Annotated in this window: 156 protein-coding genes, 1 tRNA gene and 1 riboswitch; of the genes, 92 read left to right on the top strand and 65 right to left on the bottom strand. The window is 44.3% G+C overall.

Annotated elements, in window-relative coordinates:
• The 19 genes from plsX to B3S93_RS07000 form a co-directional block, all read left to right on the top strand.
• Positions 1–983: phosphate acyltransferase PlsX (gene plsX, locus B3S93_RS07090; protein WP_292748596.1), on the top strand; the 983-nt coding region annotated here is incomplete at its 5' end.
• Complete coding sequence (locus tag B3S93_RS07085) at positions 980–1,939, top strand: beta-ketoacyl-ACP synthase III (protein WP_292357186.1); 960 nt, start codon at positions 980–982, stop codon at positions 1,937–1,939. The genes plsX and B3S93_RS07085, both read left to right, overlap by 4 nt.
• 18 nt (positions 1,940–1,957) lie before the next feature.
• Positions 1,958–2,899 carry an ACP S-malonyltransferase gene (fabD, locus tag B3S93_RS07080; RefSeq protein ID WP_292748594.1) on the top strand — a complete coding sequence of 314 codons (942 nt, stop codon included), beginning with the start codon at positions 1,958–1,960 and terminating at the stop codon, positions 2,897–2,899.
• A complete protein-coding gene (fabG, locus tag B3S93_RS07075) occupies positions 2,896–3,639 on the top strand; it encodes a 3-oxoacyl-ACP reductase FabG (protein WP_292357183.1) in 744 nt (247 codons plus the stop codon). Before fabD ends, fabG begins: the two co-directional genes overlap by 4 nt.
• A 138-nt stretch (positions 3,640–3,777) precedes the next feature.
• Complete coding sequence (gene acpP, locus B3S93_RS07070) at positions 3,778–4,014, top strand: acyl carrier protein (RefSeq protein ID WP_014707198.1); 237 nt, start codon at positions 3,778–3,780, stop codon at positions 4,012–4,014.
• A 94-nt stretch (positions 4,015–4,108) separates the two neighbouring features.
• Positions 4,109–5,350 (top strand): beta-ketoacyl-ACP synthase II, encoded by a 1,242-nt coding sequence (gene fabF, locus B3S93_RS07065; RefSeq protein ID WP_292357180.1) that lies wholly within the window; start codon positions 4,109–4,111, stop codon positions 5,348–5,350.
• A gap of 10 nt (positions 5,351–5,360) precedes the next feature.
• On the top strand, positions 5,361–6,191 hold the full coding sequence (gene pabC / locus B3S93_RS07060; RefSeq protein ID WP_292748592.1) for an aminodeoxychorismate lyase: 831 nt from the start codon (positions 5,361–5,363) through the stop codon (positions 6,189–6,191).
• Positions 6,188–7,213 carry an endolytic transglycosylase MltG gene (mltG, locus tag B3S93_RS07055; RefSeq protein ID WP_292357177.1) on the top strand — a complete coding sequence of 342 codons (1,026 nt, stop codon included), beginning with the start codon at positions 6,188–6,190 and terminating at the stop codon, positions 7,211–7,213. Before pabC ends, mltG begins: the two co-directional genes overlap by 4 nt.
• Entirely contained in the window at positions 7,210–7,842 is a 633-nt protein-coding gene (gene tmk, locus B3S93_RS07050; protein WP_292748590.1) for a dTMP kinase, read from the top strand. Before mltG ends, tmk begins: the two co-directional genes overlap by 4 nt.
• Positions 7,842–8,804, top strand: a complete 963-nt coding sequence (gene holB / locus B3S93_RS07045) for a DNA polymerase III subunit delta' (RefSeq protein WP_292748588.1) — start codon at positions 7,842–7,844, stop codon at positions 8,802–8,804. The genes tmk and holB overlap by 1 nt, the downstream gene beginning before the upstream one ends.
• Before the next feature lie 34 nt (positions 8,805–8,838).
• Positions 8,839–9,192, top strand: coding sequence for a PilZ domain-containing protein (locus tag B3S93_RS07040; protein WP_292357171.1), 354 nt, complete (start codon positions 8,839–8,841; stop codon positions 9,190–9,192).
• Positions 9,193–9,233: 41 nt separating this feature from the next.
• Complete coding sequence (locus B3S93_RS07035) at positions 9,234–10,013, top strand: TatD family hydrolase (protein ID WP_292748657.1); 780 nt, start codon at positions 9,234–9,236, stop codon at positions 10,011–10,013.
• Positions 10,013–10,648, top strand: coding sequence for an arylesterase (locus B3S93_RS07030; RefSeq protein WP_292748586.1), 636 nt, complete (start codon positions 10,013–10,015; stop codon positions 10,646–10,648). The genes B3S93_RS07035 and B3S93_RS07030 overlap by 1 nt, the downstream gene beginning before the upstream one ends.
• Before the next feature lie 160 nt (positions 10,649–10,808).
• A complete protein-coding gene (locus B3S93_RS07025; protein WP_292398987.1) occupies positions 10,809–11,942 on the top strand; it encodes a HAMP domain-containing protein in 1,134 nt (377 codons plus the stop codon).
• Positions 11,943–11,969: 27 nt separating this feature from the next.
• A complete protein-coding gene (locus B3S93_RS07020) occupies positions 11,970–12,683 on the top strand; it encodes a methyl-accepting chemotaxis protein (protein WP_292748584.1) in 714 nt (237 codons plus the stop codon).
• Positions 12,684–12,763: 80 nt separating this feature from the next.
• Positions 12,764–16,660: a PAS domain-containing protein gene (locus B3S93_RS07015; protein ID WP_292748581.1), complete on the top strand. Its 3,897-nt coding sequence runs from the start codon at positions 12,764–12,766 to the stop codon at positions 16,658–16,660.
• A gap of 57 nt (positions 16,661–16,717) precedes the next feature.
• The gene (locus B3S93_RS07010; RefSeq protein WP_292357163.1) at positions 16,718–18,853 is read left to right on the top strand and encodes an EAL domain-containing protein; all 2,136 of its coding nucleotides are present in this window, start codon (positions 16,718–16,720) and stop codon (positions 18,851–18,853) included.
• A 283-nt stretch (positions 18,854–19,136) separates the two neighbouring features.
• Positions 19,137–20,936: an assimilatory sulfite reductase (NADPH) flavoprotein subunit gene (locus B3S93_RS07005; RefSeq protein WP_292748579.1), complete on the top strand. Its 1,800-nt coding sequence runs from the start codon at positions 19,137–19,139 to the stop codon at positions 20,934–20,936.
• Positions 20,936–22,636: an NADPH-dependent assimilatory sulfite reductase hemoprotein subunit gene (locus tag B3S93_RS07000; protein ID WP_292398973.1), complete on the top strand. Its 1,701-nt coding sequence runs from the start codon at positions 20,936–20,938 to the stop codon at positions 22,634–22,636. The genes B3S93_RS07005 and B3S93_RS07000 overlap by 1 nt, the downstream gene beginning before the upstream one ends.
• 181 nt (positions 22,637–22,817) lie before the next feature.
• Here B3S93_RS07000 and ettA read toward each other — a convergent pair whose 3' ends face one another.
• The 4 genes from ettA to B3S93_RS06980 form a co-directional block, all read right to left on the bottom strand.
• Positions 22,818–24,476 (bottom strand): energy-dependent translational throttle protein EttA, encoded by a 1,659-nt coding sequence (gene ettA / locus B3S93_RS06995; RefSeq protein ID WP_292357158.1) that lies wholly within the window; start codon positions 24,474–24,476, stop codon positions 22,818–22,820.
• A gap of 98 nt (positions 24,477–24,574) precedes the next feature.
• Positions 24,575–24,874 carry a DUF2149 domain-containing protein gene (locus B3S93_RS06990; RefSeq protein WP_292357156.1) on the bottom strand — a complete coding sequence of 100 codons (300 nt, stop codon included), beginning with the start codon at positions 24,872–24,874 and terminating at the stop codon, positions 24,575–24,577.
• Complete coding sequence (locus B3S93_RS06985; protein ID WP_292398971.1) at positions 24,867–25,313, bottom strand: MotA/TolQ/ExbB proton channel family protein; 447 nt, start codon at positions 25,311–25,313, stop codon at positions 24,867–24,869. The genes B3S93_RS06990 and B3S93_RS06985 overlap by 8 nt, the downstream gene beginning before the upstream one ends.
• Complete coding sequence (locus B3S93_RS06980) at positions 25,313–29,713, bottom strand: cobaltochelatase subunit CobN (RefSeq protein ID WP_292398968.1); 4,401 nt, start codon at positions 29,711–29,713, stop codon at positions 25,313–25,315. Before B3S93_RS06980 ends, B3S93_RS06985 begins: the two co-directional genes overlap by 1 nt.
• A 99-nt stretch (positions 29,714–29,812) precedes the next feature.
• A riboswitch (cobalamin riboswitch) is annotated at positions 29,813–30,120 on the bottom strand.
• 193 nt (positions 30,121–30,313) lie between these two features.
• Between B3S93_RS06980 and B3S93_RS06975 the strand changes: the two genes are divergently transcribed.
• Positions 30,314–30,892: a LemA family protein gene (locus B3S93_RS06975; protein ID WP_292357151.1), complete on the top strand. Its 579-nt coding sequence runs from the start codon at positions 30,314–30,316 to the stop codon at positions 30,890–30,892.
• A gap of 2 nt (positions 30,893–30,894) precedes the next feature.
• A complete protein-coding gene (locus B3S93_RS06970) occupies positions 30,895–31,917 on the top strand; it encodes a M48 family metalloprotease (protein WP_292398965.1) in 1,023 nt (340 codons plus the stop codon).
• 57 nt (positions 31,918–31,974) lie between these two features.
• Here the strand turns inward: B3S93_RS06970 and B3S93_RS06965 are convergent, their stop codons facing one another.
• The 3 genes from B3S93_RS06965 to B3S93_RS06955 form a co-directional block, all read right to left on the bottom strand.
• Positions 31,975–33,030: a calcium/sodium antiporter gene (locus tag B3S93_RS06965; protein ID WP_292357147.1), complete on the bottom strand. Its 1,056-nt coding sequence runs from the start codon at positions 33,028–33,030 to the stop codon at positions 31,975–31,977.
• Positions 33,031–33,126: 96 nt separating this feature from the next.
• Entirely contained in the window at positions 33,127–35,646 is a 2,520-nt protein-coding gene (gene secD, locus B3S93_RS06960; RefSeq protein ID WP_292398962.1) for a protein translocase subunit SecD, read from the bottom strand.
• Positions 35,647–35,695: 49 nt separating this feature from the next.
• Positions 35,696–36,091 carry a hypothetical protein gene (locus B3S93_RS06955; protein WP_292357143.1) on the bottom strand — a complete coding sequence of 132 codons (396 nt, stop codon included), beginning with the start codon at positions 36,089–36,091 and terminating at the stop codon, positions 35,696–35,698.
• A 99-nt stretch (positions 36,092–36,190) separates the two neighbouring features.
• On the opposite strand from B3S93_RS06955, the gene B3S93_RS06950 reads away from it, so the two are divergent.
• From B3S93_RS06950 to B3S93_RS06890, 13 genes are all read left to right on the top strand, one after another.
• Positions 36,191–37,162: a glutathione S-transferase family protein gene (locus tag B3S93_RS06950; RefSeq protein WP_292357142.1), complete on the top strand. Its 972-nt coding sequence runs from the start codon at positions 36,191–36,193 to the stop codon at positions 37,160–37,162.
• 250 nt (positions 37,163–37,412) lie between these two features.
• Complete coding sequence (locus tag B3S93_RS06945) at positions 37,413–37,784, top strand: diacylglycerol kinase (RefSeq protein WP_292357141.1); 372 nt, start codon at positions 37,413–37,415, stop codon at positions 37,782–37,784.
• Positions 37,784–39,748 carry an LTA synthase family protein gene (locus tag B3S93_RS06940; RefSeq protein ID WP_292398959.1) on the top strand — a complete coding sequence of 655 codons (1,965 nt, stop codon included), beginning with the start codon at positions 37,784–37,786 and terminating at the stop codon, positions 39,746–39,748. The genes B3S93_RS06945 and B3S93_RS06940 overlap by 1 nt, the downstream gene beginning before the upstream one ends.
• Positions 39,749–39,896: 148 nt before the next feature.
• A complete protein-coding gene (locus B3S93_RS06935; RefSeq protein ID WP_292357138.1) occupies positions 39,897–40,592 on the top strand; it encodes a thermostable hemolysin in 696 nt (231 codons plus the stop codon).
• Positions 40,589–42,067 carry an AMP-binding protein gene (locus B3S93_RS06930; RefSeq protein ID WP_292398956.1) on the top strand — a complete coding sequence of 493 codons (1,479 nt, stop codon included), beginning with the start codon at positions 40,589–40,591 and terminating at the stop codon, positions 42,065–42,067. The genes B3S93_RS06935 and B3S93_RS06930 overlap by 4 nt, the downstream gene beginning before the upstream one ends.
• Positions 42,054–42,701, top strand: coding sequence for a TenA family transcriptional regulator (locus B3S93_RS06925; protein ID WP_292398954.1), 648 nt, complete (start codon positions 42,054–42,056; stop codon positions 42,699–42,701). Before B3S93_RS06930 ends, B3S93_RS06925 begins: the two co-directional genes overlap by 14 nt.
• Complete coding sequence (locus B3S93_RS06920; protein WP_292357133.1) at positions 42,698–43,510, top strand: SDR family oxidoreductase; 813 nt, start codon at positions 42,698–42,700, stop codon at positions 43,508–43,510. Before B3S93_RS06925 ends, B3S93_RS06920 begins: the two co-directional genes overlap by 4 nt.
• Positions 43,507–44,175: a tetratricopeptide repeat protein gene (locus B3S93_RS06915; RefSeq protein WP_292357131.1), complete on the top strand. Its 669-nt coding sequence runs from the start codon at positions 43,507–43,509 to the stop codon at positions 44,173–44,175. Before B3S93_RS06920 ends, B3S93_RS06915 begins: the two co-directional genes overlap by 4 nt.
• Positions 44,156–44,815 (top strand): response regulator, encoded by a 660-nt coding sequence (locus B3S93_RS06910; protein WP_292398952.1) that lies wholly within the window; start codon positions 44,156–44,158, stop codon positions 44,813–44,815. Before B3S93_RS06915 ends, B3S93_RS06910 begins: the two co-directional genes overlap by 20 nt.
• A complete protein-coding gene (locus B3S93_RS06905; RefSeq protein WP_292398949.1) occupies positions 44,812–46,137 on the top strand; it encodes an ATP-binding protein in 1,326 nt (441 codons plus the stop codon). The genes B3S93_RS06910 and B3S93_RS06905 overlap by 4 nt, the downstream gene beginning before the upstream one ends.
• Positions 46,134–46,472: a cupredoxin domain-containing protein gene (locus B3S93_RS06900; RefSeq protein ID WP_292357127.1), complete on the top strand. Its 339-nt coding sequence runs from the start codon at positions 46,134–46,136 to the stop codon at positions 46,470–46,472. The genes B3S93_RS06905 and B3S93_RS06900 overlap by 4 nt, the downstream gene beginning before the upstream one ends.
• Before the next feature lie 2 nt (positions 46,473–46,474).
• Positions 46,475–47,254 carry an FTR1 family protein gene (locus B3S93_RS06895; RefSeq protein ID WP_292357125.1) on the top strand — a complete coding sequence of 260 codons (780 nt, stop codon included), beginning with the start codon at positions 46,475–46,477 and terminating at the stop codon, positions 47,252–47,254.
• Positions 47,247–47,939, top strand: coding sequence for a hypothetical protein (locus B3S93_RS06890; protein WP_292398946.1), 693 nt, complete (start codon positions 47,247–47,249; stop codon positions 47,937–47,939). The genes B3S93_RS06895 and B3S93_RS06890 overlap by 8 nt, the downstream gene beginning before the upstream one ends.
• Here B3S93_RS06890 and B3S93_RS06885 read toward each other — a convergent pair.
• Positions 47,936–48,244: a hypothetical protein gene (locus B3S93_RS06885; RefSeq protein WP_292398943.1), complete on the bottom strand. Its 309-nt coding sequence runs from the start codon at positions 48,242–48,244 to the stop codon at positions 47,936–47,938. The two genes, B3S93_RS06890 and B3S93_RS06885, sit on opposite strands and share 4 nt — an antisense overlap.
• Before the next feature lie 164 nt (positions 48,245–48,408).
• Here B3S93_RS06885 and B3S93_RS06880 point away from each other — a divergent pair, with 164 nt between their 5' ends.
• The gene (locus tag B3S93_RS06880; protein ID WP_292357119.1) at positions 48,409–48,795 is read left to right on the top strand and encodes a diacylglycerol kinase; all 387 of its coding nucleotides are present in this window, start codon (positions 48,409–48,411) and stop codon (positions 48,793–48,795) included.
• 50 nt (positions 48,796–48,845) lie between these two features.
• Here B3S93_RS06880 and hmpA read toward each other — a convergent pair whose 3' ends face one another.
• A complete protein-coding gene (gene hmpA, locus B3S93_RS06875) occupies positions 48,846–50,063 on the bottom strand; it encodes an NO-inducible flavohemoprotein (protein WP_292398940.1) in 1,218 nt (405 codons plus the stop codon).
• Between the two features lie 166 nt (positions 50,064–50,229).
• On the opposite strand from hmpA, the gene norR reads away from it, so the two are divergent.
• Positions 50,230–51,807 carry a nitric oxide reductase transcriptional regulator NorR gene (gene norR / locus B3S93_RS06870; protein WP_292398936.1) on the top strand — a complete coding sequence of 526 codons (1,578 nt, stop codon included), beginning with the start codon at positions 50,230–50,232 and terminating at the stop codon, positions 51,805–51,807.
• A gap of 5 nt (positions 51,808–51,812) precedes the next feature.
• Here norR and B3S93_RS06865 read toward each other — a convergent pair whose 3' ends face one another.
• Positions 51,813–52,859, bottom strand: a complete 1,047-nt coding sequence (locus B3S93_RS06865) for an NAD(P)-dependent alcohol dehydrogenase (RefSeq protein ID WP_292398933.1) — start codon at positions 52,857–52,859, stop codon at positions 51,813–51,815.
• 335 nt (positions 52,860–53,194) lie between these two features.
• Between B3S93_RS06865 and B3S93_RS06860 the strand changes: the two genes are divergently transcribed.
• Positions 53,195–55,246: a TonB-dependent receptor family protein gene (locus tag B3S93_RS06860; protein WP_292398930.1), complete on the top strand. Its 2,052-nt coding sequence runs from the start codon at positions 53,195–53,197 to the stop codon at positions 55,244–55,246.
• 154 nt (positions 55,247–55,400) lie between these two features.
• Here B3S93_RS06860 and B3S93_RS06855 read toward each other — a convergent pair whose 3' ends face one another.
• Both B3S93_RS06855 and B3S93_RS06850 read right to left on the bottom strand, forming a co-directional pair.
• On the bottom strand, positions 55,401–55,751 hold the full coding sequence (locus tag B3S93_RS06855) for a DUF3147 family protein (RefSeq protein ID WP_292398927.1): 351 nt from the start codon (positions 55,749–55,751) through the stop codon (positions 55,401–55,403).
• 81 nt (positions 55,752–55,832) lie between these two features.
• A complete protein-coding gene (locus tag B3S93_RS06850) occupies positions 55,833–56,675 on the bottom strand; it encodes a LysR family transcriptional regulator (RefSeq protein ID WP_292356757.1) in 843 nt (280 codons plus the stop codon).
• Between the two features lie 102 nt (positions 56,676–56,777).
• Here B3S93_RS06850 and ccoN point away from each other — a divergent pair, with 102 nt between their 5' ends.
• The 6 genes from ccoN (at position 56,778) to B3S93_RS06820 (ending at position 61,955) form a co-directional block, all read left to right on the top strand.
• Positions 56,778–58,205 carry a cytochrome-c oxidase, cbb3-type subunit I gene (gene ccoN / locus B3S93_RS06845; protein ID WP_292398924.1) on the top strand — a complete coding sequence of 476 codons (1,428 nt, stop codon included), beginning with the start codon at positions 56,778–56,780 and terminating at the stop codon, positions 58,203–58,205.
• Positions 58,206–58,209: 4 nt separating this feature from the next.
• Positions 58,210–58,446, top strand: a complete 237-nt coding sequence (locus B3S93_RS06840; RefSeq protein ID WP_292398921.1) for a cbb3-type cytochrome oxidase subunit 3 — start codon at positions 58,210–58,212, stop codon at positions 58,444–58,446.
• Positions 58,447–58,546: 100 nt separating this feature from the next.
• Positions 58,547–59,857 (top strand): copper-containing nitrite reductase, encoded by a 1,311-nt coding sequence (gene nirK / locus B3S93_RS06835; protein WP_292398918.1) that lies wholly within the window; start codon positions 58,547–58,549, stop codon positions 59,855–59,857.
• 69 nt (positions 59,858–59,926) lie between these two features.
• Positions 59,927–60,154, top strand: coding sequence for a DUF2945 domain-containing protein (locus B3S93_RS06830; protein ID WP_292398917.1), 228 nt, complete (start codon positions 59,927–59,929; stop codon positions 60,152–60,154).
• Positions 60,154–60,711: a DUF488 family protein gene (locus tag B3S93_RS06825; RefSeq protein WP_292398915.1), complete on the top strand. Its 558-nt coding sequence runs from the start codon at positions 60,154–60,156 to the stop codon at positions 60,709–60,711. Before B3S93_RS06830 ends, B3S93_RS06825 begins: the two co-directional genes overlap by 1 nt.
• A gap of 35 nt (positions 60,712–60,746) precedes the next feature.
• The gene (locus B3S93_RS06820) at positions 60,747–61,955 is read left to right on the top strand and encodes an NnrS family protein (protein WP_292356767.1); all 1,209 of its coding nucleotides are present in this window, start codon (positions 60,747–60,749) and stop codon (positions 61,953–61,955) included.
• 36 nt (positions 61,956–61,991) lie between these two features.
• Here B3S93_RS06820 and B3S93_RS06815 read toward each other — a convergent pair whose 3' ends face one another.
• Positions 61,992–62,300: a hexameric tyrosine-coordinated heme protein gene (locus B3S93_RS06815; RefSeq protein ID WP_292356768.1), complete on the bottom strand. Its 309-nt coding sequence runs from the start codon at positions 62,298–62,300 to the stop codon at positions 61,992–61,994.
• 97 nt (positions 62,301–62,397) lie between these two features.
• Here B3S93_RS06815 and B3S93_RS06810 point away from each other — a divergent pair, with 97 nt between their 5' ends.
• From B3S93_RS06810 to B3S93_RS06750, 13 genes are all read left to right on the top strand, one after another.
• Positions 62,398–62,814: a MarR family winged helix-turn-helix transcriptional regulator gene (locus B3S93_RS06810; RefSeq protein WP_292356769.1), complete on the top strand. Its 417-nt coding sequence runs from the start codon at positions 62,398–62,400 to the stop codon at positions 62,812–62,814.
• A 209-nt stretch (positions 62,815–63,023) separates the two neighbouring features.
• The gene (locus B3S93_RS06805; RefSeq protein WP_292356770.1) at positions 63,024–63,614 is read left to right on the top strand and encodes a TetR/AcrR family transcriptional regulator; all 591 of its coding nucleotides are present in this window, start codon (positions 63,024–63,026) and stop codon (positions 63,612–63,614) included.
• Between the two features lie 73 nt (positions 63,615–63,687).
• Positions 63,688–63,954: a DUF4242 domain-containing protein gene (locus B3S93_RS06800; RefSeq protein ID WP_292356771.1), complete on the top strand. Its 267-nt coding sequence runs from the start codon at positions 63,688–63,690 to the stop codon at positions 63,952–63,954.
• A gap of 34 nt (positions 63,955–63,988) precedes the next feature.
• Positions 63,989–64,942 carry a quinoprotein relay system zinc metallohydrolase 2 gene (locus B3S93_RS06795; protein WP_292356773.1) on the top strand — a complete coding sequence of 318 codons (954 nt, stop codon included), beginning with the start codon at positions 63,989–63,991 and terminating at the stop codon, positions 64,940–64,942.
• An 11-nt stretch (positions 64,943–64,953) separates the two neighbouring features.
• Entirely contained in the window at positions 64,954–65,754 is an 801-nt protein-coding gene (locus tag B3S93_RS06790; RefSeq protein WP_292356775.1) for a quinoprotein dehydrogenase-associated SoxYZ-like carrier, read from the top strand.
• 207 nt (positions 65,755–65,961) lie between these two features.
• Entirely contained in the window at positions 65,962–67,116 is a 1,155-nt protein-coding gene (locus B3S93_RS06785) for a cysteine desulfurase family protein (RefSeq protein ID WP_292356777.1), read from the top strand.
• A gap of 201 nt (positions 67,117–67,317) precedes the next feature.
• Complete coding sequence (locus B3S93_RS06780) at positions 67,318–68,496, top strand: zinc-dependent alcohol dehydrogenase (RefSeq protein ID WP_292398912.1); 1,179 nt, start codon at positions 67,318–67,320, stop codon at positions 68,494–68,496.
• A gap of 261 nt (positions 68,497–68,757) precedes the next feature.
• On the top strand, positions 68,758–69,816 hold the full coding sequence (locus tag B3S93_RS06775) for an SDR family oxidoreductase (protein ID WP_292398909.1): 1,059 nt from the start codon (positions 68,758–68,760) through the stop codon (positions 69,814–69,816).
• A gap of 485 nt (positions 69,817–70,301) precedes the next feature.
• The gene (locus B3S93_RS06770; protein WP_292356783.1) at positions 70,302–70,784 is read left to right on the top strand and encodes a hypothetical protein; all 483 of its coding nucleotides are present in this window, start codon (positions 70,302–70,304) and stop codon (positions 70,782–70,784) included.
• Positions 70,785–71,497: 713 nt separating this feature from the next.
• Positions 71,498–71,749: a hypothetical protein gene (locus B3S93_RS06765; RefSeq protein WP_292356785.1), complete on the top strand. Its 252-nt coding sequence runs from the start codon at positions 71,498–71,500 to the stop codon at positions 71,747–71,749.
• A 62-nt stretch (positions 71,750–71,811) separates the two neighbouring features.
• Positions 71,812–74,256, top strand: coding sequence for a cation-translocating P-type ATPase (locus B3S93_RS06760; protein WP_292398906.1), 2,445 nt, complete (start codon positions 71,812–71,814; stop codon positions 74,254–74,256).
• 566 nt (positions 74,257–74,822) lie between these two features.
• Complete coding sequence (locus B3S93_RS06755; RefSeq protein ID WP_292356789.1) at positions 74,823–75,209, top strand: 4a-hydroxytetrahydrobiopterin dehydratase; 387 nt, start codon at positions 74,823–74,825, stop codon at positions 75,207–75,209.
• A gap of 14 nt (positions 75,210–75,223) precedes the next feature.
• Positions 75,224–75,595, top strand: coding sequence for a DUF2237 family protein (locus tag B3S93_RS06750; RefSeq protein WP_292357105.1), 372 nt, complete (start codon positions 75,224–75,226; stop codon positions 75,593–75,595).
• A 32-nt stretch (positions 75,596–75,627) separates the two neighbouring features.
• Here the strand turns inward: B3S93_RS06750 and B3S93_RS06745 are convergent, their stop codons facing one another.
• The 3 genes from B3S93_RS06745 to fae form a co-directional block, all read right to left on the bottom strand.
• Positions 75,628–77,550: an ATP-dependent DNA helicase gene (locus B3S93_RS06745; protein WP_292398903.1), complete on the bottom strand. Its 1,923-nt coding sequence runs from the start codon at positions 77,548–77,550 to the stop codon at positions 75,628–75,630.
• A 39-nt stretch (positions 77,551–77,589) separates the two neighbouring features.
• A complete protein-coding gene (locus B3S93_RS06740; RefSeq protein WP_292398900.1) occupies positions 77,590–78,090 on the bottom strand; it encodes a hypothetical protein in 501 nt (166 codons plus the stop codon).
• 147 nt (positions 78,091–78,237) lie between these two features.
• Positions 78,238–78,789, bottom strand: a complete 552-nt coding sequence (gene fae / locus B3S93_RS06735; protein WP_226074375.1) for a formaldehyde-activating enzyme — start codon at positions 78,787–78,789, stop codon at positions 78,238–78,240.
• Between the two features lie 140 nt (positions 78,790–78,929).
• Here fae and B3S93_RS06730 point away from each other — a divergent pair, with 140 nt between their 5' ends.
• Together B3S93_RS06730 and B3S93_RS06725 are read left to right on the top strand one after the other, a co-directional pair.
• A complete protein-coding gene (locus B3S93_RS06730; protein WP_292398898.1) occupies positions 78,930–79,325 on the top strand; it encodes a group II truncated hemoglobin in 396 nt (131 codons plus the stop codon).
• A 2-nt stretch (positions 79,326–79,327) separates the two neighbouring features.
• Positions 79,328–80,074, top strand: a complete 747-nt coding sequence (locus tag B3S93_RS06725; RefSeq protein ID WP_292398895.1) for a competence/damage-inducible protein A — start codon at positions 79,328–79,330, stop codon at positions 80,072–80,074.
• Here the strand turns inward: B3S93_RS06725 and B3S93_RS06720 are convergent.
• Positions 80,059–80,973, bottom strand: a complete 915-nt coding sequence (locus tag B3S93_RS06720) for an AEC family transporter (RefSeq protein WP_292356798.1) — start codon at positions 80,971–80,973, stop codon at positions 80,059–80,061. The genes B3S93_RS06725 and B3S93_RS06720 overlap by 16 nt on opposite strands.
• A gap of 215 nt (positions 80,974–81,188) precedes the next feature.
• On the opposite strand from B3S93_RS06720, the gene B3S93_RS06715 reads away from it, so the two are divergent.
• Both B3S93_RS06715 and B3S93_RS06710 read left to right on the top strand, forming a co-directional pair.
• Entirely contained in the window at positions 81,189–83,090 is a 1,902-nt protein-coding gene (locus tag B3S93_RS06715) for a bifunctional diguanylate cyclase/phosphodiesterase (protein WP_292398892.1), read from the top strand.
• Positions 83,091–83,093: 3 nt separating this feature from the next.
• Entirely contained in the window at positions 83,094–83,762 is a 669-nt protein-coding gene (locus B3S93_RS06710; RefSeq protein WP_292356802.1) for a transglutaminase-like cysteine peptidase, read from the top strand.
• A gap of 15 nt (positions 83,763–83,777) precedes the next feature.
• Here B3S93_RS06710 and B3S93_RS06705 read toward each other — a convergent pair whose 3' ends face one another.
• The 4 genes from B3S93_RS06705 to rapA are packed head-to-tail and all read right to left on the bottom strand — an operon-like array spanning position 83,778 to position 92,270.
• Positions 83,778–84,998: a TolC family protein gene (locus tag B3S93_RS06705; protein WP_292398890.1), complete on the bottom strand. Its 1,221-nt coding sequence runs from the start codon at positions 84,996–84,998 to the stop codon at positions 83,778–83,780.
• A gap of 10 nt (positions 84,999–85,008) precedes the next feature.
• A complete protein-coding gene (locus B3S93_RS06700) occupies positions 85,009–88,146 on the bottom strand; it encodes an efflux RND transporter permease subunit (RefSeq protein WP_292398887.1) in 3,138 nt (1,045 codons plus the stop codon).
• Positions 88,139–89,371, bottom strand: a complete 1,233-nt coding sequence (locus B3S93_RS06695) for an efflux RND transporter periplasmic adaptor subunit (RefSeq protein WP_292398884.1) — start codon at positions 89,369–89,371, stop codon at positions 88,139–88,141. The genes B3S93_RS06700 and B3S93_RS06695 overlap by 8 nt, the downstream gene beginning before the upstream one ends.
• Before the next feature lie 40 nt (positions 89,372–89,411).
• Positions 89,412–92,270 (bottom strand): RNA polymerase-associated protein RapA, encoded by a 2,859-nt coding sequence (gene rapA / locus B3S93_RS06690; RefSeq protein WP_292398881.1) that lies wholly within the window; start codon positions 92,268–92,270, stop codon positions 89,412–89,414.
• 111 nt (positions 92,271–92,381) lie between these two features.
• Between rapA and B3S93_RS06685 the strand changes: the two genes are divergently transcribed.
• Positions 92,382–92,960: a YigZ family protein gene (locus tag B3S93_RS06685; RefSeq protein ID WP_292398878.1), complete on the top strand. Its 579-nt coding sequence runs from the start codon at positions 92,382–92,384 to the stop codon at positions 92,958–92,960.
• On the opposite strand, the gene B3S93_RS06680 is transcribed toward B3S93_RS06685, so the two are convergent.
• The 7 genes from B3S93_RS06680 to B3S93_RS06650 all read right to left on the bottom strand — a co-directional run bounded on the left by B3S93_RS06680 (position 92,950) and on the right by B3S93_RS06650 (position 97,389).
• Positions 92,950–93,594, bottom strand: coding sequence for a class I SAM-dependent methyltransferase (locus B3S93_RS06680; protein WP_292398875.1), 645 nt, complete (start codon positions 93,592–93,594; stop codon positions 92,950–92,952). The genes B3S93_RS06685 and B3S93_RS06680 overlap by 11 nt on opposite strands.
• Entirely contained in the window at positions 93,591–94,313 is a 723-nt protein-coding gene (locus tag B3S93_RS06675; RefSeq protein WP_014707112.1) for a hypothetical protein, read from the bottom strand. The genes B3S93_RS06680 and B3S93_RS06675 overlap by 4 nt, the downstream gene beginning before the upstream one ends.
• Before the next feature lie 16 nt (positions 94,314–94,329).
• On the bottom strand, positions 94,330–94,614 hold the full coding sequence (locus B3S93_RS06670; RefSeq protein WP_014707111.1) for a hypothetical protein: 285 nt from the start codon (positions 94,612–94,614) through the stop codon (positions 94,330–94,332).
• Positions 94,615–94,634: 20 nt separating this feature from the next.
• Positions 94,635–95,918 carry a M18 family aminopeptidase gene (locus B3S93_RS06665; RefSeq protein WP_422655733.1) on the bottom strand — a complete coding sequence of 428 codons (1,284 nt, stop codon included), beginning with the start codon at positions 95,916–95,918 and terminating at the stop codon, positions 94,635–94,637.
• Between the two features lie 86 nt (positions 95,919–96,004).
• Positions 96,005–96,493 carry a hypothetical protein gene (locus B3S93_RS06660; protein WP_292398869.1) on the bottom strand — a complete coding sequence of 163 codons (489 nt, stop codon included), beginning with the start codon at positions 96,491–96,493 and terminating at the stop codon, positions 96,005–96,007.
• A gap of 7 nt (positions 96,494–96,500) precedes the next feature.
• Positions 96,501–96,926 carry a hypothetical protein gene (locus B3S93_RS06655; RefSeq protein WP_292356824.1) on the bottom strand — a complete coding sequence of 142 codons (426 nt, stop codon included), beginning with the start codon at positions 96,924–96,926 and terminating at the stop codon, positions 96,501–96,503.
• Positions 96,916–97,389: a YcgN family cysteine cluster protein gene (locus tag B3S93_RS06650; RefSeq protein WP_292398865.1), complete on the bottom strand. Its 474-nt coding sequence runs from the start codon at positions 97,387–97,389 to the stop codon at positions 96,916–96,918. Before B3S93_RS06650 ends, B3S93_RS06655 begins: the two co-directional genes overlap by 11 nt.
• On the opposite strand from B3S93_RS06650, the gene B3S93_RS06645 reads away from it, so the two are divergent.
• From B3S93_RS06645 to B3S93_RS06635, 3 genes are all read left to right on the top strand, one after another.
• Positions 97,388–97,867, top strand: a complete 480-nt coding sequence (locus B3S93_RS06645) for a DUF6231 family protein (protein WP_292398863.1) — start codon at positions 97,388–97,390, stop codon at positions 97,865–97,867. The genes B3S93_RS06650 and B3S93_RS06645 overlap by 2 nt on opposite strands.
• A 115-nt stretch (positions 97,868–97,982) precedes the next feature.
• A complete protein-coding gene (gene ppk1, locus B3S93_RS06640) occupies positions 97,983–100,064 on the top strand; it encodes a polyphosphate kinase 1 (RefSeq protein ID WP_292398860.1) in 2,082 nt (693 codons plus the stop codon).
• Positions 100,065–100,066: 2 nt separating this feature from the next.
• The gene (locus B3S93_RS06635; protein WP_292398857.1) at positions 100,067–100,819 is read left to right on the top strand and encodes a ParA family protein; all 753 of its coding nucleotides are present in this window, start codon (positions 100,067–100,069) and stop codon (positions 100,817–100,819) included.
• Here B3S93_RS06635 and rlmKL read toward each other — a convergent pair.
• Positions 100,811–103,045, bottom strand: a complete 2,235-nt coding sequence (gene rlmKL, locus B3S93_RS06630; RefSeq protein WP_292398854.1) for a bifunctional 23S rRNA (guanine(2069)-N(7))-methyltransferase RlmK/23S rRNA (guanine(2445)-N(2))-methyltransferase RlmL — start codon at positions 103,043–103,045, stop codon at positions 100,811–100,813. The genes B3S93_RS06635 and rlmKL overlap by 9 nt on opposite strands.
• Before the next feature lie 49 nt (positions 103,046–103,094).
• On the opposite strand from rlmKL, the gene yhbY reads away from it, so the two are divergent.
• From yhbY to B3S93_RS06585, 9 genes are all read left to right on the top strand, one after another.
• Positions 103,095–103,388 (top strand): ribosome assembly RNA-binding protein YhbY, encoded by a 294-nt coding sequence (gene yhbY, locus B3S93_RS06625; protein ID WP_292398851.1) that lies wholly within the window; start codon positions 103,095–103,097, stop codon positions 103,386–103,388.
• Positions 103,389–103,406: 18 nt separating this feature from the next.
• A complete protein-coding gene (locus tag B3S93_RS06620) occupies positions 103,407–104,000 on the top strand; it encodes a nitroreductase family protein (RefSeq protein WP_292398849.1) in 594 nt (197 codons plus the stop codon).
• A gap of 31 nt (positions 104,001–104,031) precedes the next feature.
• The gene (locus B3S93_RS06615; RefSeq protein WP_292398846.1) at positions 104,032–104,496 is read left to right on the top strand and encodes a pentapeptide repeat-containing protein; all 465 of its coding nucleotides are present in this window, start codon (positions 104,032–104,034) and stop codon (positions 104,494–104,496) included.
• A 205-nt stretch (positions 104,497–104,701) separates the two neighbouring features.
• Positions 104,702–105,661: a DUF481 domain-containing protein gene (locus B3S93_RS06610; RefSeq protein ID WP_292356840.1), complete on the top strand. Its 960-nt coding sequence runs from the start codon at positions 104,702–104,704 to the stop codon at positions 105,659–105,661.
• Between the two features lie 145 nt (positions 105,662–105,806).
• Positions 105,807–109,694, top strand: coding sequence for an ATP-dependent RNA helicase HrpA (hrpA, locus tag B3S93_RS06605; RefSeq protein ID WP_292398843.1), 3,888 nt, complete (start codon positions 105,807–105,809; stop codon positions 109,692–109,694).
• Between the two features lie 264 nt (positions 109,695–109,958).
• Positions 109,959–110,354: a c-type cytochrome gene (locus B3S93_RS06600; protein WP_292356844.1), complete on the top strand. Its 396-nt coding sequence runs from the start codon at positions 109,959–109,961 to the stop codon at positions 110,352–110,354.
• Between the two features lie 70 nt (positions 110,355–110,424).
• Positions 110,425–110,715 carry a PepSY domain-containing protein gene (locus B3S93_RS06595; RefSeq protein WP_292356846.1) on the top strand — a complete coding sequence of 97 codons (291 nt, stop codon included), beginning with the start codon at positions 110,425–110,427 and terminating at the stop codon, positions 110,713–110,715.
• A 2-nt stretch (positions 110,716–110,717) separates the two neighbouring features.
• On the top strand, positions 110,718–111,395 hold the full coding sequence (locus tag B3S93_RS06590) for a response regulator transcription factor (RefSeq protein WP_292398840.1): 678 nt from the start codon (positions 110,718–110,720) through the stop codon (positions 111,393–111,395).
• Positions 111,388–112,740: an ATP-binding protein gene (locus B3S93_RS06585; protein ID WP_292356850.1), complete on the top strand. Its 1,353-nt coding sequence runs from the start codon at positions 111,388–111,390 to the stop codon at positions 112,738–112,740. Before B3S93_RS06590 ends, B3S93_RS06585 begins: the two co-directional genes overlap by 8 nt.
• Here the strand turns inward: B3S93_RS06585 and yjgA are convergent.
• Genes yjgA through B3S93_RS06560 form a run of 5 tightly spaced genes read right to left on the bottom strand, consistent with a single transcriptional unit; the run spans position 112,734 to position 117,476 of the window.
• Positions 112,734–113,264, bottom strand: a complete 531-nt coding sequence (gene yjgA, locus B3S93_RS06580; RefSeq protein WP_292398837.1) for a ribosome biogenesis factor YjgA — start codon at positions 113,262–113,264, stop codon at positions 112,734–112,736. The genes B3S93_RS06585 and yjgA overlap by 7 nt on opposite strands.
• A gap of 3 nt (positions 113,265–113,267) precedes the next feature.
• Positions 113,268–113,684, bottom strand: a complete 417-nt coding sequence (locus B3S93_RS06575) for a secondary thiamine-phosphate synthase enzyme YjbQ (protein WP_292356854.1) — start codon at positions 113,682–113,684, stop codon at positions 113,268–113,270.
• Positions 113,681–114,727 (bottom strand): anthranilate phosphoribosyltransferase, encoded by a 1,047-nt coding sequence (locus B3S93_RS06570; RefSeq protein WP_292398834.1) that lies wholly within the window; start codon positions 114,725–114,727, stop codon positions 113,681–113,683. Before B3S93_RS06570 ends, B3S93_RS06575 begins: the two co-directional genes overlap by 4 nt.
• Positions 114,728–116,740 (bottom strand): NAD-dependent DNA ligase LigA, encoded by a 2,013-nt coding sequence (ligA, locus tag B3S93_RS06565; RefSeq protein WP_292398831.1) that lies wholly within the window; start codon positions 116,738–116,740, stop codon positions 114,728–114,730.
• Entirely contained in the window at positions 116,724–117,476 is a 753-nt protein-coding gene (locus B3S93_RS06560) for a cell division protein ZipA C-terminal FtsZ-binding domain-containing protein (protein ID WP_292398828.1), read from the bottom strand. The genes ligA and B3S93_RS06560 overlap by 17 nt, the downstream gene beginning before the upstream one ends.
• 59 nt (positions 117,477–117,535) lie before the next feature.
• On the opposite strand from B3S93_RS06560, the gene queF reads away from it, so the two are divergent.
• From queF to cysZ, 3 genes are read left to right on the top strand one after another with little or no spacing between them, the layout of a single operon-like run.
• A complete protein-coding gene (queF, locus tag B3S93_RS06555; RefSeq protein ID WP_292356861.1) occupies positions 117,536–117,925 on the top strand; it encodes a preQ(1) synthase in 390 nt (129 codons plus the stop codon).
• A 2-nt stretch (positions 117,926–117,927) separates the two neighbouring features.
• Positions 117,928–119,205 carry an FGGY-family carbohydrate kinase gene (locus B3S93_RS06550; RefSeq protein ID WP_292398825.1) on the top strand — a complete coding sequence of 426 codons (1,278 nt, stop codon included), beginning with the start codon at positions 117,928–117,930 and terminating at the stop codon, positions 119,203–119,205.
• A gap of 12 nt (positions 119,206–119,217) precedes the next feature.
• Positions 119,218–119,988, top strand: a complete 771-nt coding sequence (cysZ, locus tag B3S93_RS06545) for a sulfate transporter CysZ (protein ID WP_292398822.1) — start codon at positions 119,218–119,220, stop codon at positions 119,986–119,988.
• A gap of 89 nt (positions 119,989–120,077) precedes the next feature.
• On the opposite strand, the gene B3S93_RS06540 is transcribed toward cysZ, so the two are convergent.
• Together B3S93_RS06540 and B3S93_RS06535 are read right to left on the bottom strand one after the other, a co-directional pair.
• Positions 120,078–122,252 carry a TonB-dependent receptor family protein gene (locus tag B3S93_RS06540; RefSeq protein WP_292398819.1) on the bottom strand — a complete coding sequence of 725 codons (2,175 nt, stop codon included), beginning with the start codon at positions 122,250–122,252 and terminating at the stop codon, positions 120,078–120,080.
• Between the two features lie 187 nt (positions 122,253–122,439).
• Positions 122,440–122,643, bottom strand: coding sequence for a (2Fe-2S)-binding protein (locus B3S93_RS06535; RefSeq protein WP_292398816.1), 204 nt, complete (start codon positions 122,641–122,643; stop codon positions 122,440–122,442).
• 197 nt (positions 122,644–122,840) lie between these two features.
• On the opposite strand from B3S93_RS06535, the gene B3S93_RS06530 reads away from it, so the two are divergent.
• From B3S93_RS06530 to B3S93_RS06520, 3 genes are all read left to right on the top strand, one after another.
• The gene (locus tag B3S93_RS06530) at positions 122,841–124,424 is read left to right on the top strand and encodes a glucan biosynthesis protein G (RefSeq protein WP_292356869.1); all 1,584 of its coding nucleotides are present in this window, start codon (positions 122,841–122,843) and stop codon (positions 124,422–124,424) included.
• On the top strand, positions 124,421–126,577 hold the full coding sequence (mdoH, locus tag B3S93_RS06525) for a glucans biosynthesis glucosyltransferase MdoH (RefSeq protein WP_292398813.1): 2,157 nt from the start codon (positions 124,421–124,423) through the stop codon (positions 126,575–126,577). Before B3S93_RS06530 ends, mdoH begins: the two co-directional genes overlap by 4 nt.
• Positions 126,578–126,762: 185 nt before the next feature.
• Positions 126,763–127,188, top strand: coding sequence for a CBS domain-containing protein (locus B3S93_RS06520; protein WP_292398810.1), 426 nt, complete (start codon positions 126,763–126,765; stop codon positions 127,186–127,188).
• A 208-nt stretch (positions 127,189–127,396) separates the two neighbouring features.
• On the opposite strand, the gene B3S93_RS06515 is transcribed toward B3S93_RS06520, so the two are convergent.
• Both B3S93_RS06515 and B3S93_RS06510 read right to left on the bottom strand, forming a co-directional pair.
• A complete protein-coding gene (locus B3S93_RS06515; RefSeq protein WP_292398807.1) occupies positions 127,397–128,584 on the bottom strand; it encodes a pyridoxal phosphate-dependent aminotransferase in 1,188 nt (395 codons plus the stop codon).
• Complete coding sequence (locus B3S93_RS06510; RefSeq protein WP_292356877.1) at positions 128,568–129,335, bottom strand: HAD family hydrolase; 768 nt, start codon at positions 129,333–129,335, stop codon at positions 128,568–128,570. Before B3S93_RS06510 ends, B3S93_RS06515 begins: the two co-directional genes overlap by 17 nt.
• 111 nt (positions 129,336–129,446) lie before the next feature.
• On the opposite strand from B3S93_RS06510, the gene dksA reads away from it, so the two are divergent.
• The gene (gene dksA, locus B3S93_RS06505) at positions 129,447–129,869 is read left to right on the top strand and encodes an RNA polymerase-binding protein DksA (RefSeq protein ID WP_292356879.1); all 423 of its coding nucleotides are present in this window, start codon (positions 129,447–129,449) and stop codon (positions 129,867–129,869) included.
• An 81-nt stretch (positions 129,870–129,950) separates the two neighbouring features.
• Here the strand turns inward: dksA and B3S93_RS06500 are convergent, their stop codons facing one another.
• From B3S93_RS06500 to B3S93_RS06490, 3 genes are all read right to left on the bottom strand, one after another.
• A complete protein-coding gene (locus B3S93_RS06500) occupies positions 129,951–134,006 on the bottom strand; it encodes a translocation/assembly module TamB domain-containing protein (RefSeq protein WP_292398804.1) in 4,056 nt (1,351 codons plus the stop codon).
• Entirely contained in the window at positions 134,003–135,694 is a 1,692-nt protein-coding gene (locus B3S93_RS06495; protein WP_292748563.1) for an autotransporter assembly complex protein TamA, read from the bottom strand. The genes B3S93_RS06500 and B3S93_RS06495 overlap by 4 nt, the downstream gene beginning before the upstream one ends.
• A gap of 325 nt (positions 135,695–136,019) precedes the next feature.
• A complete protein-coding gene (locus B3S93_RS06490; protein WP_292356886.1) occupies positions 136,020–136,946 on the bottom strand; it encodes an AraC family transcriptional regulator in 927 nt (308 codons plus the stop codon).
• A 267-nt stretch (positions 136,947–137,213) separates the two neighbouring features.
• Here B3S93_RS06490 and B3S93_RS06485 point away from each other — a divergent pair, with 267 nt between their 5' ends.
• The 4 genes from B3S93_RS06485 to B3S93_RS06470 all read left to right on the top strand — a co-directional run bounded on the left by B3S93_RS06485 (position 137,214) and on the right by B3S93_RS06470 (position 141,646).
• The gene (locus B3S93_RS06485) at positions 137,214–138,734 is read left to right on the top strand and encodes an aldehyde dehydrogenase family protein (RefSeq protein ID WP_292356888.1); all 1,521 of its coding nucleotides are present in this window, start codon (positions 137,214–137,216) and stop codon (positions 138,732–138,734) included.
• A gap of 130 nt (positions 138,735–138,864) precedes the next feature.
• A complete protein-coding gene (gene acs, locus B3S93_RS06480; protein ID WP_292398797.1) occupies positions 138,865–140,826 on the top strand; it encodes an acetate--CoA ligase in 1,962 nt (653 codons plus the stop codon).
• Positions 140,826–141,230, top strand: a complete 405-nt coding sequence (locus B3S93_RS06475; RefSeq protein WP_292398794.1) for an RNA-binding S4 domain-containing protein — start codon at positions 140,826–140,828, stop codon at positions 141,228–141,230. The genes acs and B3S93_RS06475 overlap by 1 nt, the downstream gene beginning before the upstream one ends.
• Complete coding sequence (locus B3S93_RS06470) at positions 141,230–141,646, top strand: MazG nucleotide pyrophosphohydrolase domain-containing protein (protein WP_292398791.1); 417 nt, start codon at positions 141,230–141,232, stop codon at positions 141,644–141,646. The genes B3S93_RS06475 and B3S93_RS06470 overlap by 1 nt, the downstream gene beginning before the upstream one ends.
• Positions 141,647–141,663: 17 nt before the next feature.
• Here the strand turns inward: B3S93_RS06470 and B3S93_RS06465 are convergent, their stop codons facing one another.
• From B3S93_RS06465 to B3S93_RS06445, 5 genes are all read right to left on the bottom strand, one after another.
• The gene (locus B3S93_RS06465; RefSeq protein ID WP_292398787.1) at positions 141,664–142,113 is read right to left on the bottom strand and encodes a GNAT family N-acetyltransferase; all 450 of its coding nucleotides are present in this window, start codon (positions 142,111–142,113) and stop codon (positions 141,664–141,666) included.
• A gap of 1 nt (position 142,114) precedes the next feature.
• A complete protein-coding gene (locus B3S93_RS06460; RefSeq protein WP_292398783.1) occupies positions 142,115–142,945 on the bottom strand; it encodes a formate dehydrogenase accessory sulfurtransferase FdhD in 831 nt (276 codons plus the stop codon).
• Positions 142,938–143,945 (bottom strand): GTP 3',8-cyclase MoaA, encoded by a 1,008-nt coding sequence (gene moaA / locus B3S93_RS06455; protein WP_292356900.1) that lies wholly within the window; start codon positions 143,943–143,945, stop codon positions 142,938–142,940. The genes B3S93_RS06460 and moaA overlap by 8 nt, the downstream gene beginning before the upstream one ends.
• A gap of 15 nt (positions 143,946–143,960) precedes the next feature.
• The gene (locus B3S93_RS06450; protein WP_292398779.1) at positions 143,961–144,173 is read right to left on the bottom strand and encodes a YgaP family membrane protein; all 213 of its coding nucleotides are present in this window, start codon (positions 144,171–144,173) and stop codon (positions 143,961–143,963) included.
• A gap of 69 nt (positions 144,174–144,242) precedes the next feature.
• Complete coding sequence (locus tag B3S93_RS06445) at positions 144,243–144,914, bottom strand: Bax inhibitor-1/YccA family protein (protein ID WP_292356904.1); 672 nt, start codon at positions 144,912–144,914, stop codon at positions 144,243–144,245.
• 154 nt (positions 144,915–145,068) lie between these two features.
• On the opposite strand from B3S93_RS06445, the gene B3S93_RS06440 reads away from it, so the two are divergent.
• Positions 145,069–145,159, top strand: a tRNA-Ser gene (locus B3S93_RS06440).
• 1,584 nt (positions 145,160–146,743) lie between these two features.
• On the opposite strand, the gene B3S93_RS06435 is transcribed toward B3S93_RS06440, so the two are convergent.
• A complete protein-coding gene (locus tag B3S93_RS06435; protein WP_292398776.1) occupies positions 146,744–148,483 on the bottom strand; it encodes a protein adenylyltransferase SelO in 1,740 nt (579 codons plus the stop codon).
• Positions 148,484–148,966: 483 nt separating this feature from the next.
• Here B3S93_RS06435 and B3S93_RS06430 point away from each other — a divergent pair, with 483 nt between their 5' ends.
• Positions 148,967–149,947, top strand: a complete 981-nt coding sequence (locus tag B3S93_RS06430) for an LLM class flavin-dependent oxidoreductase (RefSeq protein WP_292398773.1) — start codon at positions 148,967–148,969, stop codon at positions 149,945–149,947.
• A gap of 386 nt (positions 149,948–150,333) precedes the next feature.
• Here the strand turns inward: B3S93_RS06430 and B3S93_RS06425 are convergent, their stop codons facing one another.
• Together B3S93_RS06425 and B3S93_RS06420 are read right to left on the bottom strand one after the other, a co-directional pair.
• Positions 150,334–151,281: a homocysteine S-methyltransferase family protein gene (locus B3S93_RS06425; RefSeq protein WP_292398770.1), complete on the bottom strand. Its 948-nt coding sequence runs from the start codon at positions 151,279–151,281 to the stop codon at positions 150,334–150,336.
• Entirely contained in the window at positions 151,281–151,799 is a 519-nt protein-coding gene (locus B3S93_RS06420; protein WP_292398767.1) for a sterol desaturase family protein, read from the bottom strand. The genes B3S93_RS06425 and B3S93_RS06420 overlap by 1 nt, the downstream gene beginning before the upstream one ends.
• A 258-nt stretch (positions 151,800–152,057) precedes the next feature.
• On the opposite strand from B3S93_RS06420, the gene B3S93_RS06415 reads away from it, so the two are divergent.
• On the top strand, positions 152,058–152,672 hold the full coding sequence (locus tag B3S93_RS06415) for a TetR/AcrR family transcriptional regulator (RefSeq protein ID WP_292398763.1): 615 nt from the start codon (positions 152,058–152,060) through the stop codon (positions 152,670–152,672).
• Between the two features lie 271 nt (positions 152,673–152,943).
• Here B3S93_RS06415 and B3S93_RS06410 read toward each other — a convergent pair whose 3' ends face one another.
• The 11 genes from B3S93_RS06410 to B3S93_RS06360 form a co-directional block, all read right to left on the bottom strand.
• Complete coding sequence (locus tag B3S93_RS06410) at positions 152,944–153,552, bottom strand: class I SAM-dependent methyltransferase (RefSeq protein ID WP_292398761.1); 609 nt, start codon at positions 153,550–153,552, stop codon at positions 152,944–152,946.
• A gap of 38 nt (positions 153,553–153,590) precedes the next feature.
• On the bottom strand, positions 153,591–153,692 hold the full coding sequence (locus B3S93_RS06405; protein WP_292398758.1) for an AbrB/MazE/SpoVT family DNA-binding domain-containing protein: 102 nt from the start codon (positions 153,690–153,692) through the stop codon (positions 153,591–153,593).
• A 153-nt stretch (positions 153,693–153,845) separates the two neighbouring features.
• Positions 153,846–154,301, bottom strand: coding sequence for a DUF6998 domain-containing protein (locus B3S93_RS06400; protein ID WP_292398756.1), 456 nt, complete (start codon positions 154,299–154,301; stop codon positions 153,846–153,848).
• A 99-nt stretch (positions 154,302–154,400) separates the two neighbouring features.
• A complete protein-coding gene (locus tag B3S93_RS06395) occupies positions 154,401–154,847 on the bottom strand; it encodes a DUF2846 domain-containing protein (protein ID WP_292398753.1) in 447 nt (148 codons plus the stop codon).
• A 60-nt stretch (positions 154,848–154,907) separates the two neighbouring features.
• Complete coding sequence (locus B3S93_RS06390) at positions 154,908–155,864, bottom strand: hypothetical protein (protein ID WP_292398750.1); 957 nt, start codon at positions 155,862–155,864, stop codon at positions 154,908–154,910.
• Positions 155,865–155,880: 16 nt separating this feature from the next.
• A complete protein-coding gene (locus B3S93_RS06385; RefSeq protein WP_292398748.1) occupies positions 155,881–156,642 on the bottom strand; it encodes a hypothetical protein in 762 nt (253 codons plus the stop codon).
• Positions 156,643–156,906: 264 nt separating this feature from the next.
• Entirely contained in the window at positions 156,907–157,449 is a 543-nt protein-coding gene (locus B3S93_RS06380) for a hypothetical protein (RefSeq protein ID WP_292398746.1), read from the bottom strand.
• Between the two features lie 486 nt (positions 157,450–157,935).
• Positions 157,936–159,633, bottom strand: coding sequence for an amino acid ABC transporter ATP-binding/permease protein (locus B3S93_RS06375; protein WP_292398743.1), 1,698 nt, complete (start codon positions 159,631–159,633; stop codon positions 157,936–157,938).
• Between the two features lie 2 nt (positions 159,634–159,635).
• Entirely contained in the window at positions 159,636–161,315 is a 1,680-nt protein-coding gene (cydD, locus tag B3S93_RS06370; protein ID WP_292398740.1) for a thiol reductant ABC exporter subunit CydD, read from the bottom strand.
• Between the two features lie 200 nt (positions 161,316–161,515).
• Complete coding sequence (gene cydB, locus B3S93_RS06365; protein WP_292356929.1) at positions 161,516–162,514, bottom strand: cytochrome d ubiquinol oxidase subunit II; 999 nt, start codon at positions 162,512–162,514, stop codon at positions 161,516–161,518.
• A complete protein-coding gene (locus B3S93_RS06360; protein WP_292398737.1) occupies positions 162,514–163,911 on the bottom strand; it encodes a cytochrome ubiquinol oxidase subunit I in 1,398 nt (465 codons plus the stop codon). The genes cydB and B3S93_RS06360 overlap by 1 nt, the downstream gene beginning before the upstream one ends.
• 320 nt (positions 163,912–164,231) lie before the next feature.
• On the opposite strand from B3S93_RS06360, the gene B3S93_RS06355 reads away from it, so the two are divergent.
• From B3S93_RS06355 to B3S93_RS06335, 5 genes are all read left to right on the top strand, one after another.
• Positions 164,232–164,756 carry a hypothetical protein gene (locus B3S93_RS06355; RefSeq protein ID WP_292356933.1) on the top strand — a complete coding sequence of 175 codons (525 nt, stop codon included), beginning with the start codon at positions 164,232–164,234 and terminating at the stop codon, positions 164,754–164,756.
• Positions 164,757–165,083: 327 nt separating this feature from the next.
• Positions 165,084–167,951, top strand: coding sequence for a ribonucleoside-diphosphate reductase subunit alpha (locus B3S93_RS06350; protein WP_292748555.1), 2,868 nt, complete (start codon positions 165,084–165,086; stop codon positions 167,949–167,951).
• A complete protein-coding gene (locus B3S93_RS06345; protein ID WP_292398733.1) occupies positions 167,951–169,102 on the top strand; it encodes a ribonucleotide-diphosphate reductase subunit beta in 1,152 nt (383 codons plus the stop codon). The genes B3S93_RS06350 and B3S93_RS06345 overlap by 1 nt, the downstream gene beginning before the upstream one ends.
• Positions 169,103–169,415: 313 nt before the next feature.
• Entirely contained in the window at positions 169,416–169,850 is a 435-nt protein-coding gene (gmtX, locus tag B3S93_RS06340; protein WP_292398729.1) for a gamma-mobile-trio protein GmtX, read from the top strand.
• A gap of 238 nt (positions 169,851–170,088) precedes the next feature.
• Entirely contained in the window at positions 170,089–175,701 is a 5,613-nt protein-coding gene (locus B3S93_RS06335; protein WP_292398727.1) for an AAA family ATPase, read from the top strand.
• Between the two features lie 452 nt (positions 175,702–176,153).
• On the opposite strand, the gene B3S93_RS06330 is transcribed toward B3S93_RS06335, so the two are convergent.
• The 5 genes from B3S93_RS06330 to B3S93_RS06310 all read right to left on the bottom strand — a co-directional run bounded on the left by B3S93_RS06330 (position 176,154) and on the right by B3S93_RS06310 (position 179,646).
• Positions 176,154–176,549: a hypothetical protein gene (locus B3S93_RS06330; protein WP_292398725.1), complete on the bottom strand. Its 396-nt coding sequence runs from the start codon at positions 176,547–176,549 to the stop codon at positions 176,154–176,156.
• A gap of 1 nt (position 176,550) precedes the next feature.
• Positions 176,551–177,309, bottom strand: coding sequence for a metallophosphoesterase (locus B3S93_RS06325; protein WP_292398722.1), 759 nt, complete (start codon positions 177,307–177,309; stop codon positions 176,551–176,553).
• 904 nt (positions 177,310–178,213) lie between these two features.
• On the bottom strand, positions 178,214–178,789 hold the full coding sequence (locus B3S93_RS06320) for a 3'-5' exonuclease (RefSeq protein WP_292398719.1): 576 nt from the start codon (positions 178,787–178,789) through the stop codon (positions 178,214–178,216).
• Positions 178,790–178,891: 102 nt separating this feature from the next.
• Complete coding sequence (locus B3S93_RS06315) at positions 178,892–179,317, bottom strand: GNAT family N-acetyltransferase (protein ID WP_292398716.1); 426 nt, start codon at positions 179,315–179,317, stop codon at positions 178,892–178,894.
• Complete coding sequence (locus B3S93_RS06310; protein ID WP_292398714.1) at positions 179,314–179,646, bottom strand: hypothetical protein; 333 nt, start codon at positions 179,644–179,646, stop codon at positions 179,314–179,316. The genes B3S93_RS06315 and B3S93_RS06310 overlap by 4 nt, the downstream gene beginning before the upstream one ends.
• Between the last annotated feature and the right edge of the window lie 599 nt (positions 179,647–180,245).

Below are 180,245 nucleotides of genomic sequence, written 5' to 3'. Positions count from 1 at the left end.
ATCACGGACCTCAAGTCGTGATCCCCGCTGCTATATCAACACTGCAAAGGCATTCTGATGTAGAGCTGATTTTAGTTGGCGATGAAGCCATTATTTCAGCAGAAATAGCTAAACATCAGTTCAGTGATAAACACCGGATGAAAATTCAGCATGCCTCCCAAACAGTTGGTATGGATGAACCTCCTTCTTCGGCTCTTCGCGGCAAAAAAGATTCTTCCATGCGGGTAGCTATTAACCTGGTGAAAGAGGGGCAAGCGGCTGCTTGTGTCAGTGCCGGTAATACCGGTGCCTTGATGGCCACTGCGCGGTTTGTGCTGAAGACGCTGCCGGGAATTGAGCGTCCTGCAATCATTACTGCCTTACCCACTATGCGTGGTCATACTTATGTTCTCGATCTGGGGGCTAACGTAGACTCAACTGCAGAACATCTGGTGCAGTTCGCATTAATGGGGTCTGTGTTAGCCGAGTTGATTGATGGTAAGCCTAATCCCACTGTTGGCCTGCTAAATGTTGGTGCAGAGGAAATCAAAGGTAATGAGAGGGTTAAAGAAGCTGCTCGTTTATTAGCCAAGACTGATCTCAACTACTACGGCTATGTCGAGGGCGATGGTCTTTATCATGGCGAGGTCGACGTATTGGTCTGTGATGGCTTTGTGGGGAATGTTGCGCTGAAAGCCAGTGAAGGTGTGGCGCATATGATCCGACATTATTTGCGTCAGGCGTTTCATCGTAACTGGTTAACTAAAATTGCCGGATTAATCGCTTCTCCTGTGTTGAAAAGCTTTAGCAAAGAGCTTGATCCTCGTGCATTTAATGGCGCAAACCTGATTGGTTTACAAGGTATTGTGATTAAAAGTCATGGTGGCGCAGATACATTTGCTTTCAGCAATGCAATTAATATCGCCATTCTTGAAGCCCGAAAAGACGTTCCAAAGAATATTACTAAACATCTTGAAACTCTTTTAGAGGAACAGATGTTGTGATTTATTCCAGAATTGCCGGAACGGGCAGCTATTTGCCGGAAAAATTTCTGACCAATATTGAACTCGAGTCAATGGTTGAAACCAGTGATGAATGGATTACCGATCGTACTGGAATTAAAAAACGACATATTGCCGGTGATGACGAAACGACAACAGATTTAGCTTATTTTGCCGCCAAAAATGCTATTTCTGCAGCGGGTATAAAGCCGCGTGATATAGACATGATAATTGTTGCCACAACGACGCCAACTCGGATTTTTCCAAGTACAGCCGCACTGGTCCAGCAAAAACTGGGAATTCATGGTTGCCCAGCATTTGATATTCAGGCGGTTTGTACTGGTTTTGTCTACGCACTGACCGTTGCGGATAAATTTATTAAGTCTGGCAGTGCAAAAAATGTTCTGGTCATTGGTGCGGAAACCTTATCTCGGATTGTTGACTGGACTGACCGCAATACCTGTGTTTTATTCGGTGATGGCGCCGGGGCAGTCGTGTTACAGGCATCTGCCGAACCCGGTATCATGTCGACTCATATTCATTGCGACGGTAGTTTCAATGAACTGTTACATGTCCCAACAGGACCTGGAAGTACTATTACCGAAGATCCTGCCTATATTGAAATGCAGGGTAATGACGTTTTCAAAATTGCTGTAAAAACCCTGAGTAAAATTGTTGACGAAACACTGGCGGCTAACCAGCTAAAGAAACATGATATTGACTGGCTCATCCCACATCAGGCGAATATTCGTATTATCGCTGCGACAGCCAAAAAGTTGAGCATGTCGATGGAAAGTGTTGTTGTCACGGTTCAGGACCATGGTAATACCTCTGCGGCATCTATTCCACTGGCACTGGATGTTGCCGTGCGTGATGGTCGTATCAAGCGTGGAGAAACATTATTGTTTGAAGCGTTTGGTGGTGGTTTTACCTGGGGCTCAGCGCTCATCAAATTCTAATCTGAGGTATTTTTACCAATGCATTCAGCTTTTGTCTTTCCCGGCCAGGGTTCACAATCTGTTTCCATGTTAGCCGAGTTATCTGAATCCTTTCCGCAAGTGCAGCAGACATTTGCAGAAGCCAGTGACGCCCTTGGCTATGATTTATGGGCACTTGTGCAAAATGGACCTGAAGCCGAACTCAATCAGACCGATAAAACTCAACCTGCCATGCTGGCAGCAGGCATTGCTGTCTGGCGTTGCTGGGAATCAGTAAGTGACGATAAACCAGCGTATCTGGCCGGCCATAGCCTGGGCGAATATACTGCATTGGTTGCCGCTGGCGCTTTGGATTTTAAAACAGCCATCAAACTGGTGGAAAAACGTGGCCAGTTCATGCAACAGGCCGTTCCTGCGGGTGAAGGGGCTATGGCCGCCATCCTTGGTCTTGATGATGACACTGTAAAAGCTGTCTGTGAGCAGGCGAGTGATGCCGGAATCGTTGAAGCAGTGAATTTTAATTCACCTGGTCAAGTAGTTATTGCCGGCAGTAAATCAGCAGTTGATAAAGCCGTAATGATGGCTTCGGAAAAAGGCGCCAAACGCGCCTTGTTATTGCCGGTGAGCGTTCCTTCGCATTGTGCGTTGATGCGACCAGCCGCTGAGAAATTATCAGCTGAGCTTGAGTCTGTCTCTATTCAAACGCCGAACATCCCAGTGATTCATAATACCAGTGTCACCTCTACATCTGATCCAGACCAGATTCGCCAATTACTGGCACAACAGTTATACAATCCTGTGCGTTGGGTAGAAACTGTTGAGTGGTTTGCTGCCCAGGGCGTTGAGATTCTGGTTGAATGTGGACCGGGTAAAGTTCTGGCTGGTTTAACCAAACGTATTGATAAAACCTTACATGCCTTACCGGTATTTGATTCGGCTACATTGCAAAAAACTCAAGAAGTATTAGGAGAACCATCATGAGCCTACAAGGTAAAGTTGCTTTGGTAACTGGTGCAACTCGCGGTATCGGCCGTGCTATTGCATTAAGTCTCGGTGAACAGGGTGCCACCGTGATTGGTACTGCCACCTCAGAAAAGGGGGCTGCTACCATCAGTGAATACCTGCAGGCAGCCGGTATTAAGGGAAAAGGTCTGGTGTTGAACGTGACGCAGGAAAATGCCATTGATGAGACTGTTACGGCGATTGAAGCCGAATTCGCCGCGCCGGATATTCTGGTCAACAATGCTGGTATCACCCGTGACAATTTACTGATGCGGATGAAGGATGAAGAATGGGACGATATTATCAACACTAATCTCACACCAATCTTCAAATTAAGCAAACGTTGCATACGTGCTATGACCAAAGCCCGTTGGGGTCGCATTATCAATATCACATCAGTTGTTGGTGTAATGGGTAATGCCGGTCAGACCAACTATGCTGCTGCTAAAGCCGGTGTAATTGGTTTCAGCAAGTCATTAGCCCGTGAAGTCGGTGCTCGTGGGATTACGGTAAACAGTGTTGCTCCCGGTTTTATAGACACTGATATGACCAGTGGGCTGCCTGAAGCACATAAAACCGCATTACTGGAACAAGTTCCGGTTAAACGCCTCGGAGAAGCAGAAGAAATTGCCGCTGCTGTCAGCTTTTTGGCCAGTCCTTTAGCAGGATATATTACTGGCGAAACGCTGCACGTAAATGGCGGCATGTATATGAATTAAGGGCCTGAATCTATTTAGACTCAGGTTTTTTATTGTGGAGATATTTTTAGGACAAGGCTTCCAGCTTGTCTCCGCAGTGCTCGCACTATAAAATGCGAGCACGTTGTTTGTACTTAACCACCAAAGGAAACAGATGTTATGAGTGATATTGAAGCTCGTGTTAAAGAAATTGTTGTTGAACAATTAGGTGTAAATGCCGATGAAGTAACTGCAGATGCTTCATTTATTGATGATCTGGGTGCTGACTCGCTGGACACTGTAGAGCTGGTTATGGCACTGGAAGAAGCATTTGAATGTGAAATTCCTGACGAAGAAGCTGAAAAGATCACCACTGTTAAAGAAGCTGTCGCTTATATTAATTCTGTTCAGTCTTAATATTACAGATTGCTTCAGATGTAGCCGTCTAGCGTGCAGGTCATGCTAGACGGCTATGTCGTATCTATAGAGAAGATTTGCATGAGGAAAACTGATGTCTAAAAGACGCGTTGTGGTTACCGGGCTGGGCGCGGTAACACCGGTCGGTTTATCGGTAGCAGAAAGCTGGGAGAATATCCTGGCTGGCAAAAGTGGTGTGGCTCCGATTACATCATTTGATGTAACTGATTTCCCAGTTCGTTTTGGTGCTAGCGTCAAAGACTTTGATGTTGAGACAGTTATTTCTCGTAAAGACGCTAAAAAAATGGATACTTTTATCCATTACGGAATTGCGGCAGCGGTTGAAGCTATTAAAGATGCCGGATTGGAAGTGACCGATGCCAATGCTGAACGTATTGGTGTGGCTATTGGCTCCGGAATTGGTGGCTTACCAGGTATTGAAGCTGGCTATGACAGCTTTTTAAATGGCGGGCCACGTAAAATTTCACCATTTTTTGTGCCCAGTAACATCATTAATATGATATCCGGTAATTTATCGATTATGTATGGTATGAAAGGGCCAAATACTGCCATTGTCACGGCATGTTCTACCGGAACACACTGTATTTCGGCTGCCGGTCGCATGATTCAATATGGCGATGCCGATGTGATGATCGCCGGCGGTGCTGAGATGGCGACATCCAAAACTGGTTTAGGTGGTTTTGCTGCGGCACGTGCTCTGTCGACACGTAATGATGATCCACTTGCTGCAAGCCGTCCGTGGGATAAAGATCGTGATGGCTTTGTATTGGGAGATGGTGCTGGTGTCATTGTCCTGGAAGAATATGAACACGCCAAAAAACGTGGCGCTACCATTTATGCCGAATTAATTGGCTCTGGAATGAGTAGTGATGCTTATCATATGACCATGCCATCACAAGGTGGCGAGGGTGCAGCCCGTTGTATGGTCAATGCAATGAATGATGCTGGCATTAATCCAGAAGATATTCATTATATTAATGCTCACGGTACTTCTACCCCTGCAGGTGACGTTGCAGAAACGCAGGCGATTAAAACCGCTCTTGGCAATGCCTCAGAGCAGGTCGCAGTCAGTTCAACCAAATCAATGATTGGTCACTTGTTAGGTGCTGCAGGTGGTGTTGAAGCGGTATTCAGTATTCTAGCCATTCGTGATCAGGTTGCACCACCCACCATCAATCTGGATAACCCGGATGAAGCATGTGATCTTGATTATGTTCCACATACTGCTCGACAAATGCCTATCGATATTTCCATGTCGAATTCATTTGGCTTTGGTGGCACCAACGGTACTGTTATTTTCAAAAAACTCGATTAGTCGGTGACGGATGATTCTGATTAACGGCCAACCCGAAAACAGAATCGAAGTTACAGATCGAGGTTTGCAATATGGCGATGGTTTGTTTGAAACCATCGCCTATCGTAATGGGCAACTCGAATATTTCGCCCAGCATCTCTCCAGATTGCTTGAAGGCTGTCATCGGCTGAAAATTGCCTTTCCTGTTGAACAACAGCAATCTCTCGCGGGAGAAGTCCGTACTGTTTGTCGTCAATTGAATAATGATGCAGTTATTAAAATCATGGTTACTCGTGGTTCCGGTGGACGAGGGTATCGTTATCAAACTGATATGCAAACCAGCCGAATTATCAGCACGCATGCTATGCCAAAATATCCCGAATCCCACCAGTCCGGCATTACTGTGCGCCTCTGTCAACAGCGTTTGGCGATCAACCCCGCATTGGCTGGAATCAAACATCTTAATCGTCTGGAACAGGTGCTTGCACGAAATGAATGGCAGGACGACAGTATCGTAGAGGGTTTAATGCTTGATTATCAGAATCAATTGATAGAGGGAACAATGTCGAATGTGTTTCTGGTACATAACAACCAATTATCGACGGCCGAGCTTTCAGACTCAGGAATCGCTGGTATTATGCGTCAACAGCTGATTAAAATTGCTGACAGACTGTCGATACCCCTGCATATCACATCGCTGACCATTGATGATCTCAAGTCAGCGGACGAAGTGTTTGTGTGCAACAGTTTGATTGGCATATGGCCAGTGACTCGTATTACTGATCTTGATATGCATTACAGTCATGGTCCAATTACTCAAACGTTGCAGCACACTTTAAATTCACTGAACAGAAACGAATGAAAATACCTTTATATATTAAACTGCTTTTTTTAGTCGTAGTAGCTGCGATTATCGCGTTAGTTGCCTGGAGCGAATATCAGCGATTCCTGCATCAGCCGGTTAATTTAATAGAAGATGAAACGATTTTTACTATTTATCCAGGTGATAACATCAGTAAAGTCAGCCAGCGTCTATACGATAGTGGTTTGAGCCCGGTCCCCAGTGTTTATCTGGATATTTATGCTCGAATGCAAGGCAATGCGCAGCAGATAAAGGCCGGTGAATATCGGGTTGAATCTGACGCCACTTTACCGGATTTATTAAATCTCTTTATCAGTGGCAAAGTTGTCCAATACTCCATAACCATCGTGGAAGGCATGACAGCCAAGCAGCTATTTGAAAAAGTGCTGGGGCACCCAAAAATTAAAAAGACATTGCCCGAATTGAACAATGAAACAGTTCGTGAAGCGTTATCTATAGAAAATGAACGGGTTGAAGGTTTATTTTTACCTGAGACATACCATTTTCCTGCCAATACAACTGATGTCCAGTTTTTAAGGCGTGCCTACCAGAATATGCAGGTTCAGCTGGAGAATGCCTGGCAGCTGATGACAGAAGAGCTACCTTATGACTCTGCATATGAAGTACTGATCATGGCGTCCATTATCGAAAAAGAGAGTGCCGTACCCGAAGAGCGCCCTGAAATTGCCGGTGTCTTCGTTCGCCGTCTGGATAAAGGCATGCGTTTGCAGACTGATCCGACTGTTATTTATGGCATGGGTGACAGTTACGATGGCAATATCCGTAAAAAAGATCTGCAAACGGATACGCCTTACAATACCTATACCCGATTTGGTTTGCCTCCAACACCAATCTGTTTGCCCAGTAAAGAATCCATTGAGGCTGCAATAAATCCAGCTGAAGGCAGCAGCCTGTATTTTGTTGCCGGTGCGGAAAACGGTGGTCATGTTTTCTCGGACAATCTGGAGGACCATAATCGAGCTGTTAGAAAATATTGGAAAAACAAGCAGATAACACAATGAATGGAAAATTTATCAGTATCGAAGGCATTGAAGGTGCCGGTAAATCGACCCAACTGCAGTTTATTGCTGATTATATTCGCTCACACGGTAAACAGGTTGTAGTGACCCGCGAGCCAGGTGGCACCCCTTTGGGCGAAGAAATCCGTGAGGTGTTACTCAAGCCAACTGATCAGGCGATGGCTGAAGATACTGAGTTGTTGTTGATGTTTGCTGCTCGTGCTGAGCATATCCAACAGGTTATTTTGCCAGCATTAAAACGTGGTGATTGGGTTGTTTCTGATCGTTTTGTTGATGCTACTTTTGCCTATCAAGGTGGCGGGCGAGGAATTAATGAACAACGCATAAAACAGCTCGCTGAATGGACCTTGCAAGGCTGTAATACGGATGTCACATTTTTATTTGATTTGCCCGTGGCTTTAGGTCAAACCCGGGTAGAACAACGACAACAGCAAAAAGATCGGTTTGAGCAGGAAAAACAGGAGTTTTTTGAACGCGTCAGGAATTGTTATCTTGCCCGTGCTGAGGCAGAACCGAAGCGGATCAAGCGAATTGATGCCAGCCAGAACATTGAAGCGATTCAGCAACAACTCAAACATCAGCTGTTACCACTACTGGAATCAACACGTTGATGACAGCGCTTTTCCCATGGCAACAGACGGTCTGGCAACATGTTGTTGACAGAGTAGAGCAACAGCGTATGCCGCATGCTGTCTTGTTGACAGGTGTCTCCGGACTGGGGAAAAAGCAGTTAGCCAGCAAAATGGCTGAGAGTTTATTGTGTCTTGCAGCTGACAAACAGTTTAACGCCTGTGGTGTGTGTCACAGCTGTCAGATAATGCAGGCAGGGAATCATCCGGATCATCTGACTATTCGTTCGGAGGAGGCCGGTAAATCGATCAAAATCGACCAGATTCGTGCACTAAAAGAAAAACAATCACTTACCCCAAGCGTTGCCAATTGGAAAACAGTGGTAATTGAGTCAGCAGATTTAATGACCAACAGTGCTGCAAACAGTTTATTGAAACTGCTTGAAGAACCACAGAACAATACTATTTTAATCTTAACCACCAATGCAGTACATCGACTGCCAGTGACTATTCGCAGTCGTTGCCAGCAGATGCATCTGTCAACTCCCGATTATTCGATGACATTAAAATGGCTGGATTCTCAGGGCGTTGCTACTGATGCTGATCAGTTACGAAAAATTTCCTCATTAACGCTGGATGCGCCTTTTGCTATCGTCAATGCGCTCGAGACCAATGAGTGGCAGTCATATCAACAGATTCAGCAGGATTTTGATCAATTGATACAACAGCAGGCAAATCCCGTGCAACTTGCCAGCCAATGGCAACAACTGGATCTGGTTAAAGTGATGCATCAATTGTTATCGACTGTTAAAGCCCGACTTCAGCAGCAGTATTTGGAGTATGCTGATGCCAGTCTAACGCAGCATTACTGGCATATCGCTGATTGCATAGTGAGTACAATAAAGCTAATATCATCTTCAAATAACTACAACAAGACGTTGTTAATTGAAGACTTTATGGTTTCAGTGATGCGTATTACCCAAACCAAAGCAACAAATCATTAATCTCGTTACCGGCAAATAATTAAAGAGTTTTTATATGAGCATGAATCCACGTAAAGGCATCCTCTCACTGAAAATAAGTGATCAGAACATGCTGTATCACTCTTTCATGCCTTTTTTGAAGAATGGTGGCTTATTTATCCCCACCAATAAACCCTATCAAATGGGCGAAGAAGTCTTTATTTTGCTGACCTTACTGGATGAGCCGGAAAAAATACCGGTTGCCGGCACTATTGCCTGGATTACCCCTAGAGGCGCGCAGGGCAATCAGGCTGCGGGCATAGGCGTGCACTTTAGTGAAGGTGACGGCGGTGCCAATGTGGTCCGCGGCAAAATCGAAAACCATCTGGTCGATAAATTGAAATCAGATAAAGCCACCTATACGATGTAAGAAAAATGGCGGTGCTCATGCCGTCAGCAACCGGGTTATTTATGTATATTGATTCACACTGCCATCTGAATTTACTGGCTGATCAACCTGGCGGTATTGCCGCAATGGTTGCCGAGGCCAGGGAAAACCAAATTGAACATATCCTTTGTATTGCCATTGATAACGACAGTATTGCTGAAGTTCGTCAACTTGCTGAGCAGTATCCACAGCTCACAGCCAGTGTAGGAATTCACCCCAATGTGGATCAAGCTGGCACACTCAGCACGGAACAATTGATTGAACTGGCTAACCATCCAAAAGTAATAGCTATTGGCGAAACTGGTTTGGATTATTTTCGTAGCGAAGGTGATTTGGGCTGGCAACGGGATCGTTTCAGTTACCATATTGAAGCCGCCCGACAGACTAAAAAACCATTGATCATTCATACCCGTGAAGCACGTGAAGATACCATGACAATGCTGGAAAATGAGAATGCCAAAGATGCAGGCGGCATTATTCATTGTTTTACTGAAAACTGGGAAACGGCAAAACGTGCTTTGGATATTGGTTTTTATATCTCGTTATCGGGTATCGTGACATTTAAAAGTGCCCGTGAGTTACAGGAGGTTGCCCAAAAACTGCCTTTGGATCGTATTCTGATTGAAACCGATGCTCCTTATCTGGCACCGGTTCCTCATCGTGGTAAAACCAATCAGCCAGCATATGTTAAACATGTCGCCGCTTTCCTGGCTGAATTAAGGGGTGAGTCACTAGAAGAGATTGCTGCAGTGACCACCGAAAATTTTTACCGTTTGTTTCCCTCTGCCAGACTGGCTGCTTGATGAATAGAAATTTCGTCGCTGCGTTTAAATATTTTTTAATTGTTTGTATTGGAATTTCTACACTTTCAGGTTGTGATCAGCCTTCTGCCAAACTAAAACCGCTTAGCCAGGATGCCGTGATCCTGGCTTTTGGTGACAGTCTGACCTTTGGAACCGGTGCTGCGCCAGAACAGAGTTATCCCGCCTTGCTTGCTGAAATGACTAACCGCAAAGTGATCAATGCAGGTGTACCCGGTGAAGTCAGCAGTGATGGTAAAAAGCGTTTAGCAAAACTTCTTGAAGAAACCAAACCTGATCTGGTTGTGTTGTGCCATGGTGGTAATGATCTATTGCGTAAGCAGAGTCGAACGCAACTACAAGCAAACCTTCAAACGATGGTGGATGAGATAATCGCTTCAGGTTCGCAGGTAATATTAATTGCCGTACCCGCGTTGGGTCTCAATTTAGCACCATTACCACTTTATCTTGATATTGCTGAATCAAAAGGTATACCCGTCGAGCCGACTATTCTCAGTGAGGTGTTAATTGATTCATCATTAAAGGCTGATCATGTGCACCCGAATGCGCTTGGCTATCAACAATTCGCGCAATCAATACATCGTTTACTCATTGATTCTGGTGCAATTAGTCGCTAGGGTCTGTTGATCTTTCAAAGCCACAACAGAGGCGGCTATGAATGTTCAACAGACACTGGTTCAATTTGCTGCTTTTTTTAATGTGATTTTTTAAAGTTTTACCACGGGAAGACGATACAGGAATTATTAGGAAATAATCCCGTCAGCCCCTGGAGCCAGCATGTTGAAGTCATTATCCGTCAAAGCAAAAATGTTGCTTTTAAGTAGCCTTATGGTTGTCGGGATTATCATCCTGGCAGTAATACTTAGCCTTGGCATGCATTCACTTGTACAAATTGGACAGTTAGCCGCATTGAGTCTTCAGGCTGAAACCGCAATGCGAAACTTACGAATAAATGAAAAAGACTTCCTGGAACGACGGGATCTGAAATATCAAACTGTTTTTAATGACAATATCAGCTTATTAACACAGCAACTCTCTCAGTTGAATGCTGAACTGCAATCTGAAAATATTCAGATTAAACAGATTCCACAACTGCTTACCTTAATCGAACAATATCATACGGCATTTAACGAGATAGTCGCTTTACGGCAGACTATCGGACTCAGTCATAAAGATGGACTTTACGGCAATCTCCGTAGCTCAGTTCAGGAAGCTGAAAAGATGCTTGGCAATTTTCAAAATGATGCTTTATTGAAAGATATGCTGATGTTACGCCGTAATGAAAAAGATTTTATGTTGCGTAGAGATGTGAGCTACTTCGAAACCTTTAATAATAACCTCAGCGTTTTTTATCAAAATTTGCAGCAAAGCTATTTAAGTGACTTTGAGCAACGGCAGATATCAGATTTGATGATGAAGTACAGCGATGACTTTACTCAGCTGGTCAATGCTGAACAACAATTTGGTTTTAACGAAGATTTAGGTCGGATGGGTGAAATGCGATCGATTGTCTATCAAATACAGGACTTACTTCATACCACATCGGAACAAATAACTGATGAAGTTCTGGCACACGAAAGATCCATTTTTATTACGGCTATTATTTCAATTGTGTTGATTTTAGCCATCTTGGTTCTATTATCCAGATTCATCAGTCGTAGTGTAGTGAATCCCATCAATTTGCTGGCTGAAGTGATGAAACGGGCACAACAAAATAAAGATCTCACAGAGCGCGCAGATATAGAGGGTAAAGATGAAATAGTGCAGATGGCACATGTTTTTAATCAGATGATGGGCGTTTTCAGTAACCTGATTCAAGAAGTCTTTGATTCGTCCAGACAGCTCAACGTGGCTGCTGAAGAGTTAACCGTCATTACTGGGCAAACAAGTCGTGGTGTAATGAGCCAGTAAAGCGATAGTGAACAGGTTGCCACCGCAATGAATGAAATGGCGGCCACAGTTCAGGAAGTAGCACGTTATGCTTCGCAGGCTGCTGATGCTTCGCGTACAGCAGATAACGAAACCAAAGCCGGAAAACAAGTGGTGATGGATGCAATTGACGGAATCAAGCAACTGGCGAAACAGGTGGAAATGGGGGCAGTATCGATCAAGGATTTACAAAAAGAAAGCGAAAATATTGGTAGCGTACTTACTGTCATTCAAGGGATTGCCGAACAAACCAATTTATTGGCTTTAAATGCCGCGATTGAAGCCGCCAGAGCGGGTGAGTCAGGTAGAGGTTTTGCTGTGGTGGCCGATGAAGTCAGAACACTCGCTAAACGTAGCCACGACTCAACAGAAGAAATTAAAAAAATAATCGAACGACTGCAAAAAGAAGCCGAAAAATCGGTTCAGGTAATGGATGAAGAGCTTGAGCAGGCTAACCGTAGTGTTGAAAAAGCAGAGAAAGCGGGCCAATCTTTGGATGTTATAGCCGAATCAGTGGCCTCGATTCGTGATATGAATACCCATATTGCCAGTGCGGCAGAGGAACAGTCAGCCGTTGCTGAAGAGATAAACCGAAATATTGTCAGTATCGCTCAAGTGGCTGAGGAAAATGCTGAAAGTACCAATCAAACCACGTTAACCAGTCAGGAATTGGCCAGACTGGCGAATGGACTGGAAACACAAATCAGTCAGTTCAAAATTTAATATTTCACTAGCCGGTCAGGCCAACTCTGGTATATCTTGGTAAACAGAGTTGGCCTTAACTATTAGAAGTGGGTGAAAAATTGAGTAATAACTCTGGGGCTCATGATTATCTGTTAACCGTGCTAATGAACCAGCACAACCAAGCTGTCTTTATTTTTCGCGAGAACTTACTGTTAACCGCAAACTCAGAGGCTTTGCGGTTAATCGAAGCTTCTGATGAAAACGATATTATTGGCTTGCCATTTGAAGCATTTTTTGCTGAAGAACTAGATAGAAATACATTCAATCCACGATCTCCATTTCATTCCCCATTAACCCTTATTGGTAGAAGCGAGGCTCAGCGCTACCCAGCAACATTAGTTTTGGATGATGATGACAACAAATTGCTGGTTATCTTATCCAGCGAAATTCTTCCAGGTCCGGTACAACAATGGATGGCTACAGACCTCGGTGCTTCTCCAACGCTTATAGGTCACTGGGTCTATACCCCTGAAACATCAAATTTGTGGTGGGGGGAACAGACATTTGAAATATTTGCAAAATCATTAGAAGAGTTTTCTCCCACACTGGGAGGTCACTTACAGCAGGTACATCCGGATGATAAAGCTGACGTTACACGGGCTTTCAATCGTGCGATTGAACAGCAGGACAGTCTTGATGTGTGTCACCGGATATTAACGGCTGATAATGAATTAAGGTTTATCCGACAACGTGCCACCTGGCAGCCTGATAAAAATGAATTATTTGGCACAGTGCTGGATTTGACAGATATTCGTCAACATATGGGTCATATAGATCATATGTTACGTTTGATGGATGAAAGTCAACGTATAGGTCATATGGGAAGTTGGGAAATCAACTTGCTCAATGACAAAGTAACCTGGTCTGAACAGACGGCTGAACTCTTTGGCATAACGCTTGAAGAATTTGATGGAACAATAGAGAGTTTTCAGCAATTTATTCTGCCAGAAGATATAAAAACTCTGGAATCAGCACGGGCAAAACCCAATAACAGCGGTATAGTAGAGGCTGAATATCGAATTACCCGTAAAGACGACGCAAGCATTCGCTGGTTATTTGAATGTGGCAAATCAGTATTTAATGCCAGTGGTCAGGAAGTTCGTCGTTTAGGCATGATTATCGATATCACTGAACGTAAACGCCTGGAGATGATACAAAAACTGGAATCCAGCATGGTTGAAGCCGTGGCTTCCTCTCTGGATTTACAACAGATTATGGAGCAAATTGTACTGGGGATCGAAGAAATTCTGCCCAATACCATCGCTTCCATTTTACTGATTGATGAAGAGGGTAAACGCCTGCTGCATGGTTCTGCACCCAATTTACCGGTCAGTTATAACGATGCCATTCATGGCGAGCCTATAGGCCCGCTTGCGGGCTCATGTGGAACAGCAGCATTTCTTAAAAGGCCAGTCATTGTATGTGATATTGAAAATGATCCTCTGTGGGAAAATTATCGCAACTTTGCATTGGCTTATGATTTAAGGGCTTGCTGGTCTCATCCTATATTTGATGAAAAACTTAACGTTATCGCGACTTTTGCCATTTATCACAACACGGTAAAAACCCCGGAACCCGAGCAGCTTGATACTATCGAGCGTATATCAAAAATTATTTCTATTGCCATTGCCAAGCACCGCAATGAAGAACGAATTCGTCGTAGCGAAAGCCGGTTTCGTCAAGCATTTCAGGATGCGGCTACCGGTGTGGCCATTGCCTCAACAGACGGCCGTTTTCTGGAATGCAATCAAGCTTATTGTGAAATGCTGGGGTATTCAGCTGAAGAACTGACGCAACTGGATTTTCATCAGCTTACCCATCCTGATGATAAAGAACAGAACCAGCAGGAAATCAGCGATATTCTGCTTGGTATCCTTGATAGCCGTATTCTGGAAAAACGCTACATCCATAAAACCGGCGAAACGGTCTGGGCAAGATTAAGTATCACCTTGCAACGTGATGACAGTGGCAATCCGTTGCATCTTATTGCCATCACCGAAAATATTACCAATACCAAGCTTGCCGAGGCTCAGCGTTCTGAGGCCGAACGATCATTAATGCAGTTACTGCGTAATCTGCCGGGAGTTGCTTATCGTAGTCTATCTGATGAGCAATGGACTATGCTCTATGTAAGCGAAGCATTCGAACGTTTAACCGGCTATAACGCTGAAGATGTTATCGGCAACCAGAGGATTGAATTTGCCAGCCTTATCCATCCAGATGATCGCGAGAAGATGTATGTTGAAACAATAAAAGCAATTGAGCAAAACCAGCCGTTTCAGGTCGAGTATCGAATAATTCATAAAGATAGTGGTATCCGCTGGTTTTGGGAGCAAGGTAGCGGTGTAAGAGATAAAGATGGCAACATAGTAGCGATTGAAGGCTACATGACCGATATTACGCTGCAAAAAGAAGCAGACGCCAATATTAGGGAGAGTGAGCAACGCTTTCAATTATTATCCAAAGCAACCAACGATGCGATCTGGGACTGGGATCTCCTGACAAACGAACTTTGGTGGAGCGATAGTTTTGCAACCTTGTTTGGCATTGATACCCAATCAAAAAAACCTTCTATTAAAGGCTGGGAAAAACGCATTCATCCTGATGAGCGTAATCGAGTCCTAAACAACCTTAAGCGAGCAATTGAAACCCAACAGCAGAGCTGGTCAGAGAACTATAAGTTTCAACGTCAGGATGGGGACTATGCAGATGTTATTGACCGGGGTTATGTTATTTACAATAGCGCTAACGAAGCAATCCGAATGGTTGGCGGTATTACGGATATAACCGATCGTCTTGAAATAGAAGAAAAATTACGGCAATCCCAACGATTGGAAGCCGTTGGCCAGTTAACCGGTGGCGTCGCTCATGACTTTAATAATTTGTTGACAGTCATTGTCGGCAATGCCGAAATTATTACTGAGTCACTTGCCAGCGATTCCAAACTACGTGGCCTGTCTGAAATGATCCAGGAGGCAGCAGACCGCGGAGCAGAATTAATTCGCAGTTTGCTGGCCTTTTCCAGAAAGCAGGCACTGGATCCAAAACATATTGATGCCAATCAATTATTAAATAATTTTCAGGGGTTACTAAGCCGATCAATTGGCGAGGCGATTCAGCTTGAGCTGGCGTTGGAACCAGATCTCTGGTTGGCGCAGGTAGATCCGGGACAATTGGAAAATGCGCTGTTGAATCTGGCCATCAATGCGCGTGATGCGATGCCATCAGGTGGCAGGTTATTAATTGAAACCCTCAATGTTTCACTCTCCGAAGACTATGGTTCACAACACGATGTTACCCCGGGTGATTATGTCATCATTGGGGTGTCAGATACCGGGGTAGGTATTGCTCCAGAGAATCTGGATAAAGTGTTTGAACCGTTCTACACCACAAAAAGCAAAGATAAGGGTACTGGTCTTGGTTTGGCGATGGTCTATGGATTTGCCCGACAGAGTTATGGTCACATAAACGTTTATTCGGAAGTCGGTCAGGGAACGACCATCAGACTTTATTTACCCCGCTCACCTGAGGAGGTTGCGACGGCAGAAAACGCTTCTGTACTGCATAATCAACCGCAAATCGGCAATGAAAGCATACTTGTTGTTGAAGATGATGAATTGGTTCGCAATTATGTTATTTCGCAATTAGAGTTTATGGGATATAAGGTAATAAGTGCATCAAATGGAAGCGAAGCAATGGAAATCATTCAAAGTGATGCAGATTTTGACTTATTATTCACCGATGTGGTGATGCCAGGTGGTATGAGTGGAAGAGAGCTGTCTGATAAGGCGCAGCGAATCCGACCACAATTAAAAGTTTTGTTCACTTCAGGATATACCGAAAACTCTATCGTCCATCATGGTCGGTTGGACCCTGGAGTCATGTTACTGAGTAAACCATATAGTCGAGATGAACTCACCACGAAAATCCGAAAGTCTTTGCAGAACGAGTCATAAATGTCAAAGTGTCTACAGAGTTTATTTTTATTGGATAACCAAGAGTAATCTGGGGCGATGACCGAATTAAAAGTACTCATTCTGGATGACAACAATCTCACTGCAAGAGCAATTGCTAATGTCGCTGAATTTATCGGTCTGTCAGCCAAAATAACCTCTGACTTTCAAAGTTTTCTGGAGATCATCAATGACTGGAGCCCACAATATCTGATTATTGATTTGATTATGCCGGATATGGATGGGGTGGAAGTACTTGGCGAATTGGGCCGTATGCAAATCGATGCCCAGTTAATCATCACAAGTGGCGCCGGGCAGCAACTATTACATGCTGCAGCACGTTCGGCCGGTGCGCATGGTCTTAATGTTCTGGGGATTCTTCCCAAGCCCTTTAATCCCAAAGCTTTCCGGGATTTGATTAACGCTGAATCCATCAACACAGCTGACAACACCTTTGGTCAGCAACTCCGCGCTGAAAACCAGACCAATACCCTTACCGTCAATGAGCTGGAACAAGCGATTAACGCGCATGACATTTATCTGGTATATCAACCAAAAGTATCCTGTGTCAGTGGCACGCTAACTGGCCTTGAAGCGCTTGCACGCTGGCAGCACGCAGAAAAGGGCTTCATTTCACCGGAAAAATTTATTCCCTTAGCCGAACAGAATGATCTTATCGACAAATTAACCTTACAGGTATTTGAACAGGCATTACCTTTTCTAAATCAGCTTCAGGAAGCCGATCCGTCGCTAAAAGTCCAGAACAGGGGCTTATTGCTTTCGGTCAATATTTCTGCGGCATCACTCAGTAACCTCGAGCTATTCAAACAAATTGAAATGCTTTGTGAAGCCCATAATATCAAACCGGATCAACTGATCCTGGAGTTGACGGAAACAGCCGCAATGGATGACCCTGTGATATCTCTGGATATTCTGACCAGACTGCGACTGCGAGGATTTCGTTTATCCATAGATGATTTTGGGACCGGTTTTTCGTCGATGTTGGCCTTGGTTCGTATGCCGTTTTCAGAAGTCAAAGTGGATAAAACCTTTGTCATGACTTCTGCGGATTCACGCGAATCAAGACTGGTTATTAAGGCGATTATTGAACTTGCCCACAGTCTGAACATGCAGGTGGCTGCAGAAGGAATTGAAGATAATGCTGCACTGGAGCTGCTACGTAAAATGGGCTGTGATCAGGCTCAAGGATATTTTATTGGTCGTCCCATGTTACCTGAGGCTTTTATTGACTGGTCGAAAAACACGTCAGAACATATTGATTTACAAAGGCTAAAACGCCTACATGGTCTGGGACTTCTGGATAGTGAACCGGAACATCGCTATGACCGGTTAACCAAACTTTGTACACGTTTATTTGATGTGGAGATTAGCCTGATTTCGCTGATAGACGAAGATCGACAATGGATAAAATCGTCACAGGGATTCAGTCAACGGCAAACCGAACGTTCAGTGGCATTTTGTAATCAGACGATTGCTCAGGAAGATATTTTTGTTATTTCCGATACGCTGAATGATAAACACTATGCAGAAAACATCATGGTTACGTCAGCACCCCACATAAGGTTTTATGCTGGTTGTCCAATTCGGGCAAGATCGGGGGAGAAGTTGGGGGCTTTATGTTTAAAACACTCTATTCCCAGAACTTTTACAGATAAAGATAAACAATTATTAAAACAACTGACCGAAATGGTCGAAGAAGAAATCGACTATAACCCACTGTTAGATGAAGATAAGTTGACCGGCTTACTGAATCGTGAGGCTTTCGAACGCAGAGCACAAAAATTACTGAATATTTTTGTACCGTACCAAGCCAGTATTACCATGTATTACTTTGATGTGAATAATTACAAGCGCATCTCCCATGCTCACGGGATTTCTGCAGGTGATGAAGCCCTTATTCATTTTTCCCGAATATTGACAGAAATCTTTACCGATACAGAGTTAATATCTCGACTGGTCGATGACGAGTTTGTCGTTTTGAGTGTATGTGAGCAATCAGAAAACAAACTGGAACAACTGGCTGACGCAGTAAAAAACTATAATGCTAATGTCAGCCCACATCTAAATGTAGAATATACTGTTGGTACGGCTTCCAGTCGCTCGATGGACAACATCGATTTGCAATCTCTATATATGTACGCAGATACCGATCTATACGAGCATAAAAGTCACTAGGGCTTGTTGATCTTTCATAGCCGTCTCTGAAAGTTCAACACAGCTTAAAGCGGTTGAAATATAAAGCGATGGACCAATATTAAAGGTAGTTCATTAATTTTTACTGCTTCACACCAAAACATTCACAATATTTTGCATTAATTCTTCTAACATAATGATTGTTAGAATCGAAGTATATTTATTTTAATTATATGGAAATCCAAACATATAGTTTCTATTTATATATAGTTTTTGTTATTTTGTGCAGACTCAAAGCTCAACTTTTAAGAGATAAGCCAACAACATGAATATCAGGTTGCCCAACGCTCCATTAACCGATGAACAATTGCAACAGCTTAATAATTTACTGCAAGGCCTGGAAGGCTGGCAGGTAGATTGGCTGTCAGGCTATTTGTCAGGTTATCGTGCGGCTCAGGGTGGAACAGCTGCTACGGAAGCTGCACCTTCTCTGCCGGACCAAACGATCAAACTGACCGTGCTTTATGGTTCACAAACCGGTAATACCGAAACGGTTGCCGGCCAACTAGCTGAGAAAGCAAAATCCAGTGGTATTGAAGTCAAATTATGGGATATGGCGGAATACAAACCACGAGAACTGAAGAACGAGCAATATCTGGCAGTCTTAACTTCGACACATGGTGAGGGTGAGCCGCCTGATAACGCAATGGATTTATATGAGTTTCTGGGAAGCCGTAAAGCACCTGGTTTAAAGGGTTTGAAATACAGTGTGCTGTCACTGGGTGATTCCAGCTATGAATATTTCTGCCAGACCGGCAAAGACTTTGATGAACGTCTGCAAAAACTTGGTGCAACCACAGTAATTCCTCGAGTTGATTGTGATGTGGATTATGATGATTTGGCGGAAAAATGGATCGCTGAATTTGTTGAGTCACTGACCAGCTCCATGCAGGCCAGTGCCGCACCACCGTCAGCCTCTGCTGCAATGAGTCAGCTTGAAACCTCCGTTCAATATGATCGCAAACATCCATTTTCTGCACCTTTGCTGGAAAACCAGATCCTCAGTGGTCGCGGTTCCAGCAAGGAAGTGCGGCATATTGAAATTTCACTTGAAGGTTCGGGATTGCACTACCAGCCGGGTGATGCATTAGGTGTATATCCACAGAATGATCCCGTTTTGGTCTCCATGCTGATTGATGCGCTGGGATTCGATGCTGATACTCCAGTAGAGCTTGAAGAACAAACCGAAACTTTAACCAATGCATTGATGCATCATCGTGAAATTACCGTGCTGACCCGCCCATTGGTCGAAAAATGGGCTGAATTGGCGCAATCCGATGAACTGAATAAGCTGATGGAAAGCAAAGCTGCTGTCACTGAATGGATCCGAGGCCGTGATGTTCTGGATTTAGTTCAAAGCTATCCATTAGCCGATATAGATGCCAACGGTTTTATCAAGTTGCTGCGTAAATTGCCGCCACGATTGTATTCGATTGCATCCAGTCAGGCCGCAGTTGATGAAGAAGTACATATCACCGTGGCAACGGTTCGGTATAACGCCCATAACCGTGAACGGGGCGGTGTAGCCTCAACCTGGTTAGCCGATCGCTTGGCCGAAGATGCCACTATTCCGGTGTACATCGATCCCAATAAAAACTTCAAATTGCCTGCCGATGACGATGCGCCAATTATTATGATTGGTCCTGGCACCGGCGTGGCCCCATTCAGAAGCTTTATGCAGGAGCGTGAAGAGCGAGGAGCTCGGGGACGTAACTGGCTGTTCTTTGGTGATCAGCATTTCCTGACTGATTTTCTCTATCAGACCGAGTGGCTGGCCTGGCGTAAATCTGGATTATTAACCCATCTGGATGTGGCATTTTCTCGTGATCAGACCGAGAAAATCTACGTACAGCACCGTATTCGTGAAAAATCCATTGAAATATGGAACTGGTTGCAGGAAGGAGCCTATCTATATGTATGTGGTGATGCGGACAATATGGCACCGGATGTTAATGAAGCCCTGATTGATATTATCAGTCAGCAAGGCAATAAAAGCCGCGAAGATGCCACTGAATATCTGCGTCAGCTGACGCGTGATAAACGCTACCAACGTGATGTGTACTAATGAATACAAAATTACCTGAAGCCGAACAACTCAAACTCGACAGTCGTTACCTGCGTGGCACCATTGCCGAAGGGCTTGAAGATGCCGTTACCGGTGCGATCTCGGAAGATGACAACAAACTGACCAAATTCCATGGCAGCTATATGCAGGATCATCGCGATCTGCGTGATGAACGCCGTCGTCAAAAGCTGGAACCGTTATATTCATTTATGGTTCGACTGCGTATTGCCGGTGGAGTGGTGACTCCACAGCAATGGCTCGGACTCGATGCGATAGCTGATGATTGCGCCAATGGCACGTTACGTATTACTACCCGGCAGACGTTTCAATATCACGAGGTTTTGAAAAAAGATCTGCGTTCATTAATGCAGCAAGTCAATGCATTAGGGTTGGATACAAAAGGCGCATGCGGTGATGTGAATCGAAATGTGGTGACAAATGTCAATCCGCATCAGTCTTCGGTGCATGCCGAAGTTCATCAGATTTCACAAGCTATAAGTGATCATTTGTGCTGGCAGTCGGGTGCCTATGCCGAGATCTGGCTGGGCGAAAAATGTGTCTATCAACCGGGTAAATCTGAAGAACCGTTTTATGGGGATCGCTATTTACCACGTAAATTTAAAATCGGTATCGCCATTCCACCTGAAAACGACAGTGATGTACTGGCCAATGATATTGCGCTAATTGCCATTATTGAAAACAACGAATTAGTTGGATTCAATGTTGCCGTCGGCGGCGGTATGGGTATGACCTATGGTGAGACCGCAACTTTTCCGCGGTTAGCCACCATGGCCGGTTTTGTGCCAAAAGACCAGATTGTCAAAGCCTGCGAAACCATTGCTGCCATTCAACGTGACTTTGGTGATCGCAGTGTCCGGGCGCATGCTCGTTTTAAATACACCATTGATGATCATGGTATTGACTGGTTTAACGAAAAATTTACCGAATACCATGGTGAGGCGATGACGGCTGCCAGAACCTTTGAGTTATTACGCAATGGTGATCGATTTGGCTGGATCCAGGGTGAAGATGGTCAATGGCATCTGACCTTATATATTTACAGTGGGCGGGTTAAAGATACTGAAACGCTTCAATTGCGCACAGCATTGCGTGAAATCGCCAAAATCCATACCGGCGAATTTCGCATGACCTGTAATCAGAACCTGATTATTGCCAATATCAGCCCTGAACAAAAACCGGTTATTGAAGCATTGGTTGAGCAGTACCAACTGGATATCGGTGAACGCCGTCCGGCCTTGCGTTTAAATGCGATGGCCTGTGTAGCATTGCCTACTTGTGCTTTGGCGATGGCTGAATCAGAACGATATTTACCCACGTTTCTCAGTAAGCTGGAACAAATAATGAGTGATGTGGGCCTGCCGGAAGAGCTGATTAATATCCGCATCACCGGCTGTCCGAATGGCTGTGCCAGACCTTATCTGGGTGAAATTGCGTTAACCGGTAAAGCGATCGGACGCTATAACCTGAATCTGGGGGCTGATTTCAGTGGTCAGCGACTAAATCGTCTGTATCTTGAAAATGTGGACGAAGCCACCATCCTGAATACGCTAAAACCAATGATTGAACAGTTTGCTGCTGAACGTGAGAAAGACGAGCATTTTGGCGACTTTCTAATCCGTGTCGGTATCCTCGGCGCCGAACGCACACCGGAAATGATGCATAAGCCTTTGAAAGATTGACATAAAACACAGAGACACAGAGGTTTAAAAGAAATCTATCCGCAGATTTCGCTGATTGACGCAGATTTTTGTTAAACGAAATATTTAATTTGTCTCGGGTTACGCTACGCTAACCCGACCTACAAATTTCATTTTTTTATTAATCTGCGAAAATCTGCGTAATCTGCGGATATTTCAAAACCTAATTCATTCGGCGGTATTTGATACGTTCCGGCTGATGATCTTTGCCATAACGCTTGAGGTAATCTTCGGCATATTCACTATAGTTACCTTCAAAAAACACCACGCTGGAATCGCCTTCATAGGCAATCATATGGGTACAGACACGATCCAGGAACCAGCGATCATGCGAAATGACTACTGCTGAACCCGGGAAGGCCAATATGGCTTCTTCCAATGCACGTAATGTTTCCACGTCCAGGTCGTTGGTCGGTTCGTCGAGTAATAAAACGTTGCCACCTTCTTTAAGCAGTTTGGCCATATGCAGGCGGTTACGCTCACCACCGGAGAGATCCTTCACATATTTCTGCTGATCTGAGCCCTTAAAATTAAACCGTCCACAATAGGCACGAGAAGGGGTCTGATAATTTCCGACAGTAATCATATCGGCACCATCAGCTATTTCTTCAAATACCGTTTTCTTGCCATCCAGTTCACGTGCCTGGTTTACATAAGCCAGCTGCACGGTACTGCCGATTTCGATTTCACCGGAATCGGGTTTTTCTTCACCGGTAATCATGCGGAACAAGGTAGATTTACCGGCACCGTTAGGGCCGATGATGCCGACAATTGCACCGGGGGGAATCGTCAGACTGAGATCTTCGAATAACAGTTTGTCGCCGTAGGATTTAGTGACGTTATGCAGTTCAATCACTTTGTCACCTAAACGCGGGCCAGGTGGAATATAGATTTCCTGGGTTTCATTACGTTTTTGAAATTCTTTTGAATTCATTTCTTCAAACTGTTTCAAGCGCGCTTTTGATTTTGCCTGACGACCTTTGGCTCCCTGGCGTACCCACTCAAGCTCAGCTTGAATGGCTTTATTGTGTGAGGCTTCCTGTTTCGATTCCTGTGCCAGACGTTGATCTTTCTGTTCCAGCCATGAAGAGTAATTGCCTTCATAAGGAATACCACGACCACGATCAAGCTCAAGTATCCAGCCCGCGGCATTATCCAGGAAATAGCGATCATGGGTAATGGCAACTACGGTACCGGGGTATTCCTGCAGGAAGCGTTCAATCCAGGCAATCGATTCAGCATCAAGATGGTTAGTCGGCTCATCAAGCAATAACATGTCCGGGTGATCGAGTAATAACCGGCATAATGCAACACGACGACGCTCGCCACCGGATAACACCGCTACTTTGGCATCCCAGGGCGGCAGGCGTAACGCATCTGCTGCACGTTCCAGAGCATTGTCCAGATTATGACCATCTTTGGCGGTGATCAGATTTTCCAGTTCACCCTGTTTTTTAGCGAGTGCATCAAAGTCGGCATCCGGTTCGGCATAAGCTGCATAAATCGCATCCAGTTCATCCAAAGCGGCTTTGACATCTGAGACTGATTCTTCAACGATTTCCCGAACGGTTTTGCTGTCATCCAGCTCAGGCTCCTGAGGCAGATACCCGACCTTCATATTCGGCATCGGTCTGGCTTCGCCAATATAATCTTTATCCTCACCGGCCATGATGCGGAGCAGGGTAGACTTACCAGAGCCATTTAAACCTAATACACCGATTTTGGCACCAGGGAAAAATGACAGGGAAATATCTTTTAAAATTTCGCGTTTTGGCGGCACGATTTTGCCAACGCGGTTCATGCTATATACGTATTGAGCCATTTTAAAATCCAATAAAACAGGAGTTCAGTAGAAGCGGTGATTCTACCTGAAATTACTTTTGGATTCGCGGGCTGAGCGAAAATCTTTTAATGAAAAAATTAGTCATCAATTAAAATCAGCTTACCGGTTTGTGGATCTCGATATACCTGACCAACAGCTTCGTAACCACTACCATCCTGCACCTGCTGCTGCATAGTATCTGGCATTGTTGGCAGTTCCTTACCGAGAGTGATTTCCTGCGGCTGTACTTCAAAATGATCCTGTAAGTCCGAACTGAACGCGACCAGTGCAGCGATTAACCCACAGGCAAATACCAGCACAATATCAATCAAATTGGCCAATGGACCTAACGGATCTTCATCGGTATCGAGAAATGAACTGCGACGCCATTTATCCATTTTGCTGTTCCAATTCAGTTAAAGCAGCGTCATACCAACGCCGACGCATCCGACCAATGACAAAGCCGATCATGCCAGCCAATAAGCCAATAACCGTGGTATCAAACGCCACTGTCATCGCCGTAGTCAGAATTTTTAGTTGTCCTTCGCCTAATGCGGCGAGGCCTGGGCCCAAGGGAATCAAGGTGCCCATCAACCCGAGCATGGGTGCCAGTCTGGTAATAAAATCGGCCCGTTCAATTCGGCGTTTGCCCAGAGCAATCAATGCTTGGCTATCAGAATGCTGTGATAAACGGGCGATTCCCCAGAAGCGCTCGCCAATGGCAATACCGGTTTCATATACGGCCAAACCGACAAAAAACAATAACGCCCAGACGACCGGGGTTAATAACAGTCCGGTCAGCTGGTGCATTAATTCCAGTGAAAAATGTGGATACATTACATAGCTCCTTTACGACCGCGCCATAATCCTGCGGCAACGATTACTGATAATGCCAGCAACGTCCACAGCCAAAGCATTTTGCTATCGGTGGAGCTGGTTTCTGTAGTGTCCTCAGCAGCTTGATTGCTATTCTCGATTTGCTGGCTATCCTGCTGATTCAATTGTAATTCCTGTATATGAGTTGGAGGGGAGGCTGTTTCTGAAGTCTGTATTCGGCTTCGTGCCAATACGGCTTCCAAAGCTTTAGCCTGATCCGCATCGAGATGTGATTTCACAAAATCATACATTGGATGATTCGCATGGGTATGACCACTTCCGGGAATGCCTTTTTCAATAATATTGGCAGCAAACTGCTCGGCCAATTGTTTTTGAGTATTCAAATCAGCATCCCAGAATTCTTTATCTATGGCGACCAGCATCACTGCCAGGATATTGGTTTGCACATGTTGTTGATGACTATCACTTAAAAACTCATCCAATCCTAATTGCAGGCTGTCATCAACATAAACGGCTTTTACCTCTTCCCACACATGGTCAGTAATGATTTCCGGACTGGTCACCTGCCACCCCCAAAGATATTCGATAAATTCACTGCCCATGGTGCGCGCACCGGCATAACCTTCATTCATTAACGGCTTAATCCATTGTGGATTCAGATAACGGGCACGCAGCTCTCCCAGCAGGACTTGTGGCAAGTCATCGATTCGCAGATTATCGTTGTTACTGTGATTAATCACCGCGCTGCCTGGTTGCTGACCACTAACTGTTTCCACCGCCAGATTAAAACCACCCAGATAATCAAATGCATCATTGTTATCCATCAGGCCATACAGATTACTGGCACGACCCAAAAAGGTTTGTGACACTCCGGCAAGTTGCTGTTTGAACAAGTCCGGTTGCGATTCACCCTGCAAACCACTGCCATAAGCATGTGCCATACGTTTGATAAATACGTCAGCCAGTTCACTGCGATCTTCCCAGGCAGCTGAACGTTCAACCAGACGATTAATGCCAGCACCATAAGCCCCCGGGGCAATACCAAATACACGAAGGCTTGTTTCACGACCTAATTGTGCCGGATCGATATCCGGTTGTTGGGCCAGCCGTTGTATGGCCTCATTTACCCAATTGGCGGCCACCAAGTTTTTATCCAACGCTTCATCGCCGCCTTGTTGCCATTCACCTAAAGCTTCCAAAGCAGCGTTAAGGGCGACAGCCAAAGCAGGATAATCACGGATAATCAGATCCCGACTGGCATCCAAGGCCAATAAGCTGGCTTTATCCAGCAATACCAGATGTTCGCCATATAAATCCCGGAATAAACCTGAAGTGGTAAACAACACATCCAGCCGCTGTGGTTGTTCCTCATTTAATGGCAGACGTTCGAGACCTTTGATAATGCCACGGCTATTCCATATCGGGCGGACACCCAGCAGCTTCATACCAAACGCAATCATGGCACCTTCATCCCGCACTGAATCAGAGGCCCATAAAATCACCCCTTGTTTATTGCGATCGCCTACTTCATGACCTTCAATATTGCCCTTTTCGCCGGCCAAGACCGGTGCGGCCAGTTGTTGACCGATATCAAAACCCACACGGGTTGGCAGCAGGCTGCCATCCAACGCATAAAAATTACGGCCAGTGGGCAGAGCATCCGGCGTGCGAATGGGATCATTGCCTTTCCCCGGAGAGATAAAACGACCATTCAAACCATTCAAAAGCGCTTCAATCTCAGCCGCTGGAGACATTTGCAATTTTTGATAGATAGCTTGACGTTGAGCCTCGCTGGAATCGGTGTTGTCCAGAATTGAGTTCATCATGGTATCGAGTCCATCCGCGGACCAATCCCGGCCAAATACATGCAGACCCAGTGGCATAAAGGTCTCTTGAAAATTTGTCAGATAATGACCGACTTCATGCAGTAGAAAATCATCATCAATTTCATCGAAACCGGCACCACGCACTTGCAGCTCTTCATCCATGCTGGCGATCAATTCATTACGCAGACCCATAGTTTCGATTTGTTCACGCAGGCTGCGAATAGCCCGATCCCGTGTGGCTTTATCTGAAGCAGCTTCGGCGCTTTCAATCAACTGACGTAGTTGTAGCAGATCGTCATAAAGTTCAGTGACGGCGAGCGGGGGAGTCAAATGATCGATGATAACTGCCTGTCCACGGCGTTTGGCCTGTATGCCTTCACCGACGCCATCGACTATATATGGATAAAGACCCGGAACCTCACCGGCAATAATAGCGGGGTAATCATCTTCACCCAGACCTACACTGCGTTTGGGTAAAAACTCATAGGTTGAATGTCGACCAACATGCACCATAGCATCAGCGTTAAATTGCGACTGAATATAGTGATAAAACGCCAGATATTGATGTGGCGGAGGGAAAGACATATTGGCATGCAACAGTTCTTCGTGAATCTCCCAACCACGCGGTGGTTGCGGGCCGATAAACACATTGCCAAATTGCACGCCGGGAATCAGTAATCGATTATCCCAGACCATCACTTTGCCGGGTACTTCACCCCAACCGCGAATACCTTCAATCTGCATTTCCAATAATGCATCATGTAAGGATTCGCTATGCTGCCAGTCGGGCTGATGGCCTTGAGCAGCTGCATCGATGATCTGCTGATAATCCTGTTCCAGCTGATTTAATAAATCCAATGCTCGACTGCGGCCGGGATGACGTAAACCATCCAGTGCATGATGCAGATCCGTGGATGTTTGCTGCATAAATGCCGTTAGCAAATTGAGTTGAGATTGGCGAGTTGTCACACTGTCCAATGCCAGTGCCTGCTCAATAGCATCACGCATCCGCTGCTGTAATGCTGCCAAAGGACCATCAATCATTTCAGCCTGAACAGTTGCCGGTAACTGTTTGAACCAGCGTTGATATTCATCCGCTGTCATGGTGTTGGCGACCTTGGACATCGCTGATAATGCTTGTGCGTCTTCAGGTAAATTCACCCCTTTAAGTTGCAGCATATCCAGCAAAGATTCCGCATCTTTTGGCAGCTCACCAGTCTGATAACCTGCATTTTTCAGGCTATTCAATATTTCCAGCAGACTTTCAGGCACATTCAGATTATCAGCACCGATATTATGTCTACCGGGGGGATGGTTGTAATACACAATGGCGACACGCTTATCGGCATTGTCTTTTTGTTGTAGAGCCAGCCAGCCTTGCATGCGCAGTGCCTGACGGTTTATATGTTCTTTAATTGGTAGACTTTGCGTCAGCTGGGCCCCGGTTTGTGGGTCCATCTTTGCAGGCTCGGTCAATGCCAGAATCTGTGGCTGACTGACACCTTGCAACTCCGGCATGGCAATCCGATAATGAATCGAATCGCGAGGAATACCCTGTGAAGATAAGGCATAATCCGCCTCACTTAATTTATTAAGACGAATACCTTTTAAAACCGGAACATTAAGCTCAGTAAATAATTGTTCAACCTGCTCACGACCATCACCACCACCAATCACAAAGTCCTGAAAAGAAACGATTCCCCATGGTGTGTTTGGCAAAGATTTGTTCATCACCTTTTTGATCGTCTCAATAGCCTCAACACTGGGTTCGCCCCAGGCGGCCAATACGGAAACACATTGACTGTTCAGCGCCTGACAATACTGCTGATGCAGTTTCCATTCACCTGTTAAATCGCCGGTATCATGATCGACCAACCAGACAACAGGATTTGTTGTATCAAGTTGTTTGGCTAGTTCAGTTGGGCTTAACCATTGAGTTTTATCGTCTTTATGCAAAGCAAAGCGTAAAGCCCCAACAGGTTGTAATTCGGCTTTTTTACTGCCTTCTGTGAGCAACATGTCCAGCAGACTGCGTGAATTCTCTGTCGAACGGTTAACCCAGTAAGCACGAGCCTGTAACCAGTTAGCATACTCGGGATATTGAACCTGTTTGGCCTCTAACAGAGTTGTTGTGCTTAATGAGGCTTTATCACTCAAGATATGATTAGGAATAGATTGTGTAACCGGATCGCTATTTAATTCGATAAGCCGCTGGTCACTATGTAAAACATAGCGTTTTTGATCATTGTTATATTGCCGAACGAGTAATCGTTCCACAGGATCGCCAAATACACCAACCACTAATATGCTTGCACTGTTATCAATTAATTGCTGTAAGTCAGCATCAGTCAAAGCATTAAGCTGACTGACCGTGCGGATTTGAATGTCTGCATCAGGCTGTTGTTGTAATAATTGATGTGCTCCAGAGACCAAAGTCGGGGCAGAGCGATCTGACACAATAACCATTACATGATGCTCACTGGCATACGCACTTGAAGTTATCAGAGAAAACAACAGGGCAAATAGAAAAATGGGTCGGTGAAAACACAAGCGATATTTAACAATATAAGACATCAGACATCCTGCCGTAGCAAAAGCAGCTACCAGTTAGGTAAATAGCGGGCAGGGGACAGTATGGGTGTAATCTCGGAACGTTCAGGCACCCCGCCACGACTCCTTAGTTAGCTTCGGGCCGGTCTCCGGACTTACAGCTTAGCCATATTGGGGGCTGATTTTCTTTACTGGCCATTACGAATGTTGGCGATGAAAGATAAAAACAGACCCTCGGCATCATGTCTCGTCTTCCCATACTGTTAAGTACAGTGACTGTCGATCTATCAGGCAGATAGCGACCAGAGCAATGAAATAACTGTTTACCGTTGCGGGGGCAGTACAGGAATAACCAAATAAGAGGCGCACCTGTTTCCCGTTTAACCTTAATCACATGTAGCAATAAAGGCACCTGAAACTGCCTGCGATAATACAGACAAATGGTAATCAGTCAAACTATGCGATATTGGCAGTAATACGTTAATAAGACTGATCGTGATTTTGAGATAGTATTTGGCTGAACGTTAATAGCCCTTAGCTTTCATAGTCAGTAAGCTGTTTAATACTATGGGTAACTAATCCATAATCAATCACGACATTAAATTCAATAGAAGGAGAGTAAATATGGAATGGATATTACTAGGGATTGTCGGCCTGCTGATTTTATATGTGATTATTGAATACAATAAATTGGTTCGGCATCGCAATATCTTCCAGAATGCATTCAAACAGATAGACGTTACACTTAAGCAACGTCACGACATGATTCCGCAGCTGGTCAGCACCGTTAAAGGCTATGCCAAGCATGAACAGGAAACGCTTAATGGGGTAATTGAAGCCCGCAATCAAGCAGAAAAAATGCGTGATCAAACCGACTCGGGCGATGCAAAGTCAATGCTGGCGCTTGGACAGGCTGAAGGTGTGTTAGGTAAAGCAATGGGCGGCATCTTCGCTTTATCAGAAGCTTATCCGGATCTGAAAGCGGATGGTGCTTTCCGTGATCTGATGGAACAGCTGACCAGCATTGAAAACAAAGTGGCAGCCTCGCGCCGCGGCTACAACAATACGGTGCTTGAATATAACAATGTTCTGGAAACTTTTCCGACCAATATCCTAGCCAATATGTTCAGCTTTACTCGCGCCTCAGAGCTGGAGTTTGATGACCGTGAAGCGATTCAAGACGCGCCCAAGGTTGAGTTTTAAAAATGGCTGCAATGAGCAGCTATCAACTGGGTGCAAATGCCCGAAAACAAAGTCGATTGATGATGACTTTGTTTATTTTTTCTGTGGCGTTGATTGCAGCCGTGATTGCCTCGCTGGCTTCTGTCAGGATGAGCGGCGACAGTATTAATCAGACTGAACAATTAATGGTTAACTGGCAACTATTTGGGTTGGTTGCTGCCGGCGTTGCTATGGTGATTGTTCTGACCTCTGTTTGGAAAATAGTCACCATGGGCGGTGACGGTGCAAAGGTTGCTCAGGCTTTGGGAGCGACTGATATTAACGAGATAACCGGTGATCCCTTGGTTACACGTTATCAAAACATCGTTGAGGAAGTGGCGCTGGGAGCCAGCATTCAGACACCGCAGGTTTTTATCATTGAAAACGAACCCGGAATTAATGCTTTCGCTGCGGGTAGCTCTCCCGATAATGCGGCTATTGCCGTGACTCGTGGCGCATTAACGTTATTGAATCGTGATGAGCTGACAGCAGTAGTCGCCCATGAATTTGCTCATATTCGTAACCTCGATATGCGGCTCAACCTTCGTGTAATCGGTTTGATTCACGGCTTGATGGCACTTTATGTTGTCGGACGGATTCTGATGCATTCAGGTGGGCGCGGCAGAAAAGGTGGTGCTCAAATACTGTTAATCGGAATTGCTCTGATTCTACTGGGATTACTAGGGGCTTTTATGGGAAAAATCATGCAGGCAGCGATATCTCGTCAACGTGAATATCTTGCTGATGCGGATGCCACACGTTATACCGGTGATCCTATTGCGTTAGCGGGCGCGTTAAAAAAAATAGGGGCCCTCAGTCAACAAGGTGCCAATAAAGTCAGACATGATGAACTGGAAGAGGCTAGGCACATGTTGTTTGCCGAGCTTTCAAATAAAATGTCTGGAATGCTGTCTACACATCCACCTTTGGTAAAACGAATACAGGCGCTGGAACCCGGGTTTGACCCGGAGATTAACGGCTGGCCTGAGATAGAAAATGCTCCATAAAATAATTATCCCTCACCCCAAATAATACCTATTTGAAGTGAGAGATAATGGTTAACACTAATTATAGCGTCTGCGTAATAAATCGTTTACCAGGCAAAGTAACACGTAAAAGCCAACCAGTGGAGCCAATCCATAGACTAGTCCGGCTTGCAGTTGTGGGAGGTACGGTAAAGACAAGGCCATTGCAATGGTAAACCAGACATAGGCGACATATAACACCAGGAATAAGAAGCCTTCAAATCGATTTAACGTGCTTCCCAAAAAGAATAAGGGTAAACATAAAATCGCCACAGCCAACATAACAGGTACATCAATCTGCATCAGCTGTTCGCTTGCCAGTAATGGAGTAGGGGAAAACAAACCCGACAAACCCAATACCGCCAGAATATTAAAGATATTGCTTCCTACCACATTACCAATAGCAATATCCCGTTCACCTTTGATGGTCGCAACAACAGAGGTCATGACTTCTGGAAGTGACGTGCCAGCGGCGATAATGGTTAAGCCAATAACGGCTTCACTGACACCAAACGATGAGGCAATCGTCACCGCACTTTGAACCAACCAGCGCGCACCCAAAACCAGCAAGGCTAATCCGACGATAATTAGTAATATATTTAGCCAGGTCGGTGCCGGTTTCTCATCAACCTCTACTGTTGCATCAATGCCCGTTTTTTTGCCCTGATAAAACAGAAACACCGTGTATAAAATAACACCAGCTAACAAAATGGCTGCTTCAAGTTTGCCAATGGTGCCATCCTGAATCATCCACAACGCGACAAAACTGATGCCAATCATTATCGGTACGTCTTGACGGATCAATTGTTGTGAAACCATCAACGGCATGATTAAAGCCGCGAGACCGAGAATAAACAGAATATTGAAAATATTACTGCCCACCACATTGGCGATGGCCAGTTCAGCCTGACCGGAAAAAGCCGCTTTGACACTGACAGCCATTTCAGGAGCACTGGTGCCAAATGCCACCACCGTTAAACCAACCACTAAAGCGGGAATTCCGAAACTGGTTGCTAAACGCGAGGCGCCTTTCACCAGTAATTCAGCTCCTATAATCAGTAGAATTAATCCTGCAACCAACATCAACCACGTCATCTTTTTATCCTTGATAAATGCTTTACAGTGAGATCTTGTTCACCATAAAGCATTAATTATTAATTACTTAGCGTTTAAATTTAAATCTGAATTTATCTACATAATGGCGTCCAGTTTCTTTTGCATTTCTTCAGCAGAAAGTCGTAATTGTGGCAGACCTTTGCGTAAGCGTTGCTGGCCCATCCAAAACACAATCGGTGCAGCGATAAACACCGATGAACTTGTACCAATCACGATACCGAATAACATCGGTAGAGCAAAACTAGCTACTGCGCTGCCACCGGCAACTGCCATCGGTATTAATGCCAGAAATGTGGTGACTGACGTAAAGACCGTTCTAGTCAGCGTTGAAGTGATACTTTCATTAAGTAATTCCAGCATCGGTTTGTCAGGCGTTAAGCGTAGATTTTCCCTAACCCTGTCAAACACTACCACTTTGTCATTCACCGAATAACCAATCAATGCCAATAACGCAGCAACCGCCGTAAGATTGAACTCTACCCCGGCCAGTACAAAAAAACCGATGGTTTTGGTTAAATCTAACGCAATGGTTAATGTAGCGGCTAAAGCAAAGTGGTACTCAAAACGGATCCACAGATACGCCAGCATGCCGAATCCGGCAAATACAATGGCCAGAATAGTGGCATCGCGGAAATCACCACTGACTTTTGGTCCAACCATTTCAACACGCGGAAAACTGGCATCAGCCGATATTTCCGTTACCGTGGTTTTGATGGTTTCAACCACCTTACCACTCGCTACTTGTTCGGCTCCTTCCATAGGTAACCGTACAAGATAATAGTCATTATCTCCAAACTCCTGGATTGCTGCCTGGGTAAAACCTTTATCCTGCAGGGCTTTACGCAGTTGTTCAACATTGGTATCTGGCGCCTGCACTTCCATCACCGTGCCGCCGCTAAAATCGATGCCATATTTCAAACCGGGTTGAAAGAATAAACCAATTGCTGCCAGTGACAGGATGGCAGAAACGGTAATACCTACAAACCGTCCCCGCATAAAATCAATCTTGCTATTGCTGAGACGATCCAGCGACTTTATACCCGAAATACTTAGTAATGCCTGTTTTGGCATCCGCTTTACCCGCCATTCCATCAATAACCGGGTAAAAGAAATCGAAGTAAACATTGACGTAATCAGACCAATCGCCATTGCCACTGCAAAACCTCGCACTGGACCACTGCCAAACATAAACAGCAGACTGATCGCGATCAATGAGGTGATATTGGAATCCAGGATCGTACTATAAGCGCGTCTGAAACCGGCATCCAAAGCAATTAGTGCACGTTTGCCACGACGGGTTTCTTCGCGGATCCGTTCATTTATCAGGATATTGGCATCAACTGCCATACCAATGCTCAGAATAATTCCGGCAATTCCAGGCAGTGTCAGTGTCGCACCTAATACACTCAACACACCAAAAATCAGACCTATATTGAGCGTCAGACTCAAACTGGCAATAAAACCCCAGCTGCCGTAAATAGCCAGCATAAAGACCAATACCAATATGGCACCAATCACCCCTGTAGTAATACCCATCGAAATGGAATCACTGCCTAAATCCGGTCCCACCGTACGTTCTTCTATAACGTTTAGTGGTGCGGGTAATGCACCGGCACGTAACAGCAAAGCTAGTTCATTGGCTTCTGCCACCGTAAAGGAACCGCTGATTTCTCCACGACCACCAGCAATGACACTGCGGATAACCGGAGCGGTAATAACTTTATCGTCCAATACAATCGCCAAAGAGCGGCCAATATTGTTCTTGGTCATTTCACCAAACAACCGGGCACCTTCTTTATCCAGCTCAAAACTGACCACTGGCTGGCCATTTTCCTGACTGAATACCAGATTGGCGTCCTTAATATGCTGACCTTCAAGCGCCACCCGCTCTTCCAGAGTATAGACTTCACCTTCAGTCATACCCTGAGCTTTGATTACACCCGATGTTTCTGCATTAGCCGCCCAGTGAAAGGTCATTTTGGCGGTGGTTCCAAGCAGGGTGCGGATATAACCTGGATCATCCACCCCAGGTAATTGCACCAGAATGCCATCACTACCTTGTTTAGTAATAGTCGGGTCAACCAGACCGCTTTCGTTCAGACGCTGCCGAACAACTTTCAAGCTATGTTCAACGGCATCTTTCGTAAGATTTTCGCTATGCGCTTTAGTGGGGGTAATGGTTAAGCGATTATGGTCATCCTCTATTGAAAACAAGGCCAAACCACCTTTTGGATCTTTTATATAGGAACGAGCGATTTGCTTGATTTCAGTCAGGCGGTTGGAATCTTTTGGGATGATAATCAGCTGGTTTTTATTGACTGAAACTGGCTGAATAAAGATTCTTGCCTCACGTAAAGCATCTGTGATCTGTTCAGCTAATTGCTGATGATCATTTAGTCGTAAATCATCGATATCCACCTGCATCAGCAAATGGGAACCACCACTAAGATCCAATCCTAATTTAAAGGTATTGTCGGTAAACCAGGAAGGTAAATGTTGTGTCGTAGACTGCGGCAACACATTAGGCAATGCACTAAGCAAGCCCACAATAATAATCAGACTGAATAAAACAGCCCGTGAATAGAATGAACGCATACATAATCCTCGAAGAAAGCTTCGTTAAACAAAAAAGTTTTTAAAAGGATTATTGGAGTGGAGGTGCGCGATTTAACGGTAAATGATATTTGCCGTCACTGATAATCAGTAACGTCAAATAATACAGATCCTCAGCAAGCAATAGTGCCGCAGCAGGAAGTATCAGAACAGATGAATAAACCAGCCAGTGTTGTTCGTTATCACCATCATCTACACTTGGTGTAGCCAGATTTTCAATATCTAACAGGGACCGGAAATGATCACGTTGATTAGCTAAGGTAAGCTGATCGAACTCGGCGACAAAACCGGAGTGGGCTGAAACCGTTACCTGACGGAAATCTACCCAGCCAGCAAAGGCCAGGCTATTAAGCAAAAATAGCAATACAAACAGTTGCCAGAAATTGGCAGGGTGCTGGTCAAGCTGCTGTGTGTGGAGATGTTTCATGAACTTATTCGCTATCAAGTGCACAAATTGTGAGCTTCGCCAATAAAACAGTCAATGAAAATTACAGCAAACATCTAACTATTTTAAGGAAGGTATTTTATGGGTTTATTAATGGAAGGCCAGTGGGTCGATCGCTGGTATGACACAGATTCCAATCAGGGAAAATTTATTCGCAGCAAATCACAGTTCCGCAATTGGGTGACTGCTGATGGAAGTGCCGGTCCAAGTGGAGAGGGTGGTTTTAAAGCTGAAGCGGGTCGTTATCATTTATATGTTTCTTTAGCCTGTCCATGGGCACATAGAACGCTTATCTTTCGCAAACTTAAAAATCTGCAAGATATGATTTCCCTTTCGGTAGTCAATCCATTGATGCTGGAACATGGCTGGACCTTTGATTACGCGGAAGGGGTGATTGAAGATCCGCTGCATCAGGCGAAATTTCTGCATCAGATTTATACCACTGCCGATCCAGATTACAGTGGACGGGTAACGGTACCGGTGTTGTGGGACAAAAAGCAGAACACGATGGTCAGCAATGAATCTGCTGAAATTATCCGTATGTTCAACAGTGCATTTGATTCAATCGGTGCCAAGGCCGGTGACTATTATCCCCAGGCGTTAAGACAAGAAATTGATGCCATTAATGATGATGTCTACGACAACATTAATAATGGTGTGTATAAAGCGGGTTTTGCCACCACACAACAGGCTTATGAAGAGGCTGTTTTTCCATTATTTAATGCATTGGATGAGGTTGAAGAGCGTCTGAGCAAAAATCGCTATTTAGTCGGTAATGATATTACCGAAGCAGACTGGCGATTGTTTACCACATTGATTCGTTTTGATGCCGTGTATCACGGCCATTTCAAATGCAACCTGAAATGCATTGAAGATTATCCGAATATTTCTGAATACGTTCGTGAGTTATATCAATGGCCCGGCGTGGCTGAAACCGTCAACATGCAACACATCAAAAATCATTATTATCGTAGTCATAAAACGATTAATCCAACGGGTGTGGTTCCTGCCGGGCCAATCTTAAATCTGGATCGTCCACATACCCGACGCTGATATCAATGCATGGTGGCAAGATAAAACATCACCGCAGCATCAATAAAACCAAAGGCAATAATCCCCATAACAAGATAGTGCCAGAAAGTTAGTTTGGATCTCATAAAGTCTCCCGTTAATTGATGCTATTAACTTCTAGACAAGATTTAAAACAAAAAGACTGACTAATCAAACAAAATTCAATTCCGTAAGGTTTAGTTAAGTATTGGTGTCGTAGCATTAGCCTCATTTTGAGTAATGGGGCAATTTTGTGGAAAAACATACTGGATGCAAACGGCTGCTTTATGCTTTTGGTTATTCCATACAGGGGCTTTTCGCTGCACTGCGTTATGAAACCGCTTTTCGACAAGCCTTTCTGCTGTTATTAATTGCAGGCATTGGCAGTTTCTTTCTCGAGGTATCATCCGTTGAACGACTAGCCATGATCACGGTTTTATTGCTTGTGGTAATGGTTGAAGCACTGAACTCAGCATTTGAATGCGTTGTTGATCGTATTAGCACCGAACCTCATCTGCTATCGGGACGAGCCAAAGACTATGGTTCTCTGGCGGTGCTTATTGCCCTCATTATCGCTCTGGCTACCTGGCTGACCATCTTGTGGCCATTAATAGTGCGAGGCTGATGATGACTAAATTACAGTCTTTTTTTGGCCCTTATCTGATATTGATAAAGCTGCTTCTCACCGGCTTGGTTATTCTGAGTTTATCGCGTATAGGCTTAGTCGTGTGGCAGTGGGATAGGGTGGTTGCTGCGACATCACTGCCCACTATTTTCTGGCAAGGAATTCGTGCAGATTTGATTATGATGGGTATGCTGCTTGTGCCATTGGCGCTGGGCTTGCCATTACTGGCAAATCAATTAGGATGGAAGATTTGGCAAAAACTGGTGCTGATTTGGGGCGTGCTGGTTATTGTCCTTATCAGTTTTATGGAAGCTTCTACCCCCGCGTTTATCAGTCAGTATGATCTGCGTCCTAACCGCTTATTTGTGGAATATCTACGTTATCCAAAAGAAGTCTTTGCCACACTTTGGCAGGGTTTTCGTTGGCCGTTATTGATTGGAGTGACCCTCACCATTATTTCCGGCAGCGTGGCAGTAAAACTATTGCAGTGCTGGTTGAACAATAATCAGAAACCCTGGCCAGTATGGAAGATTTGGCTTGCCTGGCCACTGTTGCTGCTGATACTTGCTTTAATGATTCGATCGTCTATTGGTCATCGACCTGCCAATCCGTCCAGCTTTGCTCTGACACCGGATGCCATGGTCAATAGTCTTATGCTGAACTCAGCCTGGTCAGTATATTTTGCGATTTACAATATGCAGCACGAATCCAATGCTGCTGAAGTGTATGGCACGATGACTGATGAAGCGATCCTGTCGGAACTACATAAAAATTATCCATGGATTGATGAAGATACTCAGCGTAAATTTCCCACCTTGAATACCCGTCAGGCCTCTGTACAGCGAGATAAGCCACTCAATCTGGTGATTATTCTGCAAGAAAGTATGGGAGCTACGTTTGTGGAATCGCTTGGCGGCGAATATTCTGTCACTCCTGAACTTGAACGCCTAAAGAAAAAAGGCTGGTGGTTTGAACAGCTTTATGCCACCGGCACCCGATCAGTGAGAGGTATCGAGGCGGTAATCAGTGGCTATTTGCCGACGCCTGCACGAAGTGTGGTGAAGTTATCGCTCTCTCAACAAAACTTTTTCACCATTGCCGACCTATTAAAGCAACAAGGTTATTTCACTGAGTTTATCTATGGTGGAGAGTCACACTTTGACAATATGGCGAGCTTTTTTATTGGCAATGGCTTCGAGTCGGTGATTGATCAGCATGATTATGACAATCCGGTCTTTACCGGAAGTTGGGGTGTATCCGATGAAGATTTATTGAATAAAGCGCACCAGCAACTGCAACAAAAACATGCTGAAGGACAACCCTATTTCAGCTTGGTATTCACTTCCAGTAATCATTCACCTTATGAATTTCCCGATGGCCGCATTGAATTAGACAATCCTGTTAAACACAGTAATACCAATACAGTGAAATATGCTGATTATGCGTTGGGCCAGTTTTTTGATAAGGCTATGCAAAGCGATTACTGGAAAGATACCCTATTTCTGGTGATTGCCGATCATGACTTGAATGTGTTTGGTGATGCTTTAGTGCCGATAGAGCGCTTTCAGATCCCAGGGCTAATTTTAGGCGCGGATATCCAGCCACGGAGCATACCCACAGTTGCCAGTCAGATTGATATGCCGCCTACCTTGTTATCCTTAATGGGAATAAGTGCGGAAACCCCGATGATTGGCCGTGATTTAAGTCTGGAAAGAGAGCAGCAGTCGAGCGGCCGGGCTTTGATGCAATTTGCCGACTATTACGCCTTGATGCAGGGTGAGAAAGTCACTGTTCTCAGGCCGCAAAATACGGCGCTTGAAGGATATTATTCACCGAGTACCCGGCAATTGAAAATCATCGGGCCTGCCGCTGCAGAAGATGAACGAAAAGCGTTGGCACATGTGCTATTACCCTCATGGCTGTATCGGGAACAACGTTACGATATGCCCAATTTAATACAGTAAAAACAGTCTGGAAATAAATAACCGACCTGAAATTATCTGTCAGATAGTTTCAGGCTTTTTTTTATCACTGTTAGATTTAAAAGCAGCTTAAGCTTTTCTTAAGTATCCGGCTTTATGCTAGGCAACCATAAACATCTGGAGATGATTTATGGAAGCAACCATATTAAATAATACGACACTGAAGACTGCAAAGCATTGGCAACAACGTTTGTTGTTTCCACATAAATCACTTTCGTTCATAGATAATCAATCAATTGATAAACCGGCTGTTCAGTCATTTATCAGTGAGCGGTTTAATGATGCTTTCGGAGCGGAAATCTGCCATTTTTTGCCGTACTTTCTCGCCAGTCATATGGAGGGTGAGATTGACTCTGCCATTGGTTTTCAACCGGTTCAGCAGCACCCATTATTTCTGGAACAATATCTTTCGCAGCCAGTTGAACACACCCTGAAGTTGTATGGTGTCCACACCCAACGGTCGGACATGGTCGAAATAGGTAATTTGGCAGCCAGTTTTAATAGTGGTAGTCCATTATTATTTATTTTACTGGCCGCCGTATTGGATAAGGCTAACTATCAGTGGGTGGTATTCACTGCAACCCGCCAGGTCAGGCATCTGATTTCTCGACTCCAGCTCTCAACCATCATGTTAGGTGAAGCTGATCCCCAGCGTTTGATTGATAAAACTCAACAGTGGGGCAGTTATTACCAACATCAACCGATGGTATTGGCTGGTCATCTTGCGACAGCTATTGCACACCTGCGCCAACATCAGGTGATTCAATCGTTACTGGAAACCCATCAGGATTTTGTGGAAAGCACGGCGAGGATAATTCGTCAATGAACAGCAAAATTTTACAATCCTTTGAAAAACTAGCCATTGAACAGCCAGACAACATTTGTGTGCTAGATGACGTTCAGCAACGAACACGTCAACAGGTGATGCAGCAGGTTGAAGCGGTCGCAACCGAATTAATGGAATATCAACATCAGGTTATTGGTTTACTGGCTGATAACAGCGTGCAATGGTTGATTATGGATCTGGCAGCACAGCGCGCCGGAATCATTTTATTGCCATTGCCATTATTTTTTACCCCAGATCAACTGCAACATGCACTACAGAGTGCGGGGGCTATTGGGCTGATTCATGATCGTCCATTAATGATTGATGATGAGTTTCTGGGTGAAAGTCACTTTGTAAAAAGTTTGATGTTGACCTTTACAGCCTGCCGAAATATCTCAGTCATCGCATTGCCTCCTGGCACGGCAAAAATTACATTTACTTCAGGATCAACAGCCGACCCAAAAGGGGTGTGCCTGAGTAACGACAATCAATACCAAGTCAGTCAGAGTTTATTAAGCGTGCTGAAAATGGAAAATGTTCGGCATCTGGCCTTACTTCCATTAAGCACATTACTGGAAAATATTGCTGGGCTTTACACACCTTTATTAAGTGGTGGAGAGATTATATTACTTGGCATGGAGAAAACCGGTTTTTCCGGCAGTCTGTCAGGCAACATTTTTCAGTTATTAACCACCATTTCGCATTATCAACCAGAAAGTCTGATTCTGGTTCCAGAATTATTGTCGGCTTTACTAATCGCCGCTGAACAGGGATGGCAGCCACCTGAATCCTTGCAATTTATTGCGGTAGGGGGAAGTCGCGTCGCCAGCGAAATGATTGAACGTGCTCGTCAGATTGGTCTCCCAGTATATGAAGGATATGGCTTGTCTGAATGTAGTTCAGTGGTCAGTCTCAATACGCCAGTACAAGACAATCCTGGAACAGCCGGAAAGGTATTACCCCATGTAGATATCCAAATTGAAAAGGGTGAAATCATGGTGTCGGGTAATACTTTTCTGGGCTATATCGGCACGGACCTATCACATCAAAATACTGTTTCCACCGGCGATATGGGCTATCTGGATCAGGATGGATTCTTAGTCATCCAGGGACGTGAAAAACAGCTGCTCATTTCGAGTTACGGTAGAAATATAAATCCCGAATGGGTAGAAAGCGAAGTACTTGCTCATCCTGGGATTTTGCAATGTATTTTGTTTGGTGATGCTAAACCGTATTGCACCGCATTAATTTATACCCATTTAAACGATGCCGCATTGGAAAACTGGCTATCACACGTTAATAAAAAGCTTCCAGTCTACGCACAAATTACCAAATGGCAGCGTCTTGAACAGCCGTTAACAGCAAAAGCTGGACTACTCACAGCCAATGGTCGACCAAAACGCGATCGAATTTTTACTTTTTTTCAGCATGATTTGGAAGCTATCTATCAGGAGTCACAGTATGGGATTTTTTGACACACTCTGCCAGCAGACAGACGTTGAGCGACAACACTTATTTTCTGCCCCAATTATTAATCAGGCGATGCGGGGTGAAGTGACGCTGGATCTTTATATAGCTTTTCTAACGCAGGCTTATCATCACGTTAAACATACCGTTCCATTGCTGATGGCCGTTGGCTCACAATTGCCAGAACAGTATGAGTGGTTACGGGAAGCTGTTGCGGAATATATCGAAGAAGAGCTGGGGCATCAAGAGTGGATTCTGAATGATATCGCTGCATGCGGTCATGATAAAGAATTGGTGCGAAACAGTCGTCCAAATTCTGCCACCGAGCTGATGGTGGCCTATGCCTACGATACGGTTTTCCGCATCAATCCACTGGGTTTTTTTGGCATGGTTCATGTACTTGAGGGCACCAGTATTGCCACTGCAGATAATGCCGCGACAGCGATTCAAAATGCGTTGTTTTTGCCTGATAAAGCCTTTAGTTATCTACGTTCACATGGCGCTTTGGATCAGGATCATGTGAAATTTTTTGAAGCTTTGATGAACCGGATTGACGATCCAGAGGCACAACAACTGATCATTCACAGTAGCAAAATGTTCTATCGTTTGTATGGCGATATTTTTCGGAGCCTTACAGTATGAATACGCCCCTGAATTCATCGTCCAACACTATCGTTTTAACCGGTGCCACCGGTGGACTGGGATCTGCACTGGCTAAAGTCTTGTCTGCTCAAGGTTTTTTATTGGTGTTGTGTGGTCGGAATCATGTTCAACTGGAACAGCTTAATCGTACATTAGGTGGTCAACATCACTGCATTGCCAGTGATTTAACGACAAGTGAAGGCCGTCAGGCAGTGCTTTCGTATTGCCAACAGTTTCCCAGAGGTATTAATGCATTAATTAATAATGCGGCCAGCAATCATTTCGGTCCACTCAAAGAGATGAATGAAAGCAGCATTCAGAAGATGCTCATCACCAACTTAATGGTACCTATCGAATTAACACGCTTACTACTCCCATTACTGGGAAAAGCAGATAAAGCCCAGATCATCAATATCGGTTCGGCATTCAGCCGACTCGGGTTTCCGGGATTCAGTGTTTATAGTGCCTGCAAATTTGGTCTGCGAGGCTTTACGGAAGCAATGCGTCGAGAGTTAGCCGATACGCCTATCACTGTACGTTTATTTGCGCCCCGCACCATTACTACAGCAATGAACGATGACAACGTGACTGCAATGAATAAAGCACTTGGAAATCATAGTGATAGTGTTGAAAACGTGGCAAGTCAGTTCGTCGATTTTTATCAGAAAACACAACGTAGTGAACAGTTCTTAGGCTGGCCCGAACGTTTATTCGGTTGGTTGAATTCAATCAATAGTCGCTGGGTGGATCAAGGCCTAGCCAAAAAACTTCCGCTGATTCAGCGTTATTGGACAGGAGCAGCAAAATGAAAAAAGTATTTGTTTTATTCTATAGTCTGGGATTATTTGTTTTCAGTCTATCGGCTCAGGCAATATCGCCTGAAGCATTGCAATTGCAATCCGCCTGGGAACATGCCAATTATGAGTTAACTGACAAACAACAGATAGAGGCGTTTGAATCATTAACTGCAAAGGCGGATGAGATAAAAAAACTCTCACCTGATCAACCGGATGTATTAATCTGGCGGGGAATTATTTATGCCAGTTATGCCGGTATTAAAGGCGGCCTTGGTGCATTATCCATGGCAAAAACAGCCAAAGCGGATCTGGAAAAAGCCATTGAAATTGATGATCAGGCATTGAATGGTTCAGCCTATACTACATTAGGGACACTGTATTATAAGGTCCCAGGTTGGCCATTGGGGTTCGGTGATAAGGCTACCGCAGAAAAGCTATTAAAAAATGCATTGAGATTAAATCCACAAGGCATTGATAGTAATTATTTTTATGCTTTGTTTTTAGTAGATAAAAAACAATATAAAAAAGCGGAGTCTTATCTGTTATTCGCGAAAAAGGCGGCACCCAGAGCAGATAGACCACTGGCTGATAAAGGCCGTTTAATGGAAATTGATAAGGCATTGGCAGAAGTCAACAAACATATGAATAACCAAACGCATGCAAATACTGTTAATTGAAGATGATCTGTCATTGGCGCAAGGTCTTATGCGGTCGCTGCGGCATGACCGGTTTACGGTAAATCATTTAAGTCTTGGTCGTCAGGCGATTAACAGCATCAAAACTACACCGCCTGATATGGTAATTCTGGATCTGGGACTGCCCGATATGGATGGCACCGACGTGCTGGCAGAGATCCGAAAGCACAATGCTACAGTACCTATATTAGTATTAACGGCTCGTGGCAGTATTAATGATCGCGTCATCGGACTGGATGCCGGTGCCGACGATTATCTGGCTAAACCGTTTGATATTGATGAACTGCTGGCCAGATTAAGAGTGTTCGAACGCCGATTGAGCAGTCAGCAACACGCTGCATTACAAATCGGTTCCGTCAGTCTGGACAGCAAAGCCATGCAGTTAAAAGTGGATGATGTGTTGGTGGAATTACCACGACGTGAATTTATGTTGCTGAAAATCTTAATGGAGAATGTTGGTCGTGTGCAGACCCGGGATAGTCTGGAATCAAAGCTGTACAGCTGGGGTGAAGAGGTCGCCAGTAATGCCATCGAAGTACATGTTCATCATTTACGTAAAAAACTTCCAGAAGGCTTTATTAAAACCATCCGCGGCGTAGGGTATCAAATCAGTAATCCATGAAATCAATCCGACTGTATCTCCTACTGATATTAGTAGCTACTCTGGTACTGGTGATGTTTGTGTCGTTACTGAAAGGGTATCAGTCCAGTATTGAAACGGCACAACAATTGTTTGATGAACGTTTAATCAACACCGCTGAACTGATTGCCTCCGCTCACATTGGTCAAAATACAGTCGATTCGACGCAAAGTCCCACCAGTGATTATCTGTTTTTTCAAATCTGGGATGCCAACGGCCAATTATTAACTCGCTCTAAAACTGCTCCCCATATTGCGCTAAGTCAATTTGAACAAGGATTTTATGACGTTAATTTCAAAGGCTTTCGCTGGCATAACTATGTACATCCTGATCCGCAATTTGAACGATGGATTATCGTCGGAGAACGCAGTGATGTTCGCAGTTCTATGGCGGAAGATATTGTTTTGGCCACCATATTACCGGCGTTTTTCGGCATCGTAGTGGCCGCCATAGTAATCTGGTGGTTAATTGGTACCGGGTTAAAGCCCTTGAAAACGCTTTCTGCGCAACTTTCCAGCAAACAGGCTGATGATTTAAGACCGATTGAATTGGCCCCATTGCCCATTGAAATGAGTCAGTTGGTGAAAATTATTAACCAACTATTCTGGCGTCTTGACCAAAGTTTTCAACGTGAACAGCGTTTTGCGGCTGATGCGGCACATGAATTACGTACCCCTATCAGTGCCTTGCAGATACATTTACATAATCTTCGACAAACCTACGGAGATAACACAGAAGATTGGCAACTCATGCAGGCTGCTGTTGACCGGATGGGCCATCTGGTCAACCAGATCCTGATGCTGTATCGGACAGCGCCTGAGCAAATTGCAGCGAAAGCCGAAGCCATTGATCTGTACAAATTGGCCAGCGAGGTTATTGCACGAGATTATCAACAGTTTGAGAAGCGTCAGCAATATATTGAATTGATTGGTGAATCCGCCCAGGTGTATGGTCATTTATTTGCCCTGGAAACACTGTTACAGAACCTGCTAAACAATGCCAACAAATATGCACCGTCAAAGGGGCATATTGTCATTCATGTTCATCCCACTGAGAAAGGTGTGCGATTAACCGTTGAGGATGATGGTCCCGGTATTCCGCCAGACCAGTATGAGCGTATTTTTGACCGGTTTTATCGATACCAGAACGAAAACAGTGATCTCCAATTACCGGGATGTGGTCTAGGTCTCGCTATCGTTCAACATATTATTGAAATGCATCATGCTGAGATCAAACTGACCAAATCAGCATTTGAAACGGGCCTTAAGGTCATTATAGATTTTCCTGCAGTGATGAATAAATGATGAAGTATTTTTTTATATGCATGGCTATCCTATTGATTCCAATAAAGAGTTACGCTGCGCCACCCGTATTTGAAATCCTCATCAAAGATCATCTATTTTATCCGGATGAACTAGTGATTCCCGCTGATACCAAGGTGAAATTACTGGTCAAAAATCAAGATGCTACTCCTGAAGAATTTGAAAGTTATGAGCTTAACCGTGAAAAAGTCATCCCCGGCAATACTCAGGCGATCATTTTTGTCGGCCCATTAAAGCCAGGGACGTATCCATTTTTTGGTGAGTTTTTTCCTAAAACGGCCCAAGGCAGAATAATTGTCAAAGAGAGCGGTAAATAATCATGTTGCTGAATAGCGTTATTCTGGTGTTACGTGAAGTACTGGAAGCCGCCATGGTCGTAAGCCTGTTCATGGCATTTACCACTGTGAGTCAGCAAGCACGTAGCTTTCTGCTCAAGGCAATTCTGCTGGGATTGATTGCCGGTGGCGCTTATGCGTATTTTTTACCCGAGATATCAAACTGGCTGGAGGGCGTTGGTCAGGAAATAACCAATACCATTATTCATATAGGTATTTATGTATTTCTGATGGGGTTTTTATGGCTTATTTCCAGAGATATTGTCCTCCCCAATCGGCTGGTAAAAGGCATGATGATGGCAGCCATTATCCTGGCAATTAGTCGGGAAAGTGCCGAAATCATGTTATATATTTCCGGCTTTCGCAGTGATCATTTTTTGCTGCAATCCGTCGTGTCAGGCAGTTTAATTGGCTTAAGCATCGGGGTTAGCTGCGGTATTTTTTTATATCACCTGATGATTGCTTTAAAACCTGCAGCCGCAGCCAAATTCATCTGTGTGCTGGTTGTGATTGTAGGGAGCAGCATGATGTCCCAGGCCACTCAGTTTCTTATTCAAGCAGATTGGTTAGCCTCAACAGAACCCGTATGGGACAGCTCTCATATTATCAGTGAACATTCGTTACCCGGTCAGTTACTTTATGCATTGATGGCGTATGAAGCGACGCCTACCTGGAGTCAGATAATAATTTATCTGACAAGCTTGTTACTGATGTTGATCGTGATTCTTTCGGGACGATTTTCAAGGGCTATTTCACATGTTTAATTTTCAACGCCTCAGTTTTTTATTTTTTATTGTTACGCTCCCGGCGCTCAGTCATGCCGATGGTAATCCGGTCGATAAAGTCTATGCGCCTTATGTACAGCCATTGGAGCGTGAAATTGAATGGAGAATGACCGATTCAGATGGGCAGCAGGTTCAACGATTAGGGGTGGGCAAAAGTCTTACCGACCGGCTGTTTATTGAAGGCTATTTGATTGGTGAAGATAATCAAAATAATGATTTTCGCTTACAGGCATATGAAATCGAAGCGCTTTGGCAACTGACCGAGCAAGGTGAATACGGTATTGACTGGGGGCTTATAACCGAACTTGAACGACAACGTGATGATAATAACTGGGAAGCAGCTGCAGGATTAATCGCTTTGAAAGAGTGGGGGAGATGGGTTGCAACCAGTAATTTCTGGCTTAAATATGAATGGGGCGAATCGCAGGAAAGTGAATTTGAAACCGCTTTATCGTTACAAACCCGTTATCGACTTTCTCGCTATTTTGAGCCGGCGGTTGAATTTTATGCTGGCGAAGATACTCGTGCATTAGGTCCAGTGTTTTTGGGCGATATCAGTCTTTCTCCCGGTAAAAAACTGCATTGGGAAATTGGCGTTCTGACCGGCTTATCTGCCAAAACCGCCGATACCAACTGGCGTGCATTATTGGAATATGAGTTTTAACGCTGTTGCATTTGTGAAATGCATTCCTCAAGCGTTTTGTTTTTAAAATCATCAATAGCTTGCTGCTTACCTTCATTGGTTTCAGCAACCGGTTGTTGATAGGCACTCAGAAGCAAGCCCCGCGTAACATTACCCATGGCGTTTTCCATTGCCTCGTGAATCGGTGTATTCATTTGTCGAAACAGCATATATGAGCCGGCTTTGCTGGCCCATTCCTCACAAACTTGTGCCTGCTCAGCCTGAACGGAAATGGCATTTGTCAGCAAAAAGCCACCAAAGAAGAAACTCAACACGATTTGTTTCATTTATAAAATCCTAAATTTTTATACGATAACTTTACTGATAGCGAGATGAAGATTTTGTCAAAGGATTGAGCGAACAACTTTTTTGATGATTTAGGTTATTGTGAATTGGCTTAGAGTCACGCCATGATGCTCTGTAGAATTCATAAGACAATAAAGTGATCGCGATGAAAAATAAATTTCTGGAAAGTGGCGAAGCAGGCTATCACCCACTGAAAAAATTTCGCACCATTATTAAAGGACTGCGTTATGCAGTATTAAGTGACTTCAGTGTACTTTACAAAGTAGTTGTCTCAGTCATCGTTGTACTGGTTTCGTTGTGGTTTCACAAATGGGTGGATGCCGCATTAATCATTATGGCAACTGGCTTTGCCCTGAGTGCAGAATTGTTTAATACTGCCATTGAAGCCATGTGTGATTTCGTGGAAGAACGTCATAACCATAAAATCGGCATCATTAAAGATATCGCTGCTGCAGCTGCCGGTGTGGCGATATTTGTTTGGGCTGTAGTGATTCTATCCAGCTTTCTGGGCGTTTGGCAACGCTTGGTTTGAGTAAGTCAATTCAAAAAGTGGAGAGCAATGATTCGCTCTCCATGCATTTGTCAGATATCGCTATGAGGACCAAAAACTTCGTAATGAATTCGATCTGCAGCCACGTTTAAATCCAACAATTGTTGTTTGATGAAGCGCATAAATCCAACGGGCCCACAAATATAAAAGTGACCATCTGTCAGGGGCAGCTCAAATTGCAGGCGGTCTAATTGCATCAGACCAGTTAGCGCCTGATTATCATCAGCATCATCCTGCTTATACCAATAGTAATAATGCAGCTTATCCAGCTGATTTGCCACGTTTTTAAGCTGATCGGCATAAGTGTGCTGATTCTTATTTTCACAGGCATGCAAAAACCAGGTTGGTTGCTCGGTTTGGTTCTCCAACAGGGTTCCAAGCATCGCCATCATCGGTGTGATACCGACACCGGCAGATATCAGCACCGTCGGTTTGTCTAAATGTGCCAAATAGAAATCCCCAGTGGGTGGCATTAACTCAACATGATCACCAACCTGCACTGTGTCGTGCAAATGATTGGAAACCAAACCTGCTCTTGGCTGGGTTTCACGTTTGACACTAATCCGGTAACTTTCGCCATTGAATTTATCAGAAATAGAATACTGACGGATTTCAATATTTTCTGCCTGCTCAGGTTTTACTTTAACGGCCAGATATTGACCGGGTTGGTAATTGGCAATTTCAGCACCATCAACCGGAACAAAGGTAAAGCTGGTAACCAGTTCTGATTCCGGTTTTTTATCTTTCACTTTAAATAAACGTGAACCGGTCCAGCCGCCGCTTTTGTTTTGGTATTCGCTATAGATATCCTGTTCTCGGCCAATTAACACTTTGGCTAATAGCCCATAAGCCTGCACCCAGGCGTCGGCTACTTCATCGGTAAATTCTTCTGGTGCCATTTCTCTCAACGTTTCAATCAAATGATGACCGACAATCTGATATTGATCAGGCTGAATATCAAAACTGACATGTTTATGGGCCACTCTTTCGACCAGTTCACCTAAAGCGCCCAGATCATCAATATGCTTGGCGTACATTGCTACGGCGCTGAACAAGGCAAACTGCTGTCTTCCGGTTGCCTGATTAGCAAGGTTAAAAATATCTTTTAATTCAGGATTGTGACTGAACATGCGTTTGTAAAAATGGTCTGTGACCTCAACCCCGGCATTTTCCAGCAATGGCAGGGTACTTTTTACGATTTCAATGGTTCTGTTATCTAACATAAATAACCTCTTAACTAATTCAAACAACGGATTCTTTTTAGAGGTTGCAGAGGTTGTGCCATTTATAAAAAAGCATATAAATCAATTAAATACATAAATACGCATCAGTAGATGTGTCATATTGACATGGAAAAAACGTGTCTTTTTGACTTTTTAGTGATAGATTGACCTTAATTGAATAATTGAGTTGGCTATGCAAGATTTTGATTCAACATTATTACTTGAAGTCGCGCTGGATCTGGCGAACAGTATTAATAACGATGATCGTTTTGATCGCCTGTTGGCATCCATTCGCAAAGCCATTAAATGCGATGCCGTTGCATTATTGGGCTTGCATGAAAACCTGCTAACGCCTTTGGCCATTCAAGGCTTGTCCTCCGAAGTATTGGGTCGACGTTTTTATCTAACTGAGCACCCGAGACTTGAGCAGCTATGCAATGCCACTAAACCACTTATTTTCCCCGATAACTGTGATTTACCCGATCCCTATGATGGTTTGCTATTAGCCAGAACCGGCGATCTTCCGGTGCATTCTTGTATGGGGTTGCCATTGTATTCTGACCAAAAAGTCATTGGTCTGGTCACCATCGATAGTCTGCAGTCTGGGAGTTTTAATGCAATCAGTCCCAAAACGCTGGAACTGATAGCCGCATTGTCTGCAGCCACATTGAAAACAGCCCTCGAGTTTAAAAAGCTCGAAATTAGCGCCCAGCATGCGCAGCAACTGGTGCAGGAACTGACTCAGGAAGCCTTGTTAAAAGATGGGGGAGAACTGATTGGGCAAAGTACTGCCATGCAGACGCTGAAAAACGAAATCCAGCTGGTCGCCGGTTCGGATTATACCGTGCTGATAACCGGTGAAACCGGCGTGGGAAAAGAGCTGGTTGCACGCACTGTGCATCAATTGTCATTGCGAAAATATAAACCCTTAGTTCATATCAACTGTGCGTCTTTGCCGGAAACATTGGCTGAGGCCGAATTATTTGGTCATACCAAAGGTGCATTTACCGGAGCCGATCGTGAAAGAGCCGGTAAATTTCAATTAGCCCATGGTGGCACTCTGTTTCTTGATGAAATCGGAGAGTTGCCGTTAGCTGTACAAAGTAAGCTTTTACGGGTATTACAAAGTGGTGAAATACAACCGGTGGGTAAAGATAATGTCGAACAGGTTAATGTTCGTGTTATTGCTGCCACCAACCGGAATCTTGAAGAAGAGGTTAGCGAGGGACGTTTCAGAGCCGATCTCTATCACCGTTTGTCGGTCTATCCAATCAAGGTTCCACCATTAAAAGATAGAGATCAGGATGTTTTATTACTGGCAGGTTACTTTCTGGAAAAAACCAGTCGTAAATTAGGTATCAGGCAATTACGTCTCGCTCAGGATGCTGAACTGGCATTAAGAAGCTATCACTGGCCGGGCAATGTTCGTGAACTGGAACATGTGATCAGCCGTGCTTCGTTAAAAGCCAAGGCAAAACCGACAACGACCGGTATTATTTCATTAAATAGAGCGTTTCTTGAGTTGCCAGCAACAACTATTGCTGAGAATTCAGTTGCAAAAACGGCTGAAATTAAACCCATGCTATCGCTCGACATGGATCTCAAAACCGCTACCAATGAATTTCAAAAACATTGCATTTTAACGGCCGTTACACAAGCTGATGGAAACTGGAGTGAAGCGGCCCGATCACTGAAAATCGATCGGGCCAATTTGGTCAGAATGGCAAAACGCCTAGGCATTTCGATTAAAAAATCTGTTGTAAATCATTAATTAAGTTATGCGCTTAATGAAGCCATATCAATCACAAAACGATAACGGACATCGGATTTTTCCATACGATCAAATGCCTCATTAATCTCATCCATTTTGATCATTTCGCATTCCGGCAAGATGTTCATACGTCCACAAAAATCCAGCATTTCCTGCGTTTCAGCAATCCCGCCAATTAACGAGCCTGCAATCCGACGTCGTCCGAAAATCATAGGTGCCGTATTTGGCCCTTCAACCGGGCCGATCTGCCCAACCAATACCAGTGTGGCATCATTATCCAGCAATGGAATGTAGGGATTCAGATCATGATTGACTGGAACGGTATCGATAATTAAATCAAAGCTCGAACCTGCGCCTTCCATCGCTGCCTCGTCTTTAGAGACCAGGAAAGCATGGGCACCAAGATCCATGGCATCTTGTTCTTTTTTCGGTGATGTACTGATAACTGTTACGTGAGCACCTAAACCCACCGCCAGTTTAATTGCCATATGACCCAAACCGCCCATACCGACAACACCTACGCGGCTACCTGGACCGACGTTCCATTCTCTGAGTGGGGAATACGTGGTGATACCGGCACAAAGGAGTGGGGCGGCAAGTGCCAAATCCAGATTTTCCGGGATACGTAATACAAACTCTTCACGCACTACCAGATGTTTGGAATAACCACCATGAGTTATATCACCGGTGATTCTATCGGGAGAGCCATAGGTCAAGGTAAATCCATTTCGGCAGTATTGCTCATGGTCATTATGGCATTCATCACAATCCTGACAGCTATCCACCATACAACCCACCGCAACGTTTTCACCTGGTTTGAATTTGGTCACCGCAGATCCCACTTCGATTACTCGGCCAACGATTTCATGGCCAGGAACCACAGGATAGGTCGAGCTCCCCCAATCATTTCGCGCCACATGCAAATCAGAATGACAGACACCGCAATACAAAATTTCCAAGGCAATATCATTGGCACGTAATGCACGTCTTTCAAAAGATAACGGTGCTAGGGGAGAATCAGAAGATTGAGCTGCATAACCGATAGTTTTCATGAGAACTCCTAATTGAATTAAAGGTGAAATAGCGGCGGACGCCATATGCTGACACTAATAATGAGTTTAACAATAGACTAATATCATTAACGCTTTATTAATTTTGAAGATTAACCTTATTCATCATACCTTCATAAAAGGTATTGCACCGTTTCAATACACCTCGGTTTTAAGATGATTACAACCATGGTTCAGTTGTTTTGATAATTTGTAGTTTGTAAACCGTCTTTATATTAGTACGCACACTCTTTTTTGTTAATCACTGATTGGCCGGCATTAACACTCATGTGATAATATTAATGATATTTATTCGTATTTATTAATTGGGGTCGTGAATGTCATTAATTTCAAAAAGAAAAAAACTCTGTGCTCTAATATCAATGTATTTAGTCACAGGATATGCATCTGCCGATGGCGCTTCAAAATTGGACGCCATGATTGTCAACTCGGACTGGTTAGGTGAAACCTCTGAAGAGAGAGTTAAAACTTATGCAGGGTCAAGGGAAGTACTCACAAATCAAGAACTGCATGAAAGAGGAGCATTAAACCTTGAAGATGCTTTGCGTGGTGTAAACGGCATTCAAGTACTTGATGAGACTGGCACAGGTATTTTGCCCAATATTGGTATTCGCGGTTTGAATCCGTTACGCAGTGAAAGATTACAAATACTAGTGGATGGTTACCCCATAGCTATAGGCCCTTATACAAATGTTGGTGTGTCTTTGTTCCCTGTCACATTACCGAGTATTGAAGCAGTAGATATTGTCCGGGGTGGCGCGGCTGTGCATTATGGACCCAATAATGTCGGCGGGGTGCTGAACTTGGTAACCAAACCGATTTCGCGAGAGTTTAAACAATCCATCCGTGAGCGAATTACCATTGCAGAAGATACGGGAAATGCTTATTACGATACCTATTATCGGGTTGCGGGTTTTGTGGGTAACGACCTCGGTGTGCAGCTTCAGGTAAATCTTCAAAATGGGGAAGGTTTCCGGGATCATTCAGAGACCGATGTACAAAATATCATTCTGGATGCCCAATACTTTCTTGATGATAAAAATGAGCTAGATATGCAATTACAATATTACAATGTCAATGCAGAGTTACCAGGCTCGCTTTCCCCTTCAGCTTACCGTGCAGATAGAACAGATTCACAACGTCCACATGATGCATATGATGCTGACATGTTGAGAGGAAATCTGACATGGACCTATAACCCAAACAGTAATGTAGAATTTCAATGGCGAAACTTTGCTCATAAGGCAGATCGAACCTTTGATTTCGGGCAAGGTGCAGCATTTTCTTTTGATCCGTCACTTGAAGCCGAATACGTTGCTGACTCACCTAGAATTTTTCATGTTTATGGTACTGAGCCCCGGATTACATTCAATCACGGCAATCATACTTTTATGGCAGGCGCACGCTTTGTTAAAGAGCAAGTTAGTTTTGATGTTAATCGTCTAACTCTTACTACTAATGAATACAGCCAAGTACGTAACTGGAATTTTGATACAGAAGCGGTTGCATTATATTTTAGTGACACTATTGCTCTGTTTGAGGATAAATTGAGCATTACTCCAGGTATACGTTACGAAGACGTCAGTACGGATTTTGAAGATAGAATTAACGGTACGACTAATAAAAACGAAACGGATAAATTTCTGCCTGGATTAACTGTTGGTTTTCAGGCCACCGATTCACTCTTTTTATTCACTAATGCACAACGCTCTTTGGTACCTGTTCAAACGGCTCAGGTAACTCGTGAAGGGGCTGTAGCTAATGAACTTGCTTGGAATTATGAAATAGGAGCCCGATCACAGCTATCCGAAAATGTAAGTGTCAGTGGTACTTTGTTTAGGATAGATTACGATGATCAAATTCAGTTTAATCGTACTGACAGCATATTTGAAAACCTCGGTGAAACACGCCATGAAGGTGTAGAACTTACCGCAGATTGGCAGGCAACAACCCGATTGGCGCTTGGCATCGGTTATACCTATCTGGACACAGAACAACTTAATGGTGCAAACAAAGGCAACGAATTGCCAAATGCTCCCGAGCATCATTTCAGTGCCCATGTTAATTATCGTGTGGGGCCATGGAAAACCACTCTAACGGGCCTGCATGTTAGCGAAAGTTATAGTGATGCGAATAGTACAGATGAAGAAACGGTTAATGGTAGCGCCGGAAAACTCCCAGCATATACTTTAGTTAATTCGCGATTGAGCCGAGAATTTGTTGTCGGTGGAAATAATATTGAAATAGCCGTGGCTGTTAATAATTTGCTCGATGAAGAATATTATTTTAGGGGAGTAGATGTCAGTCCTGTTGGCAGACTTCCTGCGCCCGGACGCTCTTTAATTCTTGAAGGCAGTTTAGATTTTTAACATACACTTCGAACATTAACCCGGTTACGCTTATTGATAACCGGGTTATTTTTTTTGGCTTATCTCCAGACTTTCATGAAAATATAAAATAACTTTGGGCAAATCATTGAATGTAATGAATGGCTTAGTTTTGAGGAAGAAAGGGGATTGAGATTTAAAGCTCAATGCCAAATGACCTCAATACAACCAACATAGCGTAGTAACAAATAACTGTGGCACCGATGGCAATCAAAAGGCTCCAGTAAAAATTTACGCCCATGTTCAGCAAAATAGGCAAGGTGATAAACAAAGCCAAAGAGGGAAGAACCAACCAGAAAATATTGGATGCCAAGATACTGATTTTTGTTACATCACCCGTTTCTTGATACAACCAAATGATGGCAATAACTGAAATCAAAGGTACTGAGGCCATAATGGCACCAAAGACGGAACTTCGTTTAGCTAGTTCAGAAATTACGACAATAACAACAGCGCTAACGACAACTTTAGTTATGTAGTACCACATAGGTCACCTGCATTAGTTGATAAAAATTTCGCTAGCCCCCTATAAGACTTTTTATTCTTAAATTATCGTTATTCAACAATATCACAACCATGGTTCAGATATTTTCCCCGCCTTAAATAATGCATTAAGCACTTTTTGAAAGAGCGCATTTTTGGTCTGCTTTTTATGCATCATATACACAGGAAAAGTAAATTCAGGGTAATTATCAACCTTGATCAAATCTCCTGAATGTAAATATTTTTGGACAACGCGCGTTCGAAAATAACCGCTGCCACCATTTTCCAGGATGTGCTGGAGCGCGAGCTGGCCAAGATTGATAGTCAGCTTGGGTCTTGCCAGATGTGGCAGAGCGATATCATGTTGTTTACGGAAATATTCTCCCCAATCTACATAGATATAAGGTTGTGCTTGGTTTTTAGCGGAGACATAGATCAGTTTTTCTTCCAGAACTTGTTCAACCTGAATTCCGGGACCGTATTCAGGTTGATGCACGACAATGACATCGAGTAAACCTTGCTGAAGTTTTTGATGCAACGAGGTTCGTTCACCAATTTCTGCATTAATCGCCGTTTCGGAAATATCCTGACTCAGATTGTTTAACCATTGGAGCATTAACGGACTCCAAAGACTGATTTCGCCAGCAATATTGAAAATGGTTTCGGTACCTGTCGGTAACGGTAAATTTCGCTTGGCACCTTCCCATGCCTGCACCATCGCTACCGCATGTTCAATAAACTTTTCCCCATCAAGCGTCGCGGTAGCACCGGAGCGATTCCTGATAAATAACCTGCAACCAAGCTGATTTTCGAGATTATGTACACGAGCAGTAACGGTCGTTTGAGTGACATTTAGTGCTTCTGCCGCAGCCCCGAAACTACCCAAGCGAATGATTTCCAGAAAAGTACGTGCCTGATTAATATCCATCAATAATTTTGATAATAAATAAAGATATTATTCATTATACATATCTATGATGAGCGTCCAAACTATTCACAACAAAGGTAATAGAAGAGTTTGGATATTCGTATGAATGCAAAAGAACATCAACATTACAATTATGATGTGGTGAAGTATTTCAGTGTCAGTGCGTGTATTTATTTAGTACTTGGCACGGCAGTCGGCGTATGGATTGCCTCGGAGCTCGCCTGGCCATTTCTTAACTTTGATATCCCCTATATTACCTTTGGTCGCTTACGTCCTGTCCACACCAATATCGTTGTATATGGCTTTGGTGGATCGGTATTGATGGCGACAGCCTATTATGTGATTCAGCGAACTTGTGGCGTGCGACTCTGGAGTGATCCCATGGCTTGGTTCACTTTCTGGGGATGGAATTTATATGTCATTGGCGCCATGATCACTTTGCCATTAGGCATTACCCAAGGTAAGGAATATGCAGAACTGGAATGGCCGCTGGATATTCTGCTCGCCGTGGTTTGGATTGCATACACTATTAATTTCATCATGACGCTGAGTCATCGTAAAAGCAGTCACATCTACGTTGCCAACTGGTTTTTCCTGGCCATGATGATCATGTTTACTTATCTGCATGTGATTAACAGTCTGTCGATACCCGTGAGTATGTGGAAGTCCTATTCTATCTTTGCCGGCGTTCAGGATGCGATGGTTCAATGGTGGTGGGGTCACAATGCCATTGGGTTTTATCTGACGGCTGGCTTTTTGGGGATCATGTACTACTTTGTGCCCAAACAAGCTGAGCGGCCAATCTATTCGTATCGATTATCGGTCATTCACTTTTGGGCATTGATTTTTGGCTATGTCTGGCTCGGTGCTCATCATCTCCAATACACCGCGTTACCTGACTGGACAGGCTCTCTGGGTGCAGCCATTTCATTGGCCATGATCATTCCATCATGGGGCGGGGCGTTAAATGGGATGTTTACACTCAGTGGGGCGTGGGACAAACTTCGAACAGACTATATTCTACGTTTTTTAATTGTGTCTCTCGCCTTCTACGCCATGTCCACTTTTGAAGGGCCGGTGATGGCATCCAAAACGGTCAATGCGTTATCGCATTACACAGACTGGACAATTGGGCATGTGCACTCTGGCGCTTTAGGGTGGGTCGCCATGGTTTCAATTGGCGCGCTTTATCATATGGTTGAACGGATGTGGAATACCACTATGTTTTCCGTCAGTTTAGTCAATGTGCATTTTTGGTTGGCCACCATAGGCACAGCAATTTATATCACCTCAATGTGGGTTGCTGGAATCATGCAAGGTTTAATGTGGCGTGCCTATGACGAGTATGGGAATTTGTCTTATACCTTTGTAGAGTCCGTGGCACAGATGCATCCTTATTACATTATGCGAGCCATGGGAGGATTTATATTCTTTTGCGGCGCCGTAGTGATGTTAATTAATGTACTCACAACGATTTATCTTGCTAATAAAAAAGCGTCAGAAGCAAAAGTGTCATTACAGCCAGGTTAATATGATGGATATTTTGTGGTTGTTTGCAAATATTATCGTCGCATTTTTAATGTCACATTGGCTGGTTGTTGTGACGTCTTTTATTGGTCTGTGTTGCATGCGGGTAATAGCGCTATGGGTATTTCACCCGGATAACAAAAAGCTATATGACTCACATGCCCATATTCCCTTAGAGGATTTGCTGGAAGGTGAAAAACATCAACCTTTAAAATCCAAATCATACGTTTCTATATTTTTATAAATGCGTATTACCGGGCTTATATTATTGTTTTTTGTTATATTCCTGATAAGTAATCTTTGGCTTTAATCGCGAAAGTCTACGTTTTCATCTAGGAACGATAATGAATCTTTACCGGCTTTCAAATATATTGGCCATTACGGTCGCTGCAGCATTATTACTGAGTTTAATGGTGATATTGGCCCTTGGTGGTTTTTCGCTTTTGGCTTATCTCAAAACCAGTTTGATCCAGATGTTTGGTTTTGTCATTGCCGCAACGGCTTCGCTATTTTTCTTTCTGCGACTGATTCATCAAATGCACTCCCGTGCTTATGTCATTTCCATGCTGGTTTTTATAATAGGTATCGCCGCGTTTCTGTCCGTTTCAATTGGCAAAATGTATATGTTTCAGTATCCAGTGTATGTTGAATCATATGGCCCGGGCAAAGGCCCTGGGCTTCCTCTTAACAATGTGCTGACATTCTTTCGGCATATCGGACAATTTGAGTGGATTTATGATATTGCCCATGATCCTAATAATGTGCCTGATCAGGTTTCTTCCCATAATAGCGGTTCAGAAAATGTCACCAAAATCACCTTGGAAACCAAGGAGGTTCTTGCAGAACTGGCTCCGGGTATCACCTTTAATTACTGGACTTTTAACGGCACCGTTCCCGGACCGATGATTCGGGTGAAACAGGGTGATACCGTTGAACTAACACTACACAACCACGCGACCAGTTTGCATCAGCACAATATTGATCTGCATGCCGTTACCGGTCCAGGTGGTGGGGGCGAAGCCACTGTAGTTGAGCCAGGCGAAAGTAAAACCATACGTTTCAAAACACTTAATCCAGGTCTGTTTGTTTACCACTGCGCCGTACCAAATATGGCAGTACATATGACGCATGGTATGTATGGCCTCATTCTGGTTGAACCTGAAGCAGGTTTGCCTGAGGTAGATAAAGAGTTTTATCTGATGCAAGGTGAGCTTTACACCACAGGTGCGGTTGGTCGAAAAGGCTTGCAAGTTTTTGATGCAAAAAAAATGCTCGATTCTGAACCAGAATATGTGGTGTTTAACGGTCGAACCGGCGCTGTTGTCGACAATATGCAGGTGAATGTCGGTGATACCGTCAGACTGTATATCGGTAATGGCGGAGTGGCGATGAACTCTTCATTTCATCTGGTCGGCGAGATCTTTGACACCGTGTATCCAGAAGCCTCGATGAATGGTGCGCAATTCAAGAATGTACAAACCACAAATATCCCGGCCGGTGGCGCCACTATTGTGGAATTTAATGTGGATTATCCTGGGCATTATGTGCTGGTTGATCATGCCTTGATGAGAACAGATAAAGGTGCCTGGGGCGTCATTGAGGCTATCGGAGAAAAAGATCCGAACATTTTTAAGAAATTAGAAACCAATCCTTAACAAAATTTTCAAGCTGAACCAGCATTGATCTGGTTTTCAGTTATCTAAAATTGATTTGGAGGAAGCTTTATGTCTCACAAGTTCAAGGTCGGGGACCATGTCACCTGGAATTCCGAAGCGGGTAAAGTTGGAGGCACGATCAGCAAAGTTCACACACAGGATTTTGATTACAAAGGTCACACACATCGCGCATCCAAAGATGACCCTCAATACGAAATCAAAAGCGATAAAACCGATCATATCGCCGCGCACAAAGAGTCAGCACTAACAAAAACATCGAGCAAACAGAAGTCATAATGCTGCCGTTTTATACCGTCGGCCACTCGACTCGTACGGTGAATGAGTTTATCCAATTGTTAAGTCCAGCAGATATAACGCTTGTGGTAGATATTCGTTCATTTCCGCGTTCACGAACAAATCCTCAATATAACGAGGATGTTTTGCCACTCACTTTGGCCAAGCACCATATTAATTACCTCCATCTGACTGAACTTGGTGGACGTCGCAGCAAGATAAAAGCGATTTCAAATGAGGCGAATGGCTTTTGGAAAAATCGTAGTTTCCAAAATTATGCCGACTACGCGATGACGCCTGATTTTCAAGACGGTTTAGAAAAACTCATAAATTTAGGACGAAAAGAATGCTGCGCATTAATGTGCTCTGAGGCTGTATGGTGGCGATGTCATCGCAGAATAGTGGCTGATCATCTTATTGCACGCGGGGAGAGGGTATTTCATTTAATAAACACCGACAAAATCGAACCAGCAAGGTTGACTAAAGGTGCGATTGTGCAAGACGACAACTTAGTCACCTACCCCTATGAAGAGGTAAAAATCACTAAGAGTACGACGTGATTTTCGCACTCACTGTAACTCCAGGAAACTAAATTATGACGAAAGAAAGTCAATTATCTGACCAGGAAAAAGCCATCATTCCCTTATTTCGTCAGGCATTCAGACCGTTATTTTTGTTTGGCGCAAGCTTCAGTGTGATTGCCATGTTGTTGTGGGGCTTGGTTATTTCCGGGCAACTTAACATCGAGTTTGTTGGCAACCAGTTGTTCTGGCATAGCCATGAAATGATCTTCGGCTTTGTTGCTGCAATTGTCATTGGATTTTTGTTAACCGCAGTTCAGAGTTGGACAGGGCAGCGAGCACCGCACGGCAACACGTTAATAATTATCGTACTGTTATGGCTGGCCGGAAGACTGGCATTATTATTTGGTGCAGGTTTGCCACTATGGTTAGTAATAGCGATTGATCTCAGTTTTTTACCGGTAAGCGCCTGGTTATTGGCGAAACCTATTTTACGAGCCAAACAAAACAAAAACCTGTTTTTCATTCCGGTGCTGTTATTACTGACTATCTGCAATACGTTTATGTACGCAGGCCTTGTGATGGAGCGCCCGGATATTCAGCAGGCAGGCAGTCTCAATGCCGTTTTACTTATCACACTATTAATGACGGTGATTGGTGGTCGTGTAATTCCCATGTTTACCGCCAACGGTACTCAAACGGCCAAAGTGAACAATATTGCCTGGCTGGATAAAACGGCACTAATGAGTATTTGGCTGCTGTTTGCCTTACATTTTTTAATGCTGACGAAATTCATTCCATCCATTGTATTAAGCGTGTTGTTTGCTATTGCAGCAGTGCTGGTATTTATTCGTGGGTTTCGTTGGAAGATCTGGATTACGTTTCACATCCCATTGCTCTGGTCGTTACATATCGGTTACTGGTTCATATCGTTGGGGCTGTTAATGTTTTCAGCCTATTATGCCGGTCTCGCCATACCGTATAGTGTGGCTTTACATGCTTTGACTGCTGGTGCCATGGGGACAATGATTCTTAGTATGATGTCTCGGGTCTCATTGGGACATAGTGGAAGATCCTTAACACCAAAACGATTGATGTCACTGGCCTTTATGTTGATTATTTCTGTCGGCTTGACTCGAACACTGTTGATTTGGTTATTCCCAGCACAAATATCTTTTTGGTTATGGTTTAGCGTCCTTGCCTGGGCAACGGCTTACACTCTTTATGTCATTATTTATTTACCAATATTAACGACACCCAGACCTGATGGAAAGCCGGGTTAGCCCGATAACCATTTCACAAGTTAACAAAGCAGTTTTTTATTCACGCCAATAATCGTTGGCAATAGCTATTGTTTTGAATTCAATTGCCACTAGCTCAGCGGCATCCATTAATAGGGCAGGATCTTCAGCATATTTTGCTCTTACACGATGTTTGGCAGCAGCGTCAGTCTGAATGGTTCCAATGGTTTTTCGTACGATTTTAATGGCCAGCTGCCTGCCTTCATAAGGCGTTTCGGTAATTAATGTTGGTACATAATTATCTTCTGCTGCCATCTCGTTGGCAGAGAGGTTAATTGGGAGTAACAACGGCAAAGTCATTAACAATATTGAATAGTACTGTTTCATTTGAGTTATCCTATGTTTGTTGGCGAAATGTTCGTACACAAACAATATAACCCGAAAACAAGTAAGTCAAGTACCTATTTAAAATTACAGGATATCCATGGGACCGTTACTACAAGATCAAGTGTGTTTTGCGTTGTACTCAACAAGTGGGGAGGTCACCAAGGCATATGGAAAGCTGTTAAAACAACATGGGCTCACCTATCCGCAGTTTGTTGTCATGATGGCGTTATGGCAAAACGATGGTGCATCACCCACGCAGCTTGCAAAAGCAGTTGGCTTGAGCAAAGCGACCTTGTCACCCATTTTAAGAAAGCTGGAATCTAACGGATATCTTGTTAGAGAAAGTGTGCCAGATAACGATAAAACTAAATCCATGGTCTTGACTGCAAAGGGCTGTGAGTTTGCTGATGAGGGTGAAAATATTGCCAAATTGGCATTGTGTGCAACGGGTTTGAATGAGACTGAGGTTAATCAGTTAATAGCAATGTGCAATAAAATCAAAAACAATCTATAAATAAACCAGTCACAGTGTGTACCAGGTCTGTTCTTCTTTCTTCGTCAAGATAATGAGATTGAAAATGCACTAATCAAGACTCGATGAGATTTCACATTGCTTAGTTGATCACTTTTTTTAATATGTCGTTCATTACCTAAGGGTGTTTATCCGATAATTTTTCACTCAGTCACTTGACTTTAAAGACGACTGGTCGTATTTTTTATGCTATGGCAAATCTAAAAGAATTTAAAAGAGAACAAATCCTCAATCAGGGTATTCAACTGATGATGATGCACGGTTATCATGGCACCGGGGTCAAGCTGCTGCTGGATACTGTGAATGTGCCCAAAGGTTCTTTTTATAGTTATTTTGAGAGTAAAGAGAATTTTACGGCAGAAGCGATCACGCATTATATTGAGCCGTTTATAACTCGGTTACAGTCTTACCTGAACAATTCTGAGCTTGATGGCTTAGCCGCGATCAAAACTTATTTTGAGTCTTTGACCCAAGAGCTGGAAAACTCCGATTTCAAAGGTGGTTGTTTACTGGGTGATTTGATGGGGGAGATCGGTGGTGTCAGTGATGTTTGTCGTCAGGCCTTAAAAACAGCGATTAACCAATATTGCACATTATTGGAACAAGGGCTGTTATCAGCACAGCAACAAGGAATTGTGCGTACCGATATTTCGCCTGCAACGATGGCAAGGTTACTTTTCGATGCCTGGCAGGGCGCATTACTGCATATGAAAATTGAACAATCCATTATCCCTTTGCAACGCTTTACTGCAGAACTTCTGGATAACTACATCACTAATTAATCACGCAAAGCCAAAAGGCTTTTTTTTAGGCTCGAATAAAAGACGACCGGTCGCTTTTAAAAGGAGATTAACAATGAAAAAGTTTGTAATAGAAAGAGAGATTGCGGGTGCAGGTAACTTGACACAAGCAGAGTTTGACCAGATTACCGAGACATCCTGCTGTGTATTAAAAGATATGGGCCCACGAATCGAGTGGGTTGAGAGCTATGTAACCGACGATAAAATTTACTGTATTTATCGTGCACCCGATGCCGATACGATTAGAGAACATGCCGAAAAGGGTGGTTTTCCCACTAATAGTATCTCTGAGGTCAAACAAATGCTGAAGCCAACACTTTAAGTGTTTTAACGCCTGATAACGAAGGAGGGTGACGATGCCTTACCTAACTAAAAATTCTGTCAAATTTTTAATGAAATGCTGCTTATTGATGGCGAGTGTGACGGCTCAAATATCACATGCTGATAATGGTTATGTGGTGAATGAGGTGTCAGAAGGCATTTTTTTCCATGAAGGCGTACATGAAGATGCCAATGAGGAAAATCAAGGCAAAATTGCCAATGTCGGTTTTATTATAGGTAATGATTGCATTGCAGTAATCGACACCGGTGGCAGTTATCTCGAAGGAAAATCATTACTTGCATCCATCAGAAAACAAAGTGATTTACCGATTTGCTATGTCATCAACACGCATGTCCATCCTGATCATATTCTGGGCAATGCGGCATTTAAAGAACCCCAAACCACTTTTGTCGGCAGTGCCAAATTACCCGCCGCAATGGCCGCAAGGAGTAGCTTCTATGAAACCAGGTTCAAGGAAATTCTGGGTGATGCATACGGCAATGCTGAATTTATTGCACCTACCCGCTTAGTCAGTATAGGCGAGCCACAAAATATCGATTTAGGCGACCGAAAATTGACACTTATGGCTTTCCCCACAGCCCATACCGATAACGATTTGGTGGTGCTCGACAACAATACCAAAACTATGTGGACTGGAGATTTGCTTTTTGTTGAGCGTATTCCCGCACTGGATGGAAGTATTAATGGCTGGCTGGATGCAATAGAGCAATTAAAGGATATGGATATTGCCACTGTAATCCCTGGACACGGCCCGGTCCTCCATCAAGACTGGAAAGCAGCGCTTGAAAAGGAAAAGAATTACTTCATTCTGATTCGGCAACAAGTTCGGGAGATTATCAATGATATGGGCACCATCAATCAGGCAACTGAAAATGTTGGCGTGAGTGAAGAAAATAAGTGGCTGTTGTTTGAGGAATATCACAAACGTAATGTCACATCTGCATTTACCGAGTTGGAATGGGAGTAAGGGGAATTAACATGTTTAACAATATCTTACGTCACACACTTTGGGCAGTATCTATTAGTTTTATGCTATTAAACACCGCGTACGCTAAAACAGAAAAAGAACCGATGTGGCCTGTTCTAAAAGAGATATATTTTGATAATAAAACAATTTTAACCGATGCCGATGACTGGCTGGTTTTAGAAGCTCCATCACGTGCTGAAGATGCTGCCATCGTGCCGCTGACGCTTAAATCACTCAAACCTCAGACAGCGGAAAGTTATATTAAAAATATCCACATCATAATTGATGACAATCCAGATCCTTATTCCGCCAATTTTCATCTAACTCCAGCTATGGAACAGGTGGATTTGACGTTTCGCATGCGCTTTCAGCAATATTCGAATGTCCGGGCTATTGTTGAAATGAATGACGGTACGTTACATATGGTATCGCGTTTTGTGAAAGCGTCAGGTGGCTGTAGTGCACCGGTGCAGAAAGATCCAGAGGCTGTAAAATCACGTCTGGGTAAAATGCTGATCAGGATGCGTAAGCCCGAATTAGGTAATGATGTTACGGCCCAGGTAATGATAAGTCATCCAAACTATAATGGCTTGCAGTTCGACCAGGAAACCAGACGTTATATTCCTGCTCATTATGTAAAAACAATGTCGGTAAATTATGCTGATCAGCCTTTATTCAATGTTGATATGGGCATTTCTTTCAGTGAAGATCCCAGTGTGCATTTCACCTTCAAACCAACTAAATCAGGCGTTTTGAAAGCGACCGTTATTGACAGTAAAGAGACGACTTACACTGCTGACAAAACTATCTGAATCAAAGCCCGATACGGGTAGGGTCCAATATCCATTTTAATTATTAAAAGATTCAGCGATCTACTCCAGGATATCGGGAGTAGGTCGTTTTGTTTTAATGGTTGCAGCTGATAGGGTGGCTTATTTGAATAACGTACAGTCATAGGTTTAAATGGCAGGCAAAATAAACAATTCGCTATAAAATTATTTTAATTACAGGAAATTATCGTGCTGATTGGCAACTCCATCTATTTAGATTATCAAGCTACAACGCCTTTGGAACCTGAAGTTCGTGAAGCGATGGCGATTTATAGTGATGATCTGTTTGCCAATCCACATTCAGCACATTTTCTTGGGCGCCAGTCTGCTGAGGCTGCCGAAATGGCCAGATCCACAGTTGAGTCGTGTATAAATGCATCCGCAGAAGAGATTATTTTCACTTCGGGGGCTACCGAATCAAATAATCAGGTGATTGCAAGCGTCCTGTTTGCCAATACTACAAAGCGTAACAAGATACTAATCAGTTCAATTGAACATAAATGTATTAAAAATGCGGCGTATTTTTTTGCCCATAAACTTGGCTATCAGGTAAGCGAAATTCCGGTTGATTCAAGCGGGTTAGTGGATATTGATGTATATCAATCCATGCTCAATGATCAGGTCTTGTTTGTTTCAATGATGGCGGTCAATAATGAAATTGGTGTGATTCAGCCCATCCAGAAACTTGCTGAATTAGCCCATAACGTTGGTGCAATTTTTCACTGTGATGCGGCACAAGCGCCTGAAGCCATTGATATTGATGTCAAACAATGGAATGTCGACATGCTGAGTTTATCGGCACACAAAGTATACGGCCCGAAAGGTATTGGGGCGCTTTATATCAAAAATTCGCTGCAAGCATCACTGCCACCGTTTATACATGGTGGCGGTCAGCAGTTCGGTCAACGTTCAGGTACGCTGCCTACCGGCTTATCAGTGGGGTTTGCCAAAGCGATGGAATTAAGCAGGGAAGGGGCAGAGCACAACAGAACCTGGCTGTCTTCCATGAAACAACGGTTTCTGGCTGGTCTCAGAAACAATGATATTGATTTCACTATTAATGGCACAACGGATAACACCCACCCAGGTTGCCTGAATATCAGGTTTGCAAATGTTGATGCCACAAATTTATTGGCAGGGATGCAACCCGAAATCTGTGCTTCCACGGGTTCAGCCTGTAATAGCGAATATCCCCAAGCATCGCATGTTTTGTCTGCCATAGGTCTTACAGAAGCAGAAGCTACCTCATCACTCAGATTCAGTTTCGGCCGTTACAACGATGCAGCACAAATTGATCGCGCTATAGAAATTATTCACCAGCAACTTACACAAGCGTATTCATAGGCTTTGATTAGTCATTCAGAAAACTACATAAAACATCTGAGAAAATCTGAATTTAGTGTTTAACGGCTTAAGTGATAATTCAGAATTGAAAATCTTAAATTGTATCGCTAAGGCTTAATAATATGTAATGTTGGATTGCGAACAGAGTGAATAGATTCCCAAGAATAAAATCTTATTAACATTCTCTTAGGAATTTACGATATGAAAGCACTCTGCTGGCACGGCAAGGAGGACGTCCGGGTTGATACCGTTGACGATCCCGTTTTGCAGGATCCCCATGACGCGATTATCAGGGTTACGGCTACCGCGATCTGTGGGTCCGACCTTCATCTGTATGGCGCGCTCGTGCCAACGCTCGAAAAAGGCGACATCCTCGGCCATGAGTTTATGGGCGAAGTCGTTGAAATCGGTTCGGCGGTGACAAGATTGAAAGTCGGAGACCGGGTAGTGGTTCCTTTCACAATAGCATGTGGGGAATGCTTTTTCTGCAAAAAACAGATGTACTCTCTCTGCGATAACTCCAATCCCAAGTCGCATTTGGCTGAAGCGCAGATGGGACATGCAACCTGCGGAATGTTCGGCTACAGCCACATGACCGGCGGGTTTTCTGGAGGCCAGGCAGAACTGGTGCGAGTGCCTCACGCGGATGTCGGTCCAATCAAAGTGCCGGACGGTCTACCGGATGAAAAAGTATTGTTCTTGTCCGACATATTTCCGACCGGTTACATGGCCGCTGAGAATGCGAATATTGTAAAAGGAGATACCGTCGCAATCTGGGGCTGCGGTCCAGTCGGCCAGTTTGCGATCCGCAGTGCTTGGATGCTTGGTGCTGCAAGAGTTATCGCCATCGATCACATTCCCGAACGCCTCGCGATGGCGAAGTCGTTTGGCGGCGCAGAAATCATCGACAGCTTCGATCCAGATGAAGTGTACGAACGATTGATGGAAATGACCGGTGGTCGTGGCCCGGACGGCTGCATTGATGCGGTTGGAGCGGAAGCACATGGACATGGTGCTGTAAATTCGATAATGGACACGGCGAAGGACCTGGCCCACGTCAAAGGGGTTCCAAATCCATATGTGCTGCAACAAATCGCCAAGTGCTGTAGGAAGGGCGGTTCGCTATCGATACCGGGGGTGTATGTCGGATTCGTGAATATGTTTCCGATGGGCGCAGTGATGAACAAAGGGCTCACTATCAAGACTGGGCAGACCCACATGCAACGTTACCTAGAGCCATTATTAAAGCATGTAGAAGAGGGTGGGAGCGATCTTTCACAGATTATTACCCACCGTTTAGCACTTGCCGATGCGCCTCGCGGCTATGAATTATTTCAGAAACATGAGGAAGGCTGTATCAAGGTCGTTCTGACCCCTTGACTGCCAAGCTATCTGCTAAATTGTTACTAAAATAGGTGCTTCATTTTCATAAGCAGTTTCTGCCGATTTAAATTGCTGTATCGTATTGAATGAAGTAGCTCTCAAGCCATTTAATTAGGGAAAATATGTCACGTTTTTCTCTATTCAAATCAAAATTTCGAATAATAAAGTCCCTTTAGGGACTTTATCCTATAAATGGCTGGAATGAGTCCTGTAAGCGACTTATCTGGGCTGACCCCATTCCCGAAAGGAGACATACTCATGCGGAAAGGTACTGCACTAGTCGTTGGCGCCACCGGGATAACCGGCGGTAATCTGGCTTCATATTTGGTTGCCAGCGGATGGACGGTATTTGGTCTTTCACGGCACGCGACTGAACAGAGCGGCGTGATTCCGGTAACTGTAGATCTGCTGGATGATTCGGCTACCCGAGAGGCATTAGCCGGTCTGCCGATCACTCATGTTTTCTACTGCACATGGATACGTCGCGATAATGAGAAGGCTAACATTGAGGCCAACAGTGGCATGATGCGTAATCTTTTCTCAGCGCTTGAAGATGCCGACCTACAACACGCATCACTAGTAACCGGGACCAAACAATATCTCGGTTCATTCGAAGCATATGGTAGCGGTCGCACTGAGACACCGTTTCGCGAATCCGAACCACGAGTCCCCGGCGACAACTTTTACTATGCGCTTGAAGATGTGTTGTTCGAAACCGCCCGGCGTCAAGGCTTTTCCTGGAATGTGCATCGTCCACACACAGTGATCGGCTACGCCCGAGGTAACGCTATGAACATGGGGACAACGCTTGCAGTCTATGCCACGATCTGCAGGGCAAAAGACAAACCATTCGTATTTCCAGGTTCGCAAATTCAGTGGAATGCGCTAACCGATATGACCGATGCATTAGTTCTGGCACGCCAGATGGAGTGGACCGCAACAACTCCAGGCGCAGCAAATCAGGCTTTTAATACGGTTAACGGCGATGTTTTTCGCTGGAGACGCATGTGGCGTGAAATCGGCGAGTATTTTGGTCTTGAAGTCGCGGATTGCCCTGAAACACCACAGCCACTAGAAACTCAGATGAATGGGGCCGATACAACCTGGCGCGAAATTGCTAAAAAGCATGATTTGGTTGAGTCGGACATTAGCAAACTGGCTTCCTGGTGGCATACCGATGCAGACCTGGGGCGGGATCAAGAGTGCGTCAACGATACGACTAAGACACGCGATTTCGGTTTCGATCATTTCCGCGAAACAAAAGCTGCTTTTTTTGACCTGTTTGATCGTTTACGTGCTGAAAAGATTATTCCATGATTTCAATGGTAGGTAGCAATATATATTTTGTAATGTGAAAAAAGATTCCATTTAGACAATCTGAATATCTGGAGTCAATGAATTACAAGCCGTGCAGAATTTAAAATCTTGTGGGGTTTGTTGTCATTCTCAGTAAAAGCATGTCCACTTGCACCGACTTAATCTATTGATTTAATTAAATACATATTTTTTATGGTAGTAAATATCAGTCTGATTATTGGCTGTGAATGTCGAGCTTATGCCGAGATTTGTATTAAAAGTATGTCTTATGCTGCAACAATACAAAGGTGGTTTTTAAAAGTCATCTTTAAATTGATGTGTGATCTACTAGAGATGTGCTCATATGAATCTCTAAAAATACGGATACAACTTCCTGTCTAGGTGAAGTTTTGTAAAGTATTTCATCTTAAAATGTAAATTTAATAAGCCACTAAGGCTGATACGCCTATGCTACGGTAAATCGTAAAGTTGAATAGGAGTTTCATATGAGCAATGTTATTAATATAGAAAAAGCAGCTGAAAATTTAAAACGGCTAAGAGAAAGGCATAAGGAATTCATGCTAGAACTCAGGAAGCACCATGGACAAGAGGAAAATCCAGTTGGCTCTTTGAGATTTGATGATGATCAGCTATCCATAATAGTGTTGGGAGTTTCTCTTGATATTAAACATCGTCCCGTAGTCGTGGAAACCATGATGCCCGAGCTTATTGAATATGTAGTATTTACCGAGCATGAAAGCGAGCATGTCGTTGTTTTTAAATTCTACCTTCATCTGAATTCCTGTCTGAGCAGAAATCCGGACTCAGAGTCGAAGCTTTGTGATTATGACAACCATAAAATAGAAAAGATCTTGGTTTATGAGGTTTCGGAACAACTTCTTAAATCTCCTATTTTTAGGATTGAAAACAAATCAAAGTCTGACCCATTATCTGAAAAGAAGGATAGTGCTCAAAGTGAAATGCAATGACCCAAGCAAATTCTCTATTCTCGGCCCGTCATCGTGGCTCGCATTTGCAAAAAGTTAGAAATAGTTATTGAGTTGCGACTACAAGCTTTAATGTTGTTTTGGCATGGGAAATATATTCCTTCTAAAGGACTATATTGCCTGCATTGTTAAAAAAGACTTATTTCGAGGCTCGGTATCGCTGAGCTGATTCGTCGTTTTGGTTATTCACCAATTTTATTCCCTAAAGATAGTAAATCATTACCTTATAAAATAATCGAACCAGAATTGACATCACATAATGTTGATGTCTTTGCTTTTAATGGATCAATGCGACCCGTGCATGAGATAAAGAGGGGCGCAATCAAGATCGCCTCATCTATTGGTTTTTGTTTACTTCCCATATCGATTGCCAGTAGGCCACATCACACATATTGTCAATGTTGGGAAATAATTGAAATTACAAGCATTTTATCCAAAGTGCTAATGGTTATCGGTGAGGAAATAGTTATCACTAGTAATCTGCAACATAGAGATATTTTCCTGAGGTAGGATTATGTTGCCCATTCAATAGTGTTGATCGACAGGAACAGATAGAAAACGTACTGCAATCATATTGTTGATTACGAAAATCTATGAGAGTAATTATGGGGTATAACTATTATTAGTGGGCATATTTGTATTTTTTTAAAAATGACCATCAGCAATTGGATTAATGGTGGATGGAGGAACCCACTATGAAATTACATAACTATAAATTCATACTGGCTGCGGCTCTGACAATCCTCATAATTGGTGGCGTTGTTACGCTTCTTGTACTAATGTCGCCAGAGCTTCTCAAGATAGCTTCTGGGGGCTTACCAGCAATGAATGACGGAAATAGATCATGGTCTTTGAGTTTGATGGGGTATTTTAAAGGGCTCTGTTTCTGGTCAATATTTATAGGTTTGGCTGTTTGGCTATTCAACCAAATTTATTATCATCTTTGATGGCCTTCTAAGAAACCATTCTCACTGAATCAAGGGAATAAATCATGCATCGGTACGTACCCATGGATCGTTTGCAGGGCATATTAAGTAACAATCAAGGTTTATCAAAGGCAGAGGCGGCGCTTCGGTTCAAGAAATACGGGCCTAATGACATAATCGACACATCGGCTTCGCCATTACTGATAGCACTGCAAGACACACTACGTGATCCGATGCTTTGGTTTCTGGTAGCAACTTCAATTCTATTCTTGTCATTGGGCGAATTTGTCGAATCTTTCGTACTCTTTGCAGCAATAATCCCCTTGATTGGAATGGATTTTTACTTACATCGACGAACACAAACCTCCTCTCAAGGCCTCAAAAATCGACTAGCTGCAACTGCACATGTGATACGTGATGGCTCCAGTATGCAGATAACAACGGCTGAGATCGTACCCGGCGATCTCGTTTTGTTAACAGCTGGAGACTATATTCCTGCGGATGGGGTTCTACTAAGCGCTGAAGTTTCACAATTTGATGAATCAGTAATTACCGGCGAATCGTTTCCTTTACGCAAGCAGCCCATACCAAGATTAGATCCAGAAACGACGCAAAATTCGGTAGATTCAGTTCATTGGGTCTATGCTGGAACCAGGCTACTGACAGGAAGCGCCAAAGTACGTGTTATTTTTACTGGCTGCGAAACACTTTATGGCGAAATTGTCAGGTCGGTTGTACAAAGCCGTAATGAAAGGACCCAGCTACAGAAAGCCATAGCCCATCTTGTAGGCATATTGATTATTGCCGCGACACTTCTTTGCCTTCTTCTTGCTTTGGTAAGACTATATCAAGGCTTTGGTTACCTGGATGCGCTTATGAGTGCACTGGTTTTAGCAGTGGCAGCACTCCCTGAGGAGTTCCCCGTTGTTTTTACTTTTTTTCTTGGAGTGGGTATTTATCGCTTGGCTCAACGTGGCGCGCTAGTACGGCGTGCTGTAGCGGTGGAGAATATTGGACGCATCACCTATATTTGCTCAGACAAGACCGGTACGCTAACAGAAGGCAAGCTCAAACTTGTTCACTGTTTCCCGGCTAAAGAGGCCAGTGAAACAGACCTGCTCAAAACTGCTGCAGGTGCGTCACGAAGTGAAACCCATGACCCACTGGATTTTGAGATATTACAGCGCAGTCCGTCCGAGCAAGATTTTGGCTCCGCTATGGCTACCTTTCCCTTCACGGAGGATCGCAAACGAGAAACCGCCATCTACAAATGGGATAGCGAAACTCTAAAAGTATGCGTAAAAGGTGCCCCTGAGACGATTCTCAAGATGTGTACTCTCAGCGAACAGGAGCTTGCAGATTGGAATAATCAGGTTAGTGAACTTGCCATGACTGGACATAAGGTCATTGGTTGTGCAAGCCTGATTATGAGTTTGTCATCCTGGCACGATGCTGAGCCTGAAATAAATTATGAATTTGCCGGCTTGTTGGCTTTTGAAGACCCAGTTCGCAAAGGCGTTTCTGATGCCATCCAAGAATGCTTACACAGTCATATTCATGTATTGATGATTACAGGAGATCACCAACTAACAGCCAGAGCCGTTGCCAACGAAATTGGCTTAGGGGGAGGGAAGACACTTACTATTATCAATGCTGATGAACTGAAAAGTATTTTGAAATCTCATCCTGAGCAGCTCAAAGACATTGACGTTGTTGCTCGCGCAGTACCATCGGAGAAGCTTGAGATCGTGACAATGCTCAAGTCGATGGGAGAGACAGTGGCTGTCACCGGTGATGGGGTTAATGATGTTCCTGCACTTCAAGCTGCAGACATTGGCATCGCCATGGGAGAGCGAGGAACTCGAAGTGCTCGTGAGTCGGCGTCAGTAGTTCTGCTGGATGACAATTTTCGAACTATCACCCATGCAATTCTCGCTGGTCGTCAACTGTTCAAAAATCTTCAGCTCAGTTTTGCTTACCTCCTAATCATTCATATCCCATTGGTTATAACAGCAGCAATCATTCCGCTTTTCGGTTTCCCTCTTCTCTATTTACCTTTACACATAGTCTGGTTAGAGCTGATTATTCATCCAACTGCCTTGTTGGTATTTCAGGAAATGCCCCTTGGGAAAAAACTGTCCGAGACTCATCGTGTTGAAAATGAAACATTCTTTGCTAAAAGGCACTGGGTCACTATTTTCAGTGCTGGTCTAGTTACGACATTGATGCTATTTGTTGCCTATTTATTCAGCCTTGGGAGTAATAATGACGTCAACCATGCGAGAGCAATGGCAATGGTCATGCTCATAGCTACTAGCGTTGCAGTAACAATCACTTTGAGTGAATTGTCCAGCATGGCTTCAAAAATTATTGTTGCAACAACAATATTCGTCAGCATAGTGATAGTACAAATACCATCAGTCTCAGCGGTATTTCACATGTCACCTCTGCATATAACTGATTTGTTGATTTGTATTTCTGCAGCTGCATTTATATCGCTGATAGTGTGGCGAGGAAAGTTCAATTGAGGATAGTTGTTGAGCAAGTGATAATCATTTCAATTATCTATATTTTTCGGCCATGAAGGACACACTTAAAACGAGAAAAGCTGTATGACGATATTAAGAATCTGAGAACATCTAAATTTCTTGACTAACCAAATTACCAACCATGCAGAATTTAAAATCTTGTGGGGTTTGTATCGTGAAAACGCTCAGATTTTAAATTTTGAACGATCTTAGAAAACCAATCTTTAGTCATAACACATATTATCTGAAGTTAACTGGAAACTGTTTTTTGAGCATGGCTTATCTCGAATTCTTGTCATTTCATAAGTTCGTATAATGTATATTATGTTAAATTGCATATCGATTAACAAGTTCAATAACGAATGTGAGTACTTAGCAACTTAATTTCGGTAACCCTATCCGATTTGGCTTACCTCGTACATTTTCAGACCAAAAAGCGATGTTTCTATGTTGGTCCTAACCTAGATTAAGCACCATCCAAACAATTCTGTAGTGAGTGTGAAACTTAATATTGCTTTACACTGACTCTCTTATTAGTTGGTTTATAAAATAATGAGGAAATTAATATGAGCTGGAGAGAAACTGAAAACGAGAAAACCTATTCCGATGCTGAAGTCGAACAACGGCTCAAGGCTGAGTTACCTAACTGGTATCTCGAGAATGGCTGGATCCGCCGTAAATATAAAACCAGCGGTTGGAAATCCACTTTAATGGTCGTTAATACAGTCGGACACTTGGCAGAAGCCGCCTTCCACCACCCTGACCTCACTGTTTCCTATGCTTTCGTTATCGTTAAGCTCACCAATCATGCTGCCAAAGGCATTACTGATAAAGATTTTGAGCTAGCGAGAAAAATCGAAGAAGTCGTTATGTGGCAGCCAGGCCTGATTGAAGGTGGTGCTCTTGTTGGTACGCCCGATGATGCCCGTTTTAAATATATTAAATACGATTAATTATGGAACTGGAAATCAACCCTGCATTAAATGTTCTTGGTGAACCGTTACAAAGTTGCAGTCATGATCCGCTCACTGGCTTTTTCCGCGATGGATGTTGTAATACCAATGATCAGGATTTTGGCTCACATACGGTTTGTGTTGAAGTAACTCAGGCGTTTCTTGAGTTTTCAAGGTTTCGTGGCAATGATTTAAGCACCCCTGTTTCGGATTTTGATTTTCCCGGGTTAAAGCCAGGTAATCGGTGGTGTCTGTGTGCTCAGCGCTGGCTGGAGGCAGAACAACATGATGTAGCGCCCAAAGTCGTGCTTGCCAGTACTCATCAGCGGGCAACAGAGATTGTTCCATTAGCCTTATTAAAGAAATATGCGTTAGATTTGATGTGAGATTTACACTTTTAGTGATTGATTTAAAATGACTAAATGGCAGCTTTAACTTGTCGTTGTACAAAGAAATCTTCGACCTGATTGATATCCTGTGTGATCGGCATGGCGGGCAAACTCCGCATAAACACTTTGCCGTATGGTTTATTTAACAGCCGTGGATCACACAGGATCAACACCCCATGATCCTGTTCATCACGAATTAATCGACCTATTCCCTGCTTTAACTGAATGACTGCAGAAGGGATCTGAATACTTCGAAACGGATTACCGCCCCGCTCCCGCAGGTTATTGATGCGTGCTTCCAATACCGGATCGCCAGGTGAGGCAAATGGAATTTTATCGATTAATACACAAGATAAAGCTTCACCGCGAACATCTACACCTTCCCAGAAACTGTTGGTGCCGAGTAATACGGCATTACCATGCTGTCGAAACTCCTCCAATAAAGTGGCTTTCGCTCCACTCCCCTGCACCATCAATGGATAATCCAGATCGGCCAGTAATTCTGCTACTTCATGCATTGCCCTATAACTGGTAAACAATAAGAAGATGCGACCCTGACTGTGCAAAATAACTTCTTTAGCAATATCAGCAACATATTGATTGTATTGCCGATTTGATGGTTCAACTGGAATATTGGGTAAATACAAAAGACTTTGTTTTGCGTAGTCAAACGGGCTTTCCCAACTGGCATATTCAGCGTTTTCTATGCCCAGATGCTGACAGAAGTGATTAAACTTGCCGGCAACGGTTAAGGTTGCTGAGGTGAAAACCCATGCTGCCGGTTTTTCTTCCAGCCATTGTTGAAAATGCTGACTAATTTCAAACGGGGTAGCATGTAAAACAAATCCGGTTGGTCGATTATCTAGCCACAGCACCAGGTTATCGTCATTTTGCTCAGAAAATAACTGAATAATATTGACTAACTCTTTAGCTCGAACATGGCATTGCGATAGCCCTGGACTTTGTACTGCCAGGGGTTCCAGCTCTGATTCAAACACTTCAAGATAATCAACTAACTCATTGAAATTATTTTTAATTTCGTCATTAAATAACTGGGTTAACCAGGGTGTGCGTTGTTCGACATTACCAATATGCAAACGTAACGATTGTAATTTTGCCTGGAGTTTTTCTGCGTGCAATCCCAGGGTTTTACTGTCGGCTGCGTGTTCTTGAACCTCCTGCACGGTATCACGACATAATTCAACGATTTGATTACTGCTGATTCGATTACCGAGAAACTGGCCTGCAATCGCTGGGAGCTGATGTGCTTCATCGATTATAAATGCATCCGCTGTTGGTAATACTTCACCCTGCCCTGCAGATTTCAAAGCAAAATCCGACATAAGCAAGTGATGATTAATCACCACAATATCAGCTTCCTGTGCCCGTCGACGGGCTTCCACAATAAAACACTGCTGATATTCAGGACATTGCTGTCCCAGACAGTTATCTACAGTTGAGGTTACTCTGGGCCATAGGTGTGATTGGTTTTCCAGCAAATCTGATTCACTTAAATCGCCATTTTTGGAGCTTTGTGACCAATCACGTAATGACCTTAATGTGTCACTTTGTGAAAGCAATAACGGATCCTGCTCGGCAAGAGTCAGTCGATGATGACATAGATAATTACCACGGCCTTTGAGGATAGCCGCCTGAAACGGTACGGCCAACGCTTTACGCAATGTGGGTAAGTCACTTCTGAATAATTGATCCTGAAGATTTTTGGTGCCGGTGGAAATAAAGACTTTTTGACCCGATAAAATGGCCGGTGCCAGATAAGCGAAGGTTTTACCGGTTCCAGTTCCGGCTTCAGCGACTAAAACTGTAGCAGAGGCCAGAGTATCGGCAATACGCTGAGCCATTTCCTGTTGTGCCTGACGCGGATGATATCCCTTGATTTGCCTGGCCAGAATGCCGCCATCAGCAAAAATCTGTTGTAAATCATCCTGCATAACAACGTCCGTACGACTCCATTAACCAGCCTGGGTAAATCACGTAGCCTGATTATCCCAAATTTCAGGTTCTGCACCATTTTCAGCCGTCCAGATCCGTTCACCGATAATTTTGAATTGGGCGATAGACATGGCGCCGCGTTTTTTACGATTACTCTCACGATCATTCAGTGCTTCCTTAATAACCTGCTTGGAAGCATAAAATATTTCTACCGGCTGATATTCATCATCAAACAATACCAGTAACACCCCATCCCATTCCTGGGCGGGGTTCAATTGACCAATTCGTGGGGTGGATTTACTGGTATCAAAAATGGCGCGACCTTTAATCACCAATTTTTGATCGGCTAATGCGCCACTTTTACCTACGGCGTCATAACTGGAATTTAAATTATCCAGTAACTGCAGATCCAAAGATTTTGCGGCATCAAAACGGGCAATTTCCCCAGTAACTGGCAAAGTGCTGCCAGTTGCCTGACGATAACGTGCGGCCAGTTGTCGCGTTTCATGCATTAATGTATCGATGGAATATAAATCCATTTGTCTCTCTGACCGCCTTTATTCACATTCAAGCATTATACATGGCAAAAAAAAACGGTCTGCCTGCTTTCGCAGACAAACCGTAAATTTTGTCGAGGCTGTGAATAACCTACATACCTACGACCGTCATTTTTGCAAAAAATTCAATTAAGATTTTTTCGCATCCAGTTCTTTCTGATAATACTTATGAACCAGCTTATCCTGATTTTCCAACAGGTAATCGATGCTTGGTTCATGATTCATCGCTTTCTCGATAGCACGCGTTGTAGCACGACGATGTACATCAAATAACGCTTCATGATCCAGGTTTTCAACCGTGGTGATGCCAGGGTTTAACCAGACAGAAACGATGATGCCTAAATCATTGGCTTTTTCTTTAGGGATAGTACCGTTACGAACAGCATCCAAAACACCATTGGCAATTGCACCTTGAACCGTACCCATCAGAATATTGGTGTAGGCGGTATTTTTAACAGTCACTTTACTGACCATAATTGTCGCAGGACGAACCTGAACATCGGTATTCATCAGCGCTAATACGCGCGAGTGACCTTTAACCTGATCACCCATTAAATTGGCAAATGCGGTTCCTACTGGTCCATCCAGTTCGCCGATAACGACTTCTGGTTCCGCGGCAGTTAATGGTGGACCATCAGCGATCAGTGCTTCACCTGTTCGCATCACAATTCTTTCACTCATAAGCTATAGCTCCTTTAATTAGTGAGAGGGTTAGATAGAACAGTTCATTATCCGTGTCTGAACCTGATGTCGCAACCTTATAACCCTTTATGAGTACATAGATGCAGAGTAAACTGCACTGATTTGAGCATGGATTCAGCATGGCCGATATTGCAACACCTTATGAACGCATTGGCGGTGAACCTGCCGTTCGCAAACTTTGTCACACCTTCTACAATATTATGTGTGAGACGCCGCAAACCGAAGTAATCCGTGGCTTACATCCGCAAAACATTCAAATCAGTGAAGATAAACTCTTTATGTTTTTGAGCGGATGGCTCGGCGGCCCCTCACTCTACATAGAAAAATATGGACACCCACGATTAAGAGCCAGACATCTTCCCTTTTCAATCGGTATTGAAGAGCGCGATCAATGGTTGTATTGCATGGCTCAAGCCCTGAAAACCATGGATCTGGATCCATTATTTGCTGAACAGTTAATGAGTTCTTTTGCCCAGACCGCAGATTTTATGCGTAATCGACAGGAAACGGAGTAAACATGCATATTGGCGCGGTCATAATTGGCGATGAAATTCTCAGCGGTAAACGTCAGGACAAGCATTTCAATCAATTGCAAATCATGCTGGCCAAACGCGGTCTTGAACTAAGCTGGACCTTGATTGTTGGGGATGATCCACAACAACTTGAACGAGCTTTGCGTTACAGCATGAGCAGTAACGATCTGGTGTTCAGTTTCGGTGGCATCGGCGCAACACCCGATGACAGAACGCGCCAGACTGTTGCCAAAATTGCCGATGTGCCATTAATCCCTCACCCCGAAGCAACTGCTGAAATCGAAGCGCGGTTTGGCGAGGATGCTTACCCCAATCGTATATTGATGGGCTACCTTCCAGAAGGCTCGAGAATAATCCCCAATACAATCAATCGTATACCAGGTTTTTCTTATGCAAACCATCACTTCACTCCGGGCTTTCCAGAGATGGCCTGGCCGATGGTCGAATGGGTTCTGGATAACCTGTATGCGCATTTAAAAAACCAGCGCCCAGCAACAGAGCAGACTATTTTTGTCCAACGTGGACGTGAGTCGGATTTGTTACCGGTAATGAATCAGATTGTTAACGATTATCCACTTCTGAAATTATCCAGTCTGCCTCATTTGGGTGATCCTCCCCATATCGAATTCAGTCTGCGTGGCGATTTGGATCAGGTTGAACAAGCCATGCAATTGATTAAACAGGCGGTGGATCAAGCGGGTTTTGTCTGGTCCGATCAATTAATCCAGTAAAACCACAGCGGTAAACTCGCCATGCAGAGCACAGTCGTTAATGTTACCGCTGCCGCGTAAAGCGATGTATCCAAACCGTATCGTTCACAAATCACAATACCAAATACCATCGTCGGCATAGCAGCCGATAAAATCACCGTGGTCATAATATCGGTCGGCAAATTCAGAACCTGAGTCACCAGCCAAACACCCGCTGGCGCCATAAATAAGGTAATTGCTGCAACCGGTAATAATAGTGGTAACAGGTTCAATCGCAGGCTCTGCCAGCGAATACTCATGCCCAGTGCTATCAGCATTAATGGCACCACGCCACCAGATAGCGTTTGCAAGGCAGAATGAATAAAATCAGGGCGTTCCACATTGAGCAGATTTAATAGCACTGCAATGGTCACTGCCCATAATGGTGGTATTTTTATCAGGCTTTTTAATGGATGTGAGGACTGATCGTGGCTGCCATAATATCCCGCCATTAACATGCCCACCGTCATCAGTATGGGGGTACAAGCAAATAAATCGTATTGCAAAATAATGGCATTTGACCAGCTGCCAAGCACTTGATCCAATACTGGCAAGCCAAGATAGGTGACGTTGGGAAAAGTTGCCGCCAGGATCAACGCACCTTTTTGAGCATTGGTGACCGGTATCACTTTTAATACCAGCCATATAGACAAGGCTGCTGTCGCCAGACCACTCATTGCCAACAACGATATCTTCATTGAAGTGATATCAAGCGGCGCTTGCCAGATCACATCAATCACCATGGCTGGCAACAGAATATAAAAAACCAGATCGGTCAGAGCCCGGCGATGTGCCAGCGCCGGAATATGCCTGGGAGCCAAGGCCTGCCAAAGCGCACCACAGGCAATTAACACGGCCATTTGCGCCAAAACCATAAACATCGGAAGACTACCTTGAATAGAGGACGGTTGATCGTATCAACCGGTCACTGAAAACAAAAGCCAAAAGTGTATTGTTTTGCCCAATAACACTGGATTTAGCTTGCCTGACGGCAGTTGCACAGGTAATGTTAGCCCGATTACTGGATGATGTTGTAAAACAGCTGTCTCATGCTGACTCCAGCCTGATGATACCTTTAATAATGAGGTTGTTTCTTATGTCTTTATCAAAACAATTACTTATCTTGCTAACACTGATTTTTCTGATTGTGTTCTCAGTAAATTTTGTCATGAGCATGGACAATATCCGTAGTTATCTGCAGGGCGAATCGGAAGTGCATGTACAGGACACGGCAACCTCACTCGGTTTATCACTCAGTCCCCATATGGCTGATGAAACTGATCCGATTTTGCGAACCATGATGAACGCCATTTTTGATACCGGTTATTACAAGGAAATGCGTTTATTGGATGTGGATGGCAATGAATTAATTCGGCTGACAAATCCCGATGAAGTTCGTGGTGTCCCCAGCTGGCTTCCCCGGTTTTTTCCCATCGAAACTGCCACCGCTGTCAGTGAAATAAGTACCGGCTGGAATATTGCTGGCACCCTGCAAGTCACCAGTAATCCCGGTTATGGTTACCTCAAGCTATACGAACAATTTAAATCCACGCTCAAATTTTCATTGTTCATTCTGCTAGGTGCGATTTTGCTGTTGTTGGTGGTGCTGAGAATGACCTTACGTCCGTTAAAAGCCATAACCGAACAGGCAAACGATATTTCTGCTGGGAAATTTACCGTTATTGAAAATTTACCCTGGACCAGAGAAGTACGGTCAGTCGCCAAATCCATGAACAGTATGTCAACCAAAATTGGCAAAACCATTCATCACCTGAATTTGCGACTTGATAAGCTCAATGACAATTTGAATCGTGATCCACTTACAAATTTATTAAATCAGCAAACGTTCAATGTCGATATAAAACAGGCACTCTCCATTGGCGAATTCGGCCATGTTATCTACATCAAATTCGATGACTTGAGTGCAGTGGTGAAAAATCAGGGTAAAAATGCAGTAGATGCACTACTGAAGGATTTTGCCAGCCAGTTGCAACAACTACCCTTTGCCAATCTGCGCAGTTATCGCTGGTACGGATCAGAATTTGCTGTTTTGACAACCGATAGCAATATGCAAGACATAACCCGGATTGCCGAAGAGATTCAGGCTCTGGCCAACGAACTGGGGCAACAATATGAGCATAGCGACTTACTGCATATGGGGATTGTTTCTTATGAACGTAGCAGTGAAGTTGAGCGACTCATGCCAGCATTGATTGAGGCCTATGAGCAAGCACGTTTGATTGAAGCCAATGCCTTTTACATCAAGGAAAACACCTTAAGTTCAATGTCTGAAATGAGCTGGAAAGCTACTATTGAACAGGTAATTAATACAGATTCGGCAATGATTACCTTTACCAACCAGGCTTACAATTACAGTGACACCGCAAAACCCCATCTGGTGATGCGTGAAGCCTTTACCGAAGTTCGTGATGCAAATGGTGATTTACTGCCTATTGGTACCTTCTTTTCAATGGCTGAAGCTTTTGATCTGGTTGAAACACTGGATAAACACATTGTGCAAAAGGTGTTGGACTTGATGGGCGAAGAATCCAATCCGGCTCCTGTGACAATCAACCTGTCTCTGGCATCAATTGCTTCAGCAGACTTCCGCCAATGGCTTGGCAAAGCAGTCATTCAATCAGGCTTATCCCCTGCCCTGTTAGCGTTTAGTGTGACCGCTTATGCTGCGGCCAAAGATCTGGATACATTCACCAATTTCAGCATCTTTGTCAGACAGTTAGGAGCTCACAGTCTATTAAAACGTTATAGCAGCGATGTGATTCCGGTGAATCTGCTGAAAGATCTGCATATTGATTACATTCGACTGGCACGCGATCTGACCACAGATATCCGTAGTAATACCAATAAACCGGACTTGCTCGATATCATTCAGGAAATTGCCCGCTTACTGGAAGTAAGAGTATTGGCAGAAAGTGCAAAAGACGAACAAGACTTTCTCTGGTTACAACAGGCTGGCTTGTTCGGGATCAGTCGTTAATCAATGTTGCTTCGGCTAAAACCTATTGTATTGACCTTACTGCTGGTTTGGTGGCTGCCGTTTTCTGTTCCATTGCTGGCAGAATTACTGATTTCAGAAGCGTTATTGCAACGCATTGAAAATGAATACGATAGTGAGGCCAGACAACGCGTTGAAGCCTGGCAAATATTGATGCAGGAAAATCAGGATTTATCAGAGCGGGAAAAACTCGCGGTAGTAAACGATTTTTTTAACAGTAATGTCCTGTTTGTCGATGATATTTTTTTATGGAATAAAGAAGATTACTGGGCTACGCCGATTGAAATGCTGTCACTGGGAGCTGGCGATTGCGAGGACTACTCCATTGCTAAATATTTCACCCTGAAACAGCTTGGCGTTGATGAAGATAAACTGCGTATCACTTATGTTAAAGCCATTGATCTGAATCAGGCACATATGGTTTTAACTTATTTTGAAAATAAACGCGCCATTCCCCTGGTGCTGGATAACCTGATTAATGAGATACAACCGGCCAGTCGTCGTCAGGATCTGACACCTGTTTACAGTTTTAATGGCACGGGGTTATGGCTGGCCAAATCCCGTGGCGAAGGACAACGGGTGGGTGATGCCTCGCGCTTATCATTGTGGGAAGATTTAGCTGCCAGAATGCGAGCCGAAACAGTTGCGGATTGAAAACAACGTTTGTCGCTACAGCGTCCGGCCAGCAATCTGATTAATCTGTGCAATCTGTTGTTGAATTTCGATTTCCAGTTGCAAAAGTTGGTGGCGATGTTTGTCGGCTATTTCCTGACTACGTAAAAAGCTTGTTAAATCCACCCCACCCATATCAAAACTACGTTGTTGCATATCAACATATTGCTGACTGACCGCATATTGTTCTTTCAATAGCGTTTGTCTCTGTTGCAACGTTTTAAGCGTATCCATCGCGGCAAGCAAGTCAGCTTCAAGCTGACGTTTCTGTTGCTGCTGGGCAATCTGTAAATCGGCTAACTGCCGGCTGGCCTGTGCAATAGCCGGTTGCTGATATTGTTCATCGTTCAGGGCAAAGCTGATGCCCACACCTACGCTGTTGTTATAGGGATCGGCGTGTTCATCCCGTTCACGTTTAACGCCTACAGACAGACTGGGATGTTGAACATTGTCATAACGGGCGTTGGCGATTTCACTGCGTTGTCGGGCAATTTGTTGCTCCAGCTCAGCTAATAATGGATGGGCTTTATCTATTTCAGTCGACAACGGTAAATTTTCTTCAATCACATCCGGTAAGACCTGCTGCCCGGTCAGGTATTGGTATTGATTTAAGCTTTGTTGCAAATCCATCTTTGCCGAAGCCAATTGGGACTGCATTTCCAGATGATGACTTTTTGCCAGCAAAGCTTCTGAACTGGCTAAATCCCCCCCCTCTACCCGATTTTCAACATTGTTAAGCAAGTTCCGGGCATTGTCCCGTAATGTTTCGGCATGGCGAACTTTGGCTGCAGAAAGCATCACTAGCCAAACATGACGTCTTACCTGTGCCGAGGCATCAAGGCGAATTCGTTGTTGATAGTAAGGCAGCTCTGCGGCCAAATGACGTGACAGATTCTGCTGATGACGTTTTTCACCGGGTAGCCAAATCGGCATTTCTACTGAAGATTCCCATTCCTGCAGACCCTCACCACTACCGATTACATCATTGAAATGATTCACCGATAAACTTAAAGGCTCAGCAAATAACTTTCCAGCAAGATCTGAACGGCTTTTTGCCAGCGCATCCATGCTGGATTCAGCTTGTCTGGCAGGGTGCTGGCTGTAAACGTAATCCGTCAGTGTTTTCAGCGTGATAGGATCCGTTTCTTCAGCATTAACGGAGTAACTGACTAAAATTGAGCTTAGTCCGAATAATAAACACAGCATACGCAGTTTCATCTTCTACCCCTTATTCGGTGGTTTGTGTCTTGGCATTACGAAGTTTGGCAAAATTTTCGGAAATGCTTTCGTGGAACGACAATAATGCCGGAATGACAAGTAACACTAAAATCGTGGCAAACATCAAACCAAACGAAATCGATACAGCCATTGGAATCAAAAACTGCGCCTGAGGCGATGTTTCAAATAGTAATGGTGTGAGCCCGCCGATAGTAGTTAATGAGGTTAATAATACTGCCCTTAACCGTAAAACCGAGGCTTCAATAATGGCATTTTGGGTCTCCAGGCCTTTTTCACGTAAGTTCTTGAAAAAGGTCACCAGAATAATCGCATTATTGACCACGATGCCCGACAGCCCAAAGATGCCGAATAACGACAGAATTGTCAGGTCGATATTAAGTAACCAATGGCCGACCAGCGCCCCAATCAAGCCAAATGGAATGGCTGTCATAACCACTAGCGGCCAGCCATATGATGCGAATACCCAGGCCAGAATAATATAGATTAACGCAAAGGCCAGCAGTGTGCCCTGCTTCATATCCCCAATAGTATCGGCCTGTTCTTCTGCCCTGCCCTCAAAAACCACCTGAATACCATAACGCGCCATCAAATCAGGAAGAAATTCTTGCTGTAAATCCGCCAGAATAGTGTTGTTATTGGTCACCTGGCTGTCTACAGTCGCAGTGACATGTACCGCCAGCCGGGTATCGGTATGGCGCAATACATCAAACCCTCGGCGTGCATCAAAGTGCACCACTGAATCCAGCGGCACACTACCGCCATCTGGCAGGCGAATCATAAAATCGTCCAGTGAGGCCTGAGTATTTCGCTGGCTATCTGGAAACATTACCCGAACTTCAACCTCGTCATCACCATCCTGAAAAATCTGTACCAGACGTCCGTCATAAGCCGAGCGTAGTTGTCTGCCAACGTTCTCAACCGTTAACCCCAACACCTCGCCCTGCTCCTTTAGGCGATAAATCAACTGCGACTGACCATAGGGTAAATCATCCTCAATTGCACTCACACCGGGATAACGTTGTAATGCTTCAATAACTTCCCTGGCAGCCGCCTTGAGGTTATCGGTGGTGCCGCCGGTGAGCCGAATATCAATATCACTGCCAGGGGGGCCTCCTCGACGTTCCGATATGGTGAAGGTTTCAATACCTGCAGGCATAACGATTTTCTCGCGCCAGGCATTAATAAATGTCTGATTACGCACATCGCGTTGGTCCGGCGAGGTCAATTCAACCTGCATTGAGGCAAAACGGTCATCCACCTGAGCATCAGACATGCCTCCGGCAGTACCCGCCGCGCCCAACTTACTGGTGGCGACATCAACCAATGGCTGATCCCATTGCTGATCAGTTTGCTGCAATGTCGCCGTGAGATGTTGCAGAAATTTATCAGCCTCGCTGCGCGGTGTTCCGGCAACAAAGCGTGCATTGGCTAATACCGTGGTGCCTTCAGGTGATGGGAAAAAGTTAAAACTGATGCGACCACCTGCCAGTAAACCAAAACTGATGATCAATAACGCCATGGCAATGCTCACCGTTAAGCCACGATTTTTTACTGCATTAGTGACCAATGGACGGAAAAGATCATCACGCAGATAATTGAAAGCATTATCCAGACGCGCACGTATTGCCGAAGGCTTAGCATGATGAATATTTTGAAAGCTATGGCGCAGATGGCCCGGCAGAATCAGAAAACACTCAATTAACGAGGCGATAATCACGCAAATCACCACAAAAGGAATATCGAACAGAATATTGCCAATCACACCACTGATAAGCATTAATGGAATAAACGACGAAATGGTGGTCAGCGAAGAAGATAAAATCGGTGCCAGCATACGTCTTGCACCACCTTCTGATGCTGTCAGTGATGGTTCACCACTCTGATAATGGGCAAATGCATCTTCTCCCACGACGATGGCATCATCAACAATAATCCCCAGCGACATGATCAGACCAAACAGGCTGATCATATTAATACTGCCACCCAGTGCATATAACACGGCCAAAGCTGCCATAAACGATACCGGAATACCTACCGCTACCCAGAAAGCAACGCGCCCATGCAGGAACAGAAACAAAATGCCCAATACCAGTAATAATCCACCCAGGCCGTTTTTTAACAGCAGATTGATCCGTTCTTTAATCAGTTGCCAGCTGGCGTCATAGACTTTGAGCTCAACGCCCTCAGGCAGTGTTGAGGATTTTTCATCCAGCCACTGTTCAAGCACCCGCGCACTTTCCAATGAATCGGCGTTTTCCGTACGTTGTAATTCCAGTTCGATGGCTGGTTGCCCCTGATAAAACAGATTCATCTGTTTACGTAAGGGTCGCCTTTCAATAGTAGCCACATCTTCAAGTTTCACTAATCCATTGGCAAAATCGGACTGCAAAGCAAATTCAGCAAATGCTTGCACATCACGACCTTGATCCAGACTGCGGATCTGCCTTGTGCTTTCATCGTTGCCAATTTCACCAGCGGGTAAATCCTGACTCAGCTGGGCAATACGATCAGCAACCTCATCCAGATCCAGTCCCAATGCTTCCAATTTGGTTTTATCCAGCTGAATGGCTATTTCTTCAAGCGGTAATCCACTGATATTGATCCGCGAGATACCGCGATCCAGCAGCTCATGCTCAATATCATGTGCAAGATAACGTAGGGACGCCAGGTCGCCGGTTTCACTGGTGATCAGAATGCGCGCCACACTTTCATAATTGGTGACCAGAGTAACTTCAGGTTCTTCACTATCCGTGGGTAAATTGCGGATCTGAGCAATTCGATCCTTGACCTGATCCAGTGCCTGCCCCATATCGCTTTTTTCAATAAACTCAAGGGTGACCCGTGACATACCGTAAGATGAGGTTGAGGTCATCTTTTTCACATAATCCACACTGCGAAGTTCCTGCTCTACCTGGCGGGTAATCGACTCGGCGACGTCCTCGGCACTGGCACCACGCCATTCAATGCTTACCGTAATAATATCCAGAGCAAAGGTCGGGAAAAACTGAGTATTAATACGATTTAACGACAGAACCCCGGCGAGGATCATCACCATCATCAACAGATTGGCAGCAACCCGATGTTGGGCAAAGAGACCAATAAAGTCGCGTTTCACCGTGCTATTCATCTTTAATACTTACGGATAACCCATTGATGGCATTTGGTAATTGAGTAGTAATAATCTGATCACCCTGTTGCAAAGCTTCGCTTTGAATCAGCAAGCGGCTTTTGCCATCCTGATTGGAGTAATCACCGATTTTGCTGACTTGCACCGCTTCAAGCTGATTATTACGAACCCGATAAACCCGATCCAAACCATATAAAGCACTGTAAGGAATGGCTACAGTATCCTGCCGAACGGGCAAATCAAGTTGAGCGCTGACAAACTGTCCTGCGGCCAAAGGTCCCGGATCACCTTGTAGGCGGAACAGGCCATCCCGTCCTGCGACATTGGCATTCACCTCACCGCTGAGGCGTTGTAATTCAAATTCATATTGCCGACCGGAAACTTCGGCAGTGGCGGTCAATTGCTGTGTTTCAAGCACTGAATAAATATCCGTCAGATAACGCTGCGGAATGGATGCACGCAATTCCAATTGCTGCATATCATAAAGCGTCATTAAGGCATCACCCACCTGCACCCGGTCACCCTTGGCAATTTGCCGATCCGTGATTCGACCTGAAAATGGAGCTTCGATAATGGTACGACTCAAATCCAGTTCTGCGCGATCCAGTTGTGCCTGAGCCTGTTGACGGTTTGCCTGAAGTTGGGCAATTCGAATGGGATGATCCTGAATATCAAACTGCCGCTGTTTAAGCTCCAGGCTTTGTTGCGCCTGTAAAGAGATGGATTCATCCAATAAAGCCTGGGATGACAACTGGCTCTGTTGCAACTTTTCAGCACGATTCACCGCCGCTTTAGCCAAATCGACTAATTGCTGTTGCGTACCTAACAGGGCTTGATTGCGTTTAAGTTGCGACTTTTCTGCCTCGATCTGTGCATCAATCAGCGCCAGTTCGGCAGCAGCCTGTTCTACCGCCAATTGTGCTTCTCGAGGATCCAGCTCAATCAGCACATCTCCCTGTTCAACATATTCGCCATCAAACACATAAACCTCAGCGACATCTGCGGTAACAGCAGCTCGCAAATTAGCCATTTGCGGGGCTTCAAGACGACCATACAACGTTAATGTTGGTGATAATGCGGCAAAATCAATCGTCTGAGTCTCAACCAAAACACCCTTTACCGGACGATCCTGAACCGGAGCCTGAGGACGGGTACTGATCAACGTACCGAATATTACGATGGCCAATGCCACGACCAGCAAAGGGGGTAACAAACGTTTAATCAAAACCCTACTCCATTAAATTTTCATGGGTGACTTTGGCAGATCACTCCGCTTCTGTCACGATGATTAAGCGTAACGCATCCAATTTGAGTTCAGCCTGGTGCAAATACTGCTGCAACTGTTGTTGTTCCAACTGCAGTGCTTCAATTTCTGCTGGCTTAATATGGGTGTTTTGTTCTGCAAGATGCTGCAGACGGTTCAATTCATGGTCCGTCAGCTCGGTCATTTTACTGATAGCTTGTTCAATTAACTGTTTTTGATGTTTGTCTGCCATTTTTTTACTAGCGTCAATTAAATTATCGATTCGGGATCTGGCGACCTGCACCATCTGCTGAGCAGTATGTTTGGGAATGCGGCCAGCTTGCTGATTCATTTCCTGCTCGGGCAACTGTTCTTCAAAACAACGGCCATTCTCGTCGATAACAATTCGCAGGTAAGATTCAGGAATATACCGCGTAATATTAAACTGCTTCGGTGCAGGACAATGCATTACAAAGGCGACTTCCAGTAACAAACTTCCGGCGGGCACCAGATTACTTTTTAACTGACAGAATGCGGTATTACCCAGATCAGAACTGATCACCGCATCCATTGCCGATAACACCAATGGATGTTCCCAACTCAAAAACGCCATATCCTCGCGGGATAAAGCCCTGGCCCGCTGATAAGTGGCCGTTAAACCGTCTTCTGGCAGGTCAATTTCATCACTTCGTAACTCATCACCACGCTGCAATATAATACTGTCAGCACTGTGTGCCTGTTGCTCCACACCGTAAGCATCAAAGAAATCATCCATAAAAGCAGCCAGTTCCAATGGGCTGCTGGCATCGTCTACCTGCATCAGGATTTCTTTTGCAGCGGCTTCATCATAGGAATTCAATGTGAGCAGTCGGTCCCGTCCCTGACTGAGACTTTCGCGTAATTGCTGCTCTGCCTTTTGGGTTTCTTTAAGCAATTTGGCAAAAGCTTTTTTGTCTTCGGGATGTCTTAGACATTGTTCCAGCTGATCAGCAAATTGTTCACGTAATGCGGCACCGGTTTTACAAACAGATTCAAACGCATTTAAACCCTGCTGATACCAGTCCAGCAACAATTGCTGAGCAGTATCCTGATAAAACGGCAGCACGATGTTGACGGTATTACGCTGGCCGATACGATCCAGTCGACCAATGCGTTGTTCCAGCAAATCGGGATTGAGCGGTAAATCAAATAACACCAGATATGAACAGAACTGGAAGTTACGGCCTTCACTGCCAATTTCCGAGCAGATCAGAATTTGTGCGCCCTCTTCATCATCAGCAAAAAAAGCCGCAGCACGATCGCGGGTAATTAATGTCATCTGTTCATGAAATACGGCGCTACGCACACCATGTTGTAGACGCAGATGTAATTCCAGCTCTTTTGCCGTTTCAGCATTGGCGGTAATTAATAAGGTTTTTTCTCCACGGTGCTGTTTCAGCCAGCTCACCAACCATTCAACCCGCGGATCCAGCTCCAGCCAGTCTTCACCTAAAAGTGTTTCTGGTTGTACCAATTGAGTAAGTTCGCTGTTGGTTTCGGGCAAAAACTGCTCTGGAAAATCCAGCGGATAAGTTGTCAACTGCCGCTCAGGAAACCCTTTAACGGTATCGCGGGTATTACGGAATAAAATCCGCCCGGTGCCGAATTGGTCTAGAAACTGCTGTTTAGCCTGTTCACGTGCTGCTTCAAATTCATCACTGTCAGCCAACGCAGATAACAACTCATCATCCAGATAAGGTTTTAATTGCGCTTTTAAACGCTTGTTTTTATCGAAATCACTGGCTGATTCAACCGCCATCAATTGCTCGAGTAACAGACTGATTTGTTGATAGTGCTGTTGTTCTTCACGAAATTGCGCTAAGTCATAATAGCGATCGGGATCCAGTAACTTCAAACGGGCAAAGTGACTGTCCATACCCAGCTGTTCAGGTGTAGCAGTTAACAATAAGACTGAAGCAATCTGCTCTGCCAGTTTTTCAACCAGTTGATAACCTTCACTGCTCTGATCTTCATGCCACTGTAGATGATGCGCCTCGTCCACTACCAACATATCCCAGCTTGCCTGCAATACATCTGTTTGCATTTCAGGATGATTTTCCAGCGTCTGTAAATCAGTTAATACTAATTGAGCGCTATCAAAGGCATTGCCCTCGTCTAATTCAACCAACGCTTCATAGCGTTCGGCATCAATCACCGTAAAAGCCAGATTAAAACGTCTTAGCATTTCAACTAACCACTGATGCACCAATGCTGAAGGTACAATCACCAGTACACTACTGGCCCGACCCTGCATGATTTGCTGATGCATAATCAAGCCAGCTTCAATGGTTTTCCCCAAGCCGACTTCATCGGCCAGTAAAACTCTGGCAGAAATACGGTTGGCCATTTGTGAGGCAATATAAAACTGATGCGGCAGACATTGGACCCGAGCGCCCAATAGTCCAAATACCGGTGACTGATGTAAACGATGAAAATATTGATGGGTTCGGAGTCGTAATTGGAACTGGCGGTTTTTATCTATCTGACCAGCAAATAAACGGTCTGAGGCCTGACTAAACTGTACAAAGCTATCCAGATCCATCTCATGAATACTGACAGCTTCACCCTCAGCGGTTTCCCCCTGATAAATCACACAGCCATTTAATGGATGTTTTTCACTGATGGTAAAAATCTGTCCCTTACGGGTTTTTACCTTTTCACCCAGCGGATAATCCACCCGGCTCAATGGTGCATTATTAGCGGCGTAACTGCGCTGCTCTTCGGCAGCCGGAAAGGAAATTTCAATTCGTCTTCCAGTGACTTCAATGATGATACCCAGACCTAACTCGGCCTCGCTGTTACTGACCCAACGTTGGCCAACTGCAAAACTTAATTCTGACAAACTGTGCTACCTGATTAATTGCGATGAATTTAGACATTGCCCTACCTGACAGGCGAGCAAAATATGCTGATATGGTAAATTGTCAGGCTGTATTTTCCTATAGTAAATAAGATGTCCAGCCAGTTTTTTATACTTCGCACTCCTTCAATCAGCGAATCGGAAATCAAAAAATCGCGGTTTATTGGCGTAGCTATGCACTGTGACAGTGAACAATCTGCTTTAAAACAGCTTCGACAATTGGCTGCACAGCATGCCTCTGCCAATCATCTGGCCTTTGCCTGGCGGATCCGCGCCGCGGAAGGGTTTATCACCGAACGTTTTTTTGATGCCGGCGAACCATCCGGCACTGCAGGTCGGCCCATTCTGTCACCGTTACAGGGTGAAGATCTGATTAATACGGTGGTAGCGGTCATTCGTTATTTTGGCGGGGTTAAATTAGGCACTGGAGGTCTGACCCGAGCTTATGGAAATGCCGCTAAACAAGCCATCGATGCGGCCGGCAAGCTTCCCTGGGTAGAAATGGCACAACTCAGCTTAAAGATTGATTATAGCCAGTTACAAATGCTGGAATATCAGCTTAAACAGATCAAAGGACGAATTATCGATCAGCAATTTACCGATATGGTCAGCGTGGTAATCGAATTACCCGCTGAGCATCTTATCGCAATTCGCGAACAATTCAGTTCGTAAACGTTATCAAACGCTGGTTGATTTCAACTGTACTGAAAGAAAATTGTTGCTGAATGAACTTCAGGCTATCGCGATGATAGAAAAACACATGAGTAATATCGTTTTTGTAGTGCCACTTGGCAAAATCAATACCCTCATCAAACAGCTGGGTCATACAAAACAGTTTCCCATCCGCCTTAAGCAATGATTTGAGGCGGGCAAATTCAATTGCTGGCTGATGAAAATGTTCAATAACTTCGCAACAGATAATAAAATCATATTGCTGTATTAACACGCTGTTATCCGGATAAAAAACCGGATCATACAACTTTGTCTGATAGCCTTTTTCAGTAATGATTTTACTGATAACAGGTCCAGGCCCCGCCCCAAAATCCAGACCGATTTTGTCAGAGGTAATCTGGCTTAGAATAGCCTCGGTAATTGGTGAGACAAACTGCTGATATCGTGGATCATCAACATCATTTTCATGGGTCAGATATAACGCTGTTTCGCTTTCCCGATCTGGCAGATGCTGTTTGCCCATCTGCAACGCATGACATTCATCACACTGCCAGTAATCGCGACCACGCCAATGATGATAAAAGGCTACGGGCGCGGCGCATAAGCGACAACTATTCTCGATCCACGGGTTCACAACGGTAAAAAGCTGGTCAGCAGTCCTATCAAGCCACCAAATACCCCGCCCCAGACGACCAGCCAGCCCAAATGCTGACGAATCAGGTCCTGAATCATCTGCTTGACCATTAATGGTGTCAGTTCTTCCAGTCGACTGTGAACGATAGCGTAAATCTGCCGATATAAATCATCGCTGACCGGCCCACTGCTAAGCTTTTCCCGCAGGTGCTGCTGAAAGTGTTCGCTATGGGCAATGTCATTCAACGAATGCTGCATTTTACGAACAAAAGGTTCTTTCAATGGATTAAGCGCCTTGGCTCCGCCGACCATTGATAACATGCTGCCAAATGATGACTCCATAATGGTTGCCACCAGATTATCAAACACCGGATTCAGGTCAGTTTGATCGATGATTTCGGAAAAATCGAGTTGATGATCGCGCTTATCATCGAGCATCTCGCTGACAAAGCGATCCAGACTTTGCTGATTAAAAAACTGTTCCATTACCAGTTTTTCAATCGCTGTGCGAAACTCACTGAAGCGTGCTGTAATGACACCGGATCCATACAATCCAGGTACTTTCTCAAACAGCATATGAATGGCCAGCCAGTTCGTTATCCCTCCGGCCAAGGCAAACATTCCCATTGATAAAACCGGTTCACGCCAGGGAGTGTCCAACAATAAACCTACGCCAATCACTGCGGCCGCGCAGAGATTGGTTAATAAACTCTTATTCATCGTCAGTTAATTCTATTCAGTCTTTAGTCCAGCGGGTTAATGCTTCAATGATCTGTTGCGCCTGATCGCGGCTGGAGATATTGAATTTTGAACGTTGGCCATACTCACCATTACGTTTTTGATAGCGACGGATCGTATATTTATCAGGACCAAACTCGCCGGTTTTGCGATCCAGATCCTGATAACGGAACATCACTGTTGCCCAGGCACCTTTGGTAAGAACAACCTTATCGAGTTCCTTGACGGTGGTCACATCGCCTTCCTGATAGGTCACCGTTAACTCATCAACTGTTTCTGACATAGTGTTTATATTCCTTTGATTTAATTAAAAAACTGTTTAAGCGCAGTGTATAAATGCGAAGTGTCCTGGCTGCCGGCAAGCTCTCGAATCGAATGCATGGCAAAAGTTGGTACACCGATATCCAATGTGTGAACGCCAAGGTTACTGGCAGTTAACGGCCCGATTGTACTGCCACAGCCCATATCCGTTCGCACCACAAAATCCTGCACCGGCACATCAGCCAGTTCACAAAGCTGCCGGAAACGTGCACTGCTTTGACTGTTAGTAGCATAACGTTGATTGGCATTACTTTTAATCACCGGTCCTTTATTCAGGATGGGGCCATGTTGTTCATCATGCCGATCAGCATAGTTGGGGTGAATGCCATGCGCATTATCAGCAGAAATTAATAAGGAGTGCTGGATAATTCGTTGATAGCTTTCATTATCCTGGGCCAGACGCTGCAGAACGGCGGGCAAAAAGGTTCCTTGTGCGCCACTGGTCGACACACTGCCGACCTCTTCATGATCTGTGCATACCAGTAAATTGGCCTTATTTTTCGATCCAGCCAATAACGCCTGCAGACCAATATAACAGCTCAGCAGATTGTCCAGTCGCGCCGCACTGATAAAGTCTTCATTGATACCAACCAGTGCCGATGGTTGCGTATCGTAAAAACAGATTTCGTAATCCAGCACTTTACCCACATTCAGTTCACCCTGCTCGGATCTGAGCTGTTGCTCGAGTAAGGCACGGAAATCCGGTTTATCGCCCTCTTCGGTCTGCAGCACTATCGGTGGCAGATGCAGCTGCGGATTAATACTGCGATTCTGATTGACGTCCCTATCCAGGTGGATGGCCAGACTGGGAATAGTTGCCACAGGCTTTTTGAAATTAACCAACGCATGGCTTAATTGACCATCGGCATCAACAAAGCTTACGCGTCCGGCCATCGATAAATCCCGATCAAACCAGGGGTTTAACAGGGCTCCACCATATACTTCAACACCCAGCTGCCAGAATGAATTTTTTACCGTGCCCGGTTGTGGTTTGACTTTTAAACAGGGACTATCGGTATGCGCTCCCACCATTTGAAAACCGGCTTCTGCCAGATTGATATCGGGCAGGTTAAACGCAATTATGGAGGAGTCATTGCGGGTTACATAATATCCACCGGTCGATAATGTTCCCCAACTTTCTTTTTCATTGAGCTGTTTGTATCCAGCAGCCTCCAAAGCCGCTTTCATATTGGCTACCGCATGAAACGGTGTGGGTGAGGCATCAATAAAATCAAGTAAACCACGATTGAGGTTTTGGGGAGACATGCTGCTCATGATGAATTCCGGAGTATGAAACTGGACGATATGTTAACGATTTTGTCGCATCAATGTGACAAATTCAGCCGATTGTTTCAATCTTCTATGATTTGGCCACGATAAATCCGTTTACTTTTAGGCTTTGCAGAAGGTTGTTTGTCAACCGGTTGGGAGGGACTCTTAACCCTATCTGATGTTGAGTCTGTCTGCCCTTTTTCAACAACCAGATGACCACGATACATACGTGGAGTTTTAGAGTGACTGGAAGAGTCAACATTTTCAGATCTCGCCTGGCGTCGTAATCCCAGCGCGGCGAAAATATCTGCTTGATCTTCAATGCTGGCACGTCCACTTAATGGCATTTTCAGCGTACTGTTAAAACTGGTTCGTTCAATGAGTAGTCTTGGCAGTAATCTGGCAACCTCAATACCTTTTACTGAACCAAATGCCATCGCTTCAATTTGACCCTGTTCGAAAATAATATGGCAGGCTTTGTTATCGGCAGTCGTTAAAAATAACGTGCCGCTTTTTTGCTCGTTACATAACGTCAGAAGCAGCTTCAGAATTTCCGTTGTCTCAAGCATAAATCCCTCATTCTGTATCGTCCTGTTTTTTAGCTCGGATAATGCGCCGGGCATTACCGCCATGTAAACGACAACGATCAGCTAAAGCGCCCAGCGACCATGCTTCAGGCTGACGGATCGCCACTGATCGTTTGCACTTCTTACCGCCTGGTAATCGTGCACCACATGGTGGACGATAACGTTTGATCTTTTCCCATCCTTCCAGGGTTTGGGTGGCTTTACGAATGACTTTTACTTCCCGGGGTGACAGGCTGTTTTGGTCGACTGGACGTGTTTTTTCATCAGTGTGTCGCCACCAGTAACGCACCACTGGCAATGGCAGTCCAAAACGACGAGCCAAATCATCTGGTTTTCGGTAAATTTCCATCTCAAGCAGCGTCAATGCAGCTTGTTCCAGACGGGCAGTAAATTCGCGACTTTCTTCAGGTGTCATGCGGGTAAACAGGTGGCTGCAACGCAATAACCTCTTCGGTTAGATCTATATCTTCTGATTCGCTAATAGCCACATTGCGAACAGAAACTCCTGCATCAATCACACTTTGCGGATCACCGGTAATCAATGGATGCCATTCTGGTAACGTTTCGCCTTCAGCAAGTAAACGGTAGGCGCAGGTATCGGGCAACCAGTCAAAAAAGTGTGCCTGCTCGACGCTAAGTTGAATACAATCTGGCACAGTCTTTTGCCGATTAGCATAATCCTTACAGCGACACGTTGAAATATCCAGTAATTCACACGCCACACGTGTGTAATACATCCGGTCATCGGCATCATCTTCAAGCTTATGCAGACAGCAGCGCCCACAGCCATCGCAAAGGCTTTCCCATTCGGTATGTGTCATCTGTCCAAGACGTTTGTGTTTCCAGAACTCGGTAGATGTTTTATGCTGGTCAGTCATGAATCAATCAGTCTTATTGTCTTCGCTGCTCAGTACGCTGATACAGCAATTTGATCCGCAATCTGTATTGGTTGCGGGAGAGTCGGCCAAGCTATGCCTGAACGACTGTCAAGATACCAGATCAGAGACGCTGGCGACACCATTTGAACAAGCACAACTGAAGCAAATTCACAGTGTCGATCTGGCGGTCATCAGCGACTTGACGGAAACTTTACCGTTACAGGCCGGGCAACAATGGCTGGGCTATTTACGCAATTTACATGCACCGCATATTATTCTGATTACCAATCCTGCGCTGGCGCAAAAACAGGGATGGCAATTTCGCGATTATCTGGCCATGGGCCTGCATCATATTGCCGGAACCAGTGATGGATTACAGGTGTTCAGTTATGCTATTGAAAATTACCAGCCCAAACGTGACTGGCTGAACAGTCGTTTCTGGGCAAATCCGGAAAACTATGACAAATATCGTTGGTAGGCTGTCATCAGATTGTCATCAAATCCCTCTAGTTTGCTTGGGGGTGTCGGGTTACAGAAACACTAAACAAGCTTATCGTTAATTAACCTTCAAACAAGCCATCAAAATGGAAAACATGGAAACACAAATTGATCTGAACAGCTCCGACCTTTACCTGAATCGTGAGTTGAGTCTGCTGGAGTTCAATTGGCGCGTATTACAACAGGCCCTTGACCCCACTGTGCCATTGCTGGAAAGACTAAATTATCTGTGTATTTCCAGTACCAATCTGGATGAATTTTTTGAAGTACGCGTTGCCGGTCTGATCCAACAAATCGAAATTGGGGATCCCTACCTGGAAGCTGATCAAATCAGCGCTCAGGAAGCATTAAGGTTGATCAGCATACGTGCCCATGAATTGGTTGACGAGCAATATTCGGTACTTAATGATGAGTTATTACCATTATTGGAGCAGGAAGGCATTAAGGTCTTGCCAAGACCAATGTGGACAAGTGAACACAGTGCCTGGCTGGAACAGTATTTTCGCGATGAAATTCAGCCTATCCTTAGTCCTATTGGGCTCGACTCCTCCCATCCATTTCCCCGATTACTCAATAAAAGTTTAAATTTTATTGTATCGATGGATGGCAAAGATGCTTTTGGTCGCAATATTGGTTTTGCCATTTTACAGGCCCCCAGAGCGCTACCACGGGTGATTCAGCTACCTCCGGAATTATGTGAACCTGGGCAATATCACTTTGTATTTTTATCATCGATTATTCATGCGTTTGCCGATGATCTGTTTTTTGGGATGAAGATCAAGGGCTGTTATCAATTTCGTGTTACCCGAAACAGTGATTTGGCCATTGATACTGAAGAAACCAGTGATTTGCTGGCAACCATAGCGGATGAATTGACACATCGTAATTACGGTGACGAAGTTCGACTTGAGATTGCCCATAACTGCCCTGAAGAAATGGTTAATTTCCTGCGTGATCAGTGTGCGATGCACCAGGATAACGTTTATCTGGTCAATGGCCCGGTCAATTTAAGCCGTTTACAGGCTTTGCATTCCATGGTTGAGCGTTCGGATTTAAAATTCAAACCCTTTACTCAGGGAAGACCCAATGGTCTGACATCAGAGGTGGAAATTTTTGGGCTGTTAAAACAGAAGGATGTGCTTTTACATCATCCCTATCAATCGTTTACCCCCGTTATTGATTTGATAAAACAGGCTGCTTCCGATTCCAGCGTGCTGGCTATCAAACAAACCTTATATCGTACAGGTGCTGTTTCACCGATTGTGGATGCGTTGGTCGCCGCTGCACATGGCGGCAAAGAAGTCACCGTGGTGATTGAGCTGCGGGCGCGTTTTGATGAAGAGGCTAACGTTGCGTTGGCATCCAAGTTACAGCAGGCGGGTGCCCATGTCGTCTATGGTATTGTTGGTTATAAAACTCATGCCAAAATGTTACTCATCCTGCGTCGTGAAAATAATAAATTGCGTCGTTATGTGCATCTGGGCACCGGAAACTACCATCGTAGTACTTCTCGTATCTATACCGATTATGGGTTATTGACCTCAGACAAGCAGATTGGTGAAGACGTTAATAACCTGTTTATTCAGCTGACCAGTCTTGGCAAAATTCCCAAAATGCATAAATTGATGCATGCGCCTTTCAATCTGCATCAAGGTTTACTGGATAAAATTGATCGCGAAATTGCGCATGCCGAAGCAGGCAAAAATGCTCGCATTATCGTCAAGGTCAATGCGTTGGTCGAGCCGGAAATGATTAATGCCTTCTATCGTGCTTCTATTGCCGGCGTTAAAGTTGATTTGATTGTTCGCGGCATTTGTACCTTAAAACCCGGGGTTCCAGGCGTCTCGGACAATATCCAGGTGCGTGGCATCATTGGACGGTTTCTCGAGCATACCCGGGTATTTTATTTCGAAAACGATGGACAGGTTGAAATCTGGGCTGGTAGTGCCGATTTGATGAAACGTAACCTGTTGCGTCGAGTGGAAACTTGTTTCCCGATTGAATCCAAACGGCTGCAAAAACGCATAATTGCCGATTTGAATTTGTATCTTGCTGATAATACACAGGCATGGATCCTATCCGCTGATGGTCGTTACCAACGTGCAGCCCGTAACGAAGGAGATGAAATGATCAGTGCGCAGAACACCCTTTTGGAAGAATTAGCGAAAGTCAATTAATCATGCAAATCATCGCATTCTTTAATCTGAAAGGCGGCGTCGGTAAAACCACGTCTGCCGTTAATATCGCCTGGCAGGCTGCTAATGAGGGTATTCCTACTCTGTTGTGGGATTTGGATCCTCAGGGTGCTGCCAGCTGGTTGTTACAACGCAAAAGCAAGTCCAAAGCGGAAGCCAAAAAACTGTTATCTGGCAAAACACCCATCGGTGAATTAGTCAAAAGTACCGATTTTCCATCGCTGGATATTATTCCTGCAGATTTTTCATTCCGGCAAATGGATTTGGATCTGGCTAAAGCCGGAGATAAAAAAAATCAACTCGCCAAACTGTTAGCCCCGTTTGGCGAAAGCTACTCGCTAATCGTGCTGGATTGTCCGCCGAGTTTTTCCGAACTGACTGAGCAGATGTTCGCTGCGGCTGATGTGATCTATGTACCGATTATTCCCAGTCATTTGTCGATGCGAACATTTGAACAGACACGTGACTTTTTTAAAGAAAATAATCTTAAGCCCAAACGTCTGCATCCTTTTTTCACCATGGCAGATCGCCGTCGCAGTCTGCATCGCGTCATGCTGGCACATCCACCCAAGATGCTGAAACATGGTTTGCAAACAGCCATTCCCTACGCCGCCGTAGTCGAAAAAATGGGAGATGTCAGAGCACCTTTAGCTGCTTTTGCTGCCAATTCGACTGTGAATAAAGCCTACGAAGCACTATGGCAGGAAATTAAAGCCACCCTCGACAGTTCAAGCTGATTTTTGTATGCGCCAGCAATAATGGATTTTTGAATTTCTTTCAAAATCAGCTGGTAAGGTTGCCTTGCTAATGTCTTTTATCTCCAATCCTTTCAACGCTGAGGTATCCAGTTTGAAATCACGCCGGTTGGTGGAGAAGAAAATTTCGCCCCCCGGATTTAATAAGCCAGCAACTTTGTGCAGCATATCGCTATAGTCACGCTGAATATCAAATACCCCTTCCATTTTGTTGGAGTTGGAAAAGGTAGGAGGATCAACAAAAATCAAATCAAAGCGTAGATCCTGTGTTGCGGGTTCATTTAACCAGGCCAATACATCAGCACGAATAAATTGATGCTGCTCACCAACAAAGTTATTCAATTGCATATTATCCCTGGCCCAGCCAAGGTAAGTATTTGACATATCTACGGTGGTAGTGGATTTAGCTCCACCTGCAGCAGCATAAACCGTCGCACTGCCGGTATAGGCAAACAGATTCAGAAATGCTTTGCCTCTGCTGTTTTCAGCCAGCATTTGTCGGGTGATTCGGTGATCCAGAAATAATCCGGTATCCAGATAATCCGTCAGATTAATCCAGAATCGCAAATCATTTTCCCGTACTTCAAAACGCTGGCGTAAAGCCGCCTGCGACTCATACTGGTTTGACCCACGTTGTTTCTGGCGTAACTTCAGCGCAACTTTATCGTCCTTTACACCCAACACAGCCGGAATGATTTGCATGACTTCATCGAGACGTTCACTGGCTTTTAACGGATCGATATCCGCTGGCGGTGCATATTCCTGCACATGTACGTAGTCTCCATAGACATCAATAGCCACAGCATAATCTGGTAAATCAGCATCATAAACCCGGTAACAATCCAGCTGGTTTTTGCGTGCCCATTTGGCTAAATGCCGAACATTCTTTTTCAATCGATTAGCGAACATCTCCGCTTGTGGAGAAACATTTTCCACCACCGATGAATTAACAGCAGGCTTTGCTTGGGTTTTCGGCGTTTTATCCCACGGTGAGGGTGATGCCGCCATTTCCTGCTGCACCGGTTTGGCATCGCGGCGTAATGGTTTGGGAGCACGATATGACAAGCCTTCACAGGCAATCGGGCCATTGTCAAAAGGCTTACTGTCAAATAGAGTGAGACCGGTCAATTTACCCAGCTGGGCGTTGTCAGTAATAATAGTAGTTCGCCATGCCGGTAGATAGTGATTTACTAAATCACCAAGCTCTTCGTAAACATTATGTAACGAAGTAGCATCCCCAATACGTTGCCCGTATGGTGGGTTTGAAACCACTAGCCCAACATCAGGTAAGGTTTGAGCTACCGTTGCCCAGTTCTGCAGATCACGATGGATAACCTGAATACGATCACTCAGTCCGGCGGCTTCTATATTGGCCTGGGCTGCAGCAACGGCAGATTTATCCTGATCGCCGCCCATTATCATTGGCAAACGCGCCAGTCCACTGAGGCGTCTTCTTTCAGCATCCGCCTTTAATTGCTGCCAGGCAGCTTTATCATGCTGCTTCCAGTAGAGAAAACCAAAATAATCTCGCTGTAAACCCGGCGCAATATCGGCCGCCATCAATGCTGCTTCTATCAAAAAGGTACCACTACCACACATCGGATCCAGCAATGCCCAACCTTCACGGGCAAGCTTTGGCCACTCAGCAGAAAGTAATATGGCTGCCGCCAGATGTTCTTTTATTGGAGCATTCGTCTGACTGACGCGGTAGCCGCGTTTATGTAAACTTTCGCCGGATAAATCAATACTGACAATCGCCTGGTTATGTTTAAGGTAGACATTCACCCGCAGATCCGGTTGATGCAAATCAACGGAAGGTCTTTTACCCGATAATTCGCGCAGTCGATCTACGATGGCATCTTTCACTTTCTGCGCACCAAATTGGGTATGATGAATTTTCGAACGAAAACTATTGAAATCAATTGCCAGAGTGGTGTCTTCAGCATCGATATGCTCTTCCCAGGCGAATTCTTTAATCCCGTTATAAAGCTGATCAGTCGTTTCGGCGGTAAAGTGTGCGATTGGCATTAGCACTCTGACCGCGACGCGTGACCATAAACAGACCTGATAGGCTTCCTTTAGACTTCCGGTGAAACGAATGCTACCTGCCTCTGTTTTGTACTGTTTGATACCGATTTGTTTGAGTTCGGTTTCCAGCAACGGCAACATGCCCCGTGCTGCGGTGACGGTGAACTTGTGTTTAGTCATGAAACTATCCTGATATAATCACAGCATTTTAATACAGGTAGCTCTCCACATGGCAGTCAATGATAAACAACGCCGATATCTGAAAGGATTGGCTCACCCGCTAAAGCCAGTCGTAATGATTGGTAACGCGGGTCTTACTGAAAACGTACTGGCTGAAATTGAAAATGCTTTGGCCTATCACGAGCTGATTAAAGTCCGAGTCAGCGGCCAGGAAAAAGCTGATCGTAAGCAAATGCTCGATGAGATTGCGGAAAAAACCGGTGCAGATTTAGTCATGGTAATCGGTCATATTGGTGGTTTATATCGCCCGGCTGATAAACCTGTCATCCAGTTGCCGGGTTAATTACAAGGACAATTCATCTTGATACAAAAACCCGCTGAAACTGAACAGAAACTTGCCTCCATTATTGCCGAGCGATGGAGTGGCAAGGCTTATGATGCAACACAGGCCGTCAGTGATGACGTCATCATGGCTCTTTGTGAAGCAGCTTTATGGGCGCCCTCCTGCTATGGCGAAGCACCATGGCGTTACGTTATCTGTAATAAATTCAAAGACGAAATAAGCTGGCAAAAAACCTTGGATTGTCTTGCTCCGGGCAATCAGGAATGGGCGGTAAATGCACCGTTATTAATCGTGACGGCATCCCTGCCCCATTTCACTCACAACGGCAGCGAAAACCGTTGGAATGGATATGATACTGGCGCCGCCAGTCTTAATTTATGTTTACAATCAACCGCATTCGGTCTGATGTCTCATCAGATGGGTGGATTTGATGCTGATAAATTACGAGAGGCTTTAGCCATACCAACCACGGTAAACCTTTGGTCGGTAATTGCTATTGGTTATCCTGCTGCGCTGGATACGTTGAGTGCTGAAGTGTTAGAACGGGAACTAAAAGCCAGACAGCGACGTCCTTTAAACGAACATTTTTTTGAAAATCGTTGGACCGATTAAAACTTATAACAATGAAATTGAGGTAAGTAAAATGAAATCAATGGTGATTATCACAGTCCTGAGTTTATTCAGTAGCGCCGCTTATGCATACGATAAAATTTATTTGAAAAGACTGCTGGAACAAAACCAATGTCACCATTGCAATTTAAGTGAAGCACCACTTGCAGATCATGATCTGGAAGGTGCTGATATGAGTGAAGCCAATCTTAAGGGAATTATTCTTACCAATGCCAATGTAAAAGGGGCATGGTTTACTCATTCACGTATGCAGGGGGCACAGCTTGAAGGGGCAGATCTGCGTAATTCCCTAATGGATTACGCCCAGTTGATGGATGCCAATCTGAAAAACGCCAAACTTGATGGTGCGCATTTGATTTTTTCAGACATGAGTGGCGCAGACCTAACCGGAGCATCAATGAAAGGCGTTCATGATCGAGGGATTAAATTCTGCAACACCACGATGCCTGATGGTAGCGTAAATAATGATGGTTGTTAGGTTAGAAAGAAAAGCATAGTTACTGCATTATCTCTTTCAGGATGTCGTAATAAGCCTCAATTAATGTTGCTGATAAAAGATAAATCGAGCCCAGGTTAATAGTCCCGATATTTAGAGAAAAATTCCCGGTAAATTACTCCTGACATTCGTCGCAGTAATCGCTAGTATATGGCGGACAATTCAGCCATAGGAACCTATTTTGTTTTTGAAAAAAATCGTCTTCGTTTGTTTGTTGGTACCTGTTTTATCTCACGCTGCGCCCGTTACGTTGATTCTGACCAACGGTGATCGTTTGCAAGGTGATTTATTAGAACGTAATCAGGAATCCCTTACTATTAAACATCAGCTGCTTGGTGAAATGATCATTAACACCAATACAGTTTCCGAAATCAAAACAGATTATGAAGCTCTGGCTCAGCAGACCCCAACGGATGACACCCCCATTATTGAACCGGCTGACCTTGCTGAGGCTGAACCAGAAGATAATGGCCTGCTGGGGACCGGCTGGTTAACAAACTGGGAAAGACGTTTTGATTTGGGGCTGGCGGGCAGCCGTGGAAAATCTGATAACAGTCAGGTTAATGTTGCATTTAATGCTGACCTGGCAACCGAAAAAACCCGGATTAACAGCCGAACGGCATATTATTATGCTAAGTCTGAAGAGGAAACTTCCGACAACAGCTTTTTTACCTCAATTAACCGCGACTGGTTGAAACCTGAGACACCATGGTTCATGTTTGCTGGTGGGCGATTGGATGTCGATAAATTCAAGGATTATGATTATCGGCTCAATGCCAACGCCGGTTATGGTTATGAATTTGCCAATACTGATGATTGGTTATTCGTTGGACGTTCCGGTGCGGGTTTTAACAGAACGTTTGGTGGTGAACGTGAAGAATTTACCCCTGAAGGCTTGTTAGGTCTCGAAACACGCTGGCGCATTAATACTGCGCAACGTTTAGCTTTAGCCAATACGTTTTATCCTAGTTTCGATTCTTTCGATGCCTACCGGAATGTCACCACATTTGATTGGATTCTTGACTTGGATGAACGTGCTGGCGTAGCGTTAAAAGTCGGCATGACCAATGAGTATGACTCTGAAACCGAAGATGAAATTAGTAAAAACGATTTCAAATATACTTTGTCGCTGTCATGGAGTCTCTAAGGCTACGTTGTTTAGCCTAATACGTCTCCAGTAATGGAAGCAATGAACACAGTTCAACCGTTCTGATTACGCGTTTTCAGATGCTACTCTGTATACTGACGCTGAAAATTATTAAGCTCGAAGCTTCCAAGTAAATTGAAAATTAGTGAACAATCAACAGCAACAACTTAAAACTCAAATAAAAAATACCATGCTCGCCGACCAGCACAAACTGCGTCGGCGATTAGTGCAGTTACAGAATAAATCCGCCAATGAGAGCGAATGGCTGAATCTGCAGCAACAGATTGAACGTTCAAATGAGCGCTTTCAGTTTCGTTTGAACAACCTTCCAAAGCCCTCCCTTAATGCTGATCTTCCCGTTATTGAAAGAAAGGAAGATATCGCAAAAGCCATTCAGCAGCATCAGGTCATTATTCTTTGTGGTGAAACCGGTTCCGGTAAAACCACGCAGTTACCTCAAATATGTCTTGAGCTGGGTCGCGGTGTTGGTGGTCTGATTGGTCATACTCAGCCGCGACGTATTGCCGCCCGGACTGTTGCAACACGTATTGCTGAAGAACTAAAGTCTCAAATCGGTGAAGCGGTTGGTTATAAAGTCCGGTTTCATGATCAGGTAAAAGCCGATAAAAGCTATATCAAACTGATGACAGACGGTATTTTGCTGGCTGAAACGCAAAACGACCCCTACCTGAATCAATATGACACGCTGATTATTGATGAAGCGCATGAACGCAGTCTGAATATTGATTTTCTATTGGGTTATCTCAAACAACTGCTGCCGAAACGCCCGGATCTGAAACTGATCATCACCTCGGCAACTATTGATACTCAACGATTCTCTGAGCATTTTGACAATGCACCGGTGATCGAAGTCAGTGGCCGCACTTATCCTGTTGAAATCCGCTATCGTCCATTATTAAGTCGTGATGATGACAGTGAAGATCTGGATTTTGTTGACGGTATCGTTCAGGCAGTAGATGAATTATGTCGAGTCGGGCCAGGTGATGTACTGATATTCCTCTCGGGTGAACGCGATATCCGTGATGTCTCTGAAGCACTTCGCAAACATCATCCGCCCAATACCGAAATTCTGCCATTATTTGCCCGACAATCAGCCAGCGAGCAGAACCGTGTGTTTAAAACCGGTGGCCCGCGACGTATTATTCTGGCGACCAATGTAGCGGAAACGTCGTTGACCGTACCGGGTATTCGTTATGTCGTTGATCCCGGTCTGGCGCGTATCAGCCGCTACAGTGTACGAAATAAAGTGCAACGTTTACCGATTGAGAAAATATCGCAATCGAGTGCGAATCAGCGTTCCGGTCGTTGTGGTCGTGTTGCCGCCGGGGTTTGTATTCGTTTATACGATGAAGAAGATTTTGCTGCCAGACCGGCATTTACCGATCCGGAAATTCTGCGTACCAATCTGGCCTCAGTTATTTTGCAGATGACCGCATTAAAACTGGGCGACCCGGCTAAATTTCCATTTATCAATCCCCCACCACCGAAGATGATCAACGATGGTTATCGGTTGTTGGAAGAACTCAATGCTGTAAATGGCAAACGCCAAATAACCGAAACAGGTCGTCAGCTTGCCAAATTACCAATTGATCCGCGTATTGCCAGAATGATTCTGGCGGCAAATGATCAAAACAGTCTGAATGAAGTGCTGGTGATAGCCAGTGCCCTGAGTATTCAGGATCCACGAGAACGTCCGATGGATAAACAACAGGCTGCAGATGAAGCACATAGCAAATACAAAGACGACCGATCAGATTTTTTAGCGTTTCTTAAGCTATGGGATTTGTATCATGACCGTCAGAAACACTTAAGTCAGAACAAATTTCGCAAATACTGCAAAGAAAACTTTCTGTCTTTTCTGCGTCTGCGTGAATGGCATGATATTTATCAGCAACTGCATGTGCAAACCACACAGATGGGCTTCAAACCTAATCAGCAACCCGCTGAGTATCAATCCATTCATCAAGCCTTGCTCAGCGGTCTGTTAAGCAATGTGGCCATAAAAGCTGACCAGCATAGTTATGCCGGCACACGTAATCTGAAACTGAAAATTTTTCCTGGCTCAGCATTACATAAAAAAGGTCCTAAATGGATCATGGCGGCCGAGCTGGTGGAAACTGGACAACTCTATGCCCGGATTGTCGCCAAAATTGAACCCGAATGGATTGAACCCATTGCAGGAGATCTGGTTAAACGCCAATACAGCGATCCGCACTGGGAGAAAAAACCGGCTCAAGTAGTCGCTTTTGAAAGTGTCAGTCTCTATGGATTACCCATAGTCAACCGTCGAAAAATTCACTATGGACCATTGGATCGCCCTACTTCCAACGAGATATTTATCCGTGAAGCTCTGGTCAATGGTGATTTCAACTGTCAGGCCAAATTTTTCCAACATAATCGCCAGCTGATTGATGAAATTGAACTGTTGGAGCAAAAATCACGGCGACGTGATGTGCTGGCAGATGAAGACACTCTGTTTGCTTTTTATCATGAACGTATTCCTGACGATATTATCAATGGCCACGGCTTTGAAAAATGGCGTAAACAGGCAGAAAAGAAAGACCCTCAGTGTTTGTTTATGAGCCGTGAAATTCTGATGCAGCACAATGCTGATCAGGTTACGGTCGATAGTTATCCGGATCAGTTGCTGGTGAATCGTGTTCCGTTGCCACTTGAATATCATTTTGAGCCAGGCAAGCAACATGATGGTATTACCCAGACGATTCCGCTGTCACTGCTCAATCAAAGTGATCCGGAACGTTATGAGTGGTTAGTGCCAGGCTTATTACGTGACAAGGTGATTTTTCTGCTAAAAAGCCTGCCTAAATCCTTGCGCCGTCATTTTATTCCTGTGCCGGATTATGCCGATCGGTGCCTGAAAGCATTAACGCCTTATGAAGGAGCATTGTTACCTGCTTTAACTGAGCAATTACGTAAAATGACAGGAGTTGAAATCAAAGCAGATGATTGGCGGCAGGAAGACCTGCCACTGTATCTGAAAATGAATTTTAAGCTGGTTGATGAACAAGGCGAACTGCTGGCAGAAAATCGTGATTTAAATCAGTTAAAGCAGGACTGGTCAAAAGAGGCTGCTGCCAGTTTCCGTCAGTTACCCGATTCTGAATATGAAAAATCCGGGATGACCGGCTGGGACTTTGATGCTTTTCCGGAGCATATTGTGATGCAGCAAAATGGCCTGGAAATGACGGCCTATCCTGCCCTGGTAGATCGTGGTGATCATGTGGATCTGACCCTGATGGATACCTTGCAGCAAGCTAAATCATTCTCAGCTATAGGATTGAGAAGACTATTTATGCTGGCTGAAAAAGATAACGTTAAATATCTGCAAAAAAACCTGCCGGATATACAGAAGATGTGCCTGCATTATGCCAATGTACCAGCTGCGCCATTTGAAGAGAACAAAACCCAGCAGATTTCACCATGCGAGCAGCTGAAACAGGATTTGATAGCCGTTGCCTTTGATCGGTGCTTTCTGAAAGATCAGGACTGGCCACGAGACAAACAACAGTTTGAACAACGCTTACAACAACGTAGAAGTGAACTCATTAATATTGCTAATCAGCTTGCCAGACTGATTGCCGAACCATTAAGTGAATATCATGCGATTGCCAAACGGTTGTCTGGAAATATTCCTCTGGCTGCAATGCATGCGGTTAAAGACATCCGTGAACAATTAAACTATCTGCTGTATCAGGGATTTGTGCATCACACGCCGGATGAGGCTTTACAACGGTTACCCGCCTATTTTCGGGCCATCGGTGCGCGTCTGGATAAACTGAAAACCGATCCAGCCAAAGATCGTCAACGGCAAATGGAAGTCCAGCCCTACTGGCAACGTTATCTGACCAATATCAAACGTGCTGATAATGAAGCAATGCAACAATATCGCTGGATGATTGAAGAATTTCGTATCTCGGTATTTGCCCAGGAAATTGGCACTGCCTATGCCATATCAGCCAAACGTCTCGATAAGCAATGGGCAGAATGTTAAATCTTTAACCTTTCATCACCCATTCAGTCGCAGTTCAGTTAAGTATTGTTACTCTGACTTAAACTTCAGTATGTGGAGTAAGTCATGCACAAATATATTGTTCATCTCGTTGGTATCAACGATACCTATTCTTCTGACATATCTTCACACACTCTACACGGGCAACAGTTCAGATGGATAATGCTTTCTGGAACTCAGCTGATGAAAACCGATGACATGTTAAGCTCAAAAAATCGTGTCCTTTCGATCGGTCGATAATCAGCTATGAATTTACGTTTGGCAGGATTTATCTTTCTTTGCAGTAACAATTTCTGGTTGGGGGGCGTTCAGGCTCAGGTTCCCTACACCGTTACTGAAGGCAATAAACTGGATTCACAAACCTATCAAGGCTATTTGCTTTATCGAAACTGGTGTGCCCGTTGTCATGGCACTTTCGCACAGGGACTGGCTGGCCCCAATTTAGCGAAAAGTCTTAAACAGACCTCAAAAGACGAATTCATGCAGGTATTGGTCAAAGGTAAAAATGGTCGTATCGGCATCATGCCTGGATTTAATGATAATCCCCAGGTCATCAATGGCAGAGAGCAACTTTATAATTATTTACGCGCCCGGGCAGACAATGCTATTGGCCCGGTGCAACCTGAGCAGGGATCAAAATGATACATTCACCCCAAACCTGCAGTTTGCTATTATCCACTTATAACAAGCACACTAAAATTAAGGTTATTACATGAAATTTTCCTGGTATCTGTTACTTCTGATGCTAACGTTACCTTTATCTGGTTACACCGACCATTTGCCGCCTGAAGCAGAGGCGGGAACCAGTATTAACGATATCGCCCTACCGCTGACCAAAAAAACTGCCGCAGAATTAGCTCAGGTTGAAACCGGTGGACGGGTTTTATCGGTAGATCAGGAACAATATCAAAACCATACAATTTTCCGCGTCAAAGTCCTGCATGTTGATGGTAAGGTGAAAACCTACCGCCTGGATCGGCAAACCGGATATCAAATGCAATAGCTATGCGTGTTTTATTAATTGAAGATGAACCTCACCTGCGCGAACAGATCGGTCAGCATTTACGTCAACATCAACTTACTGTAGATATGAGTGCAGACGGTGAAGAAGGCTTATTCCTCGGCTCTGAATATCCGTATGACGTTGCTGTTATTGATTTGGGGCTACCTAAACTTTCCGGAATCGAGGTCATCAAACAGCTTCGCGAACAAAACATCACTTTTCCCATTTTGATCCTGACTGCTCGCGGTCGCTGGCAAGATAAAGTCGAAGGGCTTGAAGCCGGTGCCGATGATTATCTGGTCAAACCCTTTCATTTTGAAGAATTACTGGCGCGTTTAAATGCGCTGGCGCGTCGTGCTGCAGGCTGGTCAAATTCCACTATGTGTTGTGGACCGGTGGAACTCAATCCATCTTCTCAGCAAGTAACGGTCAATCAGTCGGCAATTGAATTAACTGCATTTGAATACCGTCTATTACATTATCTGATGCTGCACGCTGGAGAAGTTATTTCCAAAACTGCACTAACGGATCACATATATGAACAGGATCAGGATCGCGACAGCAATGTCATAGAAGTATTTGTCAAAAGGCTGAGAAATAAACTGGATCCGGATAAATCAATAAATCCGATAGAAACATTACGAGGCCGGGGTTATCGGCTGACGCTGCCTCGTGAATAAACTCAACTTATCACTGACCAATCGACAGCTGATTGCCGTTACGCTGGTATTAAGTGCGTTTCTGGGTATCTCGGCTTTCAGTTTATTTAATGCCTTTGCTGGAAGCGCCGAAACAGCCCAGAAACAACGTTTATTAAATTATGTTTATACCCTGCTGACTGCTGCTGAAATCAGCCATGACGGTAAATTACATATGCAGGAAAGTCTGGCTGAACCAAAATTTTCTATTCCCAATTCAGGTCTTTACGCACAAATTACCAGTGGTAATAAAATTGTCTGGCAATCCCCTTCGGCTATTGGTTTATTTTTGGCTCTTCCCTATCATCCTGGCCCTTCAGAACAGTTATATAGTCAGATTAATCTTGATAATGGCATGAAGTTACAGAATCTCGCATTTGGGATTGTTTGGGAAAATGACGATGGTGAGCATTTTGATTACACCATTAATGTTTCTGAAGATCAGCATATGCTGGAAGCACAGATAGATGAGTTTCAGTTAAACCTCTGGTACTGGCTCGGTGGAACCGGATTGATGTTGTTAATTGCCCAATGGTTAATCTTGCGTTGGAGTTTACAACCGTTACATAAAGCAGCAGCTGATTTACACGCTATTGAAGCGGGAAAACAACAACGTCTGGGTGATGACTATCCCAGCGAGTTACAACAGCTCACCCGAAATATTAATAACCTGTTGGATCACGAACAATCTCGTCGACAACGCTATAAAAATTCACTCGCGGATCTGGCGCATAGCCTGAAAACCCCCTTGGCTTTATTACGTTCTGAACTGGAAAGCTGTGATGATGTAACCGCCTGTAAATTGACTGGTGAGGAACAGTTGGATCGCATTAATGCTCTCGTCGATTATCAATTGCAACGTGCTGCCACTGAAGGCAAAAGTAACTTACTGGCGCCGGTTTCGATTGGAGAAATCATCACTAAATTGATGAATTCACTAAAAAAAGTCTACCAAAGTAAAAATATCCATACGCAATGCGAAATTGAACGAGATGCCATGCTGCATGCTGACGAAGGCGATATGTACGAGTTACTCGGCAATCTATTGGAAAACGCATTCAAATACTGCGACCAACAGGTCAATATCGTTTTACGCCAGCAAAATCGCAGAATTGTCGTGCGTATTGAAGATGATGGTCCTGGCGTTCCAGCACATGCCAGTGCAGATATCATCAAACGTGGCAGACGTATGGATACCCAGATTGAAGGTCAGGGACTGGGCTTGGCAATTGCCAGCGATATCGTCGAAGCTTATCAGGGCAAAATCAGTGTGCAGCAAAGCTATCTGGGTGGTGCATGCTTTTTAATCGAACTTATCGATCACTGATTTTGCTGTAATTGCTGCAGATATTTAAACAATAGTCGGGCAGATTTTGGCGGCTGTTGTTTGGCGGCTTCCTGCTTGGCATTCCGGACCAACTGTCTTACGTGTTGATTATCAAAATCTTCAAAATAACCGCGTAGTTCTGTCACAACAGTATCGTCTTCTGCTAATAAGCGATCCCGCCAGTTTTCCAGTTGATGAAACTGGTCAGTTTGAGCCTGTTTAGGCTGCTTCAGCTGTTCCAGTTTCTGCTGTATTTCTTCATGATCCAGTCGGGCAATAATGCCACCGATATAACCGGTCTGCCGTTTTAAGGCCCCTTTACTCATGGTTTGGGCTTTAAGAACCGCTTCAGTTAAATCTTCGTCCAGCTCCAGTTTTAATAAGTCTTTTTTTGGCAGCTCTATTAAATCCTGACCTAACTTTCTTAACGCATCGAGTTCTCGTTTAATACGCGATTTACTCTTGGGAATCGAAGACCAATCAAATTCTTCATCAAGGTGATCCTGTTCAAATTCTTCATTCATTTTTTATTCACCTTGTACTGTAACGATCACACGACGCTGCTGCCGATGCGTTCTGTGTTCCCATAAATAGATTCCCTGCCAGATCCCCAAAGCACATTTTCCATTACTGACCGGTACCACCAGATCGGGATTAGTCAACACGGTACGGATATGCGCGCTCATATCATCCGGACCTTCATCCTGATGTAAAAACATGGGATCTCCATCGGGGACGATATGTTGCATGTAGGTTTCCAGATCACGTCTGACATCAGGGTCAGCATTTTCACAAATCATCAAAGAAGCACTGGTGTGTTGGACAAACACATGACAGGTTCCGGTAGTGATTCCCGAAGCAGATACAATTTTAGCCACATCATCAGTGATATTGATGGTGCTGCGGCCTTTCAATTCAAATTGTAATTGTTGTTGCAAAATCATTTTGTTCTACCTTTTTCAAAAGCAGCAAAGGCATTACCCGAATCGAGGCTCTTCCTTACTAAATCCCCTGCTCTATTCTGATCTGAAACCAATCCACAGTGCCATAAAGCCATTGCTGCTCCATAAACCAGCAAATCATAAGCCACCCCTTTTTCACCCTGCAATGCCGCAATTCCACGTTGGGCTGACTCTGCTGCTGTCAGTTGATCCAAATCAGGCATAACGCCTCGAGTCTGCTGATCAACACCAAATGCCTGAGGATCCAATGAACAGGGTTTTAATGCACCATCGATCAATAAAAAGTTATCCGAGGTTTCACGTAAGGTTGGCACAATCCCGCCTTCCAGACCACGTACGATCAATGCGCTGTCAAAGCCGCTCTGTTTGGCAAGATAAGCCAACACTGGCGGATAGGCTTTATGTACAAAGCCTATTTGTAGATGCGTTTTCTTAGCCTTAACCGGCATCACCAGCTTTTCCAATGTCGCCAGACTAGGGCGTTTAATCATCAAACGGCGTAAATCCTGTAACGCAAACAAACTGGGTGTGGTAATTGCCTGATCAAGATAGGCCCAGCCGGTATCAGCATGGTTTAGTTGTTCGGCCGCTTCAGCGACCGTCAACTGAATATTCACACCCGCTGCTTCTAACACCTGTGCATGGGTGACACCAAATTTCGGTGCCATTTGGTAAACACCTTGCGATAACGCTGGCAAACCACAAGCTGCCATTACGGCAGGTAAAAATGCCGCTATTGGACAATGGCGGCTAAAGCCATTAAACGGATCGGAAAGTAGCATCACATTATCCACATCAAGTGGATGTTGTCCGGTCTTTTCCTGGATAGCTAACAACAGCCCCAGATTTTCTTCATCGGTTTCCCGTTTCATTCGCAATGCAATCAGCATTACCGCCATTCGCACCGGATCCACTTCACCTGAGAGGATTTCCAGCATCGCTTCACGGCTTTCCTCAAGACTGAGATCTTTACTCAGATGGGGGCCGGTGGCGACTTTTTTGATGGCATCAGCAACTGCACTCATTTAATTAATCCACTGTATTAGGGTCGCTTCATCGACCACGTCAATCCCGAGAGATTGGGCTTTATTCAATTTGGAACCGGCATCTCTGCCCGCCACCACATAATCGGTTTTGGCAGAAACGCTGCCTGCTACTTTGGCACCTAACGCCAATAATTTTTCTTTGGCTTCACTACGAGACAAATTTTCTAAAGTGCCCGTCAGTACAATAGTTTTACCGGCCAACTCTGAATTGGCATACACCGGTTTTTCTTCCGGCCAATTGACCCCGGCTTCTAAAAGCCGCTGAATCACATCCAGATTGTGGGTTTGTCGGAAGAAAGTATAAATATGATGCGCAACTACTGGACCCACATCTTCAATTTCAATTAGCTCGTCTTCTTTAGCTGCCGTTAGTTTATCCAGATCAACAAAGTGTAAAGCGAGTGACCGGGCGGTTGCTTCACCGACTTCTCGAATACCTAATGCATATAAAAATCGTGCAAAACGGGTATTTTTAGCCTGTTCCAATGCATTCACCAGATTTTCGGCAGATTTTTCTCCCATACGTTCCAACGCTGAAAACTGTTCTTTGTTCAGATAAAACAAATCCGCTGGATCTTTAATCAGCTCAGCATCAACCAGTTGCTCAACCAGCTTATCGCCCAGCCCATCAATGTCCAATGCTTTGCGAGAAGCAAAATGTTTTATAGCTTCTTTGCGTTGTGCAGCACAGAATAGACCACCACTGCAACGCGCTACGGCTTCACCTTCTACCCGTTCAACCTCTGCCCCGCAAACTGGACAATGCGTTGGCATTACAAACTCGATTGCATTGGCAGGACGCTTGTCTTTAACAACCTGAACGATTTCCGGAATCACGTCCCCTGCCCGGCGAATAATCACCGTATCGCCAATTCGTACATCCTTACGTCGGACTTCATCCTCATTATGCAGCGTGGCATTACTTACGGTAACACCACCGACAAAAACCGGTTGCAAACGCGCTACCGGGGTTAATGCACCGGTGCGGCCAACCTGAACTTCAATATCGACAACCTGAGTGCTTTCTTCCTGTGCCGGAAATTTATAGGCAATTGCCCATCGCGGTGCTCGTGAGACAAACCCCAAACGTTCCTGCAAACGGCTGTCATCGACTTTGAACACTACGCCATCAATTTCATAGGACAAACTGGCCCGACGCTCCCCAAGCCGATGCAGATACTCAAGGCATTCATCAACACCTTTCAATTGCTGGGTATCAGGAGAAACGGCTCCTCCCCATTCGCTGATGATCTGCATGGCTTCTGTATGGCTGGATGGACGTTCCATGCCTTGAAGTTCTCCAAGACCATAACAGAACAATGCTAGCGGTCGACTCGCCGTTACTGAGGAATCGAGTTGTCTTAATGATCCTGCAGCAGCATTACGTGGGTTTACGAACAGTTTTTCATTGTTGGCCAGGCGCTGTTGATTAAGCTTTTCAAAACCCGCTTTTGGCATATAGATTTCACCACGGATTTCAACTACTTGTGGAATATTCTTACCGTGAAGTTTCAATGGAACATTGCGGATGGTCCGAACATTTTCGGTGACATCTTCACCCACCGCACCATCTCCACGAGTGGCAGCCTGCACCAGTAAACCATTTTCATATCGAATACTGATAGCGAGACCATCCAGCTTGGGTTCAGCAGCATAAGTAATCACATCATCAGTATTAAGACGATCCAGAACACGCTGATTAAACGCTGTTAACTCGGCTTCATCAAACACGTTATCCAACGACAACATGGGCATCGCATGAGTCACTTGGGTAAATTTATCCAACGGAGCCGATCCCACCCGTTGTGTCGGTGAATCCGCAGTGATCAGTTCAGGATAATCGGCTTCGAGTTTTTTTAATTCAGCAAATAACCGATCATATTCGGCATCCGTTACCTCCGGATCATCCGCGCTGTAATACAGGAAGTTATAACGATTAATTAAGTCTCGAAGCTGTGCGGCTCGCTCGCTGATTTCAGGTGAAATCGTCATCAGATTTATTGCCTGCCTGCAAAGATAAATTTAATTCAAAGATTCGGTTACGCGTGGCTTCCAAATGTTTATCGGTAATCGGTTCACGTTTTTCGTCACAAAGGATGCCACCGAGATAGGCGGTCAGTTGCTGCGCGGTATCCAGCATTGAATCAAATACTGTCAGACCATTTACCGGGCCAGGAAGTCTGGCAAACATTAATAAGCCAGGAGTCTTCATTGAAATCAATTGATCAGGAAGCAAAGTACCGGGATCCAGAATATTCGCCACACTGAACAATGTCTGTCGGCGATTATTAACGGTATAACGATGATATATCTGCATATCACCGAAATGCATTTCCTGCTGTTCAAGTGCAGATTTGATTGCCCGTCCGGTAAACATTTGTGATTCGGGGGCCATAATGGTCAATGCCACCACCATTTCCCAATCGGGCGTATCGTCCTCTTCGTCAACATCGGCAAATTCGTCATCCATTTCCGAATCGTCGAATTCGTCGTTAACATCAGCCACATCTGAATCCATACGAACTTTGGGTCCGTCGGATAAATCCACAGTATCTTGCGCAAAAACTGAGTCAAATCGCGCGTGAAAATCACTATTCTCGTCGTTATCAAAACGATCCAGTTCACGCTCGAATTCCTGGGCACGCTGTTGCTGCCGGGAATGGCTATACCAGCCGCCAATAATCAGCGCCACTAAAACAACTACAGACAGGAGAATGATTTCTAACACTTAATTAAATCTGCCAACTCAGGGATAATAACGGTTTTGTTCACACTTAGAGATTACCTATGTCTACGCTACCAAGCAAACAACTGGAAACCTTCGATAACGCAGTACCGGAGCGGGATTATACCATCCACATCGAAACACCTGAATTTACTTGTCTGTGTCCGAAAACTGGTCAGCCGGATTTTGCCACGATTAAGATCGATTATGTACCGGATTTAAAATGCGTTGAACTGAAATCTCTGAAGCTTTACTTCTGGTCTTACCGTGAAGAAGGTGGTTTTCATGAAAAACTGACCAATCAGATTCTGACTGATTTAGTGGCTGCAACTGAACCCCGTTTTATGCGTGTTACCGGCATTTTCAATGTCCGTGGTGGCGTTTATACCAATGTTGTTGCCGAATATCGCAAAGAAGGTTGGGTCGCACCAACGCCTGTCCAGCTTCCATAAATATGCGCGAGAGCGCATGGATAGGCATTGATTTCGGCACCTCCGGGTGCCGGGTCTGCGCCGTAGACCAAAACGGCAATATTATTGCCCAGATTGAACAAAACCTTCCCGCAGCTCCACACCCTTACCCCTCACCCAAACAGCAGTCTCTTTATCTTTTTGAGGCGCTAAAAAGGCTGGTAAAGCAACTTCCCGCAGTTGTCATTGAATCCATTAGCATTGATGCGACTTCCGGCTCGGTAATGTTATCTGACCACCAAGGAAATCCTCTGACCGAGATGTTGATGTATAACGATCAACGTGCTTACATGGCGAGTGAAAAAATAGCGGAAAAAGCACCTATCAATTCAGCAGCAAGTGGTCCCAGCAGCGGTTTGGCAAAATTGCTGTATTTTCAATTAACCCTGGCGTTACCTGAAAAATATTATCTGTTGCACCAGGCCGATTGGCTGGCTATTCAGCTCGGCGCGACACCCGGTATAACGGATTACAATAATGCCTTGAAGTCTGGTTTTGATGTAGTGGCAAATCACTGGCCCAGCTGGCTGGAATTAATAACGCCAATGAGCGTTTTACCAAACGTTGTTGCACCAGGTACGGTGATTGGCAAACTCTCAGAAGCCGTTATGCTAAAACTTGGGATAAACCAGTCAGCACCGCCCCTGATTAAAGCCGGAACCACTGATAGCCTGGCTGCATTTATCGCTACTGGGGCTCGCCGGGTTGGAGAAGGCGTAACATCACTGGGTTCAACGCTGGTCTTGAAACTTATCTGTAAAAATCCGGTATTTGATGCTGAAACAGGTATTTACAGCCACAAATTAGGAAATCGCTGGTTATGTGGTGGCGCGTCTAACAGCGGTGGAGCAGTATTGAGACATTTCTTTACTGACGAGCAATTAATCACGTTAAGCCAGAAAATTGATTTAAACCAGTCTGCACCGGACTATTATCCATTGCTAACGCCGGGAGAGCGTTTTCCAGTTGCTGATCCAAACTATCCAGCAAAATTGTTACCCCGACCAGCGGAAGATCATCTATTTCTGCATGGGTTGCTGGCTGGCATTGCCAGTATAGAAAAAACAGGTTACCAATATCTGCAACAATTAAGTGCTACACCGTTAACGTCGATTCGAAGTGTTGGCGGTGGCGCTAAAAATCCTGTCTGGACAAAGCTGCGTGAGTCTTTATTGCAGGTTCCATTTGAAACAGTGGAACATACTGAAGCAGCATATGGCAGTGCATTACTTGCAAGAGATGGTCTTACATTATTCCAATAAGGTATTGAAAAAATGGGTGATTTTATCCAAGGTTCGCGCTATTTATTAAGCGGTTTCAAACTTATCAATCAACCCGGCGTACGTCGCTTTGCCTATATTCCAATTTTGATAAATACCTTGTTGTTTGCTGGAGCGATCTGGCTAGGTATTAACCAGTTTGATTATTGGATGACACAATTGACACCAACCTGGTTACCGGAATGGTTATCCAATGCATTGATGTGGATTCTTTGGCCGTTGTTTGCGGTACTGATTGTATTAATTGTGTTTTTCACTTTTTCCATTCTCGCCAATATCGTTGCTGCACCATTTAATGGACTGTTGGCAGAAGCTGTAGAAAAACGTTTATCCAATCAGGCTCCACCTGAACAAACTGTCTGGCAATTAATTGCTGACACACCAAGAATGATTTTTAATGAATTACGCAAATTAGGCTATTTGCTGAAATGGATGATTCCACTGTTTATCCTGTCGTGGATACCCGGACTGAATCTCATTGCACCCTTGTTATGGTTATTTTTTTCCAGTTGGACTCTGGCACTTGATTATCATGACTATCCAATGGGAAATCATTTAATGGGATTTAAGCAGCAACGAGAACTGCTCAGAACCAAGCGATCATTGGCGTTAGGCTTTGGCATGACAACTTTGGGTGCAACAATGATTCCGGTAATAAATTTTCTGATTATTCCAGTTGCTGTGGCTGGTGCAACGGCCTTATATGTTGGGAAATTACAAAAGAACAATAAAATTGATCTTAACAATAGCTTTCCAACTAAATAAGCTTAAAAAAAAAACGCCTGAAGTCATTCTTCAGGCGTTTTTTTTCAACAATTATTCAGTCTTAAATCAGACTTACTTTTTTCGCTTGTTTAAAAGTCGATAATTACACCAGCATAAACCGTACGATCAATATTCGGGCGTGCACCAAAAGGTTGGCGAGCCACAATTTCTTGACGGTCAAAGACATTTTCAACTTTCAAAAATACTTCTGGCCCATCCACGAATTGATAACGACTGATCAAATCCATCGTGAATAAACCGTCTGTGCGATCAAAACGACTGTCTGATTTATTACAGCCGACATCCACACAAGTTTCATCTATGTATTTAGCCACTGCGTAATTATTCCAGCCACTGCTATGCTCTAAACCAACTCTCGCACTGAACATATTTTCAGGAATATTTTGCAGTTCTAAACCACTATCAAGTTGATCACCAGATGTGGTTTCGCCGTCAGTATAGGTGTAGGTAATATCCACGGGGATCATAAAGTTACCAGCCGCAAATAATTTACCTGCTTGAAACTCAAGACCTTTAACCTCTGCTCCACCCAGACTAAATGAACCAGAATCAGCACCATTACTGCATTTGGAAGCGATCGAACATTGCTCGACAAAGTTACTAAAGTCAGAGTAGAAAGCGATTGCCTCACTGTAGAATGTGCCTTGATTAAAACGCACACCGAATTCATAGTTATCGCTCAAACCCGGATCAGTACCATCTTCAGCTCCGGCACTAATCGGAACCATACCTTCATGGTAACCCGCTAATACTTGCCAGTTTTCCGTCAAATCATATGTTGCTGAAATACCTGGTAAAAATTCCTGATAATCATTTTCAACTTTGCTGTTAGTCATTACGGTTGATCGGCTTGGGTCTGTATATCGCCGAGCTTTGCTTTCAACATCTTCCATACGCAGAGACAAGTTCACTAATAACTTGTCAGTAACCTGGAAATTATCGGTGATCCACATGCTTAGTGCTTGCGCTTCCTCTAAACGATTATCGCCGCCACTCACAGTATCTGCATCGCTACTTTGAAAAACCAGTTGTCCATTAATCTGATCATAGGTATCGACTGGTTGGAAACGATCCGTTTCATCGAAGTGCTGACGAACACCAAAATTCAGATCGTGTGCACCAACCAGCCAGTTGAAATTCAGCTGTGCGCCATAAGAATCATACTCACGATTATTATTCTTGTACTGAAGACCAGTAACATCTTGTGAACCATCAAGTATTGCCTGGGCGTTAGCGTCTCCAGCATTAGCTTGATCAATTAATTTGATGTTGTTGTTATATTTAAACCAGTTACGCTTGAATTCATTATGGTACAGGGTCACTGTTGAATTAAACGTGTCGCTCCATTTGAAATTATGGGTAAGGTTCAGGCCAGTATGGTCGTTATCCATATTGTCTATTTCTGTCAGTCCGTAACGACGGTTTTCATCATTTCGGAAATCAGCATCAGTTAAACCTGCATAGGTTTCATTAGAATCTTCGAAGGAACGTTGGAATTTAAATAAAACTTTATTGCGTTCATCTTCCCATGACAATTTGCCGACATAATCCTGAATTTCAAACCCACTGTCCTGTCCACTACGGTCAATATCTTTGAAACCTTCATTATTACGTTGAACAGTCTCCAATAAATAACCAAAGCCACCTTCTTTACCACCGTAATAGGCATGGGTATCAAACGAACCTTCATCACTAAGCATAAACATGGCACGGCCACGATTACTCTCCGGGATCGGCGTAGAAACCAGGTTAACGACACCACCAATAGTTTGAGGTCCATAACGTAATAATGGTGCGCCTTTTAACACTTCAATCGAATGCAAACGCATGGCTGTTGGAAAATAGTAGGCTGCTGGATTGGAATAAGGTGCCGGTGCGATCAACACACCATCTTCCATCAGCGTGATATTTTGGCTGCGTTCTGGTGCTGCAGCACGAATACCAATATTGGGACGCAAACCTAAACCATCTTCTTCCAATATATAAATACCAGGAACAGTTTTCAGAACCTGATGAATATCTGTGGTGGCCTCAGTTGTAAGCTGATCATTATCAATATAATAAGCCGATCCTGGTAACTCACGAGCAGCTTGTTCACTACCAATAACAGTTACGGAATCTAAGGATTTGACATCTTCCTCTGCTGCTACCTGTGAACCATATAGTGTTCCAAGTGCCAATGTCACCACTGAAACGATAGGTTTGAACTTGAAATTTCGCGGCTTGCGAATACCATTTGCCATATTATGTACCTTCAAAATTGCCATACGTAAAGAAATGTAAAGGCGAATGGTAATGGTTCTTATTAACCAGTCAAGAATTTTTCACATCTAAACCAGGAATTTTCGGAACAATCAGTGAGAAGATGTAATAACAAATATTACAAAGCTATGAAAAATAGGTATTTAACAACAATTATGAATATTGTTGCTATTTAACAACAAGCTCATCAAGCAGGTTCTCAATATCATAATCACAGGAACCACATCCTGAAATTGCGCCAGTTTTTCGTGAGATAGTATCGGTATCGACGATACCCTGCTCGAACAGACTGATGATCTTCCCACGAGTGGTTCCACTGCAATCACAGATCACTTCATCAGCTCTATCTGGGCCGTTATTGTTGTTACTCATGCAAGTTAGCTACCTGACAATAATAATTTTCAGAACAATTTTTCAGTTTGGTTTAGCATATTAGATAGGCTTAACTCAAGTTATGGTGCCAGTTTACTAGATCTGAAATATTGAATTAACCAGATCTAAACCATATACGACCGAGCCTTCCCGAATTCTATCCCGTTTCATTTATCCCGCAATAAGGATTTAGCCCAATGTTGAGTTATTTATCTCTTCATCAAAAAACTGACTCTTCACTCTACACAAAGACCCTTTCCGGGCTTATTACGGCTTTTTTTCTCATTCTGTTTATCCAAACAGCGCAGGCAGAAACATCTGTTGAAAATGGCGATGCAGGAACAGAATTTTCACGTAACACAGTGGTTGAGATAGCCCGCCAACTTGCCGAAAAGCCTTTTAAAGCTCCGCCAAACGCGCCCGACGAATTAGCAAAACTTGATTATTCAACTTATCGACAAATAAATTTTCAGGAAAATGCAGCGATCTGGGGCAAGACCCCAACCAAGTTTTCGGTTCAATTATTCGCACCTGGCTTTTTGTATAAAGATTTGATTGATATTGATGTAGTCGAAAGTGGCAAGGCTTTTCCACTCGAATTATCTGAAACATCCTTCAAGGTTCCGAATGAGGCAATTGGTAAAAAACTTGTAGAAGTTGGTAAATATGCAGGTTTACGGCTTCACTATCCAATAAACAATGACGACTATCAGGATGAGTTTATTGTATTTCAGGGAGCCAGTTATTTTCGGGTAGTTTCCAAAGGTCAGCTCTATGGTATTTCTGCTCGCGGTCTGGCCATTGACGTCGCACAACCCAAAGGTGAAGAGTTTCCTCTTTTCAAACGTTTCTGGATTGAAAGGCCCTCTTCAAGTCAGAATGCCATTGTGGTGCATGCCTTACTCGATAGTAAAAGTGTTACCGGTGCCTATCGTTTCGGGATTCATCCAGGATCGCCCAGTAAAATTGATGTCGATGCCATCCTCTTCCCACGTGTTGATATTAAGCATGTCGGGCTTGCACCACTAACTTCCATGTTTATGCATGGCGGAATGGATCGCGCTGATCAATTAGATTTTCGACCTGCTGTACATGACTCTGAAGGTTTGCAAATGCGTAATGGCAAGGGTGAGCGTTTATGGCGTCCATTGAACAACCCGCAAACACTCCAAATCAGTGCATTTATAGATGAGAACCCCAAAGGATTTGGTTTGATTCAACGCCACCGTGAGTTTGATTATTATCAGGATCTGGAAGCTAATTACCACAGACGTCCTTCTGCTTGGGTCAAACCTATAGGTGACTGGGGAAAAGGTCAGGTAGAACTTGTTGAAATTCCGTCAGCTTCTGAGGAAAACGATAACGTTGTGGCTTATTGGAGACCAGCCGATGGCTTGAAAAAAGGTGAAGCGTTTGAATATGCCTATACCTTAACCTCGCCTGATGATGTTCCAGAAGACACTAATAAACCGCGCATTGTGAACAGTAGCAGTGGTCTCAAGCTCTTTGATGATAGTAAAGAAATTGTGATTGATTACAGCAATATCGATAGTCAGGATATTGAACAGATTGATGTTGTTGCCAGTATTAGCAATGGCAAAATTCTTGAAAGCCGGATTCAGGAAAACCCGCATATAAAGGGTGCAAGGGTATTTATTACTTTCGATCCTGAAGATGCCGATGTAGCGGAATTTCGGGTACAGTTAAATAAAGATGATAAATATGCTGCACCAACATGGCTTTACAGATGGTTGAGCAGGGATTGGAATAATTCTTTATGAGTGTTGATTTACGGATCGATAATACCGAAAAAGGCATGCAATATGAACGTGCCCTGCCTGCTGAATCGCCCCTGGAAATGCCCCGACATGGAGTCTACGAACAAGGACTTTCCATGCGTCATAGCCAGCGCACCTTCTTCTATATTTTGCGAACGCTTATATCGCGGTTATTCGTACTCGGTGTAATGCTTGGATTGTCCTATTACGGTATTACGGAGATTTACGGGGTATTAAGCACTACTAACGTTGTCACCAACCTGCAGTGGTTATTTTTAATTCTTTTCAGTATCAACTTTCTCTGGGTTTCGTTTGCATTTGCTCAGGCACTGCTGGGCTTTTTATTGCATCTAAAGCCTCGACTTATTAAACAGTCCGAGCAAGAACCTGACTTTACAACGGCCATTCTGCTGCCCATATACAACGAAGACCCCATCCGTATCAAGGCGGCGCTCAAAGTAATGCGTGAGGATTTATTAGTCAAGGCGCCAGGAAAATATGTGTTTTTTATTCTCAGTGATACCAATAAGGCAGATGCATGGATTGCAGAAGAACAGGCTTTTTTGGATTTGATTAACAAAGACGAATCAGGCTGTCCGGTTTACTACCGTCGCCGTCAACAGAATACTGAACGTAAAGCTGGCAATATAGGTGATTGGGTACAACGCTGGGGCGGTGCCTATGAAGCCATGATCGTACTGGATGCTGATAGTGTGATGAGTGCCGAGTGCATGCTCACCCTATCCCGTCGAATGGCTGCCTCGCCTGGGGTCGGGTTAATCCAGACCTTACCAACCATAGTCCGGGCCAATACGCTTTATGGACGCTTACAACAATTTGCCAACCATTGTTTCGGCCCTATTTATGCCGAAGGTTTATCTGCCTGGCATGGCCTGTCATCCAACTTTTGGGGCCACAATGCGATTATCCGAACCCGTGCGTTTGCCGAATCATCGCATCTGCCAATTTTGCCCGGTAAACCTCCGTTTGGTGGCCATGTATTAAGTCATGATTTTATTGAAGCAGCGCTGCTGCGTCGTGCAGGCTGGGGGGTCCGTTTTGATACCGATATTCAATCGACCTATGAAGAGTCTCCTCCTTCGCTGATTGACGTAATGATCCGGGATCGTCGCTGGTGTCAGGGTAACCTGCAACATACCCCTTTTATGTTTGCCCAGGGTTTTGTGTTACCCACTCGTTTACATATATTTTCCGGATTGATGTCATATCTTAGTGCTGTTTTCTGGCTCTCTTTAATTGTGGTCGGTTTGGCCATTGCCGTACAGGCAAGATATGTGCGTCCGGAATATTTCGCCAATCCTTCACTGTTCCCTACCTGGCCAGTATTTGATTCTGAGCGAGCCTTAACGCTTTTTATCGTATCCATGGCCATTGTTATTGCACCTAAGGTGTTTGGCTGGTTTGCGGCGCTGATAAATATTCCACGTTGCATGAAATTCGGCGGCCCTATTCTGCTAACAGTAAGTGTCGTTGTGGAAATGCTTATGTCGGCGCTGTATGCACCGATATTAATGGTGCATCAGTTTGGTGTGGTGGTGGGAATTTTCCGTGGCAAGGACAGTGGCTGGATGCCTCAGTCACGTGATGATGGCGCGTTAAGTTGGGCTGCTGTAGCACGAGCGCATGCTGGACATACATTATTCGGCATCATTCTCGCCATTATTGCTTTGTTACTTAGTATAGAACTGTTTTACTGGCTACTGCCGATCACCGGTGGATTGATGTTGTCGATCCCCTTATCATGGCTGAGCGGTGGATCGCGACGCAGCAAACTGCTTAAATGGCTTGGCATACTGCGGGCTCCAGAAGAAAAAAGTCCCGCTCCCATTCTGGTGGATTTGGAGCATCAGCTTTCAGCCCTTTCTCCACAGCCCAAACAGCATGCCTTTATTCGGTTGCTAAATAATCCACAACTTTGCAACTGGCATATCGCTCAATTGCCTGACAATGCAAATCAAAAACCTGTATTTCATCCACCCAGAATATTAGCGGAATGGAAAGTACGACATGCCGACAATATGCAACAACTTGAGTCATGGCTTGAACCGCAGGAAGAGCTGGCATTTTTGAGTCAAAGAGATTGTCTGCAACAATTAAAAAGTCTGGAAAACAACTTAACCAAACAAGCGGTATAAATTTAAGAAAAACTTGCTCAGCCAGCTAATTTTGCTGGCTGGAAAAGCACAGCTATAGATTGCTAAACTTCAATCTTAGCCAGGGTTGAACAAACTTTTATTACCTCCATATGATTTTACAGACAGCAAAAATACTGGCTGTCATTCCCACTCTTCTGAAACGAGAAAATCAAAGGAGAAATTCGATGATGCGCGTGAAAGATGTGATGACAAAACAACCTTTTTACCTTGATGCAGATGTCAGCATTCAGGAAGTTTCCCAAACTATGCGAGATAAGAATCTAGGGTTCGTTCCGCTCAGTAAAGACAACCGAGTGATTGGCGTGATCACTGACCGGGATATTGCACTCAGAGTAGTTGCAGATTCGAAAGACCCGCATCAGAAAGCACGAAACATTGCGACCGAACGGGTTTTATATACTTATGAAGACAAACCTATTGATGAAGTTGTAAACAATATGGCTGATCAACAGGTGCAACGCCTGTTAGTGCTTAACAACCCGAACAACGAAGAGTTGGTGGGTGTTATCACGCTGGGTGACATTGCCGATAAATGCAATGACGAAGCGATGGCAAAAAAAGTGATTAATGCGGCACGGCATTATCACTAACTTTCACCGCAGCTGATAAACCAGGTTCGACTCAGATTTAACTGGGTCGAACCTTTTTCTGCACTATCAGATAAAGATGTAATTCAGGATATTGATCGTTTTCCAGATGCCGGCAGTTTTATCAATTAATTTGAGTGTCATTCCAGACGTCAGCTATCTGATCATAACTTTCAGCAACTTGTAGTGGTTTCATCAGGGTTACATCGCTCTATAATTTAGTCAAAGCGGCATGAATCCGTTCAACAGCCTGCATTAAACGCGTTTCATTGGTGGTATAAGCAAATCGCACATGCTGATCGGCCAGATGCTGCCCAAAATCATTTCCCGGGGTAATAGCAACTCCGGCTTCCTGTAAAAGATAACGGGATAAATCCATACTGTTGTTAATGGTGTCGGTTAGGAATTTGCTGCAGTCAGCATATAAATAAAACGCACCCTGAGGTTTCACCGGAATGGAAAATCCAATTTCCTGCAGCGCGGGTAACAGAACATCCCGACGTTTCTCAAACACCTCTCTGCGTTGTTCAAGTATATCCAGACTTTCTCGATCAAATGCCACCAGAGCAGCATGCTGAGCATTGGTCGGCGCAGCTAAAAACAGATTCTGAGCCAGACGATCCATCACGGGTTCAAGACTTTCAGGTACAACTACCCAGCCTAATCGCCAACCGGTCATACCAAAGAATTTGGAAAAGCTGTTAATCACTATCGCTTCGTCGTCTACTTCCAGAATGGAGGGTAAATGAACACCATCGTAATTTAACCCATGGTAAATCTCATCGACAACTAACAGACCTTGTTTAGCCTTAACAGCCTCTGAGAGGGCTTTTAAGCCGTCTTTATCAATAATGGTTCCGGTAGGGTTAGAAGGAGTGGCAACCAGGGCCATTTGGGTATCCTGATTCCAGTATTTTTCGATATGTTGTGGAGATAATTGGTAGGCCGTATCGGCACCCACTGGAACGGAAACTGCTGAGGCTTCCACGAAACGGGCAAAATGACGATTACAGGGATATCCCGGATCGGTCATCAATAAATGCTTGCCAGCCTCTAACAATGCCCCCATCACTAAAAGCAATGCCCCTGAGGCGCCAGGTGTAACCACAATCCGCCGGGGTGAGATATCCAGCCCGTATTGCTGCTGATACCATCCGGCAATTTTCTCCCGTAACGCCATTAACCCCAATGAGGGGGTATAAAAGGTATCGCCTTTATTTAATGAAGCAATTGCAGCATTAATAATCGGTTGAGGTGTCAGAAAATCCGGCTCACCAATTTCCAGATGGATAATATCCCTGCCCTGCGCCTGCAATATCTTCCCTTGCGATAATATATCCATCACGTGAAACGGTTTAATTTCCTGAGCGCGCTGTGTAACGTTAATTGGCTTGGGCATGTAAATCCTGAAGAGATTGAGCTGTTATATAGCTTGTATTAATCGGCGAACCATCGATGACTTGGCATGGGGCATCCGGTTCGCCCAGTTGGTCTACAACACAAATTGCCTGCGTGAAGTCATCATCAACAGTATAGGCATTCAGGGTTACCAATGTAGTTATTCCTGCACCAGTTGATGCCAGCAAGCCATTCGCGGAATCCTCAATGGCAAGACAGTCTCCTGCATCCAGTTGCAATTGTTGTAAGCAGTAGTGATAAATATCCGGAGCAGGTTTTTTGGCAGGCACGACATCACCCGCTGCAATACAATCAAACCAACTGAGGGCAGCCTCGCCCAACGTGGCGTTGATTAATGCTGTGACATTTTCTGCAGTAGTGGTTGTGGCGATCGCCAGGCGAATTTCTTGCTCCCTTAATTCGCCAATTAATCTTTTGATACCAGGGCGTAACTCGATCGTCTTTGCTTCCATTATCTGAGCATAATGTCGTGTTTTATCAGCATGCAGGCTGGCAATTATTTCACTATGATCACCAGCAAAACCACATTGTAAATGGAAGTTTTCCAGGTAATATTGAATACGCTCTTTGCCACCGGTTACAGCTAATAATTGTCCGTAAAGCTGTTCATCCCAATGCCAGTCCAGGCCCGCTTCGGCAAATGCGCGATTGAACGCCTGACGGTGCCCATCCCGCTCGGTTTCAGCGAGGGTTCCATCCACGTCGAATATAACGGCTTTTAAATGATTCATTAGTCTCTTTAGTCTTGAAAATGGGGTAAAATAATCTAATTATTTTGCACATGCCGGAAGCATCTGGTATAGATGCGCCCTTGATTTTTAGAAAGTATGAGGTTTGCCAACATGGACCCGACACAAAATGATGTCAAATTCACTCCGTATCAACCGGGTGATGATGAAGAATATATGAGCAAGGATATGGTAAAACATTTTCGGGGTATTCTCGAAAAATGGCGCTCACAACTGATGGAAGAAGTTGATCGTACTGTTCACCATATGCAGGATGAAGCAGCAAACTTCCCTGACCCTAATGATCGTGCCACTCAGGAAGAAGAATTCACACTTGAACTGCGTACCAGAGATCGTGAACGTAAACTGATCAAAAAGATTGAAGAATCATTGATCGACCTTGAGAAAGGTGATTACGGCTTCTGTGAATCATGTGGCGTAGATATCGGCATTCGTCGTTTGGAAGCTCGTCCAACAGCGACACTTTGTATTGATTGCAAAACACTGGATGAAATCCGCGAAAAGAACCGTGCCTGATTTTATCTGAAGACTCACCTCATACGTGACGAAAAGGTAGGTCCTGAAAGCCCTGTGATGGTCATCATCACAGGGCTTTTTTTAGCGTTCGTAGATATACAGTAGATCCACGCCACTCTGTGTGCCGGACTCGGCTTGCAAGGTCCAGATTTTACTTAATGTATAACGTAATTGAACGGTGCTAACCGGCTCAAAAATACCAATGCCATAGCCTAAATAAAGTTTAGGCGACAGATATTTGCCGATTTGCACGGCGGCGTTATCCGGACTTTCTCCAGTGAACTCAACAGTATCCAGCCCAAATGTGCTGGCAATTTTTTCACTGACCGCATTGCCATTGGCAATCCCCAGATTAGTGGCCGCTGAGGCCAGCATCGCTGCATCAGCAGCACTAGCCTGCCCTAATGGTCGTCCCAGCACAATATACGACAGTACATCTTCCTGGCTCATAGTTGGGTTTGAAAATAATGTGGCTTGTGGATTATTCGCTGGCCCGGTGATATGAATCCCAGCTTCATAATCTGTGCCTGTGCGAACGGCTTTAATATCCAGATCAGGATTATCAATGGCCGTTCCAGCAAACCGTACCTTGCCGTTATTGATTTTTAATTCGCGACCATAGGCAGCATAAGTACCATCATGGACAGTAATTTCGCCATCGCCTAATAACAGCTCTCCGGCTTCGCCATAAATGCGTAAATCACCTGCGAGACGACCATTAAAACCCAGGGCACGAATCAAGACGTTTTCACCCAGTTCAACCGTTACATCAACATCAGTTGCTAAACGCATTTTCTCGTCTGTCGTATCCTGCCCAACCACGACAACATCCGGGCTGGCTGAAACAGTGGTATTAAAATCCATGGGTGCAAGATCAGCAGTAGGTATTGTTACTTTACCGCCGATTTTGGCTGTTTCAGGAGTAATTCTCAGCGTTAAATCCGGGGAGGCAATCACATAGGCCTCAGGCAAGTTCATTAATTCTAACTTGTCCCCCTTAATCGTCGCATCCAGCAACCAATCAGAATCGGTCATTGTGAAGTCACCGGCCACTTCCAACTGACCTTCTGCTGACTGAGCCTGTAATAATATTTTCAAGCCGGATAAGGGATCACCATTGATGTCGGCATTAATTTCGGTCAGGGTAATCCCCATATCGACCAGAAATATCTGGCCATCACGCAAACTGATAGCAGTCGTTAATTCAGGCTGATTGAAAGTGCCCTCCATATCAACATTAAGTTCCAGTTTGCCTGCAAGTTCATCAAAGGCCAGCGTTTCCAGATTTAATGAGGCAAGGTCTTCGATAGAGTTCTGCAATTGCAAAGTGACTGGCGTATCCATGGGTGCCGCCATTACCGTTTTGATTGGTGCGGTTTGCAATCTGGCTTCAATAGGCTCTACCCCAGCAATGTCCGGCTCAATAGTGATGGCAACCATACTTTCTTCTGCTGTCAGCTGATAGCGAAGATCAACCGCATTAAATGCAATCGGTTGCTGCTGGCTTATCCCTTCAGACTGCAGTTTTAAGATGCCATCATGCAGCGATAAATTACCCGTCCCGGTAATATCTCCCTCGGTTTGCATTGCTAATTGGACTTTACCGGAAATTTCACCCGATAATGTAGCGTAGTCCTCTATCAAAGGCTTGAAAGTCGCCACCGACAATTGATTTATTTCAATTAATGTTTGTGCACCTTCTGCGGTATTTTCACCCTGTAAACAAAGCTGTGCCTGCTCAGAAGATTGCCAGCAGTGTTGGGAAATAATCTGTTTATCGGCTGATAATTGAATCGCACCCGGCTCACGTAACTGCCAGTTGCCAGCTATATCATTGGTAACGGTCATTGACTGTAACTGTCCAGACCATTGGTCATCTTCATCCAGGCTGCCTTGCAACAGACTGGATAACGTCCCGATTTCAGATTGTATCTCCAGCGCCAATTGATGCTGGTCACGCTTGCCATTCAGGCTCAAATCAATGGAGTCGATATTCTGCTGTGCAATCGTAATTGAGGTGGATTGAATGTTCAGTTTACTTTGCTGATTATCCGTCAGATCCACTTGGGCATCTGCTGAAATCGACCCTACAGTCAGCTCATCTGCCCAACGGATAGCTGAACCTTCCAGATTGGCATTTAATTTTAATTTGGCCAGCTCACCGTAAAGTTGCCCTTCTCCACTCAGAGTGCCAAATAATTCGGGATGAAAATCCTGCAGATTCGGGGATGACAAACTCCAACTCAGGTCCAGTTGTTTTTCTACTTTGCCGTTTAATGACAATTGCGAATCCCCGAGATTTAACTGCAGATTTTCGATATCAATATCGGTATTTACCGCTTGCAGGTTACTGTCCAGTGAGAAATTACGATCACGTAACACACCATTTAAATGTAATTCCTGCACACTGGCATGAAACTCGTTTTCACCTTTATCCTGAAACGTTACCTGCGCCTGACCACTAATCAGCCCGGGCCATTCTGCAACTAAGGCAGCAGGATCGATCTGTCTCAATGTCAGTTTGCCATCAACTGCAAGCTTTTCTTTCCAATTAATGCGACCACTGAATCCTGCCCCGCCATCAGCTATTTTGGTATCGGCCCGTACATCGGTTATGCCTGCTTCCGGACTATTCGCCACCAAATTAAGAATGAGGGGAATCTCATTCACAATGAAATCTGAATCGACTGTTAAATTGAAAAGCTGTTTCTCTCCATCCAGCTTAAATTGCCCGGTATAACTTTCTACCGGCACGCCGGTTAAACTGGCAGGAAGCTGCAGATTTTTCCATTCGCCATCCAGTTGATAGGTTAACTTCGGCTGCCAGCTCACATCGCCACTGACGTCTAGTTGACCTAACGCTGACTTGATTTCAAGAGAATTAATCGAGGCCTTTTGCATATCCCCACGCAGGTAAGAAGTTATATTCCATTCCTGCTCAATGGCCTGCAAAGAACTGCTGAGAATCAAACGATAGTCCTGCAAAGTGCCATCAACGGAAAATTCACCTGAAGCCTGACCAACCAGCAGTTCAGCATCTGTCTGCCAGGGCCATTGTAATTCTGACCAGCTACCATCAATGGAAAAAACACTTTCCGTGGGATCTTCTGTAATGAAGATGTTTCCATGCAATTCGGCAAAACTGTTCTGACTGATGGCGCTCATTAAATCCACTCGCCAACTTTGTAAATCATTGGAATTGACACTTAAACTGGCTGCAACCGGTGGATTTAATGTCTCAGATTCCTGCAACTGAAAGTCGAGTTCTGCCTTGGCACTATCTAATGTACCTTGGGCATTCAGATTTAATGCTGTCAGATCACCAATTTCATTCTTCAGGATCCGTGATAATGGCAGCGTTCCACTCTCAGCCGTAAATCGCCAATCCAAATCATCAAGAATATTACGCACCATCAAGGTTTGCTCGGAAGCGAAAGGTTCGCCTAGCTGCTGACGTAATGTCATTTGCTGCAAATCACCGGTAATCGTCCCGGTAGCAGAAATAAGCCCCAATTCTGGATCATTAAGACGGGCGCCATAGTTCAAATTGGTAGCATGTGGCGAGCTCAGGTTGACGTCGCCAAGCAGTGTAAAAGCCAGAACATCCCGATTCAGTCGCAATGAAGAAATGATTAGCCGATCGTAGTTCACCCGTAATGACGTATCAAAACGATCGAACAATGGTGTTATATCACCTTGAGGACTCACCATTTCTGCATGCGTTATTCGCAAAGAACGCAAATGAATTGCCAATGGAAGACTGATATCCGGCACCGTAAAGTCTTCATCCACGGTAAGGTCTTTATCCAGCCCATCTTTCTGCTTAATTTGCAGCTGGTCGATATGCAACTGATTAATAATCAAACGGGTGGAAAGTAGCGACCATAACTGCCAGCGTGCATCAATACTTTTTATATAAAATGCATCGCCCTCTTCAGGTTCATACGAAACACCTTGCAGATAAATGCCGTCATAAAGTCGGCCACTTGCTTCATCAATTGACAGTGCTGGAAGAGATTGCTGAGTAAAATTGAGTGCGGTGTTAAAACCTGACTTTGTCATCAATAACCAATACATTGCTGCTGGAACAACCAGTAACAATACAATTGCGATTATCCATAATGCGCGTTTTATCACAAATCAGGCCCTATCACGATATGCAAACCGAAAGGCTTGTCTTCATCTGAAATTCCATTGGCTATATCAACCCGAATCAAGCCAACCGGTGAACGCCAGCGAATGCCCACCCCCACACTATACTCTATTGGGTCAGACCAACTATTGAATGCGTTACCAAAATCAGTAAATATTGCCGCACCCCAGTTTTTAACAAACATATGTTCATATTCGACACTCCCTACCGCCAGATAACGGCCCCCAATGACTTCCTCCAGATCATTCTCCGGTCCCAATGATTCATAATCAAAACCACGAATACTGTTATCACCACCGGCAAAGAAACGCAGAGAGCTGGGTAATTTTGAAAAGTCACTGACTTCTGTTGCACCAACTGTCGCGCGAGTGATAATTCGGTTTGACTCACCAAAACCCTGGATATATTTACCACGGATGACTATCTGACTAAAACTGATGTCAGATAAAATACCTTCAGCCGCACCACTTAGTTCCAAACTGACCCGTCCACCCTGTCGGGTATAAAGTGTGTTATCTGCCCAGGTTCTTGCATACGCAATACCGGGAATCAGTAATGATGTGGAAGCAGATTCGTCAGACACATCAAAACTTTCATTTAAAAACTTGATGCTACCTGTTTCTTCCCAGCCCCAACGCATTCGGTTGTAATAACTCCCAACAGCAACTGAGCGACTTTCACTGGTATCGGTATCTTCTTGTTTATATGCCGTATTAAAACCTACCGTATCAATATTTTCACTCCAGAATGGCATCTTGTAATCCGCACCGACCTGAGTGGCAATCTGCGATAGACGACTTTCAACCGAGAGTCTGTGTCCACGATCATTCACGTACCGGTTCTGCCAGCCCAGACTCATTCTGGCGCCTGTATCTGTACCATATCCGATACCTGCACTATAGCGATGCTTGAGATTTTCATTCAGCGAAACGTCTATCGGCACTTCTGCATTTTCCCGAGCTGATGTCATCGCCTGAGCTGAGACAGTGGCGAAGTAACCGCTGTTTTGTAAATTATTTCGAAGTGTGAGTAATTTATTGGCATCGAAAGGTTCACCGGGGTCAATGGGTGACATAGCCTCAAGTAGATCTGCATTGACAACGGTATCGGGAAATTCAATGTCACCGAATCGATAGCGTTGCTTTGAGTCATATTTCAGACAAATATCGGCGGATTCGGCTTCTATATCGACACGGACTTCGCTACAGGTAAACGCACCGTCAAAGTAACCATGCTCAGCTGCAAGTCTCAAAAAAGCTTTTTTGGTATTTTCATAACTTTGATGATCAAAATGGTCCCCAACCTTCAGCGGCAGTTTGTTGAGCATTTTGGTAAATGCTGGATCATTCTTGGCATCTCCCTCCACAGCGGCATCAATTTGGCGAATGATAATTGGCTGACCCAGGTCAATTTTATATTTGGCTAACCAATTATTTTCATCAGTTTCAGTTAACTCGGCTGTAATTTCGGGTGAATAATAACCATAAACGGTAAGCATGTGCTTCAATTCATCAACAGCCTGTTCATGTAAGCGTTGAACACTGCGGGAATCCAATCTTGGGCTGTTTTTTTGCCGATAAATACTTAAACCATTTATCAAGGTTTCACTCCAGTCCTTTTCTATACCCTCAAGCTCGATCTCGATATTTTTTTCGGTGTCAGCCCAAACCATAAAGGATTGAAATAAACACACAAAAAACACAAGGATGATTCTGCTATAGAAAAGTTTCGGGCATAACGGCATAGAGTCTCTGTCATGATTTACGAAGAGTGTAGAAATGAATGCATCTAATTACTGACATTTATTATGACACTTTCAACGCGACAGCGTTCTTAACTCAGGTTATTAGGACTTGCTGATCTTTTATCTCTGCCTCAGTTGTGAGCTGAATAAGCGTCAATCAAGGCACGAGGAGCGCCTTTTGTGAAATACATCCATGTAAGGGGCTGGGATTATTTTTGCCCCCGCAGCGGTGGATATGAAAGATCAACAATCCCTAATCAGTTGGGTCTGGCAGATTTTCTTTTCGAAAAGCACTCGGCGAACAACCAAAAAAATGACTGAAGCGTCGACTGAAGTGACTCAGATCATTAAAACCGTAGTTATAACAAGCCTCAGTGATACTTTGACCACCTCGTATCGCATCAGCGGCTGATTTCAATCGTACCTGCTGATGAAACTCACCTGGCGTACATCCCAGTTGTTTCTTGAACTCTACATACAAACGACTTCGACTCATGCAGGCCTGACGGCAGAGTTGATCAATATCAAGTGGCTGAGTGAGGTTTTGTTCAAGGGTATGCAGTACAGCCGTGATCCCGCTGGTATCGGGAGCTTGTTTACAATAACTCAGTAATACTTCACGTCCCTGCTCGCGAAGCAATCTGATCACCAGCTCTGAAACACCAAGATCAACCATCATTTCTTTATCCGGATCATTTCGGATATAAAAAGACACCATTTTTTCCAGTAAATGCTGCGTATCCTGGGTGTGATGTTTATGAATGATACGTGGTTGATATTCCCAGTTATATTCCGGCACATCCGTTTTGACTAAATCACGCATTCGGCTGGAAATCGCTTCAATGCGTTCACGGGAAATCTCGATAGTCAGACAAGTGGTCGGTTGCTGCTCATTGGCATCAGGAAAATCAATCTCAACATGCTCACCAGGCGGCATAACGTAAGATTCGTGGGGAACAAACAATTCACCTGAAGCATTGTAGTGATCATGCATGACTTTACGACCACTCACCATCCCGCAATACAATAAGTGATCAGCATTAAGCGCTACGCCCGTTGAGCTCCGATAAGTATCGTAAATGCTCAGCTCGGTCTCCGGTCCGTTAAACGTTACTTTATTTTCTATAAGCAACTGACGATTTTCGTGCCGACCACTTGTTGGGAATGTATTCAGGCTCATAGTTTGACCTTCATGAATAATGTTGGATTGTGTGTCTGATGTTTAGGATTAGTCAAGTGATTGGAAAGTATAGCGATGAAATTGATGCCGAACTCTTTTGGGAATTTTTCATAAATAAAAATAGCAAGCTTATTGAACATTGTGGTAATTTTTTTGTCACTTGTGGACTGACAGTCAAGTAATTGGGAATATGAGTCAAGTAGTTTATCCACTACAGGTCTTATGCTGAACATTTGCAAATATCAAAACAACAAGAGAGAGAGAATTATGATTTACGCAAAACCAGGTACACCAGAGTCGGTGATTTCATTTAAATCACGCTATGAAAATTTTATCGGCGGCGAATGGGTAGCCCCTGTTAAAGGCGAATACTTTAATAATATTACTCCCGTCACCGGCGAAGTTATTTGTGAAATACCTCGCTCGGGTGAAGCAGACATTGAATTAGCGCTAGATGCGGCCCATAAAGCACGCGAAGCGTGGGGTAAAACCTCAGTTCAAGATCGCAGCAATATCCTGTTGAAAATTGCTGATCGTATTGAAGCAAACCTTGAAAAACTGGCTGTGGCCGAAACCTGGGATAACGGTAAAGCGGTTCGTGAAACCCTGAATGCCGATATTCCTTTAGCGGCTGACCACTTCCGCTATTTTGCTGGTTGTCTGCGTGCTCAGGAAGGCACCATGGGTGAGATTGATGAAAACACAGTGGCCTATCATTTCCATGAACCTCTCGGTGTTGTCGGTCAAATTATTCCGTGGAACTTCCCACTGTTAATGGCAGCTTGGAAACTGGCTCCAGCACTGGCAGCCGGTAACTGCGTAGTCATGAAACCCGCGGAACAAACACCTGTCTCTATTTTGATTCTTGCAGAATTAATCGCCGATTTACTGCCAGCCGGAACGTTAAATATCGTCAATGGGTTTGGTCGTGAAGCAGGTCAGGCACTCGGTACCAGCAAACGTATCGCCAAAATCGCATTCACAGGTTCAACGCCAGTTGGCTCATTGATCATGAAATACGCTGCTGAAAACATTATTCCTTCAACAGTTGAACTGGGTGGTAAATCACCAAACGTTTTCTTTGAAGACATCATGCAGCAAGAGCAGGATTACATTAATAAATGCGCTGAAGGTCTGGTGCTGGCGTTCTTCAACCAGGGTGAAGTCTGTACCTGCCCTTCCCGTGCGGTTATTCAGGAAAGCATCTACGACGAATTCATTGCCGTGGTCATGGAACGAGCCAAAATGATCAAACGTGGTAATCCCTTAGATACTGAAACTCAGGTAGGCGCCCAGGCATCGCAGGAACAGTTCGATAAAATCCTCAGCTATGTTGAAATTGGTAAACAGGAAGGTGCTCAATTATTAATGGGTGGTGGTATCGCCCAACTTGGTGATGAATTCAATAAAGGTTTCTATATCGAACCAACGTTGATGAAAGGCACTAACAAAATGCGTATTTTCCAGGAAGAAATCTTTGGCCCTGTGGTCTCCGTGACCACCTTTAAAGATGAAGCTGAAGCACTGGAAATTGCCAACGACACCGAATTTGGTCTGGGTGCCGGTTTATGGACCCGTGATATGAACCTGGCTTACCGTATGGGACGTGCCATTCAGGCCGGTCGTGTATGGACCAACTGCTACCATCATTATCCAGCACATGCTGCATTCGGTGGTTACAAGAAATCAGGTGTGGGTCGTGAAACTCATAAAATTGCTCTGGAACATTACCAACAAACTAAAAATCTGTTGGTCAGTTACAGCACCAGCCCTCTCGGTTTCTTCTAAAGCTCACCAGTAATCAAACTAACTCTCCCCTAAGCAGTGCTTTCGGGAGAGTTTTTTATTGGATGATCACTACATTTAACGTTGACAGCGTACTATACTCAAAAAGAGAGAATAATAAGGTAAGGTATTTATGGCTCAGAATAATATTGAATCAACTCTTCATGAAAACCGGCACTTTCCACCGTGCGAAAGTTTTTACAAAGACTCCGCTTTAAACCCTAAAAAGCTTGATGCGCTTTATGCCAAAGCAGCTGAGGATCATGAGTCTTTCTGGGGTGATTTGGCGAAACAGGAACTCGACTGGATCAAACCCTTTACTAAAACGCTGGATGACAGCAACGCTCCTTTTTATAAATGGTTTGCCGATGGTCAATTGAATGTTTCTTATAACTGTCTTGATAGACAGCTAAAAGATAACGCTGAAAAAACCGCCATCATCTTTGAAGGTGAACCTGGTGATGTACAACACATCACCTATCGCATGCTGCATGAGAAAGTCTGCGTATTTGCCAACGCTCTGAAAAAACAAGGCATTAAAAAAGGTGATCGGGTCATTATTTATATGCCGATGATCACCGAAGCGGTTGTGGCCATGCAGGCTTGTGCCCGAATTGGCGCCATCCATTCTGTGGTTTTTGGTGGTTTCTCCGCTGAAGCATTAAAAGATCGTATAGAAGATACCCAGGCAAAACTGCTGATTACCGCTGACGGCGGGCATCGCGGCGGCAAAATCATCCCGCTGAAAAACACAGCAGACCAGGCATTAAGCAAAGGCTGCGAAAGTGTTGAAACAGTCATCGTTTTTCAACGTTGCAAGAATGATATCTCGATGCAGGAGGGTCGTGATATCTGGTGGCATGATGCTGAACAGGATCAAACAGCAGAATGTGAACCCGAACCGATGAATGCCGCGGATCCATTATTTTTACTTTATACCTCAGGCTCAACCGGTAAACCAAAAGGTATTCAACACTCGTCAGCTGGTTACCTGCTGAATGCCATTACCACCATGCGTTGGGTGTTTGATATTCAGGAAAAAGACGTCTTCTGGTGTACTGCAGATGTTGGCTGGATCACCGGTCATACCTATGTTGCATACGGACCGCTGGCCGTGGGTGCCACAATGATCATTTATGAAGGTGTACCTACCGTTCCGGATGCTGGACGTTTCTGGGATGTTTGCGCCCGTCACCATGTCACTATTTTCTATACTGCCCCAACAGCGATTCGCGCTTTGATGAAAGCGGGTGATGAAATTCCACAGCGTTATGATCTTTCCCATTTACGGTTATTAGGTACCGTTGGCGAACCGATCAATCCGGAAGCATGGATGTGGTATCACCGTGTTATTGGTCAGGAACGTTGCCCAATCGTGGATACCTGGTGGCAAACCGAAACCGGTGCTCATATGATTGCCCCAGTTCCATCCGTTACTGTCACAAAACCGGGTTCATGTACTCGTGCACTGCCCGGCATTGATGCAGCAGTGGTCAATGAACAAGGTGAAGCGCTTGGTCCAAATCAAGGTGGTTTCCTGGTGATCCGTAAACCATGGCCTTCCATGATCCAGACTATCTGGGGCGATGACCAACGTTATAAAGACACCTACTGGCCCTATTTCGATGGTAAATATTATCTTGCCGGTGACAGCGCTCGCCAGGATGAAGAAGGTTACTTCTGGATCATGGGGCGGATTGATGATGTGTTAAATGTTTCAGGTCACCGACTTGGCACCATGGAAATTGAATCGGCTCTGGTAGCGCATGAAGCGGTTGCTGAGGCTGCCGTCGTCGGTAAACCACATGATGTTAAAGGTGAATCCGTATTTGCCTATGTCGTGTTAAAAGGTGAACGACCTGAAGGTGGAGAAGACGAAGCAATAACCAATGAATTACGTGCCTGGGTAGCCGAACAAATCGGACCTATCGCCAAGCCGGATGAAATTCGTTATTCAGACAATCTGCCTAAAACCCGCAGCGGTAAAATTATGCGTCGTTTACTCCGTACGATTGCCAAGGGCGAAGAAATCACCCAGGACACATCAACATTGGAAAACGAAGGTATCTTATTACAATTGCAAGGTAAGGCTTGATGGCGAAAGCCGAAACCGAAAGTCAGGAAAATCAACGGCTGGACAAATGGCTTTGGGCTGCGCGGTTTTACAAGACCCGTAGCCTAGCCGTTGAGGCTATTAATGGCGGTAAAGTGCATGCAAATGGTCAACGGGCTAAACCCAGCCGAACCATCCGTCCAGGCGATCAATTAACCATTTCGCAACCACCGTATGAATACGTCATTGATGTCTTAGGCCTGCAAAAACAACGTCGACCGGCCAGTGAAGCCCAATTGCTTTATCAGGAAACAGCTGAAAGTCGGGATAAACGTGAACTGTTGCGTGAACAAATCAAAAATGAGCCGTTAGGTTTCCGTGATCAAAAAGGCCGCCCCAGTAAACGGGATCGTCGCCATATTATTAAATTCACCCGGGGCGACTAATGGATAAGACTTCCCTGCTTAATGCTGCTGACAAACAGCTTCCCGCATTACGTTATGCTGTTGAATTGCAAAAAACGGCTGCGAGTGTTGGCTTTGACTGGCCGCATATTGATGGCGTGATTGCCAAGATTCATGAAGAACTGGATGAGGTTGCTGCTGAACTGGATGATGCCGATCCAAATAAACTACAGGAAGAAATTGGCGATTTATTATTTGCTATTACCAATCTTGCCAGGCATTTGGATGTCGATCCTGAACAAGCTATAGAGCAATGTAATCAGAAATTTCTCCGCCGTTTTCAGTTTATTGAAACGCAGATAATCCAGCAGGGAAAATCATTACAAACGGCTTCATTAGATGAGCTTGACGCCTTATGGGATGAGGCAAAATTATCTGATAAAAAGAATGAAGACTAATCATTAATCTATTGATTTTAAATGTCTAAAGACAATCTAAATGCCAACATGGATGATTCGATAAAACCGTGTTGTTCATAAAAACGATGGGCAGCTTCATTATCGTTATCGGTCAACAAGGTAATGCGTTTACAGCCTTTCTCTCTGGCAAAATCAATCGCATATTTCAATAACGCTGACCCAACGCCAAGGCCACGATTTTGTGGTGCAACCACCATATCTTCCAGAATCGCCACCCGGCTACCCAGCGCTGTCGAAATGGTGTACAACAAATTCACCATGCCTACAATCTGCCCGGCATCTTTTGCGACCAGAATATCACCGATACCGTCGCCTTCAATAATCGCTCCCAATCCTAAAGCTTGCATCTCTGCATCTGGTTTAAATTCGGTTTCCTGACTAAACAAGGTGTCGAGTAACCGGCACAACTCAGGGATATCAGAAGGTACAGCAGTCAGTATTTCCATTTTATCCGGCAGAAGTTAATGATGTGGCGGTTTGAAACTGTTCCTGACCGGTATACACCAGAAAGTGTTTACCTTTGGCGCGAGCGACCATGCCGATACCAATATCCTGTGCAATGCTAAGCCCCATTTCTGTCACACCACTACGTGACAAGAGTAAAGGCACCTGCATCTGTGCGACCTTAATCACCATCTCAGATGTTAAACGCCCGGTGGTATAAAACACCTTGTCATTACCTTTGACATCGTTGAGCCACATCCAGCCGGAAATCGCATCGACAGCATTATGCCGGCCAACATCCTCCACAAAGCTTAATACATCATTTCCCTGGCAAAGCGCACAGCCATGTACTGCACCGGCCTGTTTATACATTTCGTTATATTCGTTCAGGGCATGCAAAACATCGTAAATTGACTGGGCACTGAACTGGGGACATTGCAGTTTCAGTTCAGACAACGAATCCATGACATGACCAAACATGGTGCCCTGCCCGCAACCACTGGTCGCAATTCGTCGGGACATAAGCGAATCAAGATTATTTTTCTGCTGATGGGTCGTCACCGCAACAGCATCAACGTCCCAATCCACCTGAATGGATTTGATATGGCTGAGTTCATCAACCAATCCCTGATTGCGCAAATAACCAAGTGTCAGTAGCTCTGGCTGACCACCAAGCGTCATCAAAGTAACAATCTCGCGATTATCCAGATAAATCGTCAGTGGCCGTTCGCCGGTTAATGACACTTCACGGGCTTCGCCAAATTCATCTAAAACGGTAGTGGTATGCAGGCGGTTAATGCCCTGATTGGTCATTTCCGGCTGATATCTAGCCACCGGTGACACTCATATGACGGAAAATAATCGGTTGTTCTTTGATATTAAAGTCATGGCCTTTTGGCTTGATATCCATTGATTGGATAATGGCCTGTTTGAGTTTATCGAGATCACCAGGATGGCGGCGAATAATATCGCGCAAGTCCATCGAATGTTCCTGCCCCAGACATAATAGTAAACGACCTTCCGTAGTCACCCTGACCCGATTACAGCTTTCACAGAAATTATGACTGTGAGGCGATATAAAGCCTATTTTGCTGTTGCTGCCAGCAACCTGGTAATAACGTGATGGTCCACCGGTATTAGCAATACTGCTTTGCAAATCAAAATGCTTTTGTAATGTGGCCAGCACTTCATCACTACTGCAATAGCTTTCATTACGACTGTGCGTTACCTGCCCCAATGGCATTTCTTCGATATAGGAAATATCCAGATCATTATCGATAGCAAACTGAGCCAAATCGACAATCTCATCATCGTTACGGCCTTTCATGATGACCGCATTCAATTTGATGCGTTTAAAGCCCGCTTGTTTGGCAGCATCAATCCCGTCCAGTACCTGAGTTAATTCGCCAGTACGGGTTAATTCACGGAAACGTTCGGCATTCAATGAGTCCAGACTGATGTTAATGCGATCCATACCGGCTGCAGCGAGCTTTTCAGCGTACTTGGGTAACTGGGAGCCGTTGGTGGTTAAGTTCAGCTCTTTAAGCGATGTGGTGTGCTTTAACGCGCCAATTTGCTCTATTAACCAATCGACGTTGCGACGTACTAAAGGTTCGCCACCGGTGATGCGGACTTTTTCCACCCCGAGTTCACAAAAAGCTTTTACCAGAAAGGCAATCTCTTCCAGCGTCAGCAACTGTTCGCGTGGCATGAAAGTCATCTCTTCATCCATGCAATACACGCAACGGAAATCACAACGATCAGTGATCGATATCCGTACATACGACACGCGCCGTCCGAAGTTATCGATTAATTGTGTTTGGTTATCCGTCATAGTGTCTATTATGCGCTAGCTACGCTCTTTATGAGAAATGTCACAAGAATCTTTTGCAGTGGAAAAGCCAAACAAGGCATAGCCACCACAGCGACCGCTTAATCCGTTAATCAGTAGTCCCAATCCCAGCAAGGCCCACCAACTTTGGTAATACAATGCAACCGCTATTATAAACAGACCGATTATGATACGTAACGTTCTATCAATACTGCCGAGATTCTTTTTCATTGCATTGCTCCAGATACAAACAAGCCCCTTTGCAGGGGCTTGAATGAATCAATCTTATTGATTGCTGAATCAATCGTTACCAGAGAAGGCACCGATTAAATGCAACAGGCTGGTAAACAGGTTGTAGATACTGACATACAAGGTCACAGTCGCCATGATGTAGTTTGTTTCGCCGCCGTGAATGATGTTGCTGGTTTCATACAGAATCAGACCAGACATCAACAGCACGAACATTGCAGAAACCGCCAGCGACAAACCAGGCATGTTAAAGAAGAATGCTGCCAGTCCCGCCAGGAAAGCTACCAGGATACCGACAAACAGGAAGCCACCCATAAAGCTGAAGTCTTTTTCAGATTTAATCGCGTAAGCAGATAAGCCTAAAAAGACAATCCCGGTTGCGCCCAGAGCCTGCATAACAATCTGCGGACCATTGGGTAATCCCAGGTAAGCGTTAACGATTGGTCCCAGTGTCAGGCCCATAAAACCGGTCAGCGCAAATACAGAGGCAATACCCCAAACGCTGTTGCGCAGTTTAGCTGTCAGGAACAACAGACCGAAGTAGCCGATCAAGGTAATAATAATGCCTGGATGCGGCAGGTTAAACACCATTGACACCCCAGCGGTAAGCGCACTGAAGCCAAGCGTCATCGCCAGCAATACATAGGTGTTACGCAATAACTTGTTGGTTTGCAGCGCAGATTCGCGCGAACGCACAACTGTTGATTGAGTATCGTAATTCATCAGTTTATTTCTCCATTACTCAGTAAAGTATTGATGATAGGTAGTTCATCCAATGGACATCATCCTACCGGATAAGTTCTAAATGGCAATAGCTATATAAATTTTGCTTTCACTGTTGTCAGAACAAGTCATTCCTAGTAATATGCCGCGTCTTGGAGGGATGGCAGAGCGGTTGAATGCACCGGTCTTGAAAACCGGCGTGGGTTTATAGCCTACCCAGGGTTCGAATCCCTGTCCCTCCGCCAAACAAACTAACGGACTTCGGTCCGTTTTTTTGTATCTAAGGTTTGGTAATTGCGATTTTAGCTGTTCTGTATTTAGAAATTGTTTCAGGCTACATCCTCGTGTCTATGCAACCCTTTTATACTGACACCTCCAAATTCTGTCTCCGCCACTCCACATCAACATCTCGTTGTTCTAAACAATGTCATTCCTACCACTTTGTTAGAAACTGCTTACAACGGCCCATGTATTTAGATATGTGCCAAGCACTCAAAACGTTCCCTTAATAGCCAAATGCCAAGATAAAGTAATAGCGATGTACGTTGACGCACAGAAGGTCAGCGCATTGCTAGCTAACATCAGCAACGAGATCTCTAGCAGATTAATCCGCATGGCAGTGAACAAGGTATGGCAGGTCTCAGCTCAGCGCGATGAACACAGTGGAGAGCTACTTTTACTTAAGATGCGTAGTGTATTGGCGACCTAATCCCTACCCGCATGCTCCATACAAGACCGGCGAAAATCCTTGTGTCCTATTAGGCTTAATCACAGCGAGATCGTGCCGCTCGGCTACCGTTAGTCCTTACATAAAAGGAAGAATTATGGACAAATCTCTTTTACCATTAATATCTAAAATTGATTCATATATTTCACGGAACACAGAAACCTCTCTAGTCATATTTTTATCCACAGATTTTTATCAACGAATTTTGCATTCGAACAGAACCTCGTTCAATTTAACTTATGATCCCCCCAAATTGTTGGGACATAGTTTTTCCGTACGAGATGATATCGACACTATGGAGAAACAATTTTTTGTTACTAGTGAAACTGCATTATGAGTTGAATCGCCACTACTTTTTGACGCCTTTCAGCCACTTAATGTGGCAACTAGCGAGGCGAAAATAAATCAATGTAGTCACAATCCATTGATTAAGAGCGTTTGAATTCACTGATCTTAAAACCGGCATGGGTTTATAGCCTACCCAGGCTTCGAATCCCCTGCTTCTCTGCCAAACAAAAAAACGGACTTCGGTCCGTTTTTTTGTATATGGGGTTTGGTAATTGAAATTTTAGCTGTTCTGTATTTGCGTTCCCACGCATGAGCGTCGGAACGAGTTGCAATTAAACTTATGTGCATCTCCTTCTGTAACGCAGAACTTGCCTCATAGTCATGTGCATTTCCATCCTGGACTTAATCATCTGAAAATCGATATAAAAGATAATTCCAATCGCAGTTATGCCAAATAAAAAGAAAAAGTCGCCCCACGTTGGTAAGAACAAGCTCAACGAAAACTTATCAATTATTTCGAGCTGAAATACGAGTAAACACGAAACCATAATGATGATTTTGTAAAAGTGCTGAGATAAGCCTACCTTCAGTGCTGAACGTTCTCTTACACCTTTGATGAATATTTTCCGTAATAATCTTTGCATATCCATACCCAAGTTATTAAAGGAAAATCATATTACTCACATCATTTTTACCAGTGCATTAACCTGAAGCAAAGCAGTACTAAAGCGCTTTTTGCTCAAATTCTCGCCCTTATATATTGCCCCTTTTGCAGATAGTGCCATTAGCTATTCCCTGAAGGATTTTCGTAAAATCAGGACGAGCAGCTGTAATACGATAGCCCGCCAACCTCAAAAAACGCGTGTGGCTTCAGCCTGTAAAATTTCTCCTCTTCGTCTTTCGATTGCTCGTCGTATGGATTTGTCATGACTTCTTGCAGCTCTTGAATGAGTGAGTAGTTCCCCTCCTTCGCTTGCTGATAAGCAGGCACAACTAACCACTCCCGCAAACTGTATTTTGGATTGACCTGTTTCATCTTGTTGGAGAGCTCTTCATGAGAAAATGGCTGAGACTCTGTCGTGTTGGCCTTAGTGATAAGCGCTTTCCATTTTGTGAGCCATTCTGCCCAGCGATTATTTATCCGTTCGGGGTCTAGATTATAGGTCGGGTTCTGGTAAAAGCTTTTTTTGAGTGGACCAATATCATCCGGCAGCATAGAAAGTTCGCGGAAGAAAATGGTGTAATCAACGGATGTTTGCATCATCAGTGATACCAGTTCGCTAAACAACTCCTCATTAAAAGTATCAAGCCCAAGTTTGGCTGCCCACATTTTCTCCATTTGCACCTGCATTACTGATGCGAAGCTGCTTTGTATCTCGTCGAGCTGTCGCAGACTGTCCTGATGCGAAGTCAGCAACGGACGCAATGCTGTACAAAACATGTGAAAGTTTTTTTCCGCTGCAACAGGTTGATTCAAAAATGCGAAATGCTGTCCTCCTCCCGTCCATGGCTGGTAGTACGGATCAAACAGTTCGCAAAATCCAAATGGGCCATAGTCGAGTGTGAATCCACCCGCTGCACAATTATCACTATTGAAATTACCCTGGCAATAGCCGACACGGATCCAATTCGCAATAAGAGATGTCAGTCGGTTTCGGAACTCGCGTGCAAGCATCAATACTTTTTTGGGTGTGCTCAGGTTTTGGTCGATGACTTCTCCATACTCACGATCGATGAGATGCAAGACTATCTGCTCCAGCTCTTCCATTGCTTGTGGATGTTCATTTTTACGAGCACGGCGACCGAACAGCTCAATTTGGCCAACCCGAATGAAAGACGGTGCGACCCGCGTCGAGATCGCTGCCGGCTCTGATATAAGTGTATCCGGATCTCTAGAATGTGAGCCTTCTGAATACCACGGACGCTTTACTTTTTCAGTTTTCGACACGTAAAGACTCAGAGACCGTGAGGTTGGAACCCCAAGCGCGTGCATGTGCTCCTGAGCCAGAAACTCTCGTACACTCGACCGCAAAACAGCGCGTCCATCTGCGCCGCGGCAGTATGGCGTCCTGCCCCCACCTTTTAACTGCATTTCCCAATGATTACCATTGATGTCGGTCTCTAACACTGAAATAGCACGACCATCGCCGTATCCATTGCCGGTCTGAAAAGGACATTGCTGGGTGTATTCTGTACCGTAAATGGACAATGCGTAGCCACACGCCCAGCCAACCTTACGCATCGGCTCTGGAACGTATGCGAGATTGCCGGAGAACACACGCATGAAGTCGGTCGACAGAGCCAAACTATCGGCGAAACCCAGTTCGCGAAACAGGTTTTTACTATGCGCCACGTACTCGGGATCTTCGAGTGGCGTTGGACTGACACGAACATAATGGCCTGAGAAGACTTGACGGGGATAGTGGTCGGCTCCGTTTGATATCGCATCAGGATCAGCATTGAGCGTGTCCATAAACGAGTAACTTACACACTTTGCAAGATTGTCGAGATTGGAGATTGTTTCCGTAGAGTCGGTTTGCTGGTGTTGTCGCATTACCATCGGGCTCCTGTTAAGGTGGGGAAAAAGCTGCTTGACCGCTGATTAATCACTTGCATCGGCAGCTTGTCCGATTACAGATCAACACTTTGAGCATAACTTTGGATCACTTTCTGATTGTCACTTGATGGTTTGCATCTCTGACAGCTGTCACTCATGTTAGTGCTCAGCTTTTCTTGCCACTTCTCCACAATAGAAATTATCTCGTGAGCCACTATTTCTTGGATTTATAAGTTAAACCGTAGACAAAATTAGATATTGGTTAGGTGAAAGATTGCTTAGAGCGAAAGATCAGATTTAGAAACAAACTATAGGCTTTAAGACATTTTACGCAGATATTTTCGTAGTTTATAGGTGGAGTATTTTTGCTTGCCATAGATCTTTAATCGTTAGGTGCACGTTTTAAGGATTGCCTTATAAACCTGCCCCCAAAAGTTAGCCTAGAAAGCGACAACAACACAAAGTAAGGTGAAATTACATATGATTCCATTATCCATTCTAGAACTTGGTCGTGTACGCGAAGGTTCTGATCGCCGAACGGCTCTTAATGATGCCCGGACCTATGCGCAGCATGCTGAGCGACTGGGATACAAACGCATATGGGTAGCAGAGCATCATAATATGCCTGGGGTGACAACAGCCGCCACCTCCATCGTCATTGGCCATATCGCTGCTGGGACAAATACCATCCGCGTGGGATCCGGTGGCATCATGCTGCCTAATCATGCGCCATATATAATTGCTGAACAGTTCGGTACATTGGAAGCACTATTTCCCGGTCGTATCGATCTTGGGTTGGGCCGTGCTCCCGGCACCGACCAAATGACCTTACGGGCTCTGCGTCGAAATCCAGCCAATGCTGAAAAATTCCCACAGGATGTGCAGGAATTACAGGCTTTTCTTGCACCCAAAGATGCCGCTCAACAAATAGAGGCAGTACCCGGATCGGGAAGTAATGTGCCTATCTGGATATTGGGCTCCAGCTTATTCGGTGCACAACTGGCGGCGAGTCTGGGATTGCCTTACGGCTTCGCCTCGCATTTTGCCCCACAAGCGCTTTATCAAGCACTTGAGGTATATCGGATGAATTTCAAACCTTCAGCACAACTGGATAAGCCATACGCTATGGTTGGAGTCAATGTGATCGCGGCTGAAACAGATGAGGAAGCTCGCTACCTCGCAACATCACAGCAAATGTCCTTCACTAACCTCTTTCGTGGTACTCGCGGCTTGATGCAGCCACCTATCGAGGATATAGAAAGCTACTGGTCGCCTCAGGAAAAGGCCCAGGCAGGACAAATGCTGGATTGCAGTGTCATTGGAAGCCATGAAACTGTTCAAAACGGTTTGCAAAATCTTATCGAGAAAACGCAAGCCGACGAATTAATGATCGTCTCAGACATATTTGATACCACAAAGCGGCAACGTTCAATCGAAATTACAGCCCAGGCAATGGCTTGAATATATCCGAGATCTTGCCAGGGCAAATTATTCATCCTTAATCACGCTAAACAGGATAGAGACTAAAAAAGCTTATCTTCTGTTGTGTTCGCAGAAGTGACACAAAATAAATCAAGTTGGCTGTCCCTTGATTCTTGCGATGTGCCTCTTGCTTGTGAGTAACGCAGAGCAGCCTAAGGCCAGCTTGGAGTAGTGTCATTTGATGGAGAGGGAAGTTCAAATACCGCGAACGCATGGATGCGTAGGAACCTAAAGGCGAAACCTTAAATCGATACTACCGCACAAGTTAGCAAAAAAACCAAACTCATAAACCACAAAAAACAAAGCCCACGCTGGAATCCTTTCCAAGGTGGGCTTACGCAAATAGCCAACAACACTAAATACAACTAGCGCAGCGGCCTACAACAATGCTCATGAATCGCCTCAACATGCTCCAGATCCGTCCCACAACATCCTCCCAACACAGTAATATTAGGAAATATATCGCGCAATTCACGATACTGTTGACCCAACTCTGTGGGATCTCCTCGATCCAGGCTCTCCGACTCATCTAACTCCGCATGACTTTTACGACTAGCGTTCGCTCGCACCCCGCGAATGCGGTTCATCCATGGCTCACTCTCTTTGAGCTGATCGCGGAAATGCTCCGGATGTGCGCAATTAATCATGTAATACGCGGGCCCCGTATTAGTTTCTGCGTCAACGCGCGTAATGGCTCCCGCTAAGGATTCTCCGGTGGGCAAACAACCATCCGTCTCGGTGGTAAAAGAGATCACCACCGGCATATTAGCTTCCTGCGCTGCGTTAACAATTCCAATGGCCTCTTCGACGTAATTGATCGTCATCGCCGTTACCATGTCAGCCTCGGTTTCTGCAAAGGTACGCACCTGCTCGCGATGGTATTCGTGGGCTTGCTGTGCAGACATTTTATTGTCCGCAACATAGCCATCACCTCGCGGGCCAATGCAGCCGCTGATCACCAGAGGTGTTTCCAGCGTTTCATGCCGATTGCGCAATGAAGCGAGCATGGCAATTGCTTCGCCATTTTTCTCAGCCAACTCATTGCCGCTATAACCAAGTTTAATTCCCCAATCGCGGTTGGCTCGCCAAGTAGGGCTTTCTAAAATGAATCCCCGTTGCGCAAGCTTTGCTAGGCTAATGTAGTCGACATAATAGTCTTGTAAGCGTTGACGACCTGGTTCAATACACAGCTGATCAAAGGCTGCGAAGTATGGCAATTCAACGCCCTGAATAAACACTAGCGTGGTTTCCATACCACCATCGGTTAAGAATATTTGGTCCGCTAATTGCGGTAATGCATGTCGATATTTCATTATAGGGTCTCCTCTTCCTGCTTTGGCTGGCGAACGTCGCTACCAATTAGCATTTCCCACACCCGGCTGCTTGAGCCAAGATAAAAGCGGCTTTCAGAATGCGACTTCGGGTTATGAAAAGTGCCAAATAACATGTCGTACCGGGAAACGTCAGCGTAGTTGTAACGGTGCATGCCTTTGCCATGTTGATGGCTATGGCTTTCCAGGCGCTGGTTCAGATAACCAAGCCATCGCGCCATGCGAATATTGAGATGTTGAAAAATAGCGAAAAAGATTAACATCAACAGGATTAGCGTCGTCGCTTGTGGTGAGACGCCGACCAATAGCACCAAAGCGAAACTGCCTATCAGCGTAAAACCAACTGTATCTACCGGACTCAGCCAAAATGCAACCTTAGTTAGTCGGCGTGAAGGGAACAGTTGCTCCCTGAGAAACAGCAATACGAACATGCCTAAAACAATTAGGCTAAGTGGATCCATTAATATTTCCATTGGACTAGGCAATTCGGAAATTGACATAGTCTGTTCCTCCTTAAAAATGTGTAAGTCGTAGTTTGTATTGATTTATACTCAACTGGCATCCAGTGTATGATTTCCCCCGCAGCGAAACTAGTGAACTATACGTACGAATATTCATTTCTATTTTTTGCCAAATTTTTCAGATAGTTAAGTCCGCTTTTGATGAGCTAGCAGTCAGCATTAATAATTTCATGACGCTTAACTAGACCGGCGGTATAGTTAACTCACGATTGCGTAACTGATAGTAGGGAGGAAGCTGTGGCAACACGCGCAAATAGCAGCCGAGAACGCATTCTTAGCACGGCGGAATCCCTCATTTTGCAGAAGGGATTTGCCGGGACGACTATCGACGAAATACTGGAGAAATCCGCAATAACCAAAGGCGGTTTCTTTTACCACTTCAATGGCAAGATGGATTTGGCGCGAGCCATTGTCGAGCGCTATATCAGTATGGATAACGAGGTGTTCGATGAGCTATCAGCTCAGGCGGACAAGCTCAGCGAAGATCCGTTGCAACAAACGCTTATCTTTCTCAATTTATTCACCGATATGGTCGGCGGCCTAACGTCGGTCCATCCTGGTTGTGTGGTAGCGGTATTTACCTATGAAGCACAAATGCTGGATCAAGATATTCAAGATGCAATGCGCGAAGGTATGTTGGGCTGGCGAGAAATGATGGCTAAGCGTATTGAAAAAATTCAGGAGAAGTACCGACCGCGATTAGAAACGTCAACCGAAGCGTTAGCGGATATGTTTAGCTCTTTATTGGAGGGTGGGATTATTTTGGCGCGTCTGTATGGGGATAATCAGGCGTTGATTAGTCAGGTGCAGGCGTATCGATCGCATTTGAGGTTGTTGTTTGAGCCGGCGTAGTATTTTTTGTTAAAGGTTTCGCCTTGGGGGAGTTACTTCTTTTGGTTGGCCAAAAGTAGTGACCAAAAAAACCGCCCCATCAAGCCGTCCTTCGGCTGCTCTGCGTTACGCAGCAAGCAAGAGAAGCTTCGGCAACTCACTGCGCTCAAACAACCTCAGCTTTTATCTCTTGCTTGCTGCGTCACTCGACGACTTCAAAGGGGATTTATCTGGTAAACCGAAGAACTAAGTTAACGCCTCAAGAAGCCACGCGTTTACGCGTCGGGTTGCTTTATTTGTTAGGTTTCTGTGCCACGACTTGAAAAATATGCCAATTATGTGTCACACCTTGAGGTGTTTTACCTGTAGATCGATGAGTGTTAAAGCGTAGCACCTCTAAGTTATTAAATAACTCCTTAACTTCACCTTCCTCAAAAGCTGTCACCTCCGGCCAGAAAACACTTGGATTATCTCCAGGTATAGCCATAGTATCCTCTTGGCCGAGAAACGAGCCGCAGAAAATACCACCCGGTAGCAGACATTGATATATTTTTGACCACACATCTCTAAACTCAGAGCTAGGGCAGAAAAATAAACTAGCATCTGCTACCACCAAAGATACAGGTGGGTACTCAAAATCGGTAAACGATGACTTAGTCAGAAACACATTATCAAGACCACTGAATCGAGACTGGCATCTTGATATTGATTCTTGCTCTACATCGAAACCATGAACCGTGAAACCAATCTCCGCCAAATAGGCAATATCCGCTCCAGCACCACAGCCACAATCTATAGCACTTTTTGGTTCGCTAACTATGTTTGCAGAAAAAACCAAATCATCGCGTACCTTTCGAGATTCCGTTGCATCAAAATACTTTGTTATTTGTTCACAAGACATTATTGAAACCTAGCGCCGTGTTAATGAGGCCGTTGGCCTCATAGTAAATCAAGTTGGCTGACCCCTTGATTTTCTTTGGATTCACGAATTTCTTTAGGAATTACAATCTGATACTTGGGAGAAACAGTTACTAAAGTCATGGCAACACCTATCGATCTGAATTTGGTATTACGACACCCTTGTCGATAATGGTAGTCAAGAAACATAACAGCGTTTTAATGAAGCCGTTGGCCTCATAATAAATCAAGTTGACTGACCCCTTGATTTTGTTGGCTACGTAATGCTGCGCCTTGTTAAATGGCTCTCGGCACACGATCTGTCTTAGCCACAGATTGATTTAGGTGCCGGAGTTTATTGAGAGAGACCTGAAATTGGCCATTACTCGGTAGCTGTTTACCTATGAACTGATCCCAAACTTGCGCTCCTGGCCCATTGTAGATTTCCTCGAATGTACCGTCAGGCAGTATCTTGATGATGATTGTATGCTGCGGCTGACTTCGGAATGCAACTGAGTTGGATTGCGTAGCCTTTATCTCAACTTCTAAGCCATTTCCGGTGACAGCGTCATAGCCTTTATTGGATGCCGTCATAAGCTCCAGATCATATGCATCAGCCACCAGACACTCACCCAAACTGCCAACCATATGGCCATCCGGGGTAAAACGCCTACCCGGGAACATGGTCTCCAAATCATTGACCGTGGTATACAGTTGCTTGACCAAGTCGCGGAATTTATCGTGATCGATCATAAATATTTAAAGATCTAGCTAAGGGGTGCCACGCTTTTAGCGGCGTCCCAACGAAGTCCATGCTTTTTGGCCAAAGTGAATTTGAGCTTTTTGTTAGAGTTAATAGTTAATTTCCTCAATTAACCTAGTATCTTTTATTTCAAAATTCCCAATTGAAGATTCCACTTCATCCAGTCTAAAATAAACAAGTTCATAAGGGTATTCCAAAGGTTTTCTTCCAGTGTTTGCTTTTATGAAATATGTCTTTCCATTCTCAAATTTGAAAGTCTTTGTACTTTCTTTTCCTTTATCTCCAAAATCAACTTTAATTTGATATTCACCTTCTTGTATGTGAAGAGAGAAGTATCCTCCATTTGAGATCCCTTTAAATCGTTTATTGTTGATGATTAGATCAGGACTAAGTAAGGCATTATCAAATTGTAAAGGCCTGTAAACATAAACAAGAGCGTTATTACTGTCTATAGAGTGAGTCGATGCAACAAACTTTGTTCCCGTGGAACAGCCTGCTATTAAGGTGACAAAAAATATTAAAATAAACTTCTGCATAGATATATTCCCTAAGTGGAACAGAATAAATCGAGTTGGCTGACCCCTTGATTCTCTTGGCTAGATGTAGAAGTCCTGATTATTTTCTCTAGCGCCACAAGCCCTGATAAATGCGCAAGCCACAAAAACATAATGTCTTCCAGAGCTAGGTAATATTTTCCAAACGCTACCTACGTCTGGGTCTATATCGACACCGTGATCAGCTGCATTTCGAATCTGCCCCAAATATTTTCCAGCTTCAGTTATTTTCTTTGGCAATACGTTGTTAGTTCTGAACTTGTCTATCCGGGATGTGAGGCCTGCTGCTCCCTGCAAATCTACCCCCATCCTATTGGCCAATCCAGCTAGAAAAGATTCTAGTGCTGACGCAGCTTCAGCGACAGCTTCTTTGGCATGATCTTCTTTCGCTTTTAACAAAGCTCTTGCAAGTGGAACCACTACTTCTACACGATCTAAACTGTCGGCATAGTCGCCGATTTCAATTCTGATGTTAGCCTCTGCATCAGCTAAATTAGAGGACGCTTCCGCCACATTTTGTAGCTGGTTTAAGCCCTCACCACTTACGGCCTCATATACTCCACCACCTTTTGCATTTATGGCCTTGGTATATGTACCTAGGCTGATCAGAGTGTCTTTTATTTCTTCCCTGTGCGCATTTAAATCTAAATGAACCTTCGTTTGTTGGGCTGCTGTATCTGAGTTTCCAGTTGCGACCAAGCGTTCCCTGAAAAATACAAATGGTTCATAACACTCCAATAGAATCCTCAAAATAGCAGCTTTACTTGATTCATCTGGGGTGCCTAGTAGCCGAACTAATGGCGATTCTGTTTTGTAGGTCTCATTTACTTTGACAATAAGACCTATATCTGTTGCCAAAGCCAGTGCAGCTGTAGCTTGAGCGGCTGACAAATCACAAAACTTCTGAACGAATTGTTGTTCACAGTTTGACCGAATACATACAGCTTCTGCTACCAATACGGTAAGTTCTGCTGTTGCTTGTGAAAAATCGCGGGGCATAGTTATTACTCCGCGCTTATTCGTCTATATCAGTTTCTTCATCTTCGCGGATTTCGCGATTTACATCTTTAATTATTCGGTTTATCTTTTCACCCAATGTATCTAAATCTGCTGTAGAACAATCGACTGTTACATTAATGTTTATTTTAATTTGAGGATTGCCTGAGTTGGACTGTTCAGTTACTACGTTGGAAACCTGCGGGGAAGTAGTAACAAAACCCAAATGGCTGGTTGGTTTAGGAGAATCGAATTCCGTGTTTTTAAACTTATCAGGTTCTATTTCGTCATCTATTTTGGCGAGAATAATTTTCCCATCCTGCTCACGAATTAATTCTGATGCGCGAAGTATATCCATCACTGTCCGTGCCCCAGTCATTACGGCAGGTTTTTTCGGCTGTCCTGCTGAAAATGCAATATGTGATTGCAGCGTCCCTTCATCCATTCCATTACGAATTTTTATTGAGGTGATCAGTTTATTTAAAAATTCGGTTTCCGAAACAATTTCACGCCAGTTCTTCCTGATTTCATCAGGCATTTCATGCTCAAGCGCCTGAGCTAGATATCGACCAACGCTAGTTACAGTTTTTTTCTTCCCGGGTTCAAGGATTGCTAATTCTAATAAGAAGCCAACATTTCTACTAATGACGGTGGAATCCATGCCGATCAGTTTGCTTACCTCACCCAGCTCAGCAGGCGCTGGAAAGTGCCCATAAGCTTTTATAATTTTGGTCAATTCCTCATATGAGGATGAAGGTAACTTAAACTTTTCAGCAGACATTGAATCACTTTCCTTGAGCTAATTATTCAAAATGTATTAACGTAAAGCAATCTAACCATAAAGACACGTTTGTACCCTAGAGCTTATGGGATTGTAGTATCACCTTTATTTACCGATTTCAAACTAAATTTAATATATATTATATTTCAGAGCTTTAGTATTGCCATATCTCATTACGTATAACGCTGAGCGCACCGGTGGCCTTGGCATAGTGAAGCGAAGACAAGGGCATCCGTGTGACGCGTATTGTTAGCCTTCTAATCTTCAACGTGAACAATTTGCCACATAGTCCTTCTTCTTCTCGCTCCAATGAAACCTCAGTTCAGTGACTGCCGATGAATCGTTGGCAAAGATGCTGAAGAGGCTTATAAGGTCCTCGATAAGGAGCTGATAAACCCACTTGTGGCGCATGAAGTCAGAAAAGACAAGCATTCCCTTGAAAGCGGTACCTTCTGACCATGTTTGCATCCAGTAATAATGAATGAGCTGGTTGCAGACATCGAGGACGCCAAGTTCTGACTGCTCAGGACTCTCCATGTCAAATCGGTCCTCCGGGAATCCCGCACCAACATTGGTGAAGGGCTTGCTCCCGATCTTCTTATACCGGATTACAGGAATTCTAGCGCTACGAGCGCTATCATTTACTTTCGGCCGCTCAAGTAGAGAGCGTACCTGGAATGCCACCAACATCAGGCGCCGTTCGTACAGCACAAGCTGTTTTTCCGACCACCTACGGTACTTGCGATTCTTCTTAAGCCACGCCAACTCCACGCGCAACTCTTGGCGCCAATATATCGATTCGATCATCTGCTCAGCTCTTGCACGACGTGCAGCGAAACCTCACCAGACAGCAAACAACGTGTTAATGAGGCCAGTGGCCTCATAATAATAATTATTAGCAAGCGGCCTTTTAATTCGGGGGAATAACAGCCTGAACCATGTAACATTTTAAATATATTGTTATTTTCATGAGAACGTGGGATGTAAAAAATAAAAAAAGGCGTACGGCCCGATAATTCGTGATTAATCGGGCTAATCTGACATGTTTCATTTGTAAGTATCAAGGTTGAGACTACTTCCATGACCCACGCTCCATTTCTTAAATCCATTTTAGATTTTATGATGGTACGAAATTACAGTAGTTGTACCATTTAAATGGATTGAATATTTCATAGTTTTCAATGACAAGCAACATCCTTCACTTTTGGTGATGTTGAGATAGAACGTTTTCTGACACATCTTGCTCTGACTCGCCAAGTTGCAATATTACACAAGCAATAACGATTTTGGAGATCAAGTCTGATCCAGATTGATTTCAAACATTTGCTGATTATCAATTGCTGGAAAAAACGCTGGCCGCTCATGCATTAGTACGATAAGCATTTTATCTTGCCACTGTGGATACAAACGCTGCCAGATGCGTTCTGCCATCTCCACATCAATGCCGTTAAATGGTTCATCCAGCAAGATCAGTTTCGACTCTTTTAATAGTAGTCTTGCCAGACAGATCCTTCTGGCCTGCCCTCCGGAAAGTTGGCTGCCGGTATCGCCAAGCCAGCTGTGTAATCCTTTGGGTAGTTGTTTGGCCCAATCATCCAGCTCGACTAAAGTCAGTGCATCCCAGAGCAGTTGTTCGTCGACTTCATCCAGCCCCAATGTCAGATTGCTATATAACGTCGCGGCGATGATGCTGTTTCGCTGAGTCAGATAGCCAATTTGCTTGTGCCAGGCTTGTGTTTGGTCGATTCGCAATGGAATGCCGTTTATCAACAACTGATAAGGCGTTATAAATGAGTCCGGTATTTCAAGGCCTGCCATTATATTGGCTATTGTCGACTTGCCACTTCCAGAACGGCCACTTATTAACAGACATTCAGATGGATTAAGTTCAAAAGCAAAAGCGGTATCTAAGCTGCTGATAACCTTGGGGTGGTCTGCCACCATCATCGACAGTCGCTCAATCTCTGCCAGCGTCGATTTCTCTGAGGATGCATGCTCTGCCAGGGGTTGCAGCCGTTCAGCGGCATAGCGTGTTCTGCCCCACAGCCCCAGCTGGCCTGGCAGGTTTAACAGTAACTCACCCAATCCAAACACCGCCAGAAACAACATGACGGCGACCGGTCCACTGACAAGCTGATTCTGGTAAGCAAATAACGCTGCAATAGCCACGGCGATGACCAACAGACCATGGCAGATATTTACTATTAACTGTGCGTTGGCAATATGTCGATTCAGTTTTAGCTGTGACTTGCCAATCTCACTCAATGAACTGACCAATCTTGCTTGATCCGCTTGTTGAAGATGTGCTGCCTGCAGTTCCAGTTGCCCCTGAAGATGCTCTATGGTTTGTGAGCGGGCCTGGTTAATCTGCCGAGCATAATCGCTGCTTATCTGCGATGTTTTCCGGGTAAAAAAGCTGAAATAAATACTCCCCAACAGCAGTGTGATAATCCCGAAAGTAACCCCCAGTGTGAACCAGAAAAAACTGATAAACACAGCAAGCAACAGCACGCTGGATAACACAACCATTGGGGGTAACAGTAACTTTAATAACAGGCTGTCGAGATTATCCAGATCCGCAGTTAACCTACTCAGCCATTCACCATCCTGAGTATTTCGCAGTTGCTGAACCGGCAAGTCCATCAGGCCGGTAAACAGGGTTAGTCGAAATCCAGCAATCACTCTTAACACCATATCGTGACTATGCAACCGTTCAAAATACCGTCCCACAGTTCGACTTAAGGCAAAAAACCGAATGCCACCACCCGGTCGGTAGATATCCAACAAGACGGCAGTGCCAGCGGTAATTGCCAGACCGGTGATGGCCGTAGCGGTAATCAGCCAGCCGGACAACGCTAATAACCCCATGGCGGAAATAGCCGTTAATAAAGCCAGCAGTAAAGAGATGATTAATCGCTTTTTCTGGTTTTGTAGCACTTTGATTAACCAGAACTTCAGTGGCGCAACGCTATTTTGAGAATGGCTAGACATCGTTAGTCACTCTCCCGACGGGCAAACTGTAGCTGGTGATCGGCTAGTGCCAGTACATCAGCATCATGGCTGGAAATCACTAAAATACACTGCGGTTTTAATGCAGCAAGCGCCGCCAGAACGTATTGACGACTTTCAGCATCCAGGCTGGCTGTAGGTTCATCCAGCAAGATCAACGGGGCCGGTGAAAGTAACACTCTAGCCAGTGCCAGACGTTGGAGTTGCCCTCCTGACAGGCCTTCACCATGTTCATTAAGTTGACTGTCTAAATCATTGTTTCTATATGAAATTAAACTTTTCAAACCTAGCTGACTTAATACCTTATGCATTTCCTTTTCGGTTGCATCTGGGGCCAACACGGCAAGGTTATTTGCCCAACTGCCATTAATGATCCACGGTTTTTGAGGCAGATAACGAATCACTTCCTTTCCCATCGGCAGGTTATTTAAAAGCACTTTGCCGGATAAGGGCGATAGATAACCGGCCAAGGTATGCAATAACGTGGTCTTGCCGCAGCCGGATGGACCGTTAATCACCAGACACTGCCCATTGCTCAACTTAAGATTGATAGGGTTCTGAAGAACATCACCAGGCTGATAACCGATACACAGATCGGTGGCAATTAATATTGAAGAGGAATCGTCTGCAGTGAGTTCAAAAACATCCTCTGCTGGAGACTTTGTAGCATCGTCGGGTAAATGTTTCGCAATATGTGAAGCGGCTGCCATTGCCGCGGCACGGTCATGATAGAACTGGGATAGATTTCGTAAGGGCTGAAAAAACTCGGGGGCAAGCAACAGAATAAATAAACCGCTGAATAATGTGATATCTGCGGCCGGGCCCCAGGTGATGGAGCCAAACAGAGCAAAACCGATATAGATGGCAATACTGGCAATGGCGACGCTGGTAAAAAACTCCAGAACGGCAGATGACAGAAAGGCCAGTTTCAGGGTTTTCATCACCACCTGACGATAATCCTGACTCCTCTGTTCGACTTCTGTTAAAGCCTCATTCTCAGCTGCAAACAGTTTTAACGTTGTGAGATGTTTGACGCGATCCAGAAAATGTCCGGCCAGACGCTGGCGTTGGTAAAAAAAGCGTTGATTGACCGCTTCAGCTCCCCAGCCTATCAGCATCATAAATAACGGAATTAACGGTGCCGCCACAAGTAAAAACAGTGCAGCCAGCCAGTTGTAATAAAACACCACGATTAAAATCAACAGCGGTGTCAGCACTGCCAGCAATTGTTGCGGCCAGAATCTGGCGAAATAGCCATCCATCGACTCAACATCTTCAATCAACTGACTGGCCGCTGCACCGGGAGAACGTTGACTATGGATTAATGCACTGGTTTGTCGCCAACCACTGAGGACCTGCTCGCGTAAAAATTCTCGGGCTTGCAGACTGGCCAGTTGAGAGTAATGCTCCTGAGCTCTGATCAGTACTGATCGTAAAATAAGACTCAGCACCATCAGCAAAATCAACATGGATTGCTCAACGAGTGGTTGCTGCTGGATGATTAAATCATAGGTCAGTTGTGCCAGAGCATACCATTGCATAATCATTGCAACGGTCGCCAACACACCCATAAAAACAGCCAGAAGCAATCGGCTTCGCTGCTTTTGGGAAAGCTGTTTTAGTAAGAAACGTCCGGCTTTATTCAGGGCCTGTTGATCTTTCATAGCCGCCTATTCAATAACTGAAAATACGCCTGATAAAGGCGCGTGCGCGTATGTCTTCGAACGCTATGTTACAGACGCATTCCGCAGGGTATTAAGACCAACTGCCTCCAACAACGTTGGTACCTGCTTAGGTAGAGTACCTAAATTTCAGCTTTTGCGTCGTGTTGGAAGCAATTTGTCTGGGCGGTCGTGGCTAGGAATTAGTGATAACCACCTTTCACCTTGCCACGGAAAATATAGTATGACCAAGCGATATAGCCCAGTACAAACGGAATCACAAACAGGAACCCCAGCAATAGGAACAGTTGTGATTCATAGGCCGAGGCGGCATCCCATAGCGTGTAATCGGGTGGCACCAGATAAGGCCATTTACTGGCGAGCAGGCCGAGATAGGTGAATAAAAACAATCCCATGGTCGCCACAAACGGCATGCCTTCCTGTTGTTTTTTTACAGCGCGGAACACCAGAAAAGCACAGTAAAGCGCTAATATTGGCAACAACCAGATGATTGACACGCCATTAAACCATCTGTTGAGTACGCCTTGATCAACAAACGGTGTGTACAAGCTGACAACACCAAACACCGCCAATACCGCTATCAACAAAATTGGGGTAATTTTATACGCCCACTGTTGCAGTTCACCTTCCGTTTTCATAATTAACCAGGTGCTGCCCAATAAGGCATAACCTGCGACCAGACCTAAGCCAGTAATAACAGTAAAGGGTGTTAACCAGTCTAATGCGCCACCGACATACACAAAGTTACTGGTTTCAAACCCCTGAACATAGGCCCCGACCACAGCTCCCTGTGCAAATGCTGCCACAAACGAACCACCGGCAAATGCCCAGTCCCATAAGTATTTGGTGGTATTCGCTTTAAAGCGAAATTCAAACGCAACGCCACGGAAAATCAAGCCTGCCAACATTAAAAACACGCCTATATACAAGGCAGGTAGAAACACCGAATAAACCAGTGGAAAGGCAGCCAGTAATCCCGCACCGCCTAACACCAGCCAGGTTTCATTGCCATCCCATACCGGTGCCACAGAGTTCATCATAATGTCGCGTGAATGATCATCCGGCGCGAAGGGATACAAAATGCCCTGCCCCAGATCAAATCCATCCATCAATACATACATCATTACCGCAAAGCCAATAATTCCGGCCCAGATAACTACTAAATCGAATGGCTGATCCATCACAGACCTCCTTCTAAATTGGCATTGGCAGCAGATATTGGCCGTTGAGCTTTTTCAACATCTGAATCAACATGTTCAGCGTTGGCCGTTTCCAGTCCGCCGCGAAATACTGTCATCAGATAAAACACCCCGGCACTGAACACCATGGCATACACTGCGATATAACCAATCAGCGTAAACAAAGCCATACCTCCGGTTAGAGAAGGCGTTAACCCCTGCGCGTGAGTCATCTGTTCATATATTAACCACGGCGCCCGACCAGTTTCGGTCACGATCCACCCTGATAACACGGCAATAAACGGTGACAGACTCATCACCCGCAAGCCATTGAGGAAGGTTCTGTTTTCCAGGTAGCGCCCGCCTCTGCGTAACCAGAGACCTGCCAGGCCAAACAATACCATCAGCATTCCCATCGCTACCATCACTCTAAAGGCCCAGAACACAATAAATACCGGTGGCTGTTTATCCGGCGCCACTTCATTTAATCCGGGCACTTCACCATCCCAATCATGGGTCAGGATAAAGCTGGCCAGTTTAGGAATCTTAATTTCAAAAAGATTCTGCTGATTCTCCTGATCCGGCAAGGCAAAGAGCAACAAAGGCACACCGGTTCCGGTCTCCCAGTTACCTTCCATTGCTGCGACTTTCATTGGCTGGTGTTTCAAGGTATTCAAGCCATGGAAATCCCCTACCAACACTTGTGCAGGCGCCAGAATCAGAATCAACCACAAGGAAATTGAAAGTGCTTTTTTATTGGCTTCCAACTCCCGTTTTTGCATGATGAACCAGGCAGTTACCCCCGCGACTACAAATGAAGCCGTCAAAAATGACGCCAGTGCCATATGCATAAAGCGGTAACCAAAGGAAGGATTGAAAATTGAGTCGCGCCAGGACGCCACATAATAGAGCCCATCGCGGAGTACCAGTCCATCTGGTGTATGCATTAACGAATTAGCAGCGAGAATCCAGAAAGAAGAGATAAAGGTACCTAAAGCCACCATGATGGCCGCAAATAAATGCACGCCTTGTGGGACTTTATCGCGACCAAACAAAAGCACACCAAGAAAGGCTGCTTCCAGAAAGAACGCTGTCACAACCTCATAACTGAGCACTGGCCCGAGGAAATTGGCGGTTGCGTAGGAAAAGTTACTCCAGTTGGTACCAAACTGGAATGACATCACTATGCCTGAGACCACGCCCATCCCGAATACCACGGCAAATACCTGGATCCAGAACTTCGACAATCGCTGCCAGATTGGATTACCTGTCTTAAATGACAACGCTTCCAATACAGCGATGAAACTTGCCAGGCCAATCGTAAAGACTGGGAATATGGCATGAAAACACACCACGAATGCAAACTGAATTCGTGACAGTATTAGCGGGTCGAGTTCCATGGTGCCTCCGTTTTTTTGGTCAGCTACAAAAGCCAGGAATGGCCTGTTTACTGACTACAAATATCATAGGAAGTGCGACACAAAAATGATTAAGATCAATTTTTTTGGAATTTCGATAAATAACACTACTTAAACATAGGTTAAGCATTGTCAGAAATGAATTGTTTAAGATGAGACTTGTCACTTTTATAGAGTGCTTTATGTAAGCACATGAAGATTTATTGGCATTGGGATACTTTCTTTATCAGGATAACAACGATAGTCTGGTATACGAATTTACCGAATGAAATAACGTTTCATGTATCTCAGGAGGAAAGAATATGGAAGTAGAAATTCAAGATGAAAAACATACTGGTCGAGTTGCTGCAGTTTTTGGAGATAAAGACTCAGCGAATGCTGCGAAGCAAAAACTCGTCAATAATGGTATTTCGCCTACGGTCATCAATATCGTCAAACCTGAAGACAACAATATCAGCAAAAAAATCGAACCAGAAAGTCATGGTATTGCCAAAACCATAGTGAAATCACATGGCTGGTTAGGCCTTATTGGGATGATACTCGGTTTAATCATAGCAACTGCCCTGGTCATCAGTGGCCCCGAAATGACTCAGTCCAGTCCGTTATTCACTTATCTGGTTTTTATCTTTTTTGGTTTGACCTTTGGCATGATGATCGCCGGTGCTGTATCAATACGTCCCGATCATGATCCCCTGATTACCAAAACAGTTGAAGCCAGTCATGAAAATCATTGGACAGTGATTGTGCAAACCGATGATCATGAAGAAATTGATTTGATCAAAGACCTGCTGGAAGGATCAGCCATTTCCATCAGTGAAACATTTTGATTTTTCCGTCCACTTATTCAACCAACGAGTCGGTCCTTTCCGGCTCGTTGGGAATAAATCCCAGCAAATTTTTACCTAACAGCCTTTAAACAAAAAAATATTTTTTTTATTCACCAAATTGGATCTATTTCGGTGATCGCGCATGGCATCTTAGTTACCGCCTGATCATCACAAAGTTATCCACATCTAATGCACAATTTATGTGCAACTTATCCCCTTGCTAAGTCTTTAAAAACACATTATCTTGTGGTTCAATCATGTTGCGACCACAATTTGTTGTGGTTTGCCGTTTTTTAAGTCTTACCACACAATGCAGGGAAAATCACTATGGCGAGCGAAGCAGAACACTACACCCAACCCTCCTCTGAAACCGGTTACAAAGTAATTCGTCGTAACGGCAAAGTCACTGAGTTCAATAGCAGCAAAATTGCTGTTGCGTTGACCAAGGCATTCTTAGCCGTTGAAGGTGAAGCAGCCAAAGATAGCCGACGTATTCATGAAACCGTTGCCGAACTTACCCGTCAGGTAAGTGAAAATCTGCTGCGACGTCTGGATGATGGCGGCACTGTACATATCGAAGATATTCAGGATCAGGTTGAACTTGCTTTGATGCGTGCCGGTGAATATAAAGTCGCCCGCTCCTATGTGGTTTACCGTGAACAGCAATCTCAAAAACGTGCTGAAGAAGAACGTAAACACCCGCAACCAGCCAATGAAAGCAAACTGCATGTCACGTTGAATGACGGCACTCGCCAGCCGTTAGACATCGACCGCCTGCGTAACCTGATTGATGAAGCCTGTGAAGGTCTGGCTCAAGTAGATAACGCAGCCATTCTGCGTGATACCCAACGCAATATCTTCGACGGTGTTTCTGAAAAAGACGTCGAAAAAGCACTGGTCATGTCTGCTCGTACCTTTATCGAAAAAGATCCTGCCTACAGCACCCTGGCTGCTCGCCTGCTGATGGACAGCATCCGTCGTGAAGCTCTGAGCTTTGTTTATCAAAGCCCTCGCCAAGCATCACAAGGCGAAATGGCTGATCAATATAAAGATTACTTCAAGACTTACATTAAAACCGCCATTGAAAACGAACTGATTGATTCAGAACTCAGCCTCTATGATTTGGAACGTCTGGGTAGCGCACTGAAAGCGGAAAACGATTTCAGCTTCACTTACCTGGGTCTGCAAACGCTGTATGACCGTTACTTCATTCACTGCGATGGCACCCGTTTTGAATTACCACAAGCCTTTTATATGCGTGTGGCAATGGGTCTGGCCATTAATGAAATCGATCGTGAAGCCCGCGCCATTGAGTTCTACAACCTGCTGTCGTCTTTCGACTTTATGAGCTCAACTCCGACATTGTTTAATGCCGGTACTTTACGTCCACAATTATCCTCTTGCTACCTGACAACCGTGCCGGATGACCTGAGCGGTATTTACAGCGCGATGCGTGATAATGCTCTGCTGTCTAAATATGCTGGTGGTCTGGGTAATGACTGGACTCGCGTCCGTGGTCTGGGTGCGCATATCAAAGGAACCAACGGTAAATCACAAGGTGTTGTACCGTTCCTGAAAGTGGCCAATGACACTGCCGTCGCAGTAAACCAAGGTGGTAAACGTAAAGGTGCAGTCTGTGCGTACCTTGAAACCTGGCACATCGACGTTGAAGAATTCCTGGATCTGCGTAAAAACACCGGTGATGATCGTCGTCGTACCCACGATATGAACACCGCCAACTGGATTCCTGACTTGTTCATGAAACGTGTGGCTGAAGAAGGTCAATGGACCTTGTTCTCACCAGAAGAAGTGCCGGATCTGCATGATCTGACCGGTCTGGCGTTTGAGAAAGCCTACGCTGAATACGAAGAAAAAGCGGCACGTGGTGAAATCCGTAACTTCAAAACCATGCCTGCCACCGACCTGTGGCGCAAAATGCTCGGCATGTTGTTTGAAACTGGCCATCCTTGGATTACGTTTAAAGATCCTTGTAACCTGCGTAGCCCGCAACAACATATCGGTGTGGTTCACAGCTCAAACCTGTGTACTGAAATCACCCTGAACACATCTGATCAGGAAATCGCGGTATGTAACCTCGGTTCGATCAATATGGTTCAACACATTGATGCCAACGGCAAACTGGATAAAGAAAAACTCAACCGCACCGTGAAAACAGCAATGCGTATGCTGGATAACGTTATTGAGTACAACTATTACAGTGTGCCGCAAGCGCGTCATTCCAACCTGCTGCACCGCCCTGTCGGTCTGGGCATCATGGGCTTCCAGGATGCGTTGTATAAACTGCGTATTCCTTACAGCACCGAAGAAGCGGTGAAATTCGCTGATGAATCAATGGAAGCGGTCAGCTACTACGCGATTGATGCGTCTTCTGATTTGGCTGCAGAACGTGGCAAATACAAATCCTACGAAGGCAGCTTGTGGAGCAAAGGTATTCTGCCGATTGATTCCATCAAGATCCTCAAAGAAGCACGTGGCGAATATCTGCAACAAGACGAAAGCAAAACCATGGATTGGGATGCACTGCGTGACAAGGTTAAACGTCAAGGCATGCGTAACTCCAACACCATGGCGATTGCACCGACTGCAACGATTTCAAACATCTGTGGCGTCAGCCAGTCAATTGAACCGACGTATCAGAACCTGTTCGTGAAATCGAACCTGTCAGGTGAGTTCACTGTTATCAACCCATACATGGTTGAAGATCTGAAAGCACGCGGCTTGTGGGATGACGTCATGATCAATGACCTCAAATACTACGATGGCAGCTTGCTGGCAATTGACCGTGTACCTGATGAACTGAAAGCGCTGTACACCACCGCATTTGAAATGGATGCACGCTGGTTGATTGAAGCCGCATCACGTCGTCAAAAATGGCTGGATCAAGCACAAAGCTTGAACTTGTACATGGCGGAACCATCCGGTAAGAAAATGGACAATCTATACAAACTGGCGTGGGTACGTGGCCTCAAAACCACTTATTACCTGCGTTCAATGGGCGCAACCGGTGCCGAGAAAACCAGCACCGCGCCAACCACAGCAACAACTGCTAAACCGACTGCACCACCCGTGTTAAAGCCGGTTGCCAAACAAGAAGATGACTTTATTTCAGGTGAAGGTATTGATGCACCGAAAGCCTGTTCAATCTTGGAACCAGACTGCGAGGCTTGCCAATAATGTTTAACTGGGATGATCCACTTGCCGAAAAACCGGCAACTGACAAAGTCGACAACGACCTGCTTCCTGTGTCTCAGCAAGCGGCCAATGAACTCGACACACCCGAGCCAACCTCGGCCAGTGTCAGTGAACTGCCGCCATCAAATGCCAAAGCCATTAATGCTGATGACAAACGTGTGGTCAATGGACAAGCTGATATCAATCAGCTTGCTCCATTCAAATATCCGTGGGCGTGGAATTACTTCTTAAACGCCAACAAAAACCACTGGACGCCACTTGATATCAACATGGCACAGGACGTTCACGACTACCGTCATAAACTGACATTAGAAGAACGTCATGTTTATGAAAACGTACTGTCATACCTGACCACCTCCGATATTCTCGCTATGCGTAATATCGGTCTGGCGGTGATGGAAAAAATGACCGCACCGGAACTGCAGATTTATCAGGCACGTCAGGTGTATGAAGAAGCATTGCATACCTGGACCTACCAGCACTGCATCGAAACCATTGGTCTGGATCAAAGTGAAATCTACAACCGCTACCGCGTAGTGCCGGAGATTTACCAAAAGATCAAACTGGCCAATGAACGTCTGGATACCGTTATGCGTAGCGATATCGATCTGCGTGATAAAGACGAACTGGAAAACTTCGTCATGTCCTATGCGTTCTTCGCCGGCATTTTCGAAGGCAGCTGGTTCTATAACGGCTTCTCACCGATCTTTGCTCTGCAACGTCGTGGCCTGATGAAAGGCACTGGCGAACAGCTTCAATACATCATGCGTGATGAAGTCATGCACGCCTCGTTTGGTATTCGTGTTTGCAAACAAATCATCAAAGAAGAAAACGTCAAACTGGATCCAAAGAAAATCCAGGAGATGTTCGAAGAAGCCGACGCGGCAGAAGCAACCTACGGTGGTTATATCTTGCGTGACCCGATCTTGGGTTACTCAAAAGAAGCCCACCACGGCCAATTCCGCTACACCGCGAATCGCCGTGCCAAACAATTAGGCTTTGAAGAACCCTTCCCAGGCGCTGAAGCCACCCTGCCCTGGCTTGATGAACAAGCCAATATGCGGAAGGAGAAAAACTTCTTCGAAACCAAAGTCACCGAGTATCAAACCGGTGGCGGTTTGAAATGGGATTGATTTGTCGCGTCTGCCCTCAAATTCACAAAAAAAGATATTTGTTGCAGATAAGTTGATATTAAGTTTCAGATAAAATGAGATTTTTAATCCTAGATCCTTCAGATGATTCTGAGGGATTCAGGTTAATTAGAGCGAACTTGTATTATGTATTCAGCTATTGTACTTAAAATCCCTCAACTATGCGGTCGTGCCGGTTCGATTCCGGCCCCGGGCACCATCAGAAATATCAAAGCCTCTGAAATCAGTACATGAGGGGACTGCTGGAATGGCGGCGGGTTGATTAAACATTCTAAAGCGGCAGCTAACCGCATCTATGACCGAGTGTAATACGAACACGAAAAAGCCGTTATCACCCATTTCACGATCCAAATCTATTCCACAGGATAATAAGCTTTTGGAGCTTATCCCTGACCCAGCGGTACACGCTTTTTTTGGTCAACTCATTGCCAAACGCAACCGGTACCGCAAAGAGGTGAACTTGCTCAAACAACATGCGAATATCACTATCGATAAGCGCCCTGTAAGTCAGTTTGACGCAAGTACAGGGCTTAATGTTGAAGTGCTGCCTACGCTATCTGGTACCTTGACCGAATCAGAAAAGAAAGCCTTAGCCTATGCTATCTCGAATGAATGTATGGAAAAGCATGACTGGCAAACCACGCAAGCAGGACAAGTGAAGGACATGGAATACAACATAGAAATCTTTCCTAGAGGCTTTGATACAGGACTTCAAAAGTTACTGGGATAGGTTGATGAATATTGACAATTCGGTTAATGATCGCCTGTACCACAACAAAAAATCTGTAATACTCCAATTTAGTTATGTTACTGGTGTGATTAACTAAACTAATAAAAAGGAATTTATTCTGGTAACGTCTTCAAAAATTAAACCATCACAACTAACTCGCGTTGGATACACATACCAAGACCTCATATGTATTCGCACGTTGATAAATTGGTTTCACGACCCGGAAAAGTACCAATGGATGAGCATTGAGGGCAATCAAGGTCTTGGCCATGTTAAGAGTCTTGATGATGTTATTTGCTATACAGCCAGTGGAGAATATGAGCTCTACCAAGTCAAATTCACAATTGACTCTGAACGTGAAGATTTGCGTTTAGATTTTGACTGGCTACTCAAGAAGAAGGGCAATGGCACATCTTTTTTAGAAAAATGGTCAGCCGACATCGAGAAGTTTGGTACTTCCAGCACAATATCCATTGCCAAGCTTATTACAAACAGAATACCTGACCAGATTATTTTAAATTGTCTAAAAGAAGACAAAATAGACTACTCCCTCATACCCGATGATATTAAGTCCAAAATATCTGGCCAGCTAGGAACAGAACAAAAGGCTAGGGATTTTTTCGCAACACTAATTTTTGAACATAGCCAAAAGGAAATTGACGACTTAGAACTTAAACTACATGACTCGCTTGTACCAGACCATGCTAGCAATGAAAGCTGGCTCCAATTATTGAAAGCTATTGAACGCTGGGCTACAAGAAAAAACGAACCATCACCAGATGGCAAAATTTATCTTAGACATATAAACGAAATCTTATCTCTAGGAACTAGAAAAACAATTTCCCAATTTTTTGAAATTCCAGGAGGGTATACACCTCCCACAGGCGATTTTCATACCGAAATATTGAATAGAACAGCCAAGCCAGGTAGTTCAGTTATCTCAGGCCTACCGGGCATGGGCAAGAGCACATATTTGTCATTCTTAACTGACGAACTAATTGAGAAGAAGACACCTGTAATTAGACACCACTACTATTTATCACCCCAATTTATATGGGACAGAATTGCTTTTAATAATGCAGCTCAGTCTTTACAAAGTCAGATAAAAACCCTTTATCCCAACGACTTCGATAGTGACAAATTTGACCCCCAGCAGCTAGAGACTTGGATAAGTAAGGCGGCAGATAATGCTGCGGAAAATAACAAAACTCTAATTATCATTATTGATGGGTTAGATCATGTTTATCGTGAAAGATCGGATATAAGCCAACTCGAACACTTAGTTAATCGGATTATCCCGTTCAAAGATAAGATTTGTTTGCTATTCGGAACGCAGCCGATAAGCGACGCGCATCTTCCCAATTCACTGTTACGCTCAGCACCAAGAGATAAATCCTGGCTAGACATCCCCTCCATGGGGCTTGAAGCCATTAAGTCAAGAATTGACTTCCTAGTATCTAGCGAAGAACTTAATGTAATTGGTGATGATGAGTATCAACGTAGTGAAATTGTAGAAATATCACAAGCGTTGTTGGACATTTCTCATGGATACCCTCTCCATATTCTTTATTCCCTGAACAGCCTGCAGCTAACAAAGGACAAAATTAATAAATATGATGTGGAGAAACTGCCGACCTGCCCAGACGGAGACATACATGCGTACTACGAGTATTTATGGGTAAAGCTTTCTGAGAGCGCAAAAGAAATTCTTCTTCTTATAGCGAATGCCGATTTTTCCTGGCCAGACAAAACCCACCTAGGCTACTGCTTTCAAGATAGCCTTATTTTTCAAAACAGCTTTTCTGAAATTCAACACCTCGTAGAGCAGAGACTAAGTGGCATAAACCCTTTTCATAGCAGTCTCTTCGTATATTTAAAGCGGAAGGATGTTTTCGCTCAATCAAGAGATAGGCTAAATAGAATCTCTCAAACCTGGATCAATACACATGCGCCTGAGTATTGGAAGTGGGGCTGGGGATGGATTATTGAAGCCAATCTAGGGAATGCCGTCCCGTTATTACAAGGAACCACTAGAGACTGGCTAGTACAATCGCTTTGTAAGGGCTACCCCTTAGAGCACATCGAGCACATTTTTAACGTCGCCGAAAGCATCGCTTTTGAAAGAAGTCTATATCCAGAACTATTAAGACTAAGGATATTAAAAATGAGACTGCTGAATGGACCACAGTTTCAGATTCAGGACTTCAGTGATTTTCTCGATTGCTCACTTAGTATCTCGAAAGACAATTTTGGGCTTCTTTGGCGAGCAGACAACCTAAGAATTATTTCAGACAATGAAATCGCAATTGTAGCCAAACATTTCCAAGACAAAGACGAAAGGGTCGTTGATGCCTGCGCCAAGGAAATCTATCGAAGAATTCGTTTTTATGCCCGCCAAGAAGACCCAAATCATTACCAGACTCTAAACACCCTAGTCGATGACTATCTTCATACGCTGACTAGCTATAACAATCCTGATTTAGACCGCATAAACGATTTCTATGGAAGGCTTAATGATAAGGCTTCTTCCTTCCGAAAAATCGTTGAACTACTTGTTCAATATGGGCATAGGCACTTACTCCTTGATTTATCCCGCTTTGAAATTCCAGAAGATATTGCTCCGGCCATCTACGATGAAATAGTTTTAGCGGCAAGTATTGAAGATGCCTCACTCGAAGCCACTAACCCTAAAGTTGGAGACGCGAAGTCCAGCATATATCTGCTTTATCAACATTTAGCTGGAAACGAACCTCCAATAGGCGAACTTGACGAAATTGAATGCCCTGTTGAGTACGAAGACACCCGCCATCTTCCGTTTTATGAGTACTTTTTTAGCACACTCGTATCAAACTTCAATAATTGCCCAGATATTGAAACTCCGAAATTCACCAATCCAACGAATCTTCAGGAATTTCTCAAAAACGCATGGTTAACGTTCCATTTTGCATCATTGAATACTGCTAAAACCCTAAAGCAAGGCAAAGAATTCAAGATATCTGATTTGTATGATTCTTTTGCCATTCTCGAACGCCCAGATAATTTTTTAATGGGCTATCAAATCACCGCAGTCCTATTCAGCATTAGAAAGGCATTAGCCAAAATCTCGATTCATCTAAACATCTTATGCAACTCTGTTGATGAATTCGGAAACCTTAATCAAGATCAGCTAGGCGCCCTGTCCAAAAGTATTTGGTGGGATTCTCGAGTGTTTTTTGATGTTGCCACTCAAAACTCAATCTTCAATTTCCCTAAAGAAGCTGCATCTCTAGAATTCTCCAAATTGTTTGATGCCGAGATACTCCGTAGAGATGATACTGCAACATTGGCAAATGACAGTCTTGATCTGGCCAAGTTGGCAGTTAAACTTGGCCTTTACGATGAAGCCGCGAAATTTCTAGAACGTACCGCGCTCAATACAGTCGGTTATGGTCATAGAAAAGACATTACTTTACATGAGGTATTTGAAGCGATACAGGAATGCTCTGATTCAAACTGCCCCCAAGTTTCTGATTGGTTAGAACGAGTAACAACTTTCACAACTGATGTCTTTGATTTTTCAGAGCGAGAAATTCGACATATTCCCGGATGGTTCACTAAATTATTGGCAAAGCACAACCCAGAACGCCTTGTAGACGAATTTGATTATCATCTATCAAAAGAAAATTGGCATAAAACACATCTTGTACTTGAAAGTTTCGTAAAGTCATCTCCACTTTCTACGCAGCCAGAGCATTCATTTTTAAGGTGTATGACAACATTTGATGCAATGACAGCATTAGAAGAAAGAAGCAAAGAGAATGATATTCTGAGAGGTATTTACGAAGACCAGTGCCACGTTCTTGGAGGCATGCCTCCACCGCCAAGAGAGCGCTCTTCCACTAACGAAGATGTCAACACAGAATGTCCTGAAGCATCCACTATACCCCCCACCAACCTCACTGATTTTACGGCAGCCTTACATTCTGTTTCATACCAGATCCGTGAAAAGTTTATTTCGGACTGGATTAACTATTGGGCTGATCAAGGCCAAACGAGTTCCATCCTCACTACATTCAGCGACTACTATGACCAAAGCAAATCAAATTACGAACTGAATAGGTGCTTACATCATATTTTCTTGCTAAGCAAAAAAACCGAGGGAAAGAAGGCAGCTTATAAATGGGCTGTTAGAAATATCAAACTAAACAATTGTTGGAATCCTTATTTTTCTTCTGGATCAGAAGATGCATTAAGGGAGTATGGCAACACTTACAGCAAGCATTGGGAAAGCCTCCTTCGCGACACGATGGCACCAGGCTCTTCCAGCCTACAGAGTGATGAGAATATAGTCGTTCCTTCTACTCAGCTTGTTACTTATTTGGTCTCAGCGGGACAAATTGCCCTAGCGGCCGAGATTACTGAAACTATGGTAACTAGCCTTGAAAGTGATATAGCGCATCTTCCTTTGACCAAGCTGTATTGGTATGACGCCCCTGTATCAATCCAGAATATTCCATTCCATCTAACTATATTGCACTTCAAGTGGCCCGATAGATACGCCCGACTCCTAACAGCCAAACAAATAGCAGCCCTCTTACAAGATGACTCAAATATCGAATTTCGCGCCTTATATTTACATTATTTGAATCAGCAACCCTACGAGGCTGATATCGTAGATTTTTTATCTGTATTGTTGCTTGTCGAAACTCCCCCCTTCACCGAAGAAGAGGTTACAAAAGCAATTCAATATCCTTCCCCTATTTCCGATGCACTATTGACGTCATTAGATTTGATGGATGAAGACCGAGATGACTTATCAAGTCTCTATTCTATTTTTTCCGATAACTTAACTCCAAATAAAGCCAAGTATGACAAGTTTGCCAACGGCGTTCCCTTGAGATTTATAGGTATTATTCAAGAGCTTGAACAGGAGCACAATGTACCGCTTGAGAAGCATTTCCTTCTTGAATGGGAGAAAATATGGGAAAGAAGACCATGCTACATGTTTGACCCATATGATTTTTGCGGCGATCAGTTTTACCCTCAAGATAGAATCCAAATAAGCTTCTCATGGCGTGCAGAGACCTCCATAGTGTCTGCATTTCTTCGTACATTAGCTTATGCTATGCACAAGCACTCCATCCCTTCCGAGGTTTGCTATTCATATGCACAAGAGGCATTACCATTTGGCTCTATTGCTGTAAATATATCTCCTTCCGATCCACCATACAGTTGGCCCGTATTGAGCAATTTGAGCAAGGATGATTCTTTGCCCGGACAGAATGAACTTGAGCGATATTTGGCAGATTTTGTCGCTTCTCCTAATGAAATATTGCTTCATGCCAACGGCCCCATCTTAAGAGACCACACTGGAGTATGCATTGATCTAAAGGTTATTCTAATTAGTCTTCAAAGCTCTGAAATTGACGACCCTAGAGCGATTTTTGATTCAATTGATCATGTACGGGATTCTGAGCAAGGCATATATCCTTTAGCCAAAAGGACCTGGCCTTCCTCTTTTGGTCGATGGGAAACTGATTGGCTAACGAGAGGCTATTTTCGACCTAGCTATTTCGTGGGAGACTTACCAATCAACACAGTAAACCAAAGCGAATCTAGCGTAGAGTATTTCTGCGGCAGCATAAGTAATGGCGCTTGGAGATACTGGGTAAACCAATGGTATCCAGTCCATCACGGAGGTGTAGGCAACTCTCTCGGAACTTATTTTACAGTTTCCAAAGAATTTTTTGAGAAGTTCAAAGCATACACTGACGGCAACTACTACCTCATTGCCGAGATGACTTGTGTTGACAGGCGCGATTACGTTAGATACGTAGAACCATTCAAAACATTTGCTATTTTCCCCATTTAGACTTCACGCAGAGTTTTCACATAATTACTCAGAGGGTAGGAAAGAACATACACACAACAATACACAGTGTGTATGTTCTTAATGGGTATTATTAAAACTTTGTAAATAAAGACCTCAAATAGAGGAAGTCAGTTAAATATATTGTTTTCACTATATGTTCCAAAGTGAAGCGCTTTTCATGCTGACAATCATATTGCTTTTGGCTGCTTATGCCAGTTTTTCGCTCGCTCCCCGCCATTCATTTGAGCTTTTTGGCACTGCTATTGGTGCTTTTCCTAATAACCATGTTCTGCACTTTGCTGATTGGAGAAGTGATTTTTACATTTATCATGACCTTTTCCCCAAATTTAAGACAACGACATTGATGAATTTCCAATGAACTAGAGTTAAGGTCAGAGTTTATTAAAACTCATTTAAAGCTAGCAGTTAATTAAATTTTTGACTTACGGGCTTTATAAATTCCTGCAAATCCCACATCTCACTCTATAGTAACTCTCAATGATTATCTTGCCAGGGTTTCCGCAAATCTCACATGTAACACATGAACGTCCCCCGGCAGCTTGAATAAGTGTTTCAATATGTTCATCAGTATTATCGATATAGACACAAAGTGTCCCCCACTTTTCTTTTACTTGAGCCGCAGACGGTAATTTATCGATTGATCTGCCTTGCTCTAAAAGCTGGCGAGAGTATGCTTCTATATTTAGAAATAAATTCTCGAGAATTTCAAACCAACCCTCACCGCAGTCAAAACCAAACTGCATTAAATTCACATGGAGACCTGCATTCTTATTTCGAAAGATTAACGGACACTGCAGGTAAATTTGAGATTCAAGACTTTTCTTCATCTCAAATCTCAATTATTAATTCAGGTCGAAAAGCGACTGGTACCCTCTCCCGGTCATAACCGAGCTGATTGCTAATAACCCGGCATTTGCCAATTTGAAAGTCAACATTCGCGTGAGTATGGCCGAACAGCCACAAATCAGCCTTGTGGACCAATTCTTCACAATCAGAAATAAAGGCACCGGCAATCTGGTCTAACTGATAGTCTGGATGGGCACATTTCAGGCTCGGCGCATGGTGGGTAATGACAACAGTCTTACCTTCCCAAGTTTTATTGAGCTCCTGCTCCAAAAAATTACGCGCGGTGTTATGTAACACGAGTGCATGCTGCGTTGTAAAAAATCCATCCGTGCCAAACTTTATATATCTGTGGTCGCTTAGAACATTTTCGACAATGTTCATTACATCAGATTGCTTGTATCTTCCATCAAGTTTGTAATCCGTCCACAGCGTCGTCCCAATGAAGCGAACATCTTGATAATAAAAAACATCATTATTTAAGAAAAAAACATTTTGAGAATGTTTGGTTTTCTGTCGAAATGATTCTTGAAGCTGATTGTAATTGTGCATGTAGTATTCGTGATTTCCAGCGACATAAAGCACGGGTTTGCCATGACGCTCTGCAATACTTTCTGCAAACTCAATCCCTCTGGTTCCCGTCATAATATCGCCAGCAAGAACCAATAAATCACAATCACTCTGTTCAAAATCAAAAGTTTTGTTTTTATGCAAATGTAGATCTGAAGCACATTTAAGTTTCATATTTATCCTTTATTTTTCACAAAGAAATAGCATGTAAAAACTTAACCGTCAAATCCAATTTTAACTGTAACTATTTGTTTATAAACATATAATGTATGTTATTCACTGATCAAATATTTAGGATATTAGAATGAAATGCATATTTAGTACTAAATACACATTTAAATTGGATTTAAATAAAACTATGCAATTCACAGCCAACTGAGTTAGCTAAAACACATCACAAAATAGTGCTAGGTTTTACTTAACTGGCCATTCATGTGAAATATCGGGTTCCAGTAAATCTCTGTTACGCATCAAGACATACACTGAATCGGCGAGCGGTTGTGTTGCAACGACGCCCCTTATGTATTGGTTTGATTTCTGGGTGTCAAACCAATGCTCATTTCCTTCTTTGTCCATCATCATAAAAGCTTCACAAGCTATGCGAACTGATTTTGGCCGGTGAGACTTCCACTTATCAGACTGAACATGAGCGATATGAGCTGTGGCTCCAATCGGGTATAAGCCAAGCCTTTCGCCTTTATTCCCCCACGGTAGAATAATGATATTGCCGTTTCGCATTAGAATTGGGAGGCAGGGTTCGCTATCACTAAAACGGAATAGGATGGGATGATGGTTAATTGTGAATTTTATCGCTTGGCACATTTTCACTCTCAAGTCTTAAGAGAGAAAATATAGAGAATATACAACCAAACAGCAAGATATTTAGTTGAAAAATGAGATGTGAATTAATAACTCAGACTCTAGCCTTGAAACATTATACGATTGAGTTACTTTTTACTGCCAAACGATGAGTCATCAACACAATAAACTAGTAATTGCACAACACAATAAACTAATAATTGAACATTCTTAGATGGATAGCGCTCTAAGATAGCCACGTAATGAAAATGGCCATCCTTTATTGTTCATTGAATGTAATGAAAGGTAATAAGCGAGCAATATTTAATGCATCATCTATTGCACGATGATAATTGCCGTCGAACTGAAGGCCATGGTATTCAAGCGCCCCTTTTGGTCCAATATTACGATAAGTACTTTTGCCTTTTGCCCACATTTTTTTGAGATTATGGTGAGGTAGCATTAAAAAATTGGGTGAAACACCATGACGTTCCGTTTCGGCTAGGAGCTGATTCTTGTCGTAATTTCCCCAAGAGCACCATTTCGTCAATCTATATTGTTCTAGCCACTTGTTAAGCTCGTGAACGACATGTGGGTAATATTGGGCACTATCGACATCACTTTGCTGAATTGATGTTAATTCAGTACAAAATTCAGATAGTTTAGGATGGAGTTGAGGCCGTACAAAACAGGATTTGGCATCAAGTACATCTCCGTTTTTATTACAGATTACACAGCCGAACTCAATTACTTCCATATCCTGGACACTTTGCCGACGATCTGTGCCTTCGACTTTGTCTTGCCAGCAGGTGGCTTCTAGATCAACGACCAACAATAGCTCCTCTGTAATGCTCATATTTTTCCTTTTCTTTTAAGTTAATCGTTCGAAACTAATCTTTAAAATTTACTTTTCTGTATTGGCTTAAGGGCTCGAGGCACGAATTCATTATTTCAATTCTTAATTTCCAAGTAGCTTTCGAAAGTAATGAGCTGATCGTTGATAGCCGGATCTTTCATAAAACTGCTCTGCTCGTCTAGTTGCAACACTAATTAGTGCAGCTTTTCGCTCATTGGCAATAAGCTCTGCGTGTTTAAGAAGTGAGTTTGCAACACCGTTTCTGCGATATTCTTCTTTCACATAAAGCTCTTCAATCCATGCGACATTTTGAGCGGCATAGAAAGCGTAGTGAGTATTGCCATAGAGATATCCAACAGCAACATTAGCTATTCGTGCAATGAGAAAAATGGTTTCATCATCTTTGAGCACGCGAAGGAAATCGCTCAATTCATGTTTTCCTGCAACATCAAAACTCATTGAAAGCATGCCGGCCATCTCAAATATGTCTTCAGCATCCGACTCGGATACTTTTAAGAGAGAAATCATTTGATTGGATATCTAAAACGTAATACTTCAGAGTTGCCAGGTAGTAATTCTTTCTGAATGAGATCCGCACCTAACGTTCTCTCAAGTACATACATGGCATCCTCGTGTGGCATGCCCGCCTCACCTATGACTTCGTACTCAGAACCCGATTGTGTCCTTCCTGTTTTCGTTGTTTCATCGAATTGTTTAATTACCGTGCTCACACGCCCCAGTCCATCGTGCTCGCTATACCCTACAAATATTTCACCACTCCCTTCCGGTGTATTAATTTGTAAGATATTCCATTCTCTTAGAATAACTTTTCCCGCCGCTAAACTTACGATGCTCATATTTCTGCTCCAGCTGCACCGAATAACTGTTTTATTAATATTCTTTTTTTCATAAGTGCTCCTTTTATATTAATAAAAGCATTTCAAAACTTAATTGTCAACATTAATTAATATCTTTATGTTATTGATTTATATAATGTATGTTATACACATTTAACGTATTCATACTTTTCAATATTGAAAAAAAAAGAAAAATTGAAACAGCTTATAGCGTCCACAACTGGCTATTAGCTCCACAATTTCGTTTTGTAGTTTTCGTTAAATTAAGGGTTATCGAAAGCATGTCGCTTTATTTAAAGATGGTATGCATGGGAAAGAAATATTTGGGAATATTGAAGGGGACAAAACTAAATCATCATTTTTAAATCTAAATCAAAAAAACAAACGATGGTGGTCTTAACAGAGCTGAGTGGGTTCAAGAGTCATTTTGAACTTTAAGTAGAAGATGAGAATTCGTGCTCAATTAGCACTAATCCACTTATGCTTTTATTAAACTTCTGAGCAGTATGTGTTTTAATTAAAATCTATATTTTGCAGATCAGGGAGTGATCGAAATGCTTATCTTGACTCGTCGTGGAGACTGTAAAAAATTCTGTGTA

Source organism: Methylophaga sp. UBA3613 (assembly GCF_002375415.1).
Lineage (GTDB): Bacteria > Pseudomonadota > Gammaproteobacteria > Nitrosococcales > Methylophagaceae > Methylophaga.
Note: the sequence above shows the minus strand (reverse complement) of the source record. Positions and strands in the feature narration are given on the sequence as shown.

Coding starts and splice junctions, on each gene's coding strand:
- B3S93_RS06725 (WP_292398895.1), top strand. CDS start 79,328: ATGCATATTGGCGCGGTCATAATTGGCGATGAAATTCTCAGCGGTAAA.
- secD (WP_292398962.1), bottom strand. CDS start 35,646: ATGCGTTCATTCTATTCACGGGCTGTTTTATTCAGTCTGATTATTATT.
- holB (WP_292748588.1), top strand. CDS start 7,842: ATGACAGCGCTTTTCCCATGGCAACAGACGGTCTGGCAACATGTTGTT.
- B3S93_RS06315 (WP_292398716.1), bottom strand. CDS start 179,317: ATGATTTCTCTCTTAAAAGTATCCGAGTCGGATGCTGAAGACATATTT.
- B3S93_RS06600 (WP_292356844.1), top strand. CDS start 109,959: ATGAATTTACGTTTGGCAGGATTTATCTTTCTTTGCAGTAACAATTTC.
- B3S93_RS06330 (WP_292398725.1), bottom strand. CDS start 176,549: ATGAAGAAAAGTCTTGAATCTCAAATTTACCTGCAGTGTCCGTTAATC.
- gmtX (WP_292398729.1), top strand. CDS start 169,416: ATGACCGAGTGTAATACGAACACGAAAAAGCCGTTATCACCCATTTCA.
- B3S93_RS06325 (WP_292398722.1), bottom strand. CDS start 177,309: ATGAAACTTAAATGTGCTTCAGATCTACATTTGCATAAAAACAAAACT.
- B3S93_RS06665 (WP_422655733.1), bottom strand. CDS start 95,918: ATGTCTCCCCAAAACCTCAATCGTGGTTTACTTGATTTTATTGATGCC.
- B3S93_RS06425 (WP_292398770.1), bottom strand. CDS start 151,281: ATGAAATATCGACATGCATTACCGCAATTAGCGGACCAAATATTCTTA.
- B3S93_RS06910 (WP_292398952.1), top strand. CDS start 44,156: ATGCAAATACTGTTAATTGAAGATGATCTGTCATTGGCGCAAGGTCTT.
- B3S93_RS06515 (WP_292398807.1), bottom strand. CDS start 128,584: ATGCCCAAGCCAATTAACGTTACACAGCGCGCTCAGGAAATTAAACCG.
- B3S93_RS06670 (WP_014707111.1), bottom strand. CDS start 94,614: ATGTCAGAAACAGTTGATGAGTTAACGGTGACCTATCAGGAAGGCGAT.
- B3S93_RS06840 (WP_292398921.1), top strand. CDS start 58,210: ATGGATATTTTGTGGTTGTTTGCAAATATTATCGTCGCATTTTTAATG.
- cydB (WP_292356929.1), bottom strand. CDS start 162,514: ATGGATCAGCCATTCGATTTAGTAGTTATCTGGGCCGGAATTATTGGC.
- B3S93_RS06420 (WP_292398767.1), bottom strand. CDS start 151,799: ATGTCAATTTCCGAATTGCCTAGTCCAATGGAAATATTAATGGATCCA.
- B3S93_RS07040 (WP_292357171.1), top strand. CDS start 8,839: ATGAGCATGAATCCACGTAAAGGCATCCTCTCACTGAAAATAAGTGAT.
- B3S93_RS06765 (WP_292356785.1), top strand. CDS start 71,498: ATGAAATTACATAACTATAAATTCATACTGGCTGCGGCTCTGACAATC.
- B3S93_RS07005 (WP_292748579.1), top strand. CDS start 19,137: ATGAATATCAGGTTGCCCAACGCTCCATTAACCGATGAACAATTGCAA.
- B3S93_RS06755 (WP_292356789.1), top strand. CDS start 74,823: ATGAGCTGGAGAGAAACTGAAAACGAGAAAACCTATTCCGATGCTGAA.
- tmk (WP_292748590.1), top strand. CDS start 7,210: ATGAATGGAAAATTTATCAGTATCGAAGGCATTGAAGGTGCCGGTAAA.
- B3S93_RS06675 (WP_014707112.1), bottom strand. CDS start 94,313: ATGAATAAGAGTTTATTAACCAATCTCTGCGCGGCCGCAGTGATTGGC.
- B3S93_RS06590 (WP_292398840.1), top strand. CDS start 110,718: ATGCGTGTTTTATTAATTGAAGATGAACCTCACCTGCGCGAACAGATC.
- B3S93_RS06635 (WP_292398857.1), top strand. CDS start 100,067: ATGCAAATCATCGCATTCTTTAATCTGAAAGGCGGCGTCGGTAAAACC.
- B3S93_RS06760 (WP_292398906.1), top strand. CDS start 71,812: ATGGATCGTTTGCAGGGCATATTAAGTAACAATCAAGGTTTATCAAAG.
- B3S93_RS06540 (WP_292398819.1), bottom strand. CDS start 122,252: ATGGCAAATGGTATTCGCAAGCCGCGAAATTTCAAGTTCAAACCTATC.
- B3S93_RS06400 (WP_292398756.1), bottom strand. CDS start 154,301: ATGATCGATCACGATAAATTCCGCGACTTGGTCAAGCAACTGTATACC.
- B3S93_RS06385 (WP_292398748.1), bottom strand. CDS start 156,642: ATGTCTGCTGAAAAGTTTAAGTTACCTTCATCCTCATATGAGGAATTG.
- fabG (WP_292357183.1), top strand. CDS start 2,896: ATGAGCCTACAAGGTAAAGTTGCTTTGGTAACTGGTGCAACTCGCGGT.
- mltG (WP_292357177.1), top strand. CDS start 6,188: ATGAAAATACCTTTATATATTAAACTGCTTTTTTTAGTCGTAGTAGCT.
- dksA (WP_292356879.1), top strand. CDS start 129,447: ATGGACCCGACACAAAATGATGTCAAATTCACTCCGTATCAACCGGGT.
- B3S93_RS06950 (WP_292357142.1), top strand. CDS start 36,191: ATGGGTTTATTAATGGAAGGCCAGTGGGTCGATCGCTGGTATGACACA.
- B3S93_RS06355 (WP_292356933.1), top strand. CDS start 164,232: ATGGAAGTAGAAATTCAAGATGAAAAACATACTGGTCGAGTTGCTGCA.
- B3S93_RS06335 (WP_292398727.1), top strand. CDS start 170,089: ATGAGCATTGAGGGCAATCAAGGTCTTGGCCATGTTAAGAGTCTTGAT.
- queF (WP_292356861.1), top strand. CDS start 117,536: ATGTCTACGCTACCAAGCAAACAACTGGAAACCTTCGATAACGCAGTA.
- cydD (WP_292398740.1), bottom strand. CDS start 161,315: ATGAAAGATCAACAGGCCCTGAATAAAGCCGGACGTTTCTTACTAAAA.
- B3S93_RS06570 (WP_292398834.1), bottom strand. CDS start 114,727: ATGAGTGCAGTTGCTGATGCCATCAAAAAAGTCGCCACCGGCCCCCAT.
- B3S93_RS06965 (WP_292357147.1), bottom strand. CDS start 33,030: ATGACGTGGTTGATGTTGGTTGCAGGATTAATTCTACTGATTATAGGA.
- B3S93_RS06715 (WP_292398892.1), top strand. CDS start 81,189: ATGTCTTTATCAAAACAATTACTTATCTTGCTAACACTGATTTTTCTG.
- nirK (WP_292398918.1), top strand. CDS start 58,547: ATGAATCTTTACCGGCTTTCAAATATATTGGCCATTACGGTCGCTGCA.
- B3S93_RS07020 (WP_292748584.1), top strand. CDS start 11,970: ATGAATGAAATGGCGGCCACAGTTCAGGAAGTAGCACGTTATGCTTCG.
- B3S93_RS06510 (WP_292356877.1), bottom strand. CDS start 129,335: ATGAATCATTTAAAAGCCGTTATATTCGACGTGGATGGAACCCTCGCT.
- B3S93_RS06470 (WP_292398791.1), top strand. CDS start 141,230: ATGGATAAGACTTCCCTGCTTAATGCTGCTGACAAACAGCTTCCCGCA.
- B3S93_RS06310 (WP_292398714.1), bottom strand. CDS start 179,646: ATGAGCATCGTAAGTTTAGCGGCGGGAAAAGTTATTCTAAGAGAATGG.
- B3S93_RS06865 (WP_292398933.1), bottom strand. CDS start 52,859: ATGAAAACTATCGGTTATGCAGCTCAATCTTCTGATTCTCCCCTAGCA.
- B3S93_RS06815 (WP_292356768.1), bottom strand. CDS start 62,300: ATGAAACAGTACTATTCAATATTGTTAATGACTTTGCCGTTGTTACTC.
- B3S93_RS06380 (WP_292398746.1), bottom strand. CDS start 157,449: ATGATCGAATCGATATATTGGCGCCAAGAGTTGCGCGTGGAGTTGGCG.
- B3S93_RS06890 (WP_292398946.1), top strand. CDS start 47,247: ATGTTTAATTTTCAACGCCTCAGTTTTTTATTTTTTATTGTTACGCTC.
- B3S93_RS07025 (WP_292398987.1), top strand. CDS start 10,809: ATGTTGAAGTCATTATCCGTCAAAGCAAAAATGTTGCTTTTAAGTAGC.
- B3S93_RS06860 (WP_292398930.1), top strand. CDS start 53,195: ATGTCATTAATTTCAAAAAGAAAAAAACTCTGTGCTCTAATATCAATG.
- B3S93_RS06920 (WP_292357133.1), top strand. CDS start 42,698: ATGAATACGCCCCTGAATTCATCGTCCAACACTATCGTTTTAACCGGT.
- B3S93_RS06805 (WP_292356770.1), top strand. CDS start 63,024: ATGGCAAATCTAAAAGAATTTAAAAGAGAACAAATCCTCAATCAGGGT.
- pabC (WP_292748592.1), top strand. CDS start 5,361: ATGATTCTGATTAACGGCCAACCCGAAAACAGAATCGAAGTTACAGAT.
- B3S93_RS06350 (WP_292748555.1), top strand. CDS start 165,084: ATGGCGAGCGAAGCAGAACACTACACCCAACCCTCCTCTGAAACCGGT.
- yjgA (WP_292398837.1), bottom strand. CDS start 113,264: ATGAATGAAGAATTTGAACAGGATCACCTTGATGAAGAATTTGATTGG.
- B3S93_RS06745 (WP_292398903.1), bottom strand. CDS start 77,550: ATGCAGGATGATTTACAACAGATTTTTGCTGATGGCGGCATTCTGGCC.
- B3S93_RS06905 (WP_292398949.1), top strand. CDS start 44,812: ATGAAATCAATCCGACTGTATCTCCTACTGATATTAGTAGCTACTCTG.
- B3S93_RS07035 (WP_292748657.1), top strand. CDS start 9,234: ATGTATATTGATTCACACTGCCATCTGAATTTACTGGCTGATCAACCT.
- B3S93_RS06895 (WP_292357125.1), top strand. CDS start 46,475: ATGTTGCTGAATAGCGTTATTCTGGTGTTACGTGAAGTACTGGAAGCC.
- B3S93_RS06320 (WP_292398719.1), bottom strand. CDS start 178,789: ATGAGCATTACAGAGGAGCTATTGTTGGTCGTTGATCTAGAAGCCACC.
- mdoH (WP_292398813.1), top strand. CDS start 124,421: ATGAGTGTTGATTTACGGATCGATAATACCGAAAAAGGCATGCAATAT.
- B3S93_RS06345 (WP_292398733.1), top strand. CDS start 167,951: ATGTTTAACTGGGATGATCCACTTGCCGAAAAACCGGCAACTGACAAA.
- B3S93_RS07030 (WP_292748586.1), top strand. CDS start 10,013: ATGAATAGAAATTTCGTCGCTGCGTTTAAATATTTTTTAATTGTTTGT.
- B3S93_RS06710 (WP_292356802.1), top strand. CDS start 83,094: ATGTTGCTTCGGCTAAAACCTATTGTATTGACCTTACTGCTGGTTTGG.
- B3S93_RS06825 (WP_292398915.1), top strand. CDS start 60,154: ATGCTGCCGTTTTATACCGTCGGCCACTCGACTCGTACGGTGAATGAG.
- B3S93_RS06360 (WP_292398737.1), bottom strand. CDS start 163,911: ATGGAACTCGACCCGCTAATACTGTCACGAATTCAGTTTGCATTCGTG.
- B3S93_RS06830 (WP_292398917.1), top strand. CDS start 59,927: ATGTCTCACAAGTTCAAGGTCGGGGACCATGTCACCTGGAATTCCGAA.
- ettA (WP_292357158.1), bottom strand. CDS start 24,476: ATGGCTCAATACGTATATAGCATGAACCGCGTTGGCAAAATCGTGCCG.
- acpP (WP_014707198.1), top strand. CDS start 3,778: ATGAGTGATATTGAAGCTCGTGTTAAAGAAATTGTTGTTGAACAATTA.
- B3S93_RS06705 (WP_292398890.1), bottom strand. CDS start 84,998: ATGAAACTGCGTATGCTGTGTTTATTATTCGGACTAAGCTCAATTTTA.
- B3S93_RS06915 (WP_292357131.1), top strand. CDS start 43,507: ATGAAAAAAGTATTTGTTTTATTCTATAGTCTGGGATTATTTGTTTTC.
- B3S93_RS06655 (WP_292356824.1), bottom strand. CDS start 96,926: ATGACACCTGAAGAAAGTCGCGAATTTACTGCCCGTCTGGAACAAGCT.
- B3S93_RS06885 (WP_292398943.1), bottom strand. CDS start 48,244: ATGAAACAAATCGTGTTGAGTTTCTTCTTTGGTGGCTTTTTGCTGACA.
- B3S93_RS06955 (WP_292357143.1), bottom strand. CDS start 36,091: ATGAAACATCTCCACACACAGCAGCTTGACCAGCACCCTGCCAATTTC.
- B3S93_RS06575 (WP_292356854.1), bottom strand. CDS start 113,684: ATGATTTTGCAACAACAATTACAATTTGAATTGAAAGGCCGCAGCACC.
- B3S93_RS06780 (WP_292398912.1), top strand. CDS start 67,318: ATGAAAGCACTCTGCTGGCACGGCAAGGAGGACGTCCGGGTTGATACC.
- B3S93_RS06990 (WP_292357156.1), bottom strand. CDS start 24,874: ATGGATAAATGGCGTCGCAGTTCATTTCTCGATACCGATGAAGATCCG.
- B3S93_RS06930 (WP_292398956.1), top strand. CDS start 40,589: ATGAACAGCAAAATTTTACAATCCTTTGAAAAACTAGCCATTGAACAG.
- B3S93_RS06445 (WP_292356904.1), bottom strand. CDS start 144,914: ATGAATTACGATACTCAATCAACAGTTGTGCGTTCGCGCGAATCTGCG.
- norR (WP_292398936.1), top strand. CDS start 50,230: ATGCAAGATTTTGATTCAACATTATTACTTGAAGTCGCGCTGGATCTG.
- B3S93_RS06375 (WP_292398743.1), bottom strand. CDS start 159,633: ATGTCTAGCCATTCTCAAAATAGCGTTGCGCCACTGAAGTTCTGGTTA.
- B3S93_RS06855 (WP_292398927.1), bottom strand. CDS start 55,751: ATGTGGTACTACATAACTAAAGTTGTCGTTAGCGCTGTTGTTATTGTC.
- B3S93_RS06390 (WP_292398750.1), bottom strand. CDS start 155,864: ATGCCCCGCGATTTTTCACAAGCAACAGCAGAACTTACCGTATTGGTA.
- B3S93_RS06935 (WP_292357138.1), top strand. CDS start 39,897: ATGGAAGCAACCATATTAAATAATACGACACTGAAGACTGCAAAGCAT.
- fabD (WP_292748594.1), top strand. CDS start 1,958: ATGCATTCAGCTTTTGTCTTTCCCGGCCAGGGTTCACAATCTGTTTCC.
- ligA (WP_292398831.1), bottom strand. CDS start 116,740: ATGACGATTTCACCTGAAATCAGCGAGCGAGCCGCACAGCTTCGAGAC.
- B3S93_RS06720 (WP_292356798.1), bottom strand. CDS start 80,973: ATGTTTATGGTTTTGGCGCAAATGGCCGTGTTAATTGCCTGTGGTGCG.
- B3S93_RS06790 (WP_292356775.1), top strand. CDS start 64,954: ATGTTTAACAATATCTTACGTCACACACTTTGGGCAGTATCTATTAGT.
- cysZ (WP_292398822.1), top strand. CDS start 119,218: ATGGGTGATTTTATCCAAGGTTCGCGCTATTTATTAAGCGGTTTCAAA.
- B3S93_RS06685 (WP_292398878.1), top strand. CDS start 92,382: ATGTCCAGCCAGTTTTTTATACTTCGCACTCCTTCAATCAGCGAATCG.
- B3S93_RS06740 (WP_292398900.1), bottom strand. CDS start 78,090: ATGGATTTATATTCCATCGATACATTAATGCATGAAACGCGACAACTG.
- B3S93_RS06550 (WP_292398825.1), top strand. CDS start 117,928: ATGCGCGAGAGCGCATGGATAGGCATTGATTTCGGCACCTCCGGGTGC.
- B3S93_RS06810 (WP_292356769.1), top strand. CDS start 62,398: ATGGGACCGTTACTACAAGATCAAGTGTGTTTTGCGTTGTACTCAACA.
- B3S93_RS06820 (WP_292356767.1), top strand. CDS start 60,747: ATGACGAAAGAAAGTCAATTATCTGACCAGGAAAAAGCCATCATTCCC.
- B3S93_RS06980 (WP_292398968.1), bottom strand. CDS start 29,713: ATGTCTTATATTGTTAAATATCGCTTGTGTTTTCACCGACCCATTTTT.
- B3S93_RS06975 (WP_292357151.1), top strand. CDS start 30,314: ATGGAATGGATATTACTAGGGATTGTCGGCCTGCTGATTTTATATGTG.
- B3S93_RS06530 (WP_292356869.1), top strand. CDS start 122,841: ATGTTGAGTTATTTATCTCTTCATCAAAAAACTGACTCTTCACTCTAC.
- B3S93_RS06800 (WP_292356771.1), top strand. CDS start 63,688: ATGAAAAAGTTTGTAATAGAAAGAGAGATTGCGGGTGCAGGTAACTTG.
- B3S93_RS06615 (WP_292398846.1), top strand. CDS start 104,032: ATGAAATCAATGGTGATTATCACAGTCCTGAGTTTATTCAGTAGCGCC.
- fabF (WP_292357180.1), top strand. CDS start 4,109: ATGTCTAAAAGACGCGTTGTGGTTACCGGGCTGGGCGCGGTAACACCG.
- ccoN (WP_292398924.1), top strand. CDS start 56,778: ATGAATGCAAAAGAACATCAACATTACAATTATGATGTGGTGAAGTAT.
- B3S93_RS06490 (WP_292356886.1), bottom strand. CDS start 136,946: ATGAGCCTGAATACATTCCCAACAAGTGGTCGGCACGAAAATCGTCAG.
- B3S93_RS06465 (WP_292398787.1), bottom strand. CDS start 142,113: ATGGAAATACTGACTGCTGTACCTTCTGATATCCCTGAGTTGTGCCGG.
- B3S93_RS07000 (WP_292398973.1), top strand. CDS start 20,936: ATGAATACAAAATTACCTGAAGCCGAACAACTCAAACTCGACAGTCGT.
- B3S93_RS06660 (WP_292398869.1), bottom strand. CDS start 96,493: ATGCTTGAGACAACGGAAATTCTGAAGCTGCTTCTGACGTTATGTAAC.
- B3S93_RS06435 (WP_292398776.1), bottom strand. CDS start 148,483: ATGCGACAACACCAGCAAACCGACTCTACGGAAACAATCTCCAATCTC.
- B3S93_RS06475 (WP_292398794.1), top strand. CDS start 140,826: ATGGCGAAAGCCGAAACCGAAAGTCAGGAAAATCAACGGCTGGACAAA.
- B3S93_RS06520 (WP_292398810.1), top strand. CDS start 126,763: ATGATGCGCGTGAAAGATGTGATGACAAAACAACCTTTTTACCTTGAT.
- ppk1 (WP_292398860.1), top strand. CDS start 97,983: ATGGAAACACAAATTGATCTGAACAGCTCCGACCTTTACCTGAATCGT.
- B3S93_RS06405 (WP_292398758.1), bottom strand. CDS start 153,692: ATGACTTTAGTAACTGTTTCTCCCAAGTATCAGATTGTAATTCCTAAA.
- B3S93_RS06410 (WP_292398761.1), bottom strand. CDS start 153,552: ATGTCTTGTGAACAAATAACAAAGTATTTTGATGCAACGGAATCTCGA.
- yhbY (WP_292398851.1), top strand. CDS start 103,095: ATGGCAGTCAATGATAAACAACGCCGATATCTGAAAGGATTGGCTCAC.
- fae (WP_226074375.1), bottom strand. CDS start 78,789: ATGAGTGAAAGAATTGTGATGCGAACAGGTGAAGCACTGATCGCTGAT.
- B3S93_RS06775 (WP_292398909.1), top strand. CDS start 68,758: ATGCGGAAAGGTACTGCACTAGTCGTTGGCGCCACCGGGATAACCGGC.
- rlmKL (WP_292398854.1), bottom strand. CDS start 103,045: ATGACTAAACACAAGTTCACCGTCACCGCAGCACGGGGCATGTTGCCG.
- B3S93_RS06645 (WP_292398863.1), top strand. CDS start 97,388: ATGAATCAATCAGTCTTATTGTCTTCGCTGCTCAGTACGCTGATACAG.
- B3S93_RS06925 (WP_292398954.1), top strand. CDS start 42,054: ATGGGATTTTTTGACACACTCTGCCAGCAGACAGACGTTGAGCGACAA.
- B3S93_RS06940 (WP_292398959.1), top strand. CDS start 37,784: ATGATGACTAAATTACAGTCTTTTTTTGGCCCTTATCTGATATTGATA.
- B3S93_RS06395 (WP_292398753.1), bottom strand. CDS start 154,847: ATGCAGAAGTTTATTTTAATATTTTTTGTCACCTTAATAGCAGGCTGT.
- B3S93_RS06595 (WP_292356846.1), top strand. CDS start 110,425: ATGAAATTTTCCTGGTATCTGTTACTTCTGATGCTAACGTTACCTTTA.
- B3S93_RS06535 (WP_292398816.1), bottom strand. CDS start 122,643: ATGAGTAACAACAATAACGGCCCAGATAGAGCTGATGAAGTGATCTGT.
- B3S93_RS06880 (WP_292357119.1), top strand. CDS start 48,409: ATGAAAAATAAATTTCTGGAAAGTGGCGAAGCAGGCTATCACCCACTG.
- B3S93_RS06970 (WP_292398965.1), top strand. CDS start 30,895: ATGGCTGCAATGAGCAGCTATCAACTGGGTGCAAATGCCCGAAAACAA.
- moaA (WP_292356900.1), bottom strand. CDS start 143,945: ATGACGGATAACCAAACACAATTAATCGATAACTTCGGACGGCGCGTG.
- B3S93_RS06850 (WP_292356757.1), bottom strand. CDS start 56,675: ATGGATATTAATCAGGCACGTACTTTTCTGGAAATCATTCGCTTGGGT.
- B3S93_RS06485 (WP_292356888.1), top strand. CDS start 137,214: ATGATTTACGCAAAACCAGGTACACCAGAGTCGGTGATTTCATTTAAA.
- B3S93_RS06650 (WP_292398865.1), bottom strand. CDS start 97,389: ATGACTGACCAGCATAAAACATCTACCGAGTTCTGGAAACACAAACGT.
- B3S93_RS06450 (WP_292398779.1), bottom strand. CDS start 144,173: ATGAAAAAGAATCTCGGCAGTATTGATAGAACGTTACGTATCATAATC.
- B3S93_RS06795 (WP_292356773.1), top strand. CDS start 63,989: ATGCCTTACCTAACTAAAAATTCTGTCAAATTTTTAATGAAATGCTGC.
- B3S93_RS06900 (WP_292357127.1), top strand. CDS start 46,134: ATGATGAAGTATTTTTTTATATGCATGGCTATCCTATTGATTCCAATA.
- acs (WP_292398797.1), top strand. CDS start 138,865: ATGGCTCAGAATAATATTGAATCAACTCTTCATGAAAACCGGCACTTT.
- B3S93_RS06730 (WP_292398898.1), top strand. CDS start 78,930: ATGGCCGATATTGCAACACCTTATGAACGCATTGGCGGTGAACCTGCC.
- B3S93_RS06430 (WP_292398773.1), top strand. CDS start 148,967: ATGATTCCATTATCCATTCTAGAACTTGGTCGTGTACGCGAAGGTTCT.
- B3S93_RS06770 (WP_292356783.1), top strand. CDS start 70,302: ATGAGCAATGTTATTAATATAGAAAAAGCAGCTGAAAATTTAAAACGG.
- B3S93_RS06985 (WP_292398971.1), bottom strand. CDS start 25,313: ATGTATCCACATTTTTCACTGGAATTAATGCACCAGCTGACCGGACTG.
- B3S93_RS07010 (WP_292357163.1), top strand. CDS start 16,718: ATGACCGAATTAAAAGTACTCATTCTGGATGACAACAATCTCACTGCA.
- B3S93_RS06700 (WP_292398887.1), bottom strand. CDS start 88,146: ATGAATAGCACGGTGAAACGCGACTTTATTGGTCTCTTTGCCCAACAT.
- B3S93_RS06495 (WP_292748563.1), bottom strand. CDS start 135,694: ATGGTTTGGGCTGACACCGAAAAAAATATCGAGATCGAGCTTGAGGGT.